A 230686-nucleotide genomic window follows, 5' to 3' on the forward strand; every position below is an offset into this window, starting at 1 on the left:
TGGCAGGCCTTTCACTGAGGGTTTCGGAATGAGGGGGCGAGCCGGGGGACGTCCCAGTCGCGGGCCACCGCCTCGGTGTCGGCGCCCGGCAGGGCGGGCCCGGTGCGGACGGTGGCGGGAGTCGCGGAGAAGCGGGGCGCGGGGGCGGGCTGGGTGGTGCCGCCGTGGTCGGTGAAGGTGGCGCGCGCGGCGAGGTGCGGATGGTGCGGGGCCTCGCGCAGCGTCAGGACGGGGGCCACACAGGCGTCGGAGTCCGTGAACACGGCCGTCCACTCGTCGCGGGTACGGGACTTGAAACGGGCGGCGACGGCCTCGCGCAGCTCGCTCCAGCGGGCCATGTCGTCGCGGGCCGGGGCCTGATCGGGGATGCCGAGGAGTTCCATGAACTCGGCGTAGAACCGCTGTTCCAGGGCGCCGACCGCCATGTACCGGCCGTCGGCGGTCTCGTAGGTGCCGTAGAAGGGGCAGCCGCCGTCGAGGAGGTTGGCGCCGCGCCGGTCCTGCCAGGTACCGGCGGACAGCATGCCGTGGATCATCGAGGTGAGGTGGGCGGTGCCGTCCACGATGGCGGCGTCCACGACCTGCCCGGTGCCGGTCGCTCGGGCGTGGTGCAGGGCGGCGAGTACACCGACGACCAGGTAGAGGGAGCCGCCCGCGTAGTCGCCGAGGAGGTTGGCCGGGACGGCCGGCGGCGCGTCGGGGGCGCCGATCATGCCGAGGGCGCCGGTGAGCGCGATGTACCCGATGTCGTGCCCGGCGCGCTGGGCGAGCGGGCCGTCCTGGCCCCAGCCGGTCATGCGGCCGTAGACGAGGCGCGGGTTGCGGGCGTGGCAGTCCCCGGGGCCGACACCGAGCCGTTCGGCGACGCCGGGGCGGTAGCCCTCGATCAGCACGTCGGCGCGTTCGGCCAGGTCGAGGACGCAGGCGGGGCCGTCGGCCGCCTTCAGGTCGACGACCACGGACCGCTTGTTGCGGTTGGTGACGTCGTGCGCGGGGTCGATCGCGAGGCCGGGGCCACCGGGGCGGTCCACGCGGACGACGTCGGCGCCCAGGTCGGCCAGGAGCATGGCGGCGAAGGGCCCGGGCCCGATGCCGGCCAGCTCGACCACGCGCACTCCGGCGAGCGGGCCCTCGCCCGGTGTCCGCCCCGCCGTCCCTGCCTGCGACATGGAGCCCCCAGCTCTGTGACACAACTGATGTAACACCAGTGATGCTAAGAACGTGTTCCACTGGGCACAAGACCCGAGCGAGCAAGCGCTTAGCCAATTATGGGGCGACCCCTCTTCGGGCCGGCGGTCCTCACGCTAGCCTCGGCCACCGGCAACGGCGCGCGTTGCGGGTCCAGGGGTTGCCGACGGGTGACGAAGGGGTGTCATGAGCGGGCAGAACAAGGCCGACCGGCCGTACGACGTCGTGCTCTTCGGAGCGACGGGTTTCGTCGGCGAGCTCACCGCGCGGTACCTCGCCGCGCACGCGCCCGAAGGGTTGCGCTGGGCGATCGCCGGCCGCAGCGAGGAGAAGCTGCGCCGGCTGCGGGACCGGCTGCCCGGCGCGCCGGACGTCGGGGTGCTGCGCGCCGACGTGTCCGAACCGGCCTCGGTGCGCGAACTCGCCGGGCTCGCGCGCGTGGTGGCCACGACGGTGGGCCCGTATGTCCGCTACGGCGACGCGCTCGCCGGTGCCTGCGCGGCGGCGGGCACGGACTACCTCGACCTCACCGGTGAGCCCGAGTTCGTGGACCTGACGTACGTCCGCCATGACGCACGCGCGCGGGAGACCGGGGCGCGGCTGGTGCACGCCTGCGGTTTCGACTCCGTTCCGCACGACCTCGGCGTGTACTTCACCGTGCGGCAGCTGCCCGAGGGCGTGCCGTTGACCGTGGACGGCTACGTGAGCGCCGACGCCGCCTTCTCCGGCGGCACGTTCGCCTCGGCGCTGGGCCAGTTCGCGCGCGGCCGGCAGCTGCGGGCCGCCGCGCTGGAACGCCGGCGGCACGAGCCCCGGCTGGTGGGCCGCCGCGCGGTGACGCCGACGGGCGCGCCCCGGTTCGCCGGGGAGGTGGGCGCCTGGGCGTTGCCGCTGCCGACCGTCGACGCGCAGATCGTGCGCCGCTCCGCGAAGGCCCTGGACCGCTACGGCCCCGACTTCCGCTACCGCCACTACGCGGCCGTGCGGCGGCTGCCCGTCGCGGTGGGCGGCGTGGCGGCGGTGGCCGCACTGGTGACGGCGGCGCAGGTGCCGCCCGCGCGGCGGTGGCTGTCCGCCCGGCTGGAGCCGGGTGACGGTCCGAGCGCCGAGAAGCGGGCGAAGAGCTGGTTCTCGGTCCGCTTCGTGGGCGAGGGCGGCGGCCGGAAGGTGTTCACCGAGGTCGCGGGCGGTGACCCCGGGTACGACGAGACGGCGAAGATGTTCGCGGAGGCGGCGCTCTCCCTCGCCCTCGACGACCTGCCCCTCACATCGGGGCAGGTCACGACGGCCGTGGCGATGGGTGACGCCCTGACCGAGCGGCTGCGGGCCGCGGGCCTCCGCTTCCGGGTGGCGGCGACCCGCTGACGCGCTTGCCCTCAAGAGCCTCCGCGACGGATGTTTAGGCCGACCACCCGACGATCGTGTAGATCATCCCGCCTGCCCAGGCCAGCCCCGCGCCCACGGCGAGCACCAGCCCGGCGACCACCGCCCGCTCGCTGCGCGGTGCGGGCCGGCGGGCGGACTGCTCGGGTGTGCGGTGCGTCGTCATGACGTCCAGCCTGCCGCCACCGGCGGGACGGGCACATCCGTACGGATACTCAGCCAGGCTGAGCACCGACGCGCGGCGACCCGGCACCGCGATTTGAGACTTTGTCCGCCACCGGACGTCCGCACCTGCGGCCGATCGCGGTGAAGTCCCAAGAAGGAGTTCAATGAAACCCTTGAAGGCATGAAGTTCCTTCTCGAAGTCACCATGGACGAGGGCGCGCTCGCCGAGGACCCCGCGGGCGAGCTGCAGCGAATCCTGCGGTACTGGGGCGGCAACCTGAAGCACTACGCACTGCGGGCAGGCGACGGGGCCGAGATCTACGACTCGGCGTACCGGGAGGTGGGCCGCTGGAGCGTCGAGGGTCAGGCCGGGTAGGTGGCCGCCCGCAGGGCCTCGCGGCACAGGGCGTCGGCCCTGCGGGTGGTTTCCGGCAGACGGTAGGCCGGGGTCAGCGCCAGGGTGTGGGCGCAGGCGTTGTCCAGGCTCACCCGGTGGCCGACGGAGACGAAGACCGGCTTGACGCCGTCACGCGTGCGCACGGCCCGCCCGACCTCCTCCGCGCCGTCGAGCAGCGGCGACGTGCTGCCGCGCGGTGCGTCCGGTTCGTCGTGGGTGAAGGTGAACGGGTTCTTGGCGACGCCGATCGTGGGCAGGCCGGTGAGCACCCCGAGGTGGCTGGCGAGACCGAAACGGCGCGGGTGGGCCAGGCCGTAGCCGTCGCAGACGACCAGGCCGGGCGGGCAGGGCAGCGCGTCCAGGGCGGCGAGGACGGTCGGGATCTCGCGGAAGGCGAGCAGACCGGGCACGTACGGGAAGGAGATCCGTCCGACGGCCGTGGTCTCGGCGACGACGTGGAGGGTCGCGGCGTCGAGGACGACGGCAGCCGCGGCGACGACGTCGCGCTGGTCGTCGTAGGCGACGTCCACGCCGGTCACCCGGCCCGTACCGGGCGGCGGTCCCGGCTCGTCGAGCACCGCGCGGGCCCGCAGTTCGTCCTGGACGGCACGGGCCCGCTCCTCGGTCGCGGGCCAGTCGGCTGGGGTCTGCGTGGTCACGGTCCTCATGGTGGCCGCAAGCCTACGGGACCCCGGAGTACGCTCGCGATCATGTTCGTACTGGAGCTGTCCTACACCGCCCCGCTGGAAGCCGTCGACGCCGTGCTGGAGGAGCACGTGGCGTGGCTCGACGAGTTGTACGCGCGGGGGGTGGTCCTGGCGTCCGGGCGCAAGGAACCCCGCGACGGCGGAGTGATCATCGCCGTCGCGGAGGACCGTGCGCGCATCGAGGAGATCACGGCGGGCGACCCCTTCGTCAGGGCGGGCGTGTGCGCCTACCGCGTCACCGAGTTCGTCGCCACGAAGACGGCGCCGGCGCTGGAGCCGTACCGGGAAACCCTCGGCTAGGCGGTACGGCTCACTTGCCGAGCGCGCGCTGCAGCTCGCCCTTGTTCATGTTCGAACGGCCGCTGATGTCGCGACGCTTGGCCTCCTGGTACAGCTGGTCCTTGGTCTGTCCCTGCGGACCCTGGCGGTTGCCGGACCGCTGGCCGCCCCGCTCGCTCGGCGACTTGTCCCGCGTGGACGTGCGGCTGGCGGTCTTGGACTCGCCGGACTGCGCGCGCTCCTTGTTCACCGTCCGGGCCGCGATCTCCTTGGCGCGCTTGGTGCTCGCGCCACGGTCCTCGGCGCTGTCCTTGATGTGCTCGTACTGCCGCTCCCGCTTGGAGCTGGAACCGCTGGGCATGTCCGCTCACTCCTCTCACGTTCGGTGAACGGGTACCCACGTTGCGGACGAACACCCTGCCCGCGCTGCGTCAGCGCTCCGGCCGGGCGACCCGCCCCTGCTCGCCGGCCGCCCAACAGCCCAGGTCGGCGGTGCAGTCCACGGTGTCGTACGAGCCCGTGTCGACCGTCCGCCAGGTGCGGCCGCCGTCCGTGGTGAGGTCCGTGCCGGTGGGCCGACCGCGAGGGCCGCGGTGCGGCTGTGCGGGAGCCAGGCGACGCCGGAACGGCAGGCGTCGGGCGAGCGGCCGGCGGACCGCCAGGTGCCGCCGCCGTCGGTGGTGCGCAGGACGGTGCCCCGACTGCCGGCCACCCGGGCGGTGTGCCGGCTGACCGCCGCGAGGCCGCGGAAACGGACGTCGGACGCCCCGGCGGCCCCGGTGTGCTTCAGGTCCCAGTGCGGTCGCTGGTGCGCCTGGGCGGGGGTCGCCGTCGTCAGCGCGGCGAGGGCGGCCGCGGACACCGCCCCCGCGATCAGGGACTGTCGTTCGGATCATGCCGCAGACACGGGCCTGGCACGCGCAGCGGCGCACGAGTGGCCCAAGTGCCTTGCGTGGCAAGCGAGGAGAGTCACGTCACTCCCGTGCATGAACGCGGTGACAGAGGTCACTCGCTCATCGTGTGCACGGATTGGCTGATTCCGTCGTCTCTTCCAGTGCCCGGCCCCACCACCCCCCGCCCGTCCAGCCGTCACGAGGGAGCAAGGCGTTGTCCACCGTCATCGAACAGCCGGTCGAGGCGCGTCTCGTCGCCGCCGCGCCGCGTATGCCGAGCATTCCCGCCACGCTGCGCTACGACCGCAGCGACCCGTTCGCCGTCCGCATGACCTTCCCGGCCCCGGCCACCCTCGAGGGCGTGGAGGTGTGCTGGACGTTCTCCCGCGAGCTGCTCATCTCGGGCATGCAGGAGCCGGACGGCCACGGCGACGTGCGGGTGCGGCCGTACGGGTACGACCGCACCGTGCTGGAGTTCCACGCGCCCGAGGGCACCGCCGTGATCCACGTCCGCTCGGGCGAGCTGCGCCGGTTCCTGCAGGCCACCGGCGAGCTGGTGCCGGTCGGGCTGGAGCACCTCCAGCTGGATCTGGACCACGACCTGGCCGAGCTGATGCGCGGCACCTGCTGAGACGCCCCCGCGACCGTGCCGGCCGCGGGACCGCCCTCCCGGACCGCCTCAGCCGCCGCCCGGCGACGTCACGGCGGCGTCCGCCGTCTCCGCACGCAACGCGCCCCGCACCTCGAGCAGGATCTCGCGCAGGCCGGGGGCCGACGCCGCGCCGCGTTCGGTCAGCTCCGCGATCCGGGCCTCCCGGCCCGCGCCGGTCGCGGCGGGCCCGAGGGCGCGCGGTTCCGCGGCCGCCGCCAGCACGGCCACGACCGCGTCCCGCTCGGGGACCTCACCGGCCGGCACCGCGCCCTCCAGGACGGACCGCGTCCGCGCGCTCAGCGTCCGCGCCGCCGCGACGCGCGCCAGGACGTACTCCACCGACGGGAAAACGCCGAGGACCCGCTTCTTCTCGGCGCGCAGGTAGCCCTCGGCCACCAGCTGCTCCCGGGCGGCGTCGAAGGTGACCCGGGCGTACCGCCGCACCCAGGTCCGCCACCTGTGCGGCACGGACTCGCGGACGAGTTCGAGCAGCCCGTCCAGGACGGCGTCCCCGGTGCGGGAGTCGAGGTCGACGGGGGTGGCGATGCCCTCGTCGTCGGTGAGCAGACCTCGTCGTGCCAGCTCGGTGAGCGCGCCCGCGCGCACGAGGTGGTGGGCCCGGGCGGTGTCGGTGGCGCCGGGTCTCGTGGGGTCCCAGGCCAGCAGGCAGAGCCGGGCCGGCAGTGAGAGCGAGCCGTCGGGCACGGGGGCCTCCTAGGGGCCGTGAGACCGGATTCACGAAAAGGCGTTGACAGTCAGACCGGTCTCTCTTACTCTGTATAACGCTTCTGTTGCCGCCGATTGGAGAAGGACGTTGCTCGTCTGAGGTCCTGAGACACCGCGTCACATGTCAACGCATGCCACATGTGTACGCCGCGTGCGACCTCGGCGTTCGAGCCGTCCTTGCGGAGCAGGGCTTTTTTCGTGCCCCAGCACTCCCCGGGATCCTCCTTCCTCGCCCGACGGCGGTCGCCGCCTCCCGGTGTCTCGATACGCGTTTGCCCCTGACGGCTTCAAGCAACCGCGGAGACCCGTATGTCTATTTCGATCACCTGCGCATCCCTCTCCTTCGCCTGGCCCGACGGCACCCCCGTCTTCGAAGGACTGGACACCTCCTTCGGTACCGGCCGCACCGGGCTCGTCGGCGTCAACGGGTCGGGAAAGTCGACCCTGTTGAAGCTGATCGCCGGTCGGCTCACCCCGGCCGAAGGCGCCGTCCGCGTGGCCGGCGAGGTCGGTTACCTGCCGCAGAACGTCACGCTCGACACCACGCTGCGGGTCGACGAGGCGCTCGGCATCGCCGCGCAGCGGGCCGCGCTGCACGCCATCGAGGCCGGTGACGTGGCCGAGGAACACTTCGAGACGGTCGGCGACGACTGGGACGTCGAGGAGCGCGCCGTCGCCACACTCGGCGAACTCGGACTGGGCCATGTGGGCCTCGACCGCACCGTCGGCGAGGTGTCGGGCGGCGAGTCGGTGCTGCTGCGGCTGGCCGCGCTGCTGCTGCGCCGGCCCGACGTCCTGCTGCTGGACGAGCCGACCAACAACCTCGACCTGTACGCGCGCCGGCGGCTGTACGCGGCCGTCGAATCCTGGCCGGGCGTCATGGTCGTGGTCAGTCATGACCGGGAGCTGCTGGACCTGGTCGACCAGATCGCCGACCTGCGCTCCGGGGAGATCACCTGGTACGGCGGCAGTTTCTCGGCGTACGAGGAGGCCCTCGCCGTCGAGCAGGAGGCGGCCGAGCGCATGGTGCGCGTCGCCGAGTCCGATCTGCGCAAGCAGAAGCGCGAACTGGCCGACGCCCAGGTCAAGCTGGCCCGCCGCAAGCGGTACGGCCAGAAGATGTGGGACACCAAGCGGGAGCCCAAGGTCGTCATGGGCGAGCGCAAACGCCAGGCCCAGGTAGCGGCGGGCAAGCACCGCATCATGCACGAGGAGAAGCTCGCCGAGGCCAGGGAGCGACTCGACGACGCGGTGGAGGCCGTGCGGGACGACGACGAGATCCGCGTCGACCTGCCGTACACGGCCGTGCCACCGGGACGCTCCGTCCTCACCCTGCGGGACCTGGAACTCCTCTACGGCGCGCGCGTGGAGGGCGGTCTCGATCTGCACGGCCCGGAGCGGATCGCACTGATCGGCCGCAACGGCGCGGGCAAGACCACGCTGCTGCGGACGGTCGCCGGGGAACTGGCGCCGGTGGCGGGCGAGGCGACGGCGCACGTGCCGCTGCGGTTCCTGCCGCAGCGCCTCGACGTCCTCGACGGCGGGCTGACCGTCGCCGAGAACGTGGCCCGGTTCGCGCCGGGCGCCACCAACAACCGGATCCGGGCGCGGCTGGCGCGCTTCCTGTTCCGGGGCGCCCGTGCCGACCAGCGGGCGGAGACGCTGTCCGGCGGCGAGCGCTTCCGGGCGACGCTGGCCGCGCTGATGCTGGCGGAGCCCGCGCCGCAGTTGCTGATGCTGGACGAGCCGACGAACAACCTGGACATGGCGAGCGTCCGGCAGCTCACCACGGCGCTGGAGTCGTACGAGGGGGCGCTGATCGTGGCCAGCCACGACATGCCGTTCCTGGAGTCGATCGGCATCACCCGGTGGCTGCTGCTGGAGGAGGGAGAACTCCGGGAAACCACGCCAGAGGCTGTCGGGTATCCCGCCTAGCGTCGCCCGCATGAGCGAGTTCATCACCATCACCGGAGCCAGGGAGAACAACCTCCAGGACGTCACTCTCCGCATCCCGAAGGGCCGGCTGACCGTGTTCACCGGCGTTTCGGGATCGGGGAAGTCGTCGGTCGTGTTCGACACGATCGCGGTCGAGTCGCAGCGCCAGCTGAACGAGACGTTCACCTGGTTCGTGCGCAACCGGCTGCCCAAGTACGAGCGCCCCCACGCGGACGCCCTGGAGGACCTCTCCCCCGCGATCGTGGTCGACCAGCGGCCGGTCGGCGGCCACTCCCGCTCCACCGTCGGCACCATGACCGACATCCACTCGGCCCTGCGCGTGCTGTTCTCCCGGCACGGCACGCCCAGCGCCGGGGCGGCGACGGCGTACTCGTTCAACGACCCGTCCGGCATGTGCCCCGGCTGCGACGGCCTGGGCCGCACGGTGCGCCCCGACTGGGACCGCATCCTCGACCCGGCCAGGTCGCTGGCCGACGGGGCGGTCCGCTTCCCGCCGTTCGCCGCGGGGACGTGGCAGGGGCAGGCGTACACCAACACCGACCAGTTGGACCCGGACAAGCCCGTCGGCGACTTCACGGACGACGAGCGGACGTTCCTGATGCGCGGGCGGCCCGGCAGCAAGGTCACCGTGAACGGCACGGGCGGCACCTGGACCACCGAGTACGAAGGGCTCGCCGACCGCTTCGAGCGGCTGTACCTGAAACGGGACCTGTCGGCGATGAGCGAGAAGACCCGGAACCTGGTGCGGGAGTTCCTGGTCGAGGGCGACTGCCCCGACTGCGGCGGTGCCCGGCTGAACGCGGCGGCGCTCGCGTCCCGGATCGGCGGGCATTCCATCGCCGACTGCTCCCGCATGCAGGTCACCGACCTCATCGCCGTACTGAACCAGATCGACGACCCGGTGGCCCGGCCGGTCGCCGGGGCCGCCGTCGCCGCGCTGGAGCGGATCGAGGCGATCGGCCTCGGCTACCTCAGCCTCGACCGGGAGACCGCCACCCTCTCCGGCGGCGAGGGGCAGCGGCTGAAGACCGTGCGGCACCTGGGCTCCAGCCTGACCGGGATGACGTACATCTTCGACGAGCCCAGCGTCGGGCTGCACCCGCGCGACGTCGGGCGCCTCGGCGACCTGCTGCTGCGGCTGCGCGACAAGGGCAACACCGTGCTGGTCGTCGAGCACGACCCGGACGTCATCGCGCTCGCGGACCTCGTGGTCGACATGGGCCCGCGGGCGGGCGCCGGCGGCGGCCGGGTGGTGTTCGAGGGGACGCCGGGCGAGCTGGCCGCGGCGGACACGCTCACCGGCCGCTGTCTGGGACGCCGTACGGCGGTGAAGGCGGACCCGCGGACGCCGACCGGTGAGCTGTGGGTCAAGGGCGCCGGCCGGCACAACCTGCGGGACGTGACGGTGGCCTTCCCGACCGGTGTGCTGACGGCGGTCACGGGGGTCGCCGGGTCGGGCAAGAGCACGCTGGCCGCGGAGCTGGTCGACGGGCATCCGGACACGGTGGTCGTCGACCAGTCGGCGATCGGCGTCTCGGCGCGCTCCACCCCGGCGACGTACCTCGGGATCATGGACACGGTGCGGAAGATCTTCGCGCGGGAGACGGGCGCCGAGGCGGGCTGCTTCAGCTTCAACTCGGCGGGCGCGTGCGGCACCTGCGAGGGGCGCGGGATCATCTACACCGACCTGGCCTTCATGGACCCGGTGACGACCGTCTGCGGCGACTGCGAGGGCCGGCGCTTCCGTCAGGAGGTGCTGCGGCTGACCGTCGGCGGCAGCTCCATCGCCGACGTGCTGGGGATGACCGCCGAGCAGGCCCTGGACTTCTTCACGGACACCGGCGTACGGCGGCGGCTGCGCGCCCTGCACGACGTCGGCCTCACCTACCTCACGCTCGGACAGCCGCTGTCCACCCTCTCCGGCGGCGAGCGGCAGAGGATCAAGCTGGCGACCCGGCTGCACCGCACCGGCGCGGTGTACGTCCTGGACGAACCGACGACGGGGCTGCACATGTCGGACGTGGAGGGGCTGCTCGCCCTGCTGGACCGGCTGGTCGACACCGGGAACACGGTCGTGGTCGTCGAGCACAACCTGGACGTGGTCGCGCACGCCGACCACGTGATCGACCTCGGCCCGGACGGGGGCCGGGACGGCGGCCGGGTGCTCTTCGAGGGCACCCCGCGCGAGCTGCTCACCGCCCGGGACTCCAGCACGGCGGAGCACCTCAGGAGGGCCACGGGGCACTGACGGGGGTTTCGTCCGCGCGGGGCCGCCCTGCATGATGGCCAACCGGCGCCGCGACACGTGGCGCCGGAGCAGCCGGCGCCGATTCGGAGACCCCGGAGAACCTCTCGTGCCCAGTAAGAAGGCCCTCGTCCGCCGCCCTAGCCCACGCCTCGCCGAGGGGCTGGTCACCCACGTCGAACGCGAGCGGGTCGATCACGGCCTCGCCGTCGAGCAGTGGGAGGCGTACGTCGAGGCGCTGGGCGCGCACGGCTGGGAGACACTGGAGGTGGATCCGGCCGACGACTGCCCGGACTCGGTGTTCGTCGAGGACACCGTCGTCATGTACAGGAACGTCGCCCTGATCACGCGGCCCGGCGCCGAGTCGCGGCGGGCGGAGACCCCGGCTGTCGAGGAGGCCGTGGCGCGGCTGGGCTGCTCGGTCAACTGGATCTGGGAGCCGGGCACGCTCGACGGCGGTGACGTCCTGAAGGTCGGCGACACGGTCTACGTGGGGCGCGGCTGGGGGTACCTCCCACGCCTTTCGGGCAGTGGGGGAGTACCAACGCGGCCGGTGTCCAGCAGCTGCGGTCGGCGTTCGAGCCGCTGGGCGCCCGGGTGGTCGCCGTGCCGGTGAGCCGGGTACTGCACCTGAAGTCGGCGGTGACCGCGCTGCCGGACGGGACGGTGATCGGGCACATCCCGATGACGGACGTGCCGTCGCTGTTCCCCCGGTTCCTGCCGGTGCCGGAGGAGTCCGGGGCGCACGTGGTGCTGCTCGGGGGCGGGAAGCTGCTGATGGCGGCGAGCGCGCCGAAGACGGCGGAACTGCTCGCCGACCTCGGCCACGAGCCGGTGGTGGTGGACATCGGTGAGTTCGAGAAGCTCGAAGGCTGTGTGACGTGTCTCTCGGTGCGGCTGCGGGAGCTGTACGCCTGAAGGACGGACACGTCACCCGTTCGGCCCCGGGACCTGCGGGTCTCGGGGTCTTCGCACGCCCTGCTGAACGGGTGCTGATCAGCGGCCTTTACGGTGTGTTTAACCTACGCCCTCGTAACCTACGGTTTCGTAGCCTACGATCCCGTAGGTTCAGTTCGCCGGCCCGCTCGCCGGTCGCTTTTCGCTCTGTCTGTCGCACGTCCCCTGGAGTTCTCCGTGACGATCGTCTCCCCGCACCTCGGCAGTTCCGCCGAATGGACCGACGCCCGGCTGCTGTACGCGCTGGAGGAAGTGGTCGAGAAGGAACTGAACCGGCATCTGAAGATCGCCAAGGACTGGATGCCGCACGAGTACGTGCCGTGGACCGACGGCCGGAACTTCCCGGGCCTCTTCGAGGACGGCGAGGCCTGGGAGAAGGACCAGTCCAAGGTCACCGAGATCGGGCGGATCGCCCTCGTGGTGAACCTCCTGACGGAGGACAACCTCCCCAGCTACCACCACGAGATCGCGAGCCTCTTCGGCCGCGACGGCGCCTGGGGCACCTGGGTGCACCGCTGGACCGCCGAGGAGGGCCGCCACGGCATCGTCATGCGCGACTACCTGCTCACCTCCCGGGCCGTCGACCCGGACAAGCTGGAGCAGTTCCGCATGGCCCACATGAGCGAGGGCTTCGAGTCGGACAACCGGCACTCGATGCTGCACTCGGTGGCGTACGTCGCCTTCCAGGAGCTGGCCACCCGCATCTCGCACCGCAACACCGGTCACCAGTCCGGCGACCCGGTCTGCGACCGCATGCTGGCCCGCATCGCGACCGACGAGAACCTGCACATGGTCTTCTACCGGAACCTGCTCAAGGCCGCCTTCGAGCTCGCGCCCGACCTCACCATGCAGGCGGTGCGGGACGTGGTCGTGAACTTCCGGATGCCCGGACACGGCATCCCGGGCTTCGAGCGGGCCGCCGCGCAGATGGCGATCGGCGAGGTCTACAACCTGCGCATCCACCACGACGACGTGATCCAGCCCGTGCTGCGCTTCCTGAAGATCATGGAGATCGACGGGCTGGGCCCGGAGGGGCAGCAGGCCCAGGAGGAGCTGGGGCTGTTCATGGGCGGCCTGGACTCGGAGGCCGCCAAGTTCGACGAGAAGCTGGCGGCCCGCAAGGCCCGGATGGCGGCCCGCGCGGCGCACTGACCCTCGCCCACCACCCGACGCCGGTGGCCGCAACCCCGGGCGTCGACGCACGTGGGCGCGGCGGGGCCCGTCGACAGCCGTCACTCGTAGGTCGCCGTCACTCGTAGGTGGCCGTCACTCGTAGGCCGTCGTCACTCGTAGGCCGTCGTCTCCTCCAGTGCCGCGTCCCGTACGTCGGCGACCGGGTGGCGGCGCAGGGTCCGCAGCAGTGCGCGCCACGGCCGCGGCCAGTCCTCTCGGCCGCCCAGCGCGCTGGTGACCGCGACGGCCATCAGTCCCTCGGCGTGTCCGCCGTGGCCGGCCAGTGCGACGGCCTCGGCGTGCAGGGTCCCGGGGTCCGCGGCCGCTCCCCGGCTCTCCAGCCGTTCGCGCACCGTGTCGGCGACCCGTGCGGCGAGCGCGGGACGGCCGGGACCCGCCAGGGCGGTCACCCGGTCCAGACGCGGCGGTACGGCGGCCAGGTCGGCGCAGGCCGCCGCGAGCCCGGCGGCCTGCGCGGCGTAGGCGTCGTACGCGCCGAGGAGTTCGGCTGCCGCCGACGCGGCCGGCCGGCGGGCCGCCCCGGTGCCGGGGCCGGACCCGCCGAGCTGCTCGACGAGCGCCACCACGCGCTGCCGTGCCGGGCGGTCACGGCGCTCCCCGGCGTCGTCGTCCTCGTCGGCGGACGAGCCGGCCAGCGTGCGCAGCGCGTCCAGCAGTCCGGCCAGTCCGTGCGGCGAACCGGACGCCGCCTCCGTCAGGGCACTCGCCGCACAGTGCCACGTCTCGCGGTTCGAGAGGTCCGTGAGCGCCTCGACGAGCACCCCGGGTGCCTCGGCCGCCCATGGGGTCCAGCGGGCCAGCGCCCGGAAGGCGCTGAGGGCGGTCGTGGTGTCGTCGGTGGCGGCGACCGAACGCACCAGCTGCGCGTACCGGGCGCGGTGGGCCTCCGGCAGGTCCAGCGGAAGGACCCGCAGCACCGCCGTCCGCAGGACCGGCGCACCGGCCGCGGCGTCGTGCAGCAGCTCCCAGACCTCCTCGTGCCCGAGCAGCGCGCCGGCGGACGCGACACAGGCGGCGCGTACGTCGGGGTGGGCGCCCGGGCGGCCGTACACCTCGGTGACCAGGGCGGCCGCTTCCGGCACGGGAAGCCTGGCGGCGGCGAGCCGGACCGCCTCCTTGCGGCTGGTCACCTTGGCGTCCGGTGCCCGCAGTACGTCCCGCAGGTGGCCGGCGAGTCGGGACGGCGGTACGTGCCGGGACGCCTGGGTGGCGGCGTACACGGCGACGCGGGCCCGGTCGCCGCCGGCGTGCGCCAGCAGTGCGAGCAGCACCTCGGCGGCCCGGTCGGTGCGGGCGAGGGCGGCGAGCCCGGCCTCGGCGATCTCGACGTCCGGCGACGCGGCCCAGCGGCGTGCGACGTCGGCACCGCCGTCGGGCACCCCGGCGGCCTCGGTGACGACCTCGGCGCGCTCGTGGCGCGGCAGCGAGGTGTCCGCGGCCCGGGCCGACAGGCGCTGCAGCAACAGCGCCTGCTGACGCGGTACCCAGCGCCGTACGTCCGCGGCCTCCACCCACACGGCGAGCCGCCTGCCCTCGGGCAGGAACCGGCCGTGCGGCGGGGTGCCGGCGAGCACCACGCCGAGCAGATCGGTGCGGCGCCGCGCGAGCAGCCGCCACACCACCGGCAGATCGGCCGCCGACGGGTCGTGGGCCAGTACGCGTGCCACCCGTTCGTCGCGGGTGCGGACCGGCTCGAGCCACGCGAGCAGCGCGCCGCTCGCGGCCGTGACGTCGCCGTCGCGGAAGGCCCGCCACAGCAGTTCCTGCAAGTCGGTCATGTCATGCGCACGTCGGCCGATGGACTCGGCGAAGGCGAGGACCGGGCCGTGGTCGCCCTTCGAGGCGCGGGCCTCCAGCCACGGCCGCAGGGCCTCGAACACCAGCCGTTCCTGACCGCGCCGCAGGGTGCGGTCCAGGCGGCCCAGTTCCACGCGGCCGGTGCTCTCGGACAGGCGGACCAGGGCGCGCAGCGACCAGTCGACCAAGGCGCGCGGGCCCGTCGCCGCGTGCTCGGCCAGCACGGCGAGCGCCAGGGCGATCAGCGGTCGGCGGGTGCCGGCGGAACAGTCGCGTGCCTCGACGGCGTCGGTGGCGACACGGTCCAGGTGTGCGGCGGACTCCTCGGTGAACAGCACGGCGCGGGTGCCGGCCAGCGCCCGCAGGGCGGCGGAGCGCACCGGGTCCTGTTCGTTGCGCAGCCGTGCCATGTCCCGCAGGACGGCGGTGACGGCGGCCGGGTCGCCGGAGCGTGCGGCGTTGCCGATCAGCAGCGACCAGGCCCGGCTACGGTCCTCGGCGTCCGGGCGCCCGGTGGCTGCCAGCAGCCGGTCGCGGACCTCGGCCACGGGCAGGAAGGACTCGGCGGTGAGGACCGTGATCGCGAGGGCTCCCCGCTCACGCTCGCGGGCCGCGGTCTCACGGGCCTCCGGTATCGCGTGCCGGCGGGGCAGCGCCTCCAACAGGCCGGTGTCGACGGCGACCTCCGCGGCTCCGCGCCCCTCGCGGACGGCCGTGTACAGGGCGTGGCGCCGGGCGGGCGGGAGTGCCTTCAGCAGCCGCGGGAAGTCGCCGTACGGCAGCCGGGTCCTGCCGTAGGCGACTAGTTCCGGCGAATCGGTGCGGGTCAGCCGGCACAGCGCCGTGCGCCCCAGCCGGTGGACGCCGGCGACGTCGGACCACGCGGGTGTGAGCAGCAGCCGCAGTACGCGTCGCGGGTCGGCGGCGGCGAAGGCGGGGAGGTGGGCGCGCAGTTCGTAGGGCAGCCGGCCCGGTCCGTGGTGGTCCAGCAGCCCGAGCACGCGCGCCGGACGGAGAGGGGTCAGCGCCGCCACGGCCTGCGTGTACCGGTGCCACCAGGTGCCACGCAACGCCTCGGGCAGCCCGGCCAGTTCCCGCTCGAGGGCGTCCAGCAATGTCGTGGGGTGCCGGGTGGCGAGCGCGCGCCACGCCCGGACAGCGTGCAGCAGGCCGGGCAGCAGCCGCGCCACCACCGGCGCGGTGCAGCCCGGCAGCAGGCGGGCCGCCTCGGTGTCGCCCCAGTCGCGCCGGACCCCTTCGACCAGCCGGTCGGCGAGGGCGGCGCGGCGGCCGGCCACGATCGCGCGCAGCAGGTCCCGGCGGGCCGCCTCGGGCGCGTCGGCGAGCGCCGCCTCGAAGGCCGCGTCCGGTGTGCGCGGGCCGTGGGCGACCCGCAGGGCGCGTCCGCGCACGTACGGGTCGGTGTCGGCGATGCGGTCCGCGATCCACCCGGCGTCGCCCGTGGCGGACGCGGCGATCACGGCGAGCCCGCGCCCGTGGGCTCCGCGCCGTTCCAGTTCGGCCAGCACGGGCCGTGGGGCGGTCCACCCCCGCGCACGGCTGACGAGTTCCCGCATGCGCCGCGGGTGGTCGAGCGGGTCGAGGGCGTGCAGCAGGCTTTCGGCCTCGTGCTGCGCGGAGGTCGGCGACATGTGGGGATTGTGCCTGCCGTGACACGCGGGGCCCAGCGAATTATCCGCGCCGCAGGGCCAGTCGCTCCTTCTCCGACAGTCCGCCCCACACGCCGAAGCGCTCGTCGTTGCTCAGCGCGTACTCCAGGCAGACCGTGCGGATCGGGCACAGGGCGCAGATCCGCTTGGCGTCGCGTACGGAGCTGCCGGGCTCGGGGAAGAAGAAGTCGCCCCCGGTCTGTGCGCACAACGCCTCCTGCTGCCAGGCGAGGTCGGGCGTCGCGGTGGTTTCGATGTGCATGGCAGGAGCGTGCCGGGCGGCGAAAAACGTTCGATCAACGCGGGATCAACACCGCGCCGCGGGCCTCCGGCCGACCCGATGGTCCCCCGCCCCACGCCAGGGTGCACGGCGGCGCGCGGAAGTGAGTGCCAGGGGGTCCACGCCGCCTCACGCGCTCGCGCGGCGGACCAGGGTGGTCGGCAGCACGACTCCCGACCGTCTGACCGTCGGGGACGGCGCGGTGGGCCCTGTGCCCGGGTCCCGGTCCAGGCCGCGCAGGAGCAGGCGGGCCATCAGCCGGCCCATCTCCTCGATGTCCTGACGGACCGTGGTCAGCGGCGGGTCGGTCTCCTCGGCGACCGGCAGCATGTCGTCGAAGCCGACCACGGCCACGTCGTCCGGCACCCGGCGTCCGCGCTCGCGCAGCACCCTGAGGGCGCCCGCCGCGGTGAGGTCGTTGGCGGCGAACACGGCGTCCAGGTCGGGGCGGCGGTCCAGCAGTTCCCGCATCGCCCGCTCGCCGCCGCCCGAGGTGAAGTCCCCGCGCGCGACCAGCCCCTCGTCGGTGTCCGCCCGCACGTCGCGGAAGCCGGCCAGCCGGTCGGCGGCGGAGGTCTGGTCGAGCGGGCCGGTGATGTGCGCGATGCGGGTGCGGCCGAGGCCGGCGAGGTGGCGCACGGCGTCGCGGGCGCCGCCGCGGTTGTCGCTGTCGACGTAGACCACGTCGTCCCGGCCGTCGTCCCAGCCGGGCCGCCCGCCGAACACGGTCGGGACACCGGCGCCGCGGACGAGGCCGGGCAGCGGGTCGTCGAGGTGCAGGGAGAAGACCAGCGCGCCGTCGACATGGCCGCCGGCCAGGTAGCGGCCGACGCGCGCGTGGTCCTCGCGGCCCTCGGTGAGCAGCAGCACGAGCTGGCTGTCGTGGGCGGTCAGCTCCTTGCTGATGCCGCGGAGTTGCTGGGCGAAGTACGGGTCGGCGAAGACCCGGGTCTCCGGCTCGGCGGCGACCACGGCGACGGCGTCGTGGCGCCTGGTCACGAGGGAGCGGGCGGCCTGGTTGGGCACGTATCCGAGCTCCTCCACCGCGCGCCGGACCCGCTCGGCCAGCGCCTCGCGCACCCCGTGCGCCCCGTTGACCACCCGGGAGACGGTGGCGCGCGAGACCCCGGCCCGCTCGGCCACGGCCTCCAGCGTGGGACGTGGCGCTGTGTCGGTCACTTCTGGGCTCCTCGTCGGTGGCTGCGGCCAGGATAGCCGCAGCCACCGGACGGGAGAGAGCGCTCTCGTCACCGTCCGCCGAACCCGTCAGTGCTGGTGCGCGGGCGCCTCCGCGGTCTGCTCGCCACCGCCGCCGTGCGCGTGCTCGTGCGGGTCGTAGCCGGGGATCGTGCCGTCCGGCTTCTTCACCAGGAACAGCCCCACCATCCCCATGTCGGAGTGGCTCTGCACGTGGCAGTGGTACATCCACGCCCCGGCGCCCACCCCCTCCCCCGCGATGATCTGGAAGCCGAAGGAGTCCGCGGGGCCGGTGATCTTGTTGTCGATGACCTGGCTCGGGTCGTCGGGGCCGGTGAGCATGCCGGTGCGGTTGTCGGCCCAGCGGTGACCGTGCATGTGGAAGGTGTGGTAGTACTCGCCGTGCGTGATCATGACGATCTCGACGCGGTCGCCCACGGTGGCCTCGAAGTTCGGTCCGGTGTGCGGGTCGCGGTTGTTGATGAGCATGTCGTTGAAGACGATCGTGTGGGTCGCGTCCGGCAGCACGTCGCCCTTGCGGCGCACGATCACCGGGCCGTACAGGCCCTTGCGGATGCCTCCCGTGCCGTGCTCGGTGCCGACGACGTGGTCGTGGTAGTGCCAGTAGCCCGCGCTGCCCGCCCGCCAGGTGCCGTCCGGGCGGCGGCCGGGCTTGTGGGTGCGCCAGGTGTAGGTGCGGGTGCCGCCGGGCTCGACGTCGCTCTTGTTCATGGCGGTGCCGTCGCTGGAGATCTCGTAGTCCAGGCCGTGGACGTGCAGGCTCGCCCGCACGTCCATGGTGTTCGTGAACTCGATGTGCAGCGTGTCGCCCTCGTTGAGCTCGATCAGCGGGCCGGGGATGGACGCCTTGCCCTTCTCCAGGCCGTAGCCCATCTGGCCGTCGGGCAGCTTCTCGGCGTACATCTTGATGTGTCTCACCTCGCCGCCGGCCGGTGCCGTGGGCGCCGTGACCCCCTTGCCCTCGGCCGCCGCGCCCGCGGTCTCCGGAGCGATGGACAACGATGTCGCGACGGCCGCGCCGCCCAGCAGTACGCGTCGGTTGAAGCCTCGCCTGTCCATGCCGAACTCCCCACGCTGAGACGGAATTTGCGGAGACCTAGCCAATGGATCGTCCTGATTGGCTGTGATGAACCTGTGGGACGGTACCGGCTGCCGACTGGTTTATCCACACTCAGGACAAAGTTCGTTGGATCCCGGTCATACCTATTGGCGAACCGCGCAAAGAGGTCTAGCTTCCTTGGCGCTGCTGCCGTGACCTAGGAGGTGCCCATGCCCTTAAGAGGGTTGAGCGCGAGAAGTAGAGGCTGGGCGACGTTCGCCACCGCCGGTTTCGTCGCCGCGGGACTGCTGGCCGGCCCTGCCGCCAGTGCGCGTCCGGCGCCGGAGCCGTCCCTGACAACGATGTCGATCAAGTCGCCGCCCGGCGGCGCGAATGTACGGGTGCTGATCTTCTACGGATCCGCCGCGGCCGGCGACGAGTCACCGGTCGTGAACGCCGGTATCTCGGCCATCGAGCGGATCGGGCTGTCCGGCCCGGCGAAGGAACGCTTCCGGGTCGAGGCCACCGACAACGCCAACGTCTTCACCAACGACAAGAGGCTCAGCCGCTTCAACGCGGTCGTGTTCCTGACCGGCGGCGGCGACGTCCTGACACCGGCCCAGGAGGCGGGTCTGGAGGCGTACATGGAGGCCGGCGGCGGGTTCGTCGGCGTCCACGACGCGGCCCGCGCGGAGCCGTACTCGGACTGGTTCACCGGTCTGGTCGGCGCCCGCCCGGCGGCCTCCAGCCCCACGAAGGTCCAGCGGGCCGTCGTCGAGGTCGGTGACCGGCGCCATCCGGCCACCAAGGGCCTGCCGATGGAGTGGAAGCGGCCCGACGAGTGGCTGAACTGGCAGAAGAACCCCTCCGGCGAGGTGCACACGGTCGCCAGGGTTCGCGAGTCGACCTACCAGCCCGGGGCGAGCGCCAACGGCTGGGACCACCCGGTGAGCTGGTGCCGTGACTACGACGGCGGCCGGTCCTTCTACACCGGCATGGGCGGCACGGTGTCGTCGTACGACGAGACCGACTTCCGCGCCCATCTGCGCGGCGCCCTGATGTGGACCACGCGACTGGCGCAGGCCGACTGCAAGGCGACCATCACCGGCAACTACAAGGCCGAGCGCCTGACCGAGCCCAACCAGCCCGGCCAGAACGACCAGATCGGTGAACCGCACGGCCTGGTCACCGCCCCCGACGGCCGCGTCTTCTACATCGGCCGGGGCGGCGCGGACGCCTCCCAGCCCGTGGTCACCGACTGGAACGACCCGGACATCGGCAAGGGCAAGGGCCAGATTCACGTCTGGGACCCGGAGACGAAGGAGGTCACCCTCGCCGGTGAGCTGACCGTCTTCGGCAACAAGGGCGGCGGCGACGAGCTGACCAAGGTCGAGGAGGGCCTGCTCGGCATCGAGCTGGACCCGAAGTTCGACGAGAACGGGTGGGTGTACCTGCACTACACGCCGCACTCCGAGATCAACCGCGAGACCCACATGGCCGAGCGGCGCGTCTCCCGCTTCACGCTCGACCAGGCGACCAACAAGCTGGACCTGGGCAGCGAGAAGGTGCTGCTGAAGTGGCCGGTGCAGATCCACAGCTGCTGCCACGCGGGCGGCGGGATGGCCTGGGACTCCAAGGGCAACCTGTACATCGCCACCGGTGACAACAACTCCAGTGGCTTCAGCGGCGGTTACTCGGGCAACAACCCGGAGCCCAACTTCAAGGGCGTGTCCTTCGCCGACGCCCGCCGCACCGCCGGCAACACCAACAACCTCAACGGCAAGATCCTGCGCATCCACCCGGAGCCGGACGGGACGTACACGCTCCCCGAGGGCAACCTGTTCACCGGGAAGGAGACCGCCGAGGGCGGCGGCAAGACGCGCGGCGAGATCTATGTGATGGGCGTCCGCAACCCGGCGCGCATCTCCGTCGACAAGAAGACCGACGTCCTCTACGCGGGCTGGGTCGGCCCGGACGCCGGTTCTCCGTCGCCGACGTGGGGTCCGGCGAAGTACGACACGTTCGCCGCGATCACCGAGGCGAGCAACCGCGGGTGGCCGTACTGCATGGGCAACAAGCAGCCGTACCGGGACCGGAACCTGCCGGACCCGTCGAAGCCGCTGGGCTGGTACGACTGCGACGCCCCGAAGAACGAGTCGCCGAACAACGACGGCCTGGTCAACCTGCCGCCGGTGACCGGCAACAACATCTGGTACTCGCCGCAGGGCGGCGGCCCCGACTTCCCGCGCGACGAGAACGGCATCCCGTCGTACGAGGAGGACGAGGCCACCTACAGGCTGCCCTGGCTCAAGGGCGGCGGCCAGGCCGCGATGAACGGCCCGGTCTACCGCTACGACGCGGACAGCGACAGCGAGGTCGCGTGGCCCGCGTACTGGGACGGCAAGTGGTTCGTCGGTGACTTCTACGACGCCGACCAGCCGCGCAACGCGGTGCTGATGGACCCGAAGACGCTGGGTGACGGCGGTCTGCCGGTGCACTCGGAGTCGCTGAAGAAGATCGTGCCGGTCGGCAACGACGGCATCAAGAACCTGATGGGCTGGAAGTTCGGCCCGGACGGCGCGCTGTACGTCCTGGACTACGGCCGCGGCTTCTTCACCTCGGACTCCAAGTCGGCCCTGTGGCGGGTCACCTACGAGGGCGGCGGCCCGACGCCGGCCGCCGGACAGCTGGCGAGGGGGACCGAGTGATACGCCAACGAAGAATGTGGGCCGCGCTGCTGGCCGGCCTGCTGATGATGCTCGGACTGCAGGCGACGTCCGCCTCCGGGCAGCCCAGGGCGGAGGCGCAGGCTCCGGCCGCGGACCAGGTCCTCACCTGGACCGCCGGGAACGACATCACCAAGTACACGTCGGCGCCGGAGACGGCGGTGGCGGGTCCGGCCACGATCGTCTTCGAGAACAGTGAGGCGACCGGTAACACCACCGGCATGCCGCACACGCTGACGTTCGTGACCAGCGATCCCGAGTACAACCAGGACGTCCAGCTGAACATCCTGGCCAACCCCAACGACGACCAGGGCGGCAAGCACACCGCCGAGGTCACCCTCACCCCCGGCCGGTACCTCTACCACTGCACGATCCCCGGCCACGGGGAGATGAAGGGCGTGCTCGTGGTGACCGAGGGCGGCGGTGGCGAGGACACCACGGCACCCGCGACGTCGGCGGAGGTCGGCGGCACGCAGAACGCCGACGGCGCCTACGTCGGCTCCGCGACCGTGACCCTCGCCGCCACCGACGAGGGCGGCTCCGGCGTCGAGCGGATCGAGTACGCCATCGGCGCGGACGGCGCCTGGCAGCCGTACACCACGCCGGTCGTCGTCGACCAGGTCGGTGAGCACACGGTGCGCTACCGCGCCTTCGACAAGGCGGGCAACGCCGCCGAGGAGAAGAGCGTCACGTTCGCCGTGGCCGCCCCCGACACCGACGACACGACCGCGCCGGAGACCTCGGCGACCATCAGCGGTGAGCAGAACCCGGACGGTGCCTACATCGACATGGCGACGGTGACCGTCACCGCCTCCGACACCGGTTCCGGCGTCAACACCATCGAGTACGCCATCGGTGCCGACGGCGCCTGGCAGCCCTACACCGCGCCCGTCATGGTGCACGAGGTCGGCGAGCACACCGTGCGCTACCGCGCCACCGACAAGGCGGGCAACGTCGCGGCGGAGAAGAACGTCGCGTTCACCGTCGTCGCCGCTCCCCCCGAGGACACCACCGCCCCGGTGACCGGCGCGACCGTGGAGGGCGGCAAGGACTCCGACGGCGCCTACGTCGGCAGCGCCAAGGTGACCGTCAGCGCCACCGACGAGGGTGGTTCCGGGGTGGCCGGCATCGAGTACTCGCTGGACGCCGGGCCCTACCTGGCGTACACCGGGCCGGTCGTCGTCGACCGGGTGGGCCGGCACACCGTGGCCTACCGGGCGAGCGACAAGGCGGGCAACACCTCCGAACCGCTGACCGTGAGCTTCACGGTGGTGACGGGTCAGGTGCCGCCGCCGCCCTGCCCGGAGTACGACGAGCGTCTCACGGTGATCGTCGGCACGGTCGACACGGGTGTGCCGAACCGGGTCACCAACAACCGGTGCCGGATCAACGAGCTGATCGAGGACGAGAAGGACTGGTCCTCGCAGCAGCTGTTCCTCAAGCACGTGCGCGAGGTCGTCGAGGCGCTGCGGGACGAGGGCGTCATCGACCGGCGTGAGGGCCGGGCCATCAACAAGGCGGCCCGTCAGTCGAAGATCGGCGTGCCCGGCCAGACCGAGGGCTACCGGGCGATCCTCGACGGCTCCGAGGAGTCCTTCGCCAAGTGGCAGCAGGTGGGCGGCGGTTCGTTCGCGCTGAACGAGGACGGCTCGATCACCTCCAGCACCAGCACGCCCGGCATGGGCATGCTGTGGTTCCCGGAGCGCAAGTACGGCGACTTCTCGCTGAAGCTCCAGTGGCGGGACGACGCGGCGGGCACCGCGAACACCAACGGCGGCGTCTTCGTGCGCTTCCCGCAGGTCCACGACCACCCGGAGGAGTCCCGGCCGGAGTGGGTCGCCATCAAGTACGGGCACGAGGTGCAGGTGTTCGACAGCCCGACCGGCGACATGTACAAGTCGGGGTCGATCTACGGCTTCGACCGGGTGGGCCTGGCCGGCGCCGGGGTGACGGAGAAGGGCACCTGGAACGACTACGAGATCCGCGTGGTCGACCAGCACTACTCCATCTACCGCAACGGCAAGCTGATCAACGAGTTCGACAACACCGGCGGTCAGGACTTCTACCCGCCGCGCTCGGACGACCCGGGCACGGACGGGCGGCGGTACGCCTCCGGCTACATCGGGCTCCAGGTCCACGGCACGACGGACGTGGTGTCGTACCGGGACGTGAGGATCAAGGAGCTGTAGCTCAGCGCTTCTTCAGCTCTTCTGAGGGCGCGGCTTCTTCGCGCGGCTCGGCTGTACCCGGCTGGGTTCCCCCGGCATCTTCGGATACTCGGGCGGGTACGGCAGATCTCCGAGCCCGTGGTCGTGCTCGTCCTTCGTCGCCAGTTCCAGCAGGGCGTCGAGGGAGTGGGAACGCTCGTCCATGCCCGCGTGCACGTCGCCGAGTTCGGCGAAGCGCGCGGGCATGGTCGTGATGTCGAAGTCCTGCGGGTGGGCGACGCCCACCTCGTCCCAGGTCAGGGGCGCGGAGACCGGGGCGCCCGGGCGGGGGCGCACGGAGTAGGCGGAGGCGATGGTGCGGTCCCGGGCGGTCTGGTTGTAGTCGATGAAGATGCGCTCGCCGCGCTCCTCCTTCCACCACTTGATGGTGACCTGCTCGGGCATCCGCCGTTCCATCTCGCGGCCGACGGCGATGGCGGCGCGCCGCACCTGGGTGAAGGTCCAGCGCGGTTCGATCGGCACGAAGACGTGGATGCCGCGTCCGCCGGAGGTCTTGGGCCAGCCGCGCAGCCCGCCGAACTCCTCCAGGACGGCGCGCAGTTCGTGGGCGGCGCGGGCGGCGTCGTCGTAGTCGGTGCCGGGCTGCGGGTCGAGGTCGATGCGCAGTTCGTCGGGGTGGTCGACGTCGTCGCGGCGCACCGGCCAGGGGTGGAAGGTGAGGGTGCCGTACTGGGCGGCCCACAGCACCGCCGCCTCCTCGGTGGGGCACATCTCGTCGGCGCTGCGGCCGCTCGGGAAGGTGATGTGCGCGGTGGGGATCCAGTCGGGCATGCCCTTGGGTGCGCGCTTCTGGTAGAACCACTCGCCGGTGATGCCGTCCGGGTAGCGCTGGAGGGTGGTGGGCCTCTCGCGCAGGGCGCGCAGGATGCCGGGGGCGACCGCCTGGTAGTAGCGGGCCAGGTCGAGCTTGGTGTAGCCGTGCTCGGGGAAGAAGACCTTGCCCGGGCTGGACAGCCGCACGGTCCGTCCGCCCGCTTCCAGTTCCACCGCTTCCGCCATGCGAGCCACGGTAGGCGCACCCGGGTCACCTCGCACATCAGGCGGCGGGCCGCCCGGGGGTCCGTTCGCGTACGGACGTCCCGGGCGGCACCGCGCGCTACTCGGCCAGGGACCCGTTGCTCATGCTGACCCGGCGGCCGGTGAACCGCCGGGCCACCATGCGGTCGTGGGAGACCATGACCAGGGCGCCGCGGTAGTGGTGCAGGGCGTCCTCGAAGTCCTCCACCAGCGCGGGTGAGAGGTGGTTGGTGGGCTCGTCCAGGAGCAGCAGGTCCACCGGGTCGCGCAGCAGCCGGGCCAGCGCCAGCCGGCGCAGCTGCCCGGTGGACAGGTCGCCGACGGCCGTCCTCAGGTCGGGGAGGCGGAACAGGCCGAGGCCCAGCAGTGCCCCGCGGTGCTCGGCCGGGGCGCCGGGCAGTCCGGCCGCGTAGGCGTCCAGCAGGGTCCGCCGCGGGTGGGTGACCGCGGTCTCCTGGGGGAGCCAGCCGACGCGCTGTGGGCGTGCGCACGTGCCCCGGTCGGGGCGCAGGTCGCCGGCGAGGACCCGCAGCAGGGTGCTCTTGCCGGCGCCGTTCGCGCCGGTGACCAGGATCCGTTCGCCCGGGTCGACGGTGAAGTCGTGGACGTCGAGCCGGTCGCCGACGGTGACCCGGTGCAGGTCGGCCAGCGGGCCGTGGTGGCCCGCGTCGCCGCCCTCGACCCGCACCCGGAAGCGCAGGGGCGCCGGGGGCGGTGGCACCGGGTTCTCCTCCAGGCGCCGCACCCGTTCCTTCGCCTGCCGTACACGGGCGGAGATCTGTTTCTCCACGCTGCGCTGGTGGCGCTGGCCCTCGCGGTCGGCGTTGGCCCGGCGCCGGGGGCCGGCGGCCATGGTGTCGGCGGCGCGGCGGGCCAGGGCGCTCTGCTCGGCCAGCTCTCGCTGCCAGTCGGCGTGCTCCTGTTCCCAGCGGCGCCGGGCGCCCGCCTTGGCCCGCAGGTACCCGGCGTAGCCGCCGCCGTGCCGGTGCACGGTGCGGCGCTCGCCGTCCACCTCCCACAGGGCGGTGGCGACGCGTTCCAGGAAGACGCGGTCGTGGGAGACCGCCAGGACGCTGCCGCGGTGGGCGCGCAGGTGCTCCTCCAGCCACTCGACGGCCGGTACGTCGAGGTGGTTGGTCGGTTCGTCGAGCAGCAGGAGCTGGGGTGCGGCCGCCAGCAGGCAGGCCAGGCCCAGGCGGGCCTGCTCGCCGCCCGAGAGGCTGCCGAGGCGCCGGTCGGGGGTGATGTGCCGCAGGCCCAGTCCGTGCAGGGCGGACTCGACGCGGGCGTCGGCCGCGTAGCCGTCACGGGCCTCGAACGCCTCCAGGAGCTCGCCGTACGTGGCGAGCAGCCCGTCGAGTTCGTCGGGGCCGGCCTCGGTCAGCGCCTGCTCGGCCCGGCGCAGGGCGTCCTCCAGGTCCCGCAGGTCGGCGAGGGCGTGGTCGACGGCGTCCTGGACGGTGTCGTCCGGGGGGAGGTCGGGGGTCTGCGGCAGGTATCCGGCGCCGCCCGGGGCGTGGACGCGGACGTGTCCGGCGTCGGGCCGGTCGGTGCCGGCCAGCAGGCGCAGCAGGGTCGACTTGCCGGTGCCGTTCTCGCCGACGACGCCGATGCGCTCGCCGAGGGACACCGACTGGTGGACGCCGTCCAGGAGCGGCCGGCCTCCGGGAGCGCGGACGACGTCGTCCAGGACGACCTGGAAGGCGCCCGAGCCGGGCGTGGACGTGGCAGGGGTGGTGGGGCAGGTGGGGGCGTCAGAGGTACGCCGGTGCATGGGTGATCCGCCATATCGGAAGAAGTGAACAGGTGACCGATACGGAGCGGGGCAGCCGGAATCACGCCGCTTGCGCGCGGCGGCATCGGCGCCCGGTCTCCCGGGGCGGTATCAGATGTAGAAGTAGTAGAACCTGATCACATGGCAAGGCTAACAGGCGGGCTCCAGCGGCCGCTCCTAGAGTCGGACCATGACCCTGGACCTGCCCGTCATGCCGCCCGTGAAGCCGATGCTCGCCAAGTCCGTGGCGAAGATCCCGCCGGGCATGCACTACGAGGCCAAGTGGGACGGTTTCCGGTCGATCATGTTCCGCGACGGTGCCGAGGTCGAGCTCGGCAGCCGCACCGGGAAGCCGCTGACCAGGTACTTCCCGGAGCTGGTGGCGGCGGTGCGGGAGCGGTTGCCCGAGCGGTGCGTGGTGGACGGCGAGATCGTGATCGCGCGGGAGGGCCACCTGGACTTCGACGCGCTGACCGAGCGGATCCACCCGGCGGACTCCCGGGTGCGGATGCTGGCCGAGAAGACACCGGCCTCGCTGGTGGCCTTCGACCTGCTGGCCCTGGACGACGAGTCACTGCTGGACGCGCCGCTCGCGGACCGGCGGGCGCTGCTGGTGCGGTCGCTGTCCGGGGTCACCCCGCCGGTGCACGTGGCGCCGGCGACGGACGACATCGAGGTGGCCCGGCAGTGGTTCGAGCAGTACGAGGGGGCCGGGCTGGACGGGGTCGTCGCCAAGCCGCTCGACCTGCGCTACCGCCAGGACGAACGGGCCATGTACAAGGTCAAGCACGAGCGGACGGCGGACGTGGTCGTCGCCGGGTACCGCCTGCACAAGAGCGGCCCCGTGGTCGGCTCGTTGCTGCTCGGCCTCTACGACGACAAGGGCGCCCTCCAGCACGTGGGCGTCAGCGCGGCGTTCACGATGAAGCGGCGCGCCGAGCTGGTGGAGGAGCTGGAGCCGTTGCGCATGGACGACGTCCGGGGCCACCCGTGGGCGGCGTGGGCCGAGGAGTCGGCGCACGAGTCGGCGCGGCTGCCCGGCGCGCCCAGCCGCTGGTCGGGCAAGAAGGACCTGTCCTGGGTTCCGCTGCGGCCGGAGCGGGTGGTCGAGGTGGCGTACGACCACATGGAGAACGGGGCGCGCTTCAGACACACCGCCCGCTTCCGCCGCTGGCGCCCGGACCGGACGCCGGAGAGCTGCACCTACGCCCAGCTGGAGGAGCCGGTCCGCTACGACCTGGCGGAGATCCTGGGCGGCCCCTGAGACCGCCGCCGGATCAGGGCTTCATGAGCACCTTGACCGCGCCGTCCTGCTTCTTCTGAAACATCTCGTACGCGTGCGGCGCGTCCGTCAGCGGCACCCGGTGGGTGGCGAAGTCGTCGACGCCGAGGGGGTCGTCGTCGGTGAGGTACGGGATGATCTCGTCGCTCCAGCGGCGCACGTTGGCCTGCCCCATCCGCAGCTGGATCTGCTTGTCGAACAGGGTGAGCATCGGCATCGGGTCGGCCATGCCGCCGTACACGCCGGACAGCGAGATCGTGCCGCCGCGCCGGACCAGGTCGATGGCGGTGTAGAGGGCGGCGAGCCGGTCGACGCTGAACCGCTCGGCCAGCGGGCCGCCGATGGCCCGGGGCATCACCGCGGCGGCCTGCTGGATCAGCTTGGCGGTGGCGCCACCGTGCGCCTCGGTGCCGACCGCGTCGATCACGGCGTCCGGTCCACGGCCGCCGGTCTCGTCCTGGATCGCCGCGACGAGTTCCTTCTCGTTGTCGAAGGAGCGCAGGTCGTAGGTCTCCACGCCGCGCTCGCGGGCTCGTCGCAGCCGCTCCGGCACCAGGTCGATGCCGAAGACCCGCGCGACCCCCTTCGCCCGGGCGACCCGGCAGGCCATGTCGCCGATCGGGCCGAGGCCGAGCACCGCGACGGTGCCGCCCTGCGGGACGGCGGCGTACTCGACCGCCTGCCAGGCGGTGGGCAGCACGTCGGAGAGGTAGACGAAGCGGTCGTCGGCCGGCCCCTCGGGCACCTTGATCGGCCCGTACTGGGCCTGCGGCACGCGCAGGTACTCGGCCTGACCGCCGGGGATCGCACCGTACAGGCGGGTGTAGCCGAACAGCGGGGCGCCCATGCCCTCGCCGGTGACCTGGGTCGTCTCGCACTGGGTCGGCAGTCCGGTGCCGCACATGAAGCAGTGCCCGCACGCGATCTGGAACGGGACGACGACCCGGTCGCCGGGCTTCAGTCCGTTCACCTCGGACCCGACCTCCTCCACGATGCCCATGGGCTCGTGTCCGAGGATGTCGCCCGGCGTCATGAACGGCGTGAGCACCTCGTACAGGTGCAGGTCGGAGCCGCACAGTCCGGAGGACGTGACGCGGATGACGGCGTCCGTCGGCTCCTGGATCTTCGGGTCGGGCACCTCCTCCACCCGCACGTCCCGCTTGCCCTGCCACGTCACTGCCTTCATCGCCTCGCGCTCCCTCCGTCGCCCGTGCGCGTCGGTCTTGCGTCCGCGGCCGGGTACCCGGGCGGTCGTCCGCCGAACCGTGGACCCGTTTCGTCCGAACAGCGGATTATGCGCCCGTCTCCGCGTGCCGTATCAGTTCCGGTCAGGTATCGCACTAAAAGCTCTTAATAGTTTCAAAGAGCGCACAATCGATGACAGAGGACGGGCGGCGGGTGGTCGGAATGCGACGAAGGACGCACAGGTGGCGAGGCGGTGCGCTGCTGACGGCGGCGGTGGCGGTCTCGCTGGCGGCGGTGGGATGCACGAGTGGGCCCGGGGCACGCGAGGACGGACGGGCACCGAGCCCGGAGAGCTCGGCGAGCACCGAGGCGGGCCACCCGGCGTCGGTGCTGGCCGTGAAGGTGGACAACGTGCGCCAGGCGCGCCCGCAGACGGGCCTGGAGGCGGCGGACGTGGTCTACGTGGAACCGGTGGAGGCCGGACTGAGCCGCCTGATGGCGGTCTACGCGACCGAGCTGCCGGAGTCGGTCGGGCCGGTGCGCAGCGCCCGCGAGTCGGACCTCGACCTGCTGCGCCAGTTCGACCGGCCGACGCTGGCGTTCTCCGGCGCGCAGAGCAAGCTGCTGCCGCTCATCGACAAGGCGCCGCTGCGTGCGGAGCCGCCGGGCGAGGACTCCGACGCCTACGTCCGCGACGCGGACCGGCCCGCCCCGCACAACCTCTACGTGCGTCCCGGCCGGCTGCTGTCCGGGCCTCCCGGGGCCGACGCTCTGACCACGGGTTTCCGCTACGGCGAGAAGACACCCGCAGGCGGCCGGGAAGTGTCGTCGCGCACGGTGCGCTACCCGTCGGCGTCCTTCACCTTCACCTGGTCCGAGAGCCGTGACCGCTGGCTGGTCGGCATGGACGGCGACCCGGCCCGCACGGCCGACGGCGGGCGCCTCGCGCCGGCGACGGTCGTCGTGCAGCACGTGGACGTGCGCGAGTCCGACTTCCGGGACTTCCGGGGCAACTACTCGCCCTACGTCGAGTCGGTCGGTTCCGGGGAGGCGGAGGTGCTGCGCGACGGACGCGTGTACGACGCGACCTGGAAGCGCGGCACGGCGACGGACGGCACCGCCTTCACCGCCCGGAACGGCACGCCTGTGGACTTCGCCGAGGGCCAGGTGTGGGTGGTGTTCGTCGACTCGACGACCTCGGCGGACAAGTCCTGACCCGTGGCCCTGATCAGCCCGGCGCGTTCGCCGGTTCGGCCGGGTTGCGGAGCCCTTCGGCGGCGTCCGCGACCCGGCGGATGAGGTCGAAGAACACGGTCTGCTCGTCGGCGGAGAGCGGGGCGAGGAAGACCTGGTTCATGCGGGCCGTGCGCAGGGCCAGCTTGCGGTGGACGCGGCGGCCCTCGTCGGTCGGGCGCAGCAGGAAACGGCGGCCGTCCTGCGGGTCGCGGACCTTGTCCAGCAGCCCGCGGCGGCCGAGCCGGGTGATCACCTCGGCGATGGTGGACCGGTCCAGCCCCACCCGCTCCCCCGCCGTGCGCTGGTCCAGCCCCGGCTCGGCGACCAGGGCGTTGAGGACCGCGAACTGCGGCGAGGTGATCTCCTCGGAGACCATCGTGTTCCACAGCAGGTAGTGCGCCTGCTGCAGCCGCCGGGCCAGGTGCCCGGGGTGGGTGGTCAGGTCGACCGCGGCCATGTGCGCTCCTGTGGTCATTTCGTCGGTGCACTGACGATACATCGGGCGCACTTCGGCTGTCCGTGGCCGGGCCAGGCGATCTACCTCCCATTTTCCCAGGTCTTGACGCTTCGGGCGTCCGGTGGCAGCGTGTGGGGAACCTCGCTGAAATACTCAGTGCCCTGATTAATTTGAAGAGATGGGGCTTCTCGGATGGACAAGGTGGTGGCCGCGGCCGCCGAGGCGGTCGCCGACATACCGGACGGCGCGTCGCTCGCCGTGGGCGGCTTCGGCCTCAGTGGTGTGCCCAATGTGCTGATCCAGGCGCTGTACGAGCGCGGTACCGGTGGACTGTCGGTCGTCTCCAACAATTGCGGGGCGATGGAGTCCGGGCTGGCGGTGCTGCTGGCGGCGGGGCGGATCGCCCGGGTGACCGGCTCCTACATCGGGGCGAACAAGGAGTTCGCACGCCAGTACCTCGGCGGTGAGCTGGAGGTGGAGATGATCCCGCAGGGCACGCTGGCCGAGCGGCTGCGGGCCGGCGGGGCCGGGATCCCCGCCTTCTACACCCCGGCCGGGGTGGGCACGCAGGTCGCCGACGGCGGGCTGCCATGGCGCTACGACGGCTCCGGCGGGGTCGCGCTGGCGTCGCCGCCGAAGGAGGTCCGCGAGTTCGACGGCACGGAGTACGTGCTGGAGCGCGGCATCCGCACCGACTTCGCGCTGGTGCGGGCGGCCAGGGGCGACCGGCACGGGAACCTGGTGTTCAACAAGTCCTCCCGGAACTTCAATCCGCTGGCGGCGATGGCGGGCCGGGTGACGGTCGCCGAGGTGGAGGAGCTGGTCGAGCCGGGCGGGATCGACCCGGACGCGGTGCACCTGCCGGGGATCTTCGTGCAGCGGGTGGTCGCGCTGACGACCGAGCAGGCGGCGGACAAGAGGATCGAGCGGCGGACGGTGAGTTCCTGATGGCCTGGACGCGTGAACAGATGGCCGCGCGGGCGGCCCGGGAGCTGCGGGACGGCCAGTACGTCAACCTCGGCATCGGCCTGCCGACGCTGATCCCGAACTACCTCCCCGAGGGCGTGGAGGTGACCCTGGAGTCCGAGAACGGCATCCTGGGCACCGGCCGCTACCCGACCGACGACGAGGTGGACCCGGACCTGATCAACGCCGGCAAGGAGACCGTCACCGTCCTGCCGGGCGCCTCCTTCTTCGACTCGGCGCTCTCCTTCGGCATGATCCGCGGCGGGCACATCGACGTCGCGGTCCTGGGCGCGATGCAGGTGTCCGCCGCGGGTGACCTGGCCAACTGGGCCATCCCCGGCAAGATGATCACCGGGATCGGCGGCGCGATGGACCTGGTCCACGGCGCCCGCACCGTGATCGTCGTGATGACCCACACCGCCAAGGACGGCTCGCCCAAGATCCTCCAGGAGTGCGCGCTGCCGCTCACGGGCAAGGCGTGTGTGAAACGGATCATCACCGACCTCGGTGTCCTGGACGTCACCGACGACGGCCTCGTCCTGGTCGAGTGCGCGCCGGGTGCGACCGTCGACGAGATCACCGCCCAGACCGACGCCAAGCTCACCGTCGCGGAGGACCTGAAGTGAAGGACGTCTACGTCGTCGACGCGGTCCGCACCCCGTTCGGCAAGTACAACGGCTCCCTGACGGGCGTACGCCCGGACGACCTGGCCGCACACGCCATCCGTGAACTCCTCGGCCGCACACCCGGCCTGGACCCGTCCCGCGTCGACGACGTGTACTTCGGCAACGCCAACGGGGCCGGCGAGGAGAACCGCAACGTCGCCCGCATGGCCGCCCTCCTGGCAGGCCTGCCCACCACCGTCCCCGGCGTGACCGTGAACCGGCTGTGCGCCTCCGGCCTCGAAGCGGTGATCCAGGCCGCCCGCGCCATCGCCGTCGGCGACGCGTCGATCGCGCTGGCGGGCGGCGTGGAGTCCATGACCCGCGCCCCCTACGTGCTGCCCAAGTCGGACCGGCCCTTCCCCGCCGGGCACACCGAGCTGTACTCGACCACCCTGGGCTGGCGCATGGTCAACCCGCGGATGGACCCGCAGTGGACCATCCCCCTCGGCGAGTCGGCCGAACTCATTGCCGACAAGCACAAGATCTCCCGCGAGCAGCAGGACGAGTACGCCCTCGCCTCCCACCACAAGGCCGCCCGCGCCCAGGCCGACGGCCTGTTCGACGGCGAACTCGCGCCGGTCCCGGTGCCGCAGCGCAAGGGCGACCCGGTCGACTACGCCGCCGACGAATGCGTACGCCCCACCGCGTCCCTGGAGGCGATGGCGAAGCTCAAGCCGTCCTTCCGCAAGACCGACGGCACGGTCACCGCCGGGAACGCCTCGCCGCTCAACGACGGCGCCGCGGCGCTCCTCCTGGTCGACGAGGAGGGCCTGAAGGCCACCGGCCGCGAACCCCTCGCCCGGATCTCCGCCACGGGTGCCTCGGCGACCGACCCGCACTACTTCGGGCTCGCGCCGGTCGAGGCCGTGAACCGCGCCCTCGCCAAGGCCGGCCGCACCTTCGCCGACCTGGACGTCCTCGAACTCAACGAGGCGTTCGCCGCCCAGGTGCTGGGCTGCGTCGCCGAGTGGCCCGACTTCGACCCCGCGATCCTCAATCCCCAGGGCGGAGCCATCGCGCTGGGCCACCCGCTGGGCGCCTCCGGTGCCCGCCTCGCCGGCACCGTCGCCCACCAGCTCGCCCGCAAGGGAAGCGGCACCGGCGTCGCCACCCTCTGCATCGGCGTCGGCCAGGGCCTCGCCCTCGTCCTCGACCGCTAGTCACCCACGGGACCTCCAATGACTCTCACCCAGCACGACATCGACGCGGAGATCGCGGCCGAGCACGCCGCGTACGAGAAGCGGGTCGCCGACGGCGGGCCCGTCGAGCACCACCCGCGCCGCGACTACGCCCCGTACCGTTCCTCGGTGCTGCGCCACCCCAAGCAGCCGCCGATCGCCATCGACGTGACCAAGGACCCGGAGCTGGTGGAGCTGTCCTCCCCCGCCTTCGGCGAACGGGACATCACGGTCGTCGACAACGACCTGACCCGGCAGCACACCGGGGAGCCGGTCGGCGAGCGGATCACCGTCTCCGGCCGCCTGCTCGACCGGAACGGCAAGCCCGTGCGCGGCCAGCTCGTGGAGATCTGGCAGGCCAACTCGGCCGGCCGCTACGCCCACCAGCGCGAGCAGCACGACGCGCCGCTGGACCCGAACTTCACCGGAGTGGGCCGCACCCTCTCCGACGACGACGGCTTCTACCGCTTCACCACCGTGCAGCCGGGCCCCTACCCGTGGCGCAACCACGTCAACGCCTGGCGCCCGGCCCACATCCACTTCTCGGTGTTCGGCTCGGCGTTCACACAGCGGCTCGTGACGCAGATGTACTTCCCGAACGACCCGCTGTTCCCGTACGACCCGATCCTCCAGTCCGTGACGGACGACGCCGCCCGGCAGCGGCTCATAGCGACGTACGACCACAGCCTGTCCGTGCCCGAGTTCTCGCTCGGCTACCACTGGGACATCGTGCTCGACGGCCCGAACGCCACCTGGATCGAAGAAGGACGCTGACCGCCATGACGAAGATCGACACCAGCAGCCCGGAGAACGTGCTGCCGACGCCGTCGCACACGGTCGGCCCGTTCTACGGGTACGCGCTGCCCTTCCGCGGCGGCGAGGACATCGCGCCCGTCGGCCACCCCGACACGATCACGGTGCACGGGTACGTGTACGACGGCGAGGGCGACCCGCTGCCGGACGCGCTGCTGGAGGTGTGGGGGCCGGGCCCGGACGGCGAGCTGCCGACCGCCGACGGCTCGATGCGGCGCGACCCGGCCTCCGGCGGCTTCCTCGGCCGCAACGGCGTGGAGTTCACCGGCTTCGGCCGCATCCAGACCGACGCGAACGGCCACTGGTACGCGCGGACCCTTCGCCCAGGCGCACGGGGGAACAGCGCGCCGTACGTCAGCGTGTGCGTGTTCGCGCGCGGGCTGCTGGTGCACCTGTTCACCCGGATCTACCTGCCGGGCGACGCGGCGGCGCTGGCCGCGGACCCGCTGCTGTCCCGGGTGGACGCCGGGCGCCGCGACACGCTGATCGCCGTGGACGAGGGCCACGGGACGTACCGTTTCGACATCCGCCTTCAGGGCGAAGGCGAGACGGTCTTCCTGGAGTTCCAGTGACATCAGCTGCCGACACGGGCCTGCTCGCCCCCGGGTGGGCGGGCACACCGGCCGCCGACGCGACCGACGACCGCGCCCAGCTGCGGGCGCTTCTTGACGCGGAGGCGGCCCTGACCCGGGCCCAGGCCGCACTGGGACTCGCCCCCGCCGAGGCGGCGGCCGCGGTGACCGAGGCGGCCGACCCCGCCCGCTTCGACGCGCGCTCCCTGGCCGAGCGCGCCCGCGCCGGCGGGAATCCGGTGATCCCGCTGGTGGCCGACTTGACCAAGGCGGTCGGCGAGGAGTACGGGCCGTACGTCCACCGGGGCGCGACCAGCCAGGACATCCTGGATACGGCGACGATGCTGGTCGCCGCCCGCACCCTCGATCTGCTGCTCCCCGACCTCGCCCGCACCGAACGGGCGCTGGCCCGGCTGGCCGCCGACCACCGGGACACGGCGATGCCGGGCCGGACGCTCACCCAGCACGCCGTGCCGACGACCTTCGGACTGAAGGCGGCCGGCTGGCGCACGCTGGTGCTGGACGCGCGGGACCGGATCACCGCCGTACGCGGCGGGCTGCCCGCCCAGCTCGGCGGCGCGGCGGGCACCCTGGCGGCCTTCGAGGCGTACGGGGCCGCGGAGCCGGTCGCGCTGCCGACGGCGTACGCGCGCGAACTGGACCTGCGTGCACCGCTGTTGCCCTGGCACACCCTGCGCACCCCGGTGGCCGACCTGGCCGGCTGCCTCGCCTTCGCCGCCGGGGCCCTCGGGAAGATCGCCACGGACGTGCTGACGCTGTCCCGCACCGAGATCGGCGAGGTGGCCGAGGGCAGCGGTGGCGGTTCGTCCGCGATGCCGCACAAGGCCAACCCCGTACGGTCCACGCTGATCGCGGCGGCGGCCCGGCGCGCGCCGCAGCTCGCGGCCACGCTGTACGGCTCGCTGGCCGCCGGGGACGAGCGGCCGGCCGGGGCCTGGCACGCCGAGTGGGAGCCGCTGCGGGACCTGCTGCGGCTCACCGGCGGCGCGGCCCGGGACGCCGCCGAGCTGACCGAAGGGCTCCGGGTGCGCCCGGACGTCATGCGCGCGCACCTCGGCCTGACGCACGGGCTGATCGTGTCCGAGCGGCTCTCCGCCGAACTGGCGCCGGTGCTCGGGCGGGCCCGCGCCAAGGAGCTGCTGACCGAGCTGGCCCGGCGGACGTACGCCGAGAACCGCAGTCTGGGCGAGCTGCTGGCCGAGGTGCCTGAATTGAAGGACGTCGACCTCGGCTCACTGACCGACCCCGCCCGTTATACCGGCTCCGCGGGAGCCCTGACCGACCGTGCTCTGGAGCGACGTTGACCCTCCTCAACCACCTGACCGAAGGCCCCGCCTCCGCTCCCCCGCTGCTGCTCGGGCCCTCGCTGGGCACCTCGTACGCCCTGTGGGACAAGGTGGCGCCGGAGCTGTCCATCGGCCACCGGGTGGTCCGCTGGGACCTGCCCGGTCACGGCGGTTCGGCGGCGGAGCTGATCGGGCCGGGCGCCACCGTCGGCGACCTCGCCGGTCTGGTGCTCGCGCTCGCCGACTCGCTCGGGGTGGAACGGTTCGCCTACGCGGGCGTGTCGCTGGGCGGCGCGGTGGGGCTGCACCTGGCCGTGCACCATCCCGAGCGGGTGTCGTCGCTGGCCGTCGTCTGCTCGTCGGCGCACTTCAACGGTGCCAAGGCGTGGGAGGAGCGGGCCGCGACGGTGCGCGCGGAAGGGCTGGCGAAGCTCGCGGACGGGGCGGACGGGCGGTGGTTCACGCCCGGGTTCACCGTGCCGCGGCTGGTCCAGGACCACCGGGACGCCGACCCCGGGGCGTACGCCGCCTGCTGCGACGCGTTGGCCGCCTTCGACCTGCGGGACCGGCTCGGCGAGATCGGCGTGCCGACGCTGCTGATCGCGGGCCGCGAGGACCCGGCGACACCGCCCGCTCATCTGCGGGAGATCGCCGACGCGGTGCCGGGCGCGACGCTGACCGAGCTGCCGGGCGCCTCGCACCTGGCGCCGGCGGAGCGGCCCGAGGCGGTGCTGACCGCGCTGCGGGCGCACTTCGACGGCGGCGCCCGGCGGGGCATGGCGGTGCGGCGCGAGGTGCTGGGCGACGCGCACGTGGACCGGGCGCAGGGGCGGCAGACCCCCTTCACGGCGCGTTTCCAGGACTTCATCTCGCGCTACGCCTGGGGAGAGATCTGGACGGACGAGACGCTGTCCCGCCGCGAGCGGAGCATGATCACGCTGACCGCGCTGGTCGCGCACGGCCACTACGAGGAGCTGGCGATGCACGTGCGGGCGGCGCGACGCAACGGACTGTCGCCGGACGAGATCGGCGCGGTGCTGCTGCAGACGGCGGTGTACTGCGGGGTCCCGGCGGCGAACTCGGCGTTCGCGGCGGCCCAGCGGGTGCTGGCCGAGGAGGACGGCGCGGCCGGCTGACCTCAGCCCACGTGCCCCGCCGCCAGCGCCTCGCGGGCCCGCGCCACCAGCCCGTCCGCGCCGCACGAGTCCGCCAGGTCCAGGCCGCGGCGCAGCTCGGCCTCCGAGCGGGCCGCGATGCCGTACTCGACGCGGGCGGCGGCGTGCTCGTACTGGCAGGGTGACGCCTCCAGGTAGGCGACGGCCTGTGCGGCGAGCCGGACCGCGCGCTGGCCGGTCTCCAGCGCGGCGGCGCAGCGCAGGGCCTCCCCTATCGCGGTGTCCGTGCCGAAGCGCTCGGCGTGGCGGCGGGCGTCGGTGACGAGCCGGGCGGCGCGGCCGGGGTCCTCCGTGGCGAGGGCGCGGGCCAGTTCGGTCGTCCAGGGGTGCACCACCGGGTTGTGCCGGCCGCGTGCGGCGGCCGCCTTCTCGGCGGTCTCCAGCTCGTTGACGCCCTCCTTGGTGCGTCCGGTCGCGAGCAGCAGCCGGGCCCGCACGGGGCGCGGGTCGGGCAGCACGATGGTGGACGGGTAGGGCGGGTCGAAGCCGTACCGGTCGGCGACGGACCGGGCCTCCTCGACGTGGCCGCGGGCGAGCAGCGTGTCGATCAGGTTGCAGGTCGCGGACCAGTACAGCGGCAGTCCGCGGCCGACGCGTTCGGCGATGCGCAGCGATTCGCGCAGGGACTTCTCGGCCTCCCTCAGCCGGCCGCGCCTGCGGTGGCCGAGACCGACGTAGGCGTGCGCGAGGGCGAGATGGCCGCCGCTCCAGCCGGCCGTGTCGTACGTGTTCAGTGCCTCGGTGAACAGCGCCTCCGCCCGGTCGAGCCGGTCGGTGTAGGCGTAGGAGGTCGCCAGCATCATCGGCAGTTCGAGGCCCCACTCGGTGTCGGTCCAGCCGAGCCCGGGGGCGAGGCGGCCGTTGACGAGGGCCCGGTCGCAGAGTTCGACGACCTCTTCGGCGTTCTCGCCTCGGGTCATGGCGTCGAAGCCGCGCAGGATGAGCAGGGCGCGTTCCGCGTTGTCGCGGCCGGTGCAGGTGGCGGCGAGTTCGGCGAGGCGTTCGGACCGTCCGGGTGAGGAGGTCTCGCCGGGGTGGATGCCCTCCCACATGTACTGGACGGCCTGGAGCCGCAGCCGGACGGACGGGTCCGGGTTGCGGGCGGCCTCCGCCTGGACGGTGCGGACGGCCTCTTCCAGCTGGTCGTTGTGGAGCAGGGCCTCGGAGAGCCGGAAGACCGCGTTGACGCGCTGTTCGCCGTCGAGGCCGGGCATGGTGAGGGCGGTGCGCAGGTGGCCGATGGTCGTGGCGGGCGCGGTGAGCAGGGTGGCGCAGCCCAGTTCGTAGAGCACCTTGGCATGGACCTCGGGTAGCGGCGGTTCCTTCAGGGCCCGTTCGAGGCAGCGGCGGGCGGCTTCGGGGGCGCCGACGGCGAGGTGTTCGCGGGCGGCGTCGCGCAGCTGGCCGACGACCTCCGGATCGTCGTCGGGGTACACCTTGAGGAGGTGGCGGGAGGCGGCCGCCGCGCCGAGCCTGGAGTCGGCGACCAGTTGGGCCGCTATGCCGTGCATCGCCGTGCGCAACGCGCCGGGGATGGAGTTGTAGACGGCGGTGGCGATCAGGGGGTGGACGAACTCCAGGTCGTCCGCGTCCGGCCGGCCCGACGCGGGGTCGGGTGCGGTGAGGATGCGGGCGCCGCGCAGGAGTTCGGCGCAGCGGGCGGCGTCGGCGCGGTCGAGGGTGAGGAGCCGCGCCACCATGTCGACGGTGATGCCGTCGCCGAGGATGGCGGCGGCCCAGGCGAACCGGGTGGAGTCGGCGCCGAGTTGCTCCAGGCGGGCCACGAGGCCGCCGCCGCGCGCGGAGCGGTTCAGGTCGCGCAGTTCGGCGGCCTCCGCCTCGACCGGTTGCATTTCGCTGTCCTGGACCTTGGCGAGGAGTTCGACGGTCTCGTAGGGGTTGCCGCCGGTGACGGCCCACACCTCGCGGCAGAACGCGGCGTCCGCGTGGTCGCCGAGGGTGGCCCGGGTGAGACCGGCGGTCGCGTCGGGGCTGAGGACGTTCATCGGGAGGAGCGGCCGGCCCGCGGCGGCGGCCGCGTCCAGGTGGCGGGCGCTGTCGCCGCTGACGTCACCGGGGCGGCGGGCGACGACGACCAGGACGGAGGTCTCGTCGAGCCGTTCGGCGAGCGCGGCGAGCCAGCGCAGGGTCTCCTGGTCGGCCCAGTGGGCATCGTCGACCAGCAGGACCAGGGGCCACTCCCGGCGGGCGAGCCGGCGTACGGCGGCGACCAGGCCGTCGCACACGCCCTGCGGGTCGGCCTGCCGCTCCCCCGGGTCCGCTATGCCGAGGGCGGGGCCGGCGATGTGGTACCAGTCGCCGAGGTACTCGCGCGCCTCCTCGGGGAGCATGGACACCAGCGCGGGCTGGAGGAGTTGGCGCACGACGTTGAAGGGGACGGACCTGAGGGTCTCGCCGCCGCGCGCCGACCAGACGGTGCAGCCCCGCGCCTCGGCGATGCGGCGGGTCTCGGCGAGCAGCGCGGTCTTGCCGAGTCCGGCCTCGCCCCGGGCCACCAGGAGGGTGCCGGGCGAGGACCGGTCCGCGCACAGGGTGTCGACCGCCCGCGTGATGGTGGCGATCTCCTCGTCGCGCTCCCAGAGGGAGGCCGAGGCGGCGGCCGTCCGCCCTACCTCCGTCATCCCGCTACCTCCCCAAGTCGCCCGAATGACGTACAGGGCTCGAGCCTATCCGTCCGGGCGCCCGAGTGGTGGGCGGTCCGGGCAGCAGTTGCCGTGTCGGGTGACATGCGGTAAAGCGCGGGCGACGCGCCGGGTCCGTCATCAGGGGCGGGGCGGGCGGCCGGCGTCAACTCGTCGCACGGGCACCGTCGGTCGGGAGGCGGTCCTCCCGCCGGGTCCCGTCGCGGCCGGGCCTCTCATCCGGCTTTCACCGACGCCTCATACGGTGGGCCCATGACGCAGGTGACTCCTCCCGGGTGGTACCCGGACCCCGGACAGAAGCAGGACGGTCCCGCCACCGAGCGCTGGTGGGACGGCAAGGCGTGGACGGACCAGGTCCGTCCCGCGGGGCCGGCCGCCGCGGCGGGGCCGCCGCCTGAAGAGCCTCCCGCGCCGTCCCCCGCACCGGTGCCCGCGCAGCCGGCGGCGCCCGAGACCGCGGCCGGGCCGTATCCCGTGCACGCCGGTTATCCCGCGCACCCCGGTTATCCCGCGCACCCCGGTTATCCCGGGTTCCCCGTCCAGCCGCCGTCCGCGCGGCGGCGACGGCTGCGGACCGGCATAGCCGTCGCGGCGGCCGTGGCCGTGCTGGCCGGGATCGGGGTCGGCGTGTACGTGCTGACCGACGACGGTTCGGGCGGCGGCAGCGCGTCGTCGCAGCAGGACCGGCGCGGTCCGGGTGGCCAGAACGACCCCTTCGGCGGGGAAGGCGACGGGGGCGGCGAAGGCGGGAACGGCGAGTCGCCCGCGCCCGAATCGCCGGGCGAGTCGGAGCCGCCCACCATCGACAGCGGGTCGGTGACGGACCCGGTCAACGACATCAGCCTGCCCATCCCGGACGGCTGGTCCGGCCAGCAGTTCCCGGTCGGTGCGACGGTGACCTCGGACGACAGCTACGAATGCCCCGGCGACCCCGCCGAGACCTGCACCAAGGGCGGCGCGTACTCGGCACCCCAGGAGGCGCTGAAAACGAAGGGCGGTACCGCCGAGGAGGTCGCGAAGGCCGACATCGAGGCGAACGCCAAGGAGTCCTACGGCGATGCCTACGGCGGGATCACCTCGCACGAGGAACTGGCGTCGAGGGCCGTCACGGTCGCCGGGCAGAAGGGCTACCTGGTCCGCTGGAAGGCGGTCACCAAGGAGGGCTCGGACGGCTACGTCGAGTCGCTCGCCTTCCCGGCGCCCGCCGATCCCGAGCGCATCGTCGTGGTCCGCTTCGGTGTCGACGTCGAAGAGGGGCAGTCGGTGATCGACGAGATCACCGAGGGCATCGAGGTGGACTCCTCCGGTGGCGGGGGCGGCACCGGCCAGGACGTCTGACCGGCCCCGGAGAACGGTCGGCCGGGCGGGGCGCCCCTCCGCTCAAAGGGGCCCCGCCCGGCCGGGGGTGCGCGCCGCCCCCGTCCCCACGGTGCGGCGCGGGCAGGCCACCGTCCAGTCATCCCGTGGACGGCGACCTGGGTCTCAGGGGAGGCCGAGCGCAGGCAGCACGACAGCCTCCACGAACCCGACGAGGTACTCCCCGTCGGCCTGCTCGCCCTCGACGACGGGCCGCATCCGCAGCATGCCGAAGAGCTGCGCCGGCACGTACTCCAGCGCCGGATGGCCGGCCGGGACCTCGCCCCGGGCGACGCCCCGCTCGAGGATGCCGCGGAGCGCGGCGATCTCCGGCTCGACGAGCGCCTCGCGCAGCGCGCCCTTGAGCTCCGGGTCCTCCATGACGGCGTGTCCGAGCGCCTGGAGCAGCCCCGTGTCCTTGCCCGCTCCCCCGCCCGCGGCCCGGGCCGCCTGCCGCAGGTCCTCGGCGAGCGAGCCCGTGTCGATCTCGGCGAAGCGCACCCGGCGGTGGGAGCGGAGCGCCGCGGCCACGAACTGGGGCTTGGTCTTCCACTGGCGGTAGAGCGTGGACTTGCTGCACCGCGTGCTGGCCGCGATGCCCTCCATGGTGACGGCGTCGTAGCCGCAGGACCGGATCTGTTCGATCACGGCGTCGAAGAACTCCTGCTCACGCTCGGGCGTGATCTTGGAGCGGCGCGAGGCGCCGGCCGTGTCCGGTCGGTCCGCGTCCTGCGACGTCATCGGCTCTGCTCCTCACCAGGTCCAGCGGCACTGCGGCGAGGCTCGAGGGCCCCGTAGTCCAGTGTGTCGTATGTCTATCGATACGCCAGTGTACCGGTACACCACCGTATCGGTACACTGGCGTATCGGAACGAGGTCGTATCGATGAGAACCGTCACACGGCCCCGCACCTGTGAGCCACACGCACCACCGTCAGCGAAGGGGCCGGGGGATGAATGCCCGCACCGAGCCTGCAGAAGCGGGACCGGGCGCGCCCGCGCGCCCGCCGCTCGTCCGTGAGCTCCTGCTCGTGGCAGGGCTCTTCCTCGTGTACAAGTTCGGCCGGCAGCTGGCGACGGGACACACCGCCGAGGCCTTCCGCAACGCCCACCGCGTATGGGACTGGGAGCGTGCGCTCCGGATGCCCGACGAGGGCACGGTGCAGTCGCTGCTCCTGCACGGCGACACCCTGATACACACGGCGAACACCTACTACGCCGTCGTCCACTTCCCGGCCACCGCGGCCTTCCTCGTCTGGCTCTACCTGCGCCGGCCGGCGCACTACGTCTGGGCCCGGCGGGTACTGGCCGCGCTGACCGGCGCCGCGCTGGTGCTGCACCTGGTCTTTCCGCTCGCCCCGCCGCGCATGCTGGGCGCCACCGGCCTGATCGACACGGCGCGGGTCTTCGGCCCCTCGGTCTACGGCCCGCCGAGCACCGACGCGTTGTCGAACCAGTTCGCGGCGATGCCCTCGCTGCACTTCGGCTGGGCCCTGATGGTGGCGATCGGCCTGATCGTCGCGACCCGGTCCCGGTGGCGGTGGCTGTGGCTGCTGCATCCGCTGCTGACGCTGCTGGTGATCGTGGGCACCGCCAACCACTACTGGCTCGACGTGATCGTGGCGACCGCGCTGCTCGGCCTCGCTCTGGCGGTGCTCCGCCTGCCGCACGGGCCGCGGTGCGCCGTGCCCCACCGCCGCCGCGACGAGCTCCGGCTCCGGACGGCGGAGCGGCAGGAGCAGCTGGTGGGAGCGGGCCGATGAGCGCGGCTCTGCTCGCCGTCCTGCTGTCGCTGGTCTCCGCGTGCGCCTACGCCGTCGCGGCCGTCGCCCAGGAACGGCTGGCCGCCCGCGATTCCGGGGCGGGAGCGCTGCGGCTGCTGGCCTCCGGCGCCTGGTGGTGGTCGGTCGCGCTCAACGCCGCGGCCGCGCTGCTGCACGTCGCGGCCCTCAAGTACGGGCCGCTGACGGTGGTCCAGCCGCTCGGTGCGCTCACCCTGGTCGCGGCGGTGCCCCTGGGGGCGCGGCTGGCGGGCCGGCGGGTCAGCGCGGTGGAGTGGCGGGGCACCGGGCTGACGCTGCTCGGTCTCGGGGCGCTGCTGCTCACCGCGACCGGACCCGCGCCCGACGACGTGCTGAGCGTGCCCGAGGCGCTGGCGGTGTCCGGCGTCACGGCGGCGCTGATCGGGCTGCTGTCCCGGCCCGGCGCCCGGCCCGGACTGCGGCACGCGACGGCGTCGGGCATCGCCTCGGGGGTGGCGTCGGCGCTCACCCAGACCGTGACGGTGGCCGCCACGGACCGCTCGGGCCCGCTGCTCAGCGCCCAGGTGATCGGAGTGGCGGTCCTGGTAGCCGCGTTCGCGGCGGGCGGGCTGCTGCTGTCGCAGACCGCCTACCGGGGAGGCCTGGGCGCCCCGCTGGCGGTGGTCACTCTGGCCAACCCGGTGGCCGCCGCGGTGATCGGGCTCTCCCTGCTCGGCGAGCGGCTGCGGGGCGGCGCGGGCGGCGTGCTGCTCGCGCTGGCCGGTGCGGCGCTGGCCGCCTGGGGCGTGGTCCAGCTGAGCCGGGCGACGCCGCGTCCGGCCGACACGGGCGCCCCGGTCGCGGCCGGTCCGGCGCTCGTCCCCGAGCCGGCCGGACCACGCCCGCGACCGCCGGAACCGGAACCGGTGGGATCCACACCGGCTCGGGCCGGAGGGGCTTGGCCCGGACGGGCTTGACGGAGCCGGTGGGACCCGCACGGGCTTGCCCCGGACCGGTAAGACCCGCACGGGCTCGCCCCGGACCAGTAGACCCGCCCGAGCTAGACCCAGACCAGTAAGACCCGCACCGGCTCGACCCAGACCGGCGGGACCCGCCCGAGCTGGCCCCAGACCGGCGGGACCCGCACTGGCTGGCACCGGACCGGTGGGCCCGGGTCGGCCGGAGCCGACCGGCGGAGCCTGAACCGGTAGGGCCCTGCACGCGGGGCCTGAACCGACCGAAGCCCAAACGGCTCCGTCCGGGCTGGCGGAATCCTGACCGGTATGGTCCCCATCCGCCGGGCCGTAAGGGGTAGAGACCGCACACTTACGACCGGGACCGACGGGCCCCGGGGCCGGTGCCGGTGCCGGTGCCGGTGCCCCGGCACGTTGGGCCGGGGTGCCTCGCGCGGCGGGGGCCGGCACCGGTCACGTCGGCGCCCGGGCGCCGTCAGTCCGTCACGATCGCCGGGTCGCTCACCCCCGGCCGCCCGTTCTCCACGTGCCCGGCGAGGCGCCGCAGGAACGCCGGGTCGGACTCGGAGGTCACCGTCACGTCGTACCAGCGCCGGCTGCGCGCGAGGTCGACGGTGTGGTGCACGGTGGCGCCGGGGCGCACGGTGACGGTCCGGCTCCGGCCGCCGTAACCGTCGGCGACGCGGAGACGGGCGGCGCCGCTCCCGGCGTTGGTGAGGGTCAGGCGGAGGTCGTCGCCGGTGTGGCGGGCGGTGACCTCGGGTCCCGCGGCCCTGTTGGGGCCCCGGAAGGCGCGCAGGAAGCCGTTGGGGCCGTGCACGGTCAGGTCGTAGGCGCCGTCCGAGTACGCCGAGTTCCAGGTGTCCGCGACGGTCTTGCCCGCCTCGGTGGTGTACGTCCAGGGGCCGTCGGTGCGGTTGCCGGAGGTGACCAGGAAGGCGGCGCCCGCCCGCGGACCGGAGGCGAAGGTCAGCGTGAACCTGCCGGCCGCCGCGTCCACGGCACCGTCCACGTGCGGGGCGTACCGCAGGGGGCGGGCGGGCCGCAGGCCGCGTTCCTGGCGGGGCATGTCCGGGTCGGCTGGCGGCGTGGGACGGTAGTCCGGGTGGCGCTCGCGGTCCGGCGGCTCGTAGGCGTCGGTGTCCGGCAGGCGGGCCGGGCGGCTGTCCTTGCGGGAGAAGTCGAAGGCACTGGTCAGGTCGCCGCAGATGGCGCGGCGCCAGGGCGAGATGTTGGGCTCGCGGACGCCGAATCGGCGCTCCATGAAGCGGACGATCGAGGTGTGGTCGAAGGTCTCGGAGCAGACGAAGCCGCCCTTGCTCCAGGGCGAGACGACCAGCATGGGCACGCGCGGGCCGAGCCCGTAGAAGCCCTCGCGGTGCTTGGCGCTGCCCTCGAAGACGTCCAGCGAGACGTCGACGGTGGACCGGCCCCGCGCGGCCGACTTCGGCGGCAGCGGCGGCACCAGGTGGTCGAAGAAGCCGTCGTTCTCGTCGTACGTGATGAACAGGGCCGTCTTCGCCCAGACCGCCGGGTTCGAGGTGAGCGCGTCCAGGACCTGGGAGATGTACCAGGCGCCGTAGTTGGAGGGCCAGTTGGAGTGCTCGGTGAAGGCCTCGGGGGCGGCGATCCAGGAGATCTTCGGCAGCCGGTCGGCCTTGACGTCGGCGCGCAGGTGGTCGAAGTAGCCGTCGCCGTTCTTCACGTCCGTGCCGGTGCGGGCCTTGTCGTACCAGGGGTCGCCGGGCTCGGCGTTCCGGTACTTGTTGAAGTACAGCAGGGAGTTGTCGCCGTAGTTGCCGCGGTAGGCGTCGCCGATCCAGCCCCAGTGGCCGGCCGCGTCGAGGCCGTCGCCGATGTCCTGGTAGATCTTCCAGGAGACCCCGGCCTCCTCGAGCCGCTCGGGGTACGTCGTCCAGTCGTAGCCGAGTTCGTCGTTGCCGAGGACCGGGCCGCCGCCCTTTCCGTCGTTGCCCGTGTGGCCCGACCACATGTAGTAGCGGTTGGGGTCGGTGGAGCCGATGAAGGAGCAGTGGTAGGCGTCGCAGACGGTGAAGGTGTCGGCGAGCGCGTAGTGGAAGGGGATGTCCTCGCGGGTGAGGTACGCCATGGTGGTGGTGCCCTTGGCGGGCAGCCAGCGGTCGTACTTGCCGTTGTGGTAGGCGTCCTGGCCGTCGGACCAGCCGTGCGGCAGCCCTTCCAGGAACTGCATGCCGAGGTCGTCCGCCTCCGGGTGGAAGGGCAGCACCTCCGTGCCGTCGCCCTTGGACTGGTGCCACACCGACTTGCCGCCGTCGAGCCGGACCGGGTGCGGGTCGCCGAAGCCGCGGACGCCGCGCAGCCTGCCGAAGTAGTGGTCGAAGGACCGGTTCTCCTGCATGAGGACGACGATGTGCTCGACGTCCTCGATCGTCCCCGAGCGGTGGTTCGCGGGGAGCGCGGCGGCGCGCTCGATGCTCGCGGACAGTGCGCTGAACGCCGTGGTGGCGCCCGCGAGTTGGAGGAATCTGCGCCGGTTGACTTCGGCCATGGGGTGACATGCCTTTCGCCTTGAGGGGCTCAACCGGCCGGACGGAGCCGGATGATGACGTAATGCGCGCGAAAGGAGTGTTCCAGGAGCAGCAAACGTCAGGGAAGGGTGCGGTGGCGCCCGTGTGAAAGTCCTCGGTACGCGAGGTGTGACGGGGCCGCCGCCCGGGGATGGTCGCGATCATGACAGGCATGCACGTGGATTCCCCGCCCACCCGCCGGCCCGTACGGCAGCTCCTCGCCGCCTCGGTGGGCAACGCCGTGGAGTGGTACGACTGGTACGCGTACACCTTCCTGGCCACCTACATCGCCGACCAGGTGTTCCCGAAGAGCGCGGACAACTCGCTGGTGCCGCTGCTGTCGACGTTCGCCGTGTTCGCGGTGGGGTTCTTCATGCGGCCCGTCGGCGGACTGCTGATGGGGGCGATCGCCGACCGGCGCGGACGGCGGGCCGCCCTGACGGTCACCATCCTGCTGATGGGCGGCAGCAGCCTGCTGGTCGGACTGACCCCGACCTACGCGGCGGCCGGTGTGCTCGCCCCGGTGGTCCTGGTCGCCGCGCGGCTGCTCCAGGGGCTGTCGGTGGGTGGCGAGTTCGCGGCCTCGACGACCTTCCTGGTGGAGTCGGCGGGGCCCGGCCGGCGCGGGCTGTTCTCCAGCTTCCAGTACGTGTCGACCACGGCCGGGCAGCTCGTCGCGTCGGGTGTGGCGACGGTGCTGGTGGGCACGCTCAGCGAGGACCGGATGAACGGCTGGGGCTGGCGCGTGCCGTTCGTCCTCGGGGCCGTGCTCAGCCTGGTCGGCTTCTGGATCCGGCAGGGCGCCGAGGAGACCCGCAGCGCGGAGCAGCAGCGGGCGCCGCGTCCCGGCCTCTTCGAGGCGCTGCGGCGCCATCCGCGCGAGTCCCTGCTGATCTGCGGCATCACGGCGGGCGGCACCATCGCCTACTACACCTGGACGTCGTACCTGCCGACGTACGCGGAACTCAACACCGGGCTGGAGAAGTCGGACGCGCTGCTCGCGGGGACCATCTCGCTGGCCTTCTTCGCGCTGCTCCAACCGCTCGGCGGCATGCTGTCCGACCGGTTCGGCCGCCGTCCGCTGCTGCTGTTCTTCGGTGTGGGCTTCGCTCTGCTCAGCGTGCCCATGCTGCACGCCCTGCGCGACTCGTTCGCCGTGCTGCTGCTCGTGCAGTGCGCCGGCATGATCCTGCTGACCGGCTTCACCTCGATCAGCGCGGCCGTCAACGCCGAGGTCTTCCCGCCCCGGGTGCGGGCGGCGGGCATCGGCTTCCCCTACTCACTGACGGTCGCCCTGTTCGGCGGCACGGCGCCGTACGTGGGCACGCTGTTCAAGGACCTCGGCCACTCCGGGCTCTTCCCCTGGTACGTCGCCGTGCTCTGCCTGCTCTCCTCGCTGGTGTACCTGCGGCTGCCGGAGACGGCGCACAAGGAGCTGGAGCGCTGACGCGCGGGGCGTGAGCACGACGGCTTCCGCCCGGCGGAAGCGGCGTTGCCCCGCCCCGGGGCCCTCGCCCACGATGCCAGCACCCACGACGGACGGGAGCCGCAACGATGCCGCACATGACCGCCTTCGCAAGGAACCAGTGGTACGTCGCCGCCTACAGCCACGAGGTCGGACGCGAGTTGCTGGGACGGACGGTCCTCGGAGAGCCGCTCGTCCTGTACCGCTCCGAGGAGGACGGCACGCCGGTCGTCCTGCACGACCGCTGCGTGCACCGCCGTTATCCGCTGTCCGAGCCGCCGACGCGGCTCGACGGCGACCGGATCGTGTGCGGCTACCACGGGTTCACCTACGACACGACCGGCGCCTGCGTGTACGTGCCGGGCCAGAAGCGCGTCCCGCGCACCGCCCGCGTCGCCTCCTATCCGGTCCTGGAACAGGACTCCCTGGTGTGGGTGTGGATCGGCGACCCCGCCCTGGCCGACCCGGAGGCCGTGCCGCGGGCCCGGCACCTGGACTCCCCCGGCTGGGTCACGGTCCGCGGCATGGAGCCGATCGACGCCGACTACGGGCTGCTGGTCGACAACCTCCTGGACCTGTCCCACGAGACGTACCTGCACGGCGGCTACATCGGCACCCCCGAGGTCGCCGAGACGCCGATCACCACCGAGGTCGACGAGGGCGCGGGGATCGTCCGGGTCAGCCGGCACATGGACGACGCCGCGTGCCCGCCGTTCTACGCGAAGTCCACCGGCGTGGAGGGCCGCATCGACCGCTGGCAGGACATCGAGTACCACGCGCCCTGTCTGTACCTGCTGCACAGCAGGGTCGCCCCGACCGGTGTGGTGCCCGAGGCCGACGGCGGCGACCCGCACGGCTTCCACACCGAGATCACCTACGCCATCACGCCGTCCGGCGACGGCAGGGTGTACGACTTCTGGGCGGTCTCCCGGGACTGGGCGACGGACGACACCGAGGTCACCGAGTTCCTGCGGAAGAACAACCACACGGTCGTCATGCAGGACGTCGACGCGCTCAACCTGCTCCAGCGCACGCTCGGTTCCGAACGCACCGGCTACCAGGAGCTGAGCATCAACATCGACACCGGTGGCCTGGCCGCCCGCCGCATCCTCGCCCGGCTGGTCGAGGAGGGCGACGGGCCCGTCGAGCGGGCGGCCCGGTGAACGCCCGCGCCGGCGAGGTCTACCGCGTCGACTGGCTGCCGGGCACCGACGTCCTGCACGGCACCTGCCACTGCGGTGCCGAACACACCGCCGAGGACCCGGTCGCCATGTGGGACTGGATGCTCGCCCACCCGCAGGGACACCCACCGGTGCACCACTCCCGGAGGCTCGGCTCATGACCCCGTACGAGACCGAACTCGTTGTCGGCGGCCGGGAGTCCGCGGCCGACGGCGTGCTCGTCCTCTCCCTGCGCCATCCGCTGGGCGAACCACTGCCCCCGTGGGAGCCCGGCGCCCACATCTACGTCATGCTCGGCCCGGACCTGGAACGCCAGTACTCGCTGTGCGGCGACCCCGCCGACCGCACGGCGTGGCGGGTCGCCGTGCTGCGCGAGGCGCGGGGGCGGGGCGGGTCCGCCTACGTGCACGAGGAGTTGCGGGCCGGGGACAAGGTCCGGGTGCGGGGACCGCGCAACCACTTCCGGCTGGAGCGGGCCGCCCGCTACCGCTTCGTCGCCGGCGGCATCGGCATCACCCCTCTGCTGCCGATGCTGGCCGCCGCTCAGGCCGCGGGCGCCGAGTGGACGCTGCTGTACGGCGGTCGGACCCGCGAGACCATGGCGTTCACCGGGGAGCTGGAGCGCTACGGCGACCGGGTCACCGTAGCGCCCGAGGACGAGACGGGGCTGCTGGACCTGGCCCCGGTGCTCGCCGACGTGCCCGAGGACACCCTGGTCTACTGCTGCGGGCCCGGCCCGCTGCTGGACGCGGTCGAGGCGCGCTGCCCGCCCGGCGTCCTGCGCGTGGAGCGGTTCAGCCCGAAGGAGCCCGGACCGGCCGCCCCGGACGAGGAGTTCGACGTCGTACTGGCGCGCAGCGGGCGCACGGTCGCCGTGCCGCCCGGCGTCTCCGTGCTGGACGCCGTGCGCGGGGCCGGGGTGGAGGTGCTGTACTCCTGTACCGAGGGCACCTGCGGCACCTGCGAGACCGACGTCGTCGAGGGCGAGCCGGACCACCGGGACTCGGTGCTCACCGACGAGGAGCGGGCCGCCGGGGAGACGATGCTCATCTGTGTGTCGCGCTGTCGCGGCCGGCGGCTGGTGCTGGACCTGTGATCCCCGCGCCGGTGATCCTCAGGTCGGCGTCGATCCGGGCGACCGTCGCCAGCAGGTGCGGCAGCAGGTCCCGGCGTACCGACTCCACGGAGTTGCGGCCGGCGTGCACGGCGATGTTCACGCCGCCCACCACGGCGCCGTCCCGGTCCCGCACCGGCGCGGCGACCGACCTGAGACCGTCCTCCAGTTCCTGGTCGACGAGGGAGTAGCCCTGGCGGCGCACCCGGCGCAGTTCCGCGCGCAGGGCGTCCGCCGAGGTGAGGGTGCGGGCGGTGTGCGGGCGCAGGTCGGCCCGGCCGAGCCGGTCCTCGATCTCGGCGTCCGGCAGGTCGGCGAGGATCACCCGGCCCACGGAGGTGACGTGGGCCGGGAAACGGGTCCCGACCGTGATCGACGCGGTCATGATGCGGCTGGTCGGCACCCGCGCGACGTACACGACGTCGTCGCCGTCCAGGACGCACAGCGAGGACGACTCCCGTACCTGGGCGACCAGTTGCTCCAGGTGCGGTGCGGCGATCTGCGGCAGGGTGAAGCCGGCCAGGTAGGAGTAGCCGAGCTCCAGCACGCGCGGGGTCAGCCGGAAGAGCCGGCCGTCGGTGTGGACGTAGCCGAGGTCGGCGAGGGTGAGCAGGAAGCGGCGGGCCGCCGCGCGGGTCAGCTCCGAGGCGCGGGCGACCTCGCTCAGGGTGAGCGCCGGATGGTCGGCGTCGAAGGCCCGGATGACGGCGAGGCCCCGTTCGAAGGACCGCACGAAGTGGGGTGCGCGGGCTGCATCGGGCATCTGGCCTCCGGCGAAAGCCTCACGGCAGGACGTACGGCACGGACGGCCGTACGCTGTGCGCACGCTACGAGTGCACGACTCGCACTGTCAACGACGGCCGCCGTAATCCTCAACAGGTGTTGTCGGCAAGGGCATTGACCGAGAGTCGACGTGGGCCCTACGTTCCCGCTGAGCACGTTCGTGCTGTCTGCGCACAGCCTGTCGGAGTACCTGGTCCGGTCCCACAGGGGGAGCCATGCGTCGTCTGTTCGTCGGCCTCACGGCCGTGTCCGTCCTGGCCGCCGCGACGGCGTGCGGCTCGTCCGGCTCCGGAGGGTCGGACGACTCCGGCTCCTCGGACGCCGGCGGCACCACCACGGTGAAGGTGGGCCTCATCCCCATCGTCGACGTGGCGCCCCTGTACCTCGGTCAGAAGAAGGGCTTCTTCGAGGAACGCGGGCTGAAGCTCGAGTTCTCCAGCGCCCAGGGCGGCGCGGCGATCGTGCCCGGTGTGGTGAGCGGCCAGTTCCAGTTCGGTTTCAGCAACGTGACGTCGCTCATGATCGCCCAGTCCAACGACGTGCCGGTGAAGGCGGTGGCCAACGGCATCGCCTCGACCGGTGTGGTGGGCGAGGACTTCGAGGCGCTCACCGTCAAGGGCGACAGCCCGATCAAGTCGCCGAAGGACCTGGAGGGCAAGAAGGTCGCCATCAACACGCTGAAGAACATCAACGAGACCGCGGTGCGGGCCTCGGTGCGCGAGGCGGGTGGCGACCCGGACGAGGTGGAGCTGGTCGAGCTGGCCTTCGACCAGATGCCGGCCGCGCTCGACGCCGGCCGCATCGACGCGGCGATGGTGGTGGAACCGGCGCTGGCCACGATCAAGAACCAGGGCGGCCGGGAGATCGCCTCCCCCATGATCGACGTCGCGCCGGAGCTGACGGTCGCCATGTACTTCACCTCCACCCGGTACGCGCAGGAGAACCCGGAGACGGTGAAGAAGTTCCAGGAGGCCACCGCCGAGTCGCTGGCGTACGCCGACTCCCACCCCGACGAGGTGCGCGAGATCGTCACCACGTACACGAAGATCCCGGCGGACGTGCTGGCGAAGGTGACCCTGCCGAAGTGGCCGGCCGAGCCCAACCGCGCTTCCATCGAGGAACTGGCGAAACTCGGCGAAGCGGACGGCCTGTTCAAGAAGGCGCCGGACCTGGACGAGCTGCTGCCGTGAGGGGCGCCGACGCCGCACTCGGGGCGGCCGGGCTCGCGGTCTTCCTCGCCCTGGGGGAGGCCGTTCCGCGGCTCGGTCTGGTGAAGGAGGAGTACTTCCCGCCCACCAGCCGCATCGCCGACGCACTCGCCACGGAGATCGCGGACGGCGCCTTCTGGGCCGCGCTCGGCGACACCCTCACCGGCTGGGCGCTGGGCCTGGCGATCGCGGTCGGGGCGGGAATCGTCGCGGGTGTGGTCCTGTCCGTGGTGCCGTACCTGCGCGAGGCGACGGCGTCCACGATCGAGTTCCTGCGCCCGATCCCGTCGGTCGCGCTGATCCCGCTGGCGGTGCTGCTGTACGGCACCGAGCTGCGGTCGGTGCTGCTCCTGGTCGTGTACGCCTCCTTCTGGCAGGTGCTGATCCAGGTCCTGTACGGCGTCCAGGACGTCGACCCGGTCGCCGAGGAGACGGCGCGGTCCTACGGCCTCGGCACCTGGGCGCGGGTCCGGCACGTGCTGTGGCCGACCGCGCTGCCCTACGTCATGACGGGCGTGCGCCTGGCGGCGGCCGTCGCACTGATCCTCGCCGTCACCGCCGAACTGGTCATCGGCGCACCGGGACTGGGCGCCCGGATCGCGGTGGCGCAGACCTCGCAGGCGGTGCCCGAGATGTACGCGCTGATCGTCGTCGCCGGTCTGCTGGGGCTGCTGATCAACGTCGGGGCCCGGACGGTGGAGCGGCGGGCGCTGGCCTGGCACCAGTCGGTGCACGGGGAGGTGGCGGTGTGAAGCGCCTGCTGCTGCGGCTGGTGTACGTGTGCGCGCTGCCGGCCGTGCTGGTGACGGTGTGGTGGGTGTCCTCGGCCGGCAGCGAGGACGTGTACTGGCCGCCACTCGGCACCATCCTGGAGACCTTCCCGCAGGTGTGGACCGGCGAGCGGTGGCGCGGGGACGTGCTGCCCAGCGTGCTCAGGCTCATCGCGGGCTACGCGCTCGCGGCGGTCGTGGGCGTGGCGCTGGGCACGCTGGTCGGCTCCTACCGGCGGGTGCGGGCGGTGTGCGAGCCGGTGCTGGAGTTCCTGCGGGCGGTGCCGCCACCGGTGCTGGTGCCGGTGATCATGCTGTTCGCGGGCATCGGCGACACGATGAAGATCGTGGTCATCGCGGCCGGTTGCGTGTGGCCGGTGCTGCTCAACACCGTGGAGGGGGTACGGGCGGTCGACGCGGTGACGGCCGAGACGGCCCGCTCGTACGGCATAACTGGCGTGGCGTGGCTGCGGCACGTGGTGCTGCGCTCGGCGAGCCCGCAGATCTTCGCTGGTCTGCGCCAGGCGTTGTCGATCGGCATCATCCTGATGGTGATCAGCGAGATGTTCGCGGCCAGCAACGGGCTCGGCTTCACCATCGTGCAGTTCCAGCGTTCGTTCGCGATCCCCGGCATGTGGACCGGCATCCTGCTGCTCGGTCTGCTCGGTTTCGTGCTGTCGGTCCTCTTCCGGCTGGTCGAGCGGCGGGCGCTCGGCTGGTACCACGGTCTGCGCGCCGCCGCCCGGCGGCCCGGGTGAAACTCCTGAAAGGGCGGTCCATGCTCGACGTACGCGGCCTGAACAAGGTGTACGAGGGATCGGGGCGGCGCGTCGAGGCGGTCCGCGACCTGACCTTCTCGGTGGCGGCCGGGGAACTGGTGTGCCTGGTCGGCCCCTCCGGCTGCGGCAAGACGACGCTGCTGAAGTGCGTGGGCGGACTGCTGCGGCCGACGGCCGGTGAGGTGGTGCTGGCCGGGCGGAGGGTGGACGGCCCGCCTGACGGCATGGCGTTCGTCTTCCAGGAGTACGGGCGCAGCCTGTTCCCGTGGATGCGGGTCGGCGAGAACGTCGAACTGCCGCTGAAGCAGAAGAAGGGCCTGAGCCGGGCGCGGCGCGGGGAACTGGTCGCGGACGCCCTCGCCTCGGTGGGGCTCGCGGACGCCGCCGGGGCGTACCCGTGGCAGCTGTCCGGGGGCATGCAGCAGCGGGTGGCGATCGCGCGGGCGCTGGCGTACGAGCCCGAAGTGCTGCTGATGGACGAGCCGTTCGCGGCGGTGGACGCGCAGACCCGCGCCGATCTGGAGGACCTGGTGCGACGGCTGTGGCGGGAGCGCTCGATGACGATCCTGTTCGTCACGCACGACATCGACGAAGCCGTCTACCTGGGCGAACGGGTGGTCGTGCTGTCCGCCTCCCCCACCGTCGTACGGGAGCAGCTGAAGGTCGACCTGCCGGACGGGCGGGACCAGGTGCACACCCGGGTGGCCCCGCGCTTCGCCGAGCTGCGCACCCATGTGTACGAGCAGATCCAGGCGGCGAAGCGCGGTACGGAGCGGCCGGTCAAGTCGGGCCTGCCGCGGCAGTGACGGACCCGGTCACTCGGGGGCCGGGACCACTCTCAGGTGGGCCGCGGTGCGGCGGGGCCGCGCGAGACGGGGCGGGGTGCGGCGCGGCTCGCGCAGGACCAGCGTCAGGCGGCTGTAGCCCAGCTCCGCCAGGACCCTGGGCGTCTCGACCACGACCCGGCACTCGGTGGTGCCCCGGCGCGGGTCGGGGTGGTGCAGCGGCCGTACGGCGCCGTCGTGCTCGACGGCCTCGGCGCCGACGGCACGGATCCAGTGCGGCAGGCCCTGGCGGTAGGCGGCCTCCATGATCGGGTCCTGGGCGATGTCCCGGCGGACGGCTTGGAGGCCGGGGTCGTGGCCGTACCGCTCGAGGGCGGCGGCGAAGTGCGCCAGCATGGGCAGGCACCAGCTCGACTCGTGGTCCCCCAGGACCGCGGACGCGTCCGGGTGGAACAGGACGAACCGGAGGAAGTTGTCGCCCGGCATCGCCGTCGAGTGCGGTCCGGCACCTTGGAAAAGTGTCCGGAAGGCGCCGTTGTGCAGCACCACGTCCCAGCGGTGGTCGACGACGAAGGAGGGGAAGGGGACGGCCTCCAGGAACGCCGTGTAGTCCTCGAGATACGCCTGGACCTCGGGGGTCGCGGGAGCGGGCCGCGGCGCCGGCCGCTGCTCTCCTGCCTGAAATGCCATCGGGAGGTCACCCCTCTTGCCTATGCGGCCTTCTCGCGGCGTCCCGATCCTGGTGCCCCGACGCGAGGCGTGTCAACTATCGTGGCATTTCGTGCCTGTTGACGGCTGAAATAGGCCACAGTTGTGGCGAGACCTGGATGTGAGTTCGAGCGGCAGGTTACTCTCCGGGAAGTTCACGGCAACCGCTTGTGAGAAGCCTGTGAGGCCTGTGAGAGACGTAGGAGAGCTGTCGGTGACGGATGGCTTCGAGGGTCCGGGCGCCCTGCCGACGGCCGCGCTGCCCGCCGTCGTCGCCCGCGTCACCGCACTCGCGGACCGGCTCGGGGTGCCGCCCGCGGAGGTCTTCGACATCGGCCGCCTGTCCGCCGCCTCCGGCGTCCCCGAGCCCGTGACCGCGGCGCTGCTGAGCGGCCGGCCCGCCGGGGAACCCGATGTGCAGGCCCGCTTCGTACAGCGCCTGGACCTGCTGCGCCGCACCCGGCTCAAGCCCAGCGGCCGCAGGTACACGCAGCAGGAGATCGCCGACGGCGCCGGTATGTCCCGGCAGCAGGCGGGCGCTCTGATCAACGGCGACCGGCGGCCCACCATGGAGCACTGCGACGCCATCCAGCGCTTCTTCCGGGTGCACGCCGGTTTCCTGACCGCCGAGGACCCCGAGGCGCTGGCGGTGGCGCTCCAGCACACCGAGCAGGAACTGCTGCAGCAGCTCGCCGACCGGGAGCGGGCGGCGACGGCCGCCGCCGAGGACCCGCTGGAGCGGCTGCTCCAGGACCACGGCGTGCGCGGCATCGCCTGGCGGGCCGCCCAACTCCCCACCGACCAGCACCGCGACAAGGTCGCCGAGTGGCTGGACATGCTCCTGGAGAGCGTCAAGCGGCCCGAGTCGTGAGTGTGGGGAGACACGTGGGCATCGGCAAGGAGATGCGCCGCCTGTGCGGCGAGCTGGTCGAGGAGCTGACGCTCCCCGCCCCCGCGCCGCCCGGCGAGCTGTACGCGGCGCTGTGCGGGGCGATGAGCAGGCGCCGGGGCCGTCCGGTGCTGTTCCGCACGGCCGCCTTTCCACCGGGGACGGCCAGCGGCCTGTGGCTCGACATGGCCGAGCAGGATCTGGTCGTGGTCGAGGAACGCACCGCGCCCGACCACCAGTTGGTGATCCTGGGGCACGAGCTGTGGCACATGCAGGCCGGGCACCACGGGCACCACTTCGAGGGTGGTGGGGTAGCGGCCCGGCTGCTGGACGGGGACGGCCCGGACCCGGACGAGGAGGCGTTGCGCGCCACCGTGCGCGCGGTCGCCGCACGCTCCCGCTTCGACCTCGCCGAGGAGAAGGAGGCGGAGTCCTTCGGTCTGCTGCTGGCCAGCAAGTGCCGGACGTGGCTGGACGGTTCGCCGCTGCGCGGCCCGGTGCAGCGGGACCACCTGGCGGGCCGGATCGGCGCGTCGCTGGGCTACCCGGGCTGATGCCTCGATCGGCTGGTGCCGGGCCGGGCACGGGGCGCGGCTCGGCGCGATTGTCAGTGGTGGGCGGCAAGCTGGGAATGTGCCGCCGCCGGGGGCGGGGGCGCGTGACCGCTGACGTCGTTGTGGGGAGAGCCGACCGATGACCACCGCCGTACTGACCGATCACGAGCGCACGGCCGTGCAGGCCTACCTGCGGCTGCTGCACACCGTCCGGGCCGGGTTCGACGCCGCGCCGGGACCGGCCGGTGCGTCCCGGCCCGCCGTCGTACCGCCCTCCGTGCTGGCCGAGGCCGAGCAGGCACTGCGGGCCGCGGGGCTGGCGGGGAACGAGGAGGCGTTCTTCCGGCTGCTGCGCAGCTGGTGCCCGACGAGCTGAGGGGTCGGATGCGCGGGCGTCCTGGTGGGTCAGGCGTGCGGGGTCGTGCCGGGTCAGGCGTACGGGGTCGTGACGGCCGTGGCGACCAGGCCGTGCCGGGCCGTCCAGCGGCCGTCGAAGCGGGTCAGGCGCCGGCCGCCCACGGTCGGTCCCGGCACCAGGAGCGCGGCGCGCAGGGTGCCGCGGCGCGGGTCGCCCGGGTCCACGGTGATCTCGATGTCGGCCTCGGTGAAGTCCAGCCACCGTCGGGTGAGGGGGAACCACGCCTTGTAGACGGACTCCTTGGCGCTGAACAGCAGCCGGTCCCAGTGGACACCGGGATGCTCCCGGGCCAGCCGGCGCAGCCGCGCCGTCTCCGCGGGCAGGGCGACGCCGGGCAGGACGCCGTCCGGGAGCGGCCCGTCGGGTTCGGCGTCGATACCGAGGGAGGCGAGATCGGTGACGCGTACGAGGGCGGCGGCGCAGTAGCCGTCGCAGTGGGTCATGCTGCCGGTCAGCCCCTCGGGCCAGACGGGCGCGCCGCCCTCGCCGTTCAGCACGGGCCGGGCGGGCACGCCCAGCTTCGCCATGGCCCGGCGGGCGCAGGACCGCACCACGGTGAACTCCCGGCGGCGCTTGGCGACCGCCCGCGCCACGAGCGGCTCCTCCTCCGGGAGGAGGGGCAGGTGCCCCGCGTCGTCGACGCCCTGGGCCTCCACGGTGACGACCGTGTCGGGCAGCAGCTCCTCGATCACCGGGCCGCCTCCCGACGGGCCGGCGGGGGCAGGATGCGGCGAAGCTCGCCCGGCGGTCGGCTCCGTCTGCGCCATTCACGGGGGTAACCCACCGACACCTCCTCGAAGCGGACCCCCTCGTGCCAGGTGGTCCGGGGGATGTGCAGATGCCCGTAGACCATGGTGTCGACCCGGAACCTGCGGTGCCAGTCGGCGGTCAGCCGGGTGCCGCACCACATGGCGAACTCCGGGTGCCACAGGACCTCGGTGGGGTGCCGGTCCAGCGGGTAGTGGTTGACGAGGACGGTCGGCAGGCCGGTGGGGAGCTCGGCGAGCCTGCGCTCGGTCCCGGCGACGCGGGCCCGGCACCAGGCGTCACGGCTCGGGTAAGGGTCGGGGTGCAGCAGGGACTCGTCGTTGCACACGATGCCGGTGCCGCGGGCGCAGGCCAGTCCCTCGTCCTTGGTCGCGCACCCGACGGGCAGGAACGAGTAGTCGTACAGCAGGAAGAGCGGCGCGACCACCGCCGGGCCGCCGGGCCCGTCCCACACGGGGTAGGGGTCCTCGGGCGTCGTCACGCCCAGGTCCCGGCACACCTCGACGAGGTGCTCGTAGCGGGCGGCGCCGCGCAAGGTGACGGGGTCCTTGGGGTGGGTCCACAGTTCGTGGTTGCCGGGGGCCCACACGACCCGGCGGAAGCGGTCCGCGAGGGTCCCGAGTGCCCAGTGGATGTCGGAGACGGTCTCCGCCACGTCGCCGGCGACCAGGAGCCAGTCGTCGTCGGAGCCGGGGCGCATCCCCTCCACGAGCGCGCGGTTCTCCGGATATCCGATGTGCAGGTCGCTGATGGCCCACATGCGCCTCGGGTCACCGGTCGCCGACGTCATACCCACCCCTTCCGGACACGCGCTCGACGCCACGAGATCACAACCGCGGCACCGGTCACAAGCGAGTCCCGCCGGGTCCGGCCAGGGGCTTCCGGCCGCCCCGCCCCGGCACTGCGGCGTCCGGGTGGCGCACTTTGCACTCGCAGGCGTGCGTACCCCTATGATCGCCCCAACACCACCGCCCCGATTCACCCTTCGCGCAGGGCGGCTCGGTGTCCCTCCAACCCCCTGGCCGGGCACGGCCCGCTCCGCCCTGCCCGCGAACCGTGAAAGGCGGCCTGCATGGTTTCTCCCGTACGCGTCTGGCTCAACCGCACGTACGCGGAGAACGTCTTCTTCATGGATCAGCTGCGGCGAAATCCCGCCGACCGGGCCGTCGAGATCCACGCCACGCACGGCGACCCGGACTCTCCCGTGCTGGCCGCCGCCGACACCGCCGACCTGGAGCCGGAGGGCCTGTCCGCGGCGGGCTACGTCGAGTTCGCGCTGGACCAGTGCGCGCGACGCGGCATCGACGTGTTCGTCCCGCGTCTGCACCAGACGGCGATCGTCGCCCACCGCGCGGAGTTCGAGGCGGCCGGCACGGCCCTGCTGGCGCCGCCGCCCGAGGCCGTGGCGGTCTTCCACGACAAGGTGATCGCCTACGAGGCGGTCCGGGCGGTCGGTGTGCCGGTGCCACCGTGGTGGCGGGTGCGCACGGCGGACGAGCTCGTGGCCGCCGTCGAGGAGTTGGAGGCGCACGGCCATCAGGCGTGCTTCAAGCCGGCGTCCGGCGCGGGCGGCGTGGGCTTCCGGACGGTCACCCGGGACCCCTTCTCCCTCACCCACCTGAACGGCTTCCCGAGCCCGTACGTCCCGTTGCCCCTGGTCGTCGAGGCGCTGCGGACCGCCGAGGAACCCGTCGACTGGCTGGTGATGCCGCGGCTGGAGGAGCCGGAGGTGTCGGTGGACTGCCTCACCGGTCCCGACGACCGCGTGCGCATGGCCGTGGGCCGCACCAAGAACGGTCGCCGCCGCGGGTTCACCCTCCAGGAGCAGTGGCTGGCCCCGGCCCGGCGGATCGCCGAGGCGTTCGGGCTGCACCACCTGTCCAACGTGCAGTTCCGCATGTACGGGGACCGGCCGGTGCTGATGGACGTCAACACCCGCCCGGCCGGGGGGCTGCACCAGCTGGCGCTGTGCGGGATCAACGCGCCGTGGGCGGCGGTCCGGCTGGCCCTCGGGGACGATCCGGGCGAGGTGGTACCGCCGTTCCTGGGCCAGGACTACTCGGTGGTGTCCGGGCCGCGTCCACTGCGCCCGGTCCCCGTGCCCCACCCGCGCACGGACCTCACCGCCGCCCCGGCGCCGGCGCCCGTGCCCCGCCGGGCGCCCGCCGCACCGCGCACCAGCCCGGCCGGCGCCGTCGCCCCCGACCCGGCGGCCGGCGCCCCCGCGTAGACGCTCCGCGCGGGGACGAGCAGCCTCCAGGGGTCCCCCGGGTGACCGGCCCACAAGCACCGGGCGACTGGCAACCCACCGGATGACTCGCCCGCGGGCACCGAGTGACCGGCGGGCAGATGCAAGGGCCCCGCGCGCAGGGCCCGACCGCCCACCGCGCCGGCTCCCGCAGCCGTACGCCATCACGACGTCCGGCACCGGGCGCCGCACCCCGGCCTCCCGGGCAGCACGGTGCACCGCCGCCGCCTCGACGCGGAGGCGGGCGGTGGGGCATGACGGCGCCACCGCACCGGCCCGCACGGGTGGACCCACACACCCGCTCCCGGCCGCTGCCACCCTGCCAGAACACCCGTGGAATCGACGCGCACACGACACGACGGCCGACGGTGACGCGCCACAACACCACCCCACCGCCGGCCCGCACCGGCGGACCCGCGCACCCGGCCCCGGCCGTGGCCCGCTCCAGGGGCGGCTGTGGGGTCCGGCCGGGTGCGGCGTGCCGGGCCCTACCGCAGGTACGCCAGGCCCGGATGGACCGCCGTGTAACCCTCGACGAGGCGGTGGGCGACGTTGACCGAGTCGACCAGGGGGTGCAGGGCGAAGGCGCGGACGGCCGACGCGCGGGAGCCCGAGTCGGCCGCCGCCAGGACTTCCCGTTCCACCGCCTTGACGGCGCAGACCAGACCCGTGGCGTGACCCGGCAGCGGGTCCACGGCCACCGGGTGGGCGCCGTTCGCGTCGACCAGGCACGGGACCTCGATCACGGCGTCGGCGTCGAGGGCGGACAGCGTGCCGCGGTTGCGGACGTTGAGGATCAGGGTGGCTCGCTCGTCGCGGGCGACGGCCCGCATCAGCGCCAGCGCCACCTTCTCGTAGCCGCCGGACAGGTCGTCGGCCTCGCGCTCACCGGCGCCCGCCGTCTCCCGGTTCTCGGCCATGTAGGTGGCCTCGCGTTCGTGGCGGGTGCGGTCCCAGGCGGCCAGCGCCGGGGCGTCCTCGTGGCGCATCCGCTCGTAGAAGCGTGCCTGCTGGTCGCGGAGGAACGCGCCGCGGGTGCGGTCGGCCTCCTGGTAGGCGCGGACGGTCTCGCGGTTGAAGTAGTAGTAGTGCAGGTACTCGTTGGGGACCGCGCCGAGCGAGCGCAGCCACTCGGGGCCGAAGAGCCGGCCCTCCTCGAAGGAACCGAGCAGCGCGGGGTCGGCGAGCAGCCGGGGGAGTCCGTCCCGGCCTGCGACGCGCAGGCCGCGGACCCAGCCGAGGTGGTTGAGGCCGACGTAGTCGATGAAGGCCCGGTCCGGGTCGGCGCCCAGCACCCGGGCGATGCGGCGGCCGAGGCCGACCGGCGAGTCGCAGATGCCGATGACGCGGTCGCCGAGGTGCCGGGACATGGCCTCGGTGACGAGACCGGCCGGGTTGGTGAAGTTGATGACCCAGGCGTCCGGCGCCAGCCGGGCCACCCGGCGCGCGATGTCGACGGCGACCGGCACGGTCCGCAGTCCGTAGGCGATGCCGCCCGCGCCGACCGTCTCCTGCCCCAGGACGCCCTCGGCGAGCGCCACCCGCTCGTCGTGGGCCCGCCCCTCCAGGCCGCCGACGCGGATCGCGGAGAACACGAAGTCGGCGCCGCGCAGCGCCTCGTCCAGGTCGGTCGTGGCGGTGACGGCGGGCGCGTCCGGCACCTCCGCCGCCTGCTCGGCCAGCACCCGGGTCACCGCCGACAGCCGGTCCGCGTCGAGGTCGTGCAGGACGACGTCGGTCACCCGCCCCTCGGCGCGGTCCCCGAGGAGCGCCCCGTACACGAGCGGCACCCGGAATCCGCCGCCGCCCAGAATCGTCAGCCTCACGCCCGTACCCCTCCGTCGCCGGCCCATGTGCGTCCGGCGCCGATCATGGCACGTCCGGCCCGGCTTCCGGCCTACCTCGGCACCCCTGTGCGGGGCCCGGCGCGGGTCGTACGCTCTGCCGGAACGCTGCCCCGCCCCTCCCGAAGAGGTGCCCCGCCATGACCGCCGTCCCCCAGTCCCGGCCGCTCCCCCACGCCCGACACCGTGCGGGCGGGGGCGCCCCCACCGCGGCCGGCCGGCTGCTGTCCGTGCTCGCCGCGTTCGACCACGAGCATCCGGCGCTGTGCCTGACCGACATCGGCCGCAGGGCCGGGCTGAGCCTGACCACCGCGCACCGGCTGGTGGGAGCGCTGACCGAGTGGGGCGCACTGGAGCGGGACGAGTCGGGCGTCTACCACGTGGGGCTGCGGCTCTGGGAGATCGCCGCGCTCGCCCCGCGCGGTCTCGCCCTGCGGCAGGTCGCGCTGCCGTATCTCGAGGACCTGTACGAGGCGACGCACGAGAACGTGCAGTTGGCGGTGCGGGACGGCGACGACGTCGTCTACACCGAGTGGCTGGCGGCCCGTTCGTCGGTCGGCGTGCACATCCGCGTCGGCGCCCGCTGGCCGCTGCACGCCACCGGGGTCGGCCTCGCCCTGCTCGCGTTCGCCGGGCCCGAGTACCAGGAGGCCTACCTCGCGGGCCCGCTGGCCTCGTTCACGCCGTACACCCTCACCGATCCGGCCCGGCTGCGCCGGGTGCTGGCCGAGGTGCGGCGCACCGGCACCGCCGTGAGCGACCGGCAGGTCACGGACGACGCCCTGTCGGTGGCCGCTCCGGTGCACGGCCCGGACGGCGCGGTGACCGCCGCCGTCTCGGTCGTCGTCCCGTACGCGGGCGCGCGGGTGCCGACGCTGATGCCCGCCGTACGACTGGCCGGGCGGGGGATGTCACGGGCGCTGGGGTGGCGCCCGGCGGACGCGGGACCTGCGGGTGCCGGGGGCCTGCCGCCCGGACAGGCGTACGGCGAGGACCGCCCGGCGGATTGACCGCCGCCTGTGGGATCGACCGCTTACCGGATGCCCCGGGAGCCTCCCGGAACTGAAAACTGGCCCGCGGTCGGCGAGATCGACACCGTGGAGGACCCCCAGGGCCTCAACACCGTCTGGGCCACCGTGCACTGCGGCACCTCGCCGGGGGGTGCCGTCGTGTGCGCCGTCGTGCGGGCCTCAGCGCAGCTCCGCCCGGAACGCCGCCGGCGTCTGGTCCGTGTGCTGCTGGAAGAACTTCGAGAAGTTCGCCGCGTCCGGGAAGCCGACCGCCGCGCCGACCCGGCCGATCGGCATGTCCGTGTGGGCGAGGAGCCGCTTGGCCTCCAGGACGACGCGTCTGTCGATGAATCCCTTGGGCGTCTGGCCGGTGGCGGCGCGCACCGCGCGGACGAGGGTGCGGCGGGAGTAACCGAGCGCGTCCGCGTAGGCGCTGACGCTGTGGTTGTTGGCGAAGCCCCGCTCGACGGCGTCCCGGAAGAGGGTGAACGTCGTGTCCCCGGACGCCGACCCCGGGCTCGCTTCCCGCGCGGAGCTGGCCGCGAGGTGCGCGAGGCGCAGCAGGAACGCGGAGAGCGTGTGGCGCAGTACGGCGGTGTGCAGGCTCAGCGGCAGGGTGGTGGCGTCCTCGTACTCGCGGCGGAGCTGGTCGAGGGAGGCGGTGAGCCCGGCGAGCCGCGCCTCGTCGGGGCGGAGCAGGGGCGGCAGGTCGTAGCGGTAGAGGCCGGTGGCCTCCACGGTGGCGCGGGGCAGGAAGCCGGGCTGCATGGTCAGCACCGTTCCGCGGTACTCGCTGTCCGGCGAGAAGCGGTGGACCTGTCCGGGCCGGATCCACAGCAGCTCGCCGGCCGTCGCCTCGTACTCGGCGAAGTCGATCATGTGGCGGACCGGGCCGCCGGTGAAGAGCATGACGACGTGGAAGTCGATGCGGTGCACGCGGTGCAGTGGGGCGTGCGCGTGCCAGGTGCGGCCGGCGCCCATGGGGCCGACCTGCATTCCGACGCCGAGGAGGCTGAGATCGACCGGGAAGGGGACCGTTCTGATCCCGTCGCCGCTCTTCGGGCCACCGTCGCCGTCTTGTTGGTTTTCGTCCGCCATGTCCTTCTCGTGCCGTCCCGCCCGTGCGCCCGCGCGCCGGGGCGTGTCCCAGTTTCACCAAAGGCTGGCACATCACGACCTTCACTCTCAAAAGTCAGACTTTTAAGTTTGAACACGTCAGACCAGCTACCCGGCTCCGATCGAGGATTTCTTGAAGATGAGCACGCACACAGTGGACAGCGCGGACCGCTTCGAATGGACCGAACTCGACCGGCGTGCCGTCGACACCGCCCGTGTTCTGGCGGCCGACGCGGTGCAGAAGGTCGGCAACGGCCACCCCGGCACGGCGATGGCCCTCGCTCCGGCCGCGTACACGATCTTTCAGAAGGTGATGCGGCACGACCCCGCCGACCCGGAGTGGACCGGCCGTGACCGCTTCGTCCTCTCCCCCGGTCACACCTCGCTGACCCTCTACACCCAGCTCTACCTCGCCGGGTACGAGCTGGAGCTGGACGACCTGAAGGCGTTCCGCACGCACGGCTCGAAGACGCCCGGGCATCCCGAGTACGGGCACACGGCGGGCGTGGAGACGACGACCGGACCGCTCGGCCAGGGCGTCGCTAACGCCGTCGGCATGGCGATGGCCGCCCGCTACGAGCGCGGCCTGTTCGACCTGCAGGCCCCGGCCGGCGAGTCCCCCTTCGACCACACCGTCTGGGCGATCGTCTCCGACGGAGACCTCCAGGAGGGCGTCTCCGCCGAGGCCTCGTCGATGGCCGGACACCAGAAGCTCGGCAACCTCGTCCTCCTCTACGACGACAACCACATCTCCATCGAGGGCGACACCGCGACCGCGTTCTCCGAGGACGTGCTGAAGCGGTACGAGGCCTACGGCTGGCACATGCAGCGCGTCGAGCCCGCCGAGAACGGCGACGTCGACGTGCACGCCCTGTACGCGGCACTGACGGCGGCGAAGGCGGAGACCGGCCGCCCCTCCATCATCGCCATGCGCACGATCATCGCGTGGCCCGCCCCGAACGCCCGGAACACCGAGGCCTCCCACGGCTCCGCCCTCGGCGAGGACGAGGTCGCCGCCACCAAGCGCGTCCTCGGCTTCGACCCCGAGCGGTCCTTCGAGGTCGCCGACGACGTCCTCGCCCACACCCGCCGGGCCCTGGACCGGGGCGCCGAGGCGCACGCCGCCTGGGACAAGCGGATCGCCACGTGGCGGAGCGACCGACCCGAGCAGGCGGCGCTGTTCGACCGCGTGGTCGCGGGCCGGCTGCCCGAGGGCTGGGAGGACACCCTGCCGGTGTTCGAGACCGGCAAGGCGGTCGCCACCCGCGCCGCCTCCGGCAAGGTCCTCCAGGCACTCGGCCCGGTGCTGCCGGAGCTGTGGGGCGGCTCCGCCGACCTGGCCGGCTCGAACAACACGACGATCGACAAGACGTCGTCCTTCCTCCCCGAGGGCAACCCGCTGCCGGAGGCCGACCCGTACGGCCGCACCATCCACTTCGGCATCCGCGAGTTCTCGATGGCGGCGGAGATGAACGGCATCGCCCTGCACGGCAACACCCGGATCTACGGCGGCACCTTCCTGGTGTTCTCCGACTACATGCGCAACGCCGTGCGCATGTCCGCGCTGATGCAGCTCCCGGTGACGTACGTCTGGACACACGACTCCGTCGGCCTGGGCGAGGACGGTCCGACCCACCAACCGGTCGAGCACCTGGCCGCCCTGCGGGCCATCCCCGGCCTGAACGTGGTCCGTCCGGCCGACGCCAACGAGACCGCCATCGCCTGGGCGGAGATCCTCAAGCGGCACTCCACCCACCCGGCCCCGCACGGTCTGGCGCTCACCCGGCAGGGCGTGCCGACGTACGAGCCGAACCCGGACGCGGCACGCGGCGGCTACGTCCTCGCCGACGCCTCCACGGGCAGCCCGGAGGTGATCCTGATCGCCACCGGTTCCGAGGTCCAGCTCGCCGTGGCCGCGCGGGAGACGCTGGAGGCCGAGGGCACGCCCGCGCGGGTGGTGTCGATGCCGTCCGTGGAGTGGTTCGAGGAGCAGACCCGCGAGTACCGGGAGAGCGTGCTGCCGCCCGCCGTGCGGGCCCGGGTGGCCGTGGAGGCCGGGATCGGCCTGACCTGGTACCGCTTCGTGGGCGACGCGGGCCGCATCGTGTCGCTGGAGCACTTCGGCGCCTCCGCCGACGCCAAGACCCTGTTCACCGAGTACGGCTTCACCGCCGAGCACGTGGCCGCCGCCGCCAGGGACTCCCTGGCCGCCTCCCGCGGCTGAGCCGGACGCACGCAGTACGCACAAGCAGAAAGAGAAGATGATCACTGTGACCGAAGCAACCGCGACCGCGGGAGCACTGCGACGCCTGTCCGAGGCGGGCGTCTCCATCTGGCTGGACGACCTGTCGCGGCGGCGGATCGAGTCCGGCAACCTCGCCGAGCTGATCGGGACCAAGCACGTCGTCGGCGTCACCACCAACCCGTCGATCTTCCAGGCCGCCATCGGTTCCGGCGAGGGGTACGAGGAGCAGCTCGCCGACCTCGCGACCCGGGGCGTCACCGTCGACGAGGCGGTCCGCATGATGACCACCGCCGACGTCCGCGCCGCCGCCGACGTGCTGCGTCCGGTGTTCGACGCGACCGGCGGGCGGGACGGCCGGGTCTCCATCGAGGTCGACCCGCGGCTCGCCCACGACACGGCGGCCACGGTCGCCGAGGCGCGTCAGCTGGCCTGGCTGGTCGACCGCCCCAACGTGATGATCAAGATCCCGGCGACGAAGGCCGGTCTCCCGGCGATCACCGAGGTCATCGGCGCCGGCATCAGCGTCAACGTCACGCTGATCTTCTCCCTGGAGCGCTACCGCGAGGTCATGGACGCCTACCTCGCCGGTCTGGAGAAGGCGCAGTCGGCCGGGCTGGACCTCGCCGGCATCCACTCCGTGGCCTCCTTCTTCGTCTCCCGGGTCGACAGCGAGATCGACAAGCGGCTGACGGTGCTGGGTACGGACGAGGCCCTGGCGCTGAAGGGGAAGGCGGCGCTGGCCAACGCGCGGCTGGCCTACGAGGCGTACGAGAACCTGTTCGCGGGCAGCCGTTTCACCGCCCTGGCCGGAGCCCGCGCCAACGCCCAGCGTCCCCTGTGGGCGTCGACCGGGGTGAAGGACCCGGCATTCCGGGACACCCTGTACGTGGAGGAGCTGGTCGCTCCCGGCACCGTGAACACGATGCCGGAGGCCACCCTGCGCGCCGCCGCCGACCACGGCGACGTACGGGGCGACACGGTCACCGGTGGTTACGCCCAGGCCCGGGCCGACCTCGCGGCGGTGGAGCGGCTCGGCATCTCGTACGACGAGGTGGTGGAGCAGCTGGAGCAGGAGGGCGTGGCCAAGTTCGAGGTGGCCTGGCAGGACCTGCTGGACGCCGTGACGAAGTCCCTCGACAGCAAGGGAGTTGACGGGGAATGAGCGAGGACCTTCCCGCTGAGACGGTCGGCGAGACCAAGGCGACGAAGGAGGCCAAGGAGGCCGAGACCGCCCGGGAGGCGGCGGGGCCGCTGCACGCCCAGGAGGCCGAGGAGTCCCGCGCGGCCGGGGCGCCGAAGACCGGCAAGCCGTCCAGGTCCGCCCGGGCCGGGAAGAAGTCGGGGACGGCCGGTGCCGCGAAGGGCGCCACCGCGACGGAGACGGTCGGCAAGGCCGTCGAGCCGGTCGCGCCCCTCGACTGGAGCAACCCCCTGCGCGATCCCCAGGACCGCCGCCTCCCCCGGATCGCGGGCCCGTCCGGACTGGTCATCTTCGGCGTCACCGGCGACCTGTCCCGCCGCAAGCTGATGCCGGCCGTCTACGACCTGGCCAACCGCGGCCTGCTGCCGCCGGGCTTCTCCCTGGTCGGCTTCGCCCGCCGCGACTGGGAGAACCAGGACTTCGCGCAGGTCGTGCACGACGCGGTCAAGGAGCACGCGCGCACGCCGTTCCGCGAAGAGGTCTGGCAGCAGCTCGCCGAGGGCATGCGCTTCATCCCCGGCGACTTCGACGACGACGAGGCGTTCGAACAGCTGCGCAAGGCCGTGCAGGAACTGGACACCTCGCGCGGGACCAGCGGCAACTACGCCTTCTACCTGTCGGTGCCGCCGAAGTTCTTCCCGAAGGTCGTCCAGCAGCTCAAGAAGCACGGGCTGACCGACGCCCCGGACGGCTCCTGGCGCCGCGCGGTGATCGAGAAACCGTTCGGGCACGACCTGGGCAGCGCCCGCGAGCTGAACGCGCTGGTGCACGAGGTGTTCGACCCGGAGCAGGTCTTCCGCATCGACCACTACCTGGGCAAGGAGACGGTCCAGAACATCCTGGCGCTGCGCTTCGCCAACCAGATGTACGAGCCGATCTGGAACCGGTCCTACGTGGACCACGTGCAGATCACCATGGCCGAGGACATCGGCATCGGCGGCCGGGCCGGCTACTACGACGGTATCGGCGCCGCCCGCGACGTCATCCAGAACCACCTCCTCCAGCTCCTCGCGCTCACCGCGATGGAGGAACCCGCCTCCTTCGACGCGCCGTCGCTGCTCACCGAGAAGCTGAAGGTGCTGAGGGCCGTGCGGCTGCCCGACGACCTCGGCGAGCACACCGTACGCGGGCAGTACGAGGGCGGCTGGCAGGGCGGCGCGCAGGTGCCCGGCTACCTTCAGGAGGAGGGCATCGACCCGGCCTCCGCCACCGACACCTACGCGGCGATCAAGCTGGGCATCGACAACCGCCGCTGGGCGGGCGTCCCCTTCTACCTGCGCACCGGCAAGCGCCTGGGCCGCCGCGTCACCGAGATCGCGGTCGTCTTCCAGCGGGCCCCGCACTCCCCCTTCGACTCCACCGCGACGGAGGAGCTGGGCGAGAACGCGATCGTCATCCGCGTCCAGCCCGACGAGGGCATGACGGTCAGGTTCGGCTCGAAGGTGCCGGGCACGTCGATGGAGATCCGGGACGTGTCCATGGACTTCGCGTACGGCGAGTCCTTCACGGAGTCCAGCCCGGAGGCGTACGAACGGCTGATCCTGGACGTGCTGCTGGGCGACGCGAACCTGTTCCCCCGTCACCAGGAAGTGGAAGAGTCCTGGCGGATCCTCGACCCGATCGAGGAGTACTGGGGCACGCACGGGAAGCCCGCGCAGTACGCCTCGGGCGGCTGGGGACCGCGGGAAGCCGACGAGATGCTCGCACGAGACGGACGGAGCTGGCGCAGGCCATGAGGATCGACCTGACCGACACCACGGCAAGCAAGATCAACAAGGCGCTGGTCCAGGGCCGCCGCGCCATCGGCACGCCGGCCGTGGGCATGGTGCTCACGCTGGTGATCGTCACGGACGAGGAGAACGCCTACGACTCGATCAAGGCGGCCGAGGAGGCCTCGCACGAGCACCCCTCGCGCACCCTGGTCGTGATCAAGCGGCACCCGCGCAACCTGCGCGACCGCACCCGCTCGCACCTCGACGCCGAGGTCCGGGTGGGCTCGGAGGCCGGCACCGGCGAGACGGTGGTGCTGCGGATGTACGGCGAGGTCTCCGAGCACGCCGACTCGGTCGTGCTGCCGCTGCTGCTGCCGGACGCCCCGGTCGTCGTGTGGTGGCCGGTGGACGCGCCCGACGACCCCGCGGGGGACCCGCTGGGCGCGCTGGCCAAGCGCCGCATCACCGACCTGTACGCGGTGGAGCGCCCGATGGAGACCCTGGCGCGCCGGGTCCGCACCTACGCTCCGGGCGACACCGACCTGGCCTGGACCCGGCTGACGCTGTGGCGTTCCATGCTGGCCGCCGCCCTGGACCAGGCCCGGGTGCCGGTGACCTCGGCGACCGTGGAGGCCGAGGCGGACAACCCGGCGGCCGAGCTGCTGGCCCGCTGGCTGGAGGCGCGGCTGCACGTCACGGTCGACCGTGTGATCACCGACGGCCCGGTCGTCACGGCCGTCCGCCTCGGGACCGCGAACGGGGAGATCGTCATCGACCGGCCCGAGGGACCGATCGCCACGATGACCCTGCCCGACCAGCCTCCGCGCTCCCTCGCGCTGAAGGTCCGCTCGACCGCCGAACTCATCGCCGAGGAGCTGCGGCGCCTCGACGCGGACGACATGTACGCCATCGCCCTGCGCGGCGAGGCCGGCAAGGAGACCCCTGTTCATGTCTGACACCGACACCCCGAAGCTCGACCGGCGTCCCGAGTGGACCGCGCTGGCGGACCACCGCAAGGACGCGCTGCCGCGCCCGGACCTGCGCGAGCTGTTCGCCGACGACCCCGGGCGGGCCGAGCGGTACGTCGTGCGCGTCGGCGACCTGCGCATCGACTACTCCAAGAACCTGGTCACCGACGAGACGCTGGCCCTGCTGCGAGAGCTGGCCGCCGCGACCGGCGTGTCCGAGCTGCGCGACGCCATGTTCCGCGGCGAGCGGATCAACATCACCGAGGACCGGGCGGTGCTGCACACCGCGCTGCGCGCCCCGCGGGACGCGGTGATCGAGGTCGACGGCGAGAACGTCGTCCCCAAGGTGCACGCGGTGCTGGACAAGATGGCCGACTTCTCCGGCCGGGTCCGCTCCGGCGAGTGGACCGGCCACACCGGCAAGCGCATCCGCAACGTCGTCAACATCGGCATCGGCGGCTCCGACCTCGGTCCGGCGATGGCGTACGAGGCGCTGCGGGCGTTCACCGACCGCTCGCTGACCTTCCGCTTCGTGTCGAACGTGGACGGCGCCGACCTGCACGAGGCGGTGCGGGACCTGGACCCGGCCGAGACGCTGTTCATCGTGGCGTCCAAGACGTTCACCACCATCGAGACGATCACGAACGCGACCTCGGCCCGCTCCTGGCTGCTGGACGGCCTGGGGGGCGACGAGAAGGCGGTCGCCAAGCACTTCGTCGCCCTGTCGACGAACGCCGAGAAGGTCTCGGACTTCGGCATCGACACGGCCAACATGTTCGAGTTCTGGGACTGGGTCGGCGGCCGCTACTCGTACGACTCGGCGATCGGGCTGTCCCTGATGATCGCCATCGGCCCGGACCGCTTCCGGGAGATGCTCGACGGCTTCCGCATCGTCGACGAGCACTTCCAGAACGCCGAGGCCCCGGCCAACGCCCCGCTGATCCTGGGCCTGCTGGGCGTCTGGTACGGCAACTTCCTGGGCGCCCAGTCGCACGCCGTACTGCCGTACAGCCACTACCTGTCGAAGTTCACGGCCTACCTCCAGCAGCTGGACATGGAGTCCAACGGCAAGTCGGTCGACCGCGAGGGGCGGCCGGTCCAGTGGCAGACCGGGCCGGTGGTCTGGGGCACGCCGGGGACCAACGGCCAGCACGCCTACTACCAGCTGATCCACCAGGGCACCAAGCTGATCCCGGCCGACCTGATCGGCTTCGCCCGGCCCGTCGCCGAGCTGAGCGACGAGCTGAAGGCCCAGCACGACCTGCTGATGGCCAACCTGTTCGCCCAGGGGCAGGCACTGGCCTTCGGCAAGACCTCCGACGAGGTCCGCGCGGAGGGCGTGCCCGAGGAGCAGGTGCCGCACCGCACCTTCAAGGGCAACCATCCGACGACCACGATTCTGGCCGGTGAGCTGACGCCCTCCGTCCTCGGCCAGCTGATCGCGCTGTACGAGCACAAGGTGTTCGTCCAGGGCGCGGTCTGGAACATCGACTCCTTCGACCAGTGGGGCGTCGAGCTCGGCAAGGTCCTCGCCAAGCGCGTCGAGCCCGCCCTGACCGAGGGCGCTGACGTGCCCGGCCTCGATCCGTCCACGGCCGCGCTGGTGGCCGCCTACCGTGAACTGAAGGAAGTGCACTGACATGCAGATCGGTCTTGTGGGTCTCGGCAAGATGGGCGGCAACATGCGCGAGCGCCTGCGCAACGCCGGCCACACGGTCGTCGGATACGACACCGATCCGGAGAAGGCCGACGTGGGCAGCCTCGTCGACCTCGTCGAGCAGCTGGAGCGGCCGCGCGCGGTCTGGGTGATGGTGCCGGCCGGCGCCGCCACCCAGGGCGTCATCGACCAGCTGGCGACCCTGCTGAGGCACGGCGACACCGTCATCGACGGCGGCAACTCCCGCTGGACGGACGACGAGAAGCACGCCGAGGAACTGGCCAAGCACGGCATCAACTTCGTCGACGCCGGTGTCTCGGGCGGCGTGTGGGGTCTGAAGAACGGCTACGCGCTGATGGTCGGCGGCGAGAAGGAGACCGTCGACGACCTCAAGCCCATCTTCGACGCGCTCAAGCCCGAGGGCCCCTACGGCTACGTCCACGCGGGCAAGGTCGGCGCCGGGCACTTCTCCAAGATGGTCCACAACGGCATCGAGTACGCCATGATGCAGGCCTACGCCGAGGGCTGGGAACTGCTGGAGAAGGTCGACTCGGTGGACAACGTCCGCGAGGTCTTCCGCTCCTGGCAGCAGGGCACGGTCATCCGCTCCTGGCTCCTCGACCTGGCCGTCAACGCCCTCGACGAGGACCACCACCTGGACAACCTGCGCGGCTACGCGGAGGACTCGGGCGAGGGCCGCTGGACCGTCGAGGCGGCCATCGACAACGCCGTGCCGCTGCCCGCGATCACGGCCTCGCTCTTCGCGCGGTTCGCGTCCCGGCAGGACGACTCGCCGCAGATGAAGATGATCGCCGCGCTGCGCAACCAGTTCGGCGGCCACGCGGTGGAGGCGGCCAAGAAGTAGGCGCTCACCGGGCGCCCGTCGGGGCGAGCCGGAAAGCGCGTTGACGCGATCGGCCGGTTCGGGTCAGAGTCCATCCCTGATGGAGATCAACGACCTGACACCGGCCGAGACGCGCGTCTGGCGGGCGTTCGCCACGGGCACCCTCGTGGACTTCCGCGCAGCCGACGACGAGGACCCCTCCGACGGCGACGCCTGGGGCGCCGAACGCACCGTCCGCGCCGGTGTGCTGCGGGCACTGCTCCTGGACGGTCCGCGCGCGGACGGTGAGGTGCCCGCGCTCAATCTGGCGGGAGTGCGCGTCACCGGCGCCCTGGAACTCCAGTACGCGACGGTCGACCACCCCGTGCGGCTGCGGCACTGCCACTTCGAGGACGTGCCGCGCCTGTACGGAGCGCGGCTGCGCGAGGTGAACCTGAGCGAGTCCGTGCTGCCCGGACTCATCTCGCACGCCGTCCGGGTGGAGGGGGTGCTGCGGCTGACCCGCGCCCGGTTCTCCGGGATGGTGAGGCTCGGAGGCGCGGAGGTCACCGGGAGCCTGTACCTGGAGAGCGCGCGTCTCCACGCGCCGGACACCGAGGGGCCGGTGCTCCAGCTCAACCAGGCGGTGCTCGGCGCCGACCTCTGGGCACCGGGCCTCCAGGCGCGCGGCGAGGTGCGGCTCGACGGCGCCCGGGTGGCCGGGACCGTCAACCTCACCGACGCGGTGCTCGACCGGCCCGGTGGCACCGCGCTGAAGGCGGAGACGCTGGCGGCCGAGTCCGACGTACTGCTGCGCGACGCCGAGGTGCTGGGCCGGCTGGAGCTGCGCGGCGCGCGCATACCCGGCCGGCTGGACCTCTCGCACGCGCGCCTGGCCAACCCGGGCGGTACCGCGCTGCGGGCCAGCAGTTGCGTCATCGGCGAACTGTGGCTGCGGCAGGGCCCGGTGGTGGAGGGCGTCCTCAATCTCCGCCGCACCCAGGTGGACGTGCTGTTCCTCGAACCGGAGGTCGTGCCGGACTGGGTCCAGCTCAACGACCTCACGTACACGTCACTCATCCCGCACGAGCCCGCCGAGCGGCGGCTGCCGATGCTGGAGAAGGGCGACAGCTATCTGCCCTTCATCTACGAACAGTTGACCGCCTCCTACCGCAGGATCGGCGACGACGACGCGGCCCGCAGGGTCCAGCTCGCCAAGCAGCGGCGGCACCGGCGCACCCTGCCCTGGTACGGCCGACTGTGGGGGCACCTCCAGGACGTCACGGTCGGCTACGGCTTCCGGCCGCTGCGGGCCGGCGGCTGGCTGCTGTCGCTGCTCGCGGTCGGCTCGGTCGCCTACGGACTGCACCATCCGCCGCCGCTCAAGCCCACCGAGTCCCCCGACTTCGACCCGGTGTTCTACACCCTGGACCTGCTGCTGCCGGTGATCTCCTTCGGGCAGGAGAACGCCTTCGCTCCCGAGGGCGGCTACCAGACGCTGGCGTACGTCCTCATCATCACGGGGTGGATCCTGGCCACGACGGTGATCACGGGTCTGACCCGCACCGTCAGCCGCCAGTGAACCCGCGCACCGCGTGCTGCGCCGCCAGCCGGACCGGCGCGTTCGCCGCGCCGTAGCCCCGGTAGCCGCCGTCGCGCTGGACGAGTTCGAAGAAGATGCGGCCGACGGTGTGGGTGTAGCAGTGCCGGAAGGTGCCGTGCGCGTCGCGGTCGTAGAGGATGCCCAGCTCCCGGTACGTCTCCAGCTCCCCGTCGGCGAAGTCGAAGCGGGCGGCGAGGTCGTCGTAGTAGTTGGCGGGGATCGGCAGCACGGTGCCTCCGGCCGCCCGGTAGCGGCGGGCGGCGGCGACCACGTCGTCGGTGGCCAGGGCGATGTGCTGGGCGTGCGCGGTGTCGTCCGTGGGTGCCGGGCCGACGGTCAGGGCGATGCGGACGGCGCCGTCGTCGGTGCTGACGACGCGGCTGCGCAGCAGGCCGTAGGGGTCGGCGACGTCCACGCTCTCCTGTGGGCGCAGCCCGAGCACGGCGCGGTGGAAGAGCGCGGCCTCGTCGAACTGGTGCCAGGGCTGGGCGAGGGAGAGGTGGTCGACGCGCCAGGGTTCGCCGTCGTGGGAGGGGTGGGCGACGTCCTCGAAGTCGGCGCGCCAGTCGGGCGCCGCTCCGGGTCGTCCGGGGCTTCCGGGGCGTCCGGTCGCGCAGAAGAACAGCTCCGTGCCGTCGGGAGCGGCGACCGCCTCCAGGGCCGCGTCTCCGGGTGCGCGGCGGCGCGGCAGCACCGGTGCGAGCAGGGCCTCGGCGCGGCGGGCCGCACCGGCGGGGTCGGGCGACTCCAGGCCGACGGCGGCCAGCCGGGTGCCGTCGCGGCGTTCGGCCGGGCCGGTGTTGACCAGGACGCGCGCGTCGCCGTGCTGCCACAGGTCGACGGGCTTGCCCCGGTGCCGTGCGACCCGGGTGAAGCCCAGCGCGCCCAGTACGGCGGAGACGGGTGCGGCGTCGGGCGTGACCAGTTCGGCGAAGGCTATCCCGGTGGGCGGGGCGGGCGCGGGCGGGGTCGCGAGGCCGACGGTCTCCTGGAGGGTCAGCAGGGAGCGCCGGGCGTCCACGGCCGTGGGGCCGGCCTCGGACTGCCGGAAGACGTCGTTGAAGACCTCCAGGGAGAGCGGGCCGTCGTACCCGGCGCGCAGCACGTGCCGTACCAGTCCGGCGACGTCGAAGCCGCCCTGGCCGGGGAAGCAGCGGTAGTGGCGGCTCCACTGGAGGACGTCCATGGCGAGCAGCGGCGCGTCGGCGAGCTGGAGGAAGAAGATCTTCTCGCCGGGGATGTCCTCGATGCCCTTGGGGTCGCTGCCGCGCGAGAGGATGTGGAAGCTGTCGAGGCAGGTGCCGAGCGCGGGGTGCCCGGCGCTCTCGACCACGTGCCAGGCGTGGTCGTAGGTGCTGATGTGCCGGCCCCAGGCAAGCGCCTCGTAGGCGACGCGGACCCCGTGGTCCTCGGCCAGGTCGGCGAGACGGCTCAGCTGCTCGGCGGCGAGGGCGTCGTCGTCCAGGGCGTGCGGGGAGACGCTGGAGCAGACCAGGACGGTGTCCGCGCCGAGCCTGCCCATCAGCTCGAACTTGTGCCGGGCCCGGCGCAGGGCGCGGGCGAACTCCTCCTCGGGCAGCGCCTCGATGTCCCGCATGGGCTGGTAGAGGTCGATCGAGAGGCCGAGGTCGGTGCAGCGGGCGCGGATCTCCTCGGGGGTCAGGGGGCTGGCCAGCAGGTCGTTCTCGAAGATCTCCACGCCGTCGAAGCCCGCCCGGGAGGCGGCGGTCAGCTTCTCGGTGAGCGAGCCGCTGAGGGAGACGGTGGCGATGGACGTCCGCACGTCGGTACCTCTTCCTACTTCGGGGTGCCGACGGCACCGGCCAGGTCGGCGATGTCGGCGAGCATCCGCACGGCGTCGGGTTCCCGCCCGGTGAACAGGCGGAACGCGTCGACGGCCTGGAAGACGGCCATGCCGCCCCCGTCGAGGGTGGCGCAGCCCAGCGCGCGGGCGGCGCGCAGCAGCTCGGTCTCCAGCGGGCGGTAGACGACCTCCGCGACCCACAGCCCGGGGCGGAGCAGGACGGCGGGCAGGGGCAGGCCGGGGTGGGCGGCCATGCCGGTGGGGGTGGCGTGCACGATGCCGTCGGCGGTGGTCAGCAGCGCGGGCAGCCGGTCCGGGGTGGCGTGGGCGGCCCGTCCCTCGCCGAAGTGCCGGTTCAGCTGGGCGGCGAGGGCGGCGGCGCGGTCGGGCAGCGCGTCCACGACGGTGACCTGGCCGGCCCCCAGGGTGAGCGTGGCGTGGGCGACCGCCGCGCCCGCACCGCCGGCGCCGAGCTGCACGATCCGTTCCAGCGGCGCGTCGGGCAGGCCCCGGGCGAAGGACGCGGCGAAGCCGGTGACGTCGGTGTTGTGACCGGTCGCCCGGCCCGCGTCGTCGAAGACGACCGTGTTGACCGCGCCGAGCGCCTCGGCCTGCGGGGCGAGCGCGTCCAGGTGCTCGATGACGAGCTGCTTGCACGGGTGGGTGATGTTCAGCCCGTCGAAGCCGAGGTTCCGGGCCGCGCGCACCAGGTCGCCCACCGCCTCGGGCGGCACCCCGAGGGTGTCGATGTCGATCAGCCGGTACAGGTAGCGCAGACCCTGCCGGTCGGCCTCCCGCTGGTGCAGTGCCGGGCTGAGCGACGGGCCGATGCCGGAGCCGATCAGCCCGACGAGATACGAGTCCTTGGCCACCGGGGACCTCCTGAGCGGCTCGGGTCCGTGCCCGAGCGAACAATGTACGAACCAGTACGTTAGTCATAGCAGGAGGCCGGGACGGATGGGAAGGCCGGGGCTTCTACAATCACCGCACGTCACCGCTCACAGCCGCACGCCCCCCGCCCGCAGTTCCGCCCCGGCCCCCGAAGGAACCCGATGACCAGCGTCGACGAACCGGCACGATCCGGCACGCGTACCCGCGACGCCGCCCGCACCCAGGCCGAGATCCTCGACGTGGCGACGCGGGAGTTCGCCCGGGCCGGCTACGACGGGGCCCGCGTCGACGAGATCGCCGCCCGCACCCGCACCACCAAGCGGATGATCTACTACTACTTCGGCGGCAAGGAACAGCTGTTCACGGCCGTGCTGGAGCGGGCGTACGGCGTGATCCGGGAGGCCGAGCAGCAGCTCGACGTCGAGCACCTGGACCCGGTGGCGGCCATCCGGCGCCTGGCGGAGGTGACCTTCGACCACCACGAACGGCACCCCGACTTCATCCGCCTGGTCTCCATCGAGAACATCCACGACGCCGAGCACATCGCGTCCTCGGAGATGCTGGCCAGCATCGGCTCCCCGGCCCTCGACGTGATCCGCCGCATCCTGGAGGAGGGGCAGCGCTCGGGTCTGTTCACGGCCGACGTGGACGCCGTCGACCTGCACGCGATGATCAGTTCCTTCTGCTTCTTCCGGGTCGCCAACCGGCACACCTTCGGCGCCCTGTTCGGCCGCGACCTGGTCGCCCCGGACCAGCGCGAGCACTACCGCACCATGCTCGGCGACATGGTGATCGCCTACCTGACGGCGGAGCGCGCGGCGGACTGAGCGTTCCCGCTCCGGAGCGCCAGGACCTGCCGGCCGGGCGACGGGACCCCTTGACACACGGGAAACGTGCGCGCAACATCCCTTCCCAACCGCGACTAACTACCCAGTGGGTTAATTAGTCGATCGGCACTTCTCCCCTCCGCTCACTCCGCCTACCGTGGAGTCCCCCGAAGGAGCAACGCCGTGTCCGTCCCCGCCCCCGCCTCCCAGGGCGCCGCCCCGCCCGGCCAGCCGAAGAAGGCGGCGACCGCCGCCTGGATCGGCAGCGCGCTGGAGTACTACGACTTCTTCATCTACGGCAGCGCCGCCGCCCTGATCTTCCCCGAGATCTTCTTCGACGAGTCCGACCCGGCCACCGCGACCCTGCTGTCGCTGGCCACGTTCGGCGTCGCGTACGCCGCCCGCCCGGTCGGCGCGTTCTTCCTCGGCCACATCGGCGACCGCATGGGCCGCAAGAAGATCATGGTGTTCACGCTGATCCTGATGGGCGTCTCGACGTTCCTCATCGGCTGTCTGCCCACGCGCGACCAGGTCGGCACGCTCGCCCCGGTCCTGCTGGTGCTGTGCCGGGTCCTCCAGGGCATATCGGCGGCGGGCGAGCAGGCCAGCGCCAATTCGATGACACTCGAACACGCGCCGCCCGGCAAACGCGGCTTCTTCACCAGCTTCACCCTCAGCGGCACCCAGGGCGGGCAGCTGCTCGCCACCCTCGTCTTCCTCCCCGTCGCCGCGCTTCCCGAGGAGCACCTGCTGACCTGGGGCTGGCGCGTGCCGTTCTGGCTGAGCGTCGTGGTCGCGGTCGTCGGCTACGTCATCCGCCGCAGGCTCGACGAGACGCCGGCCTTCACGCAGCAGACCGCCACGGAGGGCGTCGCGAAGATGCCGCTGGCCGTGCTGGCGCGCGACCACTGGGCGGACGTGCTGCGGGTGGTCGCGGGTGCGCTGATCGCCTCGGTCAGCACGATCTTCACGGTGTGGGCGCTGGCGTACGCCACCAGTGACTCGGTCGGCATGTCCCGTACCGCCATGCTGTGGGTGGGCGCCCTCGCCAACGTCGTCGCGCTCGCCGCCATCCCGCTGTGGGCGACGCTGTCCGACCGGATCGGCCGGCGCCCGGTGTACCTGATCGGCGCGGTGGGCAGCGCGGTGACGATGTTCCTGTACCTGTGGGCGATCTCGGCCGGCTCGTACCCGCTCACCTTCCTCACCGGCATCGTCGCCTTCGGTGTCGTCTACAGCGCCGCGAACGGCGTGTGGCCCGCCTTCTACGGCGAGATGTTCTCCACCCGGGTCCGCCTGTCCGGCGTGGCGATCGGCACGCAGATCGGCTTCGCGGTGGCCGGGTTCGCGGTGACGTTCGCCGCGCAGATCGCCGGTCCGGACGGCGACGACTGGTTCGCGGTGGCGCTGTTCACGGCGGCGCTGTGCGTCCCGCCGGTGATCGCCGCGCTGTCGGCCCGGGAGACCCACCGGGTGCCGACGGAGGAGCTGGGCGAGCGGGTCCGCGCGGAGGCCGCGAAGCCGGAGACGGTGACGGTCTGAGCCGGTGGCCGCCGGCCCGCCGCCCGTGATGCGGCCGCCGGCGGCTTCACGCGGGCATGACGGCGGCGTCCAGCAGCGGCCCCAGTTCGCGGGCGACGGTCGTCAGCGCCCGCACGTCCCGTTCGGCGCGGGTGATCACGATCGCCCCCTCCAGGGCGCTGATCATCAGCGTGGCGAGCGGCTCGGACCGGGCCGCGGGCACGCCCATGCCGGTCAGCGCGTCGGCGACCGGCCGGGTCCAGGTGGCGAAGGCGTCGGCGGCCGCCTCGCGGGTGGCGTCGCTGCTCCCGGCGCAGTCCACCGTCGCCGCCGCGACCGGGCACCCGGCGGCGAAGCCGGCGGCCTCGTACTCGTCGGTCCACTGGGTCACCATCGCCGCGAACAGCCCGCTCGGAGTCGGCCGCTCCATCGCCGCCAGGAAGCGGTCGACCCGCTCGGCCGCGTACCGTCCCGCCCACCGCAGGGCCTCGCCGACGAGTTGTTCCTTGCCGCCGGGGAAGTAGTGCTGGAGCGATCCCCGGGGCGCCCCGGCGTGCGCGGCGACGTCGCGCATCCCGGTCGCCTGCACGCCGTCGCGGCGGATGAGCTGGGCGGCGCTGAAGACCATCCGCTCCCTCGGTCCCCGTTCGGGCTTCCCCATCGCCGGCCTCCCTGCACCGTCGCGCGCCGTCCACCGCGCCCGCGGCGGCGCGCGACCACTCTATGACGGCCGTCATGAACAGAGCTACTATGACGAGTGTCATAGCCCGAGGGCGCACCGAGCGGCGTGCCCGTGGCGGACGGACGGGTGGTGCGTCATGCGGGTCGGTTTCATCGGTCTCGGCGTCATGGGTCAGCCGATGGCGCTGCGCCTGGCGGAGGCCGGGACACCGCTCGTGGTGTTCAACCGCACGGCGGCACGGGCCGAGCCCCTGCGCACGGCCGGCGCCGAGGTGGCGACCGGTCCCGCCGAGGTCTTCGAGCGGACCGGCACGGTGTTCCTCATGCTCGCCGACGAAGCGGCGACGGACGCGGTCCTGGTACGCGGAACGCCGGGGTTCGCGTCCCGCGTCACCGGGCGCACGGTCGTCCACATGGGCACCACGTCACCGCAGTACTCACGCCGCCTGGAGGCCGACGTCCGCGCGGCGGGCGGACGCTACGTCGAGGCGCCCGTCTCCGGCTCCCGCGTACCGGCTCAGAACGGCCGGCTGGTGGCGATGCTGGCCGGCGAGGAGAGCGCGGTGGCCGACGTGGCTCCGCTCCTCGCCCCGCTGTGCCACGAGTCGTTCGTGTGCGGCCCGGTGCCGGACGCCCTGCTGACCAAACTGTCCGTGAACCTGTTCCTGATCACCCAGGTGACCGGCCTCGTCGAGGCCTTCCACTTCGCCGAACGCCAGGGCCTGGACCGCGGCCGCTTCCTCGACGTGCTCGAAGCCGGACCCATGGCCAGCGCCGTCTCCCGCATGAAGGCGCCGAAACTGCTGGCGGGCGACTTCAGCGTGCAGGCCGCGGCCCTGGACGTCCTGAAGAACAACCGGCTGATCGCCGAGGCCGCCCGCGGGGCGGGCCTGGCCTCACCCCTCCTCGACGCCGCCCACGTCCTGTTCGAGGAGACGGTGGCCCTCGGGCACGGCGCCGAGGACATGGTGGCGGTGCTGCGCGCGATCGAGGCACGCACCGGCGCGCGCGGCGGGTCCTGACGTCTGAAGGCGCCACAGCGGGGTATGCCGGACCCACCTCGGCGAACGACCACGGAGGCGATGGGCATGGCACCGCTGCGGCAGGAGATCGACGCGGACGCGGCCGGACTGGACGCGAAGGCGCTGGACCGGCTCGACCGGCACTTCGCCGGGCAGGTCGACGAGGGGCGGCTGCCCGGGTTCCTGGTGGCCGTCGCCCGGGGCGGGCGCGTCGCCCACCTGACCGCCCACGGCCTGCGGGACGTCGCCGCCGGACTGCCCGTGACGGCCGACACGCTGTGGCGGATCTACTCCATGACCAAGCCGGTCACGGCGGTGGCCGTGCTGATGCTGGTCGAGGAGGGACGGCTGTCGCTCGACGACCCGGTGGACCGGTACCTCCCGGCGTTCGCCGAGCCCCGGGTGTACGTGGAGGGCCCCGCGGACGACGCCGTCACCCGGCCGGCCGCCGGACCGGTCCTCGTCCGACACCTGATGACCCACACCGCCGGACTGACCTTCGGCTTCTACCACGCCCACCCGGTCGACGCGCTGTACCGGGCGGCCGGCCTGGAGTCGTCGGTGCGGCCGGGCGCCGGCCTGGCCGAGACCGTCGACCTGTACGCCTCTCTGCCGCTCCAGTTCGAGCCGGGCACGCAGTGGAACTACTCGGTGGCCAGCAATGTGCTCGGGCGGCTCGTGGAGGTGGTGTCCGGGCAGCCCCTCGACGCGTTCTGCGCCGAGCGGATCCTCGGCCCGCTCGGCATGACGGACACCGGGTTCCACGTGACCGACGAGCAGGCGGACCGGCTGGCCGAGTTGTACGGCGAGACGGACGACGGCGGCATCGAGCCGGTCCCCGGACTGCCGTTGCGGGGCGGCCGGCCGCGGTTCCTGTCGGGCAGCGGCGGCCTGGTCTCCTCGGCGCACGACGTGCACCGCTTCGCGGAACTGCTGCGGCGCCGAGGCGAACTCGACGGTGTCCGCCTGCTCGCCCCCGCGACGGTGGACCTGATGACCCGCAACCACCTGCCCGGCGACGCCGACCTGCGCGCCCTCGGCAGCCGCCCGGCGCACGACCGGCCCGGCAACGACGGTGTCGGCTTCGGCCTCGGGGTCTCCGTGGTGATCGACCCGGACCGCACCCAGGCTCCGTCCGGACTCGGCACGTACGGCTGGAGCGGGGTGGCGACGACGACCTTCTGGGTCGACCCGGAACACGACCTGACGGTGCAGTTCCTGACCCAGGTGCGGCCGAAGTCCTCGCACTCGGTCTACCCGGACCTCAAGCGGCTGGTGGCCGCCGCCCTGACGGACTGACGCTCCTCTTGATTCAGGAAGTTGTTTCAGGAAGACAGGTGCGCCACCGCGTCGAGGTGGGGCAGGTGGTGGTCGAGGCGTTCCCGCTTGGTGCGCAGGTAGGTGATGTTGCTCTCGCACGGCGGTATCAGCAGCGGCACCTGCTCGGTGACCTCGATGCCGTGCCGCACCAACGCCTCCCGCTTGCGCGGGTTGTTGGACATCAGGCGCACCGAACGCACCCCCAGGTCGGCCAGGATGCGGGCGGCCACGCCGTAGTCGCGGGCGTCCACCGGCAGCCCGAGGGCGAGGTTCGCCTCCACGGTGTCCAGGCCCTCCGCCTGCAACGCCATCGCACGCAGCTTCGCGAGCAGCCCGATGCCGCGCCCCTCGTGCCCGCGCAGATAGACGACGACACCGCTTCCGGCGGCGGCCACTTCTTGCAGCGCGGCGGCAAGTTGGGCCCCGCACTCGCAGTGCTGGGAGCCGAAGGCGTCGCCCGTCAGGCACTCGGAGTGCAGGCGGGTGAGCACGCCGTCGGTGCCCGGATCGCCGTGGACGAGGGCGACTTGCTCGTCACCGCGCTCGTGGTCGAAATAGCCGTACGCCCGGAATTCCCCGTACACGGTGGGCAACGGTGTCACCACGACGCGCTCCACGTCCGTGCGCTGCGCCGCCTTTTTGCCGAGTACACCAATTTTTTTGGTCATGATTCTCGCGTTCCTCAACAGATGCTCTAATGGCTCGACAGTTCTTTCGACCGAATCGACCGACCGAGACGAAAGGCCGAGCGGAATGGATGTCTCACTGGTGCCGGCGGACACGACCGAGGACGTGCGCGGGCGGGGCGCCGGAGCGCCGCGCCAGGTCGCGGTGCTGCCGGTGGGCAGTTACGAGCAGCACGGGCCGTACCTGCCGCTGGCGACCGACACGCTCGTCGCCTGCGGCATCACCCGCCGCATCGCCGCCGCGTACCCGGTGCACCCGCTGCCGCCGGTGACGATCGGCTGCTCGCACGAGCACGCGGACTGGCCGGGGACCGTCAGCGTCTCCGCGGTGACCCTGCACGCGGTGGTGCGGGACATAGCGGACTCCCTGCGCCGCTCGGGTGTCGACGCCCTGGTCGTGGTGAACGGCCACGGCGGCAACTACGTCCTGGGCAACGTCGTCCAGGAGGCCTCCGCGCGCGGCGAGCGGATGGCGCTGTTCCCGGCCGCGGAGGACTGGGAGACGGCCCGGGAGCGGGCGGGGGTGGCCACCTCGCTGCTCACCGACATGCACGCGGGGGAAATCGAGACCTCCGTTCTTCTGCACACGCATCCCGAATTGGTCCGGCCCGGTTACGAGGCGGCCGATTTCGTCGCGGACGACCGGCGTCATCTGCTCTCCCTCGGTATGTCCGCCTATACGGATTCCGGTGTCATCGGGCGCCCGTCGCTCGGTTCGGCGGAAAAGGGGAAGGAACTGCTGGCGAGCCTCGCGGATTCCTTCGGGGCGTATTTCTCGGTCCTGACGGCGGCGGACGTGCCCCGGCAGGGGGGCGAACGCGGGTAGTGCCCGCCGGGGTCGCCCTCGCCCGCCGCCGACCCCGCGTGCGTCCCCCCGTACCGGCGCACGACGAGCACGACGGCGCCGGGCAGGCTCGCCACGAGGCTGAGCACCCCGTACACCGCGGCCACGCCCAGTCCGGTGCCGGCACCGAGCCCGGCCGCGCCGAACGCCCAGGCGGTGACGCCCTCCCGTGGGCCCCAGCCGCCGACGTTCAGCGGCAGCGTCATGGCGAGCAGCGCGAGCACGGCCAGCGGTGTCAGTACGGCGACGGGGGCGCCGCTGCCGGCCACGCGGGCGGCGAGGACGAACATCGCGAGGTACCCGGCCAGGACGACGGCCGACGACACCGCGACCCACGGCAGGTTCCGCCTGGACAGCAGCGCTTCGCGCGCCTCGGCGAGCATCGCCCGCAGCGCCCGCCTCCTGCGGGACGGCGCCCGGTTCATGCGCAGGGCGAGGACGACGGCGAGCGCCCCGGCCAGCGCCATCCCCACGAACGGCGCGACCTGCCGGGCCCCGGTCAGCACCGGGGACGGCATGGTGAGCAGCACGACCACCGCGACGAGGACCAACGCCACCTGTCCGGCGGCGCGTTCGAGGACGACGGACCGCACCCCGCGCCCCAGGTCACCGGCGCTGCGCCCGTGCCGCACCGCGCGGTGCACGTCGCCGAGGACACCGCCGGGGAGGGCGGCGTTGAGGAACAGTGCGCGGTAGTAGTCGGCGACGGCCGGTCCGAGCGGCAGCCGGATGCGCAGCCCCCGGGCCACCAGGGCCCAGCGCCATGCGCTGAACACGGTGGTGACGAGCCCGATGCCGAGCGCCGCCAGCAGCGTGGGCCCGTCGATCCGGCGCAGCCCGCCCAGGACGGGGCCGGTCCCCGTCCGCCACAGGAGCACGCCGAGGATGGCGAGGCCGGCGAGAGTCCCCAGACGGGTGCGCAGGGCGGCCCGGCGGCGGGGTGGGGCTCCGTCGCCGCGGGTGGTGGTGATGGCGGTGGTGGTCGAGGGATTCCGGCGCGTCGCCAACGCCGGCGCGCTCACGCCGTACCGCCCGTCGGCCGGCACAGCGCCAGCAGGTCGGTGTGGTGGACGACGACGCGCAACTCCCCCGCGGCACAGGCGGCGAGACGCTCCTCCAGGTACCGGCGGGCCGGCTCGCCCAGCTCAGGCCGCTGCTCCACGGCCGCGCCGACCCAGCCGCGCAGCCACTGCTCGGCGAGCGCTGCATCAGCCGCCCCCAGCCGCCAGTCACTGGAGTGCGTCCGTACGGTGGCGCCGCGCGCGGCGAAGGCCTCCGCGGCGCAGGTCACCGCGTCCGGACCGAGCATGCCGGTGCGCCGCTGGTGGTCGTTGAACGCCTCGGTGATCTCGGCGTCCAGGGGGTGGGCGGGGGTGAGTTCGACCCGCCCGGCGACGGAGAGCGTCAGCAGAGCCGGGCAGCCCGCCGCGGCACAGGAGGCGGCGAGGGTGCCCACCTCCTCGGCGGTGAGCACGTCCAGCAGCGCGGAGGCCGTGACCAGCCCGGCGCCGGCCAGTGCGTCCGGCGTGAGCCGGGCGAGGTCGCCGCGCCGGGTCTCGACGGTGACGCGGCTTCCGTCCGCCGCCGAACGCGGTGCGCCTACGGCGGCGAAGTGCAGGAGGTAGGGGTCGCGGTCGTGCAGCACCCAGTGCTGGGCGCCGTCGAGCAGCGGGGCGAGCCAGCGCCCCATCGAGCCGGTGCCGCAGCCCACGTCGTGCACGACCAGCCCGTCCGCCCGGCTCGGCAGGTTGGCGAGGCGGATGCGGAGCGGATCGAGCAGGTCGTGCGCCCGAGCGGCGCCGTCGGCGGGCTCACGGAGCCGCAGCCACTCGGGTGCGTAGCGCGGCGGGTCGTCGGGGTGCCCGGGGGCGGCAGGGGCGGCAGGGGCGGAGTCGCGGAGGCGGAGGGTGGCTAGCTCGGCGGCGCCCGGCGGGCCGGGCTGGGCCGGAATGGCTCCCGCGGCCGGTGCCGTCGTCTTCCTCATGCCGCCCTCCGGGGTTCGTCCGTCAGCCGGTGCAGTACCGCGGCCAGGCTCCGGGCCGTGGCCGCCCAGCCGTTCAGGGCCGCGCGGCGGCCTCGTGCCGCGGCCTTGAGCCGGCGCCGCACGTCGGCCTCGCCGAACCAGCCGCGCAGTTCGGCGGCGAGCGCGGCCGGCTCCTCCGGCGGTACGAGGATGCCGGGCACCCCGCCGTCGGGCGCGCGCCCCACCGCCTCCGGCAGGCCGCCGACATCGGTGGCCAGTACGGGGATGCCGCGCGCGAGGGCCTCCGTCACCGCCATGCCGTACGTCTCGGCGTAGGAGGTGAGGACCAGGAGGTCGGCGGTTGCGTAGGTGGCGTCCAGTTCCGCGCCGGAGCGCGGCCCGGCGAGCACCAGCCGCTCCGCCAGGCCGTGCCCCGCGATCCGCTCCCGCAGTCGGTCGACGTACTCCGGGTCGTGCCCGAGCCCGCCGACGCACACGCAGCTCCACGGCAGGTCGGCGACGGTCGCGAGCGCCTCCACCAGCCGGTGCTGGCCCTTGCGCGGGGTGACGGCGGCGACGCACACCAGCCGGGAGAGGCCGTCGGTGCCGGGCGCGAGGGGCGCGATGTCGGCGCCGGGCGCGGCGACGTGGACGCGGGCCGGGTCGAGCCCGTGGTGGGAGACGAGTCGGCGCACCGCCCAGTCGCTGGTGGCGACGACCGCGGGGACGGCACGCAGCACCGCGCGCTCGCGGGCGTCCAGGTCGGCAGCGACGGCGGCGTCCAGGCCGGTCTCGTCGCCGAGCGGGAGGTGGACGAGGACGGCCAGGCGCAGCCGCTCCGCCTCCGGGACGACGATCTCCGGTACGCCGCAGGCGACCAGACCGTCGAGCAGTACGACGGCTCCGTCCGGCAACCGGCGCAGAGCGCGCGCGAGTCCGGCGCGTGCGGCGTCGTCCGGCCGGGGCCAGGCCCCGTCGACGGGCAGCCCGCGCACCCGCCAGCCGAAGCTGGGCAGGTCCAGCCGCACGCGCCGGTCGTAGGCGTTGCCACCGCTGGGCGCGGCCGGGTCGTCGACCCCGCCGGGCATGACGAAGTGCACGGAGCGCAGGGACATGGGGACGATCCCGCCGTTCCTCGGGGCGGCCGTCGTCTGTGCGGGCACGTAGGCGAGACGAGCGCGCCCCGCCGTCGGGGGAACCGCCGGTTCGGTGGACATGTCGGTCACAGCGCACGCTCGTAACTCGCCCAGGCGACGTGCGACTCGTGCAGGGTCACGGTGAGCCCGGCCAGGCCCCTGGCCCCCTCGCCGAGCGCGCCCTTGCGCACGCGCTCGGCGAGCCGGTCGGCGACGACCTTCGCCAGGAACTCGGTCGAGGTGTTGACGCCGGCGAAGTCCGGTTCGTTGTCGAGGTTGCGGTAGTTCAGCTCGCTGACGACGGCGGCCAGTTCCCGGGTGGCCAGTCCGATGTCGACGACGATGTTGTCGTCGTCCAGCTGCTCGCGCCGGAAGGTGGCGTCCACCAGGAACGTCGCTCCGTGCAGGCGCTGCGCCGGCCCGAAGACCTCGCCGCGGAAGCTGTGGGCGATCATGATGTGATCGCGGACGGTGATGCTGAACAACGGACGACCCTCCAGGTGTGGCACGTCTGGTCCCCCGCCTGTCGCTGCGCGGGGTACCGTCCTTTACGGCCGGGTGCCTTCCCGTGTTCAGCGGCCGCACCTCTTTCTCAAGGTCAGGCGCCGATGACTTGGCGCCGCCTCAGTGGTCGTCCCCGGCGTACCTGACCCGGTGGCACAGGGCGGGGATCTCACCGGAGGCCAACCCCGGCATGACGTCGGGCAGTTCGGCGAACGCGGACTCGCCGGTGACGAGCGCGTCCAGCGCCGGGTCGGCGAGCAGGTCGAGGGCGAGGGCGAGCCGGTCGGCGTAGGTGCGGGTGGCCGCGCGCGCCGGGGAGACGGTGCCGACCTGGCTGCTACGCAGGGTCAGGCGGCGGGAGTGGAAGGCCTCGCCGAGCGGGAGGGCGACGCGCCGGTCTCCGTACCAGCTGAGTTCGACGACGGTCCCCTCGGGCCGCAGCAGTTCCAGCGACCGGGCGAGTCCCGCCTCGGTCGCGCTGGCGTGCACGACGAGGTCGAGGCCGCCGAGGGCGTCGGCGGGGGGCGCGAAGCCGACACCGAGCGCGTCCGCGACCTTGGCACGCTCCGGGTCGGCGTCGACCAACTGGACGCGGACGCCCGGGAAACGGGCCAGCAGCGCGGCCACCGAGCAGCCGACCATGCCGCCGCCGACCACGGCGATCCGGTCCCCGACCAGGGGCGCCGCGTCCCACAGCGCGTTCACGGCGGTCTCGACGGTGCCGGCGAGCACGGCCCGCCCGGCGGGGACGGCCGGGGGCACCGGGGTGACGGCGGCGGCCGGGACGACGTACCGCGTCTGGTGCGGGTACAGGCAGAAGACGGTCCGCCCGACGAGGTCCCCCGGTCCCGCCTCCACCACCCCCACATTGAGGTAGCCGTACTTCACGGGCCCCGGGAAGTCGCCCTCCTGGAACGGCGCGCGCATGGCGGCGTACTGGCTCTCGGGCACCCGGCCGCGGAAGACGAGCGTCTCCGTGCCCCGGCTGACCCCGCTGAAGAGCGTACGCACCAGCACCTCGTCCGCCCCCGGCTCGGGCAGCCGCACCTCGCGGATCACGCCCCGGCCGGGCGAGTCGAGCCAGAACGCACGTGCGGTGCCTGTCATCGGATGTCCTCCTGAACGATCGCGAAGCCCCCCACGTACCGAGGGATGCACGAGCCGCGCACAGTAGCGGCGTCGATCGACTCTGTCACTCGGCCGGAGGATGTTCGGTGGCCCTGAACAACCTGAACAACCTGAACAACACGTACGACGCTTACGGAACTTACGACGCGAGGCCCGTTCAGCAGGAGACCGCGGTGGGGGCGGCCGCGCAGATCCTCCTGCTCGCGCTGCTCGGCACCGCGATCGGCATGGGCACCGCGGGCTGGCTGACCGGCCTGGCCTTCGCACTCGCGTCCTGGGCGGTCCTCTCCCGGGCCCTGCACCGCTCCCGGCTGCCGTCGTTCGGCCCGGCCAACCGGGTCACCCTCGGCCGGACCGCCCTGGTCGGCGGGGTGACGGCACTGGTCGCGGACTCCTTCAGCGGCGCACCGCCCGTCTCCCTCCTCGTCGGCCTGACGGCCGTCGCCCTGCTCCTGGACGGCGTGGACGGCAAGGTCGCCCGCCGCACCGGCACCTGCTCCCCGCTGGGGGCCCGCTTCGACATGGAGGTCGACGCGTTCCTGATCCTGGTCCTCAGCGTGTACGTCGCGACGGACCTGGGCCCGTGGGTGCTGCTGATCGGCGGGATGCGCTACGTGTTCGTCGCCGCGGCCCGCGTGTGGCCGTGGCTGACCGCCCCGCTGCCACCGAGCACGGCCCGCAAGACGGTGGCCGCGCTGCAGGGCGTGCTGCTGCTGGTGGCGGGCGCGGACCTGCTGCCGCGCCCGGCCAACACCGGGGTGGTGACGCTGGCGCTGGGGCTGCTGGTGTGGTCCTTCGGCCGGGACGTGCTGTGGCTGTGGCGGACGTCGCGGGTGCCGCGGGCACTGGCGCGGGCGGCGGTGCGGGAGCCCGTCGCACGGTGAGCCGGGTCGGAGAACGTTCGCCTCGTTCGCCGTCGGCAGGGTGCTGTTCCGCCTAGGGTGTCGGTCGTGTTCAAGTCAGGGGTGGGGTTCCTCGCGTTGTTCGGGCTGGGCTGGTGGCTGCTGGCGTCGAGTGCGTTCGGCGGCTCGGTGCGGCCGGCCGCGGTCGTGGCCGGCTGTGCCGTCGCGGTGGGGCTGATGCTCACCGCGCGCCGCGTTCTTCCCGCGTCGGCGGGCGGTCCGTTCCCCGCCGACCGGCGTCGACGTTTCCTCCAGATCAACGTTCTCCAGTGGCTGTTGATCCTGATCATCGCCCAGGTGTGCGCTCGCGCCGGGACCCCCGTACTCATTCCCCCGCTGATCGCGATCGTCGTGGGGCTGCACTTCCTCCCGCTCGCGGCGGTGTTCGAACAGCCTCGGCTGCGCGTACCGGCGGCCCTGTTGAGCGCGGCCGGAGTGGCGGGCGTGGTCGTGTGGCTCGCGGACGGCCCGGACCGGACCGTCCGCCTGGTGGTGTGCCTCGTCTCCGCGCTTGCCTTGTGGGGGATGGCGGTCTGGACGATCACGGGGGCGGCATCCACCGCTGATCGTGGCGCGAGGAAATGAGCGTACCGGCGGGCACCCGCAAGGTCTCAGTGCCGCCGGGGCAGCAACCCCGCCGCCGCCAGCGGTACGGCGGCCAGCACCAGCCACGGCACGGCGGCCGGCAGCCCGGTGTCCAGCAGCAGGCCGGTCGCGGAACTGCCCGCCAGCACGATGAGCCCGGACACCGAGGACAAGGCCCCCATGTACAGCCCGAGCCGTCCCTCCTCGGCCAGGTCCGGCACCCAGGCCCGGGCGACGGGCGCGACCAGCATCTGCCCCAGGGTGAGCAGGACGACGAACCCGGCGGCTGGCACCAGCCCACCCGTCCCCGTCCACCCGGCCGGCCGCGCGACCGCCACCACACCGAACCCGGCCGCGACCAGCACCAGCCCCGCCACCATCGACCGGCGCGGCGCCAGCCGCTCCCCCGCCCACCGCGTCACCGGCAACTGCGCCGCCACCACCAGCAGCGAGGACAGCGCGAACAGCCAGGCCAGCGGCGCCTGCGAACCGGTGGCCCGCTCCACCTCGGCGGGCAGGGCGAGGTAGAGCTGGTTGTAGGCGAGCAGATAGGCGCCGTACGCGCAGCACAGCGCGAGGAAGCGCCGGTTGCGCAGCAGCAGCCGCGCTCCGCCCTTGACCCGGACCCGCGCCCGCCCCGGAATGTGCTGCGGCAGCAGCCAGGCGTGCCCGGCGAGGACCAGCACGAAGACACCGGCCCCGGCGAGGCACGCGGTACGGAAGTCGACGGCCAGCAGCAGCGCACCGAGCAGCGGCCCGACGAAGGCCCCCGCCTGCCCGGCGACGGTGAACAGCGCCAGCACCCGGGTCCGTTCCCCGCCTCCCGCCTCCTCCCACACCACGGCCTGCCGGGCCACCTCGGACTCGACGGCCGGGGAGAAGAGCGCGGCGGCGAACCCGATGAGCAGCACGGCGGCCACGACGGCCCAGGTCCGCTCGGCGAACCCGAGCCAGACGAACCCGGCGATCCGCAGCACGCACCCGGCGAGCACGACGGGCCGGACGCCGTACCGGTCGGCGAGCGCCCCGCCGACCACGAACAGCCCCTGCTGGCTGAAGGTCCGCAGCCCGAGCACGAACCCGACCAGCCACCCCGCCATGCCGATGCCCTGCCCCAGATGCTCGGAGAGGAAGGGCAGCACGGCGAAGAAGCCGATGTTGAAGGCGAGCTGGGTGAGGACGAGGAGCCGCAGCAGCGGCGAGAGCGGCGCGGCCGCGGGGCCGGCGGTGTCTGCTTTCCGGCGGCCGGTGAACAGCGAGGTCATGGCGCGCCGACCAGTTCCTTGTCCGTTTCCTTGTCGACCGCCGACTGTCCGGCGGCGACCGGACCGGCGCCCGCACGTCGCCGCCGGGGCCGGCGCAGTCCGCCCGCCGCGGTGACGGCGAGGGCGCCGAGCAGGGCGAGTACGGCGGCGGGGGCGAGGACGGCCCAGGGGGCGCGTTCGGCGTAGGGCTGGTTCTCGGCGAGGAGCAGTCCCCACTCGGGCGACGGCGGCTGGGCGCCCAGCCCCAGGAACCCGAGCGAGGCGAGGGAGAGGGCGACGGCGGGCAACCGCAGCAACGCGTGCCGCAGGACGGGCGGCAGCACAGCCGGCAGCAGTTCGCGGCGCAGCAGATACCACCGTCCCGCGCCCAGCCCCCGGGTGGCGGTGATGTGCAGCGTGGCGCGTTCCTGACGCAGCAGCGCGGCGGTGTGCGCGGCGAGCGGCGCCCAGGCGACGGCGCCCACGGCGAGGGCGGGCGTGGCCGCGCCGCTGCCCGCGACGGCGGTGACGAGGAGGGCGACGAGTACGGGCGGCACGGCGTTGACGGTGTCGACGAGCGGCCCCGACACGCGGGGCACGAGCCCGAGGAGTACGCCCGCGACGAGGGCGGCGGCCGTGATGGCGGAGGCGAGCAGCAGGGTGTCGAGCGCGCCGTGCCCGACGCGGGCGAGCAGGTCGCGCCCGAGGGAGTCGGTGCCGAAGGGATGGTCGAGGGAGGGCGCCAGCAGCCGCGCTCCCGTGTCGAGGGCGAGCGGGTCACGCGTCAGCCCCGCCCCCACGACGGCGAGCAGGACGGCACCGTAGACGAGGGGGAGCACGCCTCCGGCGGGCGGGGCGGGCCGGTGCAGGGAGGACAGGGCGCCGTCGCGCAGGGCGGGCCCGGTGAGGAGGCGGGCGGCGAGGCGGGTGGCGCCGGTGGCGAGCGCGGCGAGGAGGACGAGGGCGAGGGTGCCGGCCTGGAGAACGGGCAGGTCCTGGGCGAGGGCGGCCTGAAGGGTGGTGCGCCCGAGCCCCGGGATGTCGAAGACCTGCTCGACGGCGACGGCGCCACCCGTGAGCCCCACGACGAACAACCCGAGGTTGGGCAGCAGCGCGGGCACGCACCGCCGCAGCGCCTGCCGCGCGATGCGCCGGCCCGTCAGCCCGCGGGCGGCGGCGGCCAGCGCCCACGGCTCACCGAAGGCACCCGGCAGCAGATCGTCCAGCAGCCGCCCGATCACCGCCCCGGCGGGCAGCCCGAGCGCGAGCGCGGGCAGCACGGTCCACTGGGGCCCGTACCACCCCAGCGCGGGCAGCCACCCCAACTGCACCCCGACGACGGTGGCGAGCACGGAGGCGACGAGGAACTCGGGCAGCGAGGCGATCACGGCGGAGCCGCTCCCCCCGCGACGCCGCCCGCCGAGCCGCCGCCGGGCGCCCAGCCGCAGTGTGCGGGCGCAGACGAGCCCGGCGGTGAGGGCGGCGACGAGGAGCGCAACGGACATGAGCAGCAGCGATGCGCCGAGCGCTTGCAGCACGTCGGGAAGGACGTCGCTCCCGGAGATCCACGACTGCCCGGCGTCCCCGCGCAGCAGCCCGCCGAGCCACCGCCCGAGCACGTGCAGCGGCCCGCCGTCGAGCCCGAGCTGCTCGCGGATGTCGGCGAGCACCTCGGGCGTGGGCTCGCGCTCGGCGGACCGCGCCTTGAGCACGGTGTGGGCGGGGTCGGTCCGCGTCAGCCACGGCAGCAGCCCGACCCCGCACACCAGTCCAGCCGCCAGCACGACCCGCCACACCACGGTGGCCACCCGCTGCCGCACGGCTCAGCGCCGGGTGCCGGTGCCGACGAGAGTGCGCTCGTACGGGTCGAGGATCACGCCCTGTACGGAGTCGGCGACGCCGGTGATGATCCGCTGGTGCACGAGCGGCACGACGGCGTCACTGCCGAGGATGCGGGCCTCGGCGGCCATGGCGGCGTCCTGTCGCTTCGCGGTGTCGGCGATCTTCTCGGCGTCGGCGACGGCGCGGTCGACGCCCTTGTCGCAGAGCTGGGCGATGTTGAACCCGCCGTCGCAGGTGTAGTCGCTGGCGAGGACGGCGACGGGGTCACCGGTGTCGAGGAGGGTGTTGCGGGCGAGCACGAAGGCGTCGAACTTACCGTCGAGGGCGTCCTGCTCCAGCCGCGAGTACTCCCGCACGGTGAGCTTGACCTTGAACCCGGCCTTCTCCAGCTGCTGCTTCACCACCTGGGCGACCTCGGGCAGCTCGGGCCGGTTGTCGTAGGTGGCGAGATGGATGGTGCCCCCGCTGAGCTCGGCCGCCTCCGCCCGCCCGACGGGCGCGGTCCGCTTCCCCTCGGCCCAGGTCACGGCGGGCCCGTAGATCCCGGCGGCGGGATCGGCGTACCCCTCGTACACGTCCTTGGCGAACACGGAGGTGTCGACGGCGGCACGCGCGGCGGCCCGCTGCCCGGCGTCCTTGAACGGCCCGGAGGAGGCGTTGAGGAGCAGGCTGGTGGTCCGGGTGGTGGCGGTGTCGCGCCGCGTCTTCTCGTCGAGCGTCGCCGCCTGCGAAACAGGAACGGCCTCGGCGATGTCGAGCTCCCCGGTACGCAGGGCGTTGGCGCGGGCGGTGCCGTCGGCGATGAAACGGGCGTCGATGCCGGAGGCCTGGGCGCGGCCACCCCAGTAGTCGTCGAACCGGTCGAGGGAGGCGGAGGTGGCGCCGTTGACCTCGGTCAGCTCGAAGGGGCCGGTGGCGTGGCCGACGGGGTCTACGCGTCCGCTCTTCTCATAGGCCTTCGCGGAGAGGATGGCGAGGCTGGGGCTGGAGAGCCGCAGCGGCAGTACGGGGTCGGGCTCGGCGGTGGTGATCCGGACCACCCGCTCTCCCCGGGCCTTGGCACTGAGGGTGACACCGGCGAGGGCGGCGGGCGCGGGCTCGGCGTCGGTGGCGTGGGTGAGGGAGTCGGCGACCGCGGCGGGGGTGACTTCGCTGCCGTCCTGGAAGGTGGCGTCGCGGAGGGTGAACTCCCAGGTCTTCTCGCCGTCCCTGCGCCAGGACTCGGCGAGTGCGGGGGCGGCGGAGCCGTTGGCGTCGAGGGCGGTGAGGCCTTCGGTGACACCGAGGCGGCTGAGGAGGGTGGCGTCGGCGCCGTACGGGGAGAGGTTCTCGGCGGGCGGGAAGGCGAGGGCGACGCGGAGACGGGCTCCGTCCCCGCCGCCACCGTCCCCGGAGTCGTCACCGCCTCCGGAGGCGAAGCAGCCGGCTATGAGCGGGGCGAGCATGAGGGGGGCGAGCAGCCGGGAGCGGCGGTGGGAGCGCATGGTCCTCGGATCGGTCGGGGTGGGGCGTGGGGCAGGCCGGAGCAGGGGCAGGGGCAGCGAACGGGAGACTACATGAGAACGATTTTCACAACGAACTCAGCCCATGAAAACGTGGGAACTCACCCCATGGGCACGTCGAAGTGCACGATGCCCTGCCCGCCTCCGGCGTCCTCCCGCTCGTCGTGCACGACCTTGGCGAGCGACCGCCAGAACGGCTCGGCGCCGGTGACGGCGGGGTCGGTGTGCAGGTACACGGCCCGGTACCCGCCGTCGGCGGCGGCGAAGGCGAGCAGCTCGTCCACGAGCCGCCGGGCGAGGCCGCGCCGTCGGTGCTCGGGCCGGACGTACACGCGCCGCAGCTGCGCGGTCACGCCGGAGGGGTAGCGCTCGGCGACGTGCGCGGGGTTCGGGGGGTGCGCGGGACCACGGGAGTCGAGGGCAGCGGTGGCGACGACCTCGCCCTCCGCGTCGACGGCGACGAGGAGGGTGTGCCGGGCGGGAGTCAGGTAGGCCCCGGCCGGGTCGATGATGTCGGCGTGCCAGCGGGGGACGTAGCCGGTGCCGAAGTCGCGGTAGACCGTGTCGAGCATGACGGCTCGGGCGGGGGCCAGGTCGGTGAGGGTCGCTGTCCTGATGCTGTAGTCACTGTCGCGCACTTGCACATGGTACGCATTAAGGGACCCACTGATCACGGCCCGGGTGCCCATCCACGTCCGGCACCGGCACCCCTCAACCTCGCATCAAGGTGCTTCTGTCCACCTGGGCCAGGATCGGCGGCTCCGACTCGCCTTCGTAACCGAGGTGAAGCTCACGCCGGGCCCTGGTCGCCAGCACGTAGTAGGTCATACGCACAGCCGCGGCGGAGAGGTCACCGGCCGCGTCCGCGTGGGTGTCGGGTATGACGACCGTGTCGAAGCCGAGCCCCTTGGCGCTGGCCCGGTGGACGATGACGATGCCGGGGCGCCCGAGGTCGAGGTTGCGATACTGGCCGCCTTTCGCCTCGGACGTGTACAGCTGGGGCTTCAGCCGTGGCGCCCGGCGGGACAGACTGCCCAGCAGCGAGAACTGCGTGTGCTTGGAGCCCACGATCACGCCGATCGTGTCCCTCGGGTGCCGCTCGGCCAGCAGCGCGAGCAGGTCCGCCGCGCCGCGCTCGTGGAATCGGTGGAGCCTGGGCAGCGGTCCCTGCCCCTCCGGCAGTACGGGGGTGCCGGCGCCCGTGTGGAAGTGGGCGGCGAAGGACGCGATCTGTTCGGTGTTCCGGTGGTTGCCGTCCAGTTCGTGGCGGCTGCAACGGCCGACGTTCCGGGCGATCTCGGCCAGGGTGGAGTTGGTGTCGGTGAGGCGCTGGCACTCGTCCGCGTAGACGGTGGTGCGGGCTCCGAGCATGCGGCACAGCAGGTAGAACTCGGGCGGCAGGTCCTGGCCCTCGTCGACGACCAGGGTGAGCCCCGGTACCGGGCCCGTGTCGGCCGCCCGGTCGAACAGCGCGTGCCAGTCGTACCAGCCGTCCGGGCTGCGCGGTGCCTTGTCGCCGTACCAGTCGGCGAGCCAGGCGTGCGCGGTGGCGACGCGCACGCTGCGGTCCGACGGGCCCAGGGCGTGGACCGTCGCGGCCAGTGACTGGCTCAGCAGGTTGGAGCGGGTGAGCAGGGCGACCTGGGCTCCGGTCAGAGCGAGCATGATCGCCCGTTGTGCCGCCAGCAGGCTCTTGCCACTGCCCGGCGGACCGCTCACCAGGTGGTTGCCGTCGAAGGGGAGGTCGTCGAGGGCGGCTCGCTGGTCGGCGGTGAGGTCCAGGTAGGTGAGGGTCATGCCTGCTCCAGTGCGTCGGCGGCGGCCGCCCGTGCGGCGGTGACGATGGACTCCAGGTAGCCGGGCACGCTCTCACCGCCGACCACGAGGGCCCGGTCCAGCAGGGTGTTGCCGGTTTCGCAACTAGTCTCGGGCAGCAGGGCGCAGGCGTGGCAGGCGGCTCGGTTGAGGTTGCCGAATCCCTGGCCGGTGTGTTCGGCGCAGAGCGGGTCGGCCGAACACCAGGCGGCGGCTTCCGTCATGCGCACGAGCGTCTCCGCCAGGCGAGGGGGCTCTCCTTGACGGACGAGCCCGCCGAGGGTTCCCTCCGCGTCCCCCGCCGCCGTGTAGACGAGGATGCCGTACTGGTCTTGCTCGGGACGGGCGTAGACGCGCTCGCGCAGGCTCGCCGTGGTGTAGCCGGACTCGAACGACAGTTGGCGGATCAGCAGGTGCGCGAGGGTGTGGAGGAGGACGAAGCGCGGGGAGAGGTCCGGACCGGTCAGGGCCTCCAGACGGTCCCGTTGGAAGGACCGTTCCAGGTCACCACGCATGCCGGCCACACGCTGCCGTACGTCCCGGTCGGCCTCCCATGCGGTCAGCTCGGCCGGGTCGAGGGTGAGGAGGATTCCCTCGCCGAAGACCTCCACGGCAGGCAGCCACTTGAGCCGGCGGGACGTGTCGGCCGGCACGACGGTGGCGTCCGGTGAGACCCGGGTGAACCCGGACAGCGCGCGCACCTCGCGGAGGCGGTCGGCGAGCACGACCCTGCCGAAGCGGCGGCTGAGGGCGGCCCACGGATCACCGTCCTCCCCGGCGAGGCCCAGGGTTGTCTCGCGCAACGCGAAGTCCCGGGTGGCGGGCGGTGCGGGCGCGGTGAAGGCGACCCACTCCTCACGGCTCAAGTCGGGGCGCAAGGGCCCGGTCTGCGTGTCGGCCGACGGGGCGTCCGGGGAGGACGGAGGCTGCCCCGTCTCCTCGGCGACGAGCGCGTCCAGGAGGGTGTCGTCCGCGCCGGTGTCCTCCTGGATCATCGTCCGGAAGACCCCGGCGCGCGGTGTGCCGGCCACGCGGCACAGCGACACCCACAGATCGTGCGCCCGCACCTGGGCCGCGAGGGCCTCGTCGCCGTGGCCGGCCGGTAGGTCGGTCTCGGGGATGTCGAGGGCCGAGTGCACGATCGGGTAGTACAGGTTGCCGGCGGTACGCTGCACGACCTGCACGGGCCGTGGGCATTCCACGCGCTCGCCGGCCCGCTGCCACGGATTGCGTCCCGAGCAGCGCATGCCGTGCGTGCCGAGGATGTCGAGCAGGTCACGGGAGGCCCCGCACCCCTTCGCGGTGCACGTGACGGAGAGTGCCTCGAGGCCTGAGGCGCGCTCGGACACCAGGAACCGGAGCCGTTCCCGCTCCTCGCACTGCCGCCGTTCGCCCGAGTCCCGCCGCGAGTGGGCCCAGAACCACCAGTCGACGTCGCTGAGGTGCCCGGCCTGGCAGATCTGCACGAACCGCATGGGCGCCAGCGTCCGCACCGGGGAGCAGGACGGACAGCGCGGCGGCTGTCCGGGCTTCTCGTCGGCGATCCGCCAGCGCTTCATCCGGCGGCACGAGCCGCAGAAGAGCCAGGACGGGAAGCGGATGTACGGCGCCCCCGGGGCGTCGGGGACGTCGAACCGGTCGTTGGCGGTCGCCGGTGCGGCGTAGAAGCCGGTGACGCCGAGCCGGGAGGCGAGGCGTGGTGATTCGAGCTTCTGCCTGCCCCGAGCGGGCCAGTCCCCGATGCCGGTGGCGACGAAGGACTCGCCCTGGATGTCGAATACGGCGCCGACGCCGAATGGCACCACCGTTTGCGACTGGCGTACCCGCAGTGTGCGGCTCACAGGTCGGCTCCCTTCACCGTCACCTGGCATTCCCGGTCCACATTGCGCATGGAGTTGGGTGTCTCCCACAGGCCGTAGGTCTGCTCGAAGCTCTTGATCAGGTTGGACTGGCCCTTGCCCTGGCCTCGGTAGTACAGGTCTCGACCGTCCTTGCGGGCCTCCCGCGCCGCGTCCTCCCAGTCCGCGATCAGGCCGGCGAGTTCCTTGCGGACCTCGTCGCCGGCGGCGGGTTCGACCGCTTCGGCACGTCGGGCCAGTGTCTCGGCGACGGCCTCCACCTCGGGGAGGCGGTCCAGGACCCGCCCGGCCTGGTTCTCGGCGGCGAGCCCGAGGCGGTGCCGTACGAGCACGACGAGCGCGGCGTGAAGGGCTCGTCTCCTGGAGGGCACCGACCAGGGGGTGACGCTGGTCGGCTCGACGTGCCGGTACAGGGACCGGTGGTAGACGTCGAAGGTCTCGTAGTGCGAACGGTCCCTGGGGCGGGTGGCGTTGAAGAACGTCACGACGAGGCCTGGAACGGTGTGCCGCCCGACCCGGCTGGTGGCCTGGATGTACTCGGCGGTTGTCTTGGGCTGCCCCTGCATCAGCATCAGAGCGAGCCGTTTGACGTCGACGCCGACGGACAGCATGTTCGTGCAGGGCAGGAAGGAGACCGACTGCGGATCGTCCCAGCCCTTCTCCAACCGGTCCAGCAGCACGGGCTGCTCGGCACGCGGCAGGTTGCTGGTCAGCTCCTGCACCTGATGGTCGGTCAGTAGCCGTACGCCGCTGCCCGTGTCGAGTCCGGCGAGCTGGGCGGGGATGTCGTCGGCCGCGGCGGTGACCGTGCGGCCGAGCTCGCGCAGGCTGTGGTGGTAGGCGACCAGGGTCCAGTAGGCGTCCCGGTGCTCCTCGGGCAGCTCCCACGCACCTTGGAGCAGGGCGGCGGCCGTCGCCACGGCCGCGCGGCCGGCGGTGTGCCCCTGGGCCATGACACCGAGGTAGCGACGGCCGGGCCTGGACGTGTCGGGTTCCGCGAAGTAGGAGTGGCGGGCGTCGAGCCCGGCCGGCGGGAAGAGCTGGACGTCCCCGCCGTACAGGGCCCGGACCTGCTCGCCCGAGCGGCGGATGGTCGCCGTGGACGCCACGATCTTGGGACCGGTGCCGTCGGGTTCGACGCACAGCCCGAGAATCGCCGCCTCGTAGAGCCCGACGGTGGTGCCGAGGGGGCCGGTGAGCAGGTGCAACTCGTCCTGGATGACGAGCGAGGGCGGCAGGCTGCCGGTTCCGTCCACGCTCGGCGCGCCGAAGAGCCGTCCGGCACGTGGTTCCCAGGCGAGCCTGGCGAACTTGTCGACGGTGCCGAGGACGAACGTCGGCGGCCGGTCGTAGAGCTGCTCGTCCACGACGGCGACGGGCAGTTCGTCGTGGAACACGCACTCCTGCCTAGGGCAGAAGAACGCGAAGGAGTCGGGCGTGGCACGCACTCCGTAGTCCCCGGTGTCGGGCGACTTGCGCGCCGGCAGGATGCGGGTGCCGCACCAGGGGCAGCGGTCGAGGATGAAGACGTCCTCGGGCTGCGCGGCCTGGCGGGCGTTCTCGAAGGCCGTGCGGGCCTTGTCGTACGTGTTGGGAGTGGTGGTCTCACCCACCCACAGGCCGATGGAGAACGGCTCCGCGCCGTACACCTCCGGTTCCGCGCGGCGCAGCGTCTCCAGGGCACAGACGGTGGTGGCGGCCCGTTGGAACTGCTGCGTGGTCAGCAGGCTGAGGGTGTACCGGCTCAGCACCGCCGTACCCCCGCCGTCCGGTTGGCGGCGGCGCAGCACCATCGTGAACGCGGCCAGCAGCAGATAGGCCTCGGTCTTGCCACCGCCGGTCGGGAACCAGATGAGGTCCGTCACCGCCCGGTCCGCGTGCCGCGGATCGGCCGTTCCCTCCACGGCGAGCAGGAAGAAGGCCAGCTGGAAGGGGCGCCACGTGGCGTCGGCATACGGCTCCGGGTCCGGTGGCACGGCTTCCCGGCGAGAGCGCCGCGTGCCGGCGAGATCGGGTGCGGAGTGACGCATCTGCAGGGCCATCGCGTGGTTGGCGGCGCGGAAGGCGTGCAGCAGTTCGGGGCGGCGCGGGTCGCAGAGGGCGCGGACGCCGGACTCGATGCGTGCGACGGCTGCGCCGATGCGGTCGAGTACACGATTCGCCGCTTGCCGCCCCCACTCCGGAACGTCCTCGTTCAGCTGGCCGACATACCACGCCCGGTAGTCGGCGGCGAACTCGGCCAGCTCCTCGCGCAGTTGGTCCACGGGGACGACAGGATCGGAGAGGTGCCGGAGGCTGAGTACCGGTGAGCCGCTGAGCCCCGCCGCCCGTACGCCGGTGACCTCGGCCTCCGGCATGACGGCGGCACTGAGTTCGGTCACCCGCTCACCGGCCTCGTCGTACCGTTCGGCGACCGCGCATCCGTGGCCGACGGCATGCGTCCGGACATGCCGGTACTGGAGGCGGAGTTCCTGCTCCTCCGGATCGCGGCTGGCCAGACGGACGCTGGGATACTGGAGGATCGTGCCGCCCACGGGACGGACGCGCAGCTCCACCTGGAACAGCATCCGGTCCCAGTGCGCGGCCTTCCCCAGACCCGGCTCGTGGACGGCGGTGTTGACGAGGGCGACGGTGACCAGCCGACCGGCGCCGAAGGACCGCCGCCGGATGCGGAGTTCGCCACGGCCGTCCAGGACGGTGACCTTCTCTTGCTCCGGGACCAGCCGGTGGGTCTCGGCGGACAGCGGGATCCGCGGCCAGTGCCGACCACGCTCGCCGGTGCGCGCACGGGTCTCGTAGCGGGCGGCGGAGCACTCGATCTCCACCGTGTCCGCGTCGGTGTAGAAGCTGAAGCCGAGGGAGGACGGCAGCCAGGAGTTGGACTCGGGCACCGGGTCGGCGGCGGGCGCCGTGTCCTCTGCCCGCCCTTCGGTGCCGGAGCCCTCCAGCTCCTCGGCGGCCACGTCCAGCTGACGCTGGAGGTCGGCCTCCTGCGGGTAGAGGGTGCCCATGAGGTACTGGCGATCAGGCGGGGCGTCGAGCGTCTCGTGTTCGCCACCGGTCGGGCCGACGAGTTGCCGCCGTAGGTAGGTGATGAGTTCTTGTCGGGGGTCCATGGCGTTCCTGTGGTCGGACGGTGAGGTGCTCGGACTGGGCGGCCGCATTGGCCGTGCTGCGGTGGTGTGCTCCACTCAGGACCGGCGCCAGCGATCCCGCAGTGAGGAGCGGTTGCGGGCCGCTTCCTCAGCCTGGGCCGCGGCCAGTTCCGCCTGAACGTCGCTCAGCTGCGCCTGCAGGTCGGTGATGCGCAGCCAGGCGTCGTGCTCGCTCTGCGCGATGCGCTGCGCCGCCCGCTGCTCGGTCTCTTCGGCGCTACGGCGGGCCGCCTCGACGAACAGCTCCCGCTGCGCGAGGGCCGCCTCCGCCTCGCGCAGCCGCGCCTCGACTTCCGCGATCCGCACCTGAGCACCCTGGCGGTACTCGTCCCGGGCCGACGCGGCGGCCCGCTCCCGTTCGATGGCGCTCTCCTCGGCCCTGCGCAGCCTCGCCTCCAGTCCGGCAGCAGCCTCCCGCGTCTGCCTCAGCCGCGCTTCCAGATCGGCGATCCGGGCCTCGGCGCCCTCGCGGTACTCCCGCATCCGCTGCTCCAGCTCGCCCGCCCGCCGGTCGGTGCCGGCCGCCTGTCGGGCGGCTTCCTCGGCCAGCTCGGCCCTGCGCAGTACGGCCTCGTACGCCTCCCGGTGCTGTGCCTTCAGGTGCGCGAGGCGTTCCTCCGTCTGGCGCCGCACATGCTGCGCGTGCCGGTCGCGCGACCGGTCCGCACGGAGCAGCAGCTCCTCTTCCAGCGCGTCGAGCCGCCGTTCGGCCTCCGCCCTGACGGCGGCGACGCGCCGGTCGGCATCGCGACGCTCCTGGTCCAGCCGGTGCTCGTGCTCGCGGGCGAGCCGGGCGGCGTCGGCCTGGTGCCGGGCGCGGGCCTCGGCGAGGAGTTCCTCCACGTCGGCGGGCGTCTGTTCGGCCGATGTGACGACCGCGTCGGCCGATGCCGGGTGCGGGTCCTTCTGGCCGGCGGCCGGGCTCCCGGACGTGCCGGTTTCGGCGCCGTCGGCCGACGGTGTGGGTTCAGTGTGCACCGGCCGGGCTACGACGAACTCGCGCAGGGCCTCGCGGACGGCGAGGCGAGACTCGGCTCGCACCAAGGGCTTGGCGGCCAGATATGTCCGGGGTGTTGCCCCGGCCAACGCGTCGGCGGACCGTTCGAGGAAGCGCTCCGGCCGCAGAGCACGGTGTTTGACGGCGTCGCAGATCTCCTTGAGCACTTCGAGGGCCTCCACGACGGGGCGGTCGAGCGTCCCGCGCTGCCGGGCGGCCCGTACCACGCCGTCGGTGGCGGACGGGCCCAGCAGGACCGACAGTTGCGGATGCCCGAGGGCGAGCAACGCGTACTCGGCGAGCCAGGCCACTCCCCCGCCCAGGGGCGGCTGCGTCAGGGTGCGGGCCTTCTCCCAATCGGCGGTGGTCTGGGGCGCGCGGACCGGACGCTCCGCGTCCCGCGTCCTCGTCCTCGTCCTCGTCATCGCCGGTTCCGGCTCCGACTCCGGCTCGACCTTCGCCGCGGGCTGCGGCTGCGGCTGTTCTGTCTCCCGCGCTTCCGCTGCCCGCTCCGGCGGCACTTCCGGGCTCTGCTCCCCTGCCGGCTCCCTGGCCGCCCGCTCGGAAACCTCTCGCGCGGCCTCCGGCTCCTCGGTGGGGGGCACCGCGGCGAGAAACTCGCGCAGCGAGTCACGCACGGCCAGTCGCGCCTCGCCGTTCACCAAGGGACTGCACTCGAGGTAGGCACGAGGTGTCACCCCTCGCAGCGATGGGGCAGGGCGCCCGAAGAAGTCCTCCGGCGTCCGCCCGGCCGCCGCGACGGCGTCGAAGACGCGGCGCAGCAGTTCCAGGGCCGTCAGCACCGGTCGGGAGACGGGTTCGCCGTCCCGGACGTTCCGCACCACCATGTCGGCGGCCGACTGTCCCAGCACAGAGACGAGCCCCGCATCCCCGACGGCTGTCCGCGCGTACTCCGCGAGCCACCCGGCTTGATCGACGGGATCCTGCGCCAGGCGACAGGCTCCTTCCCAGTCGGCAGCGATCACGTCGGGTGCCTCGGTGTCAGCAGGCGATTCCGTGACACTGGGCACTTCCCTGTCAGCGGTCAGCTCGGCGGCAACCGCACCCATGGCGACGGCGGCCATCTCCTGAGCCGGGGCGTCCTCCTCGACCGCCACCACCGTGGTCTCCGGCTCAGCCTCCTCGATCCGCGCGCCGTCGTGCTTCGCCGACCGCTCCGCCACGCCGGCCCGCACCGGCTCCTCAACGCCCCGCGCTCGGGCGGCTCGTGCCTGGTGGGTTGCGCGGACGTACCGCAACGTCCTCTTGGCCTCCGCCACCCGCTCCGCCGCGCGCTCGGCCTCCTCGCACACCGCGTCCAGACCGACGAGGCCCGCGGCGCGCACCCGCTCCCGCAGCACGGGCCGCATCTTGCCCTCGATCTGTCGGATCCGCTCCCGCGTGACGCCGAATTCACGTCCGAGATCGTCCAGCGTCGATGGTTCGTCCCCATCCAGCCCGAGCCGCCGCACGAGAATCCGTGCCTCCCGCTCGGTGAACGTGTCCACCACGCCCAGGACCTCATCAGCGAACAGAGCATCGATCACCTGCTGGTCGACCGGCGGCAGGAGACGCGTCCGGGCCACGAAGTCGCCAAGCGTCGCACCGTCGCCGATGACCCGGTCGAGGGAGTCGGTACGTCGGGTGAGGCGGCGGATCTCCTCCACCTTCTGCACGGTCATGTCGCACCGCACCGCGACGTCCGCGGCGCTGGCGTACCGTCCCTCTGCGGCCAGGGCGCGTTCGGCCTTGGCCACCCTCCGCATCTGTTCGTGCATGTGCACGGGGATCCGGATCAACGCGCCCTCGTCCGCGACAGCCCGGGTAATGGACTGCCGGATCCACCAGGTGGCGTAGGTGGAGAACTTGTTACCCATGGTCGGGTCGAACTTCCGCGTGGCCCGTATCAACCCGAGTACGCCGTGCTGTACCAGGTCGTCGTAGTCGAGGCCCTGGTGCAGTTGCGGACGCGCCAGGGAGTGCACGAGCCGCAGATTGTGAAGGACCAGACAGTCGCGGGCCCGGACTCGAATGTCGTCTCGCGGCAGCGCCTTGAGTTCGTCCTCTCCGGGTTCCTGCGCGATCCTGTCCACCCCGCCCCGTACGAGTACGGTCAGCCCCACCTCGGCCTGGGCGCTCAACAGTCGCTTGTGCGAGCCGCGTTCGAACCGGTCGGCTTCCAACACCTCCCGGGCCGCCGCCAGCGCGCCTGCGAGGTCATCTTCCGGCACGACGGCAGCCTCTGCTCCCGTAGGCACCGCCGGAGTTCCGTGGGGTTCTTCGAGCACCCCGCCATCCCCCGTCGCGTCAGTGTCCGCGGCAGGTCGCACACTGGCCCCTGCCCGCACCACCGCGGCCTCGCGGGCATCGAGTCCGGCCAGTCGCACCACGCCCTCGACGGCCCGGGACGACACACACTCAGCGTCGTCCTGGTACCGGGAGAGCAGCGCTCGCGCGAGCCGAACACGCGGCGTCACACTTTCTCCACGCTCGCATACAACCTTTTCACCACTATGCGAGTCGACCTCCACGTGCGCATGCAACTCCCGTACCAGGAGGCCCATCCTGGCCAGCTCGGTACGCAACCGAGCCTGTTCGACGTCGTCAAGGCCGAGCACGTTCACCCCCTGAGTGAACTCACGCTCAGGCACCACACCGTCGACAGCGGCAACTCTCAGCCGCTTGAGCAGCTCGCCCAGCGCGGCTGCCGACACGGGCGTACCGGACTCCCTGGCCATGTGGCGCCTCACGATCTCCACCGCCAACTCCCTGAATACGGGCGAGTCTAGCTTCAACGCGTTGACAACATCAACGGGCCCAAACCTTGTGTACAGTTCATTCGGCGCGGTCTGATGCAGCGTCAGCGAAGCGCGAGTGTCGAGGGGCCCGCCTGTTCCGAACGAACCGCGAGGCCAGGAAGAGGGGGGCGACCATGGGCCACGAGCTGATCGACGGCAGATTCCGCACCGGCCAGGTCATCGGCAAGGGCAACATGGGGGAGGTTCACCGGGCCGAGGACCTCCAGGCACCGGAGGGCGAACCCGGGCGCTCGGTCGCCGTGAAAACGATCCTTCGCCGCCGCACGGGTGCCCTGATCGACACCGCATCGGACACGAAGGCTGTGGAGCGCTTCGCGCGCGAGGTCCGCATCATGCGCCGGCTCGAGCACCCGAACCTCACCCGGCTCATCGCAGGCGGGGTCGCCGGAGACGGCGGACTGCCGTACCTGGTGATGGAGTTCCTGGACGGGGAGACGCTGCGCGACCTGATCGAGGAGGAACGCCAGCTTCCCCTGTCGTGGGTCGCAGCGGTCGGCGCGCAGATCGCCGACGGTCTGTGCGCCGCCCACGCCGCCGACGTGGTGCACCGCGACCTGAAGCCGGCGAACGTGATGCTGACTCGTGGCGGAACCGTCAAGGTCCTCGACTTCGGCATGGGCCGCATCGTCGACGACCCGGACGAGGCGCGGCTGACCAGCACCGGCATCAGCGTCGGCACCGCCCGCTACATGGCACCGGAGCAGTTCGAGACCCGCCAGGTCACCCAGGCCGCCGACCTGTACGCGCTCGGCTGTGTGCTGTACGAAATGCTCGTCGGCGTACCGCCCTTCGTCAGCGAATCCCGGTTCGAGCTGGCCCGCAAGCATCTCGAGGCCGAGCCGACTCCTCTCGGCGTCATCCGTACGGAGATACCCTCCGCGTTGATCCGCCTCGTCGGCCGGCTCCTGGCGAAGGACCCGGCCGACCGGCCCGCGACCGCGGCCGAAGTCCGCGACGCCCTGCACCCACTGGCCCTGCGGGACGGGGACACTCCGCAGCTTCCCCACTGGAGCGCTCTCGACCCCACACGGCCGCTGGCGGCCACCGCCGCCCGTGTCGCCGTCGCCCCGTCCACGCCCGCCCCGCGGCCCGCTCCGGTCACCGCCTCCGGCACGGCGATGGACGTCTTCGGCGTGCACCGCTCCCTCATCAAGGACTACCGCGACTTCACCGAGGGCGGCACCGTCATCCGGGACGACCGCGTCGCGGCCTTCGTCGAGAAGGACCTCGACGACAAGTCCCAGTGGCCGGACCCGTGGCTGTCCCTCAACCCGTTCTTCCAGAGCGGCGGCACGGTTGCCGAACTGGTCGGGGACCAAGTCATCCACCCGGAGTGCGCCCGTATCTTCCAGGCCGGCAAGACAGCGGGCGGCACGGTGTCGGACGGCCGACCGCTCACGCTCCACCGCCATCAGCGCGAGGCCATCGACGCCGCCGCGGGCGGCGCTTCGTACGTGCTGACAACCGGCACGGGATCCGGCAAGTCGCTGTCGTACATCGTCCCGATCGTGAACCGGGTGCTGCACGAGCGGGACGCCGAAGGCCCGAAGGCCGTCAAGAGGGTGCGCGCCGTCATCGTGTACCCGATGAACGCGCTGGCGAACAGTCAGCTCAAGGAGTTGGAGAAGTACCTGCGCGACGGCTACGGCGAGGGCCACGAGCCGGTCACCTTCGCCCGCTACACGGGCCAGGAGGACGACGAGAAGCGCCGGGAGATCCGGGACAACCCGCCCGACATCCTGCTCACCAACTACGTGATGCTGGAGCTGATGCTGACCCGGCCCGCCGACCGGGCCAGCCTCATCAAGATGGCCAAGGGCCTGGAGTTCCTGGTCTTCGACGAGCTGCACACCTACCGGGGCCGCCAGGGCGCCGACGTGGCCCTGCTCATCCGGCGTGTCCGCGAGGCCTGCCAGGCACCCGCCGTGCAGTGCATAGGCACTTCGGCCACCATGTCGACCGAGGGCACCGTCGAGGACCAGAAGAGGGTCGTCGCCGGTATGGCGAGCAGGCTGTTCGGCACGACGGTCAGTCCGGAACACGTCATCGGCGAGACCCTGGTCCGTGCCACCGACGAGGCGCCCTACAGCGTTCCCGCCGAGCGCCTGACCTCACCGGCAGCTCCGCGTGCGTACGCCGACCTCGTACGAGACCCGTTGGCCCGCTGGATCGAAACCCGCTTCGGTCTGGCCACGGACGAGGTGACGGGCCGCCTGGTGCGTCGGCGGCCGACCACCCTGGACGCGGCGGCCGCCGAGCTGGCGAAGCAGTCCGGGGTCTCCAAGGGGGACTGCGCGAGGGCCGTCGAGGCAACTCTGGAGGCCGGCTCGCAGGCCCGGCACCCGGTCACCGACCGCCCGCTGTTCGCCTTCCGGCTGCACCAGTTCCTCTCCAAGGGGGACACCGTCTACGTCACCCTGGAGGACAAGCTCTCCCGTCACCTGACCCGTTCCTACCAGCTGGAGCAGCCGGGCAGCGGCGGCAAGCTGCTGATGCCGCTTGCCTTTTGCCGGGAGTGCGGTCAGGAGTACCTGACCGTGTGGCGCGACGAGAAGGACGGCGAGGTCCGCTACGAGGCCCGCCGGGACACCTCTGCGACCGGTGGACGACAGGGTGACGGTTACCTCTTCATCGACCCGGAGCGGGCCTGGCCGTCCAGCGTCCAGTACGCCGTCGACGACCGCCGCCTGCCGGAGTCCTGGCTGGAACTGGACGACAGGGGCCAGGAGGTCCTCAAGAAGACGTACCGCGACCGGGTGCCGCGCGCCGTCACCGTGGACCCGCTCGGCTACGAGGGCCGGGGTGAGCTGCAGGCCGCGTTCATTCCGTCGCCGTTCCTGTTCTGCCTGCACTGCGGTGTGGCCTACGAGCAGACACGCGGCCGGGACTTCGCCAAGCTCGCGACGCTGGACCAGGAGGGCCGTTCCTCGGCGACCTCTCTGATCTCGGCCTCCGTGGTGCGGTCACTGAAGTCGGTGCCTGAGGCGGCCCTGGACAAGGAGGCGCGCAAGCTCCTGACCTTCGTGGACAACCGTCAGGACGCTTCCCTCCAGGCCGGTCACTTCAACGACTTCGTGCAGATCACCCAGTTGCGCGGCGCCCTCTTCCGGGCGGCTCTGGACGCGGGGGAGGACGGCCTCACCCACGAGGAGCTGGCCTCGGCGGTGACGAACGCGCTCGCGATCGGTCCTCTCGACTACACCGGCGACGCCGACCAGCCCCCGTCGCTCGCCCGCGCCGCGGCCAAGACGCTGCGCGACGTCGTCGCGTTCCGGCTGTACCTCGACCTGGAACGCGGCTGGCGCATCACGATGCCGAACCTGGAGCAAACGGGCCTGCTGGAGATCGACTACGCGGACTTGAACTGGGTCGCGGAGAAGCAGGACCGCTGGGCGCACACCCACGCGGCACTGCGGAACGCCGACCCGGCTCTGCGTGCGGAGATCGCGAAGGCGCTGCTGAACGAGATGCGCCGCTCCCTCGCCATCGACGTGGCCTACTTCCGCGACGACTTCGACGCGTTGCAGCGGGCCAGCGAGGAACGGCTGGTGGACCCGTGGGTGCTCTCGGCCTCCGACCGGCCGAGCGTGGGCACCGCCTACCCACACCCGTCGACGGGCCGGGGACTGGACCGCTCCGGCCTGTTCCTCTCCGCCCGCGGCAAGTTCGGTAAGTACCTCAAGCGCGCCGACCCCTCGTTCAAGAACCTCTCCCCCGATGACCTGCAACTCGTCATCGCGGAAGTGTTGAAGGTGCTGGCCGCCGACGGCCTGGTGAAGGAGGTGTCGGAGGCCCCGCAGCGAGCGGGCCGTTACCGCCGGCCCACCGCGGAGGTGCGGACCGGATACCGGGTGGCGGCCCAGTCGCTGATCTGGCGGGCCGGCAAGGGCCAGACGGGCGCGCACGACCCGTTGACGCGGACCTACCCCAGCGGTGACGGCCCGCGGGTGAACACGTTCTTCCGCGAGCTGTACAAGGAGGCGGCGAGCGCACTGTCCGGCATGTTCGCGCGCGAACACACGGCGCAGGTGGCACCGGAGGAGCGCGAGCGGCGCGAAGAGGCGTTCCGCAAGGCGGAGCTGAAGCTGCTGTACTGCTCCCCCACCATGGAGCTGGGCGTCGACATCTCGTCCCTCAACGCGGTGATGATGCGCAACGTCCCGCCCACTCCCGCCAACTACGCCCAGCGTTCCGGCCGTGCGGGCCGCAGCGGCCAGCCGGCGTTGGTGACGACGTACTGCGCGACGGGCAACAGCCACGACCAGTACTACTTCCGCCGCTCGGAGCGGATGGTGGCGGGCGCCGTGGCCCCGCCCCGTCTGGACCTCGCCAACGAAGACCTGGTCCTCTCGCACCTGCAGGGCATATGGATCGCGGAAGCCGGCCTGAAGCTGGGCCGCGCGATACCCGAGATCCTGGACGTGTCGTACCCGGACACCGGCGACCGCCCGAACCCCGCACTGGGGCTGCTGCCCGACATCCTCGAGGCCTCCCTGGACGAGAGCGCGCAGGACCGCACGGTGGACGCGGCGCTGCGCGTGCTCGGCCCGCTGCTGCCGGGATTCGCCGACACGACGTGGTGGCACGACGACTGGATCCAGGACCGGGTCCGCACGGTGCCTCAACGGTTCGACCAGGCCTTCGACCGGTGGCGACAGCTCTTCCGCGCCGCGCTCGACGACCAGTACATCCAGAACAGGCGACGCCTGGACTACAGCCTCACGGAGCTCGACCGCAACCGTGCCAACGCCCGACGCCGCGAGGCGGAGACGCAGCTCAACCTGCTGATGAACGAGAGCGTCGACAGCAAGTCGGTGTTGTCGGACTTCAACCCCTACCGCTACCTCGCCTCCGAGGGCTTCCTGCCCGGTTACAGCTTCCCCCGCCTGCCGCTGGCCGCGTACATCCCGACCGTCGGCCGCCGCCGCGGTGAGGGCGACTACCTCCAGCGCCCCCGGTTCCTGGCCATCCGCGAGTTCGGTCCCGGTGCGCTCATCTACCACGAGGGCGCCCGCTACCAGGTGACCCGCATCCAGCTGCCGCCTGACTCCTCCGGTGACCTGGCGACCAGCGAGGCCCGCCGCTGCGCACACTGCGGTTACCACCACGACCCGGCCGAACGCCAGGACCGCTGCCACATGTGCGACGAGCCCCTCGGCGCGGCGACCCACGGTCTGCTCCAGCTGCACACCGTGTACACCACACGCCGGGAGCGGATCTCCTCCGACGAGGAGGAGCGCCGTCGGGCCGGCTACCGCATGGAGACGTCGTACCGCTTCCAGGACCACGGCGCCCGCAAGGGCCGCCTCAACGCGGCCGTCACCGACAGCGGGGACGTCCCGCTGGCCGACCTGGCGTACGGCGACTCGGCGACCGTCCGAATCACCAATCTCGGCCGGGTGCGCGCCAAGAAGGACGAGCCGGCCGGCTACTGGCTCGACCTCGCCGACGGCCGCTGGATGAACGACAAGGACGCCGCCGAGGCCTCCGGTGACTCCAGCGAGCTGCCGATGGTCGAGGAGGACGGCAAGGAGCGGCGCCGCAAGAAGCGCGTCATCCCGTACGTGGAGGACCGCCGCAACATTCTCGTCCTCACCCTCGACGAGGCCTTGCCCGAGCCGGAGGCACTGTCTCTCATGTACGCGCTGGAGCGGGGCATCGAGGCCGCGTTCGAGCTGGAGGACGCCGAACTGTCCAGCGAACTGCTGCCGCCGGACGGCGGACCGCGGGGCCGGTTCCTGTTCATGGAGGCCGCCGAGGGCGGCGCGGGCGTACTCCGCCGTCTCCAGGCGGAGCCGGACGCGCTGGCCAAGGCAGCCCAGTACGCGCTGTCGATCTGCCACTTCGACGACGACGGCACCGACCTGGGCGGCCCGCACCCGGACCGGCCGTGCGCACTCGGCTGCTACGAGTGCCTGCTGACGTACGGCAACCAGCTCGACCACGCCCAGATCAACCGCCACGCCGCCCGGCACCTGTTGGTGCGGTTCGCGTCGGCGACGGCGAAGCGCGAGGCCCGCGGCGAGTCGCGGTCGGAGCAGTTCCACCGGCTGCTCGACCGGACCCCGACGGCACCGACCCCGGTGGAGACGTCGACCGCCGCCGACCTCGCCGCTCAGGGCGACTTCCTGGGCTGGGCGAAGGCAAGGGGACTGCACCTGCCGGACGAGGCGGCACCGTTCCTCACCGAGGCGAACGCGCGGCCCGACTTCGTGTATCGGCTGCCCGGCGGAAACGTGGCCGTCTTCGTGGACACCCCCGGCCAGGAGCAGGACACCCTGCGCGACGAGGACGCCGAGGACCGGCTCTTCAACGCCAGTTGGGACGTCGTCCGCTTCGCCCACGACGCCGACTGGGACGCGATCGCCGCCGCGAACGCCCGCTACTTCGGCGCCTCTGCCGCCAACTGATCACCTTCACCGAAGGACTTGACGACACACATGGCACTCACGTATTCCGCCGGTTCCCTGGTGAAGGCCCGCGGCCGCGAATGGGTGGTACTCCCCGAAAGCAAGCCCGACCTGCTGGTGCTGCGCCCCCTGGGCGGCTCGGACGACGACGTGGCCGCCGTCTTCCCAGTGTTCGAGACGGTCGAGGAAGCCCGTTTCGCCGCCCCCGAACCGACCGACCTCGGTGACCAGCGGGCCGCCGGCCTGCTGCGCACCGCCCTGCGGGTCGGCTTCCGCTCGGGCGCGGGACCGTTCCGCTCGCTGGCCGGCATCGCGGTGGAACCCCGCGCGTACCAGCTGGTCCCGCTGCTCATGGCGCTGCGTCAGAAGACGGTCCGCATGCTGATCTCCGACGACGTCGGCATCGGCAAGACCGTCGAGTCGGGCCTGATCGCGAGCGAACTGCTCGCGCAGGGCGAGGCGACGGGCCTGGCGGTCCTGTGCTCCCCCGCGCTGGCGGAGCAGTGGCAGCAGGAGTTGCGCAGCAAGTTCGGCATCGACGCGGAACTGGTCCTGTCCTCGACGGTCACCCGTCTCGAGCGGGGCCTCGACCTGGGCCAGTCCCTCTTCGACCGCTACCCGCACGTCATCGTGTCCACGGACTTCATCAAGTCCACCCGTCACCGCGACGACTTCGTACGGCACTGTCCCGACCTCGTGATCGTCGACGAGGCGCACACCTGCGTTGCCGCCGACGACACCAGGGCCGGCACACAGAACCAGCTGCGCTACGAGCTGCTGCGCCGGGTGGCCGAGGACCCGGACCGGCACCTGCTCCTGGTGACGGCGACCCCGCACAGCGGCAAGGAGTCCGCGTTCCGCAACCTGCTGGGCCTGGTCAGGCCCGAACTGGCCTCCGTGGACCTGGAGTCAGAGGCGGGCAGGAAGCTGCTGGCCCAGCACTTCGTGGCCCGCAAGCGCGCGGACGTACGCCAGTACCTCACCAAGGAGGACGGTCTGGCCGACGACTCGCTCGCCGAGCGCACCGCGTTCCCCTCGGACCGCTACTTCAAGGACGAGACGTACAAGCTGTCCCCGGAGTACCGGGCTCTGCTGGACGACGCGATCGCGTACGCGAGTGAGCGCGTGGAAGAGGCGGACGGCCGGGGCCGCCGCGAGGCCCGGATCGCCTGGTGGTCGGCGATCGCACTGCTGCGCTCGCTGGTGTCGTCGCCGAGGGCGGCGTCGCAGACCCTGCGGACGCGGTCGGCTGCGGCGGTCGCGGCGTCGGCGGAGGAGGCCGACAAGCTGGGCGCCCCGCTCAACAGCGACGCGGCGGACAGCGACTCGATGGAGGGCATGGACGTAGCGCCTGGTGCGGAGACCGCGGAGGACGACCCGCGCTCGCGGCTGGCGGAACTCGCCGACCGGGCGGCGGAGCTTGAGGGCCCGGCGCAGGACCTCAAGCTGAAGGCCCTGATCAAACACCTCAAGTCGCTACTGGCCGACGGCTACCACCCCATCGTCTTCTGCCGCTACATCCCCACGGCCAAGTACCTGGCCGAGCAGCTCGCGAACGACCCGGATTCGAAGAAGCGCGGCCCGCTCGGTGCGAAGACGGTCGTCAAAGCGGTCACGGGCGAACTCTCGCCCCAGCAGCGCATCGACAACATCGAGGCGCTGGCGACGGAGGCCGGTGAGGACGCCGCCGCACGCCGGGTGCTGATCGCCACGGACTGCCTGTCGGAGGGCGTGAACCTCCAGCACCACTTCGACGCGGTGATCCACTACGACCTGGCGTGGAACCCGACCCGCCACGACCAGCGCGAGGGTCGCGTCGACCGCTACGGCCAGCGCCGTGACGAGGTCCGCGTCATCACCCTGTACGGCGACGACAACGGCATCGACGGCAAGGTCCTGGAGGTGCTGATCAAGAAGCACCGCCAGATCAAGAAGGACCTGGGCATCTCGGTGTCCGTCCCCGACGAGCTGTCGACGGGTGTGACGGACGCGATCGTCGAGTGGCTGCTCATGCGCGGCCGTGAGGACGACGGCGCGCTGTTCGGCGCGGACGCCTTCAAGGTGAGCACGGCGAAGCTGGACAGCGACTGGAACTCGGCGGCGGAGCGCGAGACGGCCTCCCGTTCGCGGTTCGCGCAGCGCTCGATCCACCCGGAGGAGGTGGCCCGCGAGGTCGCGGCCGTCCGGGAGGCGCTGGGCGGCACGGGAGAGGTGGAGACGTTCGTACGCGAGTCCCTGAACTCCCTGGGCGCGGTGCTGCGGGGTGCCGGTGAGACGCCGGGCTTCACCGCACAGGTGGGCGGCACACCGGCGGGCCTGCGGGACGCACTCGCCACGGCCGTGGGCGCGGAGGTGATCGAACGGGACCGTCCCATCCCGTTCCGGAACGATCCGGCCGTGACGCGGGGCGAGGTCGCGCTGGTACGTACGGACCCGGTGGTGGGCGCGTTGGCGTCCCACGTCCTGAACTCGGCCCTGGACACCGAGGCGGACGGTGCGCGTCCGGCACGGCGCTGCGGTGTGGTGACGACGGACGCGGTGTCGACCAGCACGACGCTACTGCTGGTCCGCTACCGCTTCCACCTCACCCTGCCGTCGCGGAGCGGCGAGAAGCAGCTCGTGGCGGAGGACGCGCGCCTGCTCGCCTTCGAGGGCTCCCCGAAGAACGCGGTATGGCTGCCGCAGGAGCGAGCGGCGGCGCTGCTGGCCGCGACGGCATCCGGGAACACGGATCCGCACTTCGGCGAACGCATGATGAAGCGCGTCCTCAGCCAACTCCCCGAGACGACCGGCCATCTGGAGTCGTACGGCGACGAACTGGCCGCCGAGCTGGACGCCTCGCACCGCCGGGTGCGCGCGGCCTCCGGCGAGATCGTCCGCGGCCTGTCGGTGACGGCCCAGAAGCCGGCCGACGTCCTGGGCGCTTACCTCTACCTCCCCGCCAACCCCGCTGCTGCGTCTGGAGCGTCCGCCTGATGTCCGCCACGACCTGCCACCAGGTGTTCACCGCCGTCCACACGGTCGGAGGTCTGCTCCCCTCCGACATGCTGCTGCGCATCTCCGAGGGCAAGGACGTCCCGGGATCGAGGCCCGCGGACTACGGCCTGCCGTCGTCCCGCTCGGTCCGCGACGAGGCGGAACGCAGCTGGGAGTACCTGAAGCCACTCTGGCGCGACCTGCGCAAGCACCTCCCCGAGGACCGGGTGACGGGCCTGCCCGCCACCGACCCCACGGGCCGCGCGGTCGCCGACTGGCTGGCCCCACTCTGGCGGGAGCTGGGCTTCGGCCGCCTGACGCCGATCGGCGCGGAGGGCGTCACAGCCGACTCGGACACGGAGAAGCACTTCCACGTCTCCCACCGCTGGCAGCACGCGCTCATCCACCAGTCCCCGTGGGACGCCAACCTGGACAAGCGTCCCGGCGGCGCGGGAACGGTGCCGCCGCAGTCGATGCTCCAGGAGTGCCTGAACCGGACCGAGGCCCACCTGTGGGGTCTGCTGACGAACGGCCGCCAGGTGCGCCTGCTGCGCGACTCCAGCGCGCTGGCGACCGCGTCGTACGTCGAGTTCGACCTGGAGGCGATCTTCGACGGCGAGCTGTTCAGCGAGTTCGTCCTGCTGTACCGGCTGCTGCACGTCTCCCGCTTCGAGGTCGCGGAGGACGCGGCACCGTCGACGTGCTGGCTGGAGAAGTGGCGCACGGAGGCGATCGCACAGGGCACGCGCGCCCTGGACCAGCTCAGGAAGGGCGTCCAGCGGGCGATCACGACGCTCGGCACGGGCTTCCTGAAGCACCCGGCCAACCGCGAGCTGCGCGAGACCGTGGACGTCAAGACCTTCCACTACGGCCTCCTGCGCATGGTCTACCGCCTGCTGTTCCTGTTCGTCGCGGAGGACCGGGAGGTACTGCTGTCCCCGTCGGCGGAGGAAACGGCGAGGGAGCGCTACGCGACGTACTTCTCGTCGGCCCGCCTGCGCCGGCACGCCCAGCGCCGCCGGGGCACGGCACACGGTGACCTGTACCGCGCGCTGCGCTTCGTGTTGGCGGGCCTGGGCAACGACGACGGCCTGCCGGAGCTGGGCCTGCCCGGCCTCGGCGGCATCTTCGACGACACGGAGGCGGACAAGGTCCTGCACAACCTGTCCCTGTCGAACGAGCCCCTGCTGGAGGCGGTGCGGGCGCTGTCGATCGTGCGGGACACCAACAGCAAGCGCAACCGGGTGGTCGACTACCGCCACTTGGACGCGGAGGAACTGGGCTCCATCTACGAGTCCTTGCTTGAGCTGGTCCCGCAGCACAACGCGACCGAGCGCACCTTCGAACTGGTCGAGCTGGCGGGCAACGCGAGGAAGACGACAGGTTCGTACTACACCCCGTCCTCGCTGATCGAGTGCCTGCTGGACTCGGCGCTGGATCCGGTGATCGACGATGCGGTGAAGCGCGGAGAGATCCGGGCGACCCGCTCGGGCGAGCCGGACGCCCGCGATGCGATCGAGAGCGAACTGCTTTCGCTGACGGTCTGCGACCCGGCCTGCGGCTCCGGCCACTTCCTGGTGGCCGCGGCACGGCGCATCGCAAAGCGGCTGGCTGCGGTACGGGAGCAGAACCCGGAGCCGACGATCGACGCGGTACGGCACGCCCTGCACGAGGTCGTGGCGCGGTGCATCTACGGAGTCGACCTCAACCCGATGGCGGTTGAGCTGGCCAAGGTGTCCCTGTGGCTGGAGGCCCTGGAACCGGGCAAGCCGCTCGGCTTCCTGGACGCCCACATCAAGCACGGCAACGCCCTGATCGGAGCTACGCCGGCGCTGCTGGCCAAGGGCATCCCCGACGACGCCTTCAAGCCGATCGAGGGCGACGACAAGAAGGTCGCGTCGGCCATCAAGAAGCGGAACGCTGCGGAACGCGGCGGCCAGCTGAGCTTCCACACGGAGGAGCGCATCTGGGTCTCCAACGCGGCCTTCGCGGCGAGCCTGCGCGACATCACCGCCGCGTCAGCCAACACGTTGCACGACGTCCGCCTCCAGTCGAGCCGCTTCCGCGAACTGGAGCAGTCGGCGGAGTACCTCCGCGCCCTGCACATCGGCGATGCCTGGTGCGCCGCCTTCGTCTGGCCCAAGGCTCAGGGTGCGCCGACCCCTATCACCGAGGGCGTCTTTCGGGATCTGCAGAGCGCGGGCGCGGGCATTCCGGTGAGCACAAATGAGGAGATCATCCGGCTCGCGCAGCAGTACAGGTTCTTTCACTGGCACCTGGAGTTTCCGGAGGTCTTCATCGTCCCAGAGGCTGCAGACGGCAACGTTGATCCATCCGTGGGATGGGCTGGCGGGTTCTCTTGCGTGCTGGGCAACCCTCCGTGGGAGCGCATCAAGATTCAGGAGCAAGAGTTCTTCGCGCAACGTGATGTAGCAATCGCAACCGCGAGGAACGCCGCCGCACGCAAGAAGCTGATCGCCCGGCTGGAGGAGGACCCGAACGGCCGGGAGTTGTACGCTGAATTCAGAGCGGCCAGGCGCAAAGCTGAGGGCGAAAGTCACTTCATGCGCAACGGCGGCCGCTACCCGTTCACGGGACGGGGAGACATCAACACATATACCGTCTTCACCGAAAGTGGCCGCTCACTGCTCGACACGACGGGGCGCTTCGGCCTGATCGTCCCAACGGGCATTGTGAGTGACGCAACGACGGCTCCGTTCATTCGGGACGTCATTCGCGCGAAGCAGCTTGTGGCCGTCTTCGGCTTCCGCAACAATCGTGGACTCTTCAAGAATGTAGGTCACGGAGACGTCAGATTCTGCCTGATAATTGCCAGCGGCCGCACCGGCGAAAGCAAGTCAGCAAAGTTCGCCTTCGACCTAGGGTTGCCTAGCGAACTAGACGAAGCCGGTCGCACTTTCCATCTCTCGCCAGAGGATATCGCCCTGGTTAACCCCAACACAGGAAGCTGCCCAGTCTTCAAAACGAGCCGAGACGCCGATATAACGCTCGGCATCTATAGGCGCGTGCCCGTCCTCGTCAAAGAGCCCGACGCCAGCGGGCAGGGCGGCAGCAATCCATGGGGCCTGTCGTTCATGAGCATGTTCCACATGGCCAACGACTCCCATCTTTTTCGGACCCGCGAGGAATTGGAAGGCGAGGGCTGGCAACTGAGAGGAAACATCTTCACAAGGGATGACACACAGATGGTCCCGCTATACGAAGCGAAAATGTTGCACCATTACGATCACCGGTTCGGCGACTACCGCGAACGTTCCGCCGACCGTATGGATGCGGTGCTACCGCGGACCACTCCCGAGGCCAAGCAGGATCCACAGTTTGCAGTGCTATCCCGTTACTGGGTTCCGACCTCGGAGGTGGTGGCTAAACTGGCTCAAAAAGGATGGAAACACAGCTGGCTTCTTGGGTGGCGTGATATATGCCGAGTCACCGATGAGCGAACTGCGATCAGCACGGTGACACCCCTGGCTGCCGTAGGACACACCTATCCGCTCATGTTCGCGGACACCCCTCAGCATAGCGCCCTACTCAACTCACAGCTGTCTTCTTTCGTCTTCGACTATGTGGCCCGCCAGAAGATTGGTGGAACGCATCTCACATACGGCTACATCATGCAGCTTCCCGCACTGCATCCCGCCCAGCTCGCCCACCATAGGGATTTTATCACCACGCGCACTCTTGAACTCATCTATACCGCTTATGACATGTGCTCTTTCGCCAAGGACCTAGGCGACGCAGGTGGGCCATTCCAATGGAATTGCGAGCGTCATGCAATCATCCGGGCAGAGTTGGACGCATTGTTCTTCCACCTTTACGGAGTCCATCGGGATGATGTGAAATACACCATGGAGGCATTCCCCATTGTGAAGCAAAAGGATATCTCCAAATACGGAACCTACCGCACCAAAGACCTGATCCTCGCCGAATACGACCGCATGGCAGCAGCCGGCGTCAGCCTGGAGAACCCGTTGGTGGACGGCGAGAACTACACCTCCACCCTCACTCCGCCCCCGGGCCACGGCCCTCGACACCCCGCCCGCTGAGAGCACTCCCTTGATCGACAGCACGCCCACGCAGCGGGACGGGTCCGCCCCCGTCCCGCCGGCCATCGCCCCCTCCCCCTCCGCGATCCGCGCAGAGCGCCGCCAACTCATCGAGTCCATCCGCGCTCTCCGCCGCCTCCTCGACAAGCGCCCCGCCTTCGAGCTCTCCGACCAACGACGCCTGAACCGCGAGGCACAGAACCGCAACCGCGCCGAGGCAACACACGGCAAGGCTCTTCAGCGCATCCACGAGCGACAGACACACCAGGAAGCCTCGATCAACCGGCAGCTGAACGGACTGGACGGCAAGCGCGAGAGCCAGGAGCAGCGCGCCCTCGCCGTCCTGCGCCGTGAGTCCATCGAGCGCACGCTGGGCCGCACGTACCTCACCTCGAGCGAGGTGAACGGCATCGGCAAGGGACTCATCCGCGACCTCGCAGCCCACGGCATCCGCACAGCCGCCGACTTCGAGCGCGTCAGCTGGGGCAAGGCGCCCAACGGCAAGGGCGGTGACGTCCTCTACATCCACCGCACCAAGGGCGCCAAGGTCCACATCAACGGCATCGGGCAGCACCGTGGCCGCCCGCTTCTGGAGTGGCGTCAGTCCGTCCTCACCCGCGCGGAGGCCCGCGCCCCCCGCCAGTTGCCGCCGGACGAACGCCACCGCATCGCCGAGATCATCGACGCGGAACGCGTCCGCGTGCGGAAGGAGCTGTCGGAGGCCTCTCAAGCGGCTGACAAGGCACGCCAGGAAGCCACCCAACTGCACACCGAAACCCTCGGCCGACTCACCGCCGCAGAAGAAGAGGCCGCTCGGCTCGCTGCCGTGCGCAGGACGGAATTCGACACCATGGCCGAGAAGCTGCTCGGCCTCCAGGAGCAACTGTCGGCCCACATGGACACGTACGGCGATGTCGGCCGCCGCATCCGCCGCGCGCAGAGCCGTGCGCTCCGACCAATCCCCCAGGCACCGCCACTCTCCGGCGTCCCGTCCCCCCGCGTTCCGGAGGACGCGACGGCTCCCGTCAGCCTCACCAAGCTCACCGACCGGGCCAGAAAACCCCACCCCACTCCCGGCACCCGGGCGCACCCCGCATGGTTGGTGCCCATCCTCTACTTCACCCTGACAACCGTCGTCGGCGTGGGCGAGCTCGGAGGCAACAGCGCTTCCCTTCCCCTCATGATCACATCCCGTGTCGTGGCCTTCGCCGCCACCGCGGAACTCCTGCGCCTGTGGATCCCACGCGTCCGCTGGCGTACTGCGGCCCCCATGCCGTCAGGAACCGGATGGCAGACCTCCGGAGTGTTCCTCGGCCTCACCGCCGCAGGCATGTTCGCGGACGAGCACTCGGACGTCTTCAGAGCCGCCTGCGTTGTGTCCGTCCTCGCCGCGCTGTGCTTGCTGGCAGGAACCGGCCTGCGCATCGGCAAAGACACCACCACGTCATCCTGACCGCCCACACACCTGTGCCGCCCTCAACGCGCACCATCCTCGAACGGAGTACTCCATGACCGACAACCCGCCCGAGAGACCAGCCACCGCACCCGTCCCGCCACCGCTCCCCACAGCACCGCCCGCCCCCGCCACCGCAGGACGCCGTCCGGGCAAGCGCACCCTGATAGTCGCCGCCGCCGTCGCGGTGCTGCTCGCCGGTGGCGGCGTCACCTGGTGGGCCCTGGGCAACGGCGACGACGCGATGGACCACGTCGAAGTCTCGGGTGGCAAGCTCGTCGTCGAGGACAGCGACAACGAGTACTGCGACGACACCGACATCTACTCGTACAACGACTGCGAGACAGGCACCGACGAGACCTACGAGTTCGTCTACAAGATCAGCAACGAGGGAGACGGGCCCGCCAACTACGCCGTGGTCGTCAACGCCTTCGACGAGGACGGTGACTTCGTCGGCCAGACCTTCATCAGCTCGACCCACCTCGCGGCCGGCAAGACCGACGCCGACAAGGGTGAGTTCAGCGAGTACAGCGAGTTCGCGGACAAGCGCAAGCTGTCCGACATAGCGTCCGTGAAGGTCGCCCACGTCGAACGCCTCGCCCTGGCCAACTGAGCTGTCCCACCGGGTCCCGGCGGCGTTCGCGGCCACCGGGACAGAGCTCACATTTCCGCGACAAACCCCACGAAGCGCGACCATCCCTCTCGCCCCACCGAGAAGGGCGAGCGCCGTACGTCCTTGGAGTCCCGTACGTAGATGGCCTGCTCGGCGGCGGCGATCTCCACGCAGTCGTCGCCCTGTGCGCTGCTGTAGCTGGACTTGAACCAACCGAGTCCGGACGTCTTCATAGCGCTCCTCTGCTCCGCACCAGCAGGCCCATGGAGTCCTTGGGGGAAAGTGCCTGCGAGCGCAGTCTTGCATAGCGCATGTGGATGCGGCTCACCTCTTTCGGGTCAGTGATCAAGCGGCCGTTCTCCTGCCCCTCGGAGTACGCTCGCCAGCGGCCGTCCGGCATCTCCAGCAGTCGTACAGGTCCCGAGAGACAGGCATGTTGTTCACTGCTTGCCGGCATGACCTGAACGATGACGTTGCGCAGCAAGCTGAGCTCGATGAGGAGGTCGAGCTGCTCTGCGACAACCTGCTTGCCTCCCAAGCGGCGCATCAGGACGGCTTCCTCGATGACGAAGTCGAACGCTGTGCTGGGCCGTTCCCGGAGCAGTTGCTGACGCTCCATGCGTACCTGCACGGTAGTTTCCAAAGTCTCATCCGGCAGGGGTGGGATCTCGTTCTCGCAAAGAGCCCGTACGTACCCCTCCGACTGCAACAGCCCAGGAATCAGCCGACACTCATACGTGCACAGATTCACCGCCGTACGCTCCAGCCGCGCCCACTGCCGGAACCACACCGCCAACCCCGCCTCTCCCCGCGTCAGAAACCTCGCCGAGTGCCGTAACGCCCCCGTGTTCCCCAACGCCTCCTCCGCCCGCTCCACGAAGGACGCATCCGGCATCCGACGCCCCAACTCCACCGACTCAACCGTGTGCTTGGAGAACCGAACCATCTCCCCGAACTGCACCCGACTCAGGCCCGCATGCTCACGCAACGCCTGGACGACGGCTCCGAACGTCCGCAGGCTGTCCGACGGTCCCGGCTCCCGCTCACACTCCCCGCCCGGCACCGCCGGCTCTACGTGGTCGGTCGTCATTCGAGGCCCACCTCCAGGTGCACACGCGCCAGTTACCTGGCCGAGGACTCCCAGAATGACCGACCCGAACTCGTACCGTCCACCGAACGTGTCCGTACGATGACTCAGCGTACGAGCCGGGCCGCGAGCATTTTCAGCGCACCCTTCCCAATCCGGAAGGCCAGGGTCCAGGGGGCCCGAAGCACGTATTGACGCTGTCAACACACAATCACCCGCCACACATATGCGGAACCGTGTACAGTCAAGGTCGCCTCACCATCTGTTCTGACACGGCGGGCCGTGGGGCATCAGGTCAGGGGGGCGCGTTCCGTTTCGGAACCGCGAGAACCGCGAGAACCGCGCGAGCGCGCGCGGCGGAGGGGGCGGCAGTGGTCCAGGAACCCGTCGGTGGTGGACTCCGCATCGGGCGCGCCACCAGCAGGGGCAGCGCGCGAAAGGCACACCGGGCCGACGTCCTGCACGTTTCCGAGAACTCGCCCGGCCTCGCAGCCCCGTGAGGACGATCCCGAACCACCGTACCGGCGACCATGTCGCCGTCGGCCTCGCCGCCGCCCACGCGAAGGGCGTGGTCCGTCACCACCGTCCCCACAAGGAGCAACAGTGACCGAGGTGCCCGGAGGCACGAGTCCCCGTACCGAAATCCTGGCCCTCCTGCTCGAGCCGCTGGGGGTCGACGCCATGGCCGGACAGGCCGCCCTCCGGCGGCTCGCCGAGAACGTGGACGCGGTGGCGCAGGAGTACGGGTGTGCCGGTCTGCCCGCGTACGGGAGCACGCTTTCGTGGGTCTCGGACGCCGTGTCTGTGTGCGTCGAGGAACACGAGCTGGCCGGTACGGCGGCAGACCCCGACGAGGCCAGGGCTCTGCGGGAGTTGGCGCGGGTCGAAGGAGCGCGGTCGCACCTTCGGGCCCTTGAGGGTGTCCCGGTGGAGGCGCTGCGGACGGACCGCGCGGCGGTGACGACCGCGGAACGACTGATACCCAAGGCCCTTGAACCGTACTGTCGTGCGGATCACGACTGGCCCGAGGAGATCTGGCGTTCGATCGGCGACATCGACGTCGACGGCGCTCTGGCCGACCTGAACCGTCCCCGCGCCACCCGTCGGGCGGTGGCAGCGCGGGAACTCGTGCTCCAGTACAGCGTTTCGGCGGCCCAGGATCTGCACAACCGGGAGCTGGCGGCGCGGCTGGAGAAAGTGCGGGACTGCGTCGCGGCGCGGAAGACGTACGACACGTTCCTCTCCGCACAGCCGGGATGGTGGCGCTGGCTCGGGCCCGACGCGCACTCCGGGTTCAGGTCGGACCGGCGTGAAGCCCTGGTGTGGGCGCTCACGGCCCGCGACACCGGCGCCCTGTCGGGGAGCGCTCTGGAACTGCTCGCAACGGACGACTGCCGGACCGTGCTCGCACACGCGCCGCGGCCGACGCCGGCACTGACAGTGGCTGTTCCTCCCACCTCCGCCACGTCCCAGCCCGCACCGCCGCCGGCCACGAGTTCGGCCGCACGGCTCGCCTCGGGGCTCCTCGCGGTCGGCTCCCGGCACGACGCCGGCCGGCTGCGCGCTCTCGAGTCCTGGTACGCGAAGAACATCGCGCTGTTCGACCGGGTGGCGGCGGCCATGGACCTGCGGGAGAGCGATCCCCGGCTCCGCGAGGCTCTCGACCCCCTGGTCGGCGAACTCGCCCTGCCGCCCGGAGCGGTGGACACGAGCCGCTCGGACTACCGCACCGTCCAGGCCGTTCTCCGGGCCGAGGTCGAAGACCTCCTGCGGCGAACGGGGCGAACGGGGCACTCCGAGCACGCCGTGGAGAGCGAGGGACTCGTCAGGGTCATCGGCCGCGTCGGAACGGTCGAGCGTGAACTTCGCGATGCCATACGACCCCTGCCTGCCGTCCGAGGCAAGCTGCTCGTGGCCATCGCTGGAAGAACCAAGTCCGGGAAGACCACGCTCCGCAAGGCCCTGACCCGCGACGCGGACCGGTCCGGGATCGGGCGAGGGGCCCACCGCACCACACGGAGGACCTCCGCGTTCGATGTCGGACCCGTAACCTACCTGGACACGCCCGGCTTCGCCGCGAAGGACGACGACTTCGACGCGCAGCACGCGCGGGCGGCCTGCGACAGCGCCGACGCGGTCATCTGGAACTACGCCGACACGATGCACGACGAGGAGGCCGCGGAGTTCCAGCGACTTCTCCTCTCGGGGAAACCGCTGCTGGCCGTCGTCAATGTGAAGGGGAGGGTCAACGAAACCGCGCGCCTCGCGGTCTTCGCCGACTCCCCGGACAGGGAGTTCAACACAGCGTCGGGGCACGCCGCTCGGATCGAGCAGGTTGCTCGCGCGGCCGGGACCGCCCCGCCCGTCGTCCTCACGGTCCACTCCGGTGCCGCGCACGAGTCGCTGTCCGTGGAGGATCGCGAGCTGGGCGACAAGGCCCTGGAGGCGAGCAGACTTCTCGAACTGGAGTTGGCCCTCTCCCAGCTCCTGGCAGAGCGATCGATTCCGCTTCGTGCCGTACGGCTGGCCGAGGACGTGCGACGGCCGCTCGCCGCCTTCCACGACGGGACGGCCGAAGAACTCCCGCGGATCGGTCTCGCACTCGACGCACTCGAACGCTCGACACCGGGTGAGCGGGCCGCGCTGCTCGAAGCGTTCCGGGCCGCAGGCCGCGAGGCGCGCGAACGTCTCAAAGCCGAACGTCACCGGGCCCGGGAGCGGTTGCCGGAGACGGTCCGGAACCTGGGCGGCGAGGACCACGCCCAGCGGTGGAGCGACTTCCTCACCGAACTGGAGTGGGACGGCCTCATCCTCGCTCTTGAGGACGAACTCGCGCAGCGAGCGCGGGAACGGGGACGGACCCTGCGTGCACCCGCGAGCACTCAGGAGCGGCAGGACGACGAACACCCGCGCGTGGAACCGCAGCCCGCCCCGAAGATCGCTTCAGTCGCCGTCAAGGGGGCGGCCACCACCCTCCTGGAATCGCTCTCCACCGAGGGTCTCTCCAAGGGACTCACCAAGGTGTTCTCCAAGAAACTGGCCACCTCCGCCGCCACCACCGCTGCCTCCGTTCCCGCTACCGCGGCGCTCTACGCGACGGATGCCCTGCTCGGTGCGATGAAAGCGGTCAGCAGCGAGATCGACCGCGCACGGCAGGCGAAGGAGGAGTGGGCCAGAACGGCCACGGAAGTGGCCGAGACCTGCCTCGACGATGTGTTCAACTGGGTCGACGCCCGGCTGGCGAGCGTCCTCGAGGACGCGACGGCCCAGGTCGAGGCCCAGTTCGCGGCAGAGACCGCGGGCATCGCCAGCACCCGCGAGCGGTTCGAACGGCTCGACCGGCTGCGGTCGTCCGTGCGGTCCGCCCTCGACACGATCGACCTCACGCTGGCACGCCGACTGCTGGCCCTCGCCGGCGGGGACCCGGCGGCCGTCCGCCGAGCACGCCGGACGCCGGGGGTCGAACTCCGCGTCTGGGCCGATACGTCCCGCGTCGCGGACGTGCGGGCACACCTGCACAAGCACCTTGTGGATGTCCTCACCGAGCGGATCGAGGTCTGCCCGGATTCAAGAAGCGGAGAAGGCGATGGGACTGCGGACGACGGCTGACGGGAGGCCGAGCGCCCCCGTGCTCGCCCTGAGCGCACGGGCCGAGGAGGTGCTGAACGCCCACTCGCGCACCCGGGACCTGACAGCCTCCCTGCCCCGCACGGACACGGGCCCGCTACGGATCGCGCTCCTGGGCCCGTACAGCGCCGGGAAGTCGACACTCGTCGCCGCACTCCTCCGACTCCCGGCTGCGGAGGTCGAGAAACTCGTCGACGCGGCGCCCAAGACGCTGAAGGAGACGCCGTACCCGTGGAACGGCGTGACCCTGGTCGACCTGCCCGGAACACTGTCGGGTGACGACTCGCACCTTGCCTCAGCCGAACGCGGTGTGCGCGGCGCAGACGCGCTGATGATCGTGACGACGAGCGAACTGCCGGGCGAGGCGGAGACGGAGGCCATTGTCCGGGCCCTCGACGCCGACGGTTTCGCCGACCGAAGTGTGGTCGTCGTCAACAAGATGAACGCCGAGAACAGCGACCGCGAGGTCATCCTCGACGAGATACGCAAACGGCTCGGCCCCTTCGCCGACCGCGTCCCGATCGTCCCGACCGATGCCCGCGACTTCGTTGACGCGATCAACGATCCCGATCTCGCGGACGAAGAACGTGAGTTGCTGTCTTCCGGGAGCGGCATCGACGCTCTCACCGCCGAGTTGCGGAGAATCGTCGCTCCCGGCGTCAGCGGTGTCCGGCCCAAGGCGCAGGCGTACGAACTCCTCCGGGTTCTGGCGGACGCCGAAGAGATGTGGCACCTCCACGGCGAGGACCTCGACGCCGTACGGACCGCGGAGAAGGTCGAGGCGTCACTCTCCCGCGCGAGGGAGGGCGTACTGAAGGCCCTGGAGAGGGAGAGCGAGGTCCTCGCCGCCAGGATCAGAACGGAAGGGGGCCGGATCGCCGACAGCGTCTCGGAGAAGAACGCCACCGTCCCGACCGGCATCGCGACCGACGTCGCCGGAAAGCTGGTCGATTCCCACACCGACTTCGACATCAACTTCTCCTCCTCGACGAGGGCGGCGTACGACGCACTGACCGCCGAGTACGGAGATGTCGTACCGGAGCCCGAGGAGTGGGTGAACGACGTCAATCCGCCCGACGCGAATCCCACCACGCCCACGAAGTCACCTCTCGAAGAAGCCGTCAAGAAGGCGGCGGAGAAGGCCGCGAAGCAGGGCGCCGGGAAGCTGTCGGAGTGGCTCAGGAAGATCGCGAACGACAAGGAGCAGGCAGCGGCCGTAGTGGACTGGCTCAACAAGAACAAGGTGGGCCAGAAGCTGCTCGACTCCGGCGGGAAGGTCACCAACGGCGTGAAGAAGTTCAAGCCGTGGGGCAAGGTCAACGCGACCAACAAGGTCTGCAGCTGGGCCGGAAAGGCACATTGGGCGGCGACGGCCATGGGCCCCACCCTGGAAGCGGTGAGCATCATCCAGGACCAGAGCGAACGGATGGCGGTGGACAAACGCCGAAAGGAACTCCGGGACCACTTCGCCAACGTGGCGCTCCAGCAGCGGGACAGCCTGGTCGACGCCGGCGAAGAGCACCTGCGCGAGTGGATCGCCGACGTGGAACACGCACTGGGTGATCTCACCCGTCCGGGCGGGCAGATCGGCGCCACACGCGAGGCGGCGCTGAAAGAGATCGGAAGTCTGCGCGACGCGGCCAAGAAGCTCGTCGAGCAGGCCGCAGGCTGACCCGGCGGGCCGGGGCCCCGGCAAGCGGACGTCCCGGCGGCGTACGCGGTCGCTGACCGCACGACCGCCTGGACGAAGGACATCTCATTCCCCCGCCACGAACCCCGCGCACCGCGCCCACTCCTCACGCCCGAAGGCGAAACGGGGACGCGTCACGTCCTTCGAGTCTCGGGCGTGGATGGCCGATTCGGTACCGGGCGCGGTCGCCGGCCGCACTCGCAGGAGTGTCAGACCCGCGTACACCACACAAAGGGCGACCGTACGGCAACCGTGCGTACGCGACGCGCCTCTGGCAGACGCCCTCCGCGCCCGCCACCGTGGTCCCATGAGCACAACCATCCCCCAGCGCCACGCCGCCACACGGACGTTCACGCAGCAGCTGTCATCCACCCGGCGCGGTGCCCGCCTCGCCCGTCTGCTCACCTGCGAGCAGCTGCGGACCTGGCAGACGCCGCCCGGTGTCACCGACCGCGCGGAACAGATCGTCGCGGAGCTGGCCTCCAACGCGGCACTGCACGGCCGGGTGCAAGGCCACGACTTCCGACTCTTCCTCAGCCACGACCCGGCAGCCGGCGTCCTGCGCATCGCGGTCACCGACGCTCGCGGGGACCGACTCCCCCCTCCCCCGACGGACTTCCCTCCCTTGACGGACTGCGTCACGTCGCCGGACGATGAGTCGGGCCGAGGGCTGCTCATCGTCGCCGCCCTCGCCGACCGCTGGGGCAACGAGTCGTATCCGCCGGGCGGCAAGACCGTCTGGGCCGAGTGCGACGACCTTCACCCGTCGAGCCGCCTCGTTGCGAAGGCACAGCCCTCTTGACGATCGCAACTCCTTGATCAAGCCAACGAGTCAATCCTCATTGCTCTACGCGGTGTTGAACAAATACCTTGTCGTTCGCCTTCACGAACACAGAGCATGTCGTCGAGAAGAGGCGGGGGCGGGGCATGGTTGTGGTGATGGCTGCTGCGGCTGTCGACCGTGCTGATCGCGTTCGCCGTGGGCGTGTACGGGTGCGGTGTCGCGACGGGTCTGATCGAGTTCGCGTACACCCGCCTCTATGCGAACCAGTCCGGGCTGTCGTCGTTCCCCACCGCCTGACGAACCACCTCACGGAGCAGTCACATGTCATCGTTCCCCGGCCCCGGATTCCGCTTCTACGAGGTTCAGGATCTGCTGGCGGCGTACGCGGCACACGACTACACCTTCTCCGACTCCCCCGAGGCGCCCGGCCCGGCCCTGTCCGCCTACCTCAGGATCGTGTCCGAGGATCCCCGACGGGCGGCAACCGCCGTGCAGCAGCTCGACGAGCTTCTTCGCGCTGGTCTTGGGTCGTCCGAGATCGCGGACGACGTGGAACTGCTTCCGGAGATCGTGCCGCCGTCGGGCAGAAGTGTCGAGGACTGTCTCCGCATCATCCGCGGGCACCTGGTCCGCCAGATCGAGAATCCGGTACCGGCGGTCCAGTCCGTGCCCACCGGCAAGTGGGAGTACCAAGCACGCTTCCCCGAACTGAACCAGTTCCTCGGGGGCTACTTCCATCAGGACTTCTTCGAGGAGTACGCCTCCTACAGTGAGGCCGTCGGCGACTACTTGTCAGGGGCCTCCGAGGGCGACCGGGAGCAACTCGTCAGGGACATCTCGGACCTGCTGTCACTGGCCACCACGGACAGGGAGCTGAAGCAGGCCACCTCGGTCCTCGGTATGGATGTGTCGCCCCCGTCAGGTATCGGGATCCGGCAGTGGCTGAACGACGTGCACGACATCGTCTCCCGCTACTCGCGGGAGTGAACGAGTTGCTGCTGCCCTGGCATGGGCGTCACGTTCCGCGGGGGCAGTGGAAGACTGCCCATCCTTCAGCCCCGTTTCACCCTCCCACAGGAAGCCTGGAACGGGTTCCTGTCGTACCCTTCCCCGCGCTGATCCCCTGCCAGAAGGCGATCAGGGCGCGGGCCGTCTCGGTAGGGCGCTCCACGTTGGGAGAGTGGTCGGCGCCTTCGATGATCGTCCGGTCGGCGGCGAGGTGGGTGGCCATGCTGTCCTGCCACGGGACTGGCCAGGCGTAGTCGCTGCTGCCGGAGAGGACCAGTTTGGGGATCGGTACGGCGGCCAGTTCGGCGATCCGGTCCGGTTCCGTGAGGAGTTGGCGACCCGTCGTGGTGAGCTGCTCGGAAACGGTGTTGAGCCAGCGACGGTGGAGGAACTCCGCGACGTCGGCGGGGATTTCGGCCGCTGCCTGCTCCGATCGCGGTGACTTCTGCATCTCCTGCCACAGGACATCCTTGCCCAGCGTCGGCAGCCACTCGACGAGCAGCTGTACACGCTTCTGCTGCTCGGGCTGAACGGCGGCCGGGCCCGATCCCACCAGGGTCAGGGAGGCCCAGGGACAGGGAACCGCGGCGGCGAGGACGGCCCGGCGGGCGGTCAGGGCACCCATGGAGTGCCCGAGTAGGTGCACCGGGGTGCCCGGTTCCTCGCCCAGTGCCGTTGTCTGAGCGTGTACGTCGGCGGCCAGTTCGTGCTGCGCGTACGCCTTCTCGTCCGCCGGGCCGGGAGTTTCGTGCTGGCCTCGGCCATCGACCGCCACCGCGCGGTAGCCCGCCTCGCTCAGCGGCTGCAGCAGGGGCAGGAAGTCCTCCTTGCTGCCGATGAAGCCGGGCACGAGCAGCACGGTGCCGACGTGTGGGATGTCGGCGGGTGGGGCGCAGTCGAGGGCGGCAAAGGACCCTCGGTCGGTCTTCAGGAGTCCTGCGCGTGTCCGTGGGGGGAGGGCGAGGCTGGGGGGTCGGCTCATGGGAGGAGGGTAGAGGAGGAGAGGCCGACGTTCGCTCGGTGTTCGACTACGGCGCAGGGGCGTTCAGTTCCTGCCGGACCCGGGTGAGGAAGGCGCCGACCCGGCGCAGGTCCCGGTGCGGGGTGAGGCCGGAGACCAGCCGGAGAACGTAGTCGCGGGCACGGCAGGAGTCGACCCGCCGGAGGATGTCCACCGAGCGGTGTCCGAGGGCCAGGCTCTGTTCCAGGTCTCCTGCCTTGAGGTGGGCGGTGGCGACGACCACGAGCCGCATGCCCACCGATCGGGTGAAGGCGTTCGGCGCCATCGCCTCCGCCTGCTCGTGCCAGGCGAAACACGCCCGGGGGTTGTCGAGGTCGCGGTGAATCTCGGCGGCGTCGGCGGCGAGACGGGGGTGGGTGAAGAAGTCGAGCCACTCCGGTGCGCCATCGGGGCGTGCGACGTCGAGGAGATGCTCGGCGGCCGCGAGGGCGGTGCCGGCCGATCGGCCGTCGCTCGCGCGGGCGTGAGCGCGGGCCTCGATGAGTCGGGCGAACGCCAGGACACGGGTACTTGCGTGGTGCGTGGCCGGGCCGAGCGCGCCGTGGATCATGTCGAGCGCTGTGGCAGGACGGCTGTAGAGGGCGGTGTGCAGGGCCATGGTGGCCAGGACATAGGTGGTCGCGTCGGGATCGTCCGCCGCGCGCGCCCAGTACAGGGCACGGTCGAAGTGACGGCGGGCGACAGCGTGTCGCCCCGTGTCGAGCGCGGCCCAGCCGGCCAGGCGGGCCAGTTCGGCGCAGATCGAGCAGAGCTCGTGCTCGCGGGTGGGCGACAGGGGCCGGCCGAAGAGGGGGAGAGCCCACTGGTCGAGCAGATGGCTCGCGGCCTGGGCCTGGGCGCTGCCGCCGCCGTACCTGGAGTCGCCGTGCCGGACGGCCGCGACGGCGCGGTGCAGGGCCGCGATCTCCTCCCGGCGGACCTGGTGGCGGTCCGTTGGTCCGGACGGTTGCCCCGGGGGGGCGGCCGTGGTTGGGCAGGGCGGCGGCCAGGGTGGCGCCGCCCGTCGCGGAGAGCAGTATTCGACGGTTCAGACGGTTCATGGGACTCTTCCCGTCGGTCGGCTGTCGGCTGTCGGCTGTCGGCTCAGGCTGCCGTCGCGAGCTGCCCGGCCAGATCCCGTACGTCTTTCAGGTAGGCGACCACGGCCGGCTCGCGGCGCCAGGGTGCGAGCGACTCGGTGTAGATCTTCAGGTAGTCGAGTCCGCGGATGCTCTGGAGCCGGGCGAACAGCCGCAGGGACTCACCTCCCAGCCGCAGCGAGTGCTCCAGCTCGCCCGACTGGGCGTGGGCAGTCGCCAGGACGGACAGCCGGATGCCGCGCGAACGCGCGTAAGCGTCCCCGGGCATCGAGCCCAGGGCGTGCCAGGAGAAGGTGGACCGGGGATGCCCGAGGTCGCGGAAGATCTCCGTGGCGTCGGTGACGATCCGCTGCCGCGAGAAGAACTCGATCCAGGGGCGCTCCCCGACGCCCTCCGCCGCACCACGTTCCTGGAGCCGCTCGGCGGTCGCGAGACAGGAGGCGGCTGCCCGGGCGTCCCGCTGCCGGGCGTGGGCACGTGCCTCGATGAGCTTGGCGAATCCCAGCACGCGCGGGTCGGCGGTGGGGACCCGCTCGTAGGCGCCTTGCGCCATGTCGATGGCCTGGGAGGTGAAGCCCCGCATCAGCGCCTGCATGGCCATGGTGCTGAGCACGTAGGACCCGAGATGCACGTCGCTGCCCGCCTTGGCCAGCCGTAGTGCCTGGATGAAGTGGCGCTGGGCGACCTGGTGCTGGCCGGCGTCGAAGGCGGTCCAGCCGGCCAGTCTGGCCATCTCGGCGGTCACCGAGAACAGGTTGCGTCCGTCGCGCTCGGTGTACCGGCCGTCCAGTAGTGGAGTGACCCGTTCGTACAGATAGGCGGTGAGTGAGCGGGACTTCCAGGTCGCACCTCCGAACCGGGAGTCCCACAGCCGGGCGGAGTCGGCCGCCTCCCGCAGTTCCTGGATGTGTGACTGGTCAACGGTGATCCGACCGGAGGGGGGTGACAGGGGCTCGGTCGGGTTGACGAGCCACCGGGTCACCGGTTCGGAGAAGACCGAGACCACGAAGGGCGAGCTGGCGAGGAAGGTCCGCCGATTCACTGTGCTCCAATACGACGATGCTTCGGTGATCGCGTCGCGTTGGCCCCTGGGAAACTCCAGACCGGCGTCGCGGTCCAGATGACCCGGCCGCTCCATTCCGATCTCTCCCAGGCCGACCGGCCTGCCCAGCCCTTCGGACAACACCGCACAGATGTGCTGCGGCACGGGCCAGCGCGGGCGTACGCCACGCCGACACCAGTTGGCCACGGAAGTGTGCGTGTATTCACTGGTGGTTCCGTGCGACACGCAGATCTGATTGAGGCGGTGGGCAAGTCTTTTGTGACTGATACCGGATTCCTCGATCAAGCTCTCCAGCCGGACGTTTCGCTGCGGTCGGGATTGCTTCTCCGCGGCCACGTCAGTCACGTGCGCCCACCTCCTCCGAGGGCCGACTACGCGTGAACACCACTATAGAGGCGTTCAGTTGACGTGAGCGTCAGCCGCGATTCATGAGCCCCCCCATGAGCCCTGCCGAGGGTTCACGGTCGGCTGATCTCCTGATGAAAGACAACCCGGTTCCCAGAAAGGAGAGGATCGTGGGAAAGAACGGAAAGAGGAATTCCGTGCAGGTCGGGCAGGGACGTGCCAGGCGTTGGATGGTACTTACGGCTCGATGGTCCGCCACGTTGCTGTGCGCCTATGTGCCGTTGGCGGACCAGCTGGCGCCCCTGATGCCCACCCCACTGCTCAACATTCTGGCCCTGCTCGCCGGGTTGCATGCGCTTCTGCCGCTCGGCGGCACGCCGCCCGCGGTTCCTGCGAGGGAAGCCGCGTCGCCGGTCTGCCGTTCCGGCTCCGAGCGCTGGGCGCGCACCGCCGACACCTGCCGCCCGGTACGTGCCGCCGGTAGCCCATGGGCCGTCGCACGTCTCCGCGGCCGCAAGCGGCTCGACGGCCCGAGGCGTGCCGTACCCACCGCACGGAACGGGTGCACCGGCCACGGTGCCCGTACCGACTGCTCGAGAGGGCGGCGGACTGTCCCGAGTCGCCTCGGTCGCGGGCGGACGGACGGGGTCCCACGCACCGGGGGCCACGTTCGTCCCCACTCCGACGAGGGGAGCGTATGACCGTTCTGGGGAGGCACGTCACCTTCGCTCCCCACCCCACGTGACCGCCCGTCTCGCGCACGTCCCACGCCGGCGTCCGTACGGTGACGCAGCGTACGAGCCACGGCCCTGGCGGCCCACCTCCGCCACCGTGGCCCCCGAGTGTTACGGCCGAGTAGCTGATCACGTCCACTGACGTACATCCCCTTCGAGGACACCCGCAGGCACGGGGACCACCCGGTCCGCCGCCGACCCCCGAGGGGGCGGAAGCGGCGGACCGGACGCGGACCTCACGCGTCGAGCGCCACGCACTGCCGGAGCAGCGGTTCCAGGCGCAACTGTGTGTCCTCGCGGTCGAACACCTGGAAGGTGTCCAGGCAGGTGAAGACCCAGCGGGCCTCCTCCTCGTCGTCGATCTGGCAAGCGACGGCGGTCACGGCGCTCTCCACGTCGAACGTGCCCGCACCGAACTCCTTGGCCAGGGTGCGGTAGCCGGTCGCGAGCAGCGCGTTCGTGTAGACGCCGGTCGCCTTGGCGAAGGCGCGGGCGGCCGAGCGGTCGGTGAGCAGTCCGGCCAGATGGTGCAGTGCCTGGTCCGGGTCGCCGAGTTCTTCGTGCAGCCGGTGCGCCCGGTCGACCAGCAAGGGCCAGCCACCGGTCAGGGCGTGGAGCCGTTCCAGACGGTCGTCCGTGTGGAACATCTCGACCCGTTGGGCCCAGCCGCGCAGGCCGCGGTGGTCGTGGCGGCGCAGTGCGACGGGGGCGGCCGATGTCGGTTCCGCGCCCGTCAGCAGCGTGCGCCACAGGTCCATCTGTCCGGGATCGGTCACGATGACCACCGCGCGGGTGACTCCCGGTGTGTGCGGCAGCAGGGTCTCGGCCAGGTCGACGGCCTCGCGGCACGTCTCGGGTTTCGCCTCGTAGCTGGCGAAGTCGCTGATGACCACCCGCCGTTCCCGCGGACGTCCGCCGGTGAGCTCCTGCTTGTAGACGCTGGGCCTGCCGACGGGCGGCAGCTTCCAGTCGGCGATCCGGCCGGCGACCGTGCGCAGTGTGTCTCCCACGTCGGTGACGCCGGTGGCCGGTGTGCCCAGGACGATCCGCGTCTGGTTGGCGCGCTCGCCGAGGAGGTCGTCGAGCTGGGTGATGGTAAGCGGCGCGGGCCTGCCGTCCGGAAGGTCCGGCCGGCCCTCCTGCACGATGCTCTCCTGCAGTATGCAGTCCCGTTCGGCCCTCAGCAGCCGGGCCTCCACCTCGTGCGACGTGCCGATCATGCGCAGCGCGTTCGGTCCACGCAGGTGCCAGCCCTGGCCGTCGTTGTTGGGTGCCAGGATTCCCAGGCCCACCATCTCCGAGAGGTAGGCCCGGAAGCCCTCGGTATCGAGCTGCTCGAAGCCGTTGCGCCAGAAGGTCTCGCACTCCTCGCGCAGTTCGGCGTCGCTCAGTCGCATCTCAAGGCCGTGGTGCCGGGCGTGGTGGGCCAGCACGTTGGCGATGACGTCGTAGCGGTGGTCCAGGCTCAGCGTGTCCTTGAAGGCCGCCGAGATGCCGTCCCGGAGGTCGGTGTCCGACTCCACGGCCTCGATGTCGGCGGCTCCCACCGTGTACGGAGGGGCCTCGGCTCCACGCCGTGCGCGTTTGCGGTGCATCACCTCGACCAGCCTGTGCCCGAACATCTGGAGCAGGAACGGCTGGTACGAGCAGTAGCCCAGCACCCGGTTGACCAGGTCGACGTCGGCGAACTCGAAGCCGAGCGCCCGCATCGGCTCCACCAGGAGGTCGGCGGCGAACTGCGGGGCGAGCGGGCCGATCACCTTCGGCGTCTGCGCGAGGTGTCCGAACGGGCCGTTGCTCGCGAGCTTGGAGAACCGCTGGACGGAGTGGAGACCGGCGAAGACGACCTTGGCCCGGTCCTTGGTGTCGGATCCGAGTCCCTTGAGCTTCTTGGTCTGGTCGAACCGGGGGGCGTCCGCCTCGAAGAACTGGTCGCACTCGTCGAGCAGAATCAGCAGGCGGCGCCGGGAGTCCCCGTCGAGCCAGGCGCGGATCGCCGCACGCACACGCTCTGAGATGTCCTTCTGGGCTTTCCGGCCATGCGGCCGGCCCAGCACTCCGGCACCGGTCAGCTCACGGTCCAGGACGCTCCACAGGGCCTCGGGTCCCAGGGAGCTGCCCTTGCCGATGTTCTCCTGGTCGAGGTTGATGTACACCGCCTGGTGGTGTCCGCGGCCCTGCTTCACGAAGTGTTCCCCGGCGTCGCTGAGCAGCGCCGACTTTCCGAGGCCCCGGCCACCGAAGATGACCTGGGTGCCCCTGGGGTCGAGGATGCTCTTGCGTTCGGCGTCCCGGCCGTAGAACATCTCGCCGCCGATCCGGCCGCGCTTCTCCCGGATGTACGGGTTGACCCCGGAGAACGGCAGCAGTGTCTGCGTGGCCGTGCTGACCTGACGGTATCCACTGGCGGCGAGATAGGCGAGGGCCGCGTCGTCCACGACCAGCATCGGCCGCAGCCCGGCGGAACGGGCGGCGAGCTCGATGCGGGCCTCACGGCCGAGGGTGCCGAAGTAGACGACGAGGAGGCTGCTCGCGCTGGTGTCACGGGAGGCCAGGCTCATGACGACCTTGGCGGGTGGACGGCCCCAGACCATCAGGACGCTGAGGCTGCCGCCCTGCTCCTTGATCTGCGAGCCGAAGTCGGGTGCCTTCGCCCGGCCGTTGATCTCGACCTCGGTCACCTCGAAGAAGCGGTACTCGCGCCGGTGCGGCGACCGCTCGTCCAGCGGCTTGGCGCTCTTGGCGTCGTATCCCAGGAGTTTGAGGGCCGGCAGCAGTTGCCGCCGGGCGGAGATGTCCAGCCGGTCCTTCGGTTCCGTGGCACCCAGCTCACGCCACTCGTTGAGGGCGTCCGCCGCCAGTGTGGCCTCGTCGCTGGAGAGGTTCCCGTAGTCCAGCACAGGAATGGCCGGGTGCTTCCCGCCGGAGCGGACGAGTTCGACGAGGTCGGGGCCGATGCCCTTGGGCAGTCCGTCGGGCACTCCGGGAAAGAACTCCGTCAGATGGCTCTCGCCCGCCTCGATCTCCGGGACGGGCTCACCGATCTCCAGGAAGTAGACGAGGTCGGCCGCCGTGGCCAGGCCGCCGGTGTCCAGGTGGCGCAGCACCTGGTCCCGCTCGTCCGCCCTGAGTTCCAGGGCGTCGAGCCGGGCCCGGATCCGGTCGGTGGCCTGCTGCCGGAAGGCAGGCAGGTCCTCCCGCACCTCGTCCAGCGCCCGCCGTACGCCGAGCAGGTCGTGGGTGCCCGTGTCGTCGAGACACGCGCGGGCGTCGGCCAGCAGTTCCTGCAGTCGCAAGTCCTGGTCGTCAGTGACCGCTCCGTCGGCCTGGGCGCGGTGCAGCTCTCCGAGGAGTTCGTGGTGTGCCGCCTTCAGCTCCGTCCGCCTCGTGGCCTCCCGCAGCTCGATCTCTACGGCAGGAGGCGGTGCGAAGACCGCGTCCTGCGGGCCGGGCAGCTGCCCGCGGGCGGCCAGGTCCACGATCGTCCGTGCCGCCGTGAACGCGTCATGTGCCAGCCGTTCCGCGAGAGCGTCGGCCCAGCCGCGATGAACCGCTGCCAGGAGCCGTTCCAGTGGCGGACGCTCACCGAGCGTGTCACACACCTTCAGCAATTCCACGTCCAGGACGAGTCCGGGGTCCGCCCCGCCGCCGGGACGGGTGGTCCCGGTTGCTCCGGCCAGCAGGGCGAAGAGCTCCTCCATGGAGGTACGGGCAGCCCACGCGGCAGCGGCGGCCACGGGGCCCGAGCACCGTGCCAGCTGCTCCAGGTCCGTCAGCACGCTCTCCCGCCGGTCGAGCATCGAGCGGCGCAGGGAGGAGATCTCCTTGACCGCCCGCTCCCCGTCGGTTCGGTCACCCCGACGGGTCCCCTCCACGACCAGGCACCAGTCCTTGGCCAAATCGGCGACCCGCCCGACCAGGTGAACCAGGTCCTGTCGTCCCGATCCCTGGAGCGGTTTGCCGCTGGAGGAACGGTACTTACGGTCCATGCGGTCGATCTCGCTGTTGACCTCGGACAGCTTCGACAGGCGTTCGGCCTGGTCACGGACGTCCGGCAGGGCGTCACGGTCGTCCTCGGTCACGGCCGTCAGCAGCGAGCCCAGCAGCCCGCCGTCCGGAGCCAGCCAGCGCTTGGCGATCTCCGTCGCCCGTGCGAACCGTCGCCGCTGAGGCGCGAGGAGAGCTCGGCCCTGCTCACGCAGCTCTCGCAGCCGGGCCTCGGCCTCGGAGGCGTCGGCAATGACGAGCAGCGGAGAGGCGATCATCAGCGCACCGCTGAGGGCACGGTCCGCGACAGCAGTCGCGACCTCACCGAGCGATCCCGGAAGCCGGGGCACCAAGGCCTTGAGCTGGGCCCCCGCCAGGTGGTCGCCGGTCACCAAGGCCGTACGCAACAGGGCGGGAAGCAGGATCAGCTCGCTGCCGTCCACTTCGCGACCGGCGGAACCGCCGTGCTGCTGGAGCAGGTCCGCGACCAGTCGTGCGCCGTGGCTGTTGCCGGAGGTGAGCTGTGCCGCCGCGCCGGCCATCCGGAGCGCCGTGACCTGCGGCTCCGGTCGGCCCGACGCGCGTGCCACGTGGTGGGCCAGGCCGAAACGCCGCTCCACGACGAGGCGCGCCAGCGTCTGCTCGACCGAGGCCTCGTCGGCGTCCTGGTCCGCGTGAGGGTGTGTCGCAGGTGCCTTCTCATCATGCGGCACGTCGGAAGGGTCGGAAGGGGATACCGGTGAGGGCGCCGGGGCGGATCCCTGTGGGCCGTCACCGGCGGACTCCGTGATCAGGGAACGGGTGGCCTTGGGCGCGGCCCCGGCCGCGTCCGGCTCCACGTCGTCGGTTCCCCGAGCCCGGCCGGGTCGAGGCCCGACGGCGCTCCCGTCGGGCTGCTCGCCGGTCTCCTCAGCCCTTGTGGTCCGTGCGCTGTTGCCGTCCGGCTTCTCGGCCGGGCGATCGCCGTTCGCCACACTGTCGGCGGGCGCGGTGGCGTCGTCGGTCCCACCCTCCGTCCCGGCCGCGTCGGACGTGGCCGGCTCGGGCGTGGAACCGGCTTCCACCGGCTGCGTCAACGTCAGTTCGTGTGCCATGACCGCGGCCATGGCACACGCGGGCACTTGCACGACCCGTTTCTGCAGGGCAAGGATCTCCGCCGCGGAGTCCGTCCGCCGTCCCAGGCGGACGAGCTCGACGAGAGCGGTGAGGCCATCGGCCTCCTGCCGTTCCGTCTCCGCCCATGCCGGGGAGTCCAGCAGGCGGCGGGCTGCCATGCGTGCCGCCTCCGCGGCGGAGGCCGCTGGGCTGTCGGGCGGGCATCCGACGGTCAACAGTTCCCTCAGTGCCTCCCGTGACCGCAGGTCGCGCTCGCGTGCCGCCCGGTGCTCCTGCGCTGCCCGCACCAGGTCCTCAAAGCGAAGGGTGACCGAAGCGATGCCAACGCTGCGGAACGCGGCATCGGCGCCGTCGAAGATCGCTCCCAGCCCGGTCAATTGCAGTAGATCTCCCTCGTGCGGCAGGCGTCCGTCCTCGACCGCTTCAGCCACCCTGCGGGCGGCTTGCCGCGCTCGCGCCAGGGCGTCCTCCAGCAGTCGGCAGGCCTCCTCCGGTTCCGTCGGGTTCTCGGCCCGGGTCTCACCAGTCGTCGGCTTGGGCACGTCCTCTGCGGTGGCGGGGTTTGGCGCAACGGCGTCGGCAGCAGTGGCGCCCGCGTCCGTCCGGCCGGCTTCGGGAGCCCGCTCCCCCGCTGTCTCGGGTAGTGGTCCCAGGCCGTCGTCCGGGTCGCCGGGGGCGAAGCCCGGGTAGGCCTCTACCAGGGTCTGCGCCGTGGCACGGACAGCGGCGAGTCGGGTGGCATCCTCCTCATCCACCGACATGCCGAACCAGTCATGATCCGACATCCAGACGAGGATGCGGGCATCGGCGACGGAAGCGTTGCACCACGCGAATACGGCACCGCGGACGAGGGTTCCACCCCACCGGGAGACCGGGTCGGGGACGGTCTCGTCGTCCTGTGCGAAGACCGACCTGCCCACGTCGTTCATCACGGTGTGCGTGAGTTCCTTGACGCCGCAGACACAGGAGTTCTGCCGGGATTCGCGTCGCAGCCTGGCCAGAATGTCCCGACATAGCGCGCTGCCCGCCCGTCGCGGGGCCGCCATCCGGATTCCCAGTCGGCGCAGCAGATCCTGCCTGTGCTTCGGCGGGAGCGAGTTGAAGGCCAGTTCCACCATGCCGGCCGTGATGTCCTCCAAGGCGCCGGCGGCCGGGTGTTCGAGGGCGTTGAGCGCTGCGGCCAGAGCGCCGAGGCGCTCGGCCGACACGCCCTGCGGGGACAACGGCGGCCCCGCGACGACGTGGTACCGGTCCTGCATGAATGATGCTCCGTTCTGTGGCTGGTTCTGCGGATGGGGCTCACTCGGCGTCGAGGAGCTCTGGCAGCGGAAAGGAACGTTGGTGCCTGAGGGCGCGGGCGGGCAGCGGGATCAGTGACCACGCGTGTGCTGGGTGACGAACGTGTAGCCGTCGGGCAGGTCCCAGCCGTCCGCCTTGCCGAGCCTTCGGCAGTGTTCCCGGAAGGCGGCCCGCTGGGTTTCGCTCGGTGAGCGGCCCGGCAGCAGACGGCGTAGATGGCCGGGGACGAACTGGATGGTGCGCAGCCCTTCGGTGGCCAGCTCAGTGCCGCCCCAGGGGCGTTTCACGCGCTGGGGGACGGGACGGTAACCGATGAGCGGTATGGCCGGCTCCCCGCTGCGTGAGGGAAAGTGCGGTTGGCCGAAGATGTCACGACTGCCGAGGTCTGGTTCGAGAAGCCGTTCGGCAAGCAGTTCCACGACGGCCGTTTCCAAGGCGACGGCTTGTGACCGCGCTGGTCCGCGGCCGTACACGGCAATGGGCAGGTGTGCACGGTCCAGCAGAGCGTGGCCGTCCGGGGTGAGCAGTCCACAGCGGCGCACCGTGCGCATCACCAGTTGCTGGGGAGCGAGGCCCGCTGCCGTGTCACCCTCTCGATCGCTGCCGGGAGCGTCCTCACGGGTGAGTACACAAGGGTCGTAGCGGTGCTCGATCACCCGCTCGCCAACCTGAACCGGCTGTTCGAGCCGCATCGTGACCACGCGGATCACCTGCCCACCGCGGGACCAGTGGAGCCGGAGGATCAGTCCGGGGAAGAAGTCGAGAGGCCACCTCACTCCGGTGAGGCGTGGGGTGTCGGCGGTGAGCTCGGCGACGGTCTCCTGAACCGCCCGGTTCCCCTCCGGGTTTTCACCGTCGTGGTCCAGTTCGAGTCGAATGACGGGGCGCGGACCGCGGCTGCCCAGGATCTCCGCCACAACGCACGGGCGCAGCGGCAGACAGCAGCCGATGAGGTGTGCCAGGCGCAGCGGCAGTTGCCAGACGATCTCCTTCTCGTCGCTCCGCAGCAGCGCCCCTGGTCCAAGAGCGGCGTCGTCTTCGAGCGGCGAGTCGAGCGGCTCCGGTGCGGTCTCCGGCTCCGTGGACCGCACCGGTGCGGCTGCCCGGGTCGTCGTGGACGTCCACCCTCGTCCGGCCGGGACCAGGGGGTCGCCGGAATCGTCCGCGTCACCGCGACGACAAGAGCGCCAGACACCCCCTCCCTCGAAGGCGTCGTCGAGTGTGACCCGGGTCCCGTTGGGAAACAGACCCTGGTCGCTGTCCCGTTGCACGAAGTCGGCGAGAGCAACATTCGCCCGGCACACCGCCCTGGCGTACCCCACTCCTCGAAGCGCATCCCCGGCCCCGGGGAACGCGCGCAAGCGGGGCCCGACCGCCGTGTAGGCGGTGACCGGAGCGGTCAGGCCGTGCCGACGCCTCGCAGGAGAGGCGGCGCGTTCCACGGCCGCCGCGAGCGTCCTCAGGTCGTCGCCTCCCAGCGGTCCGGGGTCCCGCAGCCAAGCCGCGAGGGAGGTACGGGTCATGGCGTACGACCGCCACATGCGCAGCACCTCGCTGCGGGCGAGGACACGCCGCACGGTCTCGAGAAGGTGCAGCAAACCGGCGCGCAGCACGTCGTCCTGCGTGCTGCCCACCAAGTCCGCGAGGGAGACGGGTACGTACGGACTGAGGAGCTGTGCCCGTGCGGTCGTCAGCAGATAGTCGACGTAGGCGGTCAGATCGTCGTGTCGGGCTGCTTCCCGCGACGGGTAGTGGGCGTCAACGACGACATGGCCGTCCGCGTCGATCCAGCGACGGCGGGTGCGCAAACGGTGCAGCTGAGTGGGCGAAAGGCTCAGGGCCGGCCCGAAGGCCTGCGGATCCGGGACCAGAAGTTCGCGGCGCTGCGGAGATGTCTCCGCCCCGGGCTCGCCCGGCCCCTCGGCACCCGCCGGCGCCCCGGACACCCAGGCCGGTACGTCACCGAGGGAGCCGACGTCCGGGTGGGCGCCTTCCTTGTAGATGATCTCGGCATAGAGCGGATCCGATCCTGTGGTCACGCTCACCATGGCGCCGACCGGGAGTGCGGGCGCGCACTCGCCGAAGGTGATCACAGGGAAGTCGTCGAGGCGCAGCGGGCTGCCCCCGTAGCCGTCACCCTGGAGGTCGTAGCCGAAGTAGACGGCATTGAAGGCGACAGCGACGTGTACCGGTGCCGGGCGCGCCGCGACGACCGCTTCCAAGTACCGCAGCAGCCGTTCTTGTTCCTGGGCCGACGCGACGTCACGTCCCCTGGCCATGGCGGGCGTGAGCAGGGCATGCTCGCCATACGGACTCAGCACCTCGGTCATGCTCTCCGAACCTGCTCCGGCTGGCCCTCCACGCTCGTCGACGGCCACCGTTCCATGCGTATCCCCACCCATGACACCTCCGCCGAATGTGCCTCTTCGGGCACGACGCTCACACGCCAGCGTATGAGCGACCTGTTGATACCGTCAACGCGGTAGCGGCTAATCAGATTAATTAATTGTCAGTCGACTCGCTCATTCGCCCTCCGTGGCGCCGGCGCCGGGCGCACAACGGGGGTGGCGGTGTCGAGCGACAGCACGAAGGACGGAGAGGAACGGGGTCTCTACCACGACTTCGGCGCCTTTCGAACGCCGACGACGGCGGACTTCACGGCCGTTCTCACGGGTGGCCTCGTGTCTCCGGACACCAACGTGCTGCTCAACCTCTACCGGTACACCGAGCAGGCCCGCACCGACCTGCTCGGTGCGTTGGGTGCTCTCGGGAACCGTCTCTGGGTCCCGCACCAGGTGCTCACGGAATTCTGGGCCAACCGTGAGACAGCCATCCACAACGCACGCTCGGTCGGCGGTGCAGACACTCCGGACCTGGGCGAACCGCGTGTCGCTCAGCGAGGAGGGATTCGAGGACATTCGCTTCCGGATCACCGAGGTCGGTGAGGGCGAATGGCAGAGCATCACCCATGACACGAACGCCGATCCGGTGATCGCCGTGCTGGAACACGCGCTGACCGGCCGGGTGGGCGCGCCCTTCAGCTCGCAGGAAGTCGCCGCCCTCGTCGAGACCGGCAAGAAGCGGGTCAAGGACCGAGTTCCACCGGGATACATGGATGCCAAGAAGGACGGTGACGGCTCGCTCGGCGACTTCTTCGTGTGGGAACAGTTGCTGCGCAAGGCGTCCACACGTGGTTGCGACGTCCTCTTCGTCACAGCGGACGCGAAAGAGGACTGGTGGCGCAAGGAACGCGGCTTCAACCGCGGGCCCCGCCCGGAACTGACCGCGGAGTTGCGCGCGCGGGGCGGGGGACGGCTGTTTCTCCTGTCGCCGAAGCAGTTCCTGGAAATCGCGGCCCCCGTCCTGCGTCTCAGCCTCCGGGCGGGCTCGGTGGAGGACATCGAGCGGGTGGAGCGCATCGAGGCCGAGGCCGGCGGCCATGTGGAGGCGGCGGTGGTCTATAAGATCTGCGACTACGATGCCGACCGCAGCCTGAGGGGCTTCACGAAACCCGTCACGCGGATCAGCGGCAATCTGCAGGAACAAGGGGTCGTCCAGGAATCCGCCGTGCAGGTCCTCGCCGCCGAGTACGACAACGGCCCCGGCCGTGCTTCCGGCTTCGCGGTCCATCCTCTTCTCGTTCCGCTCATCAACGACCTGGCGGACGACGAGGAGTGGCGTACACGCTGCTCTCCCCACGAGGCCGGCTCAGCCGAACCGGACCCACGTAGTGTTTCGCTCGGAATTCTCTGTTGGGGGAGCGATGACGAAGAGCGAGGAGCAGGCGCGATACCCGGAGTTCCGGCTGCGGCTGCCGAACGGTGGACCCTACGCGCGCGGACGCGTGCTGCCGTCGAAAGGGATGAACGGCAGTCCGAAGTTCCTGGTACTGGCCGGTTCGCCGGTGCGGCGGGAGACGTTGCCGGGTACCGGGTCCTATGCGACGGCGCAGCGGGAGGCGCTGATCGAGGAGGGTGCCATCCGGGAGTCGGAGCGCTGGCCCGGCTGTCTGGAGACCGTCCGGGACATCGAGTGCAACTCCCCCTCGGCCGCCGCCTCGATCGTGGCCGGGCGCGGCTCGGACGCCCTGTCCGAGTGGCGTACGGAGGAGGACTTCCCGCTCGTCGACTACCTCGGTCACTCCTGGCGCCCGCCCCGCAAGGCATGGCTGGTCCGTGGCTCCAACGTGGCGGGACGCGATCTCGTCAAGCGCCTGTGGCTGTCCGACGGTCTGGTCACCCTTCCGGCGACGCATCTGCCGTCGATCGACGAGGACGACCCCACCAAGAGTGCGCTGCGCAGGTATGTCCAGGAAGGCTATGACGCCGCTGCCTCCTACAGCCAGAAGCAGGCGATGGTCGACGAGCTGCACTACTTCCTGACCCAGATGCGGCCCGGCGACACCGTCTGCACCATTTCCGGCGGTCTCCTCTACGTCGGTCTCGTCGACGGCGGTGCGCAACGGGTCGACTCCGAGGGCGGCCTCACCAGCCTGCGCCGGTCAGCCGCCTGGAGGCGCGAGGGCGTTCCCTACGACGAGTTGCCGGAGGCGTTGCAGCAGAAGCTGTCCGTGCAGCACGACGTTATCGATCTCACCGCTGTTCTTCCGCTGATCGACGGGCTGGGACGAAGCGACGAGGAGCTGGCCGAGGAGGCCGAGGCGGCTGACCGCGATCCGACCACCGAGGTGCCGGCGATCGTCGCGCGCCGTGACCCCGAGCTGCCCCTGCCGACGGCCGAACTCGCCGCCGCCCTGCTGGTGCACGACACGGCGTGGCTGCACGAGGTGCGTGAGCTGCTCGTCGATGAGCGGCAACTGGTCTTCTACGGTCCGCCCGGTACCGGCAAGACGTATCTCGCGCTGAAGCTCGCCGAGTTTCTGGGCGGCGGTCCCGAGCAGGTCAAACTGGTGCAGTTCCATCCCTCGTACGCCTACGAGGACTTCTTCGAAGGCTTCCGTCCGCAGGAGGACGTCGAGACGCGGCAGGTCGCCTTCCGGCTCACCGCGGGCCCACTGCGCGAGCTCGCGGACCTCGCTTCCCGGGAGGGCAATCGGCACATCCCGCACTTCCTGATCATCGACGAGATCAACCGCGCCAATCTGGCCAAGGTCTTCGGCGAGCTGTACTTCCTGCTGGAGTACCGCAACAAGTCGGTACGCCTCACCTACTCCGGTGACGACTTCGCGCTGCCGCCCAACCTGTTCGTCATCGGAACGATGAACACCGCCGACCGGTCGATCGCCCTCGTCGACTCCGCGATGCGGCGGCGGTTCGCGTTCATGGAGCTGTCGCCGCGTACCGAGCCGACGAGTGGGCTGCTGCGTCGCTGGCTGCGGCGGGAGGGCAAGGACCCTGAGCCGGCGGATCTGCTCGACGCGCTCAACTCGCGGATCGACGATCCGGACTTCCACGTCGGGCCCTCGTACCTGATGAAGAAGGGCGTCTACCGGGAGGGCGGTCTGGAGCGGACTTGGCGGACGAAGATCCTGCCGCTGCTCGAGGAGCACCACTACGGCGAGAATCTGGACATCGTGGCCCGGTACGGACTGACCGCGCTGCGAGAGTCACTGTCATGACGGCTACCGGAGTGGGCTCCCGCCAGGGTCCGGCCACGGTGGAGCTCCCTACGGGTGTCGAACTGGTCGAGTACGCGACTGCCGTCGGCCTGGCCCTGCCCGACGGCGTGGGCCGCGCCCTGGCCGCCGGTGACATCGTCGATGCGGCGCCCGACCCGTACACACCCGGCCGGTGGTCGTTGCGGGCCGGCAGCAAGGTCGGGGCGGTGAACGTCACCGTGCCGGGTGTGCGGGAGCCGTTCACCGTACGGGTGGCCCCCAAGGTGCCGATCGCGCGGCTCTTCTTCCTGCTCGGCTACAGCCTCGACGCCAAGGGGGCCTGGCGCGACGGGGAGGTGGATGTGGCCGAGTACCGGGACCTGGTCCCCGCGCTCGCCCACGCCCTGGAGCGGCAGACCGACCGCGCACTGCGCCAGGGGCTCCTGCAGGGCTACCGGACCACGGAGGAAAGCTCGCTGGTTGTCCGTGGTCGCATCCGGGAGGCCGATCAGGTCCGCCGGCGGTTCGGTGCCATGCTGCCGGTGGAGGTGACGTACGACGAGTTCACCACCGACATCGCCGAGAACCGCATCCTGCGCACGGCGGTCGAACGAATGCTGCGGCTGCCGGGCGTCCCACGCGACGTGCGGCGCGGGCTGCTGCACCAGCGTGTCCGTCTGGCCGACGTGACGCCCGTCGTACGTGGACAGCCGACGCCCCGTTGGCGGCCGACGCGGCTCAACGCCCGCTACCGCGGCGCCCTGCGTCTCGCCCAGGCGATCCTCGACGGCGCCTCGGCCGAGCACGCTCCCGGCGGGTTGCGGATCGACGGGTTCCTGTTCGACATGAACCAGCTCTTCGAGGACTTCGTGACCGTCGCCCTGCGCGAGGCGCTGCGCGGCTCGGGAAGCGTCGCCAGGCTTCAGGACAGCCACCATCTCGACGAGGCGTCGGCCATCCGCATGCGGCCCGATTTCGTGCTCTACGGACCGGACGGCGTCCCGTGCGCGGTGGCGGACGCCAAGTACAAGGCGGAGAGACGGGGCGGCTACCCGGATGCGGACCTGTACCAGATGCTTGCCTACTGCACCGCCCTCGGCCTGGAGGACGGACACCTGGTGTACGCGAAAGGCAACGCCTCGCACGCCGCCCATCGGGTACGGCACGCCGGTATCGTGATCCATCAGCACGCGCTCGACCTGGACCAGGAGCCGGCGAGGCTGCTCGCCGACATCGCTCAGGTCGCGAGTCGGATGAGGGCCGGCTGACGCGACCGCGCCGGGGCGGCGCCGGCACCGCGCCCGTATGATCGACCACGCAGTGTCAGTCCGGGGTGGGGAGTGCGCGTCGTGCCGCAGCTTGCGTTTGCCAACAGCTTCTGGGAGAGCTACGACGCTCTCGAGAAGCCGGTCCGGAACGGCGTTCGCAAGGCGATGCAGAAATTCCAGCAACTCTCCGTGCCGGAGCTGCAGCAGGACAAGGGCCTGCATCTCGAGTCGGTCGAGAAGGCCGCCGACCGCCGTATGCGGACCATCCGCATCAACGACTTCTGGCGGGGCGTCGTACTCGCCCCGGACGATGGCAGTGACGTCTTCCTCCTGGTGAATGTGGTGGCTCATGACGACGCCTACACCTGGGCCGCCAAGCGCCTGTACACCACCAACTCGGCGACGCGCGCGCTGGAGGTCCGCAACGTACGGGCTATCGAGCAGCTGACCCCACAGCTGGAGAAGGCAGCCGCGGCAGCCGAATCGCTGCTGTTCTCCAAGTACTCGGACACCGTGCTGCGCGAGCTGGGCATCGACGACCAAGTACTGCGGGCGGTGCGCACGATCATCGACAAGGCTCAGCTGGAGGCCTTCGGGACGCTGCTGCCGGAGGACCAGTTCGAGGTGTTGCAGTACCTCGCCGAGGGATTCCCTCCCGAGGAGGTGTACCGGGACGTGGTCGCCGTACGCCGTCCCGTCGATGCCGGGCCGGACCCGGACGAGACGCTCGCGGCCGTCATCGCCAACACTCGCAGTCGGATCACCCTCGTCAGCGGCCCGGACGAACTCGCCGACATCCTCGAGAAGCCGTTCGCGGCCTGGCGGGTGTTCCTGCACCCGTCACAGCGCCGTGTCGCCTACCGGGTGTCGTACGGCGGTCCGGTGCAGGTCACCGGTGGCCCCGGCACCGGCAAGACGGTCGCGGCCCTGCATCGGGTCAAGCACCTGCTGAACCGTTCGCCGGACACCCGGGTCCTGCTCACCACCTACACCAACGCACTGGCCGCCTCGCTCCGCGAGAACCTCCGTCTCCTCCTGGACGGGGACGCGTCCATGGTCGAACGGGTCGAGGTGACCACCGTCAACGCGTACGCGCACGGTGTCGTGACCCGCCTCGACGGCAAGGTCCCCTCCCTCATCGGTGACCGGGAGGAGCGCCAGGTGTGGCAACGGGTCGTCAGGAAGCTCGGGTTGCCATGGACGGAGCAGTTCCTCGCGCAGGAGTACCGGCATGTCGTACTGGCCCAGGACCTGCGCACCCTGGAGGCCTACCGCGCCGCTTCCCGGCGCGGCCGCGGCAGTGCGCTGTCACCGGCCCGGCGCGAACAGCTGTGGCCCGCCGTCGAGCTGTTCGAGTCGATGCTGCGCGACCGCAATCAGACGACGCATCTGAAGGTGTGCGCCCGGGCCGCCGAGCTGCTGGCGACGTCGGCGCCGACGCACGACCACGTGGTGGTCGACGAGGCGCAGGACCTGCATCCGGCCCAGTGGCGTGTGCTGCGGGGCGCGGCGGCGCCCGGCAGCGACGACCTGTTCCTCACGGGCGACCCGCACCAGCGGATCTACGACTCGAAGGTGTCGCTCGGTTCGCTCGGCATCGCGGTGGCCGGTCGCACTCACCGGCTGCGCATCAACTACCGCAGCACGGAGGAGATCCTCGCCTGGTCGACGGAGATCCTGAGCCCGGTGTCCGTCGACGATCTGGGTGGCGAGGGCAGCGACACTCTCGCCGGGTACCGTTCGCTGCTCCACGGGCGCAGGCCGCAGGTGGAGGGGCACGGATCGGAGCACGCGGAGGTCGCGGCGCTGGTGGAGCGGGTTCAGGACTGGATCGCGCGGGGGATCGATCCGTCCGAGATCGGCGTGTGTGCCCGGTTCAACGTCTTGCTGGACAAGGCGTACGACAGGCTGGCCGCAGCCGGGGTGCCGGTGGTCCGGGTCAAGGACGGTCCGGGGTCCGACGCGGACGGGGTGCGTCTGGCCACGATGCACGCCATGAAAGGGCTGGAGTTCCGTTGCGTCGCCGTCCTCGGTGTGACCGCGGGGGCGGTGCCGTTCGCCCGCGAGGTGACGCCGGACGCCGTGGACGCCTTGCAGCACGAATCCGACCTGCTCCGGGAACGCTGCCTCTTGTTCGTGGCCTGCACCAGGGCACGTGAGGCCCTGGCCGTCTCGTGGAGCGGGGTGGGCAGTCCGTTCGTGCCGGATGCCTCGTGACGGAAGCATCACTTCCGTGGTTGCAGAGCCCCGTTGCCGATGCCGTCGCGGGCCAGCTCGGCCGCCTGCCGGCTCAGCTCGGTGATCCGCCGTGACCGCTCCTCGAACTCACGCAGCCTGCGGAAGGCGGCGCCGTAGCGGCGCTGCTCGGTGATGTCCATCTGCGGAATGCGGGCTCCCTTGCTGTCGAGCCGGAAGGTGCCGCTGGCGCTCGTGGAGCGTCGGGTGTTGGACGCGCTGCGCAGGAAGCCCCGCAGGAAGTCGGTGTCGAGCTGTTCACTGGTGGAGACGGGATCCACGTCCCCGTACTCGAGCAGTCCGGCACGCGCGAGGTCGGCGACGCTCACCGACGAGCCGTCCAGGACGCCGGAGCCCTCGCTCGCGACCAATTCCGGCAGCAGCTCGGCCAGCTTGGCCACCTGCTCGGCCAACTCCGCGCGGACGGCCAGGTACTCGGTCGCGTAGTCGCGGTGCGACTCCTCCACGTGGCGTCCGGGCGTCAGGTCGACCGTGTCGTCGAGGAGGTCGATCAGGGAGACGTCGGCGATCTGCTCGGTGGCCGGCTCCAGGTCGGCGTCCGGATCGTTCGCCGTCAGGTCGATCATGCGGACGCTCGTCGCGGCATCGCCCGCGGAAGGCGGGCGGCGCAGGTGCCAGAGATGCACGGGAAGTGCGTGCGAGGCGGCACTGCCTGCCGGAAGAGCGGTGACCTGGGTGAGGACACCACGCCGTACCAGTTCGGCGCGGATACGCCGACCGGCCTTGCGGTAGGCGACCGAGGCAGGCATGACCATGACCACCCGACCGCCGGGAGCGGTGTGCGCGTAGGCGTGCTGCAGCCAGGCGAGCTCACCTTCGGCACGTGAGGGCGTACCCAGCTCCCAGCGGGAGTCGAGGAGCAGTTCCTCGCGCCCCCAGTCCGCGTCCCCGACAGGGGGGTCGCAGACGACGAGGTCAGCCCGGACGTCCGGCCACTTGTCGTCCCGCAGCGAGTCCCCGGCTACGACCTCCACCCCGGTGCGCCCCGTCAGCTGCGCGCGCACTTGGGCGAGCCGGGCGCTGTCCGCGTCCGACTCCTGACCGTACCGCCTCGGCCCGCGTTCCGGACCGACCGCGAGCAGCAGCGTGCCGATCCCGCACGCCGGGTCGAAGACCGTGGCGTCGGGTGCCACCGGGCCCGCGAAGTACCGAAGCGCACGGACGATACGAGGCGAGGTGACCTGGTCCGATCCGGCCCTGCGTACGGAGTCCGTGAACCGTTCCGCGAGTGCCTCCACCACCTCGCCTTTCGAGCCACTACCGGCGAGAGCACGCGCCAACCGGGCGATCTCGTCCGGCAACGATCGAGCAGCCCGCGCGTCGTCGGCGGCGGCGAGCATGTGTGCGACCGTTGCTACGCCCCGGATCATGTCGTCGCCGTACTGAGCCCGCAACGCCTGCCAGAGCTGTACTTCTTGCGAGACGTCCTGCCCCTTCCGCTGCTTGTTCAGCCACGTCTGCACGTCGGCGAGGGCGAAAAGAGGGCTGTTGACACTGCCACCGACCGGCACGGGGAAGTCGTCATAGCGCCGTCTCCAGTTGGAGACGGCGGCGCGCGTGACGCCCGCCAGCCGGGCGATCTCGGAGCCGGTGACCATGGGTCCGGCCGGGGTCGCGGGAGTGTCTGCCATAGTACGCAACCGTACACAGCGCCTACCCGAGCTTCAACGATTACCTTGTTGACCGCGCTAACACAGACGGTGACGAATTCAGTGACGGATTCCGTGGCGACTGCCCAGCGCCCCCAGCAACATCGGCAACGAAGCATGCAGCTCCCGCTCCCAATACGCCCAGCCGTGGGTGCCGGGTCCGTAAAAGTTGGTTGTCAGGTGCCGTGCCCCCACCCGCCGCAACTCCTCCGCCAGCGCCAGATTCTGCCGCTCGAAGTCCGCCTCCAGCGCGCTCACGCTCCCCGGCGCGTCCAACGGCCCCGTCGTCCCGTCCCCGCAGGACAGGTACACCGGGATGGAACGGAGTCGCTTGGCGAGGTGGAATGGGTCGTGGGCCTCCCAGATGCGGCGTTGGGCGACCGGGTGTCCCCACACGCGCAGGGGGTCGTTGTTCTGTCCGGCGAAGAAGCCCAGGATGCGGTTGACCGACTCCTCGTTGAGGAGGGGGTGGGCCGAGCCGGAGTAGGAGGCGGCGGCCTTGAACATGCCGGGGTGGCGGGCGGCGTACAGGAGGGCGCCCTGGCCGCCCATCGAGAGGCCGGCGACGACGCGGTCGCGGCCGGCGCCCCAGTCGCGTTCCAGGAGGTGGCGCAGTTCCTTGGTGTGGAAGGTCTCCCAGGCGGGGTCGCCGCCCCGGCCGTGGTTCCACCAGTCGCTGTACCAGCCGTTCCAGCCGGCCTCCGGCATGACGACGAGGACGTCGCGGAGGGCGTCGGTCTCCGCGACGTCCGTCATCGCGGTCCACGACGTGTAGTCGCCGCAGCAGCCGTGCAGGAGCCACAGGGTCGGCCAGTGCTGTCGGCGTCGGTCGTGGGGGTTCCAGCCGTCGGGGGTCAGGAGGCGGACCTTGACGGTGCGGCCGCCGAGGGCCGTCGAGCGGACCGAGAGGTCGACCTGGCGGTCCGCGACCTGGGTGACGGCTACGGCCTCCGCGCCGTGGGAGGGGCCGGAGGAGTGGGCTGCCGCCAGGGCCGGAGCGGTGGGGCTCAGGGTGGCGAGCAGTACGGACAGGACGAGTAGGACTCGGGTTCGTAGGGCTATTCGTAGTGTCAGGGCGGTGGGCACGTTCGCGAACACGGCGGCTCCCTGGGTGGGTTGCGGGTCTCGCGTGCGGGGCGGGGGTCGGTCGGCGTCAGTGGTGCTGCCTTCGGGGCAGGATCAGTAGCGCGTCGCCGACCGGGCGTTCGCCGGCTGCGTCGGACGGGTCGTTGATCACCGTGCCGCCTGTCACCATCGTCGTGGAGCCGCCGCCGTCCAGGTTGGCTGCGTCGCGCAGGCCCAGGGACTTCGCGACCTCGGCGCTCTCGCCGATGCTCAGGCCGAGGGACTCGGTGCTGCGGCCGTCGGCCGTGACGAGGACGGTCCGGCCTGCCGCGTCCACGCCGGCCAGCGTGCGCGGGTTGCGCTTGTGTACCCAGCCGTAGTACCAGCTCGGGTCGTCCGGGTGGACCATGCCGTCGGTGGCGGGGGTGACGTGCAGGCGTCCGTCGCGGACCAGTTCCGGGCCCGCGTTCAGGATGTCCGTCTTGGGTGTGGGCTGGACTCGGTGGCCTCGTTCATCCAGGAGGGTCGTGGTGATGCGGAGACGATCGCCGGTGTGTGCGAGGGCCGTCAGGTCGGCCACGCGTCGGCCGGTCGCCTGGACGGAGCTGCCGCCGGGCGGAAGGGTGCCGCCTCGGGGTGACCGCAGTTCGACCACCCGGTCGCGGGCGTCGAGTACCGCTTCCACTCCGTGGCCGGGTGGTGTGGTGTCGCCGTACTCGGGAGTGAAGGTGATCAGTTCGTCGGGATTGGTGCAGGTCGCGTCGTGGAGGGGCAGGGATGTCGGAATGTCGCCAGGGGTGCCGCCGCAGTTTCTGATCAGGCCGGGGACTCGGTTGACGCCGTTCAGGGGCAGGGAGGAGGCGCCTGCGCTGACTCGGCCTCGCCAGGTGAGGCGGGTGACCTGCGTGCGTCTGCCATTGTCGTGGAGCACGAGGCCGGGGCGTCCGGCGACGGGTTCGCTCAGGAGGCGGCCGTCGTAGACGCCCACGCCCGCCGGGTCGCCGGGGGCGCCCGCCTTGGGGTCGAGCACGAAGAAGCCCGCGTTGACCGCCGCGGTGGCGCCGGCCGCCGTGGACAGGTCGCTGGTTGTCTCGCGGTTCTCCAGGTCGGGGCCGTACGACGCGTCCAGGCGGCCGCGGAACTTGTGCGGGTCGATGGTGAGCACGTCGATGTGCCACGGGCCGCGGGCGTCGGTGTCGCCGTCCCAGCCGGTGTAGACGGCGGATCCCGTGTGGCCTGCCGACCTCAGGCGTGTTCGCTCGGCGGTCGCGGCGGACTGGGAGTCGAACGTGCCGACGCGGACACGCCAGCCGAGGGGGCCGCCCACGTAGTCGGCCGTGCGCGGTGTACTGACCTGCTCCGCGCGGGCCTCGAAGCCCTTGGCCCTCAGCTCGGTGGCCAGTTCGTCGGCGCTGGCCCGGTCCTTGAGAGTGGTGGGCGGAGCGTCAGGGTCCGGTGAGGTCTCGCCGCCGGGGATGGAGACCTCGACCGTCCAGTGCAGGGCGGAATCGGTGGTCTCGCCGCCGCCTCTCACGATACGGGTGAGGGTGACGCCGGGTTGGAGGGTTGTGGTGGTGCGGGTCTCGGTCAAGTCGGCGGGGCCCAAGGGGAGCGCGTGCCGAGTCGGCTGAGCGGCCAGGGAGGACGCCTGGGACGGCAGTGCGCCCGCCGTGACAAGGACGCCGAGGACGGCAGCCGCGCCGCACAGTCTCTTCTTCATCTGCACCTGCACCGCCTGGGAGGGATGGGCTCGCGGGGACGGACCTGATGGATGCGCTCGATGACCTGGGGTGGGGCGACGCTCACTGCACAAGTAGTGGCCCGTTCGAGCGCACCGTCAAGGCCGCGACCTTCTCCGTCAGAGCCCGGCGACCGCCTCGGCGAACGTGCCGACGACCTTGTCCCCCCGTAGGACGGCGCAGCTCACCGCTCCCCTCGCCGCTTCCTCCTGAGCGATCAGTACGTCGGGCACAGTGGACTCGTAGAAGCGCAGGTAGCCGATCGCTCCCCTGCTCGTCGTGCGCGCGCCCAGCCACTCCACCAGCCTTCGGAGGTCGTCGAACTCGTCCGGGTGCACTTCCTGTCGCACGGTCAGAGACCAGCCCCTCTCGTTCGGGCACAGCTCTCCCACCAGGGCGCCTTCGATGCGATGCGCCGGTCCTCGGGCGTTCAAGAGCGGGTCGTCGTACGCGTCCCCGTCGTACGGGCCGTTCTCCTGGCCCAGGTGCCAGTGGAGCAAGTCCACTTCCTCGCTCGGGAGGGAGTCGGGCAGGTTGAGCGTGAGCTGGAGTTCGTAGAGGTCGGCCATGGTCGTCAGGCGACGAGGCCGGCCTCCCGGCGTCCGTCGGGGACCTCGTTGTCAGTGGTCGCCGATAGATTCGATCTCGTTCCGCCGAGGTGGCGTGAACACCCCCTTCGCCTGCATGGGAGATGGTGCGTTGTCGGTCTGGGAGAAGTCGAGCACGGCGCGGGTGGTGCCGTCCGCACGGCCGCGGAAGCTCGCCAAGGTGCCGTTCGTCGAGTTGGCGGACGGGCGGTTGCAGGGTGTGGTGTCCAGTGGGTCGGACATCGGGCGCGTGTACGTGTCGTCGGTCGCGGCGGGGTCGTACGCGTACGCGTGCAGTACCAACAACAACCGTCCCTGCGGCGGGGCGCGCGGCACGTTCTGCAACCACATCCGGGCGCTCGTCGGTGAGGCCGTGTTGCAGTACGGGGCCGAGCGTGTGGGCCGGTATCTGAAGGTCGACGCCGAAGAGGCTGCCGACGCGCATGTCCTCACGTCCGCCATGACGGCCACGCGGCCGGGGGCGGATGACGACTCGGCTGCGGCGCAGGTGTTCAGCCGGTTCCTGCGGCACCTCGCCTACCTCGAACTACCGGCTAGTACCGACCCGTTGCCGGGAATGCAGTGGTTCCCGACCGGCGGGGCGGTGGCGGCCTGATGCGTGCTGATCTGCTTGCCGATGTCGTGGACGGGCTCGACGAGGCGCTTGCCGCGGTGGACGGTTTCGACGCCGTCCTCGTGGGTGGGCTGTTGCGTCCGCAGCCCGGGCAGGCCGGGGGGCTGGCCGGACTCGCGGACGCCGTCGCAGGGACGCCGCTCGCGTCGCGGGTGGCCGAGGCCGCCGACAAGACGGCTGCCGGGACCGGTGACGAGGGGCACTTCGTCGCGCTCGCCGCGGCTCGTACGGCGCTGTTCGGGTCCGTGCACGACGCGCTCGTCGCCCGGGTGGAGGAGGCCACCGGGTGGTCGGGGGCCGTGGCTGACGCGGGTGGCGGCTCGGTCGCCGGTGAGGAGCATGCGGGCAACCTGCGTGCCGCCGCCCGCAGTTGGCTGTGTGATCTGGCGCGGGCCGGCTGGCAGGGCATCGATCACGAACTCGTCGGCGGGGCCGCGTCCGTGGTCTCCGCGATGCTGCCCGACCCGGCGCTGCGTCGGCTCGCGACGCTCCTCGACGGGTTCGCCGCCGAGCTGGCCGCGTCCTGCCCCGGGGCGTCCCTGGAGCGGGTGCCGGTGCGTCGCTGGGCGGATCTGTGGTCGCGGGCCCTGTTGCTGACGCTGCCCGGGGCGGGCTCCGCGCCCGCGGTGGGCGAGGTGAGCGGGCGTCTGCTGCCGCTCGGCGTCGACGTCCAGGAGCACGCCACCGCCGTTCAGGCGCAGGTGCACGCGGTGTTCGAGCCGGCGGACGGGGGTGCGTCGCGGCTGGTGCGGGCCTCGGTGTCCGCGCCCAAGCCCGACACGGTCGTCGGCGCCGGTCTGTGGCAGTTGCTGCGGCCGCACATGTCCCTGCTGGGGGCCGTGAGCGAAGGACGCTCCATGGAGCTCGACGCGATGCCGGTCACCGCCGAAGGTGACCTCATATGGGACGACGCCCGCGCCCGGGCAGGCGAGCCCGCCGACGCGTTCGTCACCGCCCGGGTGGCTTTGCCGGCCGCCGCCGCGTTCGCCGTCTCGCCGCTCGACCGGCATCCGGCCCGGATCGCGGTGCCCGTCCTGCTGGAGGGGTACGGCGTGGAGGAAGCCGAGGGGGACGGCGGGCTCGTGTTCCAGGTCGCCGGGTGCCGTGTCGGGGTCGATGCCGGCCGGGTGCCGGCCGCCGGGCCGCTGACGCCGGAGGTGGTGGCCTCGTCCGGGGCCTGTCTCGGGCTGCTGCGCTGGGACGCCGGGGCGTTCCGGATCCAGCCGCTCGCCGTCGAGCGGACCGTGCGGAAGAAGGCCGTCGCCGTGCACGCCGGGGCTTGGGCCGGGGGCACGACCGACAAGGCGGGGGTCCGGGCCGAGAAGGCCGCCACCGACGCCGTCAAGGTGCTGCGCGAACGCGCGGGGAAGCTGCTGCGGAAATGACCCACCAGACTGGCGAACACGGAGCGGGCGCGGACGCCGCGGCCGGCGTCCCCGACCCGAACGACAACCGTCGGCAGGTGCTCTACTGGCGTCTACTCGCCCGGCTCTTCGACCACGAGGAACAGCCCGCCCTGGAGTCGGCGAGTCTCGCCGTCGTCGAGGACATCGGTCTGCCGTCCGCCCTGCTCGACCCGGGGGCGTCCGTCGGCTCCGTCGTGCAGCGGCATCCGGAGCTCGCCGCCGAGTTCGACGGGTTGATGACGCCCGAGCCGGAGGAGGACGGTGGGCGTGACCGGGCCGCCGAGGTGCGGCGCGCGGCGCTGGCGTCCAAGGTGCTGCTGAATGTCTTCGCCTCCAGTCCCGGTACGGTCACCGCCGAGCAGCTGGCCCGCTGGCAGTCCGACGCCGAGTGGCTGGAGCGGGCCCTCGGCTGCCGGCCCGGGGAGCTCCGGGGCGGGCGGGGCGGCGCGGGACGGGCGGGTGCCGGGGGCGGTGGCGGTGTCAGTCCGACGGGCACCGGTGTCGGCGGGCCCACGCCCGACCTGAGCCGCCTGATCCCCGCGATCGGCCCGGAACTCGGCTCCATCGAGGCAGGTCTCGTCAAGCGCATGCACCTGCGTGAGGTGCTGGCCGATCCAGCGCTGGCGGCGCGGCTGACGCCGAGCATGTCGCTGATCGAGCAGTTGCTGCGGGACAAGGACAATCTGTCCGGGGTGGCGCTCAGCAACGCCAAGGCGTTGATCCGGCGTTACGTCGACGAGGTCACCGAGGTGCTGCGCACCCAGGTGGAGAAGTCCACGGTCGGCGAGCTCGACCGGTCCGTGCCGCCGAAGCGGGTCTTCCGCAACCTCGACATCGACCGCACCATCTGGAAGAACCTGACCAACTGGAGCCCGGAGGAGGAGCGGCTCTACGTCGACCGGCTCTACTACCGGCACACCAGCCGCAAGACCACGCCCCAGCGGCTGATCGTCGTCGTGGACCAGTCGGGGTCGATGGTCGACTCGATGGTCAACTGCACCATCCTGGCGTCGATCTTCGCCGGGCTGCCGAAGGTGGACGTCCACCTGATCGCGTACGACACGCAGGCGCTGGACCTCACTCCCTGGGCGCACGACCCGTTCGAGACGCTGCTGCGCACCAAGCTCGGCGGCGGCACCGACGGAACGGTCGCCATGGCGCTCGCCCAGCCGAAGATCGCCGAGCCGCGCAACACCGTGGTGGTGTGGATCTCCGACTTCTACGAGTGGCGGCACCAGGAGCTGTTCGACAGCATGGCCGCCGTTCATCGCTCGGGGGCGAAGTTCATACCGGTCGGGTCGGTGACCAGCTCCGGGCGCGGCAGCGTCAACCCGTGGTTCCGGGAGCGGTTCAAGGACCTCGGTGCGCCGGTGATCTCCGGCCACATCAAGAAGCTCGTGCACGAACTCAAGACGTTTCTCACCTGATCACCGAGTACATCTCCTTCATCTCCTTCGTCTCCTTCATCTCCTTCATCTCTTCGTCTCCTTCGTCTCGTATCGATCACCGTACGGAAAGGCCCTTACCTCATGTCCGACCTGCTGCGCGCGCCCGCCGAGATCAAGTACGCCGAGGAGCTCGACTGGCTGGAGTCGATCGACGACAACCCCAAGCCGTTCTCGTGGCGGCTGTCGCCGAAGATGGTCCGACTGTTCATCCTCGGGTCCGAGCGGTCCGACGGCCTGGACCGGGAGATCTCGCAGAAGTGGTTCGGTGACCGCAGCTTCGTGGAGCGGTCAATCGTCACCCTCGCCTCCGACCGCGGGCTGCTGCTCATCGGCGACCCCGGCACCGGCAAGAGCTGGCTGGCCGAGCTGCTGTCCGCCGCGATCTCCCGCAACTCCACGCTGGTGGTGCAGGGCACGGCCGGCACCACAGAGGACCACATCAAGTACTCCTGGAACGTCTCCATGGTCATCGCCAAGGGGCAGTCGCGCGCGTCGATGATCCCCTCGCCGATCATGACCGCGATGGAGGCCGGTTCCATCGGACGGTTCGAGGAGCTGACCCGGTCGACCAGCGACGTCCAGGACGCGTTGATCTCGATCCTCTCCGAGAAGTACATCTCCGTTCCCGAACTGGAGAGCGGCGGCGGTGACGACAACATCGTCTTCGCCAAGCCCGGCTTCTCGATCATCGCCACGGCCAACAGCCGGGACCGGGGCGTCAACGACCTGTCCTCCGCGCTCAAGCGCCGTTTCAACTTCGTGCGCATCCCGGTCGTGACGAACAAGAAGAGCGAGGCGGAGATCGTCCGCTTCCGCACGGAGGAGTTGCTGCGCCGGCACTCCATCGACCTGGACGTGCCGCCGACCCTGCTGGACGTGCTGCTGCAGAGCTTCGCCGACCTGCGCGCCTCCGCCGCCGCGGCCGGCAGCGACGACGAGAAGCTGGAGTCCGCCCTGTCGACGGCCGAGCAGATCGGTGTGCTGGAGGACGCCGTCCTGCACAGCAACTTCTTCGGCGAGCGCGCGCTGACCGCCCGTACGCTCGCCTCCTCGCTCGTCGGCTCCCTCACCCGGCGCGAGCCCGAGGACCTGGCCATCCTCAACAAGTACCTGCACGGCGTCGTCGAGCCGCGCAGCAAGGAGGAGGGCGGCTCCTGGCCCGAGTTCCTGGAGGGCGGCCGCGACGCGATCGCCACGCTGTCATGAGCGGGCCCCAGAAGAGAGTGCCTCAGGAAAGCAGCCCACAGGAGAGCACGTCGTTCGCGGCGCTGCGCGGGCAGTTGCAGGAGGCCGCCGCCGCCTTCGCGGGCGGGCCGGACGCGCTGGAGGGCATCCTCCTCGGACTGGTCGACGACGTCGACCGCGCGGTGCGCGAGCCGCTGGAGATATTTCCCGTCTGCCACCACTCCCCCGCCTCGGCGACCGCCATGGCCCGCCGGCTGCGGGAGAAGCAGCCCAAGGTGGTGTACCTGGAGCTGTGCGAGGACATGGCGCCGCTGCTGACCGAGCTGCGCAACTGCCGGCTGCCGGTGGCGGTGCAGGCGTTCGCCGGTGACGTCGACGGCTTCCCGCAGGAGTGGGCGCCGTTGTCGGTCGTCGCGCCGATCACCGAGGCGTCCGCCGAGTACCAGGCGATCGCGTACGCCCTCGACACCCCGGGCGTGGAGCTGGTCCTCGTCGACCGGTCGGCGGACCACGTCTTCCAGTGGGACAGCAGGGGCGAGAAGGCCGTCGAGGGCGGTGAGACCCCCCAGGCGCCGGAGGAGCCCGAGGCCGCCCTGCACGGCGAGGCCGTCGGCGTGGAGATCGGCGACCTGCGGCCACGCTTCGCCGAGCTGGAGGAGCACCTGCTGCGCCACGGCAAGGTGCGGCACTGGTCGGAGTGGTGGCACCAGTACGTCGAGGTACCGCTCGGCGACAGCGCGGCCGACCACGACACCTACCGCCAGGTCATGTTCCTCATCGGCAGCCTCTTCCGGCGGCTCGCCCCCGGCGACGGGGCCCGGGTCCGCGTGGACGAGGACCGCGAGCGGTACATGTGGACGCGGATGCGCGAGCACATGGGCGCGACCGGGACCGATCCGGCGGACGCGCTGTACGTGTGCGGGGCCTTCCACGCGGCCAGCCGGGTGGCGGAGTTCGGGGTGGGCGGCAGCGACACGTTCACCGTCTCGCCGCGTTCCGGCACCACCTGGCAGTACGGGCTGATCCCGTCGAGTCACGCGGCGATCGAGGCGCAGTTCGGTCTCGCCGCGGGTTCGGTGTCGATCGCGGCGACGGAGTGGGCGAAGAGCCTGAAGCGCACCCGTGTGCAGGCGTACCGGCTGGCTGGGCAGGCGGGGGCGAAGAAGCGCCCCGCGAAGAAGGCGGCGACGGCACGGCGGACACAGCCCTCGTCCGCCCCGGCCGCGGACACCGCCGCCGGGGACCGGCTGTCCGGCTTCCTGCAGAGGCCACCCGTGATCGACACGCTGGACGAGGCGGAGCTGCTCGGCTGGTCCGTGGACATCGTGCGCGCCGCCCGACGGGCCGGGTACCTCGCCTCCACCGCCGACGCCATCGCCGTCTTCGAGACGTCGATCCTGCTCGCCGGCATGCGGGACCGGGCCAAGCCGACGCCGTACGACTTCCAGGACGCGGCGGTCACCTGCATCGAGAAGGACGTCGTACCCGGGCGGCGGGACGTGCGGCGGCTCGTCGAGATCATGATGGGCGGCGATCGGATCGGCCAGGTCGGCTACGAGGCGCTGCCACCGCTCGCCCGTGACGTGCACGACCGGCTGGCGCCGCTCGGGCTGAAGCTCCAGCAGCGCGGGGTGCAGCGGGCACTGCTCGACATGGCGTCCCGGCCGGAGCTCGAGGCGTGTTCCGACGTGCTGTGGATGCTGCGGCGCCTGATGCCGCACGGCACGGCACGGCCGATCATGGGCGAGCGCAAGCTCGGCGAGCGGTCGATCCAGGAGTCCTGGGACCTGGCGCTCGGCACCCACCAGCGGGCGCTCATCGAGCTCGGCTACGAGGGCGTCAGCATCGAGCAGGTCCTGGAGCAGCGGCTGCGCCGCGACGCCTACGGGCCGCGGGCGACGACGGCGACTGTGCTGGCCGCCGTCGAGGACGCGACCCTGTACCTGGGCAGCCGCCGCCTCGCCGACGAGCTCGGCACCCACGCGCTGAAGGTGCTCGCCACCGAACGCAGCGTCGACGGCGCGCCGGAGGTGCTGCGCCGGGTGCGCACGCTGCTGGCGTACTACCGGACCAGCGAACCGGTGCTGCCGACGTGGATCGAGTCGTTCGTCAAGACGGGGTACGCGCACTACTGCACGCTGCTGCCGACGGCGTTCCGGGACGAGGACGCGGCGGTCGGGCAGGTCGCGGCGATGCTGGGCTTCCTGTTCAGCATGGAGAGCCTCGCCCTGTCGCTGGGGTGCGACCACGCCCAACTGGAGCTGGCGGTCGCTCAGTCGCATCCGGAGGACCCGTCCAAGACGGCCCTGTTGTGGGCGGCGCAGGTGCAACTGGGCACGCTGTCGCGGGCCGAGCTGCGGGCCCGGTGCGACGAGTTGCTGGACAATCCGCTGGTGGTGCCCTCGTATCCGCGCTACCTCAGCGGCTTCGTCCACGCGCTGGAGCCGGTTCCGGGGCTGGCGGACGTGGTGGTGGAGGCGGTGTCGAACGCGTTCGGGCGGCTTCCGGACCGGGTGCTGCTGCCGTGGCTGCCGCTGCTGATCACCACCCTGCGGTCCGGTGCCGCGGAGCTCGCCCCATTGCTGATCCGCGAGGCCGGGCGGATCTTCCCCGGCCGGCTCGAGGCGCTGGACGCGTGGGTGCCGCCGTGGCGGACGCCCCCGGTCACGCCGGCGGCCCGCCGGACGGCGGCCGGGGCCGAGGGTCCCCGGGGCGCGGCACTGCTCCCGGCGCATCCGGCGACCTGCGACGCGGTGGCCGACCTGCTGGGCTGCACGGAGGAGTGGGCGAGCCCCGGGGACCCGGCGGGGGCGGCGCGGCCGGGAATCGGGCTGCTGGTCGCACATCCGGCGGCCTGCGACGCGGTGGCGGAGCTGCTCGGCTGCGACGGGGAGTGGGCGGCACCGGTGGGCGGCACGCACGCGTCGGGTACCACACTGACGAGCCGTCACCCGGCGACGTCGGCGGCGCTGGAGTCGCTTCTGACGGGCATGTGACGGGCGTGTGCCGGGGCAGGCCAGGGCTGTGTGGGTCCTACGGACCTACGGACCTACGGACCTACGGACCTACGGACCTACGGGCTCATGGGCTCATGGGCTCATGGGCTCACGGGGCCCTGGCCCGCCCACGAGCGCAGCTTCTCCGGGTTGCGCACCACCCAGATCCGGCTGACGTGCCCGCCGGTGACGTCGAACGCGGCGACGGTCATCACGGCGCCCGCGCGCCGGGCCACCAGCCCCGGCAGCCCGTTGACCGACCGTTCCAGGAGTTCCAGCCCCGGGGCCCGATCCGCGATGCCCACCATGTACCGGGCGATATGTGTGCTGCCCTCGACCGGGTGCAGGGCGGCGCCGGCCAGTCCGCCGCCGTCGGCCGTCATCACGGCCGCCGGGTTGAGGAGTCCTACCAGTGCCGCGATGTCCTTACTCTCCCACGCCTCCCTGACGTGCCGCACTACGTCGGCCTGCCCGGTCACCGTCTCCGTCCCCGCCGTCCCCGGATCGTGTGCCGCGCGCACCCGTCGCCGGGCGGAAGCTGCCAGTTGCTTGCAGGCCGCCGGGGAGCGGGCGAGGACGTCGGCGATCTCGGCGAACGGGTACCGGAAGACGTCGTGCAGAACGAACGCCACCCGCTCGGCGGGCGTCATCGACTCCAGGACGACGAGGAAGGCCATGGTCACCGACTCGTCCAGGACTATCTGGTCGGCGGGGTCCGAGGGGACCGCGGAGGCTGAGGGCGCTGTGGGGGCGGCGCCGTCCCGGCGGGTCCACTCGGTGCGGTCGGGCAGCGGCTCGGGCAGCCACGCGCCGACATAGCGCTCACGGCGGGCCCGCGCCGAGCCGAGCAGGTCCAGGCACACCCTGCTGGTCACCGTCGTCAGCCAGGCCCCGGGAGACAGGATCTGGTTCCGCCGGCTCGGCGGCAGCGCGTACCAGCGCGCGTAGGCGTCCTGGACGGCGTCCTCCGCCTCGGACACCGAACCGAGCAACCGGTAGGCGACGTTCAGGAGTTGGCGTCGCTCGTCGGCGACCCCCTGCGCACCGGTCCCGACAGTTCCCATGCTCCCGGCCGCCCCCTCGCCTTACCTTCCGCGGGCCCGCGTCGTCGGACCGTTGAGACCTTATCGATCCACTGCCCGAGGGCGGAAAAGAGGACGTGTCATGACCACTCACGCGACGGTGACGGCGACGGCGGACGCGCGGCGCGGCTCCTCGTTCCTGCGGACCGCGATCGCCGTGCAGACCCTGACCATCTTCTTCCAGGCGGTCTCCGCCGGGCTGCTGCTGACCTCGTCGTACGGCGCGACTCTGCACGATGTCGGGTCCCGGGTGATGTACGGGGCCTCGATGCTCTACGTGCTGGCCGCGGTACTGGCGTGGAAGCCGGGCGGGGGCTCGCCCCGGCCCGTGTGGCACGCGACGGGCTTCCTCGTGCTCGCCTCCGTCCAGGTGGTGGTCGGCATCGCACACGTGCCGTCGGTCCATGTGCCCTTGGGAGTCCTCATGTTCGGCCTGAGCGTGCTGGCGCTGGCCCGGCGCTGAGGGGCCGGCCCCCGCCCGAGAGTGGGCGGGGGCGACCCCGTGCGCTACCGCGCCGCCACGGTGGCCGGCGCCGGTGCGTAGCCGGTCGGGCGGGCCGTGAAGGAGCCGCGGCCCTGGGTGCGGCTGCGCAGCCGGGTCGCGTAGCCGAACAGTTCGGCCAGCGGCACGGTGGCCGTGACGACCGCCGCGCCGCCCCGCCTGTCGGAGCCGGTGACCCGGCCGCGGCGGGCGGCGAGGTCGCCCAGTACGCCGCCGACCGCGTCCTCGGGCACGGTGACCGTGACTTCGACGACCGGTTCCAGCAGGACCATCTCCGAGGCGCGCAGGGCGTCGCGGAGGCCGAACCGGCCGGCGGTGCGGAAGGCGTTGTCCGACGAGTCCTTCACGTGGGTCTGGCCGTCGGTGAGCGTGACCCTGAGGCCGGTCACCGGGTGCCCGCCGAGGGGCCCCTCGGCCAGGGCGTCCCGGCAGCCCGCCTCGACGGCCCGCACGAACTCCTGCGGCACGCGCCCGCCGACCACCGTGGAACGGAACTCGAATCCGCCCTCCTCCCTGGGCTCCACGTCGAGGACGACGTGCGCGAACTGTCCGGTCCCGCCGTCCTGCTTGACGTGCCGGTGGACGAATCCGGTCACGCCCTCGCCGACCGTCTCGCGGTACGCCACGCCCGGCCGTCCGACGGTGACCTCGAGGCCGTGCTCGCGGCGCACCCGCTCCACCGCGACCTCCAGGTGCAGTTCACCCATGCCCGACAGGACGGTCTGTCCGGTCTCCGGGTCGGTCCGCACGGCCAGCGAGGGGTCCTCCTCGGTCAGCCGCGCCAGCGCCGAGGCCAGCCGGTCGGTGTCGGTGGCGCGCCGGGCCTCGACCGCGACGTGCACGACCGGCTCGGCGACGCCCGGCGGCTCCAGGACGAGCGGGGCGCCCGGCGCGCACAGGGTCGAACCGGCGCGGGCGGTCTTCAGGCCGATCACCGCGACGATGTCCCCGGCCACCGCGCGTTCCAGCGGGTCGTGGCGGTCGGCCCGTACCCGCAGGAGGCGGCCGACGCGCTCGGTGCGGCCGGTGCCCGTGTCCCGCACGGTGTCTCCCTTCTCGATCGTGCCCGAGTACACCCTCAGGTACGTCAGCCGTCCCGTCGGGGTGGCGTTCACCTTGAACGCCAGTGCCGCCATCGGCGCCGCCGGGTCGGCGGGCCGTTCCTGCTCGGTGCCGTCGTGGGTGCCGCGCACCGGGGGCACGTCCAGCGGGGACGGCAGGTAGGCGATCACGGCGTCCAGCAGCGGTTCGACACCGCGGTTGCGGTAGGCCGAGCCGCACAGCACCACCACGCCGTCGCCTTCGCGGGTCAGGTCGCGCAGTGCGCCGGCGAGCGTGTCCGCGGTGAGCGTCTCCCGGTCGCAGAACTCCTCCAGTGCGGCCGGGTGCCGTTCCGCCACCGTCTCCTCCAGCAGTCGCCGCCTGCGGGCCGCCTCTTCGCGCAGGGCGTCGGGCACCGGCCCCTCCTCTGCCGTATCCGCGCCGTCCGTCCATACCAGGGCGCGCATGTGCAGCAGGTCGACCACGCCGGTGAACTCGTCCTCGGCGCCGATGGGCAGCTGCACGACCAGGGGAACGGGGTGCAGCCGCTCGCGGATCGAGGCGACGGCGGTGTCGAGGTCGGCGCCCGCGCGGTCCATCTTGTTGACGAACGCGATCCTCGGCACGCCGTGCCGGTCGGCCTGCCGCCACACGGACTCGCTCTGCGGTTCCACGCCCGCGACGGCGTCGAACACGGCGACCGCCCCGTCCAGTACGCGCAGGGAGCGTTCGACCTCGTCGGCGAAGTCGACGTGGCCGGGGGTGTCGATCAGGTTGATCCGGTGGCCGTCCCAGGAGCAGCTGACGGCCGCGGCGAAAATGGTGATGCCGCGGTCGCGCTCCTGCGGGTCGAAGTCGGTGACGGTGGTGCCGTCGTGGACCTCGCCGCGCTTGTAGGTGGTGCCGGTGGTGTAGAGGAACCGCTCGGTGACGGTGGTCTTGCCGGCGTCCACGTGGGCGAGGATGCCCAGGTTGCGGACGGTGGCGAGGGGGTTGGTGTTGGTGCGCACGGCCTGTGGCCTTTCGCTGGTGTGTGAGCAGGGCGGCGCGATTCCCGGGAGGAGGACGGAGCGAGGACGGGGCTCGCCGCACGGCGGCGGGAGTGGTCGCTCGTCAGATGCTCGTCGCGGGCTTCCGGTGCCGGCCGCGCTGCGGACACCGGACGGCCCGAGACACGAGGATCACCTCGTACCGGGACGGGGGAACGACGGCAGCGGTGCGGATGCGCACGGCCCGGCTCCCCTCACTCGGTCTCGATGTCGTGGTGAGTGTAGGGAAGCGGGGCGGGGCGCCGCAGCGCATTTTCGCGGCACCGGTTGCGTCGTCCGCACCCCACGGCGCCGTACCGCGCGCACAAACGCGAGATGCCGGCCGGGATGTCTCCCGGCCGGCATCTCGCTCGACCTGATCTGTCGATCTGTGATCTGTGTCCGAGGGGGGACTTGAACCCCCACGCCCGATAAAGGGCACTAGCACCTCAAGCTAGCGCGTCTGCCATTCCGCCACCCGGACTAGGTGTCTGCCGCCTGCGCGGGCTTTCCCTCGCGGCGACATGGACAACCATACCAAGGTTTCGCAGTGCCTTTCACCTGCGTTTCCTTCCCCTGAGCGCCGGTCCGGGGCCGACGGCTCCGTTGCACCTAAGGTCGCACCATGAGTGACTGGTCGGTTACCCAGAGCCCGCTTCCGCGTCGTCGGCCGCACGCGTTGTCGCCGCTCAGGGAGCATCTGCGGGACACGTTCTGGTTCGCGCCCACCGCCGCCATGGTGGGCGTCTTCGTGGTGTGGCTGGTGGCCCAGGAACTGGACGCCGCTCTCGTCCGGTCGCTGCAGGACGACGGTGACTACGAGACGGTCGGCGAATTGCTGCGGTTCGCGAACGACGCGAAGACGGTGGTGTCCGCGGTCGGCTCGGCGATGATGACGTTCATCGGTGTGGTGTTCAGCATCTCGCTGGTGGCCGTGCAGATGGCGAGCGGGCAGTTCACCCCGCGGGTGGTGCGGCTCTTCGTGCGCAGCCGGATCACGAAGGCGACGTTCGCGATCTTCCTCGCCACCTTCGTGCTGACGCTGCTCGTCCTGACGAGCTACGACAGCACGCCCGATCCCCGGGTCACCACCTCTGTCCCGCTGGTGCAGTCGGTGCTCACGCTCGTCATGGTCGCGCTGAGCCTGCTGCTCTTCGTGATGTACGTGAACGCGACGCTGCGGCTGATGCGGGTCAGTCATGTGATCGCCCGGATCGCGGCGGAGTCCTTCCGGGTGGCGGCGCTGATGCCCGCGCCGGCGGAGGACGGGCGGGCGCCCGCTCTCGGGCCGGTGACGGCGTGGGTCGAGCACGGCGGGCACCCCGGTGTGCTGCGGGACGTGCACATCACGCGTCTGGTGCGGGCGGCACGCAAACACGGGGTGGTGCTGCGGCTCGTCCCGCGCATCGGTGACTTCCTGGTGCCCGGCACCCCCGTCCTGGCGGTGCACGGCGGGCAGGCGCCCCCGCGCCGGGTGCTGCGGTACGCCCTGAGCGTGGGGGTGGAGCGCACCTTCCACCAGGACCTGGCATTCGGGCTGCGCCAGCTGTCCGACATCGCGCTGCGGGCCCTGTCCAGCGCGGTCAACGATCCCACCACCGCCGTCCAGGCCCTGGACCGGATCGTCCAGATCCTGGCCTCCCTGTCCCGTCGGCCGCTGGACGCCGTCGTGCACCGGGACCGGCGCGGTGCCGTCCGGCTGGTTCAGCCCGTGCCGGGCTGGGCAGAGTTGGTGGACCTCGGGTTCACCGAGATCCGGTCCTGCGGGGTGGGGAACGCGCAGGTCACGCGGCGGATACTGGCCGGGCTCGACGACCTGCTGCTGCTCGCCCCGCCGGAGCGGCGCGAGCCGCTGCGCCGCCACCGCGAGCTGCTGCGGCAGGCCGTCGATCGGAGCGTGCCGACGCCTGCGGATCGGGCCTTCGCCCTGCTCCCGGACCGGCAGGGCATCGGCTGACCCGCGAACGGACCAGGCGGCCCTTCCCGCGTGCTGCGGGAGGGACCGCCCGGTCCGTGTTCTCCGTGCTACGGGTCAGCGGCGACGCCTGCGCAGGGCCGCCAGGTTGTCGTAGCTGATCTTGGCTTCGCGCAGGGACTGCGCCGGGTCGGTGGCGCTCGGGGAGTTGTCGTCCTCGATCATCGGGTTGTGGTAGTTCCGCTGCCCGACCCGCGAGAAGAACGTCGTGTAGTCGATGACGCCGGTCCCGAAGGGCACCATGTCGTAGCCCATGCCGTTGGTCGTGCTGACGACGCCGTCCTTGGCGTGGAACAGCGGGTAGCGCCTGTTGTGGCGGTCGACGAGACCGGCCGGGTCGAAGACGTTCTTCCGGGTCGAGCCGTCGTGGGCGGTGTAGGTGTGGAACTTGTACTGGGCGACGTGCGCCCAGAAGATGTCCATCTCCAGCCAGACCAGCCTGGGGTCGGTGACCTTCAGGAAGTACTCGAGCTTCCGGATGCCGGAGCTGCGGGTCGGCCGGCCCTGGTCGTCCAGCGGGCCGCCGTCGAGCAGGAAGCCGTAGGCGCTGTCGTGGTTGTGGGTGTAGAGCTTGATGCCCTCGCGGCGGGCTATCTCACCGAGCGCGTTCCACTTGTCGGCGGCGACGTCCCAGTCGGCGCGGTAGGAGCTGCCCGTGGGGTCGCCACCGGTGCCCATGTGGTCCATGCCGATGATGTTGGCGATCTCCAGGTGCTTCTTGAAGGTGTCCTTGTCCGCCGTGGTGAGCGGCCAGGAGGGCGGGATGAAGCCGTGGTTGCCCTGGGCGCGCAGCCCGTAGTCGTCGAGCCAGCAGCGCAGCAGCCTGGCGCCCTCGACGGACTCCAGGTTGGCGCCGCCGGGGGCGTTGGCGTGCTGGCGGTAGCCGGCGAACTCCACTTGGCGGTAGCCGTGGCGGGAGAGCTGCTTGAACACCTCGCGGAAGCCGGAGGGCAGGTGGGTGGCGAGGGGGTCGCGGGCGGTCGCGTCACGGACCGTGTAGAGGATGATGCCGCGCTTGTCCGCCGGGACGAGGGCGTGTCCGCGTCCGTGTCCGTGGTCGCGGTCCCGGTCGTGGTCTCTGTCCCGGTCGTGGGCCAGAGCCGGTGCGGCGCCGAACACGGGTGCCGCGACCGCGCCGGCGGCGACGGCGGTGCAGGTGCTGAGGAAGCGGCGCCGGTCCACGCCGAGGGTGCGGCGCAGGCCCTCGTCCGGGCCGTCGGGGGACGGGTCCGCGGTGGCGCCGGTGCGGGCGGGGTCTGAGAACGGGGTCACGGGTGCCTGCCTTCTGGGTCGTGGCCTGCTCCGATGCGGCTGGGGCGGGCCGTTGTCAGTGCCGTGTGTTTCACTCTCAGTAGTCGGATCTCGGTGACGTTGCCGGGTGGTGCGTCAGCCGAGTCCGGCCAGCCGGAGCAGGAGTTGTTTCACGTCGGTGGCCGCGACGCGGTCTCCGACAGCGCGGGGGGTGGAGCAGATGAGGAGCGGACCGTCGTCGTCGCTCGCTGGGAGGCGGCCGTGGCTGCCGCGAATAGGTGAGGCGTCCAGGGGCACGACCGCCATGCGGTAGCGCATGCCGAGCTTCTTGCGGGCCAGGGCGGTGGCCGCCTTGACCTTGACGTAGGGGTCGAGGGGATCCATGAACAGCTCGACCGGGTCGTAGCCGGGTTTGCGGTGGATCTCGACGAGCTGCGCGAAGTCGGGCGCGCGGTCGTCGTCGAGCCAGTAGTAGTACGTGAACCAGGCGTCGGGCTCCGCGACGGCGACGAGTTCGCCGGCGCGGGGGTGGTCGAGGTCGTGGGCCTTCTTGCCCTCGTCGTCGAGGAGTTGCTCGATGCCCGGCAGCCCGTCGAGGGCGGCCCGGGCGGCGTCCAGGTCCTCGGGGCGCCGGACGTACACGTGGGCGATCTGGTGGTCGGCGACCGCGAAGGCGCGGGAGGCCATCGGGTCGAGGTATTCCATGCCGTCCTGGGTGTGCACCTCGAGCAGTCCGGCGCGGCGCAGGGCGCGGTTGATGTCCACGGGCCGGCTGACGGGGGTGATGCCGTACTCGGACAGCGCGACGACGGTGCGTCCCTCGGCGCGGGCGTCGTCGAGGAGGGGGGCCAGGGCGGCGTCCAGGTCGGCCGCCGCCTTCAGGGAGCGCGGGTCGTCGGGGCCGAAGCGCTGCAGGTCGTAGTCGAGGTGCGGGAGGTAGCAGAGCGTCAGGTCGGGGTGACGGGTCGCCATGATGTGGCGGGTGGCGTCGATGATCCACTGGCTGGAGACCAGGTCGGCACCGGGTCCCCAGAAGTGGAAGAGGGGGAAGGTGCCGAGTTTTTCCGTGAGTTCGTCGTGCAGGGCTGGAGGGCGGGTGTAGCAGTCGGGTTCCTTGCGGCCGTCGGCGTAGTAGACGGGGCGGGGGGTGACGGTGATGTCGGTGTCGGCGCCCATGGCGTACCACCAGCAGATGTTGGCGACGGTGTAGCCGGGGTGGGCGCGGCGGGCGGCGTCCCAGAGTTTGTCGCCGGCGACGAGTCCGTTGTGCTGGCGCCACAGCAGGACGTCGCCGAGTTCGCGGAAGTACCAGCCGTTGCCGACGATGCCGTGCTGGGACGGGTGGGTGCCGGTGAGGAAGGTGGACTGGGCGGCGCAGGTCACGGCGGGGAGGACGGTGCCGAGCGGGGCCCGGGAGCCGGACTGGCCGAGCGCCTTGAGGTGGGGCATGTGGTCGAGGAGACGGGGGGTGAGGCCGACGACGTCGAGGACGAGGAGGGGGGTCGGTTGCCCGGAGGGTGCCGGTACACCGGAGGAGGTGGTGGAGGTCATGGCAGTTCCTTGAGGCCGAGGTCGGTCAGCAGGTCGCGGGCGAGGGTGAGCTCGGCGGCGATGCCGTCGGTGAGCTGGGCGCGGGCGCGGGGCCGCAGCTCGGGCGGGAGGGCCTGCCAGGTGTAGGTCTCGACCTCCAGGTGGCGGGTGAGCGGGTGCGGGCCGCCGACGAGGCGGGTCAGGGCGGCCTTGAGCACGAGGAGGGTGGAGGTGAGGGGCGCGGCGGGCGCCGCGTGCAGGGGGACGTGGAAGTGGGCGCGCCAGGGCGCGGTGTCGGGCAGCGGGCCGTTGTCGGCCAGGGCCTCGTCGAGGTCGTCGGTGCCGCGCAGGCCGGCCGTGGCCGCAGCCTCCGCGGCGGAGTCCGTCGGGGTGACGGTGCGGGTCTGGTGCAGGAAGCGGGGTTCGGCGAAGGCGGCGAGGGCGTCGCGTACTTCGGGTCGGGAGGGGTGTTCGGCGTGGAGGGCGGCGGAGAGCTGGGACTTGACGACGGGGACGCGGGCCGCGGTCAGCGCGTCCAGGGCGGTGTGCGGGTCTTCGAAGGAGGTGGCGAGGTGGCAGGTGTCGACGCAGATGCCGATGCGGTCGTGCGCGATCGCGGTCAGCGGGGCGATGGCGTCGCGGGTGGTTTCGACGACGCAGCCGGGTTCGGGTTCCAGGCCGACGCGGATGGAGCGGCCGGTCAGGTCCTGGAGGGCGTCGAGGCGTTCGGCGAGGGTGACCAGGGCGGTGCGGGCCTTGTCGGCGCGGGTCTCGTCGTAGGCGGTGCGCCAGGCGAGCGGCAGGGTGGAGATGGAGCCGTCCGTGACGTCGTCGGGCAGCAGTCCGGCGAGGACACGGGCCAGGGAGGTGGTGTGCTCGAGGCGTTCGGGGTCGGCCCAGTCCGGCTTGTAGACGCGGTACTTGACCTCCTCGGCGCCGAAGCCCTCATAGGGGAAGCCGTTGAGGGTGACGACCTCCAGGCCGCGCCGGTCGAGTTCGGAGCGCAGGCCGCGCAGCGCGGAGGGGTCGGTGACCAGGGCGTGGGCGGCGTCTCTGGCGAGCCACAGCCCGATGCCGAGGCGGTCGCGGCCGAGGCGGCGGCGAACGGGCTCGCAGTGGTCGCGGAGCTGGGCGAGGACGCCGTCGAGGGTCTCGGCGGGGTGGACGTTGGTGCAGTAGGCGAGGTGGACGGTGGAGCCGTCCGGGTGCCGGAAGCGCATGGCTCACTCACCGCCGCGCAGGATGGAGTTGCCCTCGTGCGTGGCGTCCTGCGAGGTGACGTCCAGGCTCAGGCGTCCGCTGAGGCCGTAGAAGGCGACGGGGTTGCGCCACAGCACGCGGTCCACGTCGTCCTCGGTGAAGCCCTCTTCGAGCATCAGGTCGCCGACCTTGCGGGTCTTGAGCGGGTCGCTCTTGCCCCAGTCGGCGGCGGAGTTCACCAGGACCCGTTCCGGGCCGTACTCGCGCAGCAGGGCGACCATGCGGGCCTCGTCCATCTTGGTGTCCGGATAGACGGAGAAGCCGAGCCAGGCGCCGCTGTCCTTGGCCTCCTTCACGGTGGTCTCGTTGAGGTGGTCGACCAGCACCCGGTCCGTGGGCAGCGCGGACTCGCGCACCGCGTCCAGGGTGCGGCGCAGGCCGGCGAGCTTGTCGCGGTGCGGGGTGTGCACGAGGGCGGGCAGGCCGTGGTCGGCGGCGAGCTGGAGCTGGGCGGCCAGGGCGGTGTCCTCGGCGGCGGTCATGGAGTCGTAGCCGATCTCACCGACGGCCACGACCCGGTCCTTGACGAGGTAGCGGGGCAGTTCGTCGAGGACGGGGGCGCAGCGGGCGTCGTTCGCCTCCTTGGGGTTGAGGGCGATCGTGCAGTGGTGGGCGATGCCGTACTGGGCGGCGCGGAAGGGTTCCCAGCCGAGCAGGGCGTCGAAGTAGTCGCGGAAGGAGTCGGGGGAGGTACGGGGCTGGCCGAGCCAGAAGGAGGGCTCGACGACGGCGCGGACGCCGGCGGCGTGCATGGCCTCGTAGTCGTCGGTGGTGCGGGAGGTCATGTGGATGTGGGGGTCGAAGATGCGCATCAGGACTCCTTGCCGTGGGGGTCGACCGGGCCGGGGGCGGGAGGCTCGGACTCGGTCAGGGCCAGGACGCGGTGGAGGTCTTCGGGGACGGGGCGGCCGGCGGCGGTGCGTTCGGCGGCGTAGTCGGCGAGCATGCGGGCGAGTTCCGCGTCGCCGGCGGCCCGTCGGGCGAGGTCCGCCACGTGGTCGACGGGGACGCCGGTGAACAGGCACTTGAGCACGGCGTGCCGCCACTGGTGGGCGTCGAGGTGCCGGGCGGCGTACGGACCGAGTGCGGCGGCGACCAGCCGGGTGTCGTTGGTGCGCAGGGCGTCCTCGAGGAGCGTGAGGGCGTCCGGGCCGGGGACGAGGTGCGGCAGGGCGTGCAGGACGGCGCGGCGTTCGTCGGCGGTGCCCTGGTAGTAGACCCGGGTCAGGGCGTCGGTGCCGGCGCGGGCGGCGTGCAGGACCAGGACGCGGGCGGCGTCCGCGTGGGCGGGGCCGCAGCGGCGGCCGGCCTCGGCCAGGCGCAGCTCCCACACCGAGATGGGGCCGTGGGTGCCGGGGTGGGCGGCGGCCTCGTCCAGGGCCTGGTCCAGCCAGGCGCGGGCGGCTCCGCCGAGCACGGCGGTGAGGGCGGCGCGCAGGTCGGCGGGCGGCATGTGGGCGGGCGACGTGTGGGCGGGGGTGGGGTCCTGGGGGTTTCGCTCGGCGAGGGGGCCGTCCGCGGACCGGGTTCGTGATGTGCCGTGGGTGGCGTGTGGCTGCGTCATGGGTGTGGCTCCCTTCGGTGGGTGGCGGAGGGCTCGCCCGAGCGGTTCGTGCGGGGTGAGGGGGCGGCGGCCCGGCGGAGGAAGGGGAGGGAGCGTTCGGCGAAGTGGGGGCCCGCGTGGGAGTGGCGGGGCAGTTCGACGACGGTCAGGCCTTGGTAGCCGGTGGCGGCGAGGGCCTCGAGGACGGGCGGGAAGTCGATCTCGCCGTCACCGAAGGGGAGGTGTTCGTGGACGCCGCGGCGCATGTCCTCGATCTGGACGTGACGCAGCCAGGGAGCGGCGGCGCGTACGCAGTCGGCGGGAGGGAGGGGTTCGAGGCACTGGCAGTGACCGATGTCGAGGGTGAGACCGAGGGTCTCGGGGTCACCGAGGGTGCGCCGCAGCCTGTGGAAGCCGTCGAGGTCGGCCAGGAGGTGCCCCGGTTCGGGCTCCACCGCGAGCGGCACACCGGCGGCCTCGGCGGCGACCAGGACCGGGGTGAGGGCTTCCGCCAGGCGCTTCCAGGCCGTCTCCTCGTCCGTCCCGGGCGGGGTGATGCCGCTGAAGCAGTGCACGGCGTGCGCACCGAGGTCGGCGGCGACGCGCACGGCCCGCAGCAGCAGGTCCGTGCGGAGCGCTCGGTCCCCGGGGTCGGGGTCGAGGAGCGAGGGGCCGTGCTTGCGGCGCGGGTCGAGGACGTAGCGGGCGCCGGTCTCCACGGTGACGCCGAGTCCGAGTTCCGCCAGCCGGTGCGCGACCCGCCGGGTGCGGGCGGCCAGGTCGGGAGCGAGCGGGTCGAGGTGCATGTGGTCGAGGGTCAGGCCGACGCCGTCGTAGCCGAGGTCGGAGAGGAGGGCGAGGGCGTCGTCGAGACGGAGGTCGGCGAGTCCGTTGGTGCCGTAGCCGAAGCGGAGGGAGCGCGTGGCGTCCCCGGCCTCGTCCCGGTGTGTTCGCGGGCCGGGCGCCGTCCGCCCCTGCGGTCCTGGAGAGGGGTGCGTGCTCACGTGATGCTCACCTTCCTCATGCCGGCCCTCCGCGCGAACATCCGGCCTGCCGGGGCCAGGGCGGCGACCAGCACGGAGGTGACGGGCGCGCCGGAGCGGGCGGCCAGTGCGGCCTGGAGCGGGACGGTGGCCCGGATGCCGCCGCCGACGGCGCGTTGGGTGAGTGGGGGTGAGGGGTTGAGCGTGGCGTGGAAGTAGGGGCGGGCGGCGGTGGCGGCGTAGGCGGCGGCCAGTGCGGTGGTGAGGGCGCCGGTGGCCCGGGAGGGCCGGGCGGCCGGGGTGGAGCCCGGCAGGCCGGGGGCGGCTGCTGCCCGCCGGCCTGCCGGGAGTCGGATGCGGCCGTCGGTGACCAGCCGGGTCAGCGCCCCCGTCGTCGCGAGGGCCGCGAGCGGGGCCAGGACCGAACCTCCGGTCGTCTCCCGCCGGGACACGGCCGTGACCGCGAGGGTGTGGCTGCCGAGCAGCGCGGCGGAGGGCAGGGCGGCACGGGTGCCGCCTCCGGTGGCGGCGGCGCCGAGGAGCAGGTCCAGCCCGCGGGCGGCGGCCATGGCCGCCGGTCCGGCGGGTGTGTGCTTCAGGGCGAGGTCGTAGACCCAGACGGTCGCCGCCAGGGGCGCGGCCACCGCCAGGGCGGGGCGTCCGGCACCGGCGGCCAGCGCCAGTCCGGCGCCGGTGAGGGCACCGGCCGCCGCGAGGGCGGCCGCCGGGCGGATGCGGCCGGACGGCAGGGGGCGGTGCGGCCGTTCCACGGCGTCCTCGGCGCGGTCCGCCCAGTCGTTCAGGGCCATGCCGGCCTCGTACAGGCACAGGGAGGAGCCGATGGCGAGCAGGGTCCGGGGGCCCGGCCGCGCGCCGGCCGCCGCCGCGCCGGCCAGGGCGTCGCCGGGGACGGTGAACAGGGCGGGGAGGCGGAGCAGTTCGGCCCAGGCGCCGGCGCCGCCGCGTCCCGCGCGGCTGCGGGAAGCGCGGGACACGGCGCCGGAGGAGGCCGCCGGGGCGACGGCGCCGGACGTCGGGCCCTGCCCCGGAGCGGAGGGATCCGCCGCGGCCCCGGCCCGCGCCGCGGCTGCCGCGCGGCTCACCGCTGCTCACCGCGCTCGTCGGCGCCCGGCCGGGACCCGCCGGCCCCCGCGTTCGCTCCCGGGTTCCGGGTCCCCCGGCCCCCGGCCCCACCGTCCCCGGGCGCGCCGTCCCCGGGCCCGCCCCGGTACACGTCGGTCCCGACGGCACCCCGGCCCCCGACGTCCCCGGACGCGCCATCGCGGGGCGCGCCATCGCGGGGCACGCCGTCCCCGGCCCTGCCGTCCCCCGGCGCGCCGTCCCCGGGCGCACCCCGGTACACGTCGGTCCCGACGGCACCCCGGCCCCCGACGTCCCCGGACGCGCCATCGCGGGGCGCGCCATCGCGGGGCACGCCGTCCCCGGCCCTGCCGTCCCCCGGCGCGCCGCCCCCGGGCCCGCCCCGGTACGCGTCGGTCCCGGCGGCACCCCGGCCCCCGACGTCCCCGGACGCGCCGTCGCGGGGCGCGCCGTCGCGGGGCGCGCCATCCCCGGCCCTGCCGTCCCCCGGCGCGCCGCCCCCGGGCCCGCCCCGGTACACGTCGGTCCCGACGGCACCCCGGCCCCCGACGTCCCCGGACGCGCCGTCGCGGGGCGCGCCGTCCCCGGCCCTGCCGTCCCCCGGCGCGCCGTCCCCGGGCGCACCCCGGTACGCGTCGGTCCCGACGGCACCCCGGCCCCCGTCGTCCCCCCGGAGGTCCGAGCCGTCCCCCTGGACGTCGGCGTCGTCTCCCCGCTCGTCCGCGCCGTCCCGCAGTCGCCCGGTGAAGCGTTTCAGCTCGGCGTACTGCTCGGCCAGTGACGCGGGGCCGTCACCGACCGGGTCCTTGAAGTAGAAGCCCAGTTCGCCCAGCGGACCGGACAGGCCCCGCTCGCGGGCGCGGGCGGCCAGCCGGGCCAGGTCGAGGACGAGCGGGGCGGCGAGCGCCGAGTCGCAGCCCTGCCAGGTGGTCTGGAGGAACATGCGGGCGCCGAGGAAGCCGTCGAAGGCGATGTGGTCCCAGGCGGTCTTCCAGTCGCCGAGCGAGGGCACGTCGTCGATGTGGACCTCGCCCTCGGGCACGGTGCCGAGGGTGTCGGCGAGGACGCGTTCCTTGCCGGCGTTCTTCGCGGCGGCGGCCGCCGGGTCGGCGAGGGCGGCACCGTCGCCGCCGCCCAGCAGGTTCGTGCCCGACCAGGCCCGGACCGCCAGCGCCCGCTGCGCGAACATCGGGCCCAGCACCGAGCGCAGCAGGGTCTGCCCGGTCTTGCCGTCGCGGCCCGCGTACGGCAGGCCCGAGGCCTCTGCAAGGGGGGCCAGCGCCGGGTGGTGCAGGCCCGTGGAGGGGGTGAAGTTGACGTAGGGGCAGTCGGCGCGCAGGGCGGCCGCCGCGTAGAGGGAGCTGGGCGGCAGCGAGCCGTCGGTGGGTGCGGGCTCGGTGGAGGCGACGTTCACCACGACGGCGCCCGCGAGGTGGTGACGGCGGACGAAGTCGCGGATGTCGGCCGCGAACACGTCGATCCAGTCGTCGTCGGTGCGGGCGGGTCCGCCGTCCATGTCGCCGGGCAGGGGGCCGCCGGGCCTGATCTCGCGGTCGGCGGCGACGAGTTCGGCGTGCACGGCGGAGGGCAGGCCGTGCGGCAGGACGCCGCCGGCGGCGAGGTGCTCGGCACGCTTGGGCAGCGGGCAGTCGAGGGTGTCGTGACCGCCGAAGACGAGGGACGACAACGATGGCAGACCGCACGCGGCGAAGTCGGGGGTCTCGGTGACCATGCCGGTCGGCGGGTGGAGCCCGGCGGCGACGGCGGCGCAGCCCGCGATCGCGGTCGTGGCCACGGAGCCGCGCGCCCCGATGAGCCAGACGCCGAAACGCGGGGCCGTGGAGGGAGCGGGCAGGGACGGTTCGGCGGACATGGGCAGCCTCCTTGTCGTACGCGAACCTGGTGCGAGCGCCGGAAGAGGGAGTGCCGGGCGCGGTGGCTCCGGCGGGACGGCGGGCGGAGGTCCGGCGTCCTCCGCCCGCCGCCGTTCCGGTTGCCCCGGAGGGGCGGGGGCGCCCTAGGAGGGCAGTTCCTTCAGCTGGATGTTGCGGAAGGAGACCTGGTCGTCGGCGCCGTGGTTCTGCAGGCCGATGTAGCCGTCGGTCAGGCTCCGATCGGGGTCCTTGTTGGTGAAGTCGTTGATCTTGACTCCGTTGAGGAACACCTGGAGGCGTTCGCCTCGGACCTTGATCTCGTAGGAGTTCCACTGGCCGGGCGGCCGCAGGACCTGGTCACGGGCCTTGATGTTCGCCGACTTGAAGGAGTAGACGGAGCCCGTGGTGCGGTCGGGCGCGTCGGTGGCGTCGATCTGGATCTCGTAGCCCTTGTTCACCGCGGACCAGGGGTCGTCGGAGGCCGGGAAGCCCACGAAGATCCCGGAGTTGTCGTCGCCCCGCATCTTCCAGTCGAGCTTGAGGGAGTACGACTTCAGCTCCTTGGCCTGGTACCAGAGCAGGCCCATGCCGCCTTCGGACTCCATGGTGCCGTCCTTGACGGTGAACTCGCCGGGGCCGGCCTGCTTCCAGCCGTCCAGGGTCTCGCCGTTGAAGATGTCCCGGTAGCCCTTGCTCGGCTTGCAGTCCGCCTTGACCTGGCCGGTGGCGTACCGCAGGCCGCCGAGCAGGTGGGCGCGGAAGGCCTCGTCGGCGTAGGACTCCTTGGTGTGGCCCATGCCGGTGTAGAAGGAGCGGCCGCCGCCGTAGTTCTGGCACCAGGCGATCGGGTGGTCGCCCTTCATGTTCCCGCCGTCGTAGGTGGTCTCGTCGAGGGTGGCGAGGACCTTGGCCTGCTCACGCGGGTTGGTGCGGTAGTTGTACCACTCGTCGGTGCGCTCCCAGGTGTCGCCGAGGTGCGCGGTGGACGGGTGGTCGTGGTCGTGGACTCGCACGGTGGCCTTCTGGATGGCCGGGTGCGAGTCGAAGTAGGCGCCGACCAGGCCGCCGTAGAACTCCCAGTCGTACTCGGTGTCGGCGGCGGCGTGGATGCCCATGTAGCCGCCGCCGTTCTTGACGTAGTTCTCGAACGCCTTCTGCTGGTCGGCGTTGAGCACGTCACCGGTGGTGGACAGGAAGGCGACCGCGTCGTACTTGGCGAGGTTGGCCGTGGTGAACTGGCGGGCCTCCTCGGTCGCGGTGACCGAGATGCCGGCCGGGGCGCCCAGCTCCTTCAGGGCGGCGATGCCCTCCGGGATGGAGTCGTGGCGGAAGCCGGCCGTCTTGGAGAAGACCAGGACCTTCTTGCCCTTCTTGAACGGCTCCTTGGAGAACTCGAAGTCGTCCACGTCGTAGAGCGCGCCGTCGCCGCCGCGGAAGACCAGGTAGATCTCCGTGGTGCGCTTGGGAAGCGACCGCAGCGGCACGTCGACGTTCTGGAACGTCTCCCAGCTGCCGGTCGGCGGGATGTACGCGGAGCCGTGCAGCTTGCCGGTGGGCGAGCCGGTGCGCAGCTCGATGAAGCCGCCCAAGCCGCCGGAGGAGGCGCGGACGGTCAGCTTCTTCTGCCCGTCGAACTTGTAGGGGCTGAAGGAGATCCAGTCGCCGTCGTTGATGTCGCCGACGGTCTTGCCGCCGTTGGCGCCGGTCTTGTCGTACGTCTTGATGCCCGACTGGGTGGTGAAGTGCTCGGCCTGGCGGTGCGGCGGCTGGATGACGGTGCGCGCGGTGCCGGTCAGGGCCTCCTGGCCGCCTGCCCCGCCGTCGGTGTAGCTGGCGCCGACCACGCCGTAGATGTTGGCGTTGGGGTCGTGGCCGCCGTCACCGGGCGGCGGGTTGAGGGTGCCCTCACAGCCCGTCTCGCTGGTCAGCTCGTGGGCGTGGGAGTCGTGACCGAGGCTGTAGGCGACCTTGACCTTGGAGCAGTCGATCGTCTCCTCAGGGTCGGTGACCTTCACCTTGAAGGGGATCGGCTCGCCCATGGGCAGCAGGGTGCCGTTGCCCGGGACCTCGATCTTCACCTTGGGCTCGGTGTTGCCGACGACGACGCGGACGCTGGCGTTGCCGGTGTTGCCCTCGGGGTCCTTGGCGGTGAAGGTCGCGGTGTAGGTACCGACCTTCCTGTACTTGTGGGTGGGGGTCAGGCCCTCGCCCTTGGTGCCGTCGCCGAAGTCCCAGCTGTAGGTGAGGTCCGGGGAGTCGGCGTCCTTGGCGGAGGCGGTGAACTTGACCTTCAGGCCGGCGGCGCCGGACGTCTTGTTCGCGCTGACCTCGGCGATCGGGGAGAAGCCGTCGTCGGCGTTCTCGATCCGGTAGAGCGCGGAGTCCTTGTCGCCCTGGAACCAGGAGAGGCCGTAGTCCAGGACGTAGAGCGCGCCGTCCGGACCGAACTCCATGTCCATGATCTGGGTGCCGGTCCACGGGAAGTCGTTGATCTTCGCGACCGCACCGTCCTCGGTCTGCTCGATCCGCTTGATCCAGCGCCGGCCGAACTCGCCGGCGAAGAAGTCACCGTCGTACTCCTCGGGGAACTTCACGGAGGAGTCGAGGTCCGGGTCGTAGCGGTAGACCGGGCCACCCATGGGGGACTCGGAGCCGCTGCCGAACTCGGGCACGGAGTCACCGTCGTACGGGATCCAGGCGGCCTGCGCGGGCGGCAGGTCGGTGAGGCCCGTGTTGTGCGGTGAGGTGTTCTTCGGGGCGGCGCAGTCGAACTTCTCCCCGGAGGTCTTGGTGGCGAAGTCGTAGTCGACGTAGGCGTCGTTGTCGCCGGTGCAGAAGGGCCAGCCGAAGTTGGCGGGCTTGGTCACCTTGGCGAACTCGACCTGTCCCGCCGGGCCCCGGTTCGGGTCGGCGGCGCCGGCGTCGGGGCCGTAGTCGCCGACGTAGATGGTGCCGGTCTTCTCGTCGATGTTCATCCGGAACGGGTTGCGGAAGCCCATCGCGTAGATCTCGGGGCGGGTCTTCTCGGTGCCGGGGGCGAAGAGGTTGCCGTCCGGGACGGTGTACGAGCCGTCCTCGGCGACCTTGATGCGCAGGATCTTGCCGCGCAGGTCGTTGGTGTTGCCGGAGCTGCGGCGGGCGTCGAAGGCCGGGTTGCGGTCGGCCCGCTCGTCGATCGGCGTGTAGCCGTCGGAGGCGAAGGGGTTGGTGTCGTCGCCGGTGGACAGGTAGAGGTTGCCCTCGGCGTCGAAGTCGATGTCGCCGCCGACGTGGCAGCAGGTGCCGCGGGAGGCCGCGACGTCCAGGACCTTCTTCTCGCTGGCCATGTCGAGCGTGCCGTTGGGGTTGAGGACGAAGCGGGAGAGGCGGTTGACGCCGTCGAACTTCTTGAAGTCCTCGGCGGTTCCCGTCTCGGGGGCGTCGCCCGCGGGGGTGTCGAGCGGCGGGGCGTAGTAGAGGTAGATCGCCCGGTTGTTCTCGAAGTCCGGGTCGACGCCTACGCCCTGCAGGCCCTCCTCGTCGTGGCTGTAGACGTCGAGCTTGCCGGCGACTTTGGTGACGCCGCCCTGGTCGGTGATGCGCAGGGTGCCGTCGCGCGAGGTGTGCAGGACGCTGCGGTTCGGGAGCACGGCGAGCGACATCGGCTCGCCCATCTCGGGTTCGCCCTTGGCGAGCGGTACCTGCTGGAACTGCCCCTCGGCGGCGGCCGGCTCGTCGGCCGCCGGCTGTGCTCCGGCGACGGTCGCCGGGGTGCCCACGGCCAGCATCAGGCCGGTGACCAGGGCGAGGGCGGTGCGAAGTCTGGGACGCCTCGTGGTGCGGGTGCCTTTGGGTCTGCTTCTGTGCACGAAGTCCCTCCGGGAACGGGATGGGCCGTACGGGATGGTGCGAAGACGTGCGGTACGTGCGTGAGGAGACGTGCGGTGCGGGCGCCGGGGTGCGCCGTCACCCCGGAGGCGTGAGTGTCCTGAACACTTCAGCGACGGTAGCCGCGTTCGTCCTGGGCCAACAGCCCCAGGGCCAGGAATAGTTGAACTTCATCTCATCGCAGGACAAAGCGGCATCCGGGCAGGCCGGACCGGGGACCGGCAGGGGCTCTTCCGGCCTCCGGTCCCCGTCCCGGCCTGCTGCCGGGCGTGCGGATCAGCTGTTGAACGCGGCGTCGAAGGACGCGGTCGGCGGCTCGAAGTCGAATGTCTTGAGCCGGGTGAGGGCCTCGGGGGCGCCCTGAAGGCGGTCCATGCCGGCGTCTTCCCATTCCACGGAGACGGGGCCCTGGTAGTCGATGGAGCGCAGCATCCGGAAGACGTCCTCCCAGGGGACGTCGCCATGGCCGGCCGACACGAAGTCCCAGCCGCGGCGCGGGTCGCCCCACGGCAGGTGGGAGCCGAGCCGGCCGTTGCGGCCGTCGAGGCGTCTGCGGGCCTCCTTGCAGTCGACGTGGTAGATCCGGTCGCGGAAGTCCCACAGGAAGCCGACCGGGTCGAGGTCCTGCCACACGAAGTGCGAGGGGTCGAAGTTGAGGCCGAAGGCCGGGCGGTGGTCCACCGCCTCCAGCGCCCGCTGGGTCGTCCAGTAGTCGTAGGCGATCTCGCTGGGGTGGACCTCGTGGGCGAACCGCACGCCCTCGGCGTCGAAGACGTCGAGGATGGGGTTCCAGCGGTCGGCGAAGTCCTGGTAACCGCGTTCGATCATGGACTCCGGGGCGGGCGGGAACATGGCGACCAGGTGCCAGATCGCCGAGCCGGTGAAGCCGATGACGGTGTCGACGCCGAAGCGTGCGGCGGCCCGCGCGGTGTCCTTGACCTCGGCCGCGGCCCGCTGCCGTACGCCCTCCGCGTCGCCGTCGCCCCAGATGCGGGCGGGCAGGATGGCCTCGTGGCGTTCGTCGATGATGGCGTCGCACACGGCCTGGCCGACCAGGTGGTTGGAGATCGCCCAGCACTTCAGCCCGTACTTGTCGAGCAGCTGGTGGCGCGAGTCCACGTACGACGGGTCGGCCAGGGCCTTGTCGACCTCGAAGTGGTCGCCCCAGCAGGCGAGTTCCAGGCCGTCGTAGCCGAAGTCGCGGGCGAGCCGGCAGACCTCCTCCAGGGGCAGGTCCGCCCACTGGCCGGTGAAGAGAGTGAAGTTGCGTGGCACGGGACGCTCCTGTTCAGACCACGATCGGGGTGTAGACGGAGTTCTTCTCGGCGCTCTCCTCGACCGCGGCCAGCACGCGCTGCACCTGCAGCCCGTCGGCGAAGGACGGTTCGGGCCGGCGGCCCTGGGCGACGGCGTGGACGAGGTCGCGCACCTGGTGGACGAAGGTGTGCTCGTAGCCGAGGCCGTGGCCCGGCGGCCACCAGGCGTCCAGGTAGGGGTGCTCGGGTTCGGTGACGAGGATGCGGCGGAAACCGGCGTGCTCCCCCGGCTCCGTACCGTCGTGGTACTCCAGCTCGTTGAGCCGCTCCAGGTCGAAGGCGAGCGATCCGCGCTCACCGTTGAGTTCGATGCGCAGGGCGTTCTTGCGGCCGGTGGCGTACCGGGTGGCCTCGAAGGAGACCAGGGCGCCGGAGGTGAGGCGGCCGGTGAACACGGCGGCGTCGTCCACGGTGACCTGCCCCGTGGTGCCGTCGGCGGAACCCGCCGACAGGCCCCGGGCGGCGCCCTCGGGCAGCGGGCGTTCCCGTACGAAGGTCTCGGTGAGGGCGGAGACGCCCGCGATCCGCTCCCCCGTCAGATACTGCGCGAGGTCGACGATGTGGGCGCCCAGGTCGCCGAGGGCACCCGAGCCGGCCAGTTCCTTGCGCAACCGCCAGGTCAGCGGCGCCTTCGGGTCGACCAGCCAGTCCTGGAGGTACGTCACCCGCACGTGCCGCAGCCGTCCGACGCGGCCCTCGGCCACCATCCGCCGGGCCAGCGCGGTGGCGGGCACCCGGCGGTAGTTGAAGCCGACCATGGCCAGTTGGCCGCGGGCGCCGGCCTCCTCAGCCGCCCGGGTCATCGCCTCCGCCTCCGCGACCGTGTTGGCCAGCGGCTTCTCGCACAGCACGTGCTTGCCGGCGGCGAGCGCGGCCAGCGCGATCTCGGAATGGCTGTCGCCGGGGGTGCAGATGTCGACGAGGTCGATGTCGTCCCGTTCCACCAGGGTCCGCCAGTCGGTCTCGGTGCTCGCCCAGCCGTGCCGGTCGGCAGCCGTGCGGACGGCGTCGGCGTCCCGGCCGCAGATGGCCGCCTGCACCGGGTTGAGCGGCAGGTCGAAGACCCGGCCGGCGGTGCGCCAGCCCTGGGAGTGTGCGGCGCCCATGAAGGCGTAGCCGACCATGCCGACGCGCAGCGGCGGTCTGGTCGCGGACGCCCCCGTCGCTCCGGTCCCGTTGCCGGCCCCGCTCCCGGTGGCCGATTCGTGCTCCCCGGCCCCCTCGGGCTGCTGCGGCTGTCCCATGCGGATGTCCTCCTCGTCGTCGTGGCGCGGTGGGGGGTGGACCCCGCCCCGGTCGGCTGGTCGGGCCGCTCCGGGGCGGCGGCCCTCACTTGAAGCCCGTGGACATGTACTGGTCGACGTTCTCCTTGTCGACGACGGCCGAGTAGCAGGTGACGGTCGAGGGGATCTCGAACTCGGCGAGGCCGCTGACCCCCTTGCCCTGGCCGAGCGCACGGGCGAGGTCGATCGCGGAGGCGGCCATGGTCGGCGGGTACAGCACGGTCGCCTTCAGCACGCCGCTGTCCGCCTTGATGGCCTGGAAGGCGGAGAGCGCGCCCGCGCCGCCGACCATCAGGAAGTCGTCGCGCCCGGCCTGCTCGATGGCGCGCAGCGCGCCCACGCCCTGGTCGTCGTCGTGGTTCCACAGGGCGTCGAACTGGGACTGGGCCTGGAGCAGCTGCGCCATCTTGGCCTGTCCCGACTCGACGGTGAACTCGGCGGCCTGGCGGGCCACCTTCTGGATGTTCGGGTAGTTCTTCAGGCCGTCGTCGAAGCCCTTGGTGCGCTGCTGGGTCAGCTCCAGGTTGTCCAGGCCGGCCAGCTCGATGACCTTGGCGCCCTGCTTGTCCTTGAGCTTCTCGCCGATGTAGTGGGCGGCGTTGAGGCCCATGCCGTAGTTGTCGCCGCCGACCCAGCAGCGGTAGGCCTGCGGGCTGTTGAAGATGCGGTCGAGGTTGATGACCGGGATGCCGGCGCGCATCGCCTTGAGTCCGACCTGGGTCAGCGCCTTGCCGTCGGCGGGCAGGATGACCAGGACGTCGACCTTCTTGTTGATGAGGGTCTCGATCTGGCCGATCTGCTGGGCGGTGTCGTTGGAGCCCTCGGTCACCTCCATGGTGACGTCGGAGTACTTCTCGGCGCGCTTCTCGGCCTGGTCGTTGACGGCGTTGAGCCATCCGTGGTCGGCCAGCGGGCCGGCGTAGCCGATGGTGACCGGCTTGCCCGGCTTGTCGTCGGCGGCCGGCTGGGTGTCCGCGGCCTTGTCGCCGCCGTCGTCGGGTTCGTTGCTCGTGCACCCGGTGAGGACGGCACCGGCGGACACGGCGGCGGCTCCGAAGAGCAGCCCTCTGCGGCTCGTGAGGTTCGTCATGACGGTGGACCCTTTCCTCAATGCGTGCTTGCGGTACGGCGCTGGACCAGCACGGCGGCGACGATGATCGCTCCCTTGGCGATCTGCTGGACGGCGGTCTCGAGGTTGTTCAGGGCGAAGATGTTGGTGATGGTGGTGAAGATCAGGACGCCGAGCACGGAGCCGACGATGGTGCCGCGGCCGCCGCTGAGCAGGGTGCCGCCGATGATCGCGGCGGCGATGGCGTCGAGTTCGTAGAGGTTGCCGTTGGTGTTCTGGCCGGAGCCGGCCAGGACGATCAGCAGGAAGGCGGCGATGCCGCAGCACAGCCCGGACAGCAGGTAGAGGTAGAGCCGCTGGCGGCGGATGTCGATGCCGGCGAGGCGGGCGGCCTCCGCGTTGCCGCCGACCGCGACGGTGCGGCGGCCGAAGGTGGTCCGGTTGAGCACCAGCCAGCCGATGACGGTGACGGCCGCGAAGACCAGGACCAGCGGCGGGATGCCGAGGACGTAGGCGTCGCGCTCGCCGAGGTCGAGGACGCTGGGGACCGTGACGACCTGGGTGCTGCCGTCGGTGATCTGGAGCGCGAGGCCGCGGGCCGAGGCCAGCATGGCGAGGGTGGCGATGAAGGGGACCATCTGGCCGAAGGCTATGAGCACCCCGTTGACCAGTCCGCAGCCCACTCCCACCACGATCGCCGTGAAGAGGATGCCGAAGAAGCCGAACTCCTGGGTGGCGACGGTGGTCGCCCACACCGACGACAGGGCGACGATGGCGCCCACGGACAGGTCGATGCCCCCGGAGATGATCACGAAGGTCATGCCGACGGTGACGACACCGATCACGGACGCCTGGGTGAGCACGAGCTGGAGGTTGCGGGTGTCGAGGAACGAGTCGGGCTGGGTGATGCCGCCGATGAGGACCAGTGCGGCGAGCACGCCGAGCAGGGTGAGGGTGCGGACGTCGGCGCGGCCCAACTGGACCCGCCAGGCGGGCGGACCGTCCACCGGTGCCGCCTTGCCGGTGCCGTCCCGGGGCGGGGACACGTGCTGCGTCATGACGCCGGGCTTCCTTCCATCACGAGGTCGAGTACGCGGTGTTCGTCGAGTTCGCGGGCGGGGGCCTCGTGCACGACCCGGCCCTCGCGCAGCACCAGCACGCGGTCGGCGAGGCCGAGCACCTCGGGCACCTCGCTGGAGACCAGCAGGACGGCGAGGCCCTCGTCGGCGAGGCGGCGGACGACCGCGTACAGCTCGGCGCGGGCGCCGACGTCGACGCCGCGGGTGGGTTCGTCGAGCAGCAGGACCTTGCAGCCGCGCAGCAGCCAGCGGGCCAGGACCGCCTTCTGCTGGTTGCCGCCGGACAGGGTGCGCACGGGTACGGAGGGGTTGTCGGGCCGCAGGGACAGCTCGCGGGTCGCCGCGCGGGCCGCGTCCAGTTCGGCGCCGCGGTCGAGCCAGCCGCCGCGCGAGAAGCGGGACATGGCGGAGACCGACACGTTGCGGGTGACGGACTCCAGCATCAGCAGGGCCTGCGCCTTGCGCTCCTCGGGGGCGAGCCCGAGCCCGGCGCGGACGGCGGCGCGCACGCTGCCGGGCCTGAGCGGGCGTCCCTCGACGAGGACCTGGCCGGTGCCCGCCTTGCGGGCGCCGTAGACCGTCTCCAGGATCTCGGAGCGGCCGGAGCCGACGAGTCCGGCGAGACCGACGATCTCACCGGGCCGGACCTCCAGGTCGAGGGCCTCGAACTCGCCCTCGCGGGACAGGCCCTTGACGCTCAGCACGGGCTCGCCCGCGGGCGGCGCGGCCGGCCGCTCGGGGAAGACGTACTCGACGTTGCGGCCGGTCATCAGCGCCACGACGTCGCGGGTGGGCGTCGACTCGGCGGGCAGCCCGCCCGCGACGGCCCGCCCGTCCTTGAGGACGGTGACCCGGTCGCCGATGCGGCGGATCTCCTCCAGGCGGTGCGAGATGTAGACGACGGCGACGCCGTCGGCGGTGAGGTCGGCGACGATGCGGAAGAGGTTGTCGACCTCGTCCGGGTCGAGCGCGGCGGACGGCTCGTCCATCACGATCAGCCGTACGTCGTGCGAGAGCGCCCGCGCCATGGACACGATCTGCTGCTGTGCCGCCGAGAGTTCCCCCACCAGCCGGCCGGGGTCGACCTCCGGGTGCCCGAGCCGCGCCAGCAGCGCGGCCGTCGACTCCTTGGCGGCCTTCCCGCGGACGACGAAACCGGCCGAGGTCGGCTCGTGGCCGAGGTGGACGTTCTCGGCGACGGACATGTGCTCCACCAGGTCGAGTTCCTGGTAGATGGTGGCGATGCCGAGGCGCATGGCCGCGATGGGCGAGCGCAGCGTGACGTCCTCCCCGCGCCAGCTGATGGTGCCGGTGTCGGGCTGGTGGGCGCCGGCCAGCACCTTGATGAGGGTGGACTTGCCGGCGCCGTTCTGGCCGAGCAGGCAGTGCACCTCGCCCGCCTGGACGTCGAGGTCGACGCCGTCCAGGGCCCGGACTCCGGGGAACGACTTGGTGATGCCGGACATGCTGAGCAGCGGTGGTTCTGGTGCCATGTGAGGTCCCCTCGGCGGGCATGCGGGCCGGTGTCAGGGCAGAGCGAGGCAGGGCAGTGCTGAGCAGATCTTGATACAGAACGGGATGGAACAGGGCATACCGGGGTAGGGCGCTGTGCCGGGTGGTGCTGTGCGGCCCGTGAAGGCGGACGGTGCCTACGCGGGTGAGAACAGGTGGTCGCTGATCAGCCGGGCTCCGCCGATGACTCCGGCGGTGGGGCCCAGCTCGCCCAGGACGATGGGCAGGTTGCCGGTCGCCAACGGCAGCGACTGGCGGTAGACCTGGGTGCGGATCGCGGCGAGCAGGTTGTGGCCGAGGCCGGTCACCCCGCCGCCGATCACCACCAGGCCCGGGTTGAAGAAGCTGACCAGACCCGCGATGACCTGGCCGGTGCTCCGGCCGCCCTCCCGGATCAGGTCGAGCGCGGTGGCGTCGCCCGCGGCGGCCGCGGCGGCGACGTCGGCGGCGCTGAGGCCCCCGCTCGCCTCCAGCCGTCCCGCGAGTTCGGCCGACAGTCCCTGCTGGGCGGCCTCGGTGGCGTCGCGGGCCAGGGCCGCGCCGCTGAAGTGGGCCTCCAGGCAACCCCGGTTGCCGCAGGCGCAGGGGCGTCCGTCGGGCACGGCCTGGATGTGCCCGATGTCGCCCGCGCTGCCCGTCGTACCGCGGTAGACCTCACCGCCGACGACGATGCCGCAGCCGATGCCGGTACCGATCTTGACGACGAGGAAGTCGTGCACGGTGCGGGCGACGCCCGCGTGCTGCTCCCCCAGCGCCATCAGGTTCACGTCGTTGTCGACCATGACCGGGCAGCCGAGGTCCTGGCTGAGCGCCTCCCGCACGGGGAAGCCGTCCCAGCCCGGCATGATCGGCGGAGCCACCGGCACGCCCTCGGGGAAGCGGACCGGCCCCGGGACGCCGATGCCGGCGCCGTCGAAACCCTCCGCGAGCCCCGAGGCACGCAACTTGGCGGCCATGGACAGCACCTGCTCGAAGACCGCGACCGGTCCCTCGCGTACGTCCATGGGCTGGTTGATGTGTCCGAGGATCTCCAGCTCGGCGTTGGTGACGGCGACGTCGACCGAGGTCGCGCCGATGTCGACGCCGAGGAAGCGCAGTTCGGGATTGAGCCGGACGTTGTGGCTGCGGCGTCCGCCGCGCGAGGCGGCGAGCCCGTCGGCCACGACCAGCCCGGTCTCCAGCAGCCGGTCCACCTCGACGGCCAGCTTCGACCGGGAGAGGTCGACCTGGTCGCCGAGCTGGGCGCGGGAGTTGGGTCCCGAGTCGCGCAGCAGCTGGAGCAGTCGCGCCTGGTGGGTGTTGGCGGGTCGTGCGGTCATGCGTCTCACGAGCCCCTCCCCGCCTCAATCGGCCTTGAGTGTGCCGGTTTCCGGCCACGTTCCTTGGCTTGCTTTCGGAGGGAACGTAGCAGTGGGCGCCCGGCGTGGGAAGAAGTCTTGCACGAATTCCTGCGAACTTTCTCCACTGAGTGGACAAAGACGGGTCGGGTGTTCGCGGGCACGGGACGCGGCAGGGCCGCCCGGCCATCACGCCGGGCGGCCCATCAACCGCCGCTGACCTCGTGGTTTCCTCTGGTTCGAACGCCGGGTGTGTCAGCGGGCGGTGCTCGGCAAACGGTGTTCAGGGGCAGCGGACAACCTGTCCGGCGTAGGAGAGGTTGCCGCCGAAGCCGAAGAGCAGCACCGGGTCGCCGGTGGTGATCTCGCCCCGCTCGACCAGCTTGGAGAGGGCGAGGGGGATGCTCGCCGCCGAGGTGTTGCCGGACTCCACGACGTCGCGGGCGACGACGGCGTTCACGGCGCCGATCCTCGCGGCGAGGGGTTCGATGATGCGCAGGTTGGCCTGGTGCAGGACGACGGCGGCGAGGTCGGAGGGTGCGAGTCCGGACCGCTCGCAGGCCTGGCGGGCGATGGCGGGCAGCTTCGTGGTCGCCCAGCGGTAGACGCTCTGCCCCTCCTGCGCGAACCTCGGCGGGGTGCCCTCGATGCGGACCGCGTTGCCCATCTCGGGCACCGACCCCCACAGCACGGGCCCGATCCCGGCCTCCCCGGCCGGGGCGCAGGGCTCCACGACGGCCGCCCCCGCCCCGTCGCCGACCAGCACGCAGGTGGTGCGGTCGGACCAGTCGGTCACCTCGGACATCTTGTCGGCGCCGATGACCAGCGCCCGGCTCGCCGAGCCGGCCCGGACGGCGTGGTCGGCGGTGGCCAGGGCGTGGGTGAAGCCCGCGCACACGACGTTCACGTCCAGCGCTGCGGGCCCGGGGATGCCGAGGCGGGCCGCGACGCGGGCGGCCGTGTTCGGGGAGCGGTCGATCGCGGTGGAGGTGGCGACCACCACCATGTCCACGTCGGCGGGCGTCGCCCCGGCCGCCGCGAGCGCCTTGGCGGCGGCGTGGCCGGCCAGCTCGTCGACCGGCTCGTCGGGCCCGGCGATACGGCGGGAACGAATGCCGACACGGCTCCTGATCCACTCGTCGCTGGTGTCGACCATGCCCGCCAGGTCCTCGTTGGTGAGGATTCCGGCGGGCTGGTAGTGGCCGACGGCGGTGATGCGGGAGCCGTGGTGCATGGGTGGAGTCCTCGCTGCCTCGGGTACGGGATCCACCAGTGTGATCAGTGACCGACGGGTACGAGGGCAGGTGAAGCGACAGGAAACGGGCGTCCGCCTTGTCGGCTTCGGTCAGCATCCCGGACGCTTCTCGGGCGTCACCCGGTGAACAGCTGGGTGGCCTTGCGGACGAGTTCGTACAGACCGTAACCGAGCGGCGCCCCCACCCACAGCCAGGTGAAGGCGATCAGCGGCCGCCGGGAAGGCAGGTCAGGCGGACTCTGGCTGCTGTCGTGGGACATCGACGGCCTCCTTCTCCCTGGCCGTCGCCGGGGCGGCGGACACATGGTGGCGGGGGTGGACCGGGCGGACGAGTTCGTTGGCGACGAAGCCGACGACCAGCAGCCCGATCATGATGACGAAGCTCGTTCCGTACAGCGCGGCGCCGTGCTTGCCGGCCTCCTCCTGCCGGTCGGCGATCCAGTTGACGATCAGCGGCCCGAGGACGCCGGCCGCGGACCAGGCGGTCAGCAGCCGGCCGTGGATCGCGCCGACCTGGTAGGTGCCGAAGAGGTCCTTCAGATAGGCGGGGACCGCGGCGAAGCCGCCGCCGTAGAAGGAGAGGACGACGAGCGCGCACAGCACGAACAGCGGCTTGGAGGAGTCGCCGAACAGGGCGATCAGCGCGTACATCAGCGCGCCGACGCCCAGGTAGACGCGGTAGATGTTCTTGCGTCCGATCAGGTCGGAGGCCGAGGACCAGCCGATGCGGCCCGCCATGTTGGCCGCCGACAGCAGTGCCACGAACCCGGCGGCGGCCGTCACCGAGACCGGTGCGGAGGTGTCGGCGAAGAAGTCGGTGATCATCGGCGCGGCCTTCTCCAGGATGCCGATGCCGGCCGTGACGTTCATGCAGAGCACGACCCACAGGAGCCAGAACTGCGGGGTGCGCACGGCTCTGCGCGCCGAGACCTGGACGCCTTCGAGGGCGGCCGGTTCGCCGTCCGCCCGTTCCCTCGGGCGCGGCACCCGCACCAGCAGCACGCCCAGCAGCATGAAGACGGCGTACACGAGTCCGTGCACCAGGAAGGCGAGGGCGATGCCGGAGTTGTCGGTGCCGAAGGACTTCAGCATCTGCGCCGACCAGGGCGAGGCGATCAGCGCGCCGCCGCCGAAGCCCATGATGGCGATGCCGGTGGCCATGCCGGGCCGGTCCGGGAACCACTTGATGAGCGTCGAGACGGGCGAGATGTAGCCGATGCCGAGGCCGATGCCGCCGACGAAGCCGTAGCCGAGGACGATCAGCCAGTACTGCTCCACGGCCGCGCCGAGCGCGGAGAGCAGGAAGCCGGACGAGAAGCAGACCAGGGCGACGGTCATCGCCCAGCGCGGGCCGCGCCGTTCCACGAGCGTGCCGCCGAAGGCGGCGGACAGCCCGAGCATGACGATGCCGAGCTGGAAGGGCAGCGCGCTCTGCGTGCCGCTGAGGCCGAGGGCGGACTCCAGGGGCGGTTTGAACACGGACCAGGCGTAGGCCTGGCCGATGGAGAGGTGGACGGAGAGTGCGGCGGGGGGAACGAGCCAGCGGCTCCAGCCCGGGGGTGCGACGGGGGGACTCATGGGTCCCCAACCGTAGGCACATGGAAAGCGGTTGAGAAGACATGTGCGGGTACCCCGGTGCGGGCTGCGACCTCACCCTCCACGTGCGGGACAATGACACACATGGGACGAGTCACGGAACGACGCAAGGTCATCCGCATCCGGGACGGGGCGGTCTCCACCCGGCCGGACACGCTCGTCGCCGAGGAACCGCTGGAGATCCGGCTGAACGGCAAGCCCCTCGCGATCACGATGCGCACCCCGGGAGACGACTTCGCGCTGGCGGCCGGTTTCCTGGTGAGCGAGGGCGTGCTCGCCGGCCAGGGCGACCTGCGGAACATCGTCTACTGCGCGGGAGCGACCGCCGACGGCTCGAACACGTACAACGTGGTGGACGTGCGGACCGCCGCGCACGTGCCGGTCCCGGACATCACTTTGCAGCGGAACGTCTACACCACCTCCTCCTGCGGCCTGTGCGGCAAGGCGAGCCTGGACGCGGTGCGCACGACGGCCCGCTGGCCCATCGCCGACACTCCCCCGGTCCGCGTCACCCCGGAACTGCTGGCGAGCCTGCCCGACCGGCTGCGCGCCGCCCAGCGGGTCTTCGACCGCACCGGCGGCCTGCACGCGGCGGCCCTGTTCGACGAGGGCGGCGAACTGGTGGACGTACGGGAGGACGTGGGCCGGCACAACGCGGTCGACAAACTGGTCGGCCGCGCCCTGCGGAACGGGGACCTGCCGCTGTCCCGCTCGATCCTGCTGGTGTCCGGCCGGGCCTCGTTCGAGCTGGCGCAGAAGGCCGTGATGGCGGGCATCCCGGTGCTGGCCGCCGTGTCGGCGCCGTCGTCGCTCGCGGTGGACCTGGCCGCCGAGACGGGACTCACCCTGGTGGGCTTCCTGCGCGGCGCCTCCATGAACGTGTACGCGGGTGAGGACCGCGTCGTCCTCGGGGCCGCGGCCGCCCGGGGCTGACCGGCTCCCAGCGGCACGGCGGCGGGGCCCCGACCGGCGGGGAGCGCCCCCTGCGCCGCAGGGGGCCCCGCCGTGATCCCGGTCCCGGGACGCCGGGCGCGCCGTCCGGCGACACGCGAGTGATCGAATGGGGCGTATCAGACACCTGTCGCCCTGATCTACTGATGCCCTGACGACCGGCTCCGACCAGCCGCCTGAAGGGCAGACCGCTCCATGCCGTCACCTCCCCGCACCCGCCCGCGCTCCCCCCTGCTCGCCCTCGCCGCCCTGTTCGCCCTGGCCGCCTCCGTGCTGCCAGCCCCCGCCGTCCACGCCGAAGGGCACGGCAGGGCCGGGGAGTTCGAGCAGCGGGTCCTCTTCCGGGCCGACCAGGACCCCGGCGGCTACGCCTGCTTCCGCATCCCGGCGATCGTGCGGACGACGGAGGGCACCCTGCTGGCCTTCGCCGAGGGGCGCGTCCTCGACTGCGGGGACGCCGGCGACATCGACATCGTCGTCAAGCGCTCCACGGACGGCGGGCGCACCTGGGGTCCGCTCCAGGTCGTCAACGAGGGCGGCGGCGACACCCACGGCAACCCGGCGCCGGTCGTGGACCGCGCCACCGGGCGCGTCCTGCTGGTCGAGACGTACAACGCGGGCCGCGCGGACGGCGGCAACTGCGCGGTGCCCTGCGCCCGCACGCCTCACCTCCAGTACAGCGACGACGACGGCCGCACCTGGTCCGCGCCCCGCGACCTGAGCGCCCAGATCCTGCCGCCCGACTGGAACTCCTGGTACGCGACCGGCCCCGTGCACGGCGTCCAGCTCACCGGCGGCGAGCACGCCGGGCGGCTGGTGATCGGCGTCAACGCCGAGACCTGGGCCGGCGGCCGGGTCACCGCCAACCACGCGGCGCTCGTGGTCAGCGACGACGGCGGCGAGCACTGGAGGGTCGGGGCCACCGACACCTGGCCGGTGGCCGCCGACGGCACCTTCCGGCAGAAGCCGTCCGAACTCACCCTCACCGAACGCGCCGACGGCTCGCTCCTGGTCAGCGGCCGGGAGGAGAACGGCACCGACCTCGGCCACCGCACCCAGGCCGTCAGCCGTGACGGCGGCGACAGCTTCACGGCGCCCTTCCGGGCCCTGCCGGACCTGTACACCCCGCAGGTGCAGGGCGCCGTGCTCCGCCTCGGCGACCGCCTCCTGCTGTCCGCCCCCGCCGACCCCGACCGCCGCCGCACGATGACCGTCCGCTCCTCCTACGACGGCGGCGCGACCTGGGGCGGCGTGGACCGCGGCACGGTCGTCACCCGGGACTGGTCCGGCTACTCCGACATGGCGGCCGTGGACGACGACGGGACGGTGGGCCTGCTGTACGAGGCCGGGCCGGTGGACGCCCGCGACGAGATCCGCTTCGCCCGCTTCACCGAGGACTGGCTCCAGCCGCGCCGGGGCGCCGGTCCGACCACCCCCGACCTGGCCGCCGGTGCCGCGCCCGCGAACGTGCTCGGGGGCGCCGGGACGACGGACGGCGCGGTGGGCGGCGCGCTCGCCCTCGACGGCGCCGACGACGCCGTACGGCTGCCGTACGACGAGCGGCTGCCGCTGGGGAGCGGGGACTTCACCGCGTCGCTGTGGTTCCGGTACTCGGCGGACGACGGGGAGCAGCCGCTGCTGTGGATGGGCGGTATCGGCACCCGGCAGCCCCAGGTGTGGTTGCGCGCCGAGCCCGGCAACGGCCGGGTCCAGGGGCTGATCACCGCGCGCGACGGCGGGGCGGCCCCGCGCTCGGCGTGGGTGCGCACCGACGGTGCCCACAACGACGGCCGCTGGCACCACCTGGCGCTCCGCCGCGGCGGTGGCCGGCTGACCCTGTTCCTCGACGGTACGGCGGTCGGCGCGGCGGACGTCCCCGGATCGGTGAGCCGCTACTCGCCGTTCGGTGTGCACATCGGCGAGCGGATGGACGGCCGGGCCCGCTTCACCGGCGCGATCGACGAGGTGCACGTGTGGAACCGGGCACTGACCGACGAGGAGATCGCCGCCGGGAACCCGCCCTCGGCGCTCGGGAACACCGTGCTGCACCTGCCCATGGACAGCGTGGCCGGGGTGGCGCCGGGCGGGTGAGACCGCCGCCCCCGGGTCAGCGGCCGCCGGTGCCCGCCGCCGCGCGTTCGGGAGTGGCGGCTCCCTCCTCGGCGTCCGCCTCCGGATCGTGCGACCGGCGCTTGGCGATGACCGCGCACACCATCAGCTGCATCTGGTGGAAGAGCATCAGCGGCAGCACGGCCAGTGAGGCCTGGGCGCCGAACAGGACGCTGGCCATCGGCAGTCCGGCGGCGAGGGACTTCTTCGACCCGGCGAACTGGATCGCGATCCGGTCCGCCCGGCCGAAGCCCAGCGCCTTCGCCCCGTACCAGGTGAGCAGCAGCATCACGGCGAGCAGTACGGCCTGGACCGCCAGCAGCCCGGCCATCCGCGCCGGGCTGACCTGGTGCCAGACGCCCTCGACCATGCCCTCGCTGAACGCCGTGTAGACGACGAGGAGGATCGAGCCGCGGTCGACGAGCCCGAGCACCTTCTTGTGCCGGGCCACGAAGCCTCCGATCCAGCGGCGCAGCACCTGCCCGGCGACGAACGGCACCAGCAGTTGCAGCACGATCGCCACCACCGAGTCGGCGGAGAACCCGCCCCCGTCGCCGCCCAGCAGCGCCGCCGCCAGCAGCGGCGTCACGACGATGCCGACCAGCGAGGAGAAGGAGCCCGCGCAGATCGCGGCGGGCACGTTGCCGCGGGCGATCGAGGTGAAGGCGATCGACGACTGGATGGTGGACGGCACCAGGGTGAGGAAGAGCAGGCCCTGGTAGAGGGGGTCGGTCAGGAAGACCGGGACGAGTCCCCGCGAGGCGATGCCCAGCAGGGGGAAGACGACGAAGGTGCAGGCCAGCACGGTGATGTGGAGCCGCCAGTGCCGCAGGCCGTCCATCGCCTCACGGGTGGAGAGCCGGGCCCCGTAGAGGAAGAAGAGGAAGGCGATCGCGGCCGTGGACGCACCGGAGGCGACGTCCGCGCCCGCGCCGCGGGCCGGCAGCAGTGCCGCGAGGCCCACCGTCCCGAGCAGCAGCAGGATGTACGGGTCGATCGGCATCCAACGCGGCCGTCGCAGGCGTCTCACGGTGCTCCACTTGCTCGTTCTGCTTGTTCTGCTTGTTTGGGTCCCCGCTCCATCCTGCTCCCTCGCCCAGCGATCGGGAATCCGGCATACCGCTCTGACTGTCATCACGACCGGCGATAGGGTGGTGGCATGTACGAGCCGTCCCACCTGCGCACTTTCCTGTCGGTGGCGCAGACGCTGAGCTTCACGCAGGCCGCCCGGCGGCTCGGGCTGCGCCAGTCGACCGTGAGCCAGCACGTGCGGCGGCTGGAGGACGCCACCGGCCGGCAGCTCTTCAGCCGCGACACCCACTCCGTGGAGCTGACGGAGGACGGCGAGGCGATGCTGGGGTTCGCACGCCGGATCGTGGAGGTGCACGAGCAGGCGACGGCCTTCTTCACCGGTACGCGACTGCGCGGACGGCTGCGCTTCGGGGCCTCCGAGGACTTCGTGCTCACCCGGCTGCCGGAGATCCTTGAAGGCTTCCGGCACGACCACCCCGAGGTCGACCTGGAGTTGACGGTGGAACTGTCGGGGACGCTGCACGAGCAGCTGGCCGCCGGGAAGCTGGACCTGGTACTGGCCAAGCGGCGGCCCGAGGACCCGCGGGGCGAGCCGGTCTGGAGCGACCGGCTGGTGTGGATCGGCGCGGAACGCCTGCGCCTCGACCCGGACCGTCCGGTGCCGCTCATCGTCTACCCGCCGCCGGGCATCACCCGCGCGCTGGCCTTCGACGCCCTGCAGCGGCAGGGCCGCGAGTGGCGCGTCGCCTGCACCAGCGGCAGCCTCAACGGACTGATCGCGGCGGCTCGCGCCGGCCTCGGCGTGATGGCGCACTCGCGGGGACTGATCCCGCCCGGCCTGGCGCGGGTGCCGGACCGGGCCGGGCTGCCGGAGCTCGGCCGGGTCGACTTCGTACTCGTGCACGGCAGGCGACATCCCTCGGCGCAGGGCGCGGCGGACGCCCTGGCGGCCGCGATCCTGGCGGGCGGCGACCGCCTGCACCGGGGTCCCGGCGCACGGGCATCGCACGGGTGAGCCCCATACCGGTGGTAAGTGGGTCGTACAGATTCGGTGGAGATTACGCCACCGAAACTTACTCAAACGTCAGGAACGTGTCCGACCCTTCCCCATGTGAGCGCATTTCCTCCCGCTGACCAGCGCGGACCTGAGCACTGCTCGCGTTCGGCGCCCCTGCCGCCGCCGTTCCGCGTGGGGTAGCTTTCACCGCGCTGTGCGGGGCGTCACCCCGGAGCCAGGGAACCAGGGAACCGGGGAGCCAGGAGCGGGGAGCGGGGTTTGCGCGAGTTCACCAGTCCTCCGTCGACGTCGGCACCACCGGTGGGCGGTCTGGCCGACGTCGTCTTCCGGCATGCCCAGGAGGACCCGGGACACATCGCGCTCGGCCGCAAGGACGACGCCGGGCAGTGGCGGGACGTGAGCGCCGGCGCGTTCCGCGACGAGGTGCTGGCCCTCGCCAAGGGGCTGCTCGCCCAGGGCGTCCGCTTCGGTGACCGGGTCGCCGTCATGTCCCGCACCCGCTACGAGTGGACGCTCTTCGACTTCGCCCTGTGGACGATCGGCGCCCAGGTGGTGCCCGTCTACCCGACCTCCTCGGCCGAGCAGTGCCTGTGGATGCTCCACGACGCCGGGGTGACGGCCGCGGTCGTGGAGCACGAGGACCACGCGATGACGATCGCCACCGTCATCGACCGGCTGCCGCACCTGCGCGGCCTGTGGCAGCTCGACTCCGGCGCCGTCCAGGAGCTGTACGACGCGGGCGCCCACCTCGACGACGAGGTGGTGCACCGCCACCGCAGGGCGGTCACGCCGGACACGGTCGCCACCGTCATCTACACCTCGGGCACCACGGGCCGCCCCAAGGGCTGCGTGCTGACGCACGCCAACTTCATGTACGAGGCGGACACCGTCATCGAGCGCTGGGAGCCGGTGTTCCACTCCAGGAAGGGCGACGAGGCGGCGACCCTGCTGTTCCTGCCGCTCGCACACGTCTTCGGGCGGATGGTGGAGGTCGCGGCGATCCGCGGCAAGGTCCGCTTCGGCCACCAGCCGCAGCTCAACGCCGCCGCGCTGCTGCCCGACCTGGCCGCGTTCAGGCCGACGTTCATCCTGGCCGTGCCGTACATCTTCGAGAAGGTGTTCCACGCGGCCCGGCGCAAGGCCGAGAAGGAGGGGAAGGGCGGCCCGTTCGAGAAGGCCGTGGACGTGGCCGTGAAGTACGCGGAGGCGGTGGAGGCGAGGGCCTGGGGCATCGGTCCGGGACCGTCGGCGGGCCTGCGCGTGCAGCACCAGTTCTTCGACAAGCTCGTCTACGCCAAGGTGCGGGCCGCGATGGGCGGGCGCATCCGCAACGCCATGTCGGGCGGCTCGGCGATGGACCGGCGGATGGGGCTGTTCTTCGCGGGCGCCGGCGTGCAGATCTACGAGGGGTACGGCCTGACCGAGTCCACGGCGGCGGCCACCGCCAACCCGCCCGAGCGCACCCGCTACGGCACCGTCGGCCGGCCGATCCCGGGCGTCACCGTGCACATCGCGGACGACGGCGAGATCTGGCTGAACGGCGACAACGTCTTCCAGGGCTACCTGAACAACCCCAAGGCCACCGACGAGACCCTGCACGAGGGCTGGCTGGCCACCGGTGACCTGGGCGCGCTGGACGAGGACGGCTACCTCACCATCACCGGCCGCAAGAAGGAGATCCTGGTGACCTCCGGCGGCAAGAGCGTCTCCCCCGGACTGCTGGAGGAGCGCGTCCGGGACCACCCGCTGGTCAACCAGTGCATCGTCGTCGGCAACGACCGCCCCTACGTGGCCGCCCTCATCACCCTGGACACCGAGGCGGTCGACCACTGGCTGGCGATGCGCAACAAGCCCCGGATGCCCCCGGCCGAGCTGGTGCACGACGCCGACCTGGAGACGGAGGTGCGGCGCGCGGTCGTCGCCGCCAACACGCTGGTGTCGCAGGCCGAGTCCATCCGCACCTTCCGCATACTGGCCCAGCCGTTCACCGAGGAGCACGGGCTGCTCACCCCGTCGCTCAAGCTCAAGCGCAAGGCCATCGAGAACGCCTACGGCGCCGAGGTCGAGGCGCTTTACAGAGCGTGAGTTCGCCGGTCAGGAATGCGTCACGGGCCGTGATCGTTGACGATGGGAGTACCACCTGACCACAACCGAAGGATCAAGAGCTCGTGAGCAGCAAGGTCCCCCCGATCATCCTGAACAACGGCGTCGAGATGCCCCAGCTGGGCTTCGGCGTCTGGCAGGTGCCGGACGACGAGGCCCACACGGCCGTCGCCCAGGCGCTGGAGGCCGGGTACCGCAGCATCGACACGGCGGCGATCTACGGCAACGAGGAGGGCACCGGCCGGGCGATCGCAGCCTCCGGCGTCCCCCGCGAGGATCTGTTCGTCACCACCAAGCTCTGGAACAAGGACCAGGGGTACGACTCCACCCTCCGCGCCTTCGACACGTCGCTGGCGAAGCTGGGCCTGGAGTACGTGGACCTGTACCTGATCCACTGGCCGATGCCGGCCAAGGAGCGCTACGTCGACACGTACAAGGCGTTCGAGAAGCTGCACGCCGACGGCCGCGTCCGGGCCATCGGCGTCTCCAACTTCTACCCGGAGCACCTGGAGCGGCTGATCGGCGAGACGTCGGTCATCCCCGCCGTCAACCAGATCGAGCTGCACCCGCACCTCCAGCAGCACGCCGCCCGCGAGTACCACGCGGAGCAGGGCATCGCCACCGAGGCGTGGTCCCCGCTCGGCTCCGGCAAGGGCATCCTGGAGATCCCGGCGATCGTGGCGATCGCCCAGAAGCACGGCCGCAGCCCGGCCCAGGTGGTGCTGCGCTGGCACCTCCAGGTCGGCAACGTGGTGATCCCGAAGTCCGTGACGCCGTCGCGGATCAAGGAGAACATCGACGTGTTCGGCTTCAGCCTGGACACCGAGGACCTCGCGGCGATCAGCGCGCTGAACGAGGACCGGCGGACGGGCTTCGACCCGGCGGAGTTCAACGGCGAGTGAGGCGACGCCCGCGCGAGGGGCCCGGCCGGCAACGACCGGGCCCCTCGTGCGCCGTCTCAGTTGGGCTGCCCCAGCGGACGTACGACCACGGTGTTGACGTCGACGCCGGCCGGCTGGGTCATCGCCCAGACGATCGAGTCGGCGATCTGGCCGGCGGTCAGCAGCTCACCGGGCGGCAGGCTGCCGTGGGCGTCCCAGAACGGGGTCTCCACCCGGCCGGGCGCGATCAGCGTCACGCCGACGCCCCACTGGGTGACCTCGCGCCGGGTGTTCTCCGCGAGCCCGGTCACCGCCCACTTGGTCGCGCCGTAGATGTTGCCCGGCGTGGGTACGAAGCCCGCGACGCTGCCGACCAGCACGATCCGCCCGCGCGTCTCCTTGAGGGCGTCGATCGACGCCCTGATCAGCAGGGCCGGACCGAGCACGTTGGTCAGCACCATCTCGCTCCAACCGGCCGGGTCGCCCTCGGCGACCGAGTCGTGGGTGGCGAATCCCGCGTTGGCGACGACCGTGTCCAGCCGGCCGAACGCCTTCAGCGCGGCCTCGACGGCGGCGCCCACCTGCGTGTGGTCGGCGGCGTCGCCGACGAGCGTCAGCAGGTTCTCGGGGTCACCGAGTTCCTCCCGGAACGCACGCAGCCTCGCCTCCCCGCGGCCGGTGACGGCCACCCGCTGCCCCGCCTCCAGCAACCGCCGAGCGACGGCAGCTCCAATTCCGCTGCCGCCGCCGGTGATGAGCGCTACCGGTGAGTCGGTCATGGTCCCCCCTGGGTGTCCGGGCTGCCGGACCCGTTCCGGACAGCGCAGGGAGTCCATCACTTGGAGTGCTCTCCAAGTCAAGGGTCCGCGTCAGACGGGCCGCACCGCCGTGTAGACCGTGTGCGCCACCAGCACGAACACGTCCTGCCGCCGGTGCGCGCTCGCCTCGTCGGCGGGGTCGAGGAGCCGGTCGAGGGTTTCCCGGTCGGTGGCGTCGAGCCCGTCGCCTAGGCGGTCGCGCAGGCGGGACAGCGACGTGGTGACGTAGGCGCGGGCCTCGTCCGACAGCGGCGCCGGCAGGTCCAGCAGGAAGCTGCGGGTGCCGGTGTGCTTCAGGCCGGCGGCGGTCAGCATCGCCGGCCAGTCCTCGGTCTCGGGCACGGAGCCGGGCGTGTTCGCGCGCATCTCGGCGAAGGCGTCCTCCTCCACGGCGTGCATCCTGGCCTGCAGCCCGGGACGCCCGATCCCGATGTCGCGGGGCAGGAACCGGGCGGGCAGCCCGCCCTCCAGGACGGCCAGCGTGCCGCCGGGTGCGAGGTGCCCGGCGAGTGCGGCCACGGCCGCGCGCTGGTCGCCGAGGTGGTGCAGGCTCTGGCTCGCCCACATCAGGTCGGCCGGGTAGTCGAGCTCGCCCAGCACCCCGGGCAGCTCGCCGGTGAGGGTGCCGAAGCGGTCGGCGGCACCGAGGCGCGCGGCGCGGTCGCGGGCCCGCTCCAGCAGGGGCTCGGCGCCGTCGACGGCGAGGACGCGGGCGCCGGGGAAGGTGTCGGCGAACAGGCAGGAGACGACGCCGGGTCCGCTGCCGACGTCGACGACCAGGCCGGGCTCGGCCACCTCCCGCGCCAGCCAGGCCATGGCCTGCCGGTACAGGGGGGTGTACAGCTCCGCCTGGGCCTCCAGCAGTGGGGCCATCTCGGCCCAGTCCATGTCGGTGTGCCCGTGGTCGTGGTCGTGGTCGTGGTCGTGGCCGTGTCCGTGTCCGTGCACGGTGTCGTGCCGGTGGTGGGTGTCGTGGTGGTCGTGCGCCATGGTGGTCAGCCTCCCGTTCGCGGTGCCGTCAGGGTGCGACGACGCACCGCGCGGAGGCAAACGAAGTTGCCGTGACCGCAAAAAGTGCCACCGGGGCCCGGCCGGGGAGGGCCGGGCCCCGACGGCGTCAGCTACGCCGGAGTCCGCTCAGGACAGCGGCGGGTAGGCGTTCTTCATCAGCTCCTGGAACTGCGCGGAGAACCAGTGGCCGGAGATCGGGGCGTCGGGCAGCGCGCCGGAGGGGTTGCCGCCGTTGCGCGGGTTGCCCTGATAGGTGGGGTCGCACATCCGGTCGAAGCCCTTGCCCTCGTCGTTGTCGATCGGCTCGCTCGCACCGTCGGACTCACCCGGGGGCTTCATCCACACGTACGCGTCGATCCCGGCGGCGGGGCTGGCCTGCGGGCGCTCGCCGAGGCCGGCTCCGGACTGGTTGCACCAGTTGCCGAGGTGGATGCGGCGGTCGTAGCGCCCACCGTCCACGTAGGTGTTCACGTCGGTCGTCGCGCCCGGTCCGGTGGGCCGTGCTTCGCCGCCCCAGCCGTTGCGGGAGGTGTCGATCAGCATGCCGAGGTTCTGGTCGAAGCCGATCGAGACCAGCTTGTCGCGCATGGCCTGGGCGTAGGACAGCTCGTCGGTGTACTGGTTCCAGTCGACCCAGTCGGACTGGCGCACGGAGGTTCCGTTCACCGAATCCGTGATCTTGAAGTTCTCCTCCTTCAGGGCGCTGTAGTTGGCGGTGTTGACGATGAAGCCGTGCACGTCGTCGACGGTCGCGCCCTCGGTGGTGGCGGCGGTCTTGAACATGTCGGCGGAGGGACCGAAGTTGCTGTCCCAGCCGAGCCAGCCGTGGTGGCCGGCGTCCACGTAGTTGTAGACGTTGTCGATGTCGCCGAGCTTGTTCAGGGCGTAGCCGACGCCCTTCTGGTAGTTGCCGTTGGCCTTCATCTCGTCACAGTTCTCCGTGGCGGTCGGCCGCGGGGTGACGTTGGTGACCAGGTTGGGCAGCGAGTCGATCTCGACCGTGGTGACGATCCGGAGGTCCGCGTACTTCGGGTCGGCGAGGATCTCGCTGATCGGGTCGATGTACTCGGTCTTGTACCGGCCGATCTCGTCCGGGCCCAGCTCGCCGTTGGAGGCGAGGGCGGCGCAGTCGCGTCCGGGCAGGTTGTAGATGACGAGCTGGATGGCGAGTTCGCCGGAGCCCTTCTGCTCCAGCGCCTTGTCGAGGTGGTCGCGCAGCCCCATGCCGCCGTTGACGCCTTCGATGGCGGCGATCCGGTCGAGCCATACACCGGTGGGCTGGTCGGCGATGCGGTCGCCGCCGGGCTCGGCCGCCGCCTTGGCGCTCCACTCGGGGTTCACGTAGACCTTGGCGCCGTCGTAGGGGTTGTCCACCCGCTCGCCCTCCACGGGCGGGTCCGTCGGGTCCGGCGGGTCGGTCGGGTCGGGGTCGGTCGATCCGCCGTCGTCGACGTTGCAGGTCACGCCGTTGAGGGTGAAGGTGGCGGGGACGGCGTTGCTGCCGCTGTAGGTTCCCTGGAAGCCGAAGCTCGCCGAACCGCCGGTGGACAGCGTGCCGTTGTAGGACTCGTTGGCCGCGGTGACGGCGGCGCCGCTCTGGCTGAGCTTCGCGTTCCAGCCGTTGGTGACCTGCTGGCTGCCGGCGAACGTCCACCCCAGTGACCAGCCGGAGGTCGCGGCGCCGTTGTTGGTGACGGTCACGGCGGCGGTGAAGCCGCTGCCCCAGTCGTTCTGCACCTGGTAGTCGACGGTGCAGGGGACGGCGGCCGCGCCGGCACCGGCGGACTGCGCGGCGAAGGCCGTGCCGGATGCCCCGGCGACCAGCGCCAGGGCGGCGAGCATCGCGGTTCTGCTACGGGTCATGAGTGCGGGTTCCTTCTTTCGTGGGGTGCGCGTGCGTTCGGTCAGGGGTGCGCGTGCTGTTCGGTCGGAGGTGCGCGTACTGGACGTCCGGGACCGCGCGCACCGGCGCGGCCCGCTTCCGGACGGCATGGGGGTGCCGTCGCGGACGGAGGTCAGGGACGGCCCGCGGGCACGGTGGAACCGCCCGGGGGGTGTGCGAGCCGGCACGCCGGCCGATGACGCGTCGGACGGGCCGCGGGCGCGGCTAAAAGTCCTGAACGCGGAAGGTGGTGCGGGGGGTGGCGCATGAGCGACTCCTCGCAGTTCGGTCGCGCCGTGACGGACGCGTCGACTGATGGAACCGCTCCCACTGGTGCCGATGAAGGTAGCGCCAAGTGACGGTGAAGAACAGAGGAGTTACCGACTTTCTCTCGGCAGCACCCGTCGAATCTTTTCGACTCTCCACACATCTTGACCGCACTGACCCCCCTCCCCACTATGGGAGCGCTCCCACTGGTTCAAGGCTTGTTGCTCCGCCCCCACACTCCCCGAGCCGCAAGGAGGAACCAGCACTATGCATCCCGCACACAGACGCAGACGCCGCACCTCGCGGCGGCTGTGGACGGCCGCGCTGGCGGCCCTCGCGTTACCCCTCACCATGCTGGGCACCGGTTCGACTCCCGCCCAGGCGGCCGCACTTCAGTGCAGCGTGGACTACAGGACCAACGACTGGGGCTCCGGCTTCACCGCCGAGCTGACGCTCACCAACCGTGGCGCCGACGCCATCGACGGCTGGACGCTCACGTACGACTACGCGGGCGACCAGAAGCTGACCAACGGCTGGAACGGCACCTGGAGCCAGTCCGGGAAGACCGTCACCGTCAAGAACGCCCCGTACAACGCCCGCGTCGCGGCCGGCGCCGCCGTCACCACCGGCGGGCAGTTCACCTACAGCGGCACCAACGCCGCGCCGACGAGCTTCGCCGTCAACGGCACGACCTGCGCCGGGGCGCACCAGCCCCCGATCACCGTGCTGACCAGCCCGGAGCCGGGCTCGGTCTACTCGCAGGGCGAGGCCGTCCCGCTGGCCGCCACGGCGGCGGCCGCCGACGACGCCGGCATCAGCAAGGTGGAGTTCTACGACGACACCACCCTGCTGGGCACCGACACCAGCGCGCCCTACACGCACTCCACCTCTGGCTTGACCGTGGGCAGTCATTCCCTGGTGGCGAAGGCCTACGACGGCATGGGCGCCTCCGCCGCCTCCGTGCCGGTCGGTATCACGGTCGCCTCGGGACCGACCGTGGTCGCCACACCCGCTCAACTGGGCATCCAGCAGGGCGAGTCGGGAACGTACGAGGTCAAGCTGTCCAAGGAACCGGTCGCGGACGTCACGGTGACCACGGCCCGCGCGAGCGGCAACACCGGTCTGTCGGTCTCCGCCGGGGCGAGCCTCACCTTCACCCCAGCGAACTGGGACACCGCGCAACAGGTGACCATTGCGGCCGACGCCTCCGGCACCGGCTCGGCGGTCTTCGAGTCGACGGCACCCGGCCACGGCATGGCCGCGGTCACCGTCACCCAGCTGGGCGCCCAGAAGGACTACGACGCCCGCTTCCTGGAGCTCTACGGGAAGATCACCGACCCGGCGAACGGCTACTTCTCGCCCGAGGGCATCCCGTACCACTCGGTCGAGACGCTGATCGTGGAGGCGCCGGACCACGGGCACGAGACCACGTCCGAGGCGTACAGCTACCTGCTGTGGCTCCAGGCCATGTACGGCAAGGTGACCGGCGACTGGGACCGGTTCAACAACGCCTGGGAGATCATGGAGACCTACATGATCCCCACGCACGCCGACCAGCCGACCAACTCGTCCTACAACGCGTCCAAGCCGGCGACGTACGCACCCGAGCTGGACACGCCGGACGAGTACCCGGCCCCGCTGGACGGCACGGTCTCGGTCGGCCCCGACCCGATCGCCGCCGAGCTGAAGTCGGCGTACGGCACGGACGACGTCTACGGCATGCACTGGCTCCAGGACGTCGACAACACCTACGGCTACGGCAACTCGCCCGGCAACTGCGAGGCGGGCCCCTCCGACACCGGCCCCTCCTACATCAACACCTTCCAGCGCGGCGCACAGGAGTCGGTGTGGGAGACGGTGCCGCAGCCGGCCTGCGACGCCTTCAAGTACGGCGGCCCCAACGGCTACCTGGACCTGTTCACGGGCGACGCGTCCTACGCGAAGCAGTGGAAGTTCACCAACGCCCCGGACGCCGACGCGCGGGCGGTGCAGGCCGCGTACTGGGCGGACATCTGGGCCGAGGAGCAGGGCAAGGGTGACGAGATCGCCGGCACCCTGGACAAGGCCGCCAAGATGGGCGACTACCTGCGCTACGCCATGTACGACAAGTACTTCAAGAAGGTCGGGAACTGCGTGGGGCCGTCGAGCTGCCCGGCGGGCACCGGCAAGGGCTCCTCGCACTACCTGCTGTCCTGGTACTACGCGTGGGGCGGCGCCGTCGACACCTCGGCGGGCTGGGCCTGGCGCATCGGCTCCAGCCACACCCACGGCGGCTACCAGAACCCGCTGGCGGCGTACGCGCTGAGCACGTACGACGACCTGAAGCCGAAGTCGGCGACGGGCACGGCGGACTGGGCCAAGTCCCTGGACCGGCAGATCGAGTTCTACCGCTGGCTCCAGTCCGACGAGGGTGCCATCGCGGGCGGCGCGACCAACAGCTGGGCGGGCCGGTACGCGACCCCGCCGGCCGGTACGCCGACCTTCTACGGCATGTACTACGACGAGAAGCCGGTGTACCACGACCCGCCGTCCAACCAGTGGTTCGGCTTCCAGGCGTGGTCCATGGAGCGGGTCGCCGAGTACTACCAGCAGAGCGGCGACGCACGGGCGAAGGAGGTCCTGGACAAGTGGGTCGACTGGGCGTTGTCGGAGACGACGGTCAACCCGGACGGCACCTTCCTCATCCCCGCGACGCTGAAGTGGTCGGGGCAGCCGGACACCTGGAACGCGTCCTCCCCCGGTGACAACGCCGGCCTTCACGTCACCGTCGCCGACTACACCAACGACGTCGGTGTGGCGGCGGCGTACGCCAAGACCCTGACGTACTACGCCGACCGCTCCGGCGACACCGAGGCGGCGTCCACCGCCAAGGCGCTGCTGGACGGCATGTGGGAGAACAACCAGGACGCGCTCGGCATCGCCGTCCCGGAGACCCGCGCCGACTACAACCGCTTCGACGACCCGGTGCACGTACCGGACGGCTGGACCGGAACCATGCCGAACGGCGACACGATCGACGCGTCGTCGACGTTCTCCTCGATCCGTTCCTTCTACCAGGACGACCCGGCCTGGTCGAAGATCGAGAGCTACCTCGCGGGCGGCGCCGCGCCCACGTTCACGTACCACCGCTTCTGGGCACAGGCGGACATCGCCCTCGCCATGGGTTCGTACGCGGAGCTGCTCGAATAGTCCCCCGCGAAGCGCTCCGCGGGTTGCGGGGGTTCTCGACTGCAGGCCGTGCGTGGCTGGTCGCGCAGTTCCCCGCGCCCCTTTGGGGCGCTTGACGGCTCCGTGTGCACGGTTCCGCCACCGGACGGCGGGACCACCTGCCGGGCGGCCCCTCGTCCACGCCGAGGGCCGCCCGGCCTCGCATGTGTTCTGTTCCTGACGGAAGGACGGTTCCCCACCGTGCGAAGAACCAGGATCCTCACCGCGCTGCTGGCCCTGGCTGCCGGCCTCCTCACGGGCGGTCCGCCCGCGGCGCTGGCCGCCGAGCCGAAGGCGGCCGCCGTGGCCGCCGACACCTACACCTGGAAGAACGCCCGCATCGACGGGGGCGGCTTCGTCCCCGGCATCGTCTTCAACCGCTCCGAGAAGGACCTGGCCTACGCCCGCACCGACATCGGCGGCGCCTACCGCTGGCAGGAGGGGACGAAGACCTGGACGCCGTTGCTGGACCACGTCGGCTGGGAGGACTGGGGCCACACGGGCGTGGTCAGCATCGCCTCCGACTCCGTCGACCCCGACCGGGTGTACGCGGCGGTCGGCACGTACACCAACGACTGGGACCCGGGCAACGGCGCGGTGCTGCGCTCCACCGACCGGGGCGCGACGTGGGAGAAGACCGACCTGCCGTTCAAGCTGGGAGGCAACATGCCGGGCCGCGGCATGGGCGAGCGCCTGGCCGTCGACCCGCACGACAACGACGTGCTGTACCTGGGCGCGCCCAGCGGCAACGGCCTGTGGCGCTCGACGGACGCGGGCGTCACCTGGTCCGAGGTGACGGCCTTCCCCAACCCCGGGAACTACGTGCAGGACCCCACGGACACGAGCGGCTACGCCTCGGACAACCAGGGCGTCGTCTGGGTGACCTTCGACGAGTCCACGGGCACGGCGGGCACTCCCACGCAGACGGTCTACGTGGGGGTCGCCGACAAGGAGAACGCCGTCTACCGCTCGACCGACGCGGGCGCGACCTGGGAGCGGGTCGCCGGGCAGCCCACCGGCTACCTGGCCCACAAGGGTGTCCTGGACGCGGAGAACGGCTACCTGTACCTGGCCTACAGCGACACCGGCGGCCCGTACGACGGCGGCAAGGGCCGGCTGTACCGGTACGCGACGGCGACGGGCACCTGGTCGGACATCAGCCCGGTCGCCGAGGCCGACACCTACTTCGGCTTCAGCGGCCTGACCGTCGACCGGCAGAACCCCGGCACGGTGATGGCGACGGCGTACAGCTCCTGGTGGCCGGACACGCAGATCTTCCGCTCGACGGACAGCGGCGCGTCATGGACGCAGGCGTGGGAGTACACGTCGTACCCGACCCGGGAGAACCGCTACACCATGGACGTCTCGTCGTCGCCGTGGCTGACCTGGGGCGCGAATCCGACGCCGCCCGAGCAGACGCCGAAGCTGGGCTGGATGACGGAGGCGCTGGAGATCGACCCGTTCGACTCGGACCGGATGATGTACGGGACCGGAGCGACGGTCTACGGCACGGAGAACCTCACGAACTGGGACGACGAGGGCGGCGCGTTCACGATCGAGCCCATGGTCCGCGGGCTGGAGGAGACCGCGGTGAACGACCTGGCCGCTCCTCCGTCGGGCGCCCCGCTGCTCAGCGCGCTCGGTGACATCGGCGGCTTCCGGCACACGAGCCTGACCGAGGTGCCGTCGATGATGTTCACCTCCCCGAACTTCACCTCCACCACGAGTCTGGACTTCGCGGAGACGAACCCGGACGTCGTCGTGCGGGCCGGGAACCTCGACGCGGGCCCGCACATCGCCTTCTCCACGGACAACGGCGCCAACTGGTCCGGCGGGAGCGACCCTTCGGGCGTGAGCGGCGGCGGCACGGTGGCCGCGGGCGCGGACGGCGGCCGGTTCGTGTGGAGTCCGCAGGGTGCCGGCGTGCACCACACGACGGGCTTCGGCGCGACCTGGCAGGCGTCGAGCGGCATCCCGGCCGGGGCGGTCGTCGAGTCCGACCGGGTCGACCCGAACACCTTCTACGGTTTCAAGTCCGGGAAGTTCTACGTCAGCACGGACGGCGGCGCGACCTTCACCGCGTCGGCGGCCACCGGACTGCCCGCCGGGGACAGCGTCCGCTTCAAGGCGCTGCCGGGTGGGGAGGGCGACATCTGGCTGGCCGGCGGGGCGGCGGACGGACCGTACGGCCTGTGGCACTCGACGGACGGCGGCGCGAGCTTCACCAGGCTCCCGAACGTCGAGGAGGCCGACACCGTCGGCTTCGGCAAGGCGGCGCCGGGCGCTTCCTACCAGACCCTCTACACCAGCGCGAAGATCGCCGGAGTCCGCGGCATCTTCCGCTCCACCGACCAGGGCGCCACCTGGACCCGCGTCAACGACGACGCCCACCAGTGGGGCTGGACCGGCGCGGCCATCACGGGTGACCCGCGCGTGTACGGGCGGGTGTACGTGGCGACCAACGGGCGCGGGATCGTCTACGGCGACACGGCCGGTACCGGTCCGGGACCGGACCCGACGCCGACCGGCGCCTGCGCGGTGACGTACACGGTCACCAACCAGTGGTCGGGCGGCTTCCAGGCCGAGGTGCGGCTCACCAACACGGGCACGTCCGCCTGGGACGGCTGGGCTCTGGACTGGTCGTTCCCCGGCAGCCAGAAGGTGACGCAGATGTGGAACGCGGGGCACACCCAGTCGGGCGCCACCGTGACGGCTCAGAACGTCGGCTGGAACGGCACCGTGGCACCGGGCGCCTCGGTGAGCTTCGGCTTCACGGGGAGCTGGTCGGGGACCAACGCGGCACCGGCGTCGTTCGAGACGGGTGACGGGGTCTGCGCGCAGGAGTGACCCTTCGGGAGGGCGCGTGCGTGCGGCGCGCCCTCCCGCTTCCGTGACGAGTGCGCCCGTTTCACGCCCTTGCAGCGACGCTGCACTTCTTCGACCGTTGTGTCAGTAGAAGTGGGTGGCCGAGGACAGGGGGCGCCGCATGGCGCGAACGTGGGAGGGCGCGGCGGGGCGGCTGATGCTCGGACTGGCGGTACTGCTGCACCGGACGGTCACGGCCAAGGCCGCGAAGCAGAGACTTCACGGCTGCCGGGACGCCGCCCTGCGCGCCGCGTACCGGCGGGGCGTACCCGTGGAGGTACTCGCCTCCCGGACGCGGCTGACGCAGGGGTGGGTCAGGAAGGTGGTCACCGGCGGGAAGCCCCCGCCGGTGGACGAGGCCGCGTGAGGACGCGGCGGCGGATCAGGGCGCGTACACCGTCGGCCTGAGCGCGGTCGCCATCCCGCTGCCGATGAAGAAGCTCGGGTGCGGCGGCTGGTTGTAGGCGGTGTTCTGCCACGCCAGGGCCGTGCGGTACTGGGTGTCGTGGAGGAGGGTCGTGATCCTGCGGTCGGTGTCGTGCGGGGTGGAGTAGATCCGCAGGGCGGTGTTGTTGCTCGTGCGCCAGACGATCTCCTCGCGCCAGTCGCCGAGGATGTCGCCGGACAGGACCGGGGTGGCCTTCGTGCCGTTGTTGGAGGCGACGCCGGAGCCGGTGAGCAGGCGGGTGTCGCCGGAGGTGCCGTACTTGTCGACGCGGGTGCCGTCGAGGAGTTCGCGGACGGGGTCGCCGTCCCACCAGGACAGGAAGTTGGTGCTGGAGGGCTTGCGGCCGTTGACGACCGTGCCCTTCGGGTCGCGGATGCCGCTCTCGGCCGACGACCAGGACTCCGCGCCCGCGCTGCCGGACCAGATGTCGGCCGAGACGCCCCGGCCGTTGTCGCCGCTCGCGCCCGTGGCCCAGATGATGTGACCGGTGCGGGCGTCGGCCATCCAGGAGGAGGGCTTGGAGCTGTCCTCGTCGACCTTGAACTCCTCCAGGCCGGGGCGGGACGGGTCGAGGTCGCCGACGTGCATGGCGTCGCCGTGGCCGTTGCGCGTGGTCCACAGGGCGTGGCCGTTGTCGTCTACGGCCATCGCGCCGTAGACGATCTCGTCCCTGCCGTCGCCGTCGACGTCCGCCACGGACAGCTGGTGGTTGCCCTGGCCGTCGTAGCCCCTGCCGGCGTTGGTGGAGGAGTTGGTGTCGAAGGTCCAGCGGCGGGTGAAGCGGCCGTCCCGCCAGTCCCAGGCGGCTATGACCGAGCGGGTGTAGTAGCCGCGCGCCATGATCAGGGAGGGGCGGGAGCCGTCCAGGTAGGCCGTGCCGGCCAGGAAGCGGTCGACGCGGTTGCCGTAGGAGTCGCCCCAGGAGGAGACGTTGCCCCGGGCGGGGACGTAGTCGACCGTGCCCATGGCCCTGCCGGTCCGCCCGTCGAACATGGTCAGGTACTCGGGGCCGGTGAGGATGTAGCCGGACGAGTTGCGGTGGTCGGCCGATGGGTCGCCGATGACCGCGCCCGTGCCGTCCCTCGTGCCGTCGGCGGTCTTCATGGCGACCTCGGCCTTGCCGTCGCCGTCGTAGTCGTACACCTGGAACTGCGTGTAGTGGGCGCCGGAGCGGATGTTGCGGCCGAGGTCGACGCGCCACAGCCGGGTGCCGTCGAGCCGGATTCCGTCGACGATCGTGTTGCCGGTGTGGCCGGACTGGGAGTTGTCCTTGGCGTTGGTGGGCTGCCACTTCAGGACCAGGTCGAGGGCGCCGTCGCCGTCGAGGTCGCCGACGGAGGCGTCGTTGGCCTCGTAGGTGTAGGAGACGCCGTCGGGGGTGGTGCCGCCGGCGGGCGGGGAGATCGGCACGTCCTTGTAGCCGGCCCGGAACTGGATCGCGTGGACCGAGTCGCTCTGCTCGGTACCGTTCACGACCGCGCGGACCGTGTAGTCGGCGTGGGAGGGGGCGCCGGCGTGGAAGAAGGTGGTGGAGCCGGTGACGGGTGTGGAGTTGACCTTCGTGCCGGCACGGTAGACGTTGAACGCCACGTTGTCCGGGTCGGTGGCCAGCCAGCGCCAGCCGACCAGGTTGCCGTCGCCGGTGTGGACGCTGACCACGCCCCGGTCGAGGGCCTCGACCTGCCGGGCGGTCGCCGCCTCGGCGGTGTCGGTGGTGAGTGTGGTCAGGCCGGTGCCGACGAGCGCGGCGGCGGCGAGGGCCGCGCCGAGGACGAGCGGACGGCGTCCGCGGTGCTTGCGGGGGTGGCTCACGGGACGAACCTCCTGGAGGACGGATGGGTTCCGTCTCTGGGTCGCCGCCCGAGGCCGCCGGGTTGCCGCCCATCGGCTGCGGCTTCCTACGGCTTCGCGAACGCCCGCAGCGTGAACACCGGGTCGGGCCGGGGCCGGTCCTGGTCGGGCAGCGCCGCGAGCCGGCCGGCGAAGTCGTCCGCGCGCGGGTCGCCCGGCGGGAGGGTGACGAACCAGCCGCGCCTGAGGTCGGCGATCGTGCGGCGGGGGCTGCGGCCCTGGCCGTGGCCGGTGAAGCGGGCGTGGCCGGCGGGGAGCAGGCCGTGGGCACGGGCGTGGGACTCGACGAGGTCGGCCGCGTCGTGCGCGGTGCTCGGCGGGCGGGTGGCCAGTACGGCGTCGATGTCGCTGCCCACGTTGTGCGAGGCGCCCTTGTCGACCGTGGTGACGTACACCCCGCCGGGGCGCAGGACGCGGGCGCACTCGCCGACGATCGCCCGCACGTTCGGGCCGCTGCCCGCCAGGTGGAGCAGCCACACGCTGCTGACGGCGTCGAACTCGCCGTCCCGGAAGGGCAGCCTGCGGCTGTCGGCGAGGACCACGGCGCCGGGCAGCCGGGCGGCGGCGCGCCGGGCCATGGCGGGCGCGCGGTCGGCGCCGGTCACGCGCAGGTCGGTCCGGCCGGCCGCGAGCCGCCGGGTGACGATGCCGGTGCCGCAGGCGACGTCGAGCAGGCTGCGCGCCCGCGGTGGTACGAGGCTCAGTACGGCCCGTGCGGCGGCCTCGGCGCGGGGCTCGCCGCCGCGGGAGGCGTCGTAGACTTCCGCTTCCTTGTCGTAGTCGAGCACACCGTCAGTGTGCCCCGTGGCCGGCGGCCAGGTCCTCCACCCTGCGGGCGAGCTCCACGTCCTTCTCGGTGACGGCGCCGCCCGCGCTGTGGGTGTGCACGGCGAGGGAGACCGTGTTGTAGCCGAGGGTGAGGTCGGAGTGGTGGTCGAGCTCCTCCTGCACCTGGGCGACGTGGACGACCATCGCGGCCGCCGCGAAGTGCGAGCCGAGCCGGTAGGAGCGGGTGAGGCGGCCGTCGTCGAGGGACCAGCCCGGCAACTCGGCCAGCCGCTCCTCGATCTCCTGCTGCGACAGCGGTTCGACGGACATGGGCTGCGCTCCTCTCCTGGGCGGCGGACGGCTCGGCGGCCGCGTCACCTTCAGCGTGCCACAGCCCGGCCGTCCGGGCCCTGGTCAGGAGGGCCAGCCCACCCCTTCGACGGCCCGGGTCGGCTACCGTGCGGGGTATGACCGCACTCGTGTCCGGTACCGCCCCCACCGCCCAGGGCGTGGGTCCGCTGCTGCGGGCCTGGCGGGAGCGGCGGCGGGTCAGCCAGCTGGAGCTGGCGCTGCGCGCCGACTCCTCCGCCCGGCACATCAGCTTCGTCGAGACGGGCCGCTCCCGGCCGAGCGAGGAGATGGTGCTGCGGCTCGCCGAGCACCTGGAGGTGCCGGTGCGCGAGCGCAACGCGCTGCTGCTCGCGGCCGGTTACGCCCCGCGCTACCCGGAGACCCCGCTGGACGACCCGGCGCTGGACGCCGTGCGCGAGGGCATGGAGCGGCTGATCCGGGGATACGAGCCGTATCCCGCGCTGGTCGTGGACGGGACGTACCGGGTGCTGGCCGCCAACCGGGGCATCCTGATGCTGATGGACGGCCTGCCGGAGCATCTGCTGGAGCCGCCGGTCAACGCGATGCGGCTGACCCTGCACCCGGAGGGGCTGGCGCCGCGCATCCGCAACCTGCGCGAGTGGCGCGGGCACCTGCTGGAGCAGATGGAGCGGCAGATCGCGCTGCACCGCTCGGAGCCGCTGCGGGCGCTGTACGAGGAGGTGGCGGCGTACCCGGTGCCGGTCGGCGGCGCGGGCGAGGAGCCGGCCGAGCCGGTGCCGTACTTCGCGCTGCCGATGCAGATCGAGCACGAGGGCCGGACGCTGTCGTTCATCTCGTCCATCTCCACCTTCAACACGCCGATGGACGTGACCGTCGCCGAGCTGGCCATCGAGACGCTGCTCCCGGCCGACCCGGCGACGGTCAAGTACCTTCAGACGCTGCTGTCCTGACGCTGTCTCAGCGCGGCGTACTGGAGCAGCGCGAACCCGGCGACGGTGAGTGCCTGGAGGACCGTCCACACCGCACCGGCCGTGGTGGGCGTCAGCCACAGGCCGAGGGCGGCGAAGCTGACCGCCGCCCAGGCGAGGTTGGCCTCCACGACCGCCCGCACCCCGAGGGCCGGCGGCTCAGGGCGCGCGGCCAACAGGGCGACGCACCCGGCGTACACCGCGAGGAACGCGCCGAGGGCGAGGAGCAGTCCGGAGCCGGCGCCGAGGAACCGGCCGAGCGGGCCGGAGAGGGCGAGGTAGGCGACCGCGTTGACGCCGGTCACCACCGCGTCGAGGGCGAGGAAGCGGCGCAGCATCAGCTGCGGTTCGGCGGTGCGGGCGAGGACGGCCAGCTGGTTGGTGGACATGACGAGTCACCCTCCGTCGGGGTCGGTGCGCGGCTGCGGGGACCGGGTTCCGGAGCGGAGTGCGCCGGCCCGGAACCCGGTGGCTCAACGATCGCGTCCCGTCCTCGCGCGGTCGATTACCCGGCAGGTAATGATGTTGGTCCACGAACACCCCTTGTGAGACTGACAGGGGAACATGACAGACTGCGGGGAGACTTGGGCGCGTTGGGGAGGCGTGGCGTGAGTGAGCGGCGGGCCGCACCCACCGTGGGCCAGGTGGTCCTGGGCAGGCGGCTGCAGGAACTGCGGGAGACGGCGGGCCTCAAGCGCGAGGAGGCCGCCAAGGTGCTCCGGGTGGCCCCGGCGACCGTGCGGCGCATGGAGATGGCCGAGGTCGCGCTGAAAATACCGTACGTCCAGATCCTGCTGACGGCGTACGGGGTGCCGGCGGCGGAGGTCTCGGCGTTCGTGGCGCTGGCCGAGGAGGCGAACCAGCCGGGCTGGTGGCAGCGGTACCACGACGTGCTGCCGGACTGGTTCAGCATGTACGTGAGCCTGGAGGGCGCCGCGCGGATCGTCCGCTCCTACGAGCCGCACTTCGTACCGGGGCTGCTGCAGACGGAGGACTACGCGCGCGCGGTCATGGAGGCCGGCACGATCGCGAACGCGGGCGGTGAGGCCGTGGAGCGGCACGTGTCGCTGCGCATGGAGCGGCAGCGGCTGCTGGAGCGGGCGGACCCGCCGCACCTGTGGGTGGTGATGGACGAGACGGTGCTGCGGCGGCCGGTGAGCATCGACGGCCGGGTGATGCGCGGCCAGCTGGACAAGCTGCTGGAGTTCGCGACCCGGGACCGGGTGACGCTCCAGGTCGCCGAGTTCGACGACGGGCCGCATCCCGGGACGTACGCGCCGTTCACCCTGTTCCGGTTCGCGGAGCCGGAGCTGCCCGACATGGTCTTCACCGAGTATCTGACGGGCGCCCTGTACCTGGACTCCCGCACGGAGGTCTCCGCGCACCTGGAGGTCCTGGACCACATGACGGCGCGCGCGGCCTCGACCCAGCGCACGGAGAAGATCCTGCGCGCGTACCGCGAGAACTTCTGAACCGGCAGTCCCGGCAACCACGACCCCTGACACCCCGGCACCGAGGAGACCACCCCGCATGACCGGACCCGACGCCACCTCCGCGCCCGTCGACACCAGCAGGCCGCACCCGGCCCGCGTCTACGACTGGTGGCTGGGCGGCAAGGACAACTACCCCGTGGACGAGGAACTGGCCCGCAGGATCCTCGCCGCGGACGACACGGCGGTGCGCGGGGCGCGCGCCAACCGCCGGTTCATGCACCGGGCGGTGCGTACGCTCGCCGAGGCCGGTGTGCGCCAGTTCCTGGACATCGGCACCGGCATCCCCACCGAGCCGAACCTGCACCAGGTCGCGCAGGCCGTGGCGCCCGAGGCTCGGGTGGTCTACGCCGACAACGACCCGATCGTGCTGCGGCACGCCGAGGCGCTGCTGCACGGCTCCGCCGAGGGCTCCACGGAGTACGTCCACGCGGACGTCCGCGACCCGGACACCATTCTGCGGCTGGCGGCCGAGTCCCTGGACTTCGCCCGGCCGGTCGCCCTGTCGCTGGTCGCCCTGACGCACTACCTCGGTGACGCGACCGACGGCGACGACGTGCACGGCCTGCTGAAGCGGTACGTGGACGCCCTGGCGCCGGGCAGCTACCTGGTGCTCTCCCAGGTCACGCCGGACCTGAACCCGGAGGCGGTGGGGAAGGCGGCCGGTCTGTTCGCCCGCGGCGGCACGCCGTTCTACCCGCGCTCGCTCGGCGAGTTCTCCCGCTTCTTCGACGGCCTGGAGCTGCTGGGCCCCGGCGTCATCCCGGTCACCGGATGGCGGCCGGAGCCGGAGGACGTGGCTGTCCAGGCGGAGGGCATCGTGCCGGTGTACGCGGGGGTGGCGCGCAAGGTCTGACGGGCCGGCGGCGTCCGCACTGACCCGTACGGGCGCCGCGAACGGGTGCGCTCCCGCGCCCGCCCCTAGGTTCGGAAGCCAGGGCCTGGGCGATCAAGGGAGCGCACGTGACCGACACGCGGACACCGCCCACCGAACCGGGCGCGGCGCTGCTGCGCGCGGGCCGGTTCTTCCGGCCCGGCACCGCCGCCCCCGACCTGCACAGCATCGGGCTGGTCGGCGGCCGGGAGTCGGACGCGTTCTACCGGGACCGGTGGAGCCACGACAAGGTCGTGACCTCCACGCACGGCGTGAACTGCACGGGGTCGTGCCGCTGGAATGTGTTCGTCAAGGACGGCATCATCACCTGGGAGACCCAGGCGACGGACTATCCGTCGGTGGGCCCGGACCGCCCCGAGTACGAGCCGCGCGGCTGTCCGAGGGGCGCGGCGTTCTCCTGGTACACGTACTCGCCGACCCGGGTGCGCTACCCGTACGTGCGCGGGGTGCTGCTGGAGATGTACCGGGAGGCGAAGGCCCGGCTGACGGACCCGGTGCTGGCCTGGGCCGACATCCAGGGCGACCCGGAGCGGCGGCGGCGCTACCAGCGGGCGCGCGGCAAGGGCGGCCTGGTCCGGGCGAGCTGGGACGAGGCGGTCGAGATGGTCGCCGCGGCCCACGTCCACACCATCCGCACTCAGGGCCCGGACCGCATCGCGGGCTTCTCCCCCATTCCGGCGATGTCGATGGTGTCGCACGCGGCGGGCGCCCGCTTCCACTCCCTCATCGGCGCGCCGATGCTGTCGTTCTACGACTGGTACGCCGACCTGCCGGTGGCGTCCCCGCAGGTCTTCGGCGACCAGACGGACGTGCCGGAGTCGGGCGACTGGTGGGACGCGGCCTACCTGATCATGTGGGGGTCGAACGTCCCGGTGACGCGGACGCCGGACGCGCACTGGATGGCGGAGGCCCGCTACCGGGGCCAGAAGGTCGTGGTCGTCTCGCCCGACTACGCCGACAACACCAAGTTCGCCGACCAGTGGCTGCACCCGCACCCGGGCACGGACGGCGCGCTGGCCCTTGCGATGGGGCACGTGGTGCTCAAGGAGTTCTTCGTCGACCGGGAGACGCCGTTCTTCGACGACTACGTACGCCGCTTCACCGACCTGCCGTTCCTGGTGACGCTGACCGAGCGGGACGGGGCGTACGTGCCGGCGAAGTTCCTGCGCGCGGCCGACCTGGGGCAGGAGGGTGCGGACGCCGCCTGGAAGACGGTGGTGCTGGACGGGACGACGGGTCGCGCGGTCGTCCCGAACGGCTCGCTGGGCTTCCGCTGGAACGAGGCCGACCAGGGCAGGTGGAACCTCGACCTCGGTGACGTGCGTCCGCTGCTGAGCCTGCACCGGCACGAGATGGCGTCGGGCGTTCAGGTGCTGCTCCCCCGCTTCGACACCGAGGGCGGCGCGCACGCGCAGGGCCGCGGCGAGGTGGTGACGCGGGGCGTGCCGGCGACGCGGCTGGGCGGGGCGACCGGGCCGCTGGTGACGACGGTGTTCGACCTGCTGCTGGCCCAATACGGGGTGGCGCGGCCCGGGGTGCCGGGCGAGTGGCCGGCGTCGTACGAGGACGCGGACGCGCCCGGCACCCCGGCCTGGCAGGAGACGCACACCTCGGTGCCGGCGGCGGCCTGTGTGCGCATCGCCCGGGAGTTCGCGCGCACGGCCGAGCGCTCCAAGGGGCGCTGCATGATCCTCATGGGCGCGGGCACCAACCACTGGTTCCACTCCGAGACGATCTACCGGGCCTTCCTCGCCCTGCTCCAGCTCACCGGCTGCCAGGGCCGCAACGGCGGCGGCTGGGCGCACTACGTGGGCCAGGAGAAGTGCCGACCGGTGACGGGCTGGGCCTCGCTGGCCGCCGCGTCGGACTGGTCGCGTCCGCCGCGCCAGATGATCGGCACCGCGTACTGGTACCTCAACACCGACCAGTTCCGCTACGACCGCTTCGGCGCCGACGTGCTGGCCTCGCCGCTGGGCGAGGGGCGGCTGACGGGGATGACGGGCGCGGACTGCCTGGCGCTGTCGGCGCGGACGGGGTGGATGCCGTCGTACCCGACCTTCGACCGCAATCCACTGGAGCTGGGCGAGACGTTCGGCGATCCGGTGGCGAACGCGGTGGCCGAACTGCGGGCGGGCACCCTGAAGTTCGCGTGCGAGGATCCGGACGCGCCGGAGAACTGGCCGCGGATCGTGACCCTGTGGCGGGCCAACCTGCTGGGTTCGTCGGCGAAGGGCGCCGAGTACTTCACCAAGCACCTGCTGGGCACCCACTCCTCGTTGCGCGCCGAGGAGGCGGCGCCGGACCAGCGGCCCCGGGACGTGGTGTGGCACGAGGAGGCGCCCGAGGGCAAGCTGGACCTGCTGCTGTCGCTGGACTTCCGGCACACCTCCTCCACGCTGTTGTCGGACGTGGTGCTGCCCGCCGCGACCTGGTACGAGAAGCACGACCTGTCCAGCACGGACATGCACCCCTACGTGCACGCCTTCTCCCCGGCCGTGAGTCCGCCGTGGCAGACGCGCACCGACTTCGACACGTTCAAGGTGCTCGCGGAGAAGCTGAGCGAGCTGGCCGCCGGTCACCTCGGGGTGCGCAAGGACCTGGTGGCGGCGCCGCTCCAGCACGACACGCCGGGCGAGATCGCCCAGCCGGGCGGGGTGGTACGGGACTGGCGGCGCGGGGAGTGCGATCCCGAGCCCGGGAAGACCATGCCGAACCTCGTCGTCGTGGAGCGGGACTACACGGCGATCGGCGCGAAGTTCGCGGCGCTGGGCCCGCTGGTGGAGACCAAGGGACTGCCCGCGAAGGGGATCACGCTGCGGCCGGACGAGGAGGTGGCGCGGCTGCGGGAGCTCAACGGCGCGGTGCGCGGCGGCCCCGCCGACGGCCGCCCGGCACTGGACACGGCCGTGAAGGCCGCCAACACCATCCTGGCCCTCTCCGGCACCACCAACGGCCGCCTGGCCACCCAAGGCTTCCACACCCTGGAGGCGAAGACCGGGCAGGAGATGGCCCACCTGGCCGCCGAGCACGAGGGCAAGCGCATCACGTACGCCGACACCCAGTCGGCACCCGTGCCGGTGATCACCTCTCCGGAGTGGTCGGGCAGCGAGGCGGGCGGTCGGCGCTACACGGCGTTCACGCTCAACACCGAGCACCTCAAGCCCTGGCACACCCTCACCGGGCGACAGCACTTCTTCCTCGACCACGACTGGATGCACGAGCTGGGCGAGGCGCTGCCCGTGTACCGGCCGCCGCTGGACATGAGCAGGCTCTTCGGAGAGCCGCAGCTCGGCCCCGACGGACACCGCGAGGTGACGGTCCGGTACCTCACGCCGCACAACAAGTGGTCCATCCACTCCGAGTACCAGGACAACCTGTTCATGCTGGCGCTGTCCCGGGGCGGCCAGACCATCTGGATGTCGGCGCAGGACGCGGAGGCGATCGGCGTGTCCGACGACGACTGGATCGAGGCGGTCAACCGCAACGGCGTGGTGGTGGCCCGGGCGATCGTCTCGCACCGGATGCCACCGGGCACGGTGTACATGCACCACGCGCAGGAACGCACGGTGAACGTGCCGCTGGCGGAGACCACCGGCAAGCGCGGCGGCATCCACAATTCGCTCACCCGGCTGCTCCTCAAACCGAGCCATCTCATCGGCGGCTACGCCCAGTTGTCGTGGGCGTTCAACTACCTCGGTCCGACGGGCAACCAGCGCGACGAGGTCACCGTGATCCGCCGCCGAAGCCAGGGGGTCGAGTACTGATGAGAGTGATGGCCCAGGTCGCGATGGTCATGAACCTCGACAAGTGCATCGGCTGCCACACCTGCTCGGTCACCTGCAAGCAGGCATGGACCAACCGGCGCGGCATGGAGTACGTCTGGTTCAACAACGTGGAGACCCGCCCGGGGCAGGGGTATCCGCGTCGCTACGAGGACCAGGAGAAGTGGAAGGGCGGCTGGGAGCTGAACCGGCGCGGGGCGCTGAAGCTGAAGGCGGGCGGCCGGATCAAGAAGCTCGCCGGGATCTTCTCCAACCCGAGGCTCCCGGAGATCAAGGACTACTACGAGCCCTGGACGTACGACTACAAGAACCTCACCGACGCCCCGCTCGGCTCCGACTACCCCGTCGCCCGGCCCGTCTCCCAGATCGACGGCAAGCCGATGAAGATCGGCTGGTCCTCGAACTGGGACGACAACCTGGGCGGTGCCCCCGCCTACGGCGACCTCGATCCCATGGTGGAGCGCACGCGGCAGCAGGCGTCGGAGAAGGTGCGGTTCGCGTACGAAGAGACCTTCATGTTCTACCTGCCGCGCATCTGCGAGCACTGCCTCAACCCGTCGTGCGTGGCGTCGTGCCCGTCCGGGGCGATGTACAAGCGCTCGGAGGACGGCATCGTCCTCGTCGACCAGGACCGCTGCCGGGGCTGGCGGATGTGCGTGACCGGATGCCCGTACAAGAAGGTGTACTTCAACCACCGCACCGGCAAGGCCGAGAAGTGCACCTTCTGCTATCCGCGCATCGAGATCGGGCAGCCGACGGTCTGCTCGGAGACCTGCGTCGGCCGGCTCCGGTATCTGGGTGTGGTGCTGTACGACGCCGACAAGGTGACCGAGGCCGCCTCGACACCGAATGAGCAGGAGCTGTACGAGGCCCAGTTGGGCGTCTTCCTCGACCCCGAGGACCCCGCGGTGCGGCGGGCGGCCGAGGAGGCGGGCATCCCGTTCGACTGGATCGAGGCGGCCCGCCGCTCCCCCGTGCACGCGCTGGTGAGCAAGTACCGCGTCGCGCTGCCCCTGCACCCGGAGTACCGGACCATGCCGATGGTCTGGTACATCCCGCCGCTGTCGCCGGTGGTGGACGCGCTGACGGAGACCGGGCACGACGGCGAGGACGCGGACAACCTGTTCGGGGCGATCGACACGCTCCGCATCCCGCTGGAGTACCTGGCGGAGCTGTTCACGGCGGGCGACACCGGCCCGGTGCGGGCGTCGCTGGAGAAGCTGGCGGCGATGCGCTCCCACATGCGGTCGGTCAACCTCGGCGAGGACCCCGACCCCGGGGTCTGCGCGAGCGTCGGCATGGGCGCGCAGGAGATCGAGGACATGTACCGCCTGCTGGCGCTCGCCAAGTACGAGGAGCGGTACGTCATCCCGACGGCCGCCGTCGGGGACGCGCACCGGCTGGAGGCGTCGGCGCTGCCGGACACGTGCAGCCTCGACACCGACGGCGGGCCGGGAATGGGCGGGGACGGGCCGTTCGGCCGGGACTCGGGGCGCAAGCGGCTGCCGCTGGTGCCGGTGGAGAACTTCCACATCCTGCGCAGGCGGCAAACCGCGGACGACGAGAGGGAGGCCTGATCTCCGATGCCCGGCTTCGAGGTGCTGTACCAGGCGGCGGCGCTCTGTCTGACGTATCCCGACGACGACTTCCGCGCCCGGCTGCCGCTGCTGCGCGAGGCCGCGCCGCAACTGCGCGGCTTCACCGACCACGCTGCGGCGACCGAGCAGGGCGAACTCCAGGCGCACTACGTGGAGGTCTTCGACTTCAAGAACCGGCACAGTCTCTACCTGAGCTGGTGGACCGACGGCGACACCCGCAACCGGGGGATGTCGCTGGTCCGCTTCAAGGAGCTGTACCGGGCGCACGGGCTGGAGTTCACCGACGAGGAGCTGCCGGACTTCCTGCCGGCGGTGCTGGAGTTCGCCTCCCGCACCGGGGACATCGGCATGCTCACCGAGCACCGCGAGGCCCTGGACCAGCTCCGCTCCCGGCTGACCGCATTCGGCACGCCCTACGCGTGCGTCCTGGACGCCGTGTGCGCCACCCTGCCGCCCGCACCGACCGGAGCCCGCCCGTGACCGTCTTCCTCTGGGGCGTGCTGCCCTACGCCGCCTTCGCCCTGCTGATCGCGGGCCTGGTCTGGCGGCACCGCTACGACCGCTTCGGCTGGACGACGCGCTCCTCGCAGGTCTACGAGTCGAAGCTGCTGAACATCGCGTCGCCGGTCTTCCACTACGGCATCCTGTTCGTGCTGGTCGGCCATCTCGTCGGGCTGTTCGTCCCGGAGTCGTGGACGGACGCGCTGGGCGTGAGCGAGCACGCGTACCACCTGCTGTCGCTGTACGGCGGCACGGCGGCCGGAGTGCTCGCCGTCGCGGGCATCCTCATCCTGATCTACCGTCGGCGCACCAACGCGCCCGTCTTCCGGGCGACGACCGCCAACGACAAGGTCATGTACCTCTTCCTGCTGGCGGCGATCGTGCTCGGCATGGTCGCCAAGCTCGCGCACTCCTCGGGCACCGGCTACGACTACCGGCACACCATCGCGCCCTGGTCGCGCAGCCTGTTCACCCTCCAGCCGAAGACGGAACTGATGGTGGGGGTGCCGTTGCTGTACCAGGTGCACGCGGTGGTGGGGATGCTGCTGATCGCGCTGGTGCCGTACACCCGGCTGGTGCACATGTTCAGCGCGCCGGTGCAGTACCTCACCCGCCCGTACGTGGTGTACCGGTCGCGCGACCCCAGGCAGCTGGGGCCGCGCCCGGACCGGCGGGGCTGGGAGCGCGCGGGCTCCTAGCCGGTTACGCCAGCTTGGCGGTGAGGGTGATGGTCGTGCCGGTCAGGGCCTGGCTGACCGGGCAGTTCTTCTTGGCGTCCTCGGCGGCGGCGACGAACGCGTCGTTGTCGATGCCTGGGACGGTGCCTTCCACGGTGAGGTGGATGCCCTTGATGCCCTCACCCGGCTGGAAGGTGACGTCGGCGGAGGTGGTGAGCTTGGTGGGCGGGGTGCCGGCGCCGGCCAGGCCGTGCGACAGCGCCATGGAGAAGCAGCTGGAGTGGGCGGCGGCGATCAGCTCTTCGGGGCTGGTCTTGCCGTTCGCCTGCTCGGCGCGCGACGGCCACGACACCGGCTGCTCGCCGATGCCGGACGAGTCGAAGGTGACGACACCGTTGCCCTCGAGCAGGTTGCCTTCCCAGACGGTGTGTGCGGAGCGCGTGGTTGCCACGGCGGGTCCTCTCGAATTCTCTTGCTGTGGTTGGGCGGTGGGAGCCCGGCGGCCGGGTTCCCACCCCCATCCGATCACACTCCGGCTCAGCTCACGCGGAAGACCGGCCCCCGGGCGGTGAACGGCAGCCGCGCGCCCCGCGGGATCAGGTAGGCGTGCTCGCGCCGGACCCGCAGCACGTCGCACCAGCCGTCGGTGATGACGAGGACCGGCGCGGTGGGCGGGAAGTCGTCGGCGCGCAGCAGCAGGTCGACGCCGGGCTGGAGGACGGTGCCGCCCCGGCCGTGCACCCGCACCCGACCGGCGATGTCCGTCACCGGCAGGTACCCGGCGTCGTGCGGTGCCGCGTCGCAGAACACGACGCGGGCGGCCGGCACGTCGCGGGCCTCCGCGTAGGAGGCGATGGCGCCGAGCGCCTTGCCGAGCAGGGTGCGGTCCATCGAGCCGGAGGTGTCCAGGACGACGCCGAAGGTGCAGCGGGCGATCTCCTCGGGCGGGAAGTACCGTCCGGCGCGCGGGATGTCAGGAGTGGCGGCCTGGCGCCGGGAGGGGCGGGCGTACGAGCGTACGGGCTCGGGGCGGGGCACGAACTCGTCGAACCAGCGGGCGAGGCGGGCGTCCCAGGGCAGCGGCGGGTGGCTGAGGGCGCGGATCTCCTGGACCAGGCCGCCGGGCAGGAAGCCGCGCTCCTGCTGCTGGTGCAGGTCCAGGCCCTGGGCGAGGCCGCGCCGGTAGAAGCCGTCGAGGTCGACGTAGTCGCGGGGTGGACCGAGCGGGCCGCCGAGGATGTCGCCGACGCCCTTGCCGCGCGGGGTGGACAGGCGGCGCATGCGGCGCAGATCGCCGGCGATGCGGTCGTATACCTCCTCGGCGGACAGGCCGGCGAGGGTCGGGTCGTGCAGCAGGCCCTCGGGCATGGTGCCGACCTGCATCTCGACGAGCCAGCCGTTGATGACGTAGTCGCAGGCGACGTTGAAGAGGTAGGGGTCGCGGGTGCCGCAGCGGTCGCCGTGGCGCAGGGCGGCGTGCAGCATCTCGTGGGCCAGGATGAAGCGCCACTCCTCGTCGTCGTACCGGCGCAGGGGGTTGACGTAGATCTCGCCGGCCTCGGCGTTGACGGCGGCGACGGAGATGCCGTGGGCGCGGGCGAGTTCGGCGTCGGCGATCAGGGTGATGCCGGCCGCGATGCCGCCGAGGAGGGGGTAGGAGGAGACGAACCAGCTCAGGGCCTGCTGCCAGGGGCGGAGGCGGGGTGCCTCGCCGTCCATGGAGTTCCGGCGGCCGCCCGCCATGTCCAGCGCGGTGGAGACGGTCCGGGTGAGCGCGCTCGCGAACGCCGTCTGCCAGTCGGGGACCCGCCCGAGCCAGCCGTTCCACGGCACGAGCAGCAGGTCGGCCTCGTGGCCCGCCGTGCCGCACCGCTCGTACACGGCGGGCACCCCGTCCCTGCGCCAGCTCGCGGCGAGCCGCTCCTCGTCGCCGTCGGGGTAGGCGGCGGGGAGGTCGTCGGGGGCGCGGCCGACGCGGAAGCCGAGCAGGAAGCGGTTGACGACGACGCAGCGCGCGGCGAGGTCGGCACCGTCCGGCTGGACGCGCTCACCCGTGGCCGCGGGGACGTGGCCGAAGCCCAGGTGGAGTGCGGCGTGGGCGATGGCCCAGGCCCAGCGGGCGGGATCGGTGAGCCGGTCCGGGTGGGCGTGCACGACGCCGTCGGAGTCGACGCGCACCAGCCCGCCCCGGGGCGCGACGGCGCACTTCTCCCGGCGGCAGACCGTGAACTCCACCGTGCTCAGGGACGGGTCGGCGCGGACCAGCCGCAGTCCCGCCTCGAACGCCTCCGCCGCCAGGTCCCGCTTCTTCTTGCCCTTGGTGGTCCGGGCAGGGCTCATCGCCGGGCCTCCACCAGCCGGGGCATGTCGCGGGCGGCCTCGACGAGGAACCAGGCGGGCAGCACCGGGTTGCCGTCGGCGTCGGAGGCGATGACGCTCTGGGCGACCTCGACGGAGATCTCGGCGAGCTGCACGAGCAGCGACTTGGCGCGGTAGGCGGTCTGGCGGCCGTTCGCCGACATGTGCTCCTTGCTCGCGGGCAGCTCCTTGACCAGGCGGCCGCGGAAGGACTCGGCGAGGTAGTAGAGCAGGTCGCGGTCCTGAAGGCGGCTGGGCCAGCGGGCCTCGCCCTTGAGGATCGCCTCGATGCCGAACCGGCTGCGCACGATCTTGACGTAGCCGCAGAAGGCGGTGGCGTGGGCCGGGGTGAGCGTGCCGTGGGCGAGGACCTTCAGGGTGTCCTCGTCGAGGTCGCGGCCGAAGGAGTGCAGGGCGTCGGAGAGCATGTGCCAGGAGCGCGGGGTGGAGAACGGCTCCTCGGTCTTGGGCGGCTTGGACCACAGGTGGTCGGGGCGGTCGGTGAGGTGGTCGGTGATCCAGGGGTGGATGCCGTTCTCGCCGGCCCAGACCAGCCAGTCCTTGGCGGAAGCGTCCAGGTGGACGTGGGTGAGGCGGTTGACCAGCGCGGAGGCGATGGGGCGGGCCAGGGCGTTGTCGGTGGCGCGGTTGCCGGCGCCGATGACGATGGAGCCCTTGGGCAACTCGTAGTTGCCGATGCGGCGGTCGAGGATGAGGGAGTAGAACGCCTTCTGCACGTCCGGGGTGGCCGCGTTCAGCTCGTCCAGGAAGAGGCAGTACGGCTCGTCGCGGGCGATGGACTCCGGCGGGCAGAACACCGACCGGCCGTCCCGGATCTGCGGTACGCCGATCAGGTCCTCGGGCGCGAGCTGGGTGCCGAGCAGGCTCACGCACTCCAGGCCCAGCGAGTCGGCGAAGTTCCTCACCAGGGAGGACTTGCCGATGCCGGGTGCGCCCCACAGGAAGACCGGCCGCACGGTGGCGAGGCCGAGCAGCAGTTCCGGGAGTCGGGCGGGAGTGACGGTGACGGCTGCCTGCACGCAGGGGCTCCTCGGGAGGGGGTGTCGGATGGGGACCCGCACCAGTGTGGGTCCCCCGCCGTCCCCGCGCAGCCGAATTACGGCGCGGCGGGACCCTCCGCACGCCGCCTGCGGGCCGCCATCACCGCGTAGACCAGCACGCCCGCGAAGAGGAACAGCACGCCCTGGTAGACCGCCGCGTAGCCGGCTCCCGCGACGAGCCACAGCGAGAACCCGGCCGCGACCGCCGCGATCACGCCGTCGCGCACGAGCCGGCCCCTGTTCACCTTCTCGCCCTGCCCGGAGAGCAGGTGGAAGAGCTGGGCGGCGGTGGCCAGCAGGTAGGGCACGGTCGCGGTGAAGGTGGTGACGAGGACCAGGATCTCGAAGACCTTCGCCGAGCCGGCCGTGTAGTTGTAGACGGTGAGCAGGGAGGCGAGGACGACGGTGACGGCGACGCCGGTCGTCGGGACGCCGCGCCGCTTGCGGGCGAAGGCGGCCGGGAAGAGGCCGTCCTTGGCGGCGGCGTACGGGGTCTGGGCGCTGAGGAGGGTCCAGCCGTTGAGGCAGCCGGTCATGGAGACCAGGGCGGCCAGCGCGACGGCCCAGCCGCCCCAGGCGCCGCCGAACATGGCGTTCACGGCGTCCGAGAAGGGCGCGGTGGAGTTCACCAGGCGGTCGTGGGAGACGGTGCCGAAGACGGACAGGGTGCCCAGCAGATAGACCAGGGCGGCGCCCGCGGTACCGATCACCGTGGCCCGGCCGACCGTGCGCCGCGGGTCCTTGACCTCGCCCGCGCTGACGGCGGCGGACTCCACGCCGAGGTAGGAGAAGAGCAGGATCGCGGCGGCGGCCGAGACCGCGCCGATGCCGCTGCCGCCGGTGGCGTTGAACGGGCCCAGGTTGTCGGCGTCGAAGAAGAACAGGCCGCCGACCGCGACGAGCAGGAGCGGCGCGAACTTCAGGACGGTGGCGACGAGCTGGACGGCGCCGACGTAGCGGGTGCCGGCGAAGTTGGCGAGCGCGGGCAGCCACTGGATGACGAGGGCGGCCAGGCAGGCGGTCCAGCGGTGGTCGCCCACCGGGATCAGGACGTCGAGGTAGCCGACGGCGGCGACGGCGAGGGCCGCGTTGGACACCCAGGTGGTGATCCAGTACGCCCAGGCGGCGAGGAAGCCGGCGAAGTCGCCGAAGGCCTCGCGGGCGTAGACGTAGGGGCCGCCGGTGCGGGGGTCGCGCTGGGCGAGGCGGCCGAAGACCAGGGCGAGCGCGATGGCGCCGACGGTGAGGACGCCGAAGGCGAGCAGGCTGATGGTGCCGAAGGGGGCGACGGAGGCCGGGAGCAGGAAGATGCCGCCGCCGATGATGTTGCCCATGACCAGGGCGGTGGCGACGGGGAGCCCGAAGCGGCGGGCGTGTCTGGTGCCCTGGGGGGCGGGGGTGGAACCGGGGGCCGCGGGGGTCTCCTGCGGGGCCGGAGCCAGTGGGGGGACGGTCCCGGTGTCGTGCATGGGGTGGTGCGCCTTCCTTGGAACTGGTGCCCGGGATCGCCGGGACGGCGCCCATGGTCCGGCACGGCCGGGCACGGCTCCAAATCAGGCGCTTTTGTCCTGCACGACGCCGTCCGGGACCGGAAAAGGTCCGCCGCCGACGGCCCTGGGCCGGGGATCCTCCACGGGCACCTGCGGGCCGTTGGACTCGCGCAGCCAGCGGCGCAGCACCCGGTGGACGGCCTCGGCGCCGGAGATCTCCGTGCCGTCGTCGGCCGGCGCGGACAGGACGACCGGGGACAGCAGGAAGGCGCGGGACTGGGCGCCGCCGAGTCCGCCGTGGGAGCCGATCTGCTCCTCGAAGGCGAGCACCTCGCCGTCGGCCGGGTCGTGGAAGGAGTTGACCATGATGTCGGCGGTGTGCGGGAAGGAGTGGGTGCGCCGGACGGCGTCGGCGGCGCCGGGACCGAAGGGCGCGAGTGGGCCGGGGTCCTCGTCGAGCCGGTCCAGCGGGACCTCCGCGCCGCGCGCGCCGAGCACCACACCGTCGTGCTCGTCGCTGTCGACGAGCAGGAAGCCGATGCCGGGGTGGTTGGCGAGGGTGGGCAGCAGGGCCGGGTAGCGGGCGTCGATCTCCTCCCGGGTCATCCGGTGGTGGACGTCCGGGAAGGAGACCAGGCCCAGGTTGCCGGATGCCAGCACAATCGGGTCGGAGCGGCGGCCACCGGGGCGGTCGGCGGGGCGCTGCTGCTCGGCGCCCTCCTCCACGGGACGGTGCAGGGCGGCCCGTACGGTGTTGCGGGCCTCGGCGCCGCTGCGGGTGCGCTGGGCCCGGCGCGGCACGGGCAGTCCGCAGCCGGCCCGGACCAGGTCGCCGAGGGTGAGGCCGTAGCGGGCGCGGAAGGTCTCGCCGGGGCTCTGGCCGTGGTCGGACAGGACGACGATCCGGTACTTGCGGGGGGCGTGCTCGGCGACCTTCTCGATCAGCGCGAGGGACCGGTCGAGCCGCTGGAGGACCTTCGCGGCGTCCCGGCCGCGCGGTCCGGAGTGGTGCGCGACCTCGTCGTAGGCGACCAGGTCGGCGTAGACGGCGGTGCGGCCGGCGAGCATGTCGCCCATCACCGCGGCGACCACGACGTCCCGTTCGACGACGGTGGCGAAGGCGCGGACGAAGGGGTAGAGGCCGCCGCGGGAGACGCGGGGGCGGACCTTGTGGACGCGGGCGCGGGTGGACTGGCCGATCTCCCGGCACACCTCGGCGACGAAGGACATCGCGGTGCGTACGGCGTTGGCCGGGTCGGAGAAGTAGGCGAAGTAGCCGGAGCGGGAGCGGTTCTCCTTGCTGCGGCGGCGGGTGGCGATGGACAGGACGAGGGCCTGTTCGTCGGCGCCGCCGCTGAAGAGGTTGCCGCGGCTGGCGCCGTCGAAGGTCAGCAGCCCGCCGTCGCCGGTGTGCTCGATGGCGCGGTGCTGGAGTTCGGCGGCGCTGGTGGGGCGGTTGCAGACCACGACCTCGCCGGTGTCCTTCTCGAACCAGCGGAAGGCGGGGACGTCGTGGTTGGAGCCGTGCAGGATGCCGAGCTGGCTGGCGCCGGTCTGGCTGGACCAGTCGGTGCGCCACGGGGCGAGGCGGTGGGTCGCGGAGTCTCCGTCGCGGCCGAGCCAGCGGGCGACGGTGGGCATGGCGCCGGAGTCGACGGCGTCCAGCAGGACGTCGTGGCCGACGCCGTCCAGTTGCAGGAAGACGGTGCCGGGACCGTCCGGGCAGGGCGGGCCGGATCTGCGGCGGCGGTCGGCGAGGCGGTAGAGCCGGCGCCGGTAGGCGTCGTCGTCGCGCACGGCCAGGGCACCGCCGGTGGCGGAGGCGACGGCGGACATGACGGCGGCCACCACGACCGCGGTCTCCGGGGCGACGCCGCCGCGTCCGGCCGGGTTGATGTCGATGGCGAGGAGCAGCAGCCCGCCGTTGAGGAAGAAGACCAGCACCCCGAGGACGAGCGCCGGCACCATGAGCAGCAGCCGGACCATCAGCGGCCACACCAGCGCGGACAGCAGACCGAAGGCCCCGGCGCCCACCGCCGCGGTCATCGCGATGTCGGTGGCGCTGTCCCCGTCGGGCGACTGGAGCCGGAAGTCCGGCAGGATTCCGGCGAGCGCGAGCATGGTGAGGGTGGACACGGCCCACACCGCGACCATCCGGCCGCTCTGACTGGCGACCCGGCGCCAACGCCCTCCACCCACGCTCCGCACACCTCACGTCCCGGCCCGTCCGTCGGCGCGGGCCTTCCCCACCCTGCCACAACGCTCCGGGACGTCCGTTTGTCCCCCCGGGTCCGGTTCACACCCCCCGTACGGGGTCAGCGGCCGTCGTACCCGGCCGTCGGCATGGACAGGCGCCGGTGCACGCACGCCTTCATCCGGGCGTCGTACGCGGGTTCGGCACGGCCGACGGTCTCGACGCGGACGCCGCGCCGCGCGCACTCGGCGGTGAAGGCGTCCACGGACGACAGGGCGCTCTCCAGCACGCGGCGGCTGGGCGCGACGAACAGGTCGTGCCCGGGACGGACGCCGTCCCACAGGGCGTCGTGGTCGGGCCGCAGTCCGCGCACCAGCAGTTCCCGCGCGACGACGTAGCCCTGTTCCACGGCCCAGCGGGCGCACATCGCGTGCTGGCTGCGGGAGTCGACCAGGAAGGGGTCGTCGTCCAGCTGCTCCAGCGGCGTCAGACTCGCGATCGCCGTCACCCTCACCAGCCCCATGGTGTCCCCCTCACCTCCCGTTTCGCCGCCGACCCTACTCCTGGACGTAGGCTTCGGGGAGTCGCGCGAAGGAGGCAAAGAGGTGCCGGTGGAGCTCACGTGGTGGGGTCACGCCACCTGCACGGTCGAGGACTCGGGCATACGTGTGCTCACCGATCCCCTGTTCGTCCGCCGGCTCGCCCACCTGCGGCGCAGACGGGGCGCGGTGCCGCCGCCGGACGCCTGGCGCGCGGACCTGGCGCTGGTGTCGCACCTGCACGCCGACCACCTGCACGTGCCGTCGCTGGCGCGGCTCGCGCCGGGCACGCGCCTGCTCGTGCCCCGGGGCGCGCCGCGTGCGGTGCCGGGGATGCGCAGGCTCGGGCACCTGAAGCTGACCGAGGTGGCGCCCGGCGACGAGACGACCGTCGGTGACCTGCGGGTACGGGCGGTGCCGGCCCGGCACGACGGGCGGCGGCTGCCGCTCGGC

At 72.0% G+C, this 230686-nt stretch carries 166 protein-coding genes, 1 tRNA gene and 5 pseudogenes (1 of these 172 running past the window's edge); 86 read left to right on the plus strand and 86 right to left on the minus strand.

Annotated elements, in window-relative coordinates:
- Positions 1-11 precede the first annotated feature (11 nt).
- Entirely contained in the window at positions 12-1169 is a 1158-nt protein-coding gene (locus tag KUM03_RS30740; protein ID WP_217253744.1) for a CaiB/BaiF CoA-transferase family protein, read from the minus strand.
- 205 nt (positions 1170-1374) lie between these two features.
- On the opposite strand from KUM03_RS30740, the gene KUM03_RS30745 reads away from it, so the two are divergent.
- The gene (locus KUM03_RS30745; RefSeq protein WP_217253746.1) at positions 1375-2553 is read left to right on the plus strand and encodes a trans-acting enoyl reductase family protein; all 1179 of its coding nucleotides are present in this window, start codon (positions 1375-1377) and stop codon (positions 2551-2553) included.
- A gap of 34 nt (positions 2554-2587) precedes the next feature.
- Here KUM03_RS30745 and mmpA read toward each other — a convergent pair whose 3' ends face one another.
- A complete protein-coding gene (mmpA, locus tag KUM03_RS30750; protein ID WP_217253748.1) occupies positions 2588-2737 on the minus strand; it encodes a morphogenic membrane protein MmpA in 150 nt (49 codons plus the stop codon).
- A 180-nt stretch (positions 2738-2917) separates the two neighbouring features.
- On the opposite strand from mmpA, the gene KUM03_RS30755 reads away from it, so the two are divergent.
- Entirely contained in the window at positions 2918-3112 is a 195-nt protein-coding gene (locus KUM03_RS30755; protein ID WP_217253750.1) for a hypothetical protein, read from the plus strand.
- On the opposite strand, the gene KUM03_RS30760 is transcribed toward KUM03_RS30755, so the two are convergent.
- Positions 3100-3801: an endonuclease V gene (locus KUM03_RS30760; RefSeq protein ID WP_217253753.1), complete on the minus strand. Its 702-nt coding sequence runs from the start codon at positions 3799-3801 to the stop codon at positions 3100-3102. The two genes, KUM03_RS30755 and KUM03_RS30760, sit on opposite strands and share 13 nt — an antisense overlap.
- A gap of 42 nt (positions 3802-3843) precedes the next feature.
- Here KUM03_RS30760 and KUM03_RS30765 point away from each other — a divergent pair, with 42 nt between their 5' ends.
- Positions 3844-4140: a YciI family protein gene (locus KUM03_RS30765; RefSeq protein ID WP_217253755.1), complete on the plus strand. Its 297-nt coding sequence runs from the start codon at positions 3844-3846 to the stop codon at positions 4138-4140.
- Positions 4141-4150: 10 nt separating this feature from the next.
- Here KUM03_RS30765 and KUM03_RS30770 read toward each other — a convergent pair whose 3' ends face one another.
- Both KUM03_RS30770 and KUM03_RS38680 read right to left on the minus strand, forming a co-directional pair.
- Positions 4151-4480 carry a plasmid stabilization protein gene (locus KUM03_RS30770; protein WP_217253757.1) on the minus strand — a complete coding sequence of 110 codons (330 nt, stop codon included), beginning with the start codon at positions 4478-4480 and terminating at the stop codon, positions 4151-4153.
- A 70-nt stretch (positions 4481-4550) separates the two neighbouring features.
- Positions 4551-4801, minus strand: a pseudogene (locus KUM03_RS38680) (oxidoreductase); the annotation flags it as partial.
- Positions 4802-5226: 425 nt separating this feature from the next.
- Here KUM03_RS38680 and KUM03_RS30775 point away from each other — a divergent pair.
- Positions 5227-5643: an SsgA family sporulation/cell division regulator gene (locus KUM03_RS30775; RefSeq protein WP_217253759.1), complete on the plus strand. Its 417-nt coding sequence runs from the start codon at positions 5227-5229 to the stop codon at positions 5641-5643.
- 48 nt (positions 5644-5691) lie between these two features.
- Here KUM03_RS30775 and KUM03_RS30780 read toward each other — a convergent pair whose 3' ends face one another.
- Positions 5692-6369 carry a GPP34 family phosphoprotein gene (locus tag KUM03_RS30780; RefSeq protein WP_217253761.1) on the minus strand — a complete coding sequence of 226 codons (678 nt, stop codon included), beginning with the start codon at positions 6367-6369 and terminating at the stop codon, positions 5692-5694.
- Between the two features lie 330 nt (positions 6370-6699).
- Here KUM03_RS30780 and KUM03_RS30785 point away from each other — a divergent pair, with 330 nt between their 5' ends.
- From KUM03_RS30785 to KUM03_RS30800, 4 genes and pseudogenes are all read left to right on the plus strand, one after another.
- On the plus strand, positions 6700-8325 hold the full coding sequence (locus KUM03_RS30785; protein ID WP_217253763.1) for an ABC-F family ATP-binding cassette domain-containing protein: 1626 nt from the start codon (positions 6700-6702) through the stop codon (positions 8323-8325).
- Positions 8326-8335: 10 nt separating this feature from the next.
- Positions 8336-10594 (plus strand): excinuclease ABC subunit UvrA, encoded by a 2259-nt coding sequence (locus KUM03_RS30790; protein WP_217253765.1) that lies wholly within the window; start codon positions 8336-8338, stop codon positions 10592-10594.
- Positions 10595-10700: 106 nt separating this feature from the next.
- Positions 10701-11509: pseudogene (ddaH, locus tag KUM03_RS30795) on the plus strand (dimethylargininase).
- Between the two features lie 216 nt (positions 11510-11725).
- Positions 11726-12700, plus strand: coding sequence for an acyl-ACP desaturase (locus KUM03_RS30800; protein ID WP_217253767.1), 975 nt, complete (start codon positions 11726-11728; stop codon positions 12698-12700).
- 131 nt (positions 12701-12831) lie between these two features.
- On the opposite strand, the gene KUM03_RS30805 is transcribed toward KUM03_RS30800, so the two are convergent.
- The 4 genes from KUM03_RS30805 to KUM03_RS30820 form a co-directional block, all read right to left on the minus strand.
- Positions 12832-16191 carry a hypothetical protein gene (locus tag KUM03_RS30805; protein ID WP_254400104.1) on the minus strand — a complete coding sequence of 1120 codons (3360 nt, stop codon included), beginning with the start codon at positions 16189-16191 and terminating at the stop codon, positions 12832-12834.
- Positions 16192-16231: 40 nt separating this feature from the next.
- Positions 16232-16471: a WhiB family transcriptional regulator gene (locus KUM03_RS30810; RefSeq protein WP_073728062.1), complete on the minus strand. Its 240-nt coding sequence runs from the start codon at positions 16469-16471 to the stop codon at positions 16232-16234.
- A 147-nt stretch (positions 16472-16618) separates the two neighbouring features.
- A complete protein-coding gene (locus KUM03_RS30815; RefSeq protein WP_217253769.1) occupies positions 16619-17668 on the minus strand; it encodes a LacI family DNA-binding transcriptional regulator in 1050 nt (349 codons plus the stop codon).
- A gap of 87 nt (positions 17669-17755) precedes the next feature.
- Positions 17756-18766, minus strand: a complete 1011-nt coding sequence (locus KUM03_RS30820; RefSeq protein ID WP_217253771.1) for a multicopper oxidase domain-containing protein — start codon at positions 18764-18766, stop codon at positions 17756-17758.
- 210 nt (positions 18767-18976) lie between these two features.
- Here KUM03_RS30820 and KUM03_RS30825 point away from each other — a divergent pair, with 210 nt between their 5' ends.
- Together KUM03_RS30825 and KUM03_RS30830 are read left to right on the plus strand one after the other, a co-directional pair.
- Complete coding sequence (locus KUM03_RS30825) at positions 18977-21454, plus strand: ThuA domain-containing protein (protein WP_217253773.1); 2478 nt, start codon at positions 18977-18979, stop codon at positions 21452-21454.
- Between the two features lie 14 nt (positions 21455-21468).
- Positions 21469-23661 (plus strand): OmpL47-type beta-barrel domain-containing protein, encoded by a 2193-nt coding sequence (locus KUM03_RS30830; RefSeq protein WP_217253775.1) that lies wholly within the window; start codon positions 21469-21471, stop codon positions 23659-23661.
- Positions 23662-23673: 12 nt separating this feature from the next.
- Here KUM03_RS30830 and ligD read toward each other — a convergent pair whose 3' ends face one another.
- Both ligD and KUM03_RS30840 read right to left on the minus strand, forming a co-directional pair.
- On the minus strand, positions 23674-24699 hold the full coding sequence (gene ligD / locus KUM03_RS30835; protein WP_217253777.1) for a non-homologous end-joining DNA ligase: 1026 nt from the start codon (positions 24697-24699) through the stop codon (positions 23674-23676).
- Between the two features lie 97 nt (positions 24700-24796).
- Positions 24797-26491: a TlrC/CarA/OleB/SrmB family ABC-F type ribosomal protection protein gene (locus KUM03_RS30840; protein ID WP_217253779.1), complete on the minus strand. Its 1695-nt coding sequence runs from the start codon at positions 26489-26491 to the stop codon at positions 24797-24799.
- Positions 26492-26687: 196 nt separating this feature from the next.
- Between KUM03_RS30840 and KUM03_RS30845 the strand changes: the two genes are divergently transcribed.
- A complete protein-coding gene (locus KUM03_RS30845; RefSeq protein WP_217254080.1) occupies positions 26688-27755 on the plus strand; it encodes an ATP-dependent DNA ligase in 1068 nt (355 codons plus the stop codon).
- Between the two features lie 13 nt (positions 27756-27768).
- On the opposite strand, the gene KUM03_RS30850 is transcribed toward KUM03_RS30845, so the two are convergent.
- Entirely contained in the window at positions 27769-28959 is a 1191-nt protein-coding gene (locus tag KUM03_RS30850; RefSeq protein WP_217253781.1) for a zinc-dependent alcohol dehydrogenase, read from the minus strand.
- Positions 28960-29180: 221 nt separating this feature from the next.
- Between KUM03_RS30850 and KUM03_RS30855 the strand changes: the two genes are divergently transcribed.
- Positions 29181-30173 carry a DUF3048 domain-containing protein gene (locus KUM03_RS30855; RefSeq protein ID WP_217253783.1) on the plus strand — a complete coding sequence of 331 codons (993 nt, stop codon included), beginning with the start codon at positions 29181-29183 and terminating at the stop codon, positions 30171-30173.
- Positions 30174-30186: 13 nt separating this feature from the next.
- Here KUM03_RS30855 and KUM03_RS30860 read toward each other — a convergent pair whose 3' ends face one another.
- The gene (locus tag KUM03_RS30860; protein ID WP_217253785.1) at positions 30187-30651 is read right to left on the minus strand and encodes a MarR family winged helix-turn-helix transcriptional regulator; all 465 of its coding nucleotides are present in this window, start codon (positions 30649-30651) and stop codon (positions 30187-30189) included.
- A gap of 192 nt (positions 30652-30843) precedes the next feature.
- Here KUM03_RS30860 and KUM03_RS30865 point away from each other — a divergent pair, with 192 nt between their 5' ends.
- From KUM03_RS30865 to pcaD, 7 genes are read left to right on the plus strand one after another with little or no spacing between them, the layout of a single operon-like run.
- Complete coding sequence (locus KUM03_RS30865) at positions 30844-31599, plus strand: CoA transferase subunit A (RefSeq protein ID WP_217253787.1); 756 nt, start codon at positions 30844-30846, stop codon at positions 31597-31599.
- Positions 31599-32243, plus strand: a complete 645-nt coding sequence (locus KUM03_RS30870; RefSeq protein ID WP_217253789.1) for a CoA transferase subunit B — start codon at positions 31599-31601, stop codon at positions 32241-32243. Before KUM03_RS30865 ends, KUM03_RS30870 begins: the two co-directional genes overlap by 1 nt.
- Positions 32240-33442: a thiolase family protein gene (locus tag KUM03_RS30875; protein WP_217253791.1), complete on the plus strand. Its 1203-nt coding sequence runs from the start codon at positions 32240-32242 to the stop codon at positions 33440-33442. Before KUM03_RS30870 ends, KUM03_RS30875 begins: the two co-directional genes overlap by 4 nt.
- Positions 33443-33460: 18 nt before the next feature.
- A complete protein-coding gene (gene pcaH / locus KUM03_RS30880; RefSeq protein ID WP_217253793.1) occupies positions 33461-34234 on the plus strand; it encodes a protocatechuate 3,4-dioxygenase subunit beta in 774 nt (257 codons plus the stop codon).
- 5 nt (positions 34235-34239) lie between these two features.
- Positions 34240-34845, plus strand: a complete 606-nt coding sequence (gene pcaG / locus KUM03_RS30885; protein ID WP_217253795.1) for a protocatechuate 3,4-dioxygenase subunit alpha — start codon at positions 34240-34242, stop codon at positions 34843-34845.
- Complete coding sequence (gene pcaB / locus KUM03_RS30890; RefSeq protein WP_217253798.1) at positions 34842-36170, plus strand: 3-carboxy-cis,cis-muconate cycloisomerase; 1329 nt, start codon at positions 34842-34844, stop codon at positions 36168-36170. The genes pcaG and pcaB overlap by 4 nt, the downstream gene beginning before the upstream one ends.
- On the plus strand, positions 36167-37288 hold the full coding sequence (gene pcaD / locus KUM03_RS30895; RefSeq protein ID WP_217253801.1) for a 3-oxoadipate enol-lactonase: 1122 nt from the start codon (positions 36167-36169) through the stop codon (positions 37286-37288). The genes pcaB and pcaD overlap by 4 nt, the downstream gene beginning before the upstream one ends.
- Positions 37289-37290: 2 nt before the next feature.
- Here pcaD and KUM03_RS30900 read toward each other — a convergent pair whose 3' ends face one another.
- Positions 37291-39969 carry an AAA family ATPase gene (locus KUM03_RS30900; protein WP_217253803.1) on the minus strand — a complete coding sequence of 893 codons (2679 nt, stop codon included), beginning with the start codon at positions 39967-39969 and terminating at the stop codon, positions 37291-37293.
- A 273-nt stretch (positions 39970-40242) separates the two neighbouring features.
- On the opposite strand from KUM03_RS30900, the gene KUM03_RS30905 reads away from it, so the two are divergent.
- The gene (locus KUM03_RS30905) at positions 40243-41328 is read left to right on the plus strand and encodes a DUF2510 domain-containing protein (protein ID WP_217253805.1); all 1086 of its coding nucleotides are present in this window, start codon (positions 40243-40245) and stop codon (positions 41326-41328) included.
- 144 nt (positions 41329-41472) lie between these two features.
- Here the strand turns inward: KUM03_RS30905 and KUM03_RS30910 are convergent, their stop codons facing one another.
- Positions 41473-42087 (minus strand): TetR/AcrR family transcriptional regulator, encoded by a 615-nt coding sequence (locus KUM03_RS30910; RefSeq protein ID WP_217253807.1) that lies wholly within the window; start codon positions 42085-42087, stop codon positions 41473-41475.
- A 211-nt stretch (positions 42088-42298) separates the two neighbouring features.
- Between KUM03_RS30910 and KUM03_RS30915 the strand changes: the two genes are divergently transcribed.
- Together KUM03_RS30915 and KUM03_RS30920 are read left to right on the plus strand one after the other, a co-directional pair.
- Positions 42299-43108 carry a phosphatase PAP2 family protein gene (locus KUM03_RS30915; RefSeq protein ID WP_217253809.1) on the plus strand — a complete coding sequence of 270 codons (810 nt, stop codon included), beginning with the start codon at positions 42299-42301 and terminating at the stop codon, positions 43106-43108.
- Positions 43105-44064 carry a hypothetical protein gene (locus KUM03_RS30920; protein ID WP_217253811.1) on the plus strand — a complete coding sequence of 320 codons (960 nt, stop codon included), beginning with the start codon at positions 43105-43107 and terminating at the stop codon, positions 44062-44064. The genes KUM03_RS30915 and KUM03_RS30920 overlap by 4 nt, the downstream gene beginning before the upstream one ends.
- A 472-nt stretch (positions 44065-44536) precedes the next feature.
- Here the strand turns inward: KUM03_RS30920 and KUM03_RS30925 are convergent, their stop codons facing one another.
- Positions 44537-46591 (minus strand): phosphocholine-specific phospholipase C, encoded by a 2055-nt coding sequence (locus KUM03_RS30925; RefSeq protein WP_217253813.1) that lies wholly within the window; start codon positions 46589-46591, stop codon positions 44537-44539.
- Positions 46592-46761: 170 nt separating this feature from the next.
- Between KUM03_RS30925 and KUM03_RS30930 the strand changes: the two genes are divergently transcribed.
- The 4 genes from KUM03_RS30930 (at position 46762) to KUM03_RS30945 (ending at position 50352) form a co-directional block, all read left to right on the plus strand.
- Positions 46762-48057 (plus strand): MFS transporter, encoded by a 1296-nt coding sequence (locus tag KUM03_RS30930; RefSeq protein ID WP_217253815.1) that lies wholly within the window; start codon positions 46762-46764, stop codon positions 48055-48057.
- 107 nt (positions 48058-48164) lie between these two features.
- Positions 48165-49238 (plus strand): aromatic ring-hydroxylating dioxygenase subunit alpha, encoded by a 1074-nt coding sequence (locus KUM03_RS30935; RefSeq protein ID WP_217253818.1) that lies wholly within the window; start codon positions 48165-48167, stop codon positions 49236-49238.
- Positions 49235-49417, plus strand: a complete 183-nt coding sequence (locus tag KUM03_RS30940) for a hypothetical protein (protein WP_217253820.1) — start codon at positions 49235-49237, stop codon at positions 49415-49417. Before KUM03_RS30935 ends, KUM03_RS30940 begins: the two co-directional genes overlap by 4 nt.
- Positions 49414-50352, plus strand: a complete 939-nt coding sequence (locus tag KUM03_RS30945) for a PDR/VanB family oxidoreductase (RefSeq protein ID WP_217253822.1) — start codon at positions 49414-49416, stop codon at positions 50350-50352. Before KUM03_RS30940 ends, KUM03_RS30945 begins: the two co-directional genes overlap by 4 nt.
- On the opposite strand, the gene KUM03_RS30950 is transcribed toward KUM03_RS30945, so the two are convergent.
- Complete coding sequence (locus tag KUM03_RS30950) at positions 50303-51133, minus strand: IclR family transcriptional regulator C-terminal domain-containing protein (RefSeq protein ID WP_217253824.1); 831 nt, start codon at positions 51131-51133, stop codon at positions 50303-50305. The genes KUM03_RS30945 and KUM03_RS30950 overlap by 50 nt on opposite strands.
- A gap of 235 nt (positions 51134-51368) precedes the next feature.
- Here KUM03_RS30950 and KUM03_RS30955 point away from each other — a divergent pair, with 235 nt between their 5' ends.
- From KUM03_RS30955 to KUM03_RS30970, 4 genes are read left to right on the plus strand one after another with little or no spacing between them, the layout of a single operon-like run.
- Positions 51369-52343: an ABC transporter substrate-binding protein gene (locus KUM03_RS30955; protein ID WP_217253826.1), complete on the plus strand. Its 975-nt coding sequence runs from the start codon at positions 51369-51371 to the stop codon at positions 52341-52343.
- Positions 52340-53113: an ABC transporter permease gene (locus KUM03_RS30960; protein WP_217253829.1), complete on the plus strand. Its 774-nt coding sequence runs from the start codon at positions 52340-52342 to the stop codon at positions 53111-53113. Before KUM03_RS30955 ends, KUM03_RS30960 begins: the two co-directional genes overlap by 4 nt.
- Positions 53110-53889, plus strand: a complete 780-nt coding sequence (locus KUM03_RS30965) for an ABC transporter permease (protein ID WP_217253831.1) — start codon at positions 53110-53112, stop codon at positions 53887-53889. Before KUM03_RS30960 ends, KUM03_RS30965 begins: the two co-directional genes overlap by 4 nt.
- Before the next feature lie 20 nt (positions 53890-53909).
- Complete coding sequence (locus KUM03_RS30970; protein ID WP_217253833.1) at positions 53910-54716, plus strand: ABC transporter ATP-binding protein; 807 nt, start codon at positions 53910-53912, stop codon at positions 54714-54716.
- A 9-nt stretch (positions 54717-54725) separates the two neighbouring features.
- On the opposite strand, the gene KUM03_RS30975 is transcribed toward KUM03_RS30970, so the two are convergent.
- A complete protein-coding gene (locus KUM03_RS30975; protein WP_217253835.1) occupies positions 54726-55385 on the minus strand; it encodes a hypothetical protein in 660 nt (219 codons plus the stop codon).
- 232 nt (positions 55386-55617) lie between these two features.
- Between KUM03_RS30975 and KUM03_RS30980 the strand changes: the two genes are divergently transcribed.
- The 3 genes from KUM03_RS30980 (at position 55618) to KUM03_RS30990 (ending at position 57222) form a co-directional block, all read left to right on the plus strand.
- Complete coding sequence (locus KUM03_RS30980; RefSeq protein WP_217253837.1) at positions 55618-56274, plus strand: helix-turn-helix transcriptional regulator; 657 nt, start codon at positions 55618-55620, stop codon at positions 56272-56274.
- 32 nt (positions 56275-56306) lie between these two features.
- On the plus strand, positions 56307-56846 hold the full coding sequence (locus KUM03_RS30985) for a toxin-antitoxin system, toxin component (RefSeq protein WP_217254081.1): 540 nt from the start codon (positions 56307-56309) through the stop codon (positions 56844-56846).
- 139 nt (positions 56847-56985) lie between these two features.
- Positions 56986-57222, plus strand: coding sequence for a hypothetical protein (locus KUM03_RS30990; RefSeq protein WP_217253839.1), 237 nt, complete (start codon positions 56986-56988; stop codon positions 57220-57222).
- Between the two features lie 53 nt (positions 57223-57275).
- Here KUM03_RS30990 and KUM03_RS30995 read toward each other — a convergent pair whose 3' ends face one another.
- Together KUM03_RS30995 and KUM03_RS31000 are read right to left on the minus strand one after the other, a co-directional pair.
- Positions 57276-57956, minus strand: a complete 681-nt coding sequence (locus KUM03_RS30995; protein ID WP_217253841.1) for a 4'-phosphopantetheinyl transferase superfamily protein — start codon at positions 57954-57956, stop codon at positions 57276-57278.
- The gene (locus tag KUM03_RS31000) at positions 57953-58822 is read right to left on the minus strand and encodes a metallophosphoesterase (RefSeq protein ID WP_217253843.1); all 870 of its coding nucleotides are present in this window, start codon (positions 58820-58822) and stop codon (positions 57953-57955) included. Before KUM03_RS31000 ends, KUM03_RS30995 begins: the two co-directional genes overlap by 4 nt.
- 282 nt (positions 58823-59104) lie before the next feature.
- On the opposite strand from KUM03_RS31000, the gene KUM03_RS31005 reads away from it, so the two are divergent.
- Entirely contained in the window at positions 59105-60262 is a 1158-nt protein-coding gene (locus KUM03_RS31005) for an ATP-grasp domain-containing protein (protein ID WP_217253845.1), read from the plus strand.
- Between the two features lie 506 nt (positions 60263-60768).
- On the opposite strand, the gene KUM03_RS31010 is transcribed toward KUM03_RS31005, so the two are convergent.
- Positions 60769-62106 (minus strand): 6-phospho-beta-glucosidase, encoded by a 1338-nt coding sequence (locus KUM03_RS31010; protein WP_217253848.1) that lies wholly within the window; start codon positions 62104-62106, stop codon positions 60769-60771.
- Positions 62107-62264: 158 nt separating this feature from the next.
- Between KUM03_RS31010 and KUM03_RS31015 the strand changes: the two genes are divergently transcribed.
- On the plus strand, positions 62265-63134 hold the full coding sequence (locus tag KUM03_RS31015; protein ID WP_217253850.1) for an IclR family transcriptional regulator: 870 nt from the start codon (positions 62265-62267) through the stop codon (positions 63132-63134).
- Between the two features lie 180 nt (positions 63135-63314).
- Here the strand turns inward: KUM03_RS31015 and KUM03_RS31020 are convergent, their stop codons facing one another.
- Positions 63315-64232 (minus strand): AraC family transcriptional regulator, encoded by a 918-nt coding sequence (locus tag KUM03_RS31020; RefSeq protein WP_217253852.1) that lies wholly within the window; start codon positions 64230-64232, stop codon positions 63315-63317.
- 157 nt (positions 64233-64389) lie between these two features.
- Here KUM03_RS31020 and tkt point away from each other — a divergent pair, with 157 nt between their 5' ends.
- From tkt to KUM03_RS31055, 7 genes are all read left to right on the plus strand, one after another.
- On the plus strand, positions 64390-66474 hold the full coding sequence (gene tkt / locus KUM03_RS31025) for a transketolase (protein WP_217253855.1): 2085 nt from the start codon (positions 64390-64392) through the stop codon (positions 66472-66474).
- Between the two features lie 37 nt (positions 66475-66511).
- Positions 66512-67657 (plus strand): transaldolase, encoded by a 1146-nt coding sequence (gene tal / locus KUM03_RS31030; RefSeq protein WP_217253857.1) that lies wholly within the window; start codon positions 66512-66514, stop codon positions 67655-67657.
- Complete coding sequence (gene zwf, locus KUM03_RS31035) at positions 67654-69432, plus strand: glucose-6-phosphate dehydrogenase (protein ID WP_217253860.1); 1779 nt, start codon at positions 67654-67656, stop codon at positions 69430-69432. Before tal ends, zwf begins: the two co-directional genes overlap by 4 nt.
- Entirely contained in the window at positions 69429-70364 is a 936-nt protein-coding gene (opcA, locus tag KUM03_RS31040) for a glucose-6-phosphate dehydrogenase assembly protein OpcA (protein ID WP_217253862.1), read from the plus strand. Before zwf ends, opcA begins: the two co-directional genes overlap by 4 nt.
- Positions 70357-72015 carry a glucose-6-phosphate isomerase gene (pgi, locus tag KUM03_RS31045; RefSeq protein WP_217253864.1) on the plus strand — a complete coding sequence of 553 codons (1659 nt, stop codon included), beginning with the start codon at positions 70357-70359 and terminating at the stop codon, positions 72013-72015. The genes opcA and pgi overlap by 8 nt, the downstream gene beginning before the upstream one ends.
- Before the next feature lies 1 nt (position 72016).
- Entirely contained in the window at positions 72017-72898 is an 882-nt protein-coding gene (gnd, locus tag KUM03_RS31050) for a phosphogluconate dehydrogenase (NAD(+)-dependent, decarboxylating) (protein WP_217253866.1), read from the plus strand.
- Positions 72899-72977: 79 nt separating this feature from the next.
- Positions 72978-74438, plus strand: a complete 1461-nt coding sequence (locus KUM03_RS31055) for a pentapeptide repeat-containing protein (protein ID WP_217253868.1) — start codon at positions 72978-72980, stop codon at positions 74436-74438.
- Here KUM03_RS31055 and KUM03_RS31060 read toward each other — a convergent pair.
- Positions 74425-76242 (minus strand): bifunctional sugar phosphate isomerase/epimerase/4-hydroxyphenylpyruvate dioxygenase family protein, encoded by a 1818-nt coding sequence (locus tag KUM03_RS31060; protein ID WP_217253871.1) that lies wholly within the window; start codon positions 76240-76242, stop codon positions 74425-74427. The two genes, KUM03_RS31055 and KUM03_RS31060, sit on opposite strands and share 14 nt — an antisense overlap.
- A gap of 14 nt (positions 76243-76256) precedes the next feature.
- Positions 76257-77135 carry a shikimate dehydrogenase gene (locus KUM03_RS31065; RefSeq protein ID WP_217253873.1) on the minus strand — a complete coding sequence of 293 codons (879 nt, stop codon included), beginning with the start codon at positions 77133-77135 and terminating at the stop codon, positions 76257-76259.
- Between the two features lie 180 nt (positions 77136-77315).
- Here KUM03_RS31065 and KUM03_RS31070 point away from each other — a divergent pair, with 180 nt between their 5' ends.
- Both KUM03_RS31070 and KUM03_RS31075 read left to right on the plus strand, forming a co-directional pair.
- Positions 77316-77981, plus strand: coding sequence for a TetR/AcrR family transcriptional regulator (locus KUM03_RS31070; RefSeq protein ID WP_217253875.1), 666 nt, complete (start codon positions 77316-77318; stop codon positions 77979-77981).
- A 183-nt stretch (positions 77982-78164) separates the two neighbouring features.
- Positions 78165-79523, plus strand: a complete 1359-nt coding sequence (locus KUM03_RS31075) for an MFS transporter (RefSeq protein ID WP_217253877.1) — start codon at positions 78165-78167, stop codon at positions 79521-79523.
- A 46-nt stretch (positions 79524-79569) separates the two neighbouring features.
- Here KUM03_RS31075 and KUM03_RS31080 read toward each other — a convergent pair whose 3' ends face one another.
- Positions 79570-80163, minus strand: coding sequence for a TetR/AcrR family transcriptional regulator (locus KUM03_RS31080; protein WP_217253880.1), 594 nt, complete (start codon positions 80161-80163; stop codon positions 79570-79572).
- A 157-nt stretch (positions 80164-80320) separates the two neighbouring features.
- On the opposite strand from KUM03_RS31080, the gene KUM03_RS31085 reads away from it, so the two are divergent.
- Positions 80321-81205 (plus strand): NAD(P)-dependent oxidoreductase, encoded by an 885-nt coding sequence (locus tag KUM03_RS31085; RefSeq protein ID WP_217253882.1) that lies wholly within the window; start codon positions 80321-80323, stop codon positions 81203-81205.
- Positions 81206-81271: 66 nt separating this feature from the next.
- Positions 81272-82504 carry a serine hydrolase gene (locus KUM03_RS31090; protein ID WP_217253884.1) on the plus strand — a complete coding sequence of 411 codons (1233 nt, stop codon included), beginning with the start codon at positions 81272-81274 and terminating at the stop codon, positions 82502-82504.
- Positions 82505-82530: 26 nt separating this feature from the next.
- Here the strand turns inward: KUM03_RS31090 and ribA are convergent, their stop codons facing one another.
- Positions 82531-83193, minus strand: coding sequence for a GTP cyclohydrolase II (gene ribA, locus KUM03_RS31095; RefSeq protein WP_217253886.1), 663 nt, complete (start codon positions 83191-83193; stop codon positions 82531-82533).
- An 85-nt stretch (positions 83194-83278) separates the two neighbouring features.
- Between ribA and KUM03_RS31100 the strand changes: the two are divergent.
- Positions 83279-84001 (plus strand): annotated as a pseudogene (locus KUM03_RS31100) (creatininase family protein); the annotation flags it as partial.
- On the opposite strand, the gene KUM03_RS38685 reads toward KUM03_RS31100, so the two are convergent.
- The 5 genes from KUM03_RS38685 to KUM03_RS31120 form a co-directional block, all read right to left on the minus strand.
- Positions 83887-85101 (minus strand): YbhN family protein, encoded by a 1215-nt coding sequence (locus tag KUM03_RS38685; RefSeq protein WP_374225406.1) that lies wholly within the window; start codon positions 85099-85101, stop codon positions 83887-83889. The pseudogene KUM03_RS31100 and the gene KUM03_RS38685 overlap by 115 nt on opposite strands.
- Entirely contained in the window at positions 85074-86039 is a 966-nt protein-coding gene (locus tag KUM03_RS31105; protein ID WP_217253891.1) for a class I SAM-dependent methyltransferase, read from the minus strand. Before KUM03_RS31105 ends, KUM03_RS38685 begins: the two co-directional genes overlap by 28 nt.
- Positions 86036-87235: a glycosyltransferase family 4 protein gene (locus KUM03_RS31110; protein WP_217253893.1), complete on the minus strand. Its 1200-nt coding sequence runs from the start codon at positions 87233-87235 to the stop codon at positions 86036-86038. The genes KUM03_RS31105 and KUM03_RS31110 overlap by 4 nt, the downstream gene beginning before the upstream one ends.
- A gap of 5 nt (positions 87236-87240) precedes the next feature.
- Positions 87241-87639, minus strand: a complete 399-nt coding sequence (locus tag KUM03_RS31115; RefSeq protein WP_217253895.1) for a 6-carboxytetrahydropterin synthase — start codon at positions 87637-87639, stop codon at positions 87241-87243.
- A 139-nt stretch (positions 87640-87778) separates the two neighbouring features.
- Entirely contained in the window at positions 87779-88765 is a 987-nt protein-coding gene (locus KUM03_RS31120) for a zinc-binding alcohol dehydrogenase (protein ID WP_217253896.1), read from the minus strand.
- Between the two features lie 107 nt (positions 88766-88872).
- On the opposite strand from KUM03_RS31120, the gene KUM03_RS31125 reads away from it, so the two are divergent.
- Positions 88873-89670 (plus strand): CDP-alcohol phosphatidyltransferase family protein, encoded by a 798-nt coding sequence (locus KUM03_RS31125; protein ID WP_217253897.1) that lies wholly within the window; start codon positions 88873-88875, stop codon positions 89668-89670.
- Between the two features lie 57 nt (positions 89671-89727).
- A complete protein-coding gene (locus tag KUM03_RS31130) occupies positions 89728-90273 on the plus strand; it encodes a hypothetical protein (RefSeq protein WP_308406452.1) in 546 nt (181 codons plus the stop codon).
- Positions 90274-90299: 26 nt separating this feature from the next.
- On the opposite strand, the gene KUM03_RS31135 is transcribed toward KUM03_RS31130, so the two are convergent.
- The 8 genes from KUM03_RS31135 to KUM03_RS31170 all read right to left on the minus strand — a co-directional run bounded on the left by KUM03_RS31135 (position 90300) and on the right by KUM03_RS31170 (position 105446).
- On the minus strand, positions 90300-91538 hold the full coding sequence (locus KUM03_RS31135) for an MFS transporter (protein ID WP_217253898.1): 1239 nt from the start codon (positions 91536-91538) through the stop codon (positions 90300-90302).
- Complete coding sequence (locus tag KUM03_RS31140) at positions 91535-93337, minus strand: ABC transporter permease subunit (protein WP_308406453.1); 1803 nt, start codon at positions 93335-93337, stop codon at positions 91535-91537. The genes KUM03_RS31135 and KUM03_RS31140 overlap by 4 nt, the downstream gene beginning before the upstream one ends.
- 3 nt (positions 93338-93340) lie before the next feature.
- Positions 93341-94843, minus strand: a complete 1503-nt coding sequence (locus KUM03_RS31145; RefSeq protein WP_217253899.1) for an ABC transporter substrate-binding protein — start codon at positions 94841-94843, stop codon at positions 93341-93343.
- A 119-nt stretch (positions 94844-94962) separates the two neighbouring features.
- The gene (locus KUM03_RS31150; RefSeq protein WP_217253900.1) at positions 94963-95499 is read right to left on the minus strand and encodes a GNAT family N-acetyltransferase; all 537 of its coding nucleotides are present in this window, start codon (positions 95497-95499) and stop codon (positions 94963-94965) included.
- Between the two features lie 73 nt (positions 95500-95572).
- Positions 95573-96658, minus strand: coding sequence for an AAA family ATPase (locus tag KUM03_RS31155; RefSeq protein WP_217253901.1), 1086 nt, complete (start codon positions 96656-96658; stop codon positions 95573-95575).
- On the minus strand, positions 96655-98517 hold the full coding sequence (gene drmB / locus KUM03_RS31160; protein WP_217253902.1) for a DUF1998 domain-containing protein: 1863 nt from the start codon (positions 98515-98517) through the stop codon (positions 96655-96657). Before drmB ends, KUM03_RS31155 begins: the two co-directional genes overlap by 4 nt.
- Complete coding sequence (locus KUM03_RS31165; RefSeq protein ID WP_217253903.1) at positions 98514-101651, minus strand: helicase-related protein; 3138 nt, start codon at positions 101649-101651, stop codon at positions 98514-98516. Before KUM03_RS31165 ends, drmB begins: the two co-directional genes overlap by 4 nt.
- A 75-nt stretch (positions 101652-101726) precedes the next feature.
- Complete coding sequence (locus KUM03_RS31170; protein ID WP_217253904.1) at positions 101727-105446, minus strand: sigma-70 family RNA polymerase sigma factor; 3720 nt, start codon at positions 105444-105446, stop codon at positions 101727-101729.
- A 173-nt stretch (positions 105447-105619) separates the two neighbouring features.
- On the opposite strand from KUM03_RS31170, the gene KUM03_RS31175 reads away from it, so the two are divergent.
- Genes KUM03_RS31175 through KUM03_RS31195 form a run of 5 tightly spaced genes read left to right on the plus strand, consistent with a single transcriptional unit; the run spans position 105620 to position 121022 of the window.
- Positions 105620-111916, plus strand: coding sequence for a protein kinase (locus tag KUM03_RS31175; RefSeq protein ID WP_217253905.1), 6297 nt, complete (start codon positions 105620-105622; stop codon positions 111914-111916).
- Between the two features lie 30 nt (positions 111917-111946).
- Positions 111947-114892 (plus strand): DEAD/DEAH box helicase, encoded by a 2946-nt coding sequence (locus tag KUM03_RS31180; protein ID WP_217253906.1) that lies wholly within the window; start codon positions 111947-111949, stop codon positions 114890-114892.
- The gene (locus tag KUM03_RS31185) at positions 114892-118956 is read left to right on the plus strand and encodes an Eco57I restriction-modification methylase domain-containing protein (RefSeq protein WP_217253907.1); all 4065 of its coding nucleotides are present in this window, start codon (positions 114892-114894) and stop codon (positions 118954-118956) included. The genes KUM03_RS31180 and KUM03_RS31185 overlap by 1 nt, the downstream gene beginning before the upstream one ends.
- A 10-nt stretch (positions 118957-118966) precedes the next feature.
- Positions 118967-120409 carry a hypothetical protein gene (locus KUM03_RS31190; protein WP_217253908.1) on the plus strand — a complete coding sequence of 481 codons (1443 nt, stop codon included), beginning with the start codon at positions 118967-118969 and terminating at the stop codon, positions 120407-120409.
- A gap of 55 nt (positions 120410-120464) precedes the next feature.
- The gene (locus tag KUM03_RS31195) at positions 120465-121022 is read left to right on the plus strand and encodes a hypothetical protein (RefSeq protein WP_217254096.1); all 558 of its coding nucleotides are present in this window, start codon (positions 120465-120467) and stop codon (positions 121020-121022) included.
- 47 nt (positions 121023-121069) lie between these two features.
- On the opposite strand, the gene KUM03_RS31200 is transcribed toward KUM03_RS31195, so the two are convergent.
- Together KUM03_RS31200 and KUM03_RS31205 are read right to left on the minus strand one after the other, a co-directional pair.
- The gene (locus KUM03_RS31200; RefSeq protein ID WP_217253909.1) at positions 121070-121255 is read right to left on the minus strand and encodes a DUF397 domain-containing protein; all 186 of its coding nucleotides are present in this window, start codon (positions 121253-121255) and stop codon (positions 121070-121072) included.
- Complete coding sequence (locus KUM03_RS31205; RefSeq protein WP_217253910.1) at positions 121252-122112, minus strand: helix-turn-helix transcriptional regulator; 861 nt, start codon at positions 122110-122112, stop codon at positions 121252-121254. The genes KUM03_RS31200 and KUM03_RS31205 overlap by 4 nt, the downstream gene beginning before the upstream one ends.
- Positions 122113-122712: 600 nt before the next feature.
- Here KUM03_RS31205 and KUM03_RS31210 point away from each other — a divergent pair.
- The 4 genes from KUM03_RS31210 (at position 122713) to KUM03_RS31225 (ending at position 129197) form a co-directional block, all read left to right on the plus strand.
- Positions 122713-125718, plus strand: coding sequence for a GTPase (locus KUM03_RS31210; protein WP_217253911.1), 3006 nt, complete (start codon positions 122713-122715; stop codon positions 125716-125718).
- Positions 125696-127408 (plus strand): GTPase, encoded by a 1713-nt coding sequence (locus tag KUM03_RS31215; protein ID WP_217253912.1) that lies wholly within the window; start codon positions 125696-125698, stop codon positions 127406-127408. Before KUM03_RS31210 ends, KUM03_RS31215 begins: the two co-directional genes overlap by 23 nt.
- A gap of 325 nt (positions 127409-127733) precedes the next feature.
- Positions 127734-128228 carry an ATP-binding protein gene (locus KUM03_RS31220; RefSeq protein WP_217253913.1) on the plus strand — a complete coding sequence of 165 codons (495 nt, stop codon included), beginning with the start codon at positions 127734-127736 and terminating at the stop codon, positions 128226-128228.
- A gap of 303 nt (positions 128229-128531) precedes the next feature.
- On the plus strand, positions 128532-129197 hold the full coding sequence (locus KUM03_RS31225) for a contact-dependent growth inhibition system immunity protein (RefSeq protein WP_217253914.1): 666 nt from the start codon (positions 128532-128534) through the stop codon (positions 129195-129197).
- A gap of 76 nt (positions 129198-129273) precedes the next feature.
- On the opposite strand, the gene KUM03_RS31230 is transcribed toward KUM03_RS31225, so the two are convergent.
- The 5 genes from KUM03_RS31230 to KUM03_RS31250 form a co-directional block, all read right to left on the minus strand.
- Positions 129274-130200: an alpha/beta fold hydrolase gene (locus tag KUM03_RS31230; protein ID WP_217253915.1), complete on the minus strand. Its 927-nt coding sequence runs from the start codon at positions 130198-130200 to the stop codon at positions 129274-129276.
- Positions 130201-130246: 46 nt separating this feature from the next.
- The gene (locus KUM03_RS31235; RefSeq protein WP_217253916.1) at positions 130247-130837 is read right to left on the minus strand and encodes a hypothetical protein; all 591 of its coding nucleotides are present in this window, start codon (positions 130835-130837) and stop codon (positions 130247-130249) included.
- 485 nt (positions 130838-131322) lie between these two features.
- Complete coding sequence (locus KUM03_RS31240) at positions 131323-132360, minus strand: sporulation protein (RefSeq protein WP_308406454.1); 1038 nt, start codon at positions 132358-132360, stop codon at positions 131323-131325.
- Between the two features lie 1336 nt (positions 132361-133696).
- Positions 133697-139822 (minus strand): hypothetical protein, encoded by a 6126-nt coding sequence (locus tag KUM03_RS31245; protein ID WP_217253918.1) that lies wholly within the window; start codon positions 139820-139822, stop codon positions 133697-133699.
- Positions 139823-139933: 111 nt separating this feature from the next.
- A complete protein-coding gene (locus KUM03_RS31250) occupies positions 139934-142192 on the minus strand; it encodes a hypothetical protein (protein WP_217253919.1) in 2259 nt (752 codons plus the stop codon).
- Between the two features lie 369 nt (positions 142193-142561).
- Between KUM03_RS31250 and KUM03_RS39360 the strand changes: the two genes are divergently transcribed.
- From KUM03_RS39360 to KUM03_RS31270, 5 genes and pseudogenes are all read left to right on the plus strand, one after another.
- Positions 142562-142807, plus strand: coding sequence for a PIN-like domain-containing protein (locus tag KUM03_RS39360; RefSeq protein WP_374225410.1), 246 nt, complete (start codon positions 142562-142564; stop codon positions 142805-142807).
- A pseudogene (locus KUM03_RS39365) lies at positions 142749-143084 on the plus strand (PIN-like domain-containing protein); the annotation flags it as partial. The gene KUM03_RS39360 and the pseudogene KUM03_RS39365, both read left to right, overlap by 59 nt.
- A 541-nt stretch (positions 143085-143625) precedes the next feature.
- Positions 143626-145440 carry a DUF4357 domain-containing protein gene (locus KUM03_RS31260; RefSeq protein ID WP_217253921.1) on the plus strand — a complete coding sequence of 605 codons (1815 nt, stop codon included), beginning with the start codon at positions 143626-143628 and terminating at the stop codon, positions 145438-145440.
- Entirely contained in the window at positions 145437-146687 is a 1251-nt protein-coding gene (locus KUM03_RS31265; RefSeq protein WP_217253922.1) for an McrC family protein, read from the plus strand. The genes KUM03_RS31260 and KUM03_RS31265 overlap by 4 nt, the downstream gene beginning before the upstream one ends.
- Before the next feature lie 81 nt (positions 146688-146768).
- On the plus strand, positions 146769-148904 hold the full coding sequence (locus KUM03_RS31270) for a UvrD-helicase domain-containing protein (RefSeq protein ID WP_217253923.1): 2136 nt from the start codon (positions 146769-146771) through the stop codon (positions 148902-148904).
- A gap of 8 nt (positions 148905-148912) precedes the next feature.
- Here the strand turns inward: KUM03_RS31270 and KUM03_RS31275 are convergent, their stop codons facing one another.
- The 4 genes from KUM03_RS31275 to KUM03_RS31290 form a co-directional block, all read right to left on the minus strand.
- Complete coding sequence (locus KUM03_RS31275; protein WP_254400109.1) at positions 148913-150574, minus strand: N-6 DNA methylase; 1662 nt, start codon at positions 150572-150574, stop codon at positions 148913-148915.
- A gap of 78 nt (positions 150575-150652) precedes the next feature.
- On the minus strand, positions 150653-151690 hold the full coding sequence (locus tag KUM03_RS31280) for an alpha/beta hydrolase family protein (protein WP_217253924.1): 1038 nt from the start codon (positions 151688-151690) through the stop codon (positions 150653-150655).
- Between the two features lie 55 nt (positions 151691-151745).
- Entirely contained in the window at positions 151746-153377 is a 1632-nt protein-coding gene (locus KUM03_RS31285) for a phosphodiester glycosidase family protein (RefSeq protein WP_217253925.1), read from the minus strand.
- Between the two features lie 138 nt (positions 153378-153515).
- A complete protein-coding gene (locus KUM03_RS31290; protein ID WP_217253926.1) occupies positions 153516-153965 on the minus strand; it encodes a hypothetical protein in 450 nt (149 codons plus the stop codon).
- Between the two features lie 115 nt (positions 153966-154080).
- Here KUM03_RS31290 and KUM03_RS31295 point away from each other — a divergent pair, with 115 nt between their 5' ends.
- The 5 genes from KUM03_RS31295 (at position 154081) to KUM03_RS31315 (ending at position 161652) form a co-directional block, all read left to right on the plus strand.
- Complete coding sequence (locus tag KUM03_RS31295; protein WP_217254084.1) at positions 154081-154599, plus strand: hypothetical protein; 519 nt, start codon at positions 154081-154083, stop codon at positions 154597-154599.
- Positions 154599-156002: a hypothetical protein gene (locus KUM03_RS31300; RefSeq protein WP_217253927.1), complete on the plus strand. Its 1404-nt coding sequence runs from the start codon at positions 154599-154601 to the stop codon at positions 156000-156002. Before KUM03_RS31295 ends, KUM03_RS31300 begins: the two co-directional genes overlap by 1 nt.
- On the plus strand, positions 155999-157450 hold the full coding sequence (locus KUM03_RS31305; RefSeq protein ID WP_217253928.1) for a VWA domain-containing protein: 1452 nt from the start codon (positions 155999-156001) through the stop codon (positions 157448-157450). The genes KUM03_RS31300 and KUM03_RS31305 overlap by 4 nt, the downstream gene beginning before the upstream one ends.
- Positions 157451-157552: 102 nt before the next feature.
- A complete protein-coding gene (locus KUM03_RS31310) occupies positions 157553-158677 on the plus strand; it encodes an AAA family ATPase (RefSeq protein ID WP_217253929.1) in 1125 nt (374 codons plus the stop codon).
- A complete protein-coding gene (locus KUM03_RS31315) occupies positions 158674-161652 on the plus strand; it encodes a hypothetical protein (RefSeq protein WP_217253930.1) in 2979 nt (992 codons plus the stop codon). The genes KUM03_RS31310 and KUM03_RS31315 overlap by 4 nt, the downstream gene beginning before the upstream one ends.
- Before the next feature lie 101 nt (positions 161653-161753).
- Here KUM03_RS31315 and sigJ read toward each other — a convergent pair whose 3' ends face one another.
- Complete coding sequence (gene sigJ / locus KUM03_RS31320; protein WP_217253931.1) at positions 161754-162716, minus strand: RNA polymerase sigma factor SigJ; 963 nt, start codon at positions 162714-162716, stop codon at positions 161754-161756.
- Positions 162717-162816: 100 nt separating this feature from the next.
- On the opposite strand from sigJ, the gene KUM03_RS31325 reads away from it, so the two are divergent.
- Positions 162817-163197 (plus strand): hypothetical protein, encoded by a 381-nt coding sequence (locus KUM03_RS31325; RefSeq protein ID WP_217253932.1) that lies wholly within the window; start codon positions 162817-162819, stop codon positions 163195-163197.
- A 44-nt stretch (positions 163198-163241) separates the two neighbouring features.
- Here KUM03_RS31325 and fusA read toward each other — a convergent pair whose 3' ends face one another.
- Entirely contained in the window at positions 163242-165287 is a 2046-nt protein-coding gene (gene fusA / locus KUM03_RS31330; RefSeq protein WP_217253933.1) for an elongation factor G, read from the minus strand.
- Between the two features lie 417 nt (positions 165288-165704).
- Positions 165705-165789, minus strand: a tRNA-Leu gene (locus KUM03_RS31335).
- 141 nt (positions 165790-165930) lie between these two features.
- Between KUM03_RS31335 and KUM03_RS31340 the strand changes: the two genes are divergently transcribed.
- A complete protein-coding gene (locus KUM03_RS31340; RefSeq protein WP_217253934.1) occupies positions 165931-167262 on the plus strand; it encodes a DUF2254 domain-containing protein in 1332 nt (443 codons plus the stop codon).
- Positions 167263-167337: 75 nt separating this feature from the next.
- On the opposite strand, the gene KUM03_RS31345 is transcribed toward KUM03_RS31340, so the two are convergent.
- From KUM03_RS31345 to KUM03_RS31430, 18 genes and pseudogenes are all read right to left on the minus strand, one after another.
- Positions 167338-168552, minus strand: coding sequence for a sugar phosphate isomerase/epimerase (locus tag KUM03_RS31345; protein ID WP_217253935.1), 1215 nt, complete (start codon positions 168550-168552; stop codon positions 167338-167340).
- A 114-nt stretch (positions 168553-168666) separates the two neighbouring features.
- Positions 168667-170082, minus strand: coding sequence for a nucleotide pyrophosphatase/phosphodiesterase family protein (locus KUM03_RS31350; protein ID WP_217253936.1), 1416 nt, complete (start codon positions 170080-170082; stop codon positions 168667-168669).
- Positions 170079-171281, minus strand: coding sequence for a metabolite traffic protein EboE (eboE, locus tag KUM03_RS31355; protein WP_217253937.1), 1203 nt, complete (start codon positions 171279-171281; stop codon positions 170079-170081). Before eboE ends, KUM03_RS31350 begins: the two co-directional genes overlap by 4 nt.
- Positions 171282-171284: 3 nt before the next feature.
- The gene (locus KUM03_RS31360) at positions 171285-172133 is read right to left on the minus strand and encodes a TatD family hydrolase (RefSeq protein ID WP_217253938.1); all 849 of its coding nucleotides are present in this window, start codon (positions 172131-172133) and stop codon (positions 171285-171287) included.
- Positions 172133-172774 carry an EboA domain-containing protein gene (locus KUM03_RS31365; RefSeq protein WP_254400181.1) on the minus strand — a complete coding sequence of 214 codons (642 nt, stop codon included), beginning with the start codon at positions 172772-172774 and terminating at the stop codon, positions 172133-172135. The genes KUM03_RS31360 and KUM03_RS31365 overlap by 1 nt, the downstream gene beginning before the upstream one ends.
- Positions 172775-172881: 107 nt before the next feature.
- Positions 172882-173868 carry a sugar phosphate isomerase/epimerase family protein gene (locus tag KUM03_RS31370; RefSeq protein WP_308406455.1) on the minus strand — a complete coding sequence of 329 codons (987 nt, stop codon included), beginning with the start codon at positions 173866-173868 and terminating at the stop codon, positions 172882-172884.
- Positions 173865-174950, minus strand: coding sequence for an SCO3242 family prenyltransferase (locus KUM03_RS31375; RefSeq protein WP_217253940.1), 1086 nt, complete (start codon positions 174948-174950; stop codon positions 173865-173867). Before KUM03_RS31375 ends, KUM03_RS31370 begins: the two co-directional genes overlap by 4 nt.
- Before the next feature lie 707 nt (positions 174951-175657).
- Positions 175658-176821, minus strand: a pseudogene (locus KUM03_RS31380) (inositol-3-phosphate synthase); the annotation flags it as partial.
- Positions 176822-176965: 144 nt separating this feature from the next.
- Complete coding sequence (locus KUM03_RS31385; protein ID WP_217253941.1) at positions 176966-180670, minus strand: ThuA domain-containing protein; 3705 nt, start codon at positions 180668-180670, stop codon at positions 176966-176968.
- Between the two features lie 295 nt (positions 180671-180965).
- A complete protein-coding gene (locus KUM03_RS31390) occupies positions 180966-181964 on the minus strand; it encodes a sugar phosphate isomerase/epimerase (RefSeq protein WP_217253942.1) in 999 nt (332 codons plus the stop codon).
- Between the two features lie 13 nt (positions 181965-181977).
- Complete coding sequence (locus tag KUM03_RS31395; protein WP_217253943.1) at positions 181978-183249, minus strand: Gfo/Idh/MocA family protein; 1272 nt, start codon at positions 183247-183249, stop codon at positions 181978-181980.
- An 85-nt stretch (positions 183250-183334) separates the two neighbouring features.
- Positions 183335-184378 carry a substrate-binding domain-containing protein gene (locus KUM03_RS31400; RefSeq protein ID WP_217253944.1) on the minus strand — a complete coding sequence of 348 codons (1044 nt, stop codon included), beginning with the start codon at positions 184376-184378 and terminating at the stop codon, positions 183335-183337.
- 17 nt (positions 184379-184395) lie between these two features.
- Positions 184396-185415, minus strand: coding sequence for an ABC transporter permease (locus KUM03_RS31405; protein ID WP_217253945.1), 1020 nt, complete (start codon positions 185413-185415; stop codon positions 184396-184398).
- On the minus strand, positions 185412-186929 hold the full coding sequence (locus tag KUM03_RS31410) for a sugar ABC transporter ATP-binding protein (protein ID WP_073730636.1): 1518 nt from the start codon (positions 186927-186929) through the stop codon (positions 185412-185414). The genes KUM03_RS31405 and KUM03_RS31410 overlap by 4 nt, the downstream gene beginning before the upstream one ends.
- A gap of 156 nt (positions 186930-187085) precedes the next feature.
- Entirely contained in the window at positions 187086-188267 is a 1182-nt protein-coding gene (locus KUM03_RS31415) for an ROK family transcriptional regulator (RefSeq protein ID WP_217253946.1), read from the minus strand.
- 301 nt (positions 188268-188568) lie between these two features.
- The gene (locus tag KUM03_RS31420) at positions 188569-189519 is read right to left on the minus strand and encodes a beta-ketoacyl-ACP synthase III (RefSeq protein ID WP_217253947.1); all 951 of its coding nucleotides are present in this window, start codon (positions 189517-189519) and stop codon (positions 188569-188571) included.
- Positions 189520-189656: 137 nt separating this feature from the next.
- Positions 189657-189800: a hypothetical protein gene (locus KUM03_RS31425; protein WP_217253948.1), complete on the minus strand. Its 144-nt coding sequence runs from the start codon at positions 189798-189800 to the stop codon at positions 189657-189659.
- Complete coding sequence (locus KUM03_RS31430; RefSeq protein WP_217253949.1) at positions 189769-191118, minus strand: OFA family MFS transporter; 1350 nt, start codon at positions 191116-191118, stop codon at positions 189769-189771. The genes KUM03_RS31425 and KUM03_RS31430 overlap by 32 nt, the downstream gene beginning before the upstream one ends.
- A gap of 102 nt (positions 191119-191220) precedes the next feature.
- On the opposite strand from KUM03_RS31430, the gene fdhD reads away from it, so the two are divergent.
- Positions 191221-192069 carry a formate dehydrogenase accessory sulfurtransferase FdhD gene (gene fdhD / locus KUM03_RS31435; RefSeq protein ID WP_217253950.1) on the plus strand — a complete coding sequence of 283 codons (849 nt, stop codon included), beginning with the start codon at positions 191221-191223 and terminating at the stop codon, positions 192067-192069.
- A gap of 213 nt (positions 192070-192282) precedes the next feature.
- On the plus strand, positions 192283-194178 hold the full coding sequence (locus KUM03_RS31440; protein ID WP_217253951.1) for a sialidase family protein: 1896 nt from the start codon (positions 192283-192285) through the stop codon (positions 194176-194178).
- 16 nt (positions 194179-194194) lie between these two features.
- Here KUM03_RS31440 and KUM03_RS31445 read toward each other — a convergent pair whose 3' ends face one another.
- Entirely contained in the window at positions 194195-195199 is a 1005-nt protein-coding gene (locus KUM03_RS31445; protein WP_217253952.1) for a bile acid:sodium symporter family protein, read from the minus strand.
- A gap of 156 nt (positions 195200-195355) precedes the next feature.
- On the opposite strand from KUM03_RS31445, the gene KUM03_RS31450 reads away from it, so the two are divergent.
- The 3 genes from KUM03_RS31450 (at position 195356) to KUM03_RS31460 (ending at position 199251) form a co-directional block, all read left to right on the plus strand.
- Positions 195356-196243: a LysR substrate-binding domain-containing protein gene (locus tag KUM03_RS31450; protein WP_217253953.1), complete on the plus strand. Its 888-nt coding sequence runs from the start codon at positions 195356-195358 to the stop codon at positions 196241-196243.
- 261 nt (positions 196244-196504) lie between these two features.
- Entirely contained in the window at positions 196505-198331 is a 1827-nt protein-coding gene (locus KUM03_RS31455) for a long-chain fatty acid--CoA ligase (RefSeq protein ID WP_217253954.1), read from the plus strand.
- Between the two features lie 83 nt (positions 198332-198414).
- On the plus strand, positions 198415-199251 hold the full coding sequence (locus KUM03_RS31460; RefSeq protein ID WP_308406457.1) for an aldo/keto reductase: 837 nt from the start codon (positions 198415-198417) through the stop codon (positions 199249-199251).
- A 56-nt stretch (positions 199252-199307) separates the two neighbouring features.
- On the opposite strand, the gene KUM03_RS31465 is transcribed toward KUM03_RS31460, so the two are convergent.
- From KUM03_RS31465 to KUM03_RS31475, 3 genes are all read right to left on the minus strand, one after another.
- A complete protein-coding gene (locus tag KUM03_RS31465) occupies positions 199308-200009 on the minus strand; it encodes an SDR family oxidoreductase (protein WP_217253955.1) in 702 nt (233 codons plus the stop codon).
- A gap of 90 nt (positions 200010-200099) precedes the next feature.
- Positions 200100-201038: a trans-aconitate 2-methyltransferase gene (locus tag KUM03_RS31470; RefSeq protein WP_217253956.1), complete on the minus strand. Its 939-nt coding sequence runs from the start codon at positions 201036-201038 to the stop codon at positions 200100-200102.
- 147 nt (positions 201039-201185) lie between these two features.
- Positions 201186-202922 (minus strand): glycoside hydrolase family 6 protein, encoded by a 1737-nt coding sequence (locus KUM03_RS31475; protein WP_217253957.1) that lies wholly within the window; start codon positions 202920-202922, stop codon positions 201186-201188.
- A gap of 553 nt (positions 202923-203475) precedes the next feature.
- On the opposite strand from KUM03_RS31475, the gene KUM03_RS31480 reads away from it, so the two are divergent.
- The 3 genes from KUM03_RS31480 to KUM03_RS31490 all read left to right on the plus strand — a co-directional run bounded on the left by KUM03_RS31480 (position 203476) and on the right by KUM03_RS31490 (position 209647).
- The gene (locus tag KUM03_RS31480; RefSeq protein WP_217253958.1) at positions 203476-206397 is read left to right on the plus strand and encodes a glycoside hydrolase family 48 protein; all 2922 of its coding nucleotides are present in this window, start codon (positions 203476-203478) and stop codon (positions 206395-206397) included.
- A 219-nt stretch (positions 206398-206616) separates the two neighbouring features.
- Entirely contained in the window at positions 206617-209262 is a 2646-nt protein-coding gene (locus KUM03_RS31485; RefSeq protein ID WP_217253959.1) for a cellulose binding domain-containing protein, read from the plus strand.
- 139 nt (positions 209263-209401) lie between these two features.
- Complete coding sequence (locus tag KUM03_RS31490) at positions 209402-209647, plus strand: hypothetical protein (protein ID WP_217253960.1); 246 nt, start codon at positions 209402-209404, stop codon at positions 209645-209647.
- 15 nt (positions 209648-209662) lie between these two features.
- Here KUM03_RS31490 and KUM03_RS31495 read toward each other — a convergent pair whose 3' ends face one another.
- From KUM03_RS31495 to KUM03_RS31505, 3 genes are all read right to left on the minus strand, one after another.
- Positions 209663-211540, minus strand: a complete 1878-nt coding sequence (locus tag KUM03_RS31495) for a rhamnogalacturonan lyase (protein WP_308406458.1) — start codon at positions 211538-211540, stop codon at positions 209663-209665.
- A gap of 86 nt (positions 211541-211626) precedes the next feature.
- Positions 211627-212367, minus strand: a complete 741-nt coding sequence (locus tag KUM03_RS31500; protein ID WP_217253961.1) for a class I SAM-dependent methyltransferase — start codon at positions 212365-212367, stop codon at positions 211627-211629.
- Positions 212368-212371: 4 nt separating this feature from the next.
- Entirely contained in the window at positions 212372-212677 is a 306-nt protein-coding gene (locus KUM03_RS31505; RefSeq protein ID WP_217253962.1) for a 4a-hydroxytetrahydrobiopterin dehydratase, read from the minus strand.
- 137 nt (positions 212678-212814) lie between these two features.
- Between KUM03_RS31505 and KUM03_RS31510 the strand changes: the two genes are divergently transcribed.
- Positions 212815-213630, plus strand: a complete 816-nt coding sequence (locus KUM03_RS31510) for a helix-turn-helix domain-containing protein (protein ID WP_217253963.1) — start codon at positions 212815-212817, stop codon at positions 213628-213630.
- On the opposite strand, the gene KUM03_RS31515 is transcribed toward KUM03_RS31510, so the two are convergent.
- Entirely contained in the window at positions 213612-214037 is a 426-nt protein-coding gene (locus KUM03_RS31515; protein ID WP_217253964.1) for a hypothetical protein, read from the minus strand. The two genes, KUM03_RS31510 and KUM03_RS31515, sit on opposite strands and share 19 nt — an antisense overlap.
- 219 nt (positions 214038-214256) lie before the next feature.
- Here KUM03_RS31515 and KUM03_RS31520 point away from each other — a divergent pair, with 219 nt between their 5' ends.
- From KUM03_RS31520 to narI, 6 genes are all read left to right on the plus strand, one after another.
- A complete protein-coding gene (locus tag KUM03_RS31520; RefSeq protein ID WP_217253965.1) occupies positions 214257-215120 on the plus strand; it encodes a helix-turn-helix transcriptional regulator in 864 nt (287 codons plus the stop codon).
- A gap of 58 nt (positions 215121-215178) precedes the next feature.
- Complete coding sequence (locus tag KUM03_RS31525) at positions 215179-215994, plus strand: SAM-dependent methyltransferase (protein WP_217253966.1); 816 nt, start codon at positions 215179-215181, stop codon at positions 215992-215994.
- Positions 215995-216101: 107 nt separating this feature from the next.
- Positions 216102-219797, plus strand: a complete 3696-nt coding sequence (locus KUM03_RS31530; protein ID WP_217253967.1) for a nitrate reductase subunit alpha — start codon at positions 216102-216104, stop codon at positions 219795-219797.
- A complete protein-coding gene (narH, locus tag KUM03_RS31535; RefSeq protein ID WP_217253968.1) occupies positions 219797-221392 on the plus strand; it encodes a nitrate reductase subunit beta in 1596 nt (531 codons plus the stop codon). Before KUM03_RS31530 ends, narH begins: the two co-directional genes overlap by 1 nt.
- Before the next feature lie 6 nt (positions 221393-221398).
- The gene (gene narJ, locus KUM03_RS31540) at positions 221399-221893 is read left to right on the plus strand and encodes a nitrate reductase molybdenum cofactor assembly chaperone (RefSeq protein WP_217253969.1); all 495 of its coding nucleotides are present in this window, start codon (positions 221399-221401) and stop codon (positions 221891-221893) included.
- Positions 221890-222612 carry a respiratory nitrate reductase subunit gamma gene (gene narI / locus KUM03_RS31545; protein WP_217253970.1) on the plus strand — a complete coding sequence of 241 codons (723 nt, stop codon included), beginning with the start codon at positions 221890-221892 and terminating at the stop codon, positions 222610-222612. The genes narJ and narI overlap by 4 nt, the downstream gene beginning before the upstream one ends.
- Before the next feature lie 4 nt (positions 222613-222616).
- Here narI and KUM03_RS31550 read toward each other — a convergent pair whose 3' ends face one another.
- The 6 genes from KUM03_RS31550 to KUM03_RS31575 form a co-directional block, all read right to left on the minus strand.
- Entirely contained in the window at positions 222617-223042 is a 426-nt protein-coding gene (locus KUM03_RS31550) for an OsmC family protein (RefSeq protein WP_217253971.1), read from the minus strand.
- Positions 223043-223128: 86 nt separating this feature from the next.
- Complete coding sequence (locus KUM03_RS31555; protein WP_217253972.1) at positions 223129-224931, minus strand: hypothetical protein; 1803 nt, start codon at positions 224929-224931, stop codon at positions 223129-223131.
- Positions 224928-225989 carry an ATP-binding protein gene (locus KUM03_RS31560; protein WP_217253973.1) on the minus strand — a complete coding sequence of 354 codons (1062 nt, stop codon included), beginning with the start codon at positions 225987-225989 and terminating at the stop codon, positions 224928-224930. Before KUM03_RS31560 ends, KUM03_RS31555 begins: the two co-directional genes overlap by 4 nt.
- A 77-nt stretch (positions 225990-226066) precedes the next feature.
- A complete protein-coding gene (locus tag KUM03_RS31565; protein WP_217253974.1) occupies positions 226067-227479 on the minus strand; it encodes an amino acid permease in 1413 nt (470 codons plus the stop codon).
- Positions 227480-227563: 84 nt separating this feature from the next.
- Positions 227564-229708, minus strand: a complete 2145-nt coding sequence (locus tag KUM03_RS31570) for a phage holin family protein (RefSeq protein ID WP_217253975.1) — start codon at positions 229706-229708, stop codon at positions 227564-227566.
- A 107-nt stretch (positions 229709-229815) separates the two neighbouring features.
- Entirely contained in the window at positions 229816-230217 is a 402-nt protein-coding gene (locus KUM03_RS31575; RefSeq protein WP_217253976.1) for a hypothetical protein, read from the minus strand.
- An 82-nt stretch (positions 230218-230299) separates the two neighbouring features.
- Here KUM03_RS31575 and KUM03_RS31580 point away from each other — a divergent pair, with 82 nt between their 5' ends.
- A protein-coding gene (locus KUM03_RS31580) for an MBL fold metallo-hydrolase (RefSeq protein WP_217253977.1) crosses the window boundary here: on the plus strand, positions 230300-230686 show its beginning. 387 nt of this gene lie beyond the right edge of the window; the window shows 387 of its 774 coding nt (coding positions 1-387); its start codon is at positions 230300-230302; its stop codon lies beyond the right edge, outside the window.

The organism is Streptomyces sp. AC602_WCS936 (genome assembly GCF_019049125.1).
In the GTDB taxonomy this organism is placed as follows: domain Bacteria; phylum Actinomycetota; class Actinomycetes; order Streptomycetales; family Streptomycetaceae; genus Streptomyces.

What these genes read in the sequence shown, in the direction of transcription:
- KUM03_RS30740 (WP_217253744.1), bottom strand. Translation starts at nt 1,169, where the DNA reads ATGTCGCAGGCAGGGACGGCGGGGCGGACACCGGGCGAGGGCCCGCTC.
- KUM03_RS30745 (WP_217253746.1), top strand. Translation starts at nt 1,375, where the DNA reads ATGAGCGGGCAGAACAAGGCCGACCGGCCGTACGACGTCGTGCTCTTC.
- mmpA (WP_217253748.1), bottom strand. Translation starts at nt 2,737, where the DNA reads ATGACGACGCACCGCACACCCGAGCAGTCCGCCCGCCGGCCCGCACCG.
- KUM03_RS30755 (WP_217253750.1), top strand. Translation starts at nt 2,918, where the DNA reads ATGAAGTTCCTTCTCGAAGTCACCATGGACGAGGGCGCGCTCGCCGAG.
- KUM03_RS30760 (WP_217253753.1), bottom strand. Translation starts at nt 3,801, where the DNA reads ATGAGGACCGTGACCACGCAGACCCCAGCCGACTGGCCCGCGACCGAG.
- KUM03_RS30765 (WP_217253755.1), top strand. Translation starts at nt 3,844, where the DNA reads ATGTTCGTACTGGAGCTGTCCTACACCGCCCCGCTGGAAGCCGTCGAC.
- KUM03_RS30770 (WP_217253757.1), bottom strand. Translation starts at nt 4,480, where the DNA reads ATGCCCAGCGGTTCCAGCTCCAAGCGGGAGCGGCAGTACGAGCACATC.
- KUM03_RS30785 (WP_217253763.1), top strand. Translation starts at nt 6,700, where the DNA reads ATGTCTATTTCGATCACCTGCGCATCCCTCTCCTTCGCCTGGCCCGAC.
- KUM03_RS30790 (WP_217253765.1), top strand. Translation starts at nt 8,336, where the DNA reads ATGAGCGAGTTCATCACCATCACCGGAGCCAGGGAGAACAACCTCCAG.
- KUM03_RS30805 (WP_254400104.1), bottom strand. Translation starts at nt 16,191, where the DNA reads ATGTCGCCGACCTCCGCGCAGCACGAGGCCGAAAGCCTGCTGCACGCC.
- KUM03_RS30810 (WP_073728062.1), bottom strand. Translation starts at nt 16,471, where the DNA reads ATGCACATCGAAACCACCGCGACGCCCGACCTCGCCTGGCAGCAGGAG.
- KUM03_RS30820 (WP_217253771.1), bottom strand. Translation starts at nt 18,766, where the DNA reads ATGGACAGGCGAGGCTTCAACCGACGCGTACTGCTGGGCGGCGCGGCC.
- KUM03_RS30825 (WP_217253773.1), top strand. Translation starts at nt 18,977, where the DNA reads ATGCCCTTAAGAGGGTTGAGCGCGAGAAGTAGAGGCTGGGCGACGTTC.
- KUM03_RS30830 (WP_217253775.1), top strand. Translation starts at nt 21,469, where the DNA reads ATGTGGGCCGCGCTGCTGGCCGGCCTGCTGATGATGCTCGGACTGCAG.
- ligD (WP_217253777.1), bottom strand. Translation starts at nt 24,699, where the DNA reads ATGGCGGAAGCGGTGGAACTGGAAGCGGGCGGACGGACCGTGCGGCTG.
- KUM03_RS30840 (WP_217253779.1), bottom strand. Translation starts at nt 26,491, where the DNA reads ATGCACCGGCGTACCTCTGACGCCCCCACCTGCCCCACCACCCCTGCC.
- KUM03_RS30850 (WP_217253781.1), bottom strand. Translation starts at nt 28,959, where the DNA reads ATGAAGGCAGTGACGTGGCAGGGCAAGCGGGACGTGCGGGTGGAGGAG.
- KUM03_RS30855 (WP_217253783.1), top strand. Translation starts at nt 29,181, where the DNA reads ATGCGACGAAGGACGCACAGGTGGCGAGGCGGTGCGCTGCTGACGGCG.
- KUM03_RS30860 (WP_217253785.1), bottom strand. Translation starts at nt 30,651, where the DNA reads ATGGCCGCGGTCGACCTGACCACCCACCCCGGGCACCTGGCCCGGCGG.
- KUM03_RS30865 (WP_217253787.1), top strand. Translation starts at nt 30,844, where the DNA reads ATGGACAAGGTGGTGGCCGCGGCCGCCGAGGCGGTCGCCGACATACCG.
- KUM03_RS30870 (WP_217253789.1), top strand. Translation starts at nt 31,599, where the DNA reads ATGGCCTGGACGCGTGAACAGATGGCCGCGCGGGCGGCCCGGGAGCTG.
- pcaH (WP_217253793.1), top strand. Translation starts at nt 33,461, where the DNA reads ATGACTCTCACCCAGCACGACATCGACGCGGAGATCGCGGCCGAGCAC.
- pcaG (WP_217253795.1), top strand. Translation starts at nt 34,240, where the DNA reads ATGACGAAGATCGACACCAGCAGCCCGGAGAACGTGCTGCCGACGCCG.
- KUM03_RS30900 (WP_217253803.1), bottom strand. Translation starts at nt 39,969, where the DNA reads ATGACGGAGGTAGGGCGGACGGCCGCCGCCTCGGCCTCCCTCTGGGAG.
- KUM03_RS30905 (WP_217253805.1), top strand. Translation starts at nt 40,243, where the DNA reads ATGACGCAGGTGACTCCTCCCGGGTGGTACCCGGACCCCGGACAGAAG.
- KUM03_RS30910 (WP_217253807.1), bottom strand. Translation starts at nt 42,087, where the DNA reads ATGACGTCGCAGGACGCGGACCGACCGGACACGGCCGGCGCCTCGCGC.
- KUM03_RS30915 (WP_217253809.1), top strand. Translation starts at nt 42,299, where the DNA reads ATGAATGCCCGCACCGAGCCTGCAGAAGCGGGACCGGGCGCGCCCGCG.
- KUM03_RS30920 (WP_217253811.1), top strand. Translation starts at nt 43,105, where the DNA reads ATGAGCGCGGCTCTGCTCGCCGTCCTGCTGTCGCTGGTCTCCGCGTGC.
- KUM03_RS30925 (WP_217253813.1), bottom strand. Translation starts at nt 46,591, where the DNA reads ATGGCCGAAGTCAACCGGCGCAGATTCCTCCAACTCGCGGGCGCCACC.
- KUM03_RS30930 (WP_217253815.1), top strand. Translation starts at nt 46,762, where the DNA reads ATGGTCGCGATCATGACAGGCATGCACGTGGATTCCCCGCCCACCCGC.
- KUM03_RS30935 (WP_217253818.1), top strand. Translation starts at nt 48,165, where the DNA reads ATGCCGCACATGACCGCCTTCGCAAGGAACCAGTGGTACGTCGCCGCC.
- KUM03_RS30945 (WP_217253822.1), top strand. Translation starts at nt 49,414, where the DNA reads ATGACCCCGTACGAGACCGAACTCGTTGTCGGCGGCCGGGAGTCCGCG.
- KUM03_RS30950 (WP_217253824.1), bottom strand. Translation starts at nt 51,133, where the DNA reads ATGCCCGATGCAGCCCGCGCACCCCACTTCGTGCGGTCCTTCGAACGG.
- KUM03_RS30955 (WP_217253826.1), top strand. Translation starts at nt 51,369, where the DNA reads ATGCGTCGTCTGTTCGTCGGCCTCACGGCCGTGTCCGTCCTGGCCGCC.
- KUM03_RS30970 (WP_217253833.1), top strand. Translation starts at nt 53,910, where the DNA reads ATGCTCGACGTACGCGGCCTGAACAAGGTGTACGAGGGATCGGGGCGG.
- KUM03_RS30975 (WP_217253835.1), bottom strand. Translation starts at nt 55,385, where the DNA reads ATGGCATTTCAGGCAGGAGAGCAGCGGCCGGCGCCGCGGCCCGCTCCC.
- KUM03_RS30985 (WP_217254081.1), top strand. Translation starts at nt 56,307, where the DNA reads ATGCGCCGCCTGTGCGGCGAGCTGGTCGAGGAGCTGACGCTCCCCGCC.
- KUM03_RS30990 (WP_217253839.1), top strand. Translation starts at nt 56,986, where the DNA reads ATGACCACCGCCGTACTGACCGATCACGAGCGCACGGCCGTGCAGGCC.
- KUM03_RS31000 (WP_217253843.1), bottom strand. Translation starts at nt 58,822, where the DNA reads ATGACGTCGGCGACCGGTGACCCGAGGCGCATGTGGGCCATCAGCGAC.
- KUM03_RS31005 (WP_217253845.1), top strand. Translation starts at nt 59,105, where the DNA reads ATGGTTTCTCCCGTACGCGTCTGGCTCAACCGCACGTACGCGGAGAAC.
- KUM03_RS31015 (WP_217253850.1), top strand. Translation starts at nt 62,265, where the DNA reads ATGACCGCCGTCCCCCAGTCCCGGCCGCTCCCCCACGCCCGACACCGT.
- KUM03_RS31020 (WP_217253852.1), bottom strand. Translation starts at nt 64,232, where the DNA reads ATGGCGGACGAAAACCAACAAGACGGCGACGGTGGCCCGAAGAGCGGC.
- tkt (WP_217253855.1), top strand. Translation starts at nt 64,390, where the DNA reads ATGAGCACGCACACAGTGGACAGCGCGGACCGCTTCGAATGGACCGAA.
- tal (WP_217253857.1), top strand. Translation starts at nt 66,512, where the DNA reads ATGATCACTGTGACCGAAGCAACCGCGACCGCGGGAGCACTGCGACGC.
- zwf (WP_217253860.1), top strand. Translation starts at nt 67,654, where the DNA reads ATGAGCGAGGACCTTCCCGCTGAGACGGTCGGCGAGACCAAGGCGACG.
- opcA (WP_217253862.1), top strand. Translation starts at nt 69,429, where the DNA reads ATGAGGATCGACCTGACCGACACCACGGCAAGCAAGATCAACAAGGCG.
- pgi (WP_217253864.1), top strand. Translation starts at nt 70,357, where the DNA reads ATGTCTGACACCGACACCCCGAAGCTCGACCGGCGTCCCGAGTGGACC.
- gnd (WP_217253866.1), top strand. Translation starts at nt 72,017, where the DNA reads ATGCAGATCGGTCTTGTGGGTCTCGGCAAGATGGGCGGCAACATGCGC.
- KUM03_RS31055 (WP_217253868.1), top strand. Translation starts at nt 72,978, where the DNA reads ATGGAGATCAACGACCTGACACCGGCCGAGACGCGCGTCTGGCGGGCG.
- KUM03_RS31070 (WP_217253875.1), top strand. Translation starts at nt 77,316, where the DNA reads ATGACCAGCGTCGACGAACCGGCACGATCCGGCACGCGTACCCGCGAC.
- KUM03_RS31080 (WP_217253880.1), bottom strand. Translation starts at nt 80,163, where the DNA reads ATGGGGAAGCCCGAACGGGGACCGAGGGAGCGGATGGTCTTCAGCGCC.
- KUM03_RS31085 (WP_217253882.1), top strand. Translation starts at nt 80,321, where the DNA reads ATGCGGGTCGGTTTCATCGGTCTCGGCGTCATGGGTCAGCCGATGGCG.
- KUM03_RS31090 (WP_217253884.1), top strand. Translation starts at nt 81,272, where the DNA reads ATGGCACCGCTGCGGCAGGAGATCGACGCGGACGCGGCCGGACTGGAC.
- ribA (WP_217253886.1), bottom strand. Translation starts at nt 83,193, where the DNA reads ATGACCAAAAAAATTGGTGTACTCGGCAAAAAGGCGGCGCAGCGCACG.
- KUM03_RS31105 (WP_217253891.1), bottom strand. Translation starts at nt 86,039, where the DNA reads ATGAGGAAGACGACGGCACCGGCCGCGGGAGCCATTCCGGCCCAGCCC.
- KUM03_RS31110 (WP_217253893.1), bottom strand. Translation starts at nt 87,235, where the DNA reads ATGTCCACCGAACCGGCGGTTCCCCCGACGGCGGGGCGCGCTCGTCTC.
- KUM03_RS31120 (WP_217253896.1), bottom strand. Translation starts at nt 88,765, where the DNA reads ATGACAGGCACCGCACGTGCGTTCTGGCTCGACTCGCCCGGCCGGGGC.
- KUM03_RS31135 (WP_217253898.1), bottom strand. Translation starts at nt 91,538, where the DNA reads ATGACCTCGCTGTTCACCGGCCGCCGGAAAGCAGACACCGCCGGCCCC.
- KUM03_RS31145 (WP_217253899.1), bottom strand. Translation starts at nt 94,843, where the DNA reads ATGCGCTCCCACCGCCGCTCCCGGCTGCTCGCCCCCCTCATGCTCGCC.
- KUM03_RS31155 (WP_217253901.1), bottom strand. Translation starts at nt 96,658, where the DNA reads ATGACCCTCACCTACCTGGACCTCACCGCCGACCAGCGAGCCGCCCTC.
- KUM03_RS31165 (WP_217253903.1), bottom strand. Translation starts at nt 101,651, where the DNA reads ATGGACCCCCGACAAGAACTCATCACCTACCTACGGCGGCAACTCGTC.
- KUM03_RS31175 (WP_217253905.1), top strand. Translation starts at nt 105,620, where the DNA reads ATGGGCCACGAGCTGATCGACGGCAGATTCCGCACCGGCCAGGTCATC.
- KUM03_RS31180 (WP_217253906.1), top strand. Translation starts at nt 111,947, where the DNA reads ATGGCACTCACGTATTCCGCCGGTTCCCTGGTGAAGGCCCGCGGCCGC.
- KUM03_RS31185 (WP_217253907.1), top strand. Translation starts at nt 114,892, where the DNA reads ATGTCCGCCACGACCTGCCACCAGGTGTTCACCGCCGTCCACACGGTC.
- KUM03_RS31195 (WP_217254096.1), top strand. Translation starts at nt 120,465, where the DNA reads ATGACCGACAACCCGCCCGAGAGACCAGCCACCGCACCCGTCCCGCCA.
- KUM03_RS31200 (WP_217253909.1), bottom strand. Translation starts at nt 121,255, where the DNA reads ATGAAGACGTCCGGACTCGGTTGGTTCAAGTCCAGCTACAGCAGCGCA.
- KUM03_RS31205 (WP_217253910.1), bottom strand. Translation starts at nt 122,112, where the DNA reads ATGACGACCGACCACGTAGAGCCGGCGGTGCCGGGCGGGGAGTGTGAG.
- KUM03_RS31215 (WP_217253912.1), top strand. Translation starts at nt 125,696, where the DNA reads ATGGGACTGCGGACGACGGCTGACGGGAGGCCGAGCGCCCCCGTGCTC.
- KUM03_RS31220 (WP_217253913.1), top strand. Translation starts at nt 127,734, where the DNA reads ATGAGCACAACCATCCCCCAGCGCCACGCCGCCACACGGACGTTCACG.
- KUM03_RS31225 (WP_217253914.1), top strand. Translation starts at nt 128,532, where the DNA reads ATGTCATCGTTCCCCGGCCCCGGATTCCGCTTCTACGAGGTTCAGGAT.
- KUM03_RS31230 (WP_217253915.1), bottom strand. Translation starts at nt 130,200, where the DNA reads ATGAGCCGACCCCCCAGCCTCGCCCTCCCCCCACGGACACGCGCAGGA.
- KUM03_RS31235 (WP_217253916.1), bottom strand. Translation starts at nt 130,837, where the DNA reads ATGGCCCTGCACACCGCCCTCTACAGCCGTCCTGCCACAGCGCTCGAC.
- KUM03_RS31245 (WP_217253918.1), bottom strand. Translation starts at nt 139,822, where the DNA reads ATGCAGGACCGGTACCACGTCGTCGCGGGGCCGCCGTTGTCCCCGCAG.
- KUM03_RS31250 (WP_217253919.1), bottom strand. Translation starts at nt 142,192, where the DNA reads ATGACCGAGGTGCTGAGTCCGTATGGCGAGCATGCCCTGCTCACGCCC.
- KUM03_RS31260 (WP_217253921.1), top strand. Translation starts at nt 143,626, where the DNA reads ATGACGAAGAGCGAGGAGCAGGCGCGATACCCGGAGTTCCGGCTGCGG.
- KUM03_RS31265 (WP_217253922.1), top strand. Translation starts at nt 145,437, where the DNA reads ATGACGGCTACCGGAGTGGGCTCCCGCCAGGGTCCGGCCACGGTGGAG.
- KUM03_RS31275 (WP_254400109.1), bottom strand. Translation starts at nt 150,574, where the DNA reads ATGGCAGACACTCCCGCGACCCCGGCCGGACCCATGGTCACCGGCTCC.
- KUM03_RS31285 (WP_217253925.1), bottom strand. Translation starts at nt 153,377, where the DNA reads ATGAAGAAGAGACTGTGCGGCGCGGCTGCCGTCCTCGGCGTCCTTGTC.
- KUM03_RS31290 (WP_217253926.1), bottom strand. Translation starts at nt 153,965, where the DNA reads ATGGCCGACCTCTACGAACTCCAGCTCACGCTCAACCTGCCCGACTCC.
- KUM03_RS31295 (WP_217254084.1), top strand. Translation starts at nt 154,081, where the DNA reads ATGGGAGATGGTGCGTTGTCGGTCTGGGAGAAGTCGAGCACGGCGCGG.
- KUM03_RS31300 (WP_217253927.1), top strand. Translation starts at nt 154,599, where the DNA reads ATGCGTGCTGATCTGCTTGCCGATGTCGTGGACGGGCTCGACGAGGCG.
- KUM03_RS31305 (WP_217253928.1), top strand. Translation starts at nt 155,999, where the DNA reads ATGACCCACCAGACTGGCGAACACGGAGCGGGCGCGGACGCCGCGGCC.
- KUM03_RS31310 (WP_217253929.1), top strand. Translation starts at nt 157,553, where the DNA reads ATGTCCGACCTGCTGCGCGCGCCCGCCGAGATCAAGTACGCCGAGGAG.
- KUM03_RS31315 (WP_217253930.1), top strand. Translation starts at nt 158,674, where the DNA reads ATGAGCGGGCCCCAGAAGAGAGTGCCTCAGGAAAGCAGCCCACAGGAG.
- sigJ (WP_217253931.1), bottom strand. Translation starts at nt 162,716, where the DNA reads ATGGGAACTGTCGGGACCGGTGCGCAGGGGGTCGCCGACGAGCGACGC.
- KUM03_RS31325 (WP_217253932.1), top strand. Translation starts at nt 162,817, where the DNA reads ATGACCACTCACGCGACGGTGACGGCGACGGCGGACGCGCGGCGCGGC.
- KUM03_RS31340 (WP_217253934.1), top strand. Translation starts at nt 165,931, where the DNA reads ATGAGTGACTGGTCGGTTACCCAGAGCCCGCTTCCGCGTCGTCGGCCG.
- KUM03_RS31350 (WP_217253936.1), bottom strand. Translation starts at nt 170,082, where the DNA reads ATGACCTCCACCACCTCCTCCGGTGTACCGGCACCCTCCGGGCAACCG.
- eboE (WP_217253937.1), bottom strand. Translation starts at nt 171,281, where the DNA reads ATGCGCTTCCGGCACCCGGACGGCTCCACCGTCCACCTCGCCTACTGC.
- KUM03_RS31360 (WP_217253938.1), bottom strand. Translation starts at nt 172,133, where the DNA reads ATGCGCATCTTCGACCCCCACATCCACATGACCTCCCGCACCACCGAC.
- KUM03_RS31365 (WP_254400181.1), bottom strand. Translation starts at nt 172,774, where the DNA reads ATGCCGCCCGCCGACCTGCGCGCCGCCCTCACCGCCGTGCTCGGCGGA.
- KUM03_RS31395 (WP_217253943.1), bottom strand. Translation starts at nt 183,249, where the DNA reads ATGGGACAGCCGCAGCAGCCCGAGGGGGCCGGGGAGCACGAATCGGCC.
- KUM03_RS31400 (WP_217253944.1), bottom strand. Translation starts at nt 184,378, where the DNA reads ATGACGAACCTCACGAGCCGCAGAGGGCTGCTCTTCGGAGCCGCCGCC.
- KUM03_RS31405 (WP_217253945.1), bottom strand. Translation starts at nt 185,415, where the DNA reads ATGACGCAGCACGTGTCCCCGCCCCGGGACGGCACCGGCAAGGCGGCA.
- KUM03_RS31410 (WP_073730636.1), bottom strand. Translation starts at nt 186,929, where the DNA reads ATGGCACCAGAACCACCGCTGCTCAGCATGTCCGGCATCACCAAGTCG.
- KUM03_RS31415 (WP_217253946.1), bottom strand. Translation starts at nt 188,267, where the DNA reads ATGACCGCACGACCCGCCAACACCCACCAGGCGCGACTGCTCCAGCTG.
- KUM03_RS31420 (WP_217253947.1), bottom strand. Translation starts at nt 189,519, where the DNA reads ATGCACCACGGCTCCCGCATCACCGCCGTCGGCCACTACCAGCCCGCC.
- KUM03_RS31425 (WP_217253948.1), bottom strand. Translation starts at nt 189,800, where the DNA reads ATGTCCCACGACAGCAGCCAGAGTCCGCCTGACCTGCCTTCCCGGCGG.
- KUM03_RS31430 (WP_217253949.1), bottom strand. Translation starts at nt 191,118, where the DNA reads ATGAGTCCCCCCGTCGCACCCCCGGGCTGGAGCCGCTGGCTCGTTCCC.
- fdhD (WP_217253950.1), top strand. Translation starts at nt 191,221, where the DNA reads ATGGGACGAGTCACGGAACGACGCAAGGTCATCCGCATCCGGGACGGG.
- KUM03_RS31440 (WP_217253951.1), top strand. Translation starts at nt 192,283, where the DNA reads ATGCCGTCACCTCCCCGCACCCGCCCGCGCTCCCCCCTGCTCGCCCTC.
- KUM03_RS31445 (WP_217253952.1), bottom strand. Translation starts at nt 195,199, where the DNA reads ATGCCGATCGACCCGTACATCCTGCTGCTGCTCGGGACGGTGGGCCTC.
- KUM03_RS31450 (WP_217253953.1), top strand. Translation starts at nt 195,356, where the DNA reads ATGTACGAGCCGTCCCACCTGCGCACTTTCCTGTCGGTGGCGCAGACG.
- KUM03_RS31465 (WP_217253955.1), bottom strand. Translation starts at nt 200,009, where the DNA reads ATGACCGACTCACCGGTAGCGCTCATCACCGGCGGCGGCAGCGGAATT.
- KUM03_RS31470 (WP_217253956.1), bottom strand. Translation starts at nt 201,038, where the DNA reads ATGGCGCACGACCACCACGACACCCACCACCGGCACGACACCGTGCAC.
- KUM03_RS31475 (WP_217253957.1), bottom strand. Translation starts at nt 202,922, where the DNA reads ATGACCCGTAGCAGAACCGCGATGCTCGCCGCCCTGGCGCTGGTCGCC.
- KUM03_RS31480 (WP_217253958.1), top strand. Translation starts at nt 203,476, where the DNA reads ATGCATCCCGCACACAGACGCAGACGCCGCACCTCGCGGCGGCTGTGG.
- KUM03_RS31490 (WP_217253960.1), top strand. Translation starts at nt 209,402, where the DNA reads ATGGCGCGAACGTGGGAGGGCGCGGCGGGGCGGCTGATGCTCGGACTG.
- KUM03_RS31505 (WP_217253962.1), bottom strand. Translation starts at nt 212,677, where the DNA reads ATGTCCGTCGAACCGCTGTCGCAGCAGGAGATCGAGGAGCGGCTGGCC.
- KUM03_RS31510 (WP_217253963.1), top strand. Translation starts at nt 212,815, where the DNA reads ATGACCGCACTCGTGTCCGGTACCGCCCCCACCGCCCAGGGCGTGGGT.
- KUM03_RS31515 (WP_217253964.1), bottom strand. Translation starts at nt 214,037, where the DNA reads ATGTCCACCAACCAGCTGGCCGTCCTCGCCCGCACCGCCGAACCGCAG.
- KUM03_RS31525 (WP_217253966.1), top strand. Translation starts at nt 215,179, where the DNA reads ATGACCGGACCCGACGCCACCTCCGCGCCCGTCGACACCAGCAGGCCG.
- narH (WP_217253968.1), top strand. Translation starts at nt 219,797, where the DNA reads ATGAGAGTGATGGCCCAGGTCGCGATGGTCATGAACCTCGACAAGTGC.
- narJ (WP_217253969.1), top strand. Translation starts at nt 221,399, where the DNA reads ATGCCCGGCTTCGAGGTGCTGTACCAGGCGGCGGCGCTCTGTCTGACG.
- KUM03_RS31555 (WP_217253972.1), bottom strand. Translation starts at nt 224,931, where the DNA reads ATGAGCCCTGCCCGGACCACCAAGGGCAAGAAGAAGCGGGACCTGGCG.
- KUM03_RS31565 (WP_217253974.1), bottom strand. Translation starts at nt 227,479, where the DNA reads ATGCACGACACCGGGACCGTCCCCCCACTGGCTCCGGCCCCGCAGGAG.
- KUM03_RS31575 (WP_217253976.1), bottom strand. Translation starts at nt 230,217, where the DNA reads ATGGGGCTGGTGAGGGTGACGGCGATCGCGAGTCTGACGCCGCTGGAG.